At 72.5% G+C, this 230,686-nt stretch carries 202 protein-coding genes, 1 tRNA gene and 2 pseudogenes (1 of these 205 only partly in view); 139 read left to right on the top strand and 66 right to left on the bottom strand.

The window, feature by feature from the left end; all coding sequences use genetic code 11:
- Positions 1-57 precede the first annotated feature (57 nt).
- The 3 genes from ACTG9Q_RS09705 (at position 58) to ACTG9Q_RS09695 (ending at position 2,293) form a co-directional block, all read left to right on the top strand.
- Positions 58-1,236: a PQQ-dependent sugar dehydrogenase gene (locus ACTG9Q_RS09705; RefSeq protein WP_455572329.1), complete on the top strand. Its 1,179-nt coding sequence runs from the start codon at positions 58-60 to the stop codon at positions 1,234-1,236.
- Positions 1,237-1,349: 113 nt separating this feature from the next.
- Positions 1,350-1,790 carry a hypothetical protein gene (locus tag ACTG9Q_RS09700; RefSeq protein WP_455572328.1) on the top strand — a complete coding sequence of 147 codons (441 nt, stop codon included), beginning with the start codon at positions 1,350-1,352 and terminating at the stop codon, positions 1,788-1,790.
- Positions 1,791-1,858: 68 nt separating this feature from the next.
- Positions 1,859-2,293 carry a hypothetical protein gene (locus ACTG9Q_RS09695; RefSeq protein ID WP_455572327.1) on the top strand — a complete coding sequence of 145 codons (435 nt, stop codon included), beginning with the start codon at positions 1,859-1,861 and terminating at the stop codon, positions 2,291-2,293.
- A gap of 175 nt (positions 2,294-2,468) precedes the next feature.
- Here the strand turns inward: ACTG9Q_RS09695 and ACTG9Q_RS09690 are convergent, their stop codons facing one another.
- Positions 2,469-2,645 (bottom strand): hypothetical protein, encoded by a 177-nt coding sequence (locus tag ACTG9Q_RS09690; RefSeq protein ID WP_455572326.1) that lies wholly within the window; start codon positions 2,643-2,645, stop codon positions 2,469-2,471.
- 77 nt (positions 2,646-2,722) lie between these two features.
- Here ACTG9Q_RS09690 and ACTG9Q_RS09685 point away from each other — a divergent pair, with 77 nt between their 5' ends.
- Together ACTG9Q_RS09685 and ACTG9Q_RS09680 are read left to right on the top strand one after the other, a co-directional pair.
- Positions 2,723-3,325 (top strand): helix-turn-helix domain-containing protein, encoded by a 603-nt coding sequence (locus ACTG9Q_RS09685; RefSeq protein WP_455572325.1) that lies wholly within the window; start codon positions 2,723-2,725, stop codon positions 3,323-3,325.
- A 249-nt stretch (positions 3,326-3,574) separates the two neighbouring features.
- Positions 3,575-4,468, top strand: coding sequence for an alpha/beta fold hydrolase (locus tag ACTG9Q_RS09680; RefSeq protein WP_455572324.1), 894 nt, complete (start codon positions 3,575-3,577; stop codon positions 4,466-4,468).
- 6 nt (positions 4,469-4,474) lie between these two features.
- Here ACTG9Q_RS09680 and ACTG9Q_RS09675 read toward each other — a convergent pair whose 3' ends face one another.
- Genes ACTG9Q_RS09675 through ACTG9Q_RS09650 form a run of 6 tightly spaced genes read right to left on the bottom strand, consistent with a single transcriptional unit; the run spans position 4,475 to position 9,514 of the window.
- Complete coding sequence (locus ACTG9Q_RS09675; protein WP_455572323.1) at positions 4,475-5,413, bottom strand: 3-oxoacyl-ACP synthase III family protein; 939 nt, start codon at positions 5,411-5,413, stop codon at positions 4,475-4,477.
- Positions 5,389-6,204: an enoyl-ACP reductase FabI gene (gene fabI / locus ACTG9Q_RS09670; RefSeq protein WP_455572322.1), complete on the bottom strand. Its 816-nt coding sequence runs from the start codon at positions 6,202-6,204 to the stop codon at positions 5,389-5,391. Before fabI ends, ACTG9Q_RS09675 begins: the two co-directional genes overlap by 25 nt.
- On the bottom strand, positions 6,204-7,382 hold the full coding sequence (locus tag ACTG9Q_RS09665; protein ID WP_455572321.1) for a beta-ketoacyl-[acyl-carrier-protein] synthase family protein: 1,179 nt from the start codon (positions 7,380-7,382) through the stop codon (positions 6,204-6,206). Before ACTG9Q_RS09665 ends, fabI begins: the two co-directional genes overlap by 1 nt.
- Entirely contained in the window at positions 7,379-7,633 is a 255-nt protein-coding gene (locus ACTG9Q_RS09660) for an acyl carrier protein (RefSeq protein WP_455572320.1), read from the bottom strand. Before ACTG9Q_RS09660 ends, ACTG9Q_RS09665 begins: the two co-directional genes overlap by 4 nt.
- 13 nt (positions 7,634-7,646) lie before the next feature.
- Entirely contained in the window at positions 7,647-8,768 is a 1,122-nt protein-coding gene (locus tag ACTG9Q_RS09655; protein WP_455572319.1) for a radical SAM protein, read from the bottom strand.
- 23 nt (positions 8,769-8,791) lie between these two features.
- Positions 8,792-9,514 (bottom strand): Phenylacetic acid catabolic protein, encoded by a 723-nt coding sequence (locus ACTG9Q_RS09650; protein ID WP_455572318.1) that lies wholly within the window; start codon positions 9,512-9,514, stop codon positions 8,792-8,794.
- Positions 9,515-10,046: 532 nt separating this feature from the next.
- Here ACTG9Q_RS09650 and ACTG9Q_RS09645 point away from each other — a divergent pair.
- From ACTG9Q_RS09645 to ACTG9Q_RS09530, 24 genes are all read left to right on the top strand, one after another.
- On the top strand, positions 10,047-10,304 hold the full coding sequence (locus ACTG9Q_RS09645; protein WP_455572317.1) for an acyl carrier protein: 258 nt from the start codon (positions 10,047-10,049) through the stop codon (positions 10,302-10,304).
- Positions 10,291-11,448, top strand: coding sequence for a cytochrome P450 (locus tag ACTG9Q_RS09640; protein WP_455572316.1), 1,158 nt, complete (start codon positions 10,291-10,293; stop codon positions 11,446-11,448). Before ACTG9Q_RS09645 ends, ACTG9Q_RS09640 begins: the two co-directional genes overlap by 14 nt.
- The gene (locus ACTG9Q_RS09635) at positions 11,445-15,476 is read left to right on the top strand and encodes a non-ribosomal peptide synthetase (RefSeq protein WP_455572315.1); all 4,032 of its coding nucleotides are present in this window, start codon (positions 11,445-11,447) and stop codon (positions 15,474-15,476) included. Before ACTG9Q_RS09640 ends, ACTG9Q_RS09635 begins: the two co-directional genes overlap by 4 nt.
- Positions 15,473-16,651 (top strand): FAD/NAD(P)-binding protein, encoded by a 1,179-nt coding sequence (locus tag ACTG9Q_RS09630; RefSeq protein WP_455572314.1) that lies wholly within the window; start codon positions 15,473-15,475, stop codon positions 16,649-16,651. The genes ACTG9Q_RS09635 and ACTG9Q_RS09630 overlap by 4 nt, the downstream gene beginning before the upstream one ends.
- 18 nt (positions 16,652-16,669) lie before the next feature.
- Positions 16,670-17,956, top strand: a complete 1,287-nt coding sequence (locus ACTG9Q_RS09625; protein ID WP_455572313.1) for a trans-sulfuration enzyme family protein — start codon at positions 16,670-16,672, stop codon at positions 17,954-17,956.
- Between the two features lie 14 nt (positions 17,957-17,970).
- Positions 17,971-19,062: an OsmC family protein gene (locus tag ACTG9Q_RS09620; protein ID WP_455572312.1), complete on the top strand. Its 1,092-nt coding sequence runs from the start codon at positions 17,971-17,973 to the stop codon at positions 19,060-19,062.
- Positions 19,059-20,549, top strand: coding sequence for an AMP-binding protein (locus ACTG9Q_RS09615; RefSeq protein WP_455572311.1), 1,491 nt, complete (start codon positions 19,059-19,061; stop codon positions 20,547-20,549). The genes ACTG9Q_RS09620 and ACTG9Q_RS09615 overlap by 4 nt, the downstream gene beginning before the upstream one ends.
- The gene (locus ACTG9Q_RS09610; protein ID WP_455572310.1) at positions 20,546-21,457 is read left to right on the top strand and encodes a 3-oxoacyl-[acyl-carrier-protein] synthase III C-terminal domain-containing protein; all 912 of its coding nucleotides are present in this window, start codon (positions 20,546-20,548) and stop codon (positions 21,455-21,457) included. The genes ACTG9Q_RS09615 and ACTG9Q_RS09610 overlap by 4 nt, the downstream gene beginning before the upstream one ends.
- Before the next feature lie 13 nt (positions 21,458-21,470).
- Entirely contained in the window at positions 21,471-21,836 is a 366-nt protein-coding gene (locus ACTG9Q_RS09605; RefSeq protein ID WP_455572309.1) for a nuclear transport factor 2 family protein, read from the top strand.
- Entirely contained in the window at positions 21,833-22,741 is a 909-nt protein-coding gene (locus ACTG9Q_RS09600) for a hypothetical protein (RefSeq protein ID WP_455572308.1), read from the top strand. Before ACTG9Q_RS09605 ends, ACTG9Q_RS09600 begins: the two co-directional genes overlap by 4 nt.
- Before the next feature lie 11 nt (positions 22,742-22,752).
- Positions 22,753-23,952, top strand: a complete 1,200-nt coding sequence (locus ACTG9Q_RS09595) for a cytochrome P450 (protein ID WP_455572307.1) — start codon at positions 22,753-22,755, stop codon at positions 23,950-23,952.
- The gene (locus tag ACTG9Q_RS09590) at positions 23,949-24,278 is read left to right on the top strand and encodes a hypothetical protein (RefSeq protein WP_455572306.1); all 330 of its coding nucleotides are present in this window, start codon (positions 23,949-23,951) and stop codon (positions 24,276-24,278) included. Before ACTG9Q_RS09595 ends, ACTG9Q_RS09590 begins: the two co-directional genes overlap by 4 nt.
- Before the next feature lie 72 nt (positions 24,279-24,350).
- Positions 24,351-25,175, top strand: coding sequence for an SDR family NAD(P)-dependent oxidoreductase (locus tag ACTG9Q_RS09585; RefSeq protein ID WP_455572305.1), 825 nt, complete (start codon positions 24,351-24,353; stop codon positions 25,173-25,175).
- Positions 25,176-25,198: 23 nt separating this feature from the next.
- Positions 25,199-25,891: a DddA-like double-stranded DNA deaminase toxin gene (locus ACTG9Q_RS09580; RefSeq protein WP_455572304.1), complete on the top strand. Its 693-nt coding sequence runs from the start codon at positions 25,199-25,201 to the stop codon at positions 25,889-25,891.
- A 49-nt stretch (positions 25,892-25,940) separates the two neighbouring features.
- Positions 25,941-26,348, top strand: coding sequence for an Imm1 family immunity protein (locus ACTG9Q_RS09575; protein ID WP_455572303.1), 408 nt, complete (start codon positions 25,941-25,943; stop codon positions 26,346-26,348).
- A gap of 69 nt (positions 26,349-26,417) precedes the next feature.
- Positions 26,418-26,609, top strand: coding sequence for a hypothetical protein (locus ACTG9Q_RS09570; RefSeq protein WP_455572302.1), 192 nt, complete (start codon positions 26,418-26,420; stop codon positions 26,607-26,609).
- 205 nt (positions 26,610-26,814) lie between these two features.
- Positions 26,815-30,396 (top strand): transcription-repair coupling factor, encoded by a 3,582-nt coding sequence (gene mfd / locus ACTG9Q_RS09565; protein WP_455572301.1) that lies wholly within the window; start codon positions 26,815-26,817, stop codon positions 30,394-30,396.
- An 82-nt stretch (positions 30,397-30,478) separates the two neighbouring features.
- Positions 30,479-30,967: a hypothetical protein gene (locus ACTG9Q_RS09560; RefSeq protein ID WP_455572300.1), complete on the top strand. Its 489-nt coding sequence runs from the start codon at positions 30,479-30,481 to the stop codon at positions 30,965-30,967.
- Positions 30,964-35,697 (top strand): pentapeptide repeat-containing protein, encoded by a 4,734-nt coding sequence (locus tag ACTG9Q_RS09555; protein ID WP_455572299.1) that lies wholly within the window; start codon positions 30,964-30,966, stop codon positions 35,695-35,697. The genes ACTG9Q_RS09560 and ACTG9Q_RS09555 overlap by 4 nt, the downstream gene beginning before the upstream one ends.
- Positions 35,698-35,826: 129 nt before the next feature.
- Positions 35,827-36,855 (top strand): SurA N-terminal domain-containing protein, encoded by a 1,029-nt coding sequence (locus ACTG9Q_RS09550; RefSeq protein WP_455572298.1) that lies wholly within the window; start codon positions 35,827-35,829, stop codon positions 36,853-36,855.
- A complete protein-coding gene (locus ACTG9Q_RS09545) occupies positions 36,852-37,763 on the top strand; it encodes a MazG family protein (protein ID WP_455572297.1) in 912 nt (303 codons plus the stop codon). Before ACTG9Q_RS09550 ends, ACTG9Q_RS09545 begins: the two co-directional genes overlap by 4 nt.
- Before the next feature lie 267 nt (positions 37,764-38,030).
- Positions 38,031-41,231 carry a S41 family peptidase gene (locus tag ACTG9Q_RS09540; protein ID WP_455572296.1) on the top strand — a complete coding sequence of 1,067 codons (3,201 nt, stop codon included), beginning with the start codon at positions 38,031-38,033 and terminating at the stop codon, positions 41,229-41,231.
- 57 nt (positions 41,232-41,288) lie between these two features.
- The gene (locus tag ACTG9Q_RS09535; protein WP_455572295.1) at positions 41,289-42,104 is read left to right on the top strand and encodes a class I SAM-dependent methyltransferase; all 816 of its coding nucleotides are present in this window, start codon (positions 41,289-41,291) and stop codon (positions 42,102-42,104) included.
- Between the two features lie 84 nt (positions 42,105-42,188).
- Entirely contained in the window at positions 42,189-42,986 is a 798-nt protein-coding gene (locus ACTG9Q_RS09530; protein WP_455572719.1) for a lytic transglycosylase domain-containing protein, read from the top strand.
- Positions 42,987-42,990: 4 nt separating this feature from the next.
- On the opposite strand, the gene ACTG9Q_RS09525 is transcribed toward ACTG9Q_RS09530, so the two are convergent.
- Entirely contained in the window at positions 42,991-43,377 is a 387-nt protein-coding gene (locus ACTG9Q_RS09525; protein ID WP_455572294.1) for a tetratricopeptide repeat protein, read from the bottom strand.
- Positions 43,378-43,549: 172 nt separating this feature from the next.
- Between ACTG9Q_RS09525 and eno the strand changes: the two genes are divergently transcribed.
- From eno to ACTG9Q_RS09500, 5 genes are all read left to right on the top strand, one after another.
- Positions 43,550-44,836 carry a phosphopyruvate hydratase gene (eno, locus tag ACTG9Q_RS09520; protein WP_455572293.1) on the top strand — a complete coding sequence of 429 codons (1,287 nt, stop codon included), beginning with the start codon at positions 43,550-43,552 and terminating at the stop codon, positions 44,834-44,836.
- Between the two features lies 1 nt (position 44,837).
- A complete protein-coding gene (locus ACTG9Q_RS09515) occupies positions 44,838-45,281 on the top strand; it encodes an FtsB family cell division protein (RefSeq protein WP_455572292.1) in 444 nt (147 codons plus the stop codon).
- Positions 45,278-45,757 (top strand): DUF501 domain-containing protein, encoded by a 480-nt coding sequence (locus tag ACTG9Q_RS09510; protein ID WP_455572291.1) that lies wholly within the window; start codon positions 45,278-45,280, stop codon positions 45,755-45,757. The genes ACTG9Q_RS09515 and ACTG9Q_RS09510 overlap by 4 nt, the downstream gene beginning before the upstream one ends.
- A 178-nt stretch (positions 45,758-45,935) precedes the next feature.
- Positions 45,936-47,336: a lytic transglycosylase domain-containing protein gene (locus tag ACTG9Q_RS09505; protein WP_455572290.1), complete on the top strand. Its 1,401-nt coding sequence runs from the start codon at positions 45,936-45,938 to the stop codon at positions 47,334-47,336.
- A 96-nt stretch (positions 47,337-47,432) separates the two neighbouring features.
- On the top strand, positions 47,433-48,386 hold the full coding sequence (locus tag ACTG9Q_RS09500; protein ID WP_455572289.1) for a Ppx/GppA phosphatase family protein: 954 nt from the start codon (positions 47,433-47,435) through the stop codon (positions 48,384-48,386).
- Between the two features lie 19 nt (positions 48,387-48,405).
- On the opposite strand, the gene ACTG9Q_RS09495 is transcribed toward ACTG9Q_RS09500, so the two are convergent.
- Positions 48,406-49,893, bottom strand: coding sequence for a S10 family peptidase (locus ACTG9Q_RS09495; RefSeq protein WP_455572288.1), 1,488 nt, complete (start codon positions 49,891-49,893; stop codon positions 48,406-48,408).
- 41 nt (positions 49,894-49,934) lie between these two features.
- Here ACTG9Q_RS09495 and ACTG9Q_RS09490 point away from each other — a divergent pair, with 41 nt between their 5' ends.
- Both ACTG9Q_RS09490 and ACTG9Q_RS09485 read left to right on the top strand, forming a co-directional pair.
- Positions 49,935-50,633, top strand: a complete 699-nt coding sequence (locus ACTG9Q_RS09490) for a uracil-DNA glycosylase (protein ID WP_455572287.1) — start codon at positions 49,935-49,937, stop codon at positions 50,631-50,633.
- Positions 50,634-50,735: 102 nt separating this feature from the next.
- A complete protein-coding gene (locus tag ACTG9Q_RS09485) occupies positions 50,736-51,065 on the top strand; it encodes a hypothetical protein (protein ID WP_455572286.1) in 330 nt (109 codons plus the stop codon).
- A 33-nt stretch (positions 51,066-51,098) separates the two neighbouring features.
- Here the strand turns inward: ACTG9Q_RS09485 and ACTG9Q_RS09480 are convergent, their stop codons facing one another.
- Positions 51,099-51,986: a helix-turn-helix domain-containing protein gene (locus ACTG9Q_RS09480; RefSeq protein ID WP_455572285.1), complete on the bottom strand. Its 888-nt coding sequence runs from the start codon at positions 51,984-51,986 to the stop codon at positions 51,099-51,101.
- Positions 51,987-52,287: 301 nt separating this feature from the next.
- Between ACTG9Q_RS09480 and ACTG9Q_RS09475 the strand changes: the two genes are divergently transcribed.
- The 13 genes from ACTG9Q_RS09475 (at position 52,288) to ACTG9Q_RS09415 (ending at position 64,205) form a co-directional block, all read left to right on the top strand.
- Positions 52,288-52,506, top strand: coding sequence for a DUF397 domain-containing protein (locus ACTG9Q_RS09475; RefSeq protein WP_455572284.1), 219 nt, complete (start codon positions 52,288-52,290; stop codon positions 52,504-52,506).
- Between the two features lie 40 nt (positions 52,507-52,546).
- Positions 52,547-53,242 carry a DUF4129 domain-containing protein gene (locus ACTG9Q_RS09470; protein WP_455572283.1) on the top strand — a complete coding sequence of 232 codons (696 nt, stop codon included), beginning with the start codon at positions 52,547-52,549 and terminating at the stop codon, positions 53,240-53,242.
- On the top strand, positions 53,239-53,703 hold the full coding sequence (locus tag ACTG9Q_RS09465; RefSeq protein WP_455572282.1) for a hypothetical protein: 465 nt from the start codon (positions 53,239-53,241) through the stop codon (positions 53,701-53,703). The genes ACTG9Q_RS09470 and ACTG9Q_RS09465 overlap by 4 nt, the downstream gene beginning before the upstream one ends.
- Positions 53,700-54,668 carry an AAA family ATPase gene (locus ACTG9Q_RS09460; RefSeq protein ID WP_455572281.1) on the top strand — a complete coding sequence of 323 codons (969 nt, stop codon included), beginning with the start codon at positions 53,700-53,702 and terminating at the stop codon, positions 54,666-54,668. Before ACTG9Q_RS09465 ends, ACTG9Q_RS09460 begins: the two co-directional genes overlap by 4 nt.
- A 130-nt stretch (positions 54,669-54,798) precedes the next feature.
- Positions 54,799-56,154 carry a DUF58 domain-containing protein gene (locus tag ACTG9Q_RS09455; protein ID WP_455572280.1) on the top strand — a complete coding sequence of 452 codons (1,356 nt, stop codon included), beginning with the start codon at positions 54,799-54,801 and terminating at the stop codon, positions 56,152-56,154.
- A 118-nt stretch (positions 56,155-56,272) separates the two neighbouring features.
- The gene (locus tag ACTG9Q_RS09450; RefSeq protein ID WP_455572279.1) at positions 56,273-56,785 is read left to right on the top strand and encodes a hypothetical protein; all 513 of its coding nucleotides are present in this window, start codon (positions 56,273-56,275) and stop codon (positions 56,783-56,785) included.
- Positions 56,786-56,886: 101 nt separating this feature from the next.
- Positions 56,887-58,212 carry an NAD(P)/FAD-dependent oxidoreductase gene (locus ACTG9Q_RS09445; protein WP_455572278.1) on the top strand — a complete coding sequence of 442 codons (1,326 nt, stop codon included), beginning with the start codon at positions 56,887-56,889 and terminating at the stop codon, positions 58,210-58,212.
- Positions 58,213-58,300: 88 nt separating this feature from the next.
- Positions 58,301-58,374 (top strand) — tRNA-Leu (locus tag ACTG9Q_RS09440).
- 440 nt (positions 58,375-58,814) lie between these two features.
- Positions 58,815-59,558 carry a MerR family transcriptional regulator gene (locus ACTG9Q_RS09435; RefSeq protein WP_455572277.1) on the top strand — a complete coding sequence of 248 codons (744 nt, stop codon included), beginning with the start codon at positions 58,815-58,817 and terminating at the stop codon, positions 59,556-59,558.
- Positions 59,559-59,672: 114 nt separating this feature from the next.
- On the top strand, positions 59,673-61,439 hold the full coding sequence (locus ACTG9Q_RS09430) for an SDR family oxidoreductase (protein WP_455572276.1): 1,767 nt from the start codon (positions 59,673-59,675) through the stop codon (positions 61,437-61,439).
- Positions 61,440-61,441: 2 nt separating this feature from the next.
- Positions 61,442-62,299: a metal-dependent hydrolase gene (locus tag ACTG9Q_RS09425; RefSeq protein WP_455572275.1), complete on the top strand. Its 858-nt coding sequence runs from the start codon at positions 61,442-61,444 to the stop codon at positions 62,297-62,299.
- A gap of 30 nt (positions 62,300-62,329) precedes the next feature.
- Positions 62,330-63,361, top strand: coding sequence for a PDR/VanB family oxidoreductase (locus tag ACTG9Q_RS09420; protein WP_455572274.1), 1,032 nt, complete (start codon positions 62,330-62,332; stop codon positions 63,359-63,361).
- Positions 63,362-63,371: 10 nt separating this feature from the next.
- Complete coding sequence (locus ACTG9Q_RS09415) at positions 63,372-64,205, top strand: alpha/beta fold hydrolase (protein WP_455572273.1); 834 nt, start codon at positions 63,372-63,374, stop codon at positions 64,203-64,205.
- Between the two features lie 250 nt (positions 64,206-64,455).
- Here ACTG9Q_RS09415 and ACTG9Q_RS09410 read toward each other — a convergent pair whose 3' ends face one another.
- On the bottom strand, positions 64,456-65,676 hold the full coding sequence (locus ACTG9Q_RS09410) for an acetyl-CoA C-acetyltransferase (RefSeq protein WP_455572272.1): 1,221 nt from the start codon (positions 65,674-65,676) through the stop codon (positions 64,456-64,458).
- 150 nt (positions 65,677-65,826) lie between these two features.
- The gene (locus ACTG9Q_RS09405) at positions 65,827-66,621 is read right to left on the bottom strand and encodes an SGNH/GDSL hydrolase family protein (RefSeq protein WP_455572271.1); all 795 of its coding nucleotides are present in this window, start codon (positions 66,619-66,621) and stop codon (positions 65,827-65,829) included.
- 144 nt (positions 66,622-66,765) lie between these two features.
- Here ACTG9Q_RS09405 and ACTG9Q_RS09400 point away from each other — a divergent pair, with 144 nt between their 5' ends.
- On the top strand, positions 66,766-68,142 hold the full coding sequence (locus ACTG9Q_RS09400; RefSeq protein ID WP_455572270.1) for a cystathionine beta-synthase: 1,377 nt from the start codon (positions 66,766-66,768) through the stop codon (positions 68,140-68,142).
- A gap of 90 nt (positions 68,143-68,232) precedes the next feature.
- The gene (locus tag ACTG9Q_RS09395) at positions 68,233-69,402 is read left to right on the top strand and encodes a hypothetical protein (RefSeq protein WP_455572269.1); all 1,170 of its coding nucleotides are present in this window, start codon (positions 68,233-68,235) and stop codon (positions 69,400-69,402) included.
- Between the two features lie 60 nt (positions 69,403-69,462).
- On the opposite strand, the gene ACTG9Q_RS09390 is transcribed toward ACTG9Q_RS09395, so the two are convergent.
- A complete protein-coding gene (locus ACTG9Q_RS09390) occupies positions 69,463-70,617 on the bottom strand; it encodes a cystathionine gamma-synthase (RefSeq protein ID WP_455572268.1) in 1,155 nt (384 codons plus the stop codon).
- A gap of 120 nt (positions 70,618-70,737) precedes the next feature.
- Positions 70,738-71,547 (bottom strand): Bax inhibitor-1/YccA family protein, encoded by an 810-nt coding sequence (locus ACTG9Q_RS09385; RefSeq protein ID WP_455572267.1) that lies wholly within the window; start codon positions 71,545-71,547, stop codon positions 70,738-70,740.
- Between the two features lie 276 nt (positions 71,548-71,823).
- Here ACTG9Q_RS09385 and ACTG9Q_RS09380 point away from each other — a divergent pair, with 276 nt between their 5' ends.
- The 6 genes from ACTG9Q_RS09380 to ACTG9Q_RS09355 all read left to right on the top strand — a co-directional run bounded on the left by ACTG9Q_RS09380 (position 71,824) and on the right by ACTG9Q_RS09355 (position 79,248).
- Positions 71,824-73,281 carry a SpaA isopeptide-forming pilin-related protein gene (locus ACTG9Q_RS09380; RefSeq protein ID WP_455572266.1) on the top strand — a complete coding sequence of 486 codons (1,458 nt, stop codon included), beginning with the start codon at positions 71,824-71,826 and terminating at the stop codon, positions 73,279-73,281.
- A gap of 5 nt (positions 73,282-73,286) precedes the next feature.
- Positions 73,287-74,027, top strand: a complete 741-nt coding sequence (locus ACTG9Q_RS09375) for a class F sortase (protein WP_455572265.1) — start codon at positions 73,287-73,289, stop codon at positions 74,025-74,027.
- Between the two features lie 148 nt (positions 74,028-74,175).
- Positions 74,176-75,297 carry a polysaccharide deacetylase gene (locus tag ACTG9Q_RS09370; RefSeq protein ID WP_455572264.1) on the top strand — a complete coding sequence of 374 codons (1,122 nt, stop codon included), beginning with the start codon at positions 74,176-74,178 and terminating at the stop codon, positions 75,295-75,297.
- A gap of 82 nt (positions 75,298-75,379) precedes the next feature.
- Positions 75,380-76,336, top strand: coding sequence for an ATP-binding protein (locus ACTG9Q_RS09365; RefSeq protein WP_455572263.1), 957 nt, complete (start codon positions 75,380-75,382; stop codon positions 76,334-76,336).
- Between the two features lie 51 nt (positions 76,337-76,387).
- Complete coding sequence (locus tag ACTG9Q_RS09360; protein ID WP_455572262.1) at positions 76,388-78,364, top strand: SDR family oxidoreductase; 1,977 nt, start codon at positions 76,388-76,390, stop codon at positions 78,362-78,364.
- An 11-nt stretch (positions 78,365-78,375) separates the two neighbouring features.
- Positions 78,376-79,248, top strand: coding sequence for a hypothetical protein (locus ACTG9Q_RS09355; protein WP_455572261.1), 873 nt, complete (start codon positions 78,376-78,378; stop codon positions 79,246-79,248).
- A 39-nt stretch (positions 79,249-79,287) separates the two neighbouring features.
- Here ACTG9Q_RS09355 and ACTG9Q_RS09350 read toward each other — a convergent pair whose 3' ends face one another.
- The gene (locus ACTG9Q_RS09350; protein ID WP_455572260.1) at positions 79,288-79,554 is read right to left on the bottom strand and encodes a hypothetical protein; all 267 of its coding nucleotides are present in this window, start codon (positions 79,552-79,554) and stop codon (positions 79,288-79,290) included.
- Positions 79,555-79,728: 174 nt separating this feature from the next.
- Positions 79,729-80,922, bottom strand: a complete 1,194-nt coding sequence (gene hppD, locus ACTG9Q_RS09345) for a 4-hydroxyphenylpyruvate dioxygenase (protein ID WP_455572259.1) — start codon at positions 80,920-80,922, stop codon at positions 79,729-79,731.
- A gap of 157 nt (positions 80,923-81,079) precedes the next feature.
- Between hppD and ACTG9Q_RS09340 the strand changes: the two genes are divergently transcribed.
- The gene (locus tag ACTG9Q_RS09340) at positions 81,080-81,574 is read left to right on the top strand and encodes an Lrp/AsnC family transcriptional regulator (RefSeq protein WP_455572258.1); all 495 of its coding nucleotides are present in this window, start codon (positions 81,080-81,082) and stop codon (positions 81,572-81,574) included.
- A gap of 82 nt (positions 81,575-81,656) precedes the next feature.
- Here ACTG9Q_RS09340 and greA read toward each other — a convergent pair whose 3' ends face one another.
- Both greA and ACTG9Q_RS09330 read right to left on the bottom strand, forming a co-directional pair.
- A complete protein-coding gene (gene greA, locus ACTG9Q_RS09335; protein ID WP_455572257.1) occupies positions 81,657-82,154 on the bottom strand; it encodes a transcription elongation factor GreA in 498 nt (165 codons plus the stop codon).
- Between the two features lie 177 nt (positions 82,155-82,331).
- Complete coding sequence (locus ACTG9Q_RS09330; RefSeq protein WP_455572256.1) at positions 82,332-82,760, bottom strand: DUF4307 domain-containing protein; 429 nt, start codon at positions 82,758-82,760, stop codon at positions 82,332-82,334.
- Between the two features lie 129 nt (positions 82,761-82,889).
- On the opposite strand from ACTG9Q_RS09330, the gene mca reads away from it, so the two are divergent.
- Both mca and ACTG9Q_RS09320 read left to right on the top strand, forming a co-directional pair.
- Complete coding sequence (gene mca / locus ACTG9Q_RS09325) at positions 82,890-83,771, top strand: mycothiol conjugate amidase Mca (protein WP_455572255.1); 882 nt, start codon at positions 82,890-82,892, stop codon at positions 83,769-83,771.
- A 69-nt stretch (positions 83,772-83,840) separates the two neighbouring features.
- On the top strand, positions 83,841-84,071 hold the full coding sequence (locus tag ACTG9Q_RS09320; RefSeq protein ID WP_455572718.1) for a hypothetical protein: 231 nt from the start codon (positions 83,841-83,843) through the stop codon (positions 84,069-84,071).
- Here ACTG9Q_RS09320 and ACTG9Q_RS09315 read toward each other — a convergent pair whose 3' ends face one another.
- Both ACTG9Q_RS09315 and ACTG9Q_RS09310 read right to left on the bottom strand, forming a co-directional pair.
- Positions 84,072-86,561: a polynucleotide kinase-phosphatase gene (locus ACTG9Q_RS09315; protein WP_455572254.1), complete on the bottom strand. Its 2,490-nt coding sequence runs from the start codon at positions 86,559-86,561 to the stop codon at positions 84,072-84,074.
- Entirely contained in the window at positions 86,561-87,901 is a 1,341-nt protein-coding gene (locus ACTG9Q_RS09310) for a 3' terminal RNA ribose 2'-O-methyltransferase Hen1 (protein WP_455572717.1), read from the bottom strand. The genes ACTG9Q_RS09315 and ACTG9Q_RS09310 overlap by 1 nt, the downstream gene beginning before the upstream one ends.
- A gap of 57 nt (positions 87,902-87,958) precedes the next feature.
- Between ACTG9Q_RS09310 and ACTG9Q_RS09305 the strand changes: the two genes are divergently transcribed.
- From ACTG9Q_RS09305 to ACTG9Q_RS09295, 3 genes are all read left to right on the top strand, one after another.
- Positions 87,959-90,031 carry a thioredoxin domain-containing protein gene (locus ACTG9Q_RS09305; protein WP_455572253.1) on the top strand — a complete coding sequence of 691 codons (2,073 nt, stop codon included), beginning with the start codon at positions 87,959-87,961 and terminating at the stop codon, positions 90,029-90,031.
- Positions 90,032-90,116: 85 nt separating this feature from the next.
- Entirely contained in the window at positions 90,117-90,671 is a 555-nt protein-coding gene (locus ACTG9Q_RS09300) for a hypothetical protein (RefSeq protein WP_455572252.1), read from the top strand.
- A gap of 11 nt (positions 90,672-90,682) precedes the next feature.
- Complete coding sequence (locus tag ACTG9Q_RS09295; protein ID WP_455572251.1) at positions 90,683-91,216, top strand: GNAT family N-acetyltransferase; 534 nt, start codon at positions 90,683-90,685, stop codon at positions 91,214-91,216.
- 26 nt (positions 91,217-91,242) lie between these two features.
- Here the strand turns inward: ACTG9Q_RS09295 and ACTG9Q_RS09290 are convergent, their stop codons facing one another.
- The 3 genes from ACTG9Q_RS09290 to ACTG9Q_RS09280 all read right to left on the bottom strand — a co-directional run bounded on the left by ACTG9Q_RS09290 (position 91,243) and on the right by ACTG9Q_RS09280 (position 93,688).
- Positions 91,243-91,629 (bottom strand): Imm1 family immunity protein, encoded by a 387-nt coding sequence (locus ACTG9Q_RS09290; RefSeq protein ID WP_455572250.1) that lies wholly within the window; start codon positions 91,627-91,629, stop codon positions 91,243-91,245.
- 54 nt (positions 91,630-91,683) lie between these two features.
- Positions 91,684-92,433 carry a DddA-like double-stranded DNA deaminase toxin gene (locus ACTG9Q_RS09285; protein ID WP_455572249.1) on the bottom strand — a complete coding sequence of 250 codons (750 nt, stop codon included), beginning with the start codon at positions 92,431-92,433 and terminating at the stop codon, positions 91,684-91,686.
- Positions 92,434-92,602: 169 nt separating this feature from the next.
- Positions 92,603-93,688 (bottom strand): DUF1152 domain-containing protein, encoded by a 1,086-nt coding sequence (locus ACTG9Q_RS09280; RefSeq protein WP_455572248.1) that lies wholly within the window; start codon positions 93,686-93,688, stop codon positions 92,603-92,605.
- Between the two features lie 38 nt (positions 93,689-93,726).
- Here ACTG9Q_RS09280 and ACTG9Q_RS09275 point away from each other — a divergent pair, with 38 nt between their 5' ends.
- From ACTG9Q_RS09275 to ACTG9Q_RS09265, 3 genes are all read left to right on the top strand, one after another.
- Positions 93,727-94,518, top strand: coding sequence for a GntR family transcriptional regulator (locus tag ACTG9Q_RS09275; RefSeq protein ID WP_455572247.1), 792 nt, complete (start codon positions 93,727-93,729; stop codon positions 94,516-94,518).
- Between the two features lie 375 nt (positions 94,519-94,893).
- Positions 94,894-95,571 (top strand): Scr1 family TA system antitoxin-like transcriptional regulator, encoded by a 678-nt coding sequence (locus ACTG9Q_RS09270; RefSeq protein ID WP_455572246.1) that lies wholly within the window; start codon positions 94,894-94,896, stop codon positions 95,569-95,571.
- Between the two features lie 46 nt (positions 95,572-95,617).
- Positions 95,618-95,836: a hypothetical protein gene (locus ACTG9Q_RS09265; protein ID WP_455572245.1), complete on the top strand. Its 219-nt coding sequence runs from the start codon at positions 95,618-95,620 to the stop codon at positions 95,834-95,836.
- A gap of 82 nt (positions 95,837-95,918) precedes the next feature.
- Here the strand turns inward: ACTG9Q_RS09265 and trhA are convergent, their stop codons facing one another.
- Positions 95,919-96,587 carry a PAQR family membrane homeostasis protein TrhA gene (gene trhA, locus ACTG9Q_RS09260; protein WP_455572244.1) on the bottom strand — a complete coding sequence of 223 codons (669 nt, stop codon included), beginning with the start codon at positions 96,585-96,587 and terminating at the stop codon, positions 95,919-95,921.
- A gap of 66 nt (positions 96,588-96,653) precedes the next feature.
- A complete protein-coding gene (locus ACTG9Q_RS09255; protein ID WP_455572243.1) occupies positions 96,654-97,076 on the bottom strand; it encodes a CoA-binding protein in 423 nt (140 codons plus the stop codon).
- Between the two features lie 39 nt (positions 97,077-97,115).
- Between ACTG9Q_RS09255 and ACTG9Q_RS09250 the strand changes: the two genes are divergently transcribed.
- The 4 genes from ACTG9Q_RS09250 to ACTG9Q_RS09235 all read left to right on the top strand — a co-directional run bounded on the left by ACTG9Q_RS09250 (position 97,116) and on the right by ACTG9Q_RS09235 (position 101,639).
- Entirely contained in the window at positions 97,116-97,892 is a 777-nt protein-coding gene (locus tag ACTG9Q_RS09250; protein WP_455572242.1) for an isoprenyl transferase, read from the top strand.
- Positions 97,893-98,611: 719 nt separating this feature from the next.
- Positions 98,612-99,862: a PhoH family protein gene (locus tag ACTG9Q_RS09245; protein ID WP_455572716.1), complete on the top strand. Its 1,251-nt coding sequence runs from the start codon at positions 98,612-98,614 to the stop codon at positions 99,860-99,862.
- Between the two features lie 221 nt (positions 99,863-100,083).
- On the top strand, positions 100,084-101,169 hold the full coding sequence (locus tag ACTG9Q_RS09240; protein ID WP_455572241.1) for an amidase domain-containing protein: 1,086 nt from the start codon (positions 100,084-100,086) through the stop codon (positions 101,167-101,169).
- 74 nt (positions 101,170-101,243) lie between these two features.
- Positions 101,244-101,639 carry a hypothetical protein gene (locus ACTG9Q_RS09235; protein WP_455572240.1) on the top strand — a complete coding sequence of 132 codons (396 nt, stop codon included), beginning with the start codon at positions 101,244-101,246 and terminating at the stop codon, positions 101,637-101,639.
- Here the strand turns inward: ACTG9Q_RS09235 and guaB1 are convergent.
- The 4 genes from guaB1 to ACTG9Q_RS09215 form a co-directional block, all read right to left on the bottom strand.
- Entirely contained in the window at positions 101,622-103,055 is a 1,434-nt protein-coding gene (guaB1, locus tag ACTG9Q_RS09230) for a GMP reductase (protein ID WP_455572239.1), read from the bottom strand. The genes ACTG9Q_RS09235 and guaB1 overlap by 18 nt on opposite strands.
- 16 nt (positions 103,056-103,071) lie before the next feature.
- Positions 103,072-103,977 (bottom strand): hypothetical protein, encoded by a 906-nt coding sequence (locus ACTG9Q_RS09225; RefSeq protein WP_455572238.1) that lies wholly within the window; start codon positions 103,975-103,977, stop codon positions 103,072-103,074.
- A gap of 467 nt (positions 103,978-104,444) precedes the next feature.
- On the bottom strand, positions 104,445-107,366 hold the full coding sequence (locus ACTG9Q_RS09220) for an AAA family ATPase (protein ID WP_455572237.1): 2,922 nt from the start codon (positions 107,364-107,366) through the stop codon (positions 104,445-104,447).
- Positions 107,363-108,511, bottom strand: a complete 1,149-nt coding sequence (locus tag ACTG9Q_RS09215) for an exonuclease SbcCD subunit D (RefSeq protein ID WP_455572236.1) — start codon at positions 108,509-108,511, stop codon at positions 107,363-107,365. The genes ACTG9Q_RS09220 and ACTG9Q_RS09215 overlap by 4 nt, the downstream gene beginning before the upstream one ends.
- 99 nt (positions 108,512-108,610) lie before the next feature.
- Between ACTG9Q_RS09215 and ACTG9Q_RS09210 the strand changes: the two genes are divergently transcribed.
- Positions 108,611-109,567, top strand: a complete 957-nt coding sequence (locus tag ACTG9Q_RS09210; protein WP_455572235.1) for a DNA recombination protein RmuC — start codon at positions 108,611-108,613, stop codon at positions 109,565-109,567.
- Between the two features lie 86 nt (positions 109,568-109,653).
- Entirely contained in the window at positions 109,654-110,391 is a 738-nt protein-coding gene (locus ACTG9Q_RS09205; protein WP_455572234.1) for a DUF6542 domain-containing protein, read from the top strand.
- 30 nt (positions 110,392-110,421) lie between these two features.
- On the opposite strand, the gene ACTG9Q_RS09200 is transcribed toward ACTG9Q_RS09205, so the two are convergent.
- Entirely contained in the window at positions 110,422-111,390 is a 969-nt protein-coding gene (locus tag ACTG9Q_RS09200; protein WP_455572233.1) for a 4-hydroxy-3-methylbut-2-enyl diphosphate reductase, read from the bottom strand.
- 68 nt (positions 111,391-111,458) lie between these two features.
- On the opposite strand from ACTG9Q_RS09200, the gene ACTG9Q_RS09195 reads away from it, so the two are divergent.
- The 4 genes from ACTG9Q_RS09195 to ACTG9Q_RS09180 are packed head-to-tail and all read left to right on the top strand — an operon-like array spanning position 111,459 to position 113,908.
- The gene (locus ACTG9Q_RS09195) at positions 111,459-112,043 is read left to right on the top strand and encodes a lipid droplet-associated protein (RefSeq protein ID WP_455572232.1); all 585 of its coding nucleotides are present in this window, start codon (positions 111,459-111,461) and stop codon (positions 112,041-112,043) included.
- Positions 112,040-113,281: an exodeoxyribonuclease VII large subunit gene (gene xseA / locus ACTG9Q_RS09190; protein WP_455572231.1), complete on the top strand. Its 1,242-nt coding sequence runs from the start codon at positions 112,040-112,042 to the stop codon at positions 113,279-113,281. The genes ACTG9Q_RS09195 and xseA overlap by 4 nt, the downstream gene beginning before the upstream one ends.
- 4 nt (positions 113,282-113,285) lie before the next feature.
- Positions 113,286-113,705 carry a sugar ABC transporter substrate-binding protein gene (locus ACTG9Q_RS09185; RefSeq protein ID WP_455572230.1) on the top strand — a complete coding sequence of 140 codons (420 nt, stop codon included), beginning with the start codon at positions 113,286-113,288 and terminating at the stop codon, positions 113,703-113,705.
- Positions 113,702-113,908: an exodeoxyribonuclease VII small subunit gene (locus ACTG9Q_RS09180; RefSeq protein ID WP_455572229.1), complete on the top strand. Its 207-nt coding sequence runs from the start codon at positions 113,702-113,704 to the stop codon at positions 113,906-113,908. The genes ACTG9Q_RS09185 and ACTG9Q_RS09180 overlap by 4 nt, the downstream gene beginning before the upstream one ends.
- Positions 113,909-113,914: 6 nt before the next feature.
- Here the strand turns inward: ACTG9Q_RS09180 and ACTG9Q_RS09175 are convergent, their stop codons facing one another.
- Complete coding sequence (locus ACTG9Q_RS09175; RefSeq protein ID WP_455572228.1) at positions 113,915-114,529, bottom strand: DUF4245 domain-containing protein; 615 nt, start codon at positions 114,527-114,529, stop codon at positions 113,915-113,917.
- 138 nt (positions 114,530-114,667) lie between these two features.
- On the opposite strand from ACTG9Q_RS09175, the gene glpX reads away from it, so the two are divergent.
- On the top strand, positions 114,668-115,711 hold the full coding sequence (glpX, locus tag ACTG9Q_RS09170; protein WP_455572227.1) for a class II fructose-bisphosphatase: 1,044 nt from the start codon (positions 114,668-114,670) through the stop codon (positions 115,709-115,711).
- Positions 115,712-115,803: 92 nt separating this feature from the next.
- The gene (locus ACTG9Q_RS09165) at positions 115,804-116,475 is read left to right on the top strand and encodes a L,D-transpeptidase (RefSeq protein WP_455572226.1); all 672 of its coding nucleotides are present in this window, start codon (positions 115,804-115,806) and stop codon (positions 116,473-116,475) included.
- Between the two features lies 1 nt (position 116,476).
- On the opposite strand, the gene ACTG9Q_RS09160 is transcribed toward ACTG9Q_RS09165, so the two are convergent.
- Positions 116,477-117,454 (bottom strand): NAD(P)/FAD-dependent oxidoreductase, encoded by a 978-nt coding sequence (locus tag ACTG9Q_RS09160; RefSeq protein WP_455572225.1) that lies wholly within the window; start codon positions 117,452-117,454, stop codon positions 116,477-116,479.
- 86 nt (positions 117,455-117,540) lie between these two features.
- On the opposite strand from ACTG9Q_RS09160, the gene ACTG9Q_RS09155 reads away from it, so the two are divergent.
- Entirely contained in the window at positions 117,541-118,932 is a 1,392-nt protein-coding gene (locus ACTG9Q_RS09155; protein WP_455572224.1) for a class II fumarate hydratase, read from the top strand.
- Here the strand turns inward: ACTG9Q_RS09155 and ACTG9Q_RS09150 are convergent.
- Positions 118,885-119,766 (bottom strand): EamA family transporter, encoded by an 882-nt coding sequence (locus tag ACTG9Q_RS09150; protein ID WP_455572223.1) that lies wholly within the window; start codon positions 119,764-119,766, stop codon positions 118,885-118,887. The genes ACTG9Q_RS09155 and ACTG9Q_RS09150 overlap by 48 nt on opposite strands.
- 47 nt (positions 119,767-119,813) lie before the next feature.
- On the opposite strand from ACTG9Q_RS09150, the gene pdxR reads away from it, so the two are divergent.
- Complete coding sequence (gene pdxR / locus ACTG9Q_RS09145; protein WP_455572222.1) at positions 119,814-121,187, top strand: MocR-like pyridoxine biosynthesis transcription factor PdxR; 1,374 nt, start codon at positions 119,814-119,816, stop codon at positions 121,185-121,187.
- Here the strand turns inward: pdxR and ACTG9Q_RS09140 are convergent.
- Complete coding sequence (locus ACTG9Q_RS09140; RefSeq protein ID WP_455572221.1) at positions 121,184-121,849, bottom strand: hypothetical protein; 666 nt, start codon at positions 121,847-121,849, stop codon at positions 121,184-121,186. The genes pdxR and ACTG9Q_RS09140 overlap by 4 nt on opposite strands.
- A 99-nt stretch (positions 121,850-121,948) precedes the next feature.
- Between ACTG9Q_RS09140 and ACTG9Q_RS09135 the strand changes: the two genes are divergently transcribed.
- Positions 121,949-123,466, top strand: coding sequence for an ATP-dependent DNA ligase (locus ACTG9Q_RS09135; RefSeq protein WP_455572220.1), 1,518 nt, complete (start codon positions 121,949-121,951; stop codon positions 123,464-123,466).
- Positions 123,467-123,492: 26 nt separating this feature from the next.
- Here the strand turns inward: ACTG9Q_RS09135 and ACTG9Q_RS09130 are convergent, their stop codons facing one another.
- Complete coding sequence (locus ACTG9Q_RS09130) at positions 123,493-124,956, bottom strand: AlkA N-terminal domain-containing protein (protein WP_455572219.1); 1,464 nt, start codon at positions 124,954-124,956, stop codon at positions 123,493-123,495.
- A gap of 104 nt (positions 124,957-125,060) precedes the next feature.
- Positions 125,061-128,276 carry a S8 family serine peptidase gene (locus ACTG9Q_RS09125; protein WP_455572218.1) on the bottom strand — a complete coding sequence of 1,072 codons (3,216 nt, stop codon included), beginning with the start codon at positions 128,274-128,276 and terminating at the stop codon, positions 125,061-125,063.
- Between the two features lie 348 nt (positions 128,277-128,624).
- Here ACTG9Q_RS09125 and ychF point away from each other — a divergent pair, with 348 nt between their 5' ends.
- From ychF to ACTG9Q_RS09110, 3 genes and pseudogenes are all read left to right on the top strand, one after another.
- Positions 128,625-129,704: a redox-regulated ATPase YchF gene (gene ychF / locus ACTG9Q_RS09120; RefSeq protein ID WP_455572217.1), complete on the top strand. Its 1,080-nt coding sequence runs from the start codon at positions 128,625-128,627 to the stop codon at positions 129,702-129,704.
- Positions 129,705-129,727: 23 nt separating this feature from the next.
- A pseudogene (locus ACTG9Q_RS09115) lies at positions 129,728-129,871 on the top strand (CopG family transcriptional regulator); the annotation flags it as partial.
- Positions 129,872-130,106: 235 nt separating this feature from the next.
- Positions 130,107-131,261 (top strand): alkaline phosphatase PhoX, encoded by a 1,155-nt coding sequence (locus ACTG9Q_RS09110; protein ID WP_455572216.1) that lies wholly within the window; start codon positions 130,107-130,109, stop codon positions 131,259-131,261.
- A 42-nt stretch (positions 131,262-131,303) separates the two neighbouring features.
- Here the strand turns inward: ACTG9Q_RS09110 and ACTG9Q_RS09105 are convergent, their stop codons facing one another.
- Positions 131,304-131,597: a 4a-hydroxytetrahydrobiopterin dehydratase gene (locus ACTG9Q_RS09105; RefSeq protein ID WP_455572215.1), complete on the bottom strand. Its 294-nt coding sequence runs from the start codon at positions 131,595-131,597 to the stop codon at positions 131,304-131,306.
- 167 nt (positions 131,598-131,764) lie between these two features.
- Between ACTG9Q_RS09105 and ACTG9Q_RS09100 the strand changes: the two genes are divergently transcribed.
- The 3 genes from ACTG9Q_RS09100 (at position 131,765) to ACTG9Q_RS09090 (ending at position 135,913) form a co-directional block, all read left to right on the top strand.
- A complete protein-coding gene (locus tag ACTG9Q_RS09100) occupies positions 131,765-132,781 on the top strand; it encodes a thiamine ABC transporter substrate-binding protein (protein WP_455572214.1) in 1,017 nt (338 codons plus the stop codon).
- Positions 132,782-133,370: 589 nt separating this feature from the next.
- Positions 133,371-134,912, top strand: coding sequence for an ABC transporter permease (locus ACTG9Q_RS09095; protein WP_455572715.1), 1,542 nt, complete (start codon positions 133,371-133,373; stop codon positions 134,910-134,912).
- The gene (locus ACTG9Q_RS09090; protein ID WP_455572714.1) at positions 134,909-135,913 is read left to right on the top strand and encodes an ABC transporter ATP-binding protein; all 1,005 of its coding nucleotides are present in this window, start codon (positions 134,909-134,911) and stop codon (positions 135,911-135,913) included. The genes ACTG9Q_RS09095 and ACTG9Q_RS09090 overlap by 4 nt, the downstream gene beginning before the upstream one ends.
- A gap of 208 nt (positions 135,914-136,121) precedes the next feature.
- Here the strand turns inward: ACTG9Q_RS09090 and ACTG9Q_RS09085 are convergent, their stop codons facing one another.
- Together ACTG9Q_RS09085 and ACTG9Q_RS09080 are read right to left on the bottom strand one after the other, a co-directional pair.
- Entirely contained in the window at positions 136,122-136,847 is a 726-nt protein-coding gene (locus tag ACTG9Q_RS09085) for an alpha/beta hydrolase (RefSeq protein ID WP_455572213.1), read from the bottom strand.
- 251 nt (positions 136,848-137,098) lie between these two features.
- Complete coding sequence (locus ACTG9Q_RS09080) at positions 137,099-137,536, bottom strand: GNAT family N-acetyltransferase (RefSeq protein ID WP_455572212.1); 438 nt, start codon at positions 137,534-137,536, stop codon at positions 137,099-137,101.
- A gap of 132 nt (positions 137,537-137,668) precedes the next feature.
- Between ACTG9Q_RS09080 and ACTG9Q_RS09075 the strand changes: the two genes are divergently transcribed.
- Positions 137,669-138,553 carry an aminoglycoside phosphotransferase family protein gene (locus ACTG9Q_RS09075; RefSeq protein WP_455572211.1) on the top strand — a complete coding sequence of 295 codons (885 nt, stop codon included), beginning with the start codon at positions 137,669-137,671 and terminating at the stop codon, positions 138,551-138,553.
- 2 nt (positions 138,554-138,555) lie between these two features.
- Here the strand turns inward: ACTG9Q_RS09075 and ACTG9Q_RS09070 are convergent, their stop codons facing one another.
- Genes ACTG9Q_RS09070 through ACTG9Q_RS09060 form a run of 3 tightly spaced genes read right to left on the bottom strand, consistent with a single transcriptional unit; the run spans position 138,556 to position 141,457 of the window.
- Positions 138,556-139,410, bottom strand: a complete 855-nt coding sequence (locus ACTG9Q_RS09070; protein ID WP_455572210.1) for an ABC transporter permease — start codon at positions 139,408-139,410, stop codon at positions 138,556-138,558.
- The gene (locus tag ACTG9Q_RS09065) at positions 139,407-140,378 is read right to left on the bottom strand and encodes an ABC transporter ATP-binding protein (protein ID WP_455572209.1); all 972 of its coding nucleotides are present in this window, start codon (positions 140,376-140,378) and stop codon (positions 139,407-139,409) included. The genes ACTG9Q_RS09070 and ACTG9Q_RS09065 overlap by 4 nt, the downstream gene beginning before the upstream one ends.
- A 14-nt stretch (positions 140,379-140,392) precedes the next feature.
- Positions 140,393-141,457, bottom strand: a complete 1,065-nt coding sequence (locus ACTG9Q_RS09060) for a LolA family protein (protein WP_455572208.1) — start codon at positions 141,455-141,457, stop codon at positions 140,393-140,395.
- Positions 141,458-141,596: 139 nt separating this feature from the next.
- Here ACTG9Q_RS09060 and ACTG9Q_RS09055 point away from each other — a divergent pair, with 139 nt between their 5' ends.
- Genes ACTG9Q_RS09055 through ACTG9Q_RS09045 form a run of 3 tightly spaced genes read left to right on the top strand, consistent with a single transcriptional unit; the run spans position 141,597 to position 144,401 of the window.
- Entirely contained in the window at positions 141,597-142,325 is a 729-nt protein-coding gene (locus ACTG9Q_RS09055; protein WP_455572207.1) for a response regulator transcription factor, read from the top strand.
- Positions 142,322-143,656 (top strand): sensor histidine kinase, encoded by a 1,335-nt coding sequence (locus ACTG9Q_RS09050; RefSeq protein ID WP_455572206.1) that lies wholly within the window; start codon positions 142,322-142,324, stop codon positions 143,654-143,656. The genes ACTG9Q_RS09055 and ACTG9Q_RS09050 overlap by 4 nt, the downstream gene beginning before the upstream one ends.
- A gap of 16 nt (positions 143,657-143,672) precedes the next feature.
- Positions 143,673-144,401, top strand: a complete 729-nt coding sequence (locus ACTG9Q_RS09045) for a (deoxy)nucleoside triphosphate pyrophosphohydrolase (protein WP_455572205.1) — start codon at positions 143,673-143,675, stop codon at positions 144,399-144,401.
- Here the strand turns inward: ACTG9Q_RS09045 and trpS are convergent.
- Both trpS and ACTG9Q_RS09035 read right to left on the bottom strand, forming a co-directional pair.
- Positions 144,372-145,334 (bottom strand): tryptophan--tRNA ligase, encoded by a 963-nt coding sequence (gene trpS, locus ACTG9Q_RS09040; protein WP_455572204.1) that lies wholly within the window; start codon positions 145,332-145,334, stop codon positions 144,372-144,374. The two genes, ACTG9Q_RS09045 and trpS, sit on opposite strands and share 30 nt — an antisense overlap.
- A 149-nt stretch (positions 145,335-145,483) precedes the next feature.
- Positions 145,484-145,642, bottom strand: a complete 159-nt coding sequence (locus ACTG9Q_RS09035; protein ID WP_455572203.1) for a hypothetical protein — start codon at positions 145,640-145,642, stop codon at positions 145,484-145,486.
- A 186-nt stretch (positions 145,643-145,828) separates the two neighbouring features.
- Between ACTG9Q_RS09035 and typA the strand changes: the two genes are divergently transcribed.
- The 10 genes from typA (at position 145,829) to ACTG9Q_RS08985 (ending at position 158,178) form a co-directional block, all read left to right on the top strand.
- Positions 145,829-147,727 carry a translational GTPase TypA gene (gene typA / locus ACTG9Q_RS09030; protein ID WP_455572202.1) on the top strand — a complete coding sequence of 633 codons (1,899 nt, stop codon included), beginning with the start codon at positions 145,829-145,831 and terminating at the stop codon, positions 147,725-147,727.
- A gap of 95 nt (positions 147,728-147,822) precedes the next feature.
- Positions 147,823-149,529: an ABC transporter family substrate-binding protein gene (locus tag ACTG9Q_RS09025; protein ID WP_455572201.1), complete on the top strand. Its 1,707-nt coding sequence runs from the start codon at positions 147,823-147,825 to the stop codon at positions 149,527-149,529.
- Positions 149,530-149,881: 352 nt separating this feature from the next.
- Entirely contained in the window at positions 149,882-151,681 is a 1,800-nt protein-coding gene (locus ACTG9Q_RS09020) for an ABC transporter family substrate-binding protein (RefSeq protein ID WP_455572200.1), read from the top strand.
- Positions 151,682-151,847: 166 nt separating this feature from the next.
- Positions 151,848-152,846 (top strand): ABC transporter permease, encoded by a 999-nt coding sequence (locus ACTG9Q_RS09015; protein ID WP_455572199.1) that lies wholly within the window; start codon positions 151,848-151,850, stop codon positions 152,844-152,846.
- Positions 152,839-153,777 carry an ABC transporter permease gene (locus ACTG9Q_RS09010; RefSeq protein WP_455572198.1) on the top strand — a complete coding sequence of 313 codons (939 nt, stop codon included), beginning with the start codon at positions 152,839-152,841 and terminating at the stop codon, positions 153,775-153,777. The genes ACTG9Q_RS09015 and ACTG9Q_RS09010 overlap by 8 nt, the downstream gene beginning before the upstream one ends.
- Positions 153,777-154,931: an ABC transporter ATP-binding protein gene (locus ACTG9Q_RS09005; protein ID WP_455572197.1), complete on the top strand. Its 1,155-nt coding sequence runs from the start codon at positions 153,777-153,779 to the stop codon at positions 154,929-154,931. Before ACTG9Q_RS09010 ends, ACTG9Q_RS09005 begins: the two co-directional genes overlap by 1 nt.
- The gene (locus ACTG9Q_RS09000; protein ID WP_455572196.1) at positions 154,928-155,971 is read left to right on the top strand and encodes an ABC transporter ATP-binding protein; all 1,044 of its coding nucleotides are present in this window, start codon (positions 154,928-154,930) and stop codon (positions 155,969-155,971) included. The genes ACTG9Q_RS09005 and ACTG9Q_RS09000 overlap by 4 nt, the downstream gene beginning before the upstream one ends.
- Before the next feature lie 113 nt (positions 155,972-156,084).
- Complete coding sequence (gene mshB, locus ACTG9Q_RS08995) at positions 156,085-156,954, top strand: N-acetyl-1-D-myo-inositol-2-amino-2-deoxy-alpha-D-glucopyranoside deacetylase (protein WP_455572195.1); 870 nt, start codon at positions 156,085-156,087, stop codon at positions 156,952-156,954.
- Positions 156,951-157,358, top strand: a complete 408-nt coding sequence (locus ACTG9Q_RS08990; RefSeq protein ID WP_455572194.1) for a hypothetical protein — start codon at positions 156,951-156,953, stop codon at positions 157,356-157,358. The genes mshB and ACTG9Q_RS08990 overlap by 4 nt, the downstream gene beginning before the upstream one ends.
- Positions 157,351-158,178 carry a hypothetical protein gene (locus tag ACTG9Q_RS08985; RefSeq protein WP_455572193.1) on the top strand — a complete coding sequence of 276 codons (828 nt, stop codon included), beginning with the start codon at positions 157,351-157,353 and terminating at the stop codon, positions 158,176-158,178. The genes ACTG9Q_RS08990 and ACTG9Q_RS08985 overlap by 8 nt, the downstream gene beginning before the upstream one ends.
- On the opposite strand, the gene ACTG9Q_RS08980 is transcribed toward ACTG9Q_RS08985, so the two are convergent.
- Entirely contained in the window at positions 158,160-158,861 is a 702-nt protein-coding gene (locus ACTG9Q_RS08980; RefSeq protein ID WP_455572192.1) for a GNAT family N-acetyltransferase, read from the bottom strand. The genes ACTG9Q_RS08985 and ACTG9Q_RS08980 overlap by 19 nt on opposite strands.
- A 151-nt stretch (positions 158,862-159,012) precedes the next feature.
- On the opposite strand from ACTG9Q_RS08980, the gene fdxA reads away from it, so the two are divergent.
- Together fdxA and dapC are read left to right on the top strand one after the other, a co-directional pair.
- A complete protein-coding gene (gene fdxA / locus ACTG9Q_RS08975) occupies positions 159,013-159,339 on the top strand; it encodes a ferredoxin (protein ID WP_455572191.1) in 327 nt (108 codons plus the stop codon).
- On the top strand, positions 159,336-160,421 hold the full coding sequence (dapC, locus tag ACTG9Q_RS08970; RefSeq protein ID WP_455572190.1) for a succinyldiaminopimelate transaminase: 1,086 nt from the start codon (positions 159,336-159,338) through the stop codon (positions 160,419-160,421). The genes fdxA and dapC overlap by 4 nt, the downstream gene beginning before the upstream one ends.
- Positions 160,422-160,440: 19 nt before the next feature.
- Here dapC and ACTG9Q_RS08965 read toward each other — a convergent pair whose 3' ends face one another.
- Complete coding sequence (locus tag ACTG9Q_RS08965) at positions 160,441-160,671, bottom strand: hypothetical protein (protein ID WP_455572189.1); 231 nt, start codon at positions 160,669-160,671, stop codon at positions 160,441-160,443.
- 247 nt (positions 160,672-160,918) lie between these two features.
- Here ACTG9Q_RS08965 and ACTG9Q_RS08960 point away from each other — a divergent pair, with 247 nt between their 5' ends.
- Entirely contained in the window at positions 160,919-161,773 is an 855-nt protein-coding gene (locus tag ACTG9Q_RS08960) for a helix-turn-helix domain-containing protein (protein ID WP_455572188.1), read from the top strand.
- Between the two features lie 21 nt (positions 161,774-161,794).
- Positions 161,795-161,974, top strand: a complete 180-nt coding sequence (locus tag ACTG9Q_RS08955; protein ID WP_455572187.1) for a DUF397 domain-containing protein — start codon at positions 161,795-161,797, stop codon at positions 161,972-161,974.
- A 16-nt stretch (positions 161,975-161,990) separates the two neighbouring features.
- On the opposite strand, the gene ACTG9Q_RS08950 is transcribed toward ACTG9Q_RS08955, so the two are convergent.
- From ACTG9Q_RS08950 to dapD, 5 genes are all read right to left on the bottom strand, one after another.
- Positions 161,991-163,766: a choline/carnitine O-acyltransferase gene (locus tag ACTG9Q_RS08950; RefSeq protein WP_455572713.1), complete on the bottom strand. Its 1,776-nt coding sequence runs from the start codon at positions 163,764-163,766 to the stop codon at positions 161,991-161,993.
- A 5-nt stretch (positions 163,767-163,771) separates the two neighbouring features.
- Positions 163,772-164,596 carry a class I SAM-dependent methyltransferase gene (locus ACTG9Q_RS08945; protein ID WP_455572186.1) on the bottom strand — a complete coding sequence of 275 codons (825 nt, stop codon included), beginning with the start codon at positions 164,594-164,596 and terminating at the stop codon, positions 163,772-163,774.
- A 4-nt stretch (positions 164,597-164,600) separates the two neighbouring features.
- Entirely contained in the window at positions 164,601-165,431 is an 831-nt protein-coding gene (locus tag ACTG9Q_RS08940) for a HalD/BesD family halogenase (protein ID WP_455572185.1), read from the bottom strand.
- A gap of 94 nt (positions 165,432-165,525) precedes the next feature.
- On the bottom strand, positions 165,526-166,431 hold the full coding sequence (locus ACTG9Q_RS08935) for a CHAD domain-containing protein (protein ID WP_455572184.1): 906 nt from the start codon (positions 166,429-166,431) through the stop codon (positions 165,526-165,528).
- A gap of 15 nt (positions 166,432-166,446) precedes the next feature.
- The gene (gene dapD, locus ACTG9Q_RS08930) at positions 166,447-167,388 is read right to left on the bottom strand and encodes a 2,3,4,5-tetrahydropyridine-2,6-dicarboxylate N-succinyltransferase (protein ID WP_455572183.1); all 942 of its coding nucleotides are present in this window, start codon (positions 167,386-167,388) and stop codon (positions 166,447-166,449) included.
- A gap of 27 nt (positions 167,389-167,415) precedes the next feature.
- Between dapD and dapE the strand changes: the two genes are divergently transcribed.
- Genes dapE through ACTG9Q_RS08915 form a run of 3 tightly spaced genes read left to right on the top strand, consistent with a single transcriptional unit; the run spans position 167,416 to position 169,816 of the window.
- Positions 167,416-168,477 (top strand): succinyl-diaminopimelate desuccinylase, encoded by a 1,062-nt coding sequence (gene dapE, locus ACTG9Q_RS08925; protein WP_455572182.1) that lies wholly within the window; start codon positions 167,416-167,418, stop codon positions 168,475-168,477.
- Between the two features lie 35 nt (positions 168,478-168,512).
- Entirely contained in the window at positions 168,513-169,289 is a 777-nt protein-coding gene (locus ACTG9Q_RS08920; RefSeq protein WP_455572181.1) for an LOG family protein, read from the top strand.
- Positions 169,271-169,816: an LOG family protein gene (locus ACTG9Q_RS08915; protein WP_455572180.1), complete on the top strand. Its 546-nt coding sequence runs from the start codon at positions 169,271-169,273 to the stop codon at positions 169,814-169,816. Before ACTG9Q_RS08920 ends, ACTG9Q_RS08915 begins: the two co-directional genes overlap by 19 nt.
- A gap of 57 nt (positions 169,817-169,873) precedes the next feature.
- On the opposite strand, the gene ACTG9Q_RS08910 is transcribed toward ACTG9Q_RS08915, so the two are convergent.
- On the bottom strand, positions 169,874-170,548 hold the full coding sequence (locus tag ACTG9Q_RS08910; protein ID WP_455572712.1) for a lysophospholipid acyltransferase family protein: 675 nt from the start codon (positions 170,546-170,548) through the stop codon (positions 169,874-169,876).
- A gap of 148 nt (positions 170,549-170,696) precedes the next feature.
- Here ACTG9Q_RS08910 and folP point away from each other — a divergent pair, with 148 nt between their 5' ends.
- Both folP and ACTG9Q_RS08900 read left to right on the top strand, forming a co-directional pair.
- Positions 170,697-171,512, top strand: a complete 816-nt coding sequence (gene folP / locus ACTG9Q_RS08905) for a dihydropteroate synthase (protein ID WP_455572711.1) — start codon at positions 170,697-170,699, stop codon at positions 171,510-171,512.
- Positions 171,509-172,417 carry a glucosyl-3-phosphoglycerate synthase gene (locus tag ACTG9Q_RS08900; protein WP_455572179.1) on the top strand — a complete coding sequence of 303 codons (909 nt, stop codon included), beginning with the start codon at positions 171,509-171,511 and terminating at the stop codon, positions 172,415-172,417. Before folP ends, ACTG9Q_RS08900 begins: the two co-directional genes overlap by 4 nt.
- A 102-nt stretch (positions 172,418-172,519) precedes the next feature.
- Here ACTG9Q_RS08900 and ACTG9Q_RS08895 read toward each other — a convergent pair whose 3' ends face one another.
- The 5 genes from ACTG9Q_RS08895 to ACTG9Q_RS08875 all read right to left on the bottom strand — a co-directional run bounded on the left by ACTG9Q_RS08895 (position 172,520) and on the right by ACTG9Q_RS08875 (position 177,911).
- On the bottom strand, positions 172,520-174,070 hold the full coding sequence (locus ACTG9Q_RS08895; protein WP_455572178.1) for an amino acid ABC transporter ATP-binding/permease protein: 1,551 nt from the start codon (positions 174,068-174,070) through the stop codon (positions 172,520-172,522).
- A gap of 64 nt (positions 174,071-174,134) precedes the next feature.
- Positions 174,135-175,649, bottom strand: coding sequence for a thiol reductant ABC exporter subunit CydD (gene cydD / locus ACTG9Q_RS08890; protein ID WP_455572177.1), 1,515 nt, complete (start codon positions 175,647-175,649; stop codon positions 174,135-174,137).
- 44 nt (positions 175,650-175,693) lie between these two features.
- Positions 175,694-176,650: a cytochrome d ubiquinol oxidase subunit II gene (locus tag ACTG9Q_RS08885; protein WP_455572176.1), complete on the bottom strand. Its 957-nt coding sequence runs from the start codon at positions 176,648-176,650 to the stop codon at positions 175,694-175,696.
- A complete protein-coding gene (locus tag ACTG9Q_RS08880) occupies positions 176,644-176,766 on the bottom strand; it encodes a hypothetical protein (RefSeq protein WP_455572175.1) in 123 nt (40 codons plus the stop codon). Before ACTG9Q_RS08880 ends, ACTG9Q_RS08885 begins: the two co-directional genes overlap by 7 nt.
- Entirely contained in the window at positions 176,760-177,911 is a 1,152-nt protein-coding gene (locus ACTG9Q_RS08875; RefSeq protein WP_455572174.1) for a cytochrome ubiquinol oxidase subunit I, read from the bottom strand. The genes ACTG9Q_RS08880 and ACTG9Q_RS08875 overlap by 7 nt, the downstream gene beginning before the upstream one ends.
- A gap of 115 nt (positions 177,912-178,026) precedes the next feature.
- Between ACTG9Q_RS08875 and ACTG9Q_RS08870 the strand changes: the two genes are divergently transcribed.
- Genes ACTG9Q_RS08870 through ACTG9Q_RS08845 form a run of 6 tightly spaced genes read left to right on the top strand, consistent with a single transcriptional unit; the run spans position 178,027 to position 181,575 of the window.
- The gene (locus tag ACTG9Q_RS08870; RefSeq protein WP_455572173.1) at positions 178,027-178,365 is read left to right on the top strand and encodes a PadR family transcriptional regulator; all 339 of its coding nucleotides are present in this window, start codon (positions 178,027-178,029) and stop codon (positions 178,363-178,365) included.
- Positions 178,347-179,027 carry an HAAS signaling domain-containing protein gene (locus ACTG9Q_RS08865; protein ID WP_455572172.1) on the top strand — a complete coding sequence of 227 codons (681 nt, stop codon included), beginning with the start codon at positions 178,347-178,349 and terminating at the stop codon, positions 179,025-179,027. Before ACTG9Q_RS08870 ends, ACTG9Q_RS08865 begins: the two co-directional genes overlap by 19 nt.
- Positions 179,028-179,066: 39 nt before the next feature.
- Positions 179,067-179,378 (top strand): DivIVA domain-containing protein, encoded by a 312-nt coding sequence (locus ACTG9Q_RS08860; RefSeq protein WP_455572171.1) that lies wholly within the window; start codon positions 179,067-179,069, stop codon positions 179,376-179,378.
- Complete coding sequence (locus tag ACTG9Q_RS08855) at positions 179,375-179,818, top strand: SRPBCC family protein (protein ID WP_455572170.1); 444 nt, start codon at positions 179,375-179,377, stop codon at positions 179,816-179,818. The genes ACTG9Q_RS08860 and ACTG9Q_RS08855 overlap by 4 nt, the downstream gene beginning before the upstream one ends.
- Positions 179,815-180,354, top strand: coding sequence for a DNA-3-methyladenine glycosylase I (locus ACTG9Q_RS08850; RefSeq protein WP_455572169.1), 540 nt, complete (start codon positions 179,815-179,817; stop codon positions 180,352-180,354). The genes ACTG9Q_RS08855 and ACTG9Q_RS08850 overlap by 4 nt, the downstream gene beginning before the upstream one ends.
- Positions 180,355-180,411: 57 nt before the next feature.
- Positions 180,412-181,575 carry a Fic family protein gene (locus ACTG9Q_RS08845; RefSeq protein WP_455572168.1) on the top strand — a complete coding sequence of 388 codons (1,164 nt, stop codon included), beginning with the start codon at positions 180,412-180,414 and terminating at the stop codon, positions 181,573-181,575.
- Here the strand turns inward: ACTG9Q_RS08845 and ACTG9Q_RS08840 are convergent.
- Positions 181,562-182,347, bottom strand: coding sequence for an enoyl-CoA hydratase-related protein (locus ACTG9Q_RS08840; protein ID WP_455572167.1), 786 nt, complete (start codon positions 182,345-182,347; stop codon positions 181,562-181,564). The genes ACTG9Q_RS08845 and ACTG9Q_RS08840 overlap by 14 nt on opposite strands.
- Positions 182,328-183,134 carry a PaaX family transcriptional regulator gene (locus ACTG9Q_RS08835; RefSeq protein ID WP_455572166.1) on the bottom strand — a complete coding sequence of 269 codons (807 nt, stop codon included), beginning with the start codon at positions 183,132-183,134 and terminating at the stop codon, positions 182,328-182,330. The genes ACTG9Q_RS08840 and ACTG9Q_RS08835 overlap by 20 nt, the downstream gene beginning before the upstream one ends.
- A 169-nt stretch (positions 183,135-183,303) precedes the next feature.
- On the opposite strand from ACTG9Q_RS08835, the gene ACTG9Q_RS08830 reads away from it, so the two are divergent.
- Positions 183,304-183,471, top strand: a complete 168-nt coding sequence (locus ACTG9Q_RS08830) for a DUF3117 domain-containing protein (RefSeq protein ID WP_455572165.1) — start codon at positions 183,304-183,306, stop codon at positions 183,469-183,471.
- 42 nt (positions 183,472-183,513) lie between these two features.
- A complete protein-coding gene (locus tag ACTG9Q_RS08825) occupies positions 183,514-185,064 on the top strand; it encodes a leucyl aminopeptidase (RefSeq protein WP_455572164.1) in 1,551 nt (516 codons plus the stop codon).
- A gap of 20 nt (positions 185,065-185,084) precedes the next feature.
- Here ACTG9Q_RS08825 and ACTG9Q_RS08820 read toward each other — a convergent pair.
- Both ACTG9Q_RS08820 and glgA read right to left on the bottom strand, forming a co-directional pair.
- Positions 185,085-185,360 (bottom strand): annotated as a pseudogene (locus ACTG9Q_RS08820) (GtrA family protein); the annotation flags it as partial.
- Positions 185,361-185,425: 65 nt separating this feature from the next.
- A complete protein-coding gene (glgA, locus tag ACTG9Q_RS08815; protein WP_455572163.1) occupies positions 185,426-186,583 on the bottom strand; it encodes a glycogen synthase in 1,158 nt (385 codons plus the stop codon).
- Positions 186,584-186,711: 128 nt separating this feature from the next.
- On the opposite strand from glgA, the gene glgC reads away from it, so the two are divergent.
- Positions 186,712-187,929 carry a glucose-1-phosphate adenylyltransferase gene (gene glgC / locus ACTG9Q_RS08810; RefSeq protein WP_455572162.1) on the top strand — a complete coding sequence of 406 codons (1,218 nt, stop codon included), beginning with the start codon at positions 186,712-186,714 and terminating at the stop codon, positions 187,927-187,929.
- A 16-nt stretch (positions 187,930-187,945) separates the two neighbouring features.
- On the opposite strand, the gene ACTG9Q_RS08805 is transcribed toward glgC, so the two are convergent.
- The gene (locus tag ACTG9Q_RS08805) at positions 187,946-188,515 is read right to left on the bottom strand and encodes an O-methyltransferase (RefSeq protein WP_455572161.1); all 570 of its coding nucleotides are present in this window, start codon (positions 188,513-188,515) and stop codon (positions 187,946-187,948) included.
- A gap of 222 nt (positions 188,516-188,737) precedes the next feature.
- On the opposite strand from ACTG9Q_RS08805, the gene sigE reads away from it, so the two are divergent.
- The 4 genes from sigE to tatB all read left to right on the top strand — a co-directional run bounded on the left by sigE (position 188,738) and on the right by tatB (position 192,037).
- A complete protein-coding gene (sigE, locus tag ACTG9Q_RS08800) occupies positions 188,738-189,307 on the top strand; it encodes an RNA polymerase sigma factor SigE (protein ID WP_455572160.1) in 570 nt (189 codons plus the stop codon).
- The gene (locus ACTG9Q_RS08795) at positions 189,304-189,843 is read left to right on the top strand and encodes a zf-HC2 domain-containing protein (RefSeq protein ID WP_455572159.1); all 540 of its coding nucleotides are present in this window, start codon (positions 189,304-189,306) and stop codon (positions 189,841-189,843) included. Before sigE ends, ACTG9Q_RS08795 begins: the two co-directional genes overlap by 4 nt.
- Before the next feature lie 259 nt (positions 189,844-190,102).
- Positions 190,103-191,614 carry a S1C family serine protease gene (locus ACTG9Q_RS08790; RefSeq protein ID WP_455572158.1) on the top strand — a complete coding sequence of 504 codons (1,512 nt, stop codon included), beginning with the start codon at positions 190,103-190,105 and terminating at the stop codon, positions 191,612-191,614.
- Between the two features lie 42 nt (positions 191,615-191,656).
- Positions 191,657-192,037: a Sec-independent protein translocase protein TatB gene (gene tatB, locus ACTG9Q_RS08785; protein WP_455572157.1), complete on the top strand. Its 381-nt coding sequence runs from the start codon at positions 191,657-191,659 to the stop codon at positions 192,035-192,037.
- 92 nt (positions 192,038-192,129) lie between these two features.
- On the opposite strand, the gene ACTG9Q_RS08780 is transcribed toward tatB, so the two are convergent.
- Complete coding sequence (locus ACTG9Q_RS08780) at positions 192,130-193,275, bottom strand: Mrp/NBP35 family ATP-binding protein (protein ID WP_455572156.1); 1,146 nt, start codon at positions 193,273-193,275, stop codon at positions 192,130-192,132.
- Positions 193,276-193,389: 114 nt separating this feature from the next.
- Between ACTG9Q_RS08780 and ACTG9Q_RS08775 the strand changes: the two genes are divergently transcribed.
- The gene (locus tag ACTG9Q_RS08775; protein WP_455572155.1) at positions 193,390-193,851 is read left to right on the top strand and encodes a MarR family winged helix-turn-helix transcriptional regulator; all 462 of its coding nucleotides are present in this window, start codon (positions 193,390-193,392) and stop codon (positions 193,849-193,851) included.
- Here the strand turns inward: ACTG9Q_RS08775 and ACTG9Q_RS08770 are convergent.
- From ACTG9Q_RS08770 to ACTG9Q_RS08760, 3 genes are all read right to left on the bottom strand, one after another.
- Complete coding sequence (locus ACTG9Q_RS08770; protein ID WP_455572154.1) at positions 193,839-194,414, bottom strand: DUF1003 domain-containing protein; 576 nt, start codon at positions 194,412-194,414, stop codon at positions 193,839-193,841. The two genes, ACTG9Q_RS08775 and ACTG9Q_RS08770, sit on opposite strands and share 13 nt — an antisense overlap.
- A complete protein-coding gene (locus ACTG9Q_RS08765; protein ID WP_455572153.1) occupies positions 194,407-195,669 on the bottom strand; it encodes a magnesium transporter MgtE N-terminal domain-containing protein in 1,263 nt (420 codons plus the stop codon). Before ACTG9Q_RS08765 ends, ACTG9Q_RS08770 begins: the two co-directional genes overlap by 8 nt.
- 249 nt (positions 195,670-195,918) lie before the next feature.
- Positions 195,919-196,776: an aminoglycoside phosphotransferase family protein gene (locus ACTG9Q_RS08760; RefSeq protein ID WP_455572152.1), complete on the bottom strand. Its 858-nt coding sequence runs from the start codon at positions 196,774-196,776 to the stop codon at positions 195,919-195,921.
- Between the two features lie 99 nt (positions 196,777-196,875).
- On the opposite strand from ACTG9Q_RS08760, the gene ACTG9Q_RS08755 reads away from it, so the two are divergent.
- The 15 genes from ACTG9Q_RS08755 to ACTG9Q_RS08685 all read left to right on the top strand — a co-directional run.
- Positions 196,876-197,946: an HpcH/HpaI aldolase/citrate lyase family protein gene (locus tag ACTG9Q_RS08755; RefSeq protein ID WP_455572151.1), complete on the top strand. Its 1,071-nt coding sequence runs from the start codon at positions 196,876-196,878 to the stop codon at positions 197,944-197,946.
- Positions 197,943-198,818, top strand: a complete 876-nt coding sequence (locus ACTG9Q_RS08750) for an HpcH/HpaI aldolase/citrate lyase family protein (RefSeq protein WP_455572150.1) — start codon at positions 197,943-197,945, stop codon at positions 198,816-198,818. The genes ACTG9Q_RS08755 and ACTG9Q_RS08750 overlap by 4 nt, the downstream gene beginning before the upstream one ends.
- A gap of 269 nt (positions 198,819-199,087) precedes the next feature.
- Positions 199,088-202,480, top strand: coding sequence for a beta-ketoacyl synthase N-terminal-like domain-containing protein (locus tag ACTG9Q_RS08745; RefSeq protein WP_455572149.1), 3,393 nt, complete (start codon positions 199,088-199,090; stop codon positions 202,478-202,480).
- Positions 202,480-205,458: a thioesterase domain-containing protein gene (locus ACTG9Q_RS08740; protein ID WP_455572148.1), complete on the top strand. Its 2,979-nt coding sequence runs from the start codon at positions 202,480-202,482 to the stop codon at positions 205,456-205,458. Before ACTG9Q_RS08745 ends, ACTG9Q_RS08740 begins: the two co-directional genes overlap by 1 nt.
- Positions 205,455-207,728: a lantibiotic dehydratase gene (locus ACTG9Q_RS08735; RefSeq protein WP_455572147.1), complete on the top strand. Its 2,274-nt coding sequence runs from the start codon at positions 205,455-205,457 to the stop codon at positions 207,726-207,728. The genes ACTG9Q_RS08740 and ACTG9Q_RS08735 overlap by 4 nt, the downstream gene beginning before the upstream one ends.
- Positions 207,725-211,048, top strand: a complete 3,324-nt coding sequence (locus ACTG9Q_RS08730) for an amino acid adenylation domain-containing protein (protein WP_455572146.1) — start codon at positions 207,725-207,727, stop codon at positions 211,046-211,048. Before ACTG9Q_RS08735 ends, ACTG9Q_RS08730 begins: the two co-directional genes overlap by 4 nt.
- 2 nt (positions 211,049-211,050) lie before the next feature.
- A complete protein-coding gene (locus ACTG9Q_RS08725) occupies positions 211,051-216,390 on the top strand; it encodes a type I polyketide synthase (protein ID WP_455572145.1) in 5,340 nt (1,779 codons plus the stop codon).
- A 13-nt stretch (positions 216,391-216,403) separates the two neighbouring features.
- Positions 216,404-217,348, top strand: a complete 945-nt coding sequence (locus tag ACTG9Q_RS08720) for a TauD/TfdA family dioxygenase (RefSeq protein ID WP_455572144.1) — start codon at positions 216,404-216,406, stop codon at positions 217,346-217,348.
- Positions 217,348-217,539 (top strand): MbtH family protein, encoded by a 192-nt coding sequence (locus tag ACTG9Q_RS08715; protein ID WP_455572143.1) that lies wholly within the window; start codon positions 217,348-217,350, stop codon positions 217,537-217,539. Before ACTG9Q_RS08720 ends, ACTG9Q_RS08715 begins: the two co-directional genes overlap by 1 nt.
- Positions 217,536-220,649, top strand: coding sequence for a non-ribosomal peptide synthetase (locus ACTG9Q_RS08710; RefSeq protein ID WP_455572142.1), 3,114 nt, complete (start codon positions 217,536-217,538; stop codon positions 220,647-220,649). The genes ACTG9Q_RS08715 and ACTG9Q_RS08710 overlap by 4 nt, the downstream gene beginning before the upstream one ends.
- Positions 220,646-226,108: a non-ribosomal peptide synthetase/MFS transporter gene (locus tag ACTG9Q_RS08705; protein WP_455572141.1), complete on the top strand. Its 5,463-nt coding sequence runs from the start codon at positions 220,646-220,648 to the stop codon at positions 226,106-226,108. Before ACTG9Q_RS08710 ends, ACTG9Q_RS08705 begins: the two co-directional genes overlap by 4 nt.
- A 406-nt stretch (positions 226,109-226,514) precedes the next feature.
- The gene (locus ACTG9Q_RS08700; protein ID WP_455572140.1) at positions 226,515-227,711 is read left to right on the top strand and encodes an acyl-CoA dehydrogenase family protein; all 1,197 of its coding nucleotides are present in this window, start codon (positions 226,515-226,517) and stop codon (positions 227,709-227,711) included.
- A gap of 200 nt (positions 227,712-227,911) precedes the next feature.
- The gene (locus tag ACTG9Q_RS08695; protein ID WP_455572139.1) at positions 227,912-228,418 is read left to right on the top strand and encodes a general stress protein; all 507 of its coding nucleotides are present in this window, start codon (positions 227,912-227,914) and stop codon (positions 228,416-228,418) included.
- 129 nt (positions 228,419-228,547) lie between these two features.
- Positions 228,548-229,810, top strand: coding sequence for an ABC transporter substrate-binding protein (locus ACTG9Q_RS08690; RefSeq protein WP_455572138.1), 1,263 nt, complete (start codon positions 228,548-228,550; stop codon positions 229,808-229,810).
- A gap of 11 nt (positions 229,811-229,821) precedes the next feature.
- Positions 229,822-230,686, top strand: partial view of a carbohydrate ABC transporter permease gene (locus ACTG9Q_RS08685; RefSeq protein ID WP_455572710.1) — the 5' portion only. Its footprint extends 62 nt past the window's final position; only the first 865 of its 927 coding nucleotides appear in the window; it begins with the start codon at positions 229,822-229,824; the stop codon falls past the right edge of the window.

The following is a 230,686-nucleotide window of genomic DNA, read 5'->3' as shown; positions in this document are numbered from 1 at the left end:
AGCCCGCCTCCGCGCGCGAGACGGCCGCCACACGGTTCGGGGACCATACTGGCCCCCATGCGCGCCTTGATCGTGGTGACCCTCCTGGCAGTCGCGAGCTGCTCGTCGACCGCCCAGACCGGCCGTGTCCCGGCGGGTCCGTCCACCTCGGCGGTCACCCCGAGCAAGGCAGGCGCGCCCCGGCTGAAGGTCGAGGAGGTCACCGGTGGCCTCACCCACGGCTGGGACATCGGCTTCCTCCCCGACGGCAAGGTCCTGGTCACCCAGCGCACCGGCGAGATGGCGCTGCTGTCCTCCGCCGCCCCCGGCGCGACCGTCACCACCCTCAAGGCCGACACCACCAGCGTCATGGTCCGTGGCGAGGGCGGCCTCATGGGCCTGGTGGTCCACCCCGACTTCGCGACGTCGCGGGAGTTCACCACCTGCCAGACCCACACGGAGAACGGCCAGCCCCGCGACATCCGCCTGGTCACCTGGCGCCTCACCGAGGACGAGACCACCGCCACCCGGGTCCGCGAACTCCTGACCGGCCTGCCCATCGCCTCGTCGGGCCGCCACTCCGGCTGCCGCCCCACCATCGCCGCCGACGGCGCCCTCCTGGTCGGCACCGGCGACACGGCCGTGGGCGCCTACCCCCAGGACCCGGCCAACCTGGGCGGCAAGGTCCTGCGGATCGACCTCAAGACCGGCAAGCCCCTGCCCGACAACCCCACCCCGAACTCCCCCGTCTACACCTACGGCCACCGCAACATCCAGGGCGTCGCCCTCCGCCCGGGCACCGACCAGGTCTTCACCGCCGAACACGGCCCCGACAAGAACGACGAGATCAACCTCCTGACCCCCGGCGGCAACTACGGCTGGGACCCAGCCCAGGGCGGCATGGTCGAGGGCTACGACGAAGACGTCCCCATGACCGACCTGACCCGCTACCCCGACGCCGTCCCCGCCATCTGGGAATCCGGCGACACCACAGAAGCCATCTGCGCCGCCACCTTCCTCACCGGCCCCCAATGGGGTGACCTGGACGGCGCCCTGGTGGCCACCGCCCTGCGCGGCGCCAAGCTGATGATCTTCACCCTGGCCGACGACGGCACAGTCACCTCGGTAGCCATCCCCGACGAGTTCCAGGACACCTTCGGCCGCCTCCGAGCCACCCGAACCGCCCCCGACGGCACCCTCTACGTCACCACGTCGAACGGCGACAACGACAAACTCCTCCGCATCACCCCAGCGTGAGGCACGTTGGGAGTGAACCCGAGCTACGGGTAGCGAGCATCCGAAGCGCTTGCCAGGCTTTCAAAAAAAGGTACACTTTTGGCAAGTGACCCGATGGTCGGGGAGGTGCTCCGATGAACGTAAAGCTCGCTGAGCAGCGGGAGCGTGCTCTGGATACCTTTCGTCGGGTCGAACGCATCGAAGCTGTTGCCGCGACGGTGCCGGACGCGGCAGCCGACGAGCTCTACGACGTCGTGGACGAGATGCTGGAGGAGATGCCCCCGGTACGGGTCGGTGTGGCGGCCGAGATCCTGGGCCTGACCAAGCCCACCGTCAGCAAGTGGCGCGAGCGGGGCGTGCTCAAGCCCGCGACCGACACCCCTGTCCAGACTCTCGACCCCCACCGCCTGCGCGACGTCCTGCGCATCGTCAAGGAACTGCGAGCGGCCTCCGAGCAGCCGGGCAACCTCGTCGATGAGGTCTGGTACCGACTGCAAGACCAGGTCCTGCTGGAGTCTGACGACGTGCGCGCCGGACTGGCTGCGTGGAAGTCCGGAAACGTCCAAGACGCCTGACCCTCCCACCTGCTGGTTCCCCAGAAGATCGGCTCTGGCACCGTCTTTCGGTGCCTAAGAGTCCACCAGTGAAGGTCCAGATCACACATCCGGCTGCTTCAGCACGCGATCGACTGCACCGCCGCGAACGGAAGCAGTACGACGCCTGGCTCACGGAGTTGAAGTGCCAGGGCTGCCGAGTGGCGGGCTACCGCATGACCGGAGACCTCGTAGACCGTCTCTGCGTACGCCACCTGTCAGACAACATCCGCGCCATCACCGCGTTTGAGGCTCCCGAACACGCGGTGATCATCGCCATCGGCCCTCACGACACCACCAACCCAGACCTCGACGTCTACACCCAGATCTACCACCTCCTCGGCATCACCCCACCCTCCGGCGAACGAACCAAACCAGCCTGCTGCGACAACCACTCGGGCCTACCACCAGAGGCCGCCGTAGTAGCCGACACCATCGCCGCGAACCTGACCAACCTGGCAAGGGCAAACCGACGCAGGCGCTGAACTCACCGAGTCCTGAGTGTCCCCTCCACCCGCACCGACAGCAGTGCCGGAGGGTGTCCAGGCCGAGACGAGAGTGCCACCTCTGTGATGAAGAAGCACACGGTGGGCACAGTCTTACCTGCGCCACCGTGCACCGATCGCGGCTGACCTCTCCGTGCCTTGGAGTTGTTGGCGTTCAGGAACTCAACGCCATGATCCCGAGGGCCGCCAGCGCCACGAGCAGGAGGCTGTGGATGTCGGCGGCGGTCCAGCCCAGCGCGGCCAGGACCACGACGATGATCAGAACAGCACGTATCTTCCGTAGCGCAGGGCGAGCGGGGAAGATTTCCCCAAAGCCAATGTTGACGGTCATGCTTCTGCCTCCGACTCGGCCGTGGACGTTGTCTACCGAATACCTCACCGCACAGCCTCTGACCTGCGCAATCCTTGTTGCTGACAACGGACATGCAACAACTTCGCAAGACATGGGAGGACATCGCGTTGCCTGCGCCGATGAAACGGATTGCCACAACCAAACGCTCCCTGGCCCGGTTGGCCGCGCAACTGCGCCAACTGTGGGATTCCGCGCCCGTGGGCAGGCCGTCGATTGCGCAGATTGCGAAGTCCGGCCAAGCCAGCCGTGCGGCCATCTACGCCGCGATGTCCGGCCGCGTCCTGCCGTCCAGGAACACTCTGCAAGCCATGGTGATCGCTTGGTCGCCCGGCGCCGAGGCTGATGTACCCGTGTGGATGGCGTTTCGCGCCCGATGCGCGGACGAGATGAGCCGCGAGCCTCCAGGCCGGCCTGACAGCCCACCCGGCCCGATCTTGGCGCTCGACCACGACGCACACGGCGACCTCGCTTTGAGCGGGGGCGACATACGCCAGATGCGATTGACCGCAGGATGCTCGCTGACCCAGCTTGCGAGGGGGATCAACTACAGCAAGGGGTACCTATCCAGGCTGGAGAACGGGCACAGGCCGGTTCCTCCCTCGGTAGCCCAGGCCGTTCGCCGCTTCCTCGCATTTCCCGTAGACGATACGAACGAGTAATCGTTCTGTTACTACTGGTCAGAGGGAGCCGGCAGCGCTCGACTGGTGGGATCTTTCCGCGTTTTCTCAGTTCGCCGCCTGCTGAGGACCGATCTTGTCCGGAACGCGCCCTACGGTGGTGGCAACCGGTCAGGTCGCGCCGGGATCTTCGATTGCGGCGATTTGCCTGATCACCCCGGAAGCTGACGAGGAAATGCAATGCTTGGTCCAACGGATTTTCCTGAGCCCACCCTTATTTCGGTCAATGGGGTGGAACTCGAAGTCTTCGAAGCGGGTCGGCAGAATGGCGGAGAGCCCATTGTGCTCTGTCACGGCTGGCCGGAGCACGCCTTTTCTTGGCGTCATCAGGTGCCTGCCCTTGTCGCGGCGGGCTACCATGTCATCGTGCCGAACCAGCGGGGTTACGGGAACTCATCCCGTCCGGCTGGAGTGGCGGACTACGACATCGAGCACTTGTCGGGTGATCTCGTCGCGCTTCTCGATCACTACGGGTACGACGATGCCACTTTTGTCGGTCATGATTGGGGTGCGAATGTCGTTTGGGGGCTGACCTTGTTGCATCCAGACCGTGTGAACAAGGTGGTCAACCTGAGCTTGCCCTACCTCGAGCGCGGAGAGAAGCCCTGGGTCGAGGTCATGGAAGATGTGCTTGGTGGCGACTTCTATTTCGTCCACTTCAATCGGCAGCCAGGCGTCGCGGACGCTGTGTTCGACGAGAACACCTTCCAGTTCCTCCGCAACATGTACCGGAAGAACGTGCCCCCCGCAGGGCCTCAGCCGGGTATGGCGCTGATCAATCTCGCCAGGGCGGAAACGCCACTCGGTGAGCCCGTGATGAGCGACGGTGAGCTGGCCGTTTTCGTCTCCGCTTTCGAGTCGTCGGGGTTCACGGGCAGCGTGAACTGGTACAGAAACGTCGACCGCAACTGGCACTTGTTGGCGGACGTGAACCCCATCATCCAGCAGCCCGCCCTCATGATCTACGGCGACCGGGATGCGGTCTCGAGGTCTGAGAACCTGGCGGAGTTCGTGCCCGATGTGGAAGTGGTCAGCCTGGACTGCGGTCATTGGATCCAGCAGGAAAAGCCGGAAGAGACAAACCAGGTGATCCTGAAATGGCTGGAACAGCAGGGTGCCGAGTGAAGAAGCCTAGGCGGGCTGCCAGGTCATCAGGCCCGCGCCCCAGGTGATGCCGGAGCCGAAGGCGGCCATGCCCAGCAGGCGGGGCTCGTCGAGGAGGCCGTCCGCGCGGGCTTGTGCCATGGCGATGGGGATGGAGGCGGCGGAGGTGTTCGCCGTCTTCTCCACCGTCAGCACCAGCCGCTCCGGGGGGAGGTCGAGGTTGCGGGCCACCGCCTTGAGGATGCGGGCGTTGGCCTGGTGGGCGATGAACAGGTCGACGTCCTTGACCTCCAGTCCCCGCTCCGCCAGCACATTGCGCGTGTACTCCGTCATCAGCGTGACGGCGTGGTCGTAGATCTCCCGGCCGCGCATCCGCAGCAGGCCGTCGTGGCGGGGCGCGTACAGCAGGTCAGTCAGCTCGCCGTCGGTGGCCAGGTGGAAGGTGGGCCGGGCCGCGGCGGGGGCGTCGGCCACGACGACCGCGCCCGCCCCGTCGCCGAGCAGCACCGCCGTCGCGCGGTCCGTCTTGTCCGTGATGCGGGACAGCGCCTCCGCCCCGCACACCAGCACGTGCCCTGCCCGCCCGGTCTCCACCAGTGCCGCCGCGTGATCCAGGGCGTACAAGAAGCCCGCGCACGCCGCGTGCAGGTCGAACGCCGCCGCGTGCGGGGTCCCCAGGGCTCGGGCCACCTCCACGGCCAGCGCCGGGGTCACGTGGTCAGGGGTGATGGTCGCGACCACGACGTGCCGCACCGCACCGGGATCGACCCCCGCGTCGGCCAGGGCGGCGGCAGAGGCGGCGATGGCCAGCTCCGCCAAGGACCCGTCCTCGGGCAGCCACCGGCGCTCCCGGATGCCCGTCCGCTTGACGATCCACGCGTCGTCCGCCCCGATGTCGGCGAAGTCGGCGTTGGTGATCACCGTCTCCGGCAGGGCGCTGCCTACTCCGATGATGGCCGCGGGCATGGCGTCTCCCCGATCGGACGGCCGAGGGTGACCGCGTGGAGGCCGCCGTCGGCGTGGATGATCTCCCCGGTCACGCACCGGGACAGCTCGGACAGCAGGAACAGGACCGGGCCCGCGACGACAGCGGGGTCGGCGCGGTCCCACCCGAGCGGCGCCTCGGCCGACCACCGGTCGGCCAACGTGTCGAACGTGCTGATCGCCCGTCCCGCCACCGTCTCAATAGGACCGGCGGCCACCAGGTTGACCCGGATGCCCGACCCACCCAAGTACATCGCCAGGTACCGGCACAGCGACTCCAGCGCCGCCTTGCTCACGCCCATCCAGTCGTACCCGTACCACGCCGTCGACGCGTCGAAGTCCAGGCCGACGACGCTCCCGCCCCGCCGGGACAGCAGCGGCGCCAACGCGACGGTCAGCGCGTGCAGGGAGTACGCCGAGATGTGGAACGCCGAGGTGGCGCTGTCCTTCGACGTGGTCAGGAAGTTCGCGCTGTGCGCGTCCCGGGGCGCGGCGGCGATGGCGTGGACGACCCCGTCGAGCCCGCCCCACCGCGCTTCCAGGTCCGCGGCGAGCCGGTCGAAGTGCGCGGGCTCGTTCACATCGAGTTCCAGCACGTCCGCGGGCTTGGGCAGGCACGCGGCCGAGGCCCGGGTGATGCGCATGGACCGGCCGAACCCGGTCAGCACGATCTCCGCTCCCGCGTCCTGCAGCGCGCACGCGGTGGCGTAGGCGATCGAGTCCTGGTTCAGCACCCCGGTGACCAGGTACCGACGGCCGGTGAGATCAAGCATCAGACGCCTCGCAAGACCAGGGCCGCGTTGTGGCCGCCGAAACCGAACGACGTGGACAGCCCCAGACCCGGGGGCAGCGGGCAAGCGGAAAGCACGTGGGCCAACGGACCCAGTTCCGGGTCGGGGACCCGCAACCCGACGGTCGGCGGCGCGATCCCCGCCCGCAGCGCGAGAAGCGTGGCGATGGCCTCCACCGCCCCCGCCGCGCCGAGCAGGTGACCCACACTGGACTTGGTGGAGGACAACGGAATATTGGACATCGGCGCCCCCAGCGCCAGCCGCAGGGCGCGCACCTCGGCCTCGTCGTTCAGCCGGGTCCCCGTGCCGTGCGCGTTGACGTACACCACGTCCGCGGCAGCGGCCCCCGCGTCGGCCATGGCCCGCGACACGGCGGCGGCGGCCGTCACCCCCGAGGGCTCCGGCGCGGTCAGGTGGAAGCCGTCCGAGGTCGCGCCGTACCCGACGACCTCCCCCAAGACCGACGCCCCCCGCGCCTCAGCCGCCTCAGCGTCCTCCAACACCAGCACCCCAGCGCCCTCACCGAGCAGGAACCCGTCCCGGTCGACGGAGAACGGCACCGAATCCCCACTGGCCGACAGCGCGCTCGCGTTCAGGAACGACGACCGCACCAACTCGATCGCCGCCGCCTCCGCCCCGCCGACCACCACCGCGTCGACCTCGCCTGCGCGCAGCATCCGCAGCCCGGCCCCGATCGCCGCCGCCCCGGCCGCGCACGCCGCCCCGAGGCCATAGGACTCCCCGCGAAACCCGTACCGCATGGCGATGGCCGCCGCCGCCGCGTTCGGCATCGACAGCGCGGGCAGCAGCGCCGAGACGTGCGAGCCGCCGTGCGTGCCCAGCGCCGAGGCGGCGTCCTCCACACTGGACAGACCACCCAGCGCGTTGCCGATCACACACCCGACCCGGTCCGCCGGGTAGGCGGGCCAGCCCGCCTGCGCCAGCGCCTCATCGGCGGCGACCAGCGCGAGCTGGCTGAACCGGTCGGTGCGCCGGACGTCACGCCGGGCCAGCAGCGACGACGGCGTGAAGTCCAGGCAGCGCCCCAGACCGTCGACGATGCCGGAGTGCCCATCCACCGCGCGCTTGTGCAGGGCGTCGGCGCCGACGCCCAGCGGCGTCACCGCGCCGACGCCCGTGACGACGGCGCGGCGCCTCATTCGAGGCCGGCGCGCCGGTAGATCAGGCTCAGCGCCTCGCCGATGGTCTCGATGGTGTCGAAGTCGGCCACCTTGAGATTGACGCCGAGCCTGTTCTTGACCGTCTGGTGCAGCTCGACGATGTCGAGGGAGTCGACCTCCAACTCGTCGAAGGACGCCTCCGGGGTGATCCGGTCGCGGTCGACACCGAAGTCGACCAGGGTGTCCTCGACAAGGGTGTCGATGGCCTTGCGGTCGATTACCGTGGACAAGAAGGGCTCCCTATTACGCGGTGGCGAGGTCTTTCGAGGCGTGGAACGGTGACCAGTACCACTGCCGCCAGTAGCTCTCGGCGAGGTCGAGCCACAGCTCCAGTCGCTCGGTGCTGTCCAGGAAGCGATTCACGCTGACCACCAGCCAGCTGTAGACGGCCTGGCTGTCGCGGCAGCCGCCGCAGTCGCCGGACGTGCAGCAGAACTGCTGGGTCTCGTAGTCCGCGCCCCACACCGTGAACCCGGGCAGCACCGGGTTGCCGTTGGCGACCCGCTGGGCGTGCACCGGGTTGTTGACGCTGAGGCTGGGGCACACGTCGTAGCCGAAGGTGCCGCCCCAGTGCGAGCGGCCGGTGATCAGCGAGGAGATGAAGTACGGGTGGCTGACCACCGCCTCCGGGTACATCTCCTTGACCCGCATGGCCTCGGCCAGCGTGCTGGTCTCGTCCTTGATCCGCAGCGGGTGGTCGGTGCCGTGCTCGCTGTAGAAGTTGAACGTGACGATGTTGCCGTTCTCGGCGATCCGGCGCACGGTCGGCTCGACGAAGGGCAGGCCCGGCTCGGACAGCGCGTAGATGAACATGACCCGCGGGTCGTCGCGGTAGTGCGACAGGGCCTTGTCGAACAGCCCGGAGAAGGTCTTGCCGTTGGGCCGGATCGCCCGCAGGTCGTCGTCGAGCGGCCCGCCGCCGAACAGGCTGACCACAATGGACATCTTCTCCGAGCCGGGGAGGTCCGGCATCGGCCGCAGCCCGTTGGTGGAGACCGTCACGAACGGCAGGTACTCCAGGAACGGCTCGATGCGCTGCGGCACCAGGGTGGGCTCGCCGCCGATCAGCGTGGCCTGGGTGGTGCCCTCGTCGGCGATGCGCCGGGCGAAGGCCCTGATCTTGTCCACGTCGGTCAGCTCGCGCACCGCGGTGTCGAAGCCGCCCTCGAAGTACCAGCAGCCCTTGCACCGGATGTTGCACGCGTTGGTCAGGTGCACCTCGCACGCGCGCACGGTGCGGGCGAAGCGCCGGATGCGGGTCATCCGCTCGGCCATGTCCGGGCGCTCGGCCAGCAGCTCGGACAGGCGCTTCTTGGTCCACTGCCTGCTGGGCGCGGGCGAGGCTAAAGAAATGGGTACGGCCATGGGTGTGTCCCCCCGGTTCGTCGTTACGCCGGGACCGTCAGGCCCAGCTTCTCGATCCGCGGGGTGACCCGCTCGCGCCAGAGGTCCGCGGCCTGGCCGTTGGTGGTCTTGCGCAGTCCGAACCGGACGGCCAGCTTGGCGCGCTCGGAGCGCGGGCTGCCGAAGATGCCGATGAACGTCGGCCACAGGCGGTCCAGCGCCTGCTGCAGGCCCTCGCGGCCCTCGGCGTCCTGGGCCAGGTTGCGGCAGACCCGGGCGCCGTGGGCAATGTGGATCTTCTCGTCCAGGATGATGGTGCGCACCGCGTCGGCCCACGGCTTGTAGCTGCTGTGCGCGAACTCCTCCAGCATCACCATCGCGGTCTCCTCCCCGACGTAGGAGAAGATGCCGCGCTCGGCCCAGGTGGTGCAGGTGTGCAGCTCCTTGGCGGAGAACAGCTCCCGGTCGTGCAGCTTCTGCTGCTCCATGTAGGAGGTGTCGATGCCCAGTTCGGCGAGGACCTTCGAGCCCTTCTTGTAGTGGTCGAACTCCTCGACCGCGCGCTCGGCGCACACCATCGCCTCCTCGGCGGTGGGGGCCAGCGGGTAGAACACCTGGATGTAGTCGTCGGCGCCGGACAGTTCGCCCTCGGTGTTGACCGTGATCTGGCGCAGCGCCACCTCGCGGTACTCCTCCGGCATGCGGAGGAACTCGTCGGGGGTGCGGACGACAACTTCCTCGTCAACGGGGATCGACATCATCGACATGGGCGACTTCGACTCCTTCTGTGCTCGCTGCGGACGTGCGCGAACCGGGCTATACCGGGGCTATTGGCTGGCTCTCGAACGGCAATAATTGATCAACGTAATGCGCTCATGCCGTCGGTTCGACCGGGAAACAGCGTTTATCGAAATGCTGCCGCGATGTCGAATGTGGATCGGTTTCACACCTGACCTTTGAGCCCAGCCTCCCCCCTGGCAACCCGGAGCCCCACTCCGGACAAGCGACGGTACATCGCCTGTGACCAGGTGTGCAAGGAGGATCGGCGCATGACTTTCGCCCCGGCCGTGGCTATCCTTCTGGTGCGTCGGCCGGGGGTTTACGACCGTGTTTACCGACTGTCGGTAAAGGGGGGTGGATGGTCCACTCTCCGTGTACTGCCCGCCCGCCGCGCAAGTGAGGACAGCCTTAACACACGGGCTGGCGCGAATTGGGTGAAAACGTGGAAAAGCGCCCGACCAGGGCAGATGGGGTGGGCCGAACGGCCCATTCGACTGGTACGAGAAGGGGGAACGTCCAATGGTGGGACGAGACGAGTTCGCCAAGCGGTTCGAGGAGTTCGTCACCGGCGTGGACCCCGAGCGCTCCCTGGCGGGCGTCGGCCCGGACGACAACCTGTTTGACGCGGGCGTCCTGGACTCCTTCACCGTCGTGAAGGTCATCGTGTTCCTGGAGGAGCTGACCGGCGCGCCGATCGACCTCGGCGAGGCCAGCATCGAGTCCTTCGCCACGCTCAACGGCATCTACGACACCTTTGTCGAGCATGCGGCGCCTTGACTTCCTCACCGAGCCCGACGAGCGGATGTGGGCCTCCTTCGCCCACTGCCGCGCCACCGCGCCGGTGCTGTGGGCCGAGCCGATCCACATGTTCTGCGTCTTCGGCCACCGCGCCATCCAGACCTGTCTGACCAGTTCGGACTACACAGTCGAGTACCCCTTCCGCGTCTCGGCGCAGGTCTTCGGCCGCACGCTGCTCGACATGGACGGTCCGGAACAGACCCGGCTGCGCAAGGTCCTCGGCGGACTGTTGGTCGGCCGCGCGGACAACGTCCCCTTCGCCGGGATCGTCGACACCGCGGTCGCCGAGGTGCTCGACGGTCTCGATGATGCCGGTGAAACTGCCGGTGTGGACTTCGTCGAACGGGTCGGGCGCGGCCTGCCCGCCATGGTGACCGCCCGCTTCCTCGGTATCCCGGAATCGGAGCGCGGCTGGGTCTTCGGGCACCTGCGCTATCTTCTTGATCATCTCGATGGCAGCAGCCGGGATTTCGCCGTCGCCACGCGGCTGCGCCGGGAAGTCGCCGATTTGGCCGCCCGCCTGATTGCCGACGGCGGCGCGCCGGAGGGCACCGTGCTCGCCCGGCTGCGCGCCGAGGTCGCCGCGGGCGCGCTGGGCGTCGCCGACGCGGTCGGGCTGGTGCTGCTCGTGCTCGCCGCGGGCGTGGAGACCTCCACCGGTCTGCTGTCGAACACCATGGCCACGCTCGCCCGGTTCCCGCACCTGCGCCCCGCCGACGCCGACGGGGTCGCCCGGTTCGTGCGCGAGGTCGCCCGCTGGGAGCCGCCGCAGACCGACACCGTCCGCTTCGCCCGCCGCGACACGGTCCTCGACGGCGTGGACATCCCCGGCGGCAGCGCGCTGAAACTCGTGCTGGCGAGCGGGAACCGCGACGAGGCCGTGTTCGTTGACGGGGAGGTGTTCGACCCCGACCGGCCCGCCCGCCCGAGCCTGAGCTTCGGGCACGGGCCGCACTCGTGCCTGGGGACGCACGTGGCGCTCGGGGTCGCGACCGGCTTCTTCACCGCGTTCCTCGCCCGGTTCCCGGACGCCGCGGTGGTCGGGCCGGTGCCGCAGATCCAGGGCTGGACGTTCCGCGCTCCGGCCGCGTTGACCGTGTCCACCGGGGGGAGGGCCGCATGAGCCAGGCGCGGCTGCGCGCGTTGTGGGGCGAGGCGCTGGAGCTCTCCGGCGAGTGGTCGCCGGAGGCCACCTTCTTCGAGCTGGGCGGGTATTCGCTGCTCGCGCTGTCGGTGGCCGACCGGCTGCGGGCCGAGTTCGGCGTCGACGCCCCGCGCACCGTGGTCTTCGAGCACCCCACGTTCCAGGCGCTGTCGGAATGGCTCGCCGCCGCGTCGGTCGAGCTGTCCACGAAGGACAGCGGCGGTGGCGTCGAGCGGACGCTGTCGCCGTTGCAGCAGGCCTATGTGCTCGGTGAGACCGGCGGGTTCGACCTGGCGTCGCCCGCGGTGTTCGTCGAGGACTACGCCTGCGCCGACCTCGACGTCCCCGCGCTGCGCTCGGCCGTGCTGGCCCTGATGGAGCGCCACGAGATGCTGCGGGCGCGCTTCCGCGCCGACGGGACCTACCGGGTGGCCGACGTGCCCGCCGAGGCGCCGCTCGCCGTCCGCGACCTGAGCGCGTGGCCCGCCGAGGAGGTCGACGCCGAGCTGGCCGCCGTCCGCGCGGGCCTGGTCGCCTCCCCGCCCGAGCTGGAGTCCGGGACGGCCTGGGAGTTCCGGGTCTTCCGGGTGCCCGCGGGCTACCGGGTCGTGGTGTGCGGTCGGCTGCTGGCCTTCGACGGCCGGTCGGGGGACATCGTCGCCGACGAGCTGCGCACCCTGCTGTCCGGCGGGTCGCTGCCCCCGGTCGAGTACGGCTTCGGCGAGTACCGGGCCGCGGTGTCCGCGCTGCGCGAGGGCGCGGAGCACGCCGCCGCCCGCGAGCACTGGCGCCCGCGCCTGGCCACCCTGCCGCCCGCCCCCGACCTGCCCCGTGCCCCTGAGTCCCGTGCCCCTGAGTCCGGCCACACCGATCCCGGCCACACTGATCCCGGCCACACCGGCCTGCGCAGGCGCACCGCGGTCCTGGACGAGCCGCGCTGGGCGGCGTTCAAGGCCCAGGCGGGCGCGCACGGCGTCACCACGACGGTCGCCCTGTGCGCGGCCTTCGCCGAGGTGCTGCGGCACTTCAGCGCCGAGGCCGACTTCACCGTCAACGTCATGTACGGCGAGCGCCGCCCGACCCACCCGGCGGTCTCCGACGTGGTCGGCAACTTCAGCGACACGCTCCTGCTGGAGTGCCGCTCGGACCCGTCGGCCACCTTCGCCGAGCGGGCCGCCGCCCTGGGCGCGCGGCTGGTGGCCGACCTCGCGCACGGCGCGTTCAGCGGGGTGGAGGCCATCCGCGAGCTGAACCAGCGCCACGGCAACACCCTCGGCGCGGCGATGCCGGTGGTCTTCGCCAGCGTCGTCGGCGGGCGCTCGCAGGACGGGATCTTCCTGGAGCGGCTGGGCTGGACCAGGGTCGTCGGCGAGATCCACACCCCGCAGGTGAGCTTCGACCACCAGGTCTTCGACAGCCGCGACACCCTGGTCGCCAACTGGGACACCGCCGACGCGCTGTTCCCGCCCGGCCTGGTCGACGCCATGTTCGAGGGCTACCGCGCCCTGCTCGACCGGCTCAGCGCCGACCCGGCGGCCTGGCTGCGGACGGCGTTCGACCTCACCCCGCGCGCCCAGCTCGACCTGCGGGACCGGGTCAACGACACCGCCGCCGACCTGCCGGTCACCACCCTGCACGGCCCGGTGTTCGCCCAAGCCGCGCGCACCCCGGACGCCGTCGCCGTCATCTCGCCCGACCGCGTGCTGACCTACCGCGACCTGGCCGCGCTGGCGGGCGGCGTGGCGGCACAGCTGGCCGGGTGCGCGCCGGGCGAGCCGGTGCTGGTCCGCCAGGACCGCGGCTGGCGGCAGGTCGTGGCGCTGCTGGGGGTGCTGGCCGCGGGCGGGGCGTACGTGCCGATCGCCCGCGACTGGCCCGCCGGGCGGGTCGCCGCCGTGCAGGCCAAGGTGGGGGCGCGCCACGTCGTCGGCGAGCCGGTCGACGGCTGCCGTCAGATCACAGTGGACAGTCCCGGTGAGCCGCCGGACGTGCCCGAGGACCCCGACGCGCTGGCGTACGTGCTGTTCACCTCCGGCACCACCGGCGAGCCCAAGGGCGTGGCCCTGCGGCACCGGGCCGCGGCGAACACCGTCGCCGACGTCAACCGCCGCTACGGCGTCGGCCCGGCCGACCGGGTGCTGGGCATCTCCGAGGTGACCTTCGACCTGTCGGTCTACGACGTGTTCGGCCCGCTGGCCACCGGCGGCGCGCTGGTGACCGTGGCCGAGGACGCCGCCCGCGACGCCGCCGCCCTGCACGCCCTGGTCGCCGAGCACGGCGTGACCGTGTGGAACAGCGTCCCCGCGTACCTGGGCATGCTGCTGGACTACCGCGCCGCCGCCCCGCGCCCGGCGCTGCCGTCGCTGCGGCTGGCGCTGGTCAGCGGCGACTGGGTGCCGGTCACCCTGGGCGGCGCGCTCGCCGGGGACCTGCCCGGGGTCGGGCTGGTCAGCCTGGGCGGGGCCACCGAGGCCGCCATCTGGTCCAACCACCACCCCGTCGGCTCGGCGCCGCTGCCCGGCTGGGCCAGCGTCCCCTATGGACTCCCGCTGGCCAACCAGTCGTTCCGGGTGCTCGACGACGCGCTCGCCGACCGCCCCGACTGGGTGCCCGGCGACCTCCACATCGGCGGCGTCGGCCTGGCCGAGGGCTACCACGCCGACCCCGCGCTGACGGCCGCGGCGTTCATCGAGCGCTGCGGCGAGCGGCTGTACCGCACCGGCGACCGCGGCCGGTACCGGCCCGACGGCCTGCTGGAGTTCCTGGGCCGCCGGGACAGCCAGGTCAAGGTCAACGGCTTCCGGGTCGAGCTCGGCGAGGTCGACGCGGCGCTGCTGGCCCAGCCCGGCGTGCGCGCCGCGGGCGCGGTGCTCTCCGCCGACGACCGCGGCGGTTCGCTCGTGGCCCACATCGTCGCCGATGACGACACCGACGACGAGACCATCCAGGCCGGACTCCGCGAGCGCCTGCCCGGCTACCTCATCCCGCGCGCCCTCATCCGCCACGACGCGCTTCCCCTGACCGGCAACGGGAAGGTCGACCGCGCGAAGCTGCGCCAGGTGAGGCCGGAGACCGGCGGCACGGTCGCGGCGCCGGTGTCCTCGGTCGAGGAGCGGCTGCTGGTGCTCTGGCGCGGGGTGGTCGACGTCCCCGGTGTCACCGACGACTTCTTCGCCGCGGGCGGGCACTCCCTGGCCGCCGCCGCGCTGATGAACGCCGTCGAGGGCGAGTTCGGCGTGCGCCTGCCGCTGGGCGCGCTCTACGAGCGGCGCACCGTGCGCGACCTCGCGCCCCTGCTGGCCGAGCAGGTCCCGGCGGGCCCCGCTCTGGTCCGCTTCGGCGGCGACGGCGACCCGGTCGTCTTCGTGCACCCGGTCGGCGGGGACGTGTTCTGCTACGCCCCGCTCGCTGCCGCGCTCGACGGCTTCCGGGTGTTCGCCATCGCCGCCGACCCGGGCCCCACCGGCGAGCCGACGCTGCCCGAACTGGCCAAGCAGTACCTGGACCTGGCCGAATCCGTCACCGGCGAGGCGCCCCTGCGGCTGGCGGGCTGGTCCTTCGGCGCCGTCTTGGCCTACGAGATGGCCCGCCAGGCCCGCGAGAACGGCCGCGAGTGCGCCGTCGTCCTCCTGGATCCGTGGCTGCCCCGCACCCCTGGCGCCGAGGTCGCCGAGGACGTCCTGCGGGCGTCGTTCGCGCACAACCTCTCCCAGGGCCGCAGCACCGACGCCAGTGTCGTTCCCGGACTCACCGAAACCACCATTTCCCAGCTCTACGCCCGCTACCGTGGCGCCATGCGGGCACTGCTGGGGCATCGTTTCCGCGCCGATCCGGGGTTGCGCCCGCTGCTCGTCACCGCCGGGGAAGGGCTCGGCCGGGGCGGGGCGGACTTCCTCGTCCCGCTCGACCTCCCGGACGCGCACCGCGTCGACGGCGACCACTTCGCCGTGGTCGACCCCGCCCGCGCCGCGGAGCTGGCCGCGCTGATCAGGCAGGGGCTGCGGTGACGCCGTCGGTGCAGGTCATCGGGTTCGGGCCCGCCGGGCTCGGGCTGCCGCTGGCCGCCGACCGCCTGGGCAGGCTGGACGAGCTGGGCGCGGCGGGCCTGGTCTTCCTCGACCGAGCCCGGCACGCCGAGGCGCTGCGGGTCAGCCGCTTCCCGTACCTCATCGACTCCAATTCCCCCGCCGGGGACTTCACCGCCGCCGTCGACCCCGACGGCCGGTTCGGGCCGGTGCTGCGCAGGCCCGCCGCCGCCGAGCTGCGGGCCCGTGCCGCCGAGCCGGTGCCGCTGCGCCTGGTCGGGGCGTACCTGGGCGACATGGCCGACAACATCACCACCTGGCTGCGCACCGGCGCGGGCGAGGTGCGCTACGGCCGCGCGGTGGCCACCGTCCGCAGGCACGGCACGACGTTCACCAGCTACGACGCCGAGGGCCGCCCGATCACCGATTCCCGCTCGGTCGTGCTGGCCACCGGGGCGCGGGAGGCGGTCGAGGTGCCGGGCGTGCCGCCCGAGCGGGTCGTCGCCTCCGCCGCGGTGCTCGCCGGGCGCCGCCGCGCCGAGCCGGGCGGGCACGCGGTCATCGTCGGCGGCTCGCACAGCGGATTCGCCGTCGCCGACGTGCTGCTGCGCAAGCACGGCGTCGCGGGCGTCACCGTGGTGCACCGGGGGCTCAGCCTCGGGTTCGCCAGCCTCGCGGACCTGGCGGGCATGGACGCCGCGCTGTTCGCCCCGAGCGCGGTGTGCCGCGAGACCGGGCGCGTCAACCGGTTCACCGGGCTGCGCAGCCGCGCCCGCGAGCTGTGCCTGGCCGTGCTGGCGGGCAGCGAGCCGCGCGTGCGGCTCTGCGCCGACGGCACCCCCGAGGCCGCGCTGGCGCTGGCCGAGGCCACCTTGGTCGTCTCGGCCTCCGGCTACCGCAGCGCCGTCCCGGCCCTGTACGACGACGAGCACCCGGTCCCGGTCACCCGGCTGGGCGGCGCCGCCCTGGTCGACGACCAGTGCCGCGTGCTCGGACCCGACGGCCCCATCGCCGGGGTCCACGGCCTGGGCATCGGGTTCGCCCGGCTGCACCACACCGGCGAGCGGCGCGTCGGCGTCAACGTCTTCCACGGCCCCGACGCCGGGGACATCCTGGCCAACCTGCTCCACCCCGCGGCCGCCCCCGCGGGCACCTAACCGAAAGGCAAACCCACCATGTCCAAAGCGATCGGTGACGCGGCCAGCCCCGGCGAGGAGCGGGACTGGTCCAATTCGCTGCGCCGGGGGCGGGTGCCCGGACCCCGCCTGCCCGAGCAGCGGGTGCTCGACGGCCCGGTCGGGATGAGCACCAAGAGCGTCCACTGTGGAACCTACGTCGACCCGGTGACCGGCTCGGTCGGCACGCCGATCTTCCAGACCTCCACCTTCGAGTTCAACGAGCACACCTACGGCGCCTTCGACCAGGGCCACATCCGCGACGTGCCGATCTACGGCCGCTACGGCAGCCCCAACCAGTGGGTCGTGCAGGAGAAGGTCGCCGCGCTGGAGAACGCCGAGAGCGCCGTGGTGTTCTCCTCCGGCATGGCCGCCATCACCACCACGCTGCTCACCCTGACCAACCGCGGCGGGCACATCGTCACCTCCCGCGACGTCTACGGCGGCACGTTCAACCTCATGCGCGAGGACATGCCGCAGTACGGGCGCGAGGTCACCTTCACCGACGCCACCGACCTGGCCAACATCGAGGCGGCGATCAGGCCCGACACCCAGGTCCTGTTCTTCGAGACGCTGACCAACCCGCTGCTCAAGGCCATCCCGCTGGCCGAGCTGGGCCGCCTGGCCGCCGAGCGCGACCTGCTGCTGGTCATCGACAACACCTTCCTCACCCCGTACTGCCTGCGCCCCCTGGACCACGGCGCGCACGTCGTGGTGCACAGCGCCACCAAGTACCTCGGCGGGCACAGCGACATCACCGCCGGGGTGGCCTCGGGCTCGCGCAAGTACCTCGACCGCATCTGGACGACCATGCTCAAGCTGGGCGGCTCGCTCGACGCGCTGCCGTGCTTCCTGCTGGAGCGCGGCATGAAGACCCTCGCGCTGCGGATGCGCGCGCACGTGGACAACGCCAACCGGATCGCGGCGTTCCTCTCCGAGCACCCGCAGATCACCGGCGTGCACCACCCGTCGCTGCCCGACTACGCGTACCCGATGGTGCGCGAGTGGTGCAAGGGCGGCTACGGCGGCGTGGTCAGCTTCGAGGTGGCGGGCGGCGACGAGGCGGCGCTGAAGTTCATGGAGCGCCTGACGATCCCGGCGGTGGCCACCAGCCTCGGCGGCGTCGAGTCGCTGGTCAGCCTGCCGTTCAACACCTCGCACAGCTTCCTCACCGTCGCCCAGCGCGCCGAGGTCGGCATCCTGCCGGGCCTGGTGCGGCTGTCGGTCGGCGTGGAGGACGCCGACGACCTCATCGCCGACATCGACGCCGCGCTGGCCGGGATCTGAAGGGGGACAACGACATGCGCAACGGCTTGAACATCGCGGGCGTGTCCGAGATCGTGCACGAGATCCGCGAGGTGCCGCGCGAGGCGGTCATCATCTTCACCACCACCACCCGGGCCTACGGTCCGGGCGCGGACACCGCCGTCGGCACCGCCCACCACGGCTCCTACCGCATGGCGCGCGACTTCCGGATGCGGTTCGGCCCGCTGCCCGGCGACGAGCTGTCGCCGTGGGAGGCCGCGGTCGCCGCGTTCGGCGCGTGCGTGCTGGTCACCCACATGCACGGGTACACCGCGCGCGGGATCAGCGTGGCGGCGCTGCGGGTGCGCATCAGCGCCACCGTCGGCGGGGACGCCCCCGGGCTGCGCGACGTGCGCTACGAGATCGATGTGGATGCCGCGGGGTCCTCGGAGATGCTGGCGGCGGTGACGCAGTTCGTCACCTGCTTCAGCCCCAACCACCGGGCCCTGCTGGACGAGGGCTCGGCCGACTTGGACCACGTGCGCGACGGCGCCGCGGTGGCCGTCGAGCAGCGCGCCCCGATCGCCTCCCCGGAGCTGAGGGTGAGCGCGGACCTGGTGTGGGAGTACGGCACCGAGGCCACCGTGACCACCTCGGCCACGCCCGGCGGCGACGACCGCGCGCCGACGTTCATCGTCGACCAGTCCAAGCAGATGCTGGGCATCGACCGCGGCCCCAACCCGCAGGAGTGGCTGCTGGCCGCGCTGTCCGCCGAACTCACGCTGAGCCTGCGCGCCCTCGCCGCCGAGCGCGGCATCGACGCGGCCGGGGTCGAGGTCGACGCCCGCGGCCAGCTCGACATCCGCGGGATGCTCAACGTCTCCCCGGACATCCCGGCCCGCTTCCACAACCTGCGCTTCGCGATCATCTCCGAGTCCGATGTGGACGAGTTGGTCGCCGAGGCGGTGGCCCGCTCGCAGGTGCTGGCCACGCTGCGGGTCGCCAACTCCGCCCAGGTGGTGCTGCGCTCGGCGTCGGAGACGCTGCTGGACATCCGCAGCGACCACGAGCAGGTCACCGCGTTCCTGGCCGAGATCGCCCGGCAGCAGGCGGCGCAGGCGGCGTCGAACGCACTGGTCTCGGAATGACCCGGCTGTTCCACCGCCACCTGCTGGCCAGGGTGGGCGAGCACCCGGAGCGCCCCGCCGTGGTCGCCGGGCAGGTGTCGCTGACCTACGGCGAGCTGGCCGAACTCGCCGACAAGCACGCCGCGGCGCTGGACGCGGCGGGCCTGCGCGCGGGCGACGTCATCGTGCTGGAGTTCTCCCCGCGGCCCGCGGCGATCGCGCTGATGATCGCCGCGGCGTCGCGGGGGGTCGTCTTCGCCAACGTCAGCCCGCAGGTCCCGGCCGCGCGCAAGCAGGAGATCGTCGGCAGGCTGGGCGCGGTCGCGCACCTCGGCGGCGCGGCGCAGACGCCGATCAGCGGGACGCTGGACGGCAACGACCTCGTGCTCACCGGCAGCGTGACCCCGCGGGCCGAGCCGCGCGAGCCCGCCGAGACCGACCTGCTGTACGTGGTGTTCACCAGCGGCTCCACCGGCAGGCCCAAGGGCATCATGATGTCGCACCGGGCCGTGGTGTCGTTCTGGCTGGGCTACTCCGGTTTCGGGGTGGCCCCGGGCGTGCGCCTGGGCTCGACCTCGCCCCTGCAGTTCGACTTCGCCCTGCTGGACCTGGGCATGGCGCTGGGCGCGGGTGGCACGCTGGTGCAGGTGCCCAGTGTCGTGGTGCACCAGCCGTCGGGGTTCCTGAAAGTGCTGCGGGAGCAGCGGATCGCCCAGATGAACGGGGTGCCCGCGATCTGGCGGGAGCTGACCGCCAGTCCGCTGCTGGGCGAGCTGGCGTCCACCGGGCTGGACACGGTCCTGTACGCGGGGGAGGGGTTCCCGGTCGACGGGCTGCGCGCGCTGCGGGCGGCCCACCCCGCGCTGCGGCTGGTCAACGGGTTCGGGCACTCGGAGTCGATCGCCTGCGCCACGAACGTGCTGGGGGAGCGGCTCAGCGACGCCGACGGCCGCGTCCCCTTCGGCACCCGCGCCATCGACGGCATGCGGATGTACCTCGTGGACGACCGCGGCCGGGTGATCGACGAGCCGGACACGCCCGGAGAGCTCTACATCGAGGGTGACTGCCTGTTCCACGGCTACTGGGCGGACCCGGAGGCGACGGCCGCCGCGCTGGTGCCCAGCCCGCTGTCCGGGCCGTCGGTCCGCGCCTTCCGCTCCGGCGACCTCGCGCACCGCGACGCCGAGGGCCAGCACTACTTCCACGCCCGGCTGGACGACCAGGTCAAGCTCCTCGGCAACCGGATCGAACTGGAGGAGATCGACCTGCACCTGCGTGCCCACCCCGCCGTCGCCGACGCCGCCACCGCCCTGGAGCGCGGCGAGCCGCCGCGCATCGTCGCCTTCGTCCGGCTCAAGCCCGGCGCGAGCACCGCGGAGCTGCGGGCGCACTGCGCGGGCCTGCTGCCGCGCTACATGGTGCCCGCCGTGTTCCGCGAGGTCGACGCGCTTCCGCTGAACGCCAACGGGAAAGTCGACCGCGCCGCCCTGCTGGGAGGAACCCCATGACCGCCGTCATCGCGGGCGTCAGCCACCGGCACGGCGCCTGGCACGACCTCGACCACCTGGTCACCTCCGGCCACGCCACCGAGGCCGAGGTCGCTGCCCTGGCCAAGGGCGGGCTCGCGCGGTACTCGGTGATGGACAAGGCCCCGCGCGACCTCTACGCCTCCTGCGTCACCGAGTCCCTGGAGAAGACCGGGACCGCGCCCGCCGAGGTGGACGCGGTGGTCCTGTTCTCCTCCACCTTCTCCAGCTACGACGACCACGGCGACGTCATCGACCTGTGCCAGGCCCTCGGGATGCGCCGCGCGCTGCCACTCGGGCTGTTCTTGGGGCAGTGCACCAACTACTCCCAGGCGCTCATGGTCGCCCAGGGGATGCTGGCGCAGGGGATGCGGCGCGTGGTGCTGCTGGGGTCCGACGCGCTGGACGAGGCCAGGGCGTCCCGGGTGCTGGAGGGCACCCGCTCGGTGTTCAGCGACACCGTGATGTCCTGTGTGGTCGGTTCCGACCTCGCTTCCGGATACGCAATCGAGCACGTGGACCACTTGGTGGAGTCGGAGCTGAGCACCATCGACCCGGTGGCGCAGCTGTTGCGGTACATCGACCTGTTCGCCAAGCGGATGGGCGAGCTGTGCGCGCGGACCCGCGAGCGCACCGGGCACGCGCCCGCCGACTACACCCACCTCGTGCTGGCCAACCTGACCACGTCGGTGCTCAAGAACTACGCCGCCGTCGCCGGGGTGCCCTTCGCCAGGGTGCCCACCCAGACCATCGCCGAGCTGGGCCACTGCTTCGCCTACGACCAGCTCATCACCCTGGACCGGCTCGGCTCCAGACCCGGCGACCTGGTCCACGTGCTCGGCGTGGGCGCGACGTACCTGTTCAGCTCGACCGTTCTCCGCACAGTGTAAGGAGTTGCCCCTCATGGCCTGGAGCGAAGCCGACGCCGTCGCCTACGTCGACCACCACATCGGCACCTGGAACGGCCACGACCTCGACAAGATCACCGAACTGTACACAGAGGACGCGGTGCTGACCTCGCCGCTGGCAGCGGCGGTGACCGGCTCCGAGGTCGTCGCCGGGCGGGCGGCCCTGCGCGACTACTTCGCGCTGGCGCTGAAGAAGTACCCGGACCTGCGGTTCGAGGTGCTCGACGTGCTGCGCGGGGTGGACGGGGTCACCATCCACATGGTCGGCGCGGGCGGCAAGACCGTCGCCGAGGTGCTGTTCATCGGCGCGGACCGGCGGGTGGAGCGGGTCGCGGCGCACTACAGCTGCGCGGACAAGTGAACATCGTCGGACCCGCGTACGCCCTGGGGGAGCGGGTGCCGCTGGAGGAGGCGGTGTCCGGCGCGGACGCCGCCGAGCGGATCGCCACGCTGCGCGAGCACGGCTTCGACCGCTGCTCGGTGTCGGCCGAGCCGCCCTCGGCGCTCGCCGCCCGCGCGGTGTCCACCCTGCTCGGTGCGACCGGCGTCGCCGCGTCCGACATCGACGCCGTCGTCTACGCCACGTGCAGCTACACCAGCGAGGCGAACCGCGAGAAGGCCGTGCGCTCGGCGCTGCCCGCGCTGGCGGACAAGCCGTTCCACACCGTCTGGCTGGGCGAGTCGGGCAACCTCGCGCACGTGCTGCGCCTGGCCCGCGGGCTGCTGGCGACCGGCGTCGGCACCGTCCTGTGCGTGGTCGCCGACAAGGTGCCCGACCGGCCGGGGGAGTACCGCGCGATGCCCAACGCCGTGACCGTCAACGGTGACGGCGCCGCAGCGTGCCTGCTCTCGGCCCGGCTGCCGGGCAGCTACACCCTCGACGGCATCGGGCAGGTCGCCGCGCCGGTCATGGCGACGTACGTCAAGGGCGAGGGCCTGCGCAAGCACCTGGCGATCATGTCCGGCATCCGCGGCTGCGTGAACGCCCTGTACGAAGCCACGAACACCACCGGCGAGGACTACCGCTGGCTGGTCACCAACAACTACTCCCAGCGCACCCTCGGCGAATTCGCCGACATGGCCAGGATTCCCCGGGTGTTCACCGGCAACGTGGCCCGCAACGGCCACGTCTTCACCGCCGACGGCCTGGTCAACCTGGCCGACCTGACCGACGGGCTCGACCAGGGCGAGCGCGTCCTCGCGCTGTCCACCGGCCCGCTCACCTGGGGGGCGCTCGGTTTCACCCGATCCCCAAGCGTTACGTAGGAGGCAGCACCGTGCAGATCACCGAGGAGTTCATCCGGAACCCGTACCCGGTGTACGAGGAGATGCGCAAGACCGCGCCCGTGCACCTGTCCGACGCCAACAGCGGGCGCACCTGGTTCGTCCCGCGCTACGCCGACGTGATCGACGTGCTGCGCGACGACCGGTTCTCCACCTCGCTGAAGGCGCCCGGGTTCATCAACCAGTTCCCGCCGGACGTGCGCCCGGAGTTCGAGCCGTTCAACACCTCCGTCGCGGGCTGGGTCGTGCTCCAGGACCCGCCGCACCACCGCCCGCTGCGGCAGCTGATGAACAAGGGCTTCACCCGCACGCTGATCTCCACCATGCGCCCCAAGGTCACCGCGATCGCCACCCGGCTGCTCGACGCCATGGCCGCCAAGGGCTCCGCCGAGTTCATGGCCGACTTCGCCCAGCCGTTCCCGGCCGAGGTGATCGCCGAGATGCTCGGCGTGCCCGCCGAGGACATGCAGGCGTTCGTGTCCTGGTCCGACGCCATCCTGCACTTCACCGGCTCGCTGCGGCCCAGCGTCGAGGAGGCCCGCGCCGCCCAGCAGGGCCTGCTGGCGATGGCCGAGTTCTTCGGCGCCGTCCTGCCCTCGCGCCGCGCGAACCCCGGCGACGACGTCATCAGCCTGCTGGTCAGCGCCCGCGACGGCGCCGAGGCGCTGACCGACGACCAGGTGCTCGCCAACTGCGCCCAGCTCATCGTCGCGGGCCACGAGACCACCAGGAACCTGGTCGCCAACGGCCTCTGGGCCCTGCTGCACCACCCGGCCGAGATGGAGAAGCTGCGCGCCGACCGCTCCCTGATGGTCAGCGCCATCCGCGAGATGATGCGCTACGACGCCCCCCTGCAGTTCATCCGCCGGGTCGCCCGCGAGGACTTCGAGTACGGCGGCGAGCAGATCCGCGCCCGCGACGGCGTCGTCACCATGCTCGGCTCCGCCAACCGCGACCCCGAGATGTTCCCGGACCCCGACCGCTTCGACATCACCCGCAACCCCATCGGCCACGTCGCCCTCGGCTACGGCCCCCACGTCTGCCTGGGCGCGGCCCTCGCGGAAATGGAGACCGAGGTCGCCTTCACCCAGATCCTCGACCGCTTCCCTGATCTGCGCGCCCTGGAGGACGACCCCAAGCGCGTGACCAACCCCATGCTCCGCGGCTTCGCCGAACTCCACCTCACGTGGTGACCCTCTCCACGGCGGTCCGCGCCGCGCTGGCGGGGGTGGACCCGGCGACGGTGCCCTTGGTCGTCATCGCCACCCCCGACCCCGGCACCGACCTGAGCACCCCGCTGCTGGACGGCGAACTGTGCCTCTCGGTGGTCCGCGAGGTACTGGCCGACAACGGCCTGCTCAACGCCGTCCCCCTGGGGATAGCCACGTCCGACCCCGTCCCCGCCGCCCGCGCCATCATGACCGCCGAAGCCCTCCCCAGGGCCCTGGCAGTCACCCTCGACGCTCCCACTGCCGAGCTGCTGACCTTGCCCCTGACACACCCCAGGACGTGCTCCTGACCTGACCGCCAAGACGAACCGCTGACACGACCCCAGGAACGTGCTCCCGACATGACGAGGCGAGCCGCTGACATGACCCCCAAGACGTGGTTCATCACCGGAGCCGGCCGCGGCCTGGGCCGCGAGCTGGCCATCGCCGCCCTGGCCCGCGGCGACACCGTCACCGCGACCGCCCGGTCGGTGGAGTCCCTGTCGGACTTGGACTGCCTGACCCTGCCCTTGGACGTGACCAACCCACCCTCGATCCACGCGACGGTGTCCGCGGCCGTGGACGCTCACGGCCGCCTGGACGTCGTGGTGAACAACGCGGGCGTGGGCCTCATGGGTGCCGTCGAGGAGGTCTCCGACGCCGAAGCCCGAGCCCTGTTCGACGTCAACTTCTTCGGCCCCCTGGAGGTGATCCGCGCAGTACTCCCGGTACTGCGCGCCCAAGGCAGCGGCCACATCATCAACATCGGCTCGGTGGGCGGTTTCGTCCAAGCAGCGGGCATGGGCGTCTACGGCGCCACCAAGTTCGCCCTGGAAGCCATCACCGAAGCCCTGAACGCCGAATGCGCCCCCCTGGGCATAACCGCCACGGTGATCGAACCAGGCGCCCTGCGCACCGACTTCCTGGACAACTCCAGCCTCACCCAATCCACCACAACCCTCGACGCCTACACCCCCACCGCAGGCGCCCGCAGGGCCTGGGCCGCCGCCATCAACGGCACCCAACCCGGCAACCCCACCGCCGCCGCCAACGCCATAGTCGACATCGCCCACACCCCCCATCCCCCCACCCGCCTCCAACTGGGCACAGACGCCATAACCCGAGTGGAAGCCAAACTCCACCACGTCCACACCGAACTGGAAACCTGGCGCCCCCTCGCAACCGGAATCGACTACCCACCCACCTGACCCCGCCTGCTTACGATCACCACATGTCCATCGAGAAGGCGGCAGCCGAGACGCGAGCCTGCCAAGCCAAGCTCGCGGACGGCATCGCCAGACTCAACCAAGCAGCCTCGCTGATCTACGAGGCACGCACCATCCTTCACCACGCGACGCAGGGCACCAGTAGACCTGAAGCCGGACAAGCCCTGATCACGCTCGTCCACGCACAAAACGCCCTCGAGGCACATCGCCAACTCGCCCAAGCCGCGTCCGTCGCCGTCGAGACGTACCTCGCCAATGTCGCCCGCGGAACCGGAACGGCCACCACGTCGAGTACAACCGTCTCGCCCACCGGAGTTCCGGCACGACCGTCAGCTGTTCCACCGGAGCGCATCGAGCAACTCCGGCGCGAACTGCCGCCCGACATCACTCCGCCTGCCACTCGGCGACCGGGAACACCTCAGCCGAAGACGCACGGCCGGTGGATGGACCCGAGCGGCCAGGTCCACGAAGAGATCAGCGGTTGGGACGACAAGTACAGGGCTGCCATCGATTGGTTCAAATCCCAACCTGGCAGGAAACGTCCAGCGACCGCTTCCGATGTTGAGGTAAAGCTCGCCGTCCACATGCGACAGAATATTCTCCACCACGTCACCCTCGTGATAAACCACGTTCCGCGCGAGGGGAACTTGGGTGCGACACCCTTGTCCCGCGCATTCTCCCGAAGGGATACGCTCTAACTGTGTACGGTGCCGGGGGTTTCCGAAAGGTCTATCACGGGAGGCCCGAGTGACAGTCATCAACGCGTACTACGATCGCGGCGGGCCCAACGTACTTCGCTCGGCTGGTGATGTGTCCGCACTCATCCTCAAGGTCAGGAAGGACTCCATCGCCTACGGTGCGGCATTGATGACGCACTGGTACGTCGCCGATGACCCTGAGACCCCCGAGTTCAGTGTAGGCATCAACGGGGAGGTCGGTGTCGTGACCTACTCCGGTCGCGAATGGCCCGATCTCTGGAGCAGCAAAGGCAGTGAAGAGTCGGACGACCTCATGGGCTACGACTACCAGGGAAACGAGCGTCCGGTTCTCGTGAGTGGCCAAATCCCCTATCTTGAGGTGATCAAAGCTGCCGAGGATTTCTTCCGGCTAGCAGGGGAGCGGCCCACTTCTGTCGCCTGGCAAGTGGTTCCCTGACGGTGCCGGTCACCGTTGCCTGCACGGCATCGGGCAGCAGATGGAATGTCTATGCGAGGGATGGTTCCAGTGAAGACCTATCAGGCAACCGCTCGCCGCGAGGACGAGTGGTGGGTGGTGGAGGTGGACGGCGTCGGTGTGACGCAGGGTCGGTCGACCGCTGAAGCTCACCGGATGGCGGTGGACCTCGTGGCCGTGATGACCGGCGTTCCGGTGGGTACGGTCGAGGTGACTGTTGATCTGGGTTCCCGCGAGGCGTGATGACGCGGCTCGTTCCCCCACTCCGCCTCACGCGAAACAGTCGATCTGACGACACACCCCCGTCACCTGATCGTGTGGCCGACAGACGCGGCAGGAACTCGATGGCGGTGGGGCGTAGGGTGGGGGCAGAACCCCTTCCGGAGGCTTCGAGGTCCCGGGCAGGGGTCTGTCCGCGTCTCCTGATACGACCACAAGGGATTCAGCCGTGTCGAAGGCTCCGTTGGCCGGGCTGCTCGAAACCGTTCTCCACGACCCCTCCGTAGCCTCCGTCGTCGAGCGGGCCGGGACCCCCGGCCTGACCCTCGACGGCCCCGTCTCCGCCCGTTCGATCGTCGTCGCCGCGCTGGCCAAGGCGGGCAAGCCCGTCCTCGCCGTGACCGCCACCGGGCGGGAGGCCGATGACCTCGCCGCCGTCCTCGGGGACCTCCTCGGCCCCGACACCGTCGCCAACCTCCCCTCCTGGGAGACGCTGCCCCACGAGCGCCTGTCACCCCGCGCGGACACCGTCGGCGGCAGGCTGGCGATCCTGCGCAGGCTCGCCCACCCCGAGGAGCACCCGCATGGCCCGCTGCGGGTCGTCGTGGCCACCGTCCGCAGCCTGATCCAGCCGATGGCCCCCGGCCTCGGCGAGCTGGCCCCGGTCACCCTCACCGTCGGCGTCGAGTCCGACTTCGACGAGCTCCTGCACCGCCTCACCGACCTGGCCTACGCGCGCGTCGACATGGTCGAGAAGCGCGGGGAGTACGCCGTGCGCGGCGGCATCGTCGACCTGTTCCCCCCGACCGCGCTGCACCCGGTCCGGGTGGAGTTCTGGGGCGACGAGGTCACCGAGATCCGCGCCTTCTCCGTCGCCGACCAGCGCTCGCTGCCCGGGGAGCTGACCACCGTCACCGCCCCGCCCTGCCGCGAGCTGCTGCTCACCGACGACGTGAAGGCCCGCGCCGCCGACCTGGCCCGCCACCACGAGTCCGACGCGCACCTGCACGAGATGCTCACCAAGCTCGCCGACGGCATCCCGACCGAGGGCATGGAGGCGCTGATCCCGGCCCTGTGCCTCGGCGAGATGCAGCTGCTCACCGACGTCCTGCCCGAGCACGCCCACGTCCTGCTCCACGACCCGGAGAAGATCCGCACCCGGGCCCACGACCTTGTCCGCACCGGCCAGGAGTTCCTCGAAGCCTCCTGGATGGCCGCGGCGGGCGGCGGCAAGGCCCCCATCGACCTCGGCGCGTCGGCCTACCGCGACCTCAACGACATCGCCGCGCACGCCCGCGAGACCGGCCACCCCTGGTGGACGCTGAGCCAGCTCACCGGCGAGGCCGACTGCCACCTCGACCTCAAGCCCGTCGACACCTACCGCGGCGACGTCGCCAGGGCCTTCGCCGACCTGCGCGCCCACACCGCCGCCGGGGGCGCGGCCGTCCTGGTCGTCCCGGGCGTCGGCACCGCCAAGCGGGCCGTGGAGCAGCTGGCCGAGGCCGACGTGCCCGCCACCTTCGCCGAGGACGGCCTCGCCGCCGCCCCCGCGCCCGGCGTCGTCACCGTCGTCCGCGGCACCCTGGACGACGGCTTCCTCGCCCCCGGCCGCGCGCTGGCCGTGCTCACCGAGACCGACGTCACCGGCGGCAGGCACGGCACCTCCACCCGCGACATGTCGACCAAGATGCCGTCGCGGCGGCGCAACTCCGTCGACCCGCTGGCGCTGCGGCCCGGCGACTACGTCGTCCACGAGCAGCACGGCATCGGCCGCTACGTCGAAATGGTCCAGCGCGCGGTGAAGGACGCCGCGGGCGGCAGCGTCACCCGCGAGTACCTGGTCCTGGAGTACGCCAGCTCCAAGCGCGGCCAGCCCGGCGACCGGCTGTTCGTCCCCACCGACCAGCTCGACGAGATCTCCCGCTACGTCGGCGGCGAGCTGCCCACCCTGAACAAGCTCGGCGGCTCGGACTGGAAGAACACCAAGGCCAAGGCCCGCAAGGCGGTCAAGCAGATCGCCGCGGAGCTGGTGCAGCTCTACGCCGCCCGCCAGTCCGCCCCCGGCCACGCCTTCGGCCCGGACACCCCGTGGCAGCGCGAGCTGGAGGACGCCTTCCCCTTCACCGAGACCATCGACCAGATGGCCGCCATCGATGAGGTCAAGGCCGACATGATGCGCGAGGTCCCGATGGACCGGGTGATCTGCGGCGACGTCGGCTACGGCAAGACCGAGATCGCCGTCCGCGCGGCGTTCAAGGCGGTGCAGGACGGCAAGCAGGTCGCCGTGCTCGTGCCCACCACGCTGCTCGCCCAGCAGCACCTCAACACCTTCGCCAACCGCATGCACTCCTTCCCGGTCACGGTGAAGGGCCTGTCCCGCTTCACCGACGCCCGGGAGTCCGAGCAGACCATCGCGGGCCTGGCCGACGGCAGCGTCGACATCGTCATCGGCACCCACCGCCTGCTGCAGACCGGCCTGCGCTACAAGGACCTCGGCCTGGTCATCGTCGACGAGGAGCAGCGCTTCGGCGTCGAGCACAAGGAGCACATCAAGGCCCTGCGCACCCACGTCGACGTGCTGACGATGTCGGCAACGCCGATCCCGCGCACCCTGGAGATGTCGCTGGCGGGCATCCGCGAGATGTCGACCATCCTCACCCCGCCCGAGGACCGCCACCCGATCCTGACCTACGTCGGCGCCTACGACGAGAAGCAGGTCGGCGCCGCCATCCGCCGCGAGCTGCTGCGCGACGGCCAGGTGTTCTTCGTGCACAACCGGGTCTCCTCCATCGAGAAGGCCGCCCGGCGCCTGCGCGAGCTGGTCCCCGAGGCCCGCGTGGTCACCGCGCACGGCCAGATGAACGAGGACCGCCTTGAGAAGATCATCCAGGGCTTCTGGGAGCGCGAGCACGACGTCCTGGTCTGCACCACGATCGTCGAGACCGGCCTGGACATCTCCAACGCCAACACCCTGATCGTCGAGCGCGGCGACATGCTCGGCCTCGCCCAGCTGCACCAGCTGCGCGGCCGGGTCGGGCGCGCCCGCGAGCGCGGCTACGCCTACTTCCTGTACCCGCCGGAGTCCCCGCTCACCGAGCACGCCCACGACCGCCTCGCCACCATCGCCCAGAACACCGAGCTGGGCGCGGGCATGGCCGTGGCCATGAAGGACCTGGAGATCCGCGGCGCGGGCAACATCCTCGGCGCCGAGCAGTCCGGCCACATCGCGGGCGTCGGCTTCGACCTCTACGTCCGCCTGGTCGGCGAGGCCGTCGAGGCGTTCCGCAAGCACGCGGGCGCCCCGGGCGCCGAGGACGAGGAGGAGCTGGCCGAGGTCCGCGTCGACCTCCCCATCGACGCCCACCTGCCGCACGACTACATCCCCGGCGAGCGCCTGCGCCTGGAGGCGTACCGCAAGATCGCCGCGACGGTGGACGACGCCGGGCTGGCCGCCGTCCGCGAGGAGCTGGTCGACCGCTACGGCGAGCCGCCGGTCCCGGTCGACAACCTGCTGGCCGTGGCCCGCTTCCGCCAGCTGTGCCGCGCCCACGGCGTCACCGAGGTCGTCACCCAGGGCTCCACGATCCGCTTCGCCCCCCTGCCCCTGCGCGACTCCCAGGCGATCCGCCTCAAGCGCCTGTACCCGAAGGCCATCCACAAGGCGGTCACCAACACCATCTCGATCCCCCGCCCGACCGAAGGCGCGGCAGGCGGCCGGATGGGCGCCCCGGTCCTGCGCGACCGCGACCTCCTGAACTGGTGCGCGAGCTTCCTGGAGTCCCTGGCGCCCACGCCGGTCGGGGTTTCCTGATTTCCCGAGAGGGCTCTCAGCGCAGGAGGCGCTGATACCCTCGCTCGATCCGGGGTCCGATCCGGGGTGATCGGAGGTCGCGGTGACCAAGCAGGTGCGGGTCTTCCTGAGCTGGTGTCACCGCAACCGGAAGTACAAGGACGACTTGCTGTTCCACCTGGAGCCCGCGCTCGGGCTGTTCTCCGACCTGACCGTGCGGTGGTGGGCCGACAGCCACCTCACCTGCGGGGAACAGCTCATGCCGGGCATCCTCGACCGGCTGGGCGAGGCCGACTTCGGGCTGCTGCTGGCCTCGCCCCAGTACCTCAAGAGCACCTTCATCCGCACCCACGAGCTGCCCCGGTTCGTGGGTCCGGGCAGCGACAAGGGCGCGCTGCCCGTGAAGCTGACCCCGATGCCCCGCTACGACAGCGGGCACGACCTGGGCGGCCTGGAGTCGCTCGTCGTCTTCGACCGCGACGGCAAGAGCTTCGCGGAGGCGTCCGGCGTCCGGCGGGCGGTGTTCGCCAACGAGCTGGCCGACTCGATCCGCCGCCGCGTCCTCGACCTGGACGGATACCGAGAGCTGTGACCACCCTCCTGCGACCCGACGAGATCGCCGAGCGCATCGACGCCCTGCGGGAATCGCTGACCCCGACGCAGGTGTTCCGGCTGGCGACCATCAAGGACCTGGTCGGCCTGGACGGGCGGTTCCGGCTGCGCGCGGCGCTGGAGGCGGGCGACTTCCCGTCGGGCGACGCCAACGCCCAGGACGCCTTCCAGGACTTCCGGCACAAGGTGAACGGCGCCGCCGAGCGGGCCGGGGTCGACCTGCGCCTGGAGCTGGACTCCCGCAAGACCTCGCCGGACACCCGGCACGGCTGGTTCGCCGGGAACCCGGTGGAAAAAGGACTCGTCGCCTACACCGCCGAGCTGTCCGGCCAGACAGGAGTGGACCGCCCGGTGACGCCGGAGGTGGCCGAGATCGGCGACTCCCGCCGCCTCCGCGTCTACGTCAGCTACCACCCGACCACCGGCCCGACCCACCGCCGCGCCGGGGCGATCGTCAAGCAGCTCAGCGATGCCCTGCGCGTGACGGACGGGTACGTGTTCGAGGTCGGGAGCCCCCGCTCGGTCGGGGTGGGCGAGGATGCCGACCAGGCGCCCGACCGGCTCAGCGCCGAGGCGGACGTCCGGGTCGCGCTGATCAGCAACGAATACCTCGCCAGCGGGGCCGAGCGCCGCCGGGGCATGGGATCACCCGGCAAGGTCGTCGCGTTCGCGCTCAGCGCCATCCCCGACGGCCCCGTCGACCTGAGCCCCCTGCGCCGCCACGACGTGTCGCGTTTGGACAAACCCTGGGACCAACTCACAACCACCGCCCAGCGGGCGGACTACATCAGGGAGTTGGTGCGCCAGATCCTGGTGACCGTCTCCCGCCCCGCTCCCCGCCGCGAAGACGAGGCGGCCATCCTCCTGACCTACATGGCCGAGCGGATGGGCCACCGACGGCAGGACGAGAGCAAGCACCTGGTTCCCTCGGAGCTGACCGAGATCTCCTTGCGGGAGTCGCGGCTGGACGAGGCGGCCATCCTCTCGACCTACATGGCGGAGCGGATGAGCAGGCCGCAGGACGAGGCATCGTCCGAGACCTCGTTGCGGGGGATGCGGCTGGAGCTGGCCGACAAGTCGCCGAGCCCCCCGCTGCGCGCGGTCGACCGGCTGGTCGCCTGGGCCACCGACGACACCCCGGGCGCCCCGCGCCTGTGCGCGCTGCTGGGCGACGTCGGCATGGGCAAGACCACGACGGCCAAGCTGTTCACCCAGCGCCTGCTCGACCTGCACCGCCACGACCCGGCCGTGCCGATGCCGGTGCTGTTCGACCTCCGCGACGTGCGCGTCACCGGCCTGGCCGACTCCATGACCCTCGACCACATCCTCAACAGCGCCCTGGACGCCACCCGGCCCGCGACCATCCCCGGGGACCGGCTCAACGCCGCCGTCGTGCGCAAGCGCCTCGAACAGGGCGGCACCGTGATTGTGTTCGACGGCCTCGACGAGGTGCTCGTCCACCTCACCCCGCACGACCGGCAGCTGTTCACCCGCCAACTCTGGCGCGCGCTCACCGAACGCTCCGCCGCCCGGATGCTGCTGACCTGCCGCACCCAGTACTTCCGCACCATCCGCGACCAGGTCACCTACTTCACCGGCGAGACCCGCCAGGGCCTCAAGGGCAGCGACTACCTCGCCCTGCTGATGCTGCCCTTCCGCGACGAGCAGATCCGCGCCTACCTGGCGGGCAACCTCGACCGCGACGAGGACTGGGTCGACCGCTTCCTGGAGACCATCGCCGCCGTCCACGACCTGCCCGACCTCGCCCGCCGCCCCATCACCCTGCGGCTCATCGCCGACCAGGTCGAGTTCATCGAGACCGCCAAACTCCAGGGTCGCACCCTGCGCTCCGTCGACATCTACACCGAGGTCGTGGACCGCTGGCTGTCCCGCGACGAGGGCAAGCACACCCTCACCCCCGACCACAAACGCCTCCTCATGGAGGAAATCGCCGCCGGACTCTGGCGCTCAGGCCAGAACTCCTGGACCCCCACTCAGGTAGACGACTGGCTCCTGGCCCTCCTGGACCGGCGCCCCGACCTCCGCCGCCACTACCGCGCCAACCTCCCCGACCTCTGGACCGCCGACTTCCGCACCGCCACCTTCCTCAAGCGCGAAGGCGACACCTTCCAGTTCGGCCACCGCTCCCTGTTCGAGTACTTCCTCGCCCGCCACCTCCTCCGCACCCTCAGCACCCCCAACCAAGACCTCGACGCCCTAGCCCTACCGGTCCCCAACCGCGAGACTTTGGACTTCCTCGGCCAATCCCTCGCCACCTGCACCGCCCACGAGCGCACCGCAGCCCTGACCACCCTGACGAACATCGCCCGCAAATACCGACCTGTGGTGTCCGAGTTCGCCCTCGCCTACGCCCTCCACGCCCACGATCACGACCACCCCTGCCACTCGCTGGTCAACGTCGACCTCACCGGCGCTGCCCTGTCGGACTGGAAAATCGGCGCCGAGAAGCAGCCACTTCCCATGACCGGCGCGAACCTCACCGCGGCCGACCTGCGCCGAACCACCTTCCACAATGTCGACCTCACCAACGCCAACCTCACCGGCGCTGACACCACCAAGGCCGAATTCCATCGATCCACGCTGACAGGCTCAACCTGGAAGAACACACAGGCCACAGGCGCAATCTTGCGTCGATGCGCCATCAATGACGTGGACTTCGAACAAGCACACCTGTACCGCACACAACTGCTCTTCTGCACACCCCCGCCCACTTCCGCTCCCGGCCTCATCACCGCGCCAGCGACCCACCCCTCCAAGCTCCAATCTGCCTATCTGAAGCACTTCACCAGTATTGGAACACCGTCAAATGTGGTTGCGTGGTCGCCAGACGGGGCACGTCTTGTCACCAGTGTTCTTGATGGTGGTGTTTGGTTGTGGGATGCGATTACTGGTGATCAGATTTTCCAGCTTGCTGGTCATCTGCGTGGGGTTTCGGATGTTGCGTGGTCGCCGGACGGCACTCGTCTTCTCGTCAGCGGGTTTGATGGCAGTGTTTGGGTATGGGATATGGTCTCTGGTGATTTGGTTTTGCAGGTTGGTGATCAGGGTCGCGCGGAGGCGGTGGCGTGGTCGCCGGATGGAAGCCGACTTCTCACTGGCAGCAGCGATGGCGGTGCCCAAGTATGGAGCGCGCTCTCTGGTGATTTGGTTTTGCAGGTTGGTGGTCAAGGTCATGTGCAGGAGGTGGCGTGGTCGCCGGACGGGACCCGTCTTTTTGCTGGCAGCGTGGCCGGCTGTGCTCAGGTGTGGGATGCCGTTACAGGTGAACCGGTTCTGCATCTTGCTGGCAACACTGCTGAGATTCGGGGGGTTGCGTGGTCGCCAGACGGGACCCGCCTTCTCACCTGGAGCCCCGAGGATTTTGCTCAGGTGTGGGACGCGGACTCTGGCGGTCAGGTTTTACAGCTGATTGAGTTGTTCGGCGAGATTGGAGGGGTGGCGTGGTCGCCGGACGGGAATCACCTCCTTACAGGTAGCTGTGATGGTGGCTATGGTGGTGCTCGGGTGTTGGATGCGGTCTCTGGTGATTTGGTTTTGCAGGTTGATGATCAAGATTGGGTGCAGGCGGTGGCGTGGTCGCCGGATGGGGCACGCCTTCTTACTGGCAGCGATAGTGCTCGGGTGTGGGATGCGGTTACTGGCGAACAGATTCTCCATCTTGCCGGTTATGCCACTGAGATTCGTGATGTGGTGTGGTCGCCGGATGGAGATCGTTTTCTTGCTGGTGGCGGTGGCGCTCGGGTGTGGGATGCGGTCTCTGGTGATTTGGTTTTGCAGGTTGGTGGTCAAGATCTGGTGTCCTCGGTGGCGTGGTCGCCGGATGGGGCGCGCCTTCTTACTGGCGGTGTCGGTGGCGCTCGGGTGTGGGATGTGATTACTGGCGAACAAGTTTTCGGGTTCGATCGCCATTTTGGCGGGGCGTGGTCGCCGGATGGGACTCGCCTTCTTACTGGCAGCAGCGATGGCGGTGCTCAAGTATGGAGCGCGGTCTCTGGTGATTTGGTTTTGCAGGTTGGTGGTCAAGATTGGGTGTCCTTAGTGGCGTGGTCGCCGGATGGGGCACGTTTTCTTACTGGCGGCGGTGGTGCTTGGGTGTGGGATGCGGTTACTGGCGAACGGGTTTTCGAGTTCGCTCGCCACTATGGCGGGGCGTGGTCGCCGGATGGGACTCGCCTTCTTACTGGTGGCAGCGGTGGTGCTTGGGTGTGGGATGCGGTTACTGGCAAACAGGTTCTCAAGCTCGATGGTTACTTTGAGTGGGCTCGGACGCTGAAGTGGTCGCCGGATGGGACCCGCATCCTCACCGGCAGCGCCGACGGGAGTGCTCAGGTGTGGGATGCGGTCACTGGTGAACAGGTTTTCCGGTTACGCGGTCACTCCGGCGCTGTCCAGGCGGCGGCGTGGTCGCCGGACGGGACCCGCATCCTCACCGGCAGCGCCGATGGGAGTGCTCGGGTGTGGGACGCGGCTACCGGGAGGACGTGCGACATCGCCTTTGTTCAACTCGATCGGGACGAGGTGGCCGTTTATCGCCCGGTCACTAACACCGTCATTGGGTGCACGCCGGGTGCTTGGCGGTGGTTGGGGTGGTCCGTCCTTCGCGATGGTCGACTTGATCGGCTTCCGGCTGAGACGTTTGGGGAGCTGCCGCCGCTGAGGACTTTGCAGGTGCCGTCTGCCGGAGGGTGACCAAGGGGGTGCTGTGTGTCCGGTCACCGCTATGCCGGATGCTTCCCTTGTACTGGTCTCTGACCTGGGGGACTCGCCCGAACGGGTGGTCGTCGGCCGGGCGCACCCGCTATGAGAGGCTTCAGCACTGTGACCACTGTCATTCGCCGTCGACGCGGGCTCGTGCAGCGGGCCGTCGGGCTCTTCGCCGTGTTCGGGCTCGTGCTGGGCGCCTGTTCGTCGGGGCCCAGCCAGGTCAACGCCGCCGCCATCGTGGGTGGGACGACCATCTCGGTCGACCGGGTGCAGCAGCTGGTCGAGGAGGCCGTCAAGGTCGAGCCCGCCGCGCAGGCGCTGGCCGACCAGCGCAAGCTGGACCTGCTCTCCCGCGCGGTCCTGCGCCAGCTCGTCCTGCACGAGCTGATCGCCGTCTACGCGCGCGACAACAACGTCATCGTCGATCCCGGCCAGGTCGGGCAGCTCGCCGGGCAGCTGACCTCGTCGCTGCAGCCGCTGCCGACCGACGGCAGCGTCACCGCCGACGTGATCGTCGACCAGGCCGTCAACCGGGTGTTCGACCCGGCCGTGCTGGCCAAGGACTACCTGACGCTGGCCAAGATCGGCCGCGAGGCCGCGCCGGGGCTGTCGGTCACCTTCGACTACGTGGTCATCGCCCCCGGCAGCCCGGAGGAGCCCACCGGCTCGCTGCGCGGGCAGGCCGAGGAGATGGCCCGCAAGCTCGCCTCGAACCCCGCTGAGGCGCGCAAGGTCATCGAGTCGCAGATCGCCGCCGAGCAGCAGGCCGACCTGGACGAGACGTTCACCCCGGCCGCCGTCGCCGACATCGCGGGCACGGTCATCTTCGGCACGCCCGAGGGCAACGTCATCGGCTTCCAGCCCAACCCCGAGCAGGCGGCCTGGGTGGTCGCGGTCATCACCAAGCGCGAGACCGACGCCAAGCCCGACCCGCAGAACCCCCAGGACCCGGCGGCCGCCGACGACCCGCGCATGGCCACCGCACTGGGCCCGCGCATCCTGCAGCAGACCGCGACCGAGGTCGGCGTCAAGATCAGCCCCCGCTACGGCGTGTGGGACATCGCCGCGATGGGCGTGGCCCCCAGCGAGCAGGAGACCGTCGGGTTCGTCCTGCCGATGGCAGGCGGCGCGACCCAGCCGTGACCGACTCCGCGGTCGTGCTGGTGCGCGGCCGGACCGTGCCCGAGTCGGCGGTCCCGCTGCTGCGCACCGCCGCGCGGGTGGAGGTGGCGGGCGATGTCGACCCGGCGCTGGCCGCGCCGGGCCCGCTCGACGGCTCGGTCGTCCTGCTCACCGACGACCTGGCCGACCCTGCCGCTCTCGCCCTGCTCGCCGAGGGCGTCCCGCTGCACGCGGCCCCGGGCGCGGCGCTGGTCGCCGCCACCCAGGTCATGGACCGCCTCCGCTCACCCGGCGGCTGCCCGTGGGACGCCGAGCAGACCCACGAGTCGCTGCGCCAGTACCTCATCGAGGAGTGCTACGAGCTCCTGGAGGCCATCGAGGACGGCGACCGCGCCGCGCTGCGCGAGGAACTCGGCGACGTGCTGCTCCAGGTCCTCTTCCACGCCAGGGTCGCCGAGGAGCACCCCACCGACCCGTTCACCGTCGACGACGTGGCCGCCGTCCTGATCACCAAGCTGGTCGGCCGCCACCCGCACGTCTTCGGCGCGGGCGACCCCTCGGTGCGCGACGCCAGCAGCCAGGAACGGCGCTGGGAGGAGCTCAAGCAGAGCGAGAAGCGGCGCGAGTCCTGTGTCGACGGTGTCGCCCTCGGCCAGCCCGCCCTGGCCCTGACCGCCAAGCTGGCCCAGCGCACCGCCCGCGCGGGCCTGCCCGCCGACCTGCTCCCCTCCGGCGGCACCCCCGGCGCCCGGCTGTTCGACACCGCCGCCCTGGCCAAGCTCGCGGGCCAGGACCCCGAGGGCGAACTCCGCGCCGTGGCCCGCGCCTTCGCCGCCGACGTCCGCGCCGCCGAGACCTCCGCCCGCGCCGCGGGCCTGGACCCCCTGGCCATGGACCCCGACGACTGGCACGCCCACTGGCCCCGCTAGGCAAGACCGCCGCGGCTGTCAGCGGGCAGCCCGGCGCTTCCTCGCGCACCGACCCGCTCTCGGCCAGAGCCTTGCGCGTCACGCTCCCGCACACCACCGTCGTCTGCGGGATGCCGACACAACGGTGCCGTTCAGAGTCCGAAGGGGCCTGCACTCCGACAGGTGACTTCCGCTGGTCGGCTCAAGCCGGGCGACTTCCCACCCCTGGACACGATCGCGGCACGTGTTCGCCCTAACGGTGTCGCACCGCACCACTAGTTTGTCAGGGTGACCGACGCCTACCTGAGATTCCCCCATGTGCGCCACGACCTGATCACGTTCGTCGCCGAGGACGACGTGTGGCTGGCGCCCGTCGCGGGTGGCCGTGCCTGGCGGGTGTCCGCCGACCAGGTGCCGGTGGCCAACCCCCGGCTGTCCCGGGACGGGACGGCCATCGCGTGGCGCAGCGCCCGCGACGTCGAGCCGGAGGTGCACGTCGCGCCCGTCGACGGCGGGCCGAGTGAGCGCCTGACCTACTGGGGCGACCTGCGCACCTCCGTGCAGGGCTGGACCGAGGACGGCCGCGTGCTCGCGACCACCTCGGCGGGCCAGATGTCGCGCTCGCGGACGTGGGCCTTCGCCGTGCCGGTGGACGGCTCGCCCGCCACCCGGCTGCCCTACGGCCACGTCGGCGCCGTCGACGTCGCCGACAGCGGGGCCGTGGTCCTGGGCTCCGTCTACCTCCGCGAGCCCGCGCACTGGAAGCGCTACCGCGGCGGCACCGCGGGCAAGATCTGGGTCGACGCCGACGGGACCGGGGAGTTCACCCGCATCCTGTCCGATGTGGACGGCAACATCCAGTCGCCGATGTGGGTCGGCGACCGGGTGGCGTTCCTGTCCGACCACGAGGGCGTCGGCAACCTGTACTCCTGCCTGCCCGACGGCGCCGACCTGCGCGCGCACTCCGCGCACGAGGGCTTCTACGCCCGCAACGCCGCCACCGACGGCGCCCGCGTGGTCTACCACCGCGCGGGCCAGGTGTGGCTGCACGAGAGCCTCGACGCCGAGCCCCGCGCCCTGGAGATCCGCCTCGGCGGCCCGCGGGTCTCCCGCCAGCCCCGCCACGTCTCGCCCGCCCCGGACCTCGGCGAGGTCGGCCCGGACAAGACCGGCCGCTCCAGCGTGGTCGAGGTGCGCGGCACCGTGCACTGGGTGACCCACCGCGACGGGCCGGTGCGCGCGCTGGCCGTCGAGCCCGGCGTGCGCGCCCGCCTGCCGCGCGTCCTCGGCGACAGCGGCCAGGTCGTCTGGGTGACCGACGCCGAGGGCGAGGACGCGCTGGAGTTCGCCCCGGCCACCGGCCACGAGCCCGGCGCGCGGCCGCGCCGGGTCGGGCTCGGCGAGCTGGGCCGGGTGCTGGAGCTGGTGGCCTCCCCGGACGGCCGCCGGGTCGGCCTGACCACCCACGACGGTCGGCTCCTGCTCGTCGACGCCAAGTCCGGCGAGACGCGCGAGGTGGTCAAGTCCGTCGAGATGGACCCCACCGGCCTGGTCTTCTCCCCGGACTCGGCCTGGCTGGCCTGGTCGCACCCCGGCCCGAACCCGCTGAGCCACATCCGCATGGTCAACACCACCGATATGTCCATTGTGGACGTCACGCCGCTGCGGTTCGTCGACTACGACCCGGCCTTCACCGCCGACGGCAAGCACATCGCGTTCCTGTCCGCGCGCAGCTTCGACCCGATCTACGACGTGCACGTCTTCGACCTGTCCTTCGCCAACGGCACCCGCCCGTACCTGGTGCCGCTGGCGGCGACCACCCCGTCGCCGTTCGCGCCGCTGCGCGAGGGCCGCCCCTTCGGCGACCCAGACGACAAGGACGACGACAAGGACGACAAGGACAGCAAGATCCCGCGCACCACCGTCGACATCGAGGGCATCGAGGACCGCGTCGTCGCCTTCCCCGTGCCCGCCGCCCGCTTCTCCGGGCTGTGGGCGGCCAAGGGCGGCGTGCTCTGGCGCCGCGACCCGCTCACCGGCTCCCTCGGCGACGACCTCGACGTCCTCGGCGAGGACGAGCCGCGCGCGCTCCTGGAGCGCTTCGACCTGGCCAAGCTGAAGGTCGACACGCTGGTCGACGGCTTCGACGAGGTCTGGCCCAGCGGCGACGGCCAGCGCCTGGTCGTGCGCGACGGCACCACGCTGCGGGTCGTCCCCGCCGACCGCAAGGCCGACTCCGACGACCGCTCCGAGGACAACATCACCGTCGACCTCAGCCGGGTGCGCGTGCGCGTCGACCCGGCCGCGGAGTGGCGGCAGATGTTCGACGAGACCGGCAGGCTGATGCGCGACCACTTCTGGCGCGCGGACATGGGCGGCGTCGACTGGGCGGGCGTGCTGGCCAGGTACCGCCCGCTGGTGGAGGTCCTGGGCTCGCACGACGACCTCGTCGACCTGCTCTGGGAGGTCCAGGGCGAGCTGGACACCTCCCACGCCTACGCCGTGGGGCGCGGCCGCGGCGCCGACCACAAGCGCAGGCTCGGCCTGCTCGGCGCCGACCTCGACCGCGACGCCGACGGCGCCTGGCGGATCACCCGCATCGTGCCGGGGGAGAGCTCCGACCCCCGCGCCCGCTCGCCGCTGCGCGCCCCCGGCGTCGCGGTGCACGCGGGCGACGCGATCGTGGCCGTGGACGGCCGCCCGGTCGAGGCCGACCGCGGCCCGGCGCCGCTGCTCGTGGGCACCGCGGGCAAGCCCGTCGAGCTGACCGTCGCCCCCAAAAACGGCGGCCCCGCGCGCCGGGTCGTCGTCGAGCCGCTGCTGGACGACGAGGCGCTGCGGTACCAGGCCTGGGTGGCCGACCGCCGTGCCCACACGCACGCCGCCTCCGACGGGCGCGTCGGGTACCTGCACGTGCCGGACATGATCGCCAGCGGGTGGGCGCAGTTCCACCGCGACCTGCGCATGGAGATGCGCCGCGAGGGCATCGTGGTCGACCTGCGGGAGAACCGCGGCGGGCACCTGTCGCAGCTGGTGATCGAGAAGCTGAACAGGCGCATCGTCGGCTGGGGCCGCGCCCGCGACGACTACTACCTGGAGACCTACCCGGCCGACGCGCCGCGCGGTCCCGTGGTGGCCGTGGCCGACGAGTTCTCCGGCTCCGACGGCGACATCGTCAACGCCGCCATCAAGGCCCTCGGGATCGGCCCGATCGTGGGCACCAGGACCTGGGGCGGGGTCATCGGCATCGACATGCGCTACCGGCTGGTCGACGGCACCACGGTCACCCAGCCGCGCTACGCCACCTGGATGCAGGGCTACGAGTGGGGCGTGGAGAACCACGGCGTCGACCCCGACGTCGAGGTGCCGATCACCCCGCAGGACCACGTCGCGGGCCGCGACCCGCAGCTGGACACCGCGGTGCGCGTCGCGCTGGAGGCGCTGGCCGAGCGTCCCGCGCTGACCCCGCCGGACCTGCCGCCCGCCTGATCGGTGTTTTTCCGTGGGGGTCGATTTCCACCCGGCCCCCACGGAATGATCCCCGGCATGGACAACTCGGCGATGATCAGGGCCAACGAGGCCAACTGGGACGCGCGCACCCCCATCCACGTCGCCAGCGAGTTCTACGGCGTGGCCACCCGCGCGCCCGAGGACTGGTTCCTGCCCTGCGAGTGGGCGGACCTCGGCGACCTGGCAGGACGCGACGTGGCGCACCTGCAGTGCCACATCGGCGCGGAGACCCGGGCGTTCCCCGGCCGCGGCGCGCGCAGCACCACCGGGCTCGACCTCTCCGCGGCCGCCGTGGACGCGGCGCGGGAGATCGCCGGGGACGCGGTGTCCTACGTCCACGCCGACGTCCACGACGCGGTGGCGGCGCTGGGCGCCGGGCGCTTCGACGTCGTCTACACCGGCAAGGGCTCGCTGGTCTACGTCCCCGACCTCGACCGCTGGGCCGGGCAGGTCGCCGGGCTGTTGCGCCCGGGCGGGTTCCTCTACGCCGTGGAGTTCCACCCGGTGCTCTACGCCCTGGGCGTGGTCCCGTCGGAGGACCCGGCCCTGACGCTGCGCGATGACTACCTCTCCGGCCGCGGCCCGATCCGCGTGGACGGCACCTACACCTACACCGACGGCCCGCCGCTGACCGAGGCCGTGGAGCACTATGAGTGGCGCCACGGCATCGGCGACGTCGTCAACGCCCTGACCGGCGCGGGCCTGCGGGTGGACCTGCTGCGCGAGGTCCGGGAGATCCCGTGGCAGCGCTGGCCGGGGATGGAGAACGCGGGCGGCGTCTGGCACCGGCTGCCCGACGACGCCCCGCGCGTCCCGCTGATGTTCGCGATCCGGGCGGTCAAGTCCGAATAGCGGTAAATCGGTCGAAACGCCCAGTTCAGGCGTGTACGCGGCCCCTCGTTGAACGCGGCCACGTAGCCTGGTCCGGTGGCCGACATGCTCACCGCCGACCCGCCCCGGAAACCGGGGCGGCGTCGAGCGCTGCTCCGGCTCGCCCTGGTGATCGCCCTGGTCGCCGTGGCGGGCCTGGGCGTGGTGGTGCTGGAACGGCTCAACCGCCCGGACGCGCGCCCCTCCCGCCCCGCCGCCTTCGTCGTCCCCCCGCTGGCCGTCGAGCCCGGCTCGGCCGCCCCCCAGGGCCGCCCCGCCCCGGTCGAGCCCGACCTCGCCGCCTGGGCCGAGCGCCTGTCGAAGGCGACCGACATCCCGGCGCGCACGCTCCTGGCCTACGTCAACGCCGAGATGGCCACCCGCCGCACCACCCCGGCCTGCCACATCGCCTGGACCACCCTCGCCGGTATCGGCCGGGTCGAGTCCCACCACGGCCGCTACAACGGCACCGCGATCGGCGCGGACGGCAGGCTGTCCAAGCCGATCATCGGCATCCCCCTCGACGGCTCCCCGGGCATCCGCGCCATCCCCGACACCGACGGCGGCAGGCTCGACGGCGACACCACCTGGGACCGCGCGGTCGGCCCGATGCAGTTCCTGCCCACCACCTGGGCCCGCTGGGCCCTGCGCGCCAACGCCGACGGCACCCCCGCCGACCCCCAGAACGTCGACGACGCCGCCCTGACCGCCGCCAGGTACCTGTGCGCGAGCGGCGGCGACCTCGCCACGGGCGAGGGCTGGTGGAAGGCGGTCCTGACCTACAACCGGTCCAACCGCTACGCCCGCGACGTCTTCAGCGGCGCCGACGCCTACGCCCGCAAGGCCGAAGAACTCGTCAGGTGAGGGCTCAGCGGTCCCGTTCGACCGCGATCCGGGCCGAGACCTCGCCGTAGGCTTCCTGGTACTCCGGCGCCGGGTTCATCGCCACCGCCATCCGGAACTGGGTCTGCGCCTCGGTCAACCGGCTCTGGCGCTGCAAGGCCCGCCCCAGCGCGAACCGCGCGAAGTGGTCGGTCGGGTCCAGCTCCAGCACCCGCAGGAAGGCCGCCTCCGCCCGGCGCAGCTGCGCCGATCCCAGGTACGCCTGCCCCGCCAGCAGGTGCACCGACGGCGCGTTGGGCTCGGCCTCCAGGACCGGGGCCAGCAGGGCCAGCGCCTCCAGGGGACGACGCCGGGCCACCATCTGCTCGGCGGCCCGGAAAGCGGCGAAAGTGCTTTCGGCGTCCTGGGTCATGGTCCACTCCACAGTACGCGCCAACCCGGTGATCCTCGACCGGCCAAGCCGGTGAGCACGCAGCGTGCGGAGTGCGCGATCCCTCAGTTATCAACCCGTGCCAGCGGCGTGACCGGACAGCTGTCCCGCTAGTCTCGACACGGACACGAAGGACGCTTTGTGAGGAGCAGACGTGGCTGTCATCGAGCAGGTCGGAGCACGCGAGATCTTGGATTCTCGCGGCAACCCCACCGTCGAGGTCGAGGTGGCGCTCGACGACGGCACGCTGGCCAGGGCGGCGGTGCCCTCGGGCGCCTCCACCGGTGAACACGAGGCCGTCGAGCTGCGTGACGGGGACCCCAACCGCTACCTCGGCAAGGGCGTGGAGAAGGCCGTCACCGCGGTGCTGGACGAGATCGGCCCCGAGCTGGCCGGGATCGACGCCGTCGACCAGCGCATCGTCGACCAGAAGCTGGTCGACCTCGACGGCACGCCGGACAAGTCGCGCCTGGGCGCCAACGCCATCCTCGGCGTCTCGCTGGCCGTGGCCAAGGCCGCCGCGGAGTCCAGCGGCCTCGAGCTGTTCCGCTACCTCGGCGGCCCGAACGCGCACGTGCTCCCCGTGCCGATGCTGAACATCCTCAACGGCGGCGCGCACGCCGACACCGCCGTCGACATCCAGGAGTTCATGATCGCGCCGATCGGCGCGGACTCCTTCCGCGAGGCGCTGCGCTGGGGCACCGAGGTCTACCACTCGCTCAAGTCCGTCCTCAAGAGCAAGGGCCTGGCCACCGGCCTCGGCGACGAGGGCGGGTTCGCCCCGAGCCTCGGCAACAACCGCGAGGCGCTCGACCTCATCGTCATCGCCATCGAGAAGGCGGGCTACACCGTCGGCCGCGACATCGCGCTGGCCCTGGACGTCGCCGCCACCGAGTTCTTCTCCGACGGCGCCTACACCTTCGAGGGCGCCCGCAAGAGCTCCGAGGAGATGACGGCCTACTACGCCTCCCTCGTCGAGTCCTACCCGATGGTCTCCATCGAGGACCCGCTGGGCGAGGACGACTGGGACGGCTGGGTGCGCATGACCGCCGAGCTGGGCGAGAAGGTGCAGCTGGTCGGCGACGACCTGTTCGTCACCAACCCCGACCGCCTCGAGGAGGGCATCGCCCGCCGCGCCGCCAACGCGCTGCTGGTGAAGGTCAACCAGATCGGCACCCTGTCGGAGACCCTGGACGCGGTCACCCTGGCCACCTCCTACGGCTACCGCAGCATGATGAGCCACCGCTCCGGCGAGACCGAGGACACCACCATCGCCGACCTGGCCGTGGCCACCGGCGTCGGCCAGATCAAGACCGGCGCCCCGGCGCGCGGCGAGCGGGTCGCGAAGTACAACCAGCTCCTGCGCATCGAGGAGACCCTCGGCGACGCCGCGCGCTACGCGGGCGACCTCGCCTTCCCGCGGTTCACCCCGGAGTCCTGAGGTGGCGGGCACGGACCGGTCTCGCGGGCGGCGCAAGCCCGCGGGTCCGGTCCGCGCCCTGTCCCAGCGCATCGCCGGGCTCAGCCTGCCGTTCGGGATCTCCACCACCCGGCGCGCGGCGATCCTGGTGACGGTGGTCTGCGCGCTGGCGCTGAGCGTGGCGGTGCCGCTGCGGACCTACCTCTCGCAGCGCTCCGACGTGCAGATGGAGCAGCAGCGCCAGGCCGAGCTGCGCGCCGAGGTCGACGAGCTGGTGCGCCGCCGCACCGAGCTGGCCGACCCCGAGCAGGTCAGGGCCGAGGCGCGCGCCCGGCTGCGGTTCGTGATGCCGGGGGAGACCCCGTACATGGTCGAGCTGCCCAGCGACACCGAGACCGGCGTGCCCGCCACGCCGGTGCCGCGCCAGCCCTGGTACCAGAACCTGTGGGAGTCGATGGCGGGATGATCGCCGAAGCCGATATCGCCGAAGTCGCCGCCCAGCTCGGCCGCACCCCGCGCGGGGTGCGCGAGGTGGCCGCGCGCTGCCCCAGCGGGCACCCGAGCGTCATCCAGACCAGCCCGCGCCTGGCCGACGGCACCCCGTTCCCGACGCTCTACTACCTGACCTGCCCCCGGCTGAACTCCATGGTCAGCACCCTGGAGACCACCGGGCTGATGCGCGAGATGACCGAGCGCCTGGCCGCCGACGCCGACCTGGCCGCGGTCTACCTGGCCGCCCACCGCGGCTACCTCGCCGAACGCGACGCCATCGAGCCGCTGGGCACCGACGTCACCGCGGGCGGGATGCCCACCAGGGTGAAGTGCCTGCACGTCCACGTCGCCCACGCGCTCGCGAAGGGGCCGGGGGTCAACCCCTTCGGCGACGAGGCGCTGGCCGTGATGGAATGGCCGACCGGGGACTGTGCTGCTACCAAGGAGTGACTACTTCTTGGGTGGTGACGAGGCGGACAGAAGGGCAACCAGTGACCGACCTTCGGGCGTAGTACCTGAGAACTTCCCTAGATACGGTGACTGTCGGCCACGAATGAGGCATGGTAGGTGGCCGAGACGAAGGTCACCCGGGCCGGGGTGGCGTTTGACGAGGGGTGGGACGGAAAACGTGGGTGCCAAGAAGGGCGGACAGCACCGCAAGCGGCGCGAGCGGGGTCGGCGGCGCAGTGCCGTCGCCGCGGCGGGCGCGATGCTGATGGTTCCGGCCGTGGTGGCGGGTGAACCCGCGCCGTGGCTCTCGCCGACCGGCGACGTCGCGCTGGCGGGCAGCGCCGAGGGCGGGCTGCCCGGCCTGACCGACCCCGGGACCGTCGGCGCCGACGGCTCGCTGCCGGAGAGCGGCCGCATCGGCCCGCAGATCCTGGCCCTGGCGGGCAAGCCCGAGCTGCTGGCGCTGACCGGCGGGCCGACGGCCGGCTACCCCAGGGGCCCGCTCGGCATCCCGGGCAACATGCTCTCGGCGTACATGCGGGCCGCGCAGACCCTCGCCGCCCAGCAGCCGGGCTGCCGCATGACCTGGTCGCTGCTGGCCAGCATCGGCCGCATCGAGTCCAACCACGCGCGCGGCGGCGCGGTCGACGCGGCGGGCACCACGCTGCGGCCGATCCTCGGCCCGGTCCTCAACGGCGGCGGGTTCGCCGCGATCAGCGACACCGACGGCGGCTCCTACGACGGCGACTCCCGCTGGGACCGCGCGGTCGGCCCGATGCAGTTCATCCCCTCGACCTGGGCGGGCTACGCCGCCGACGGCAACGGCGACGGGCAGCGCAACCCGAACAACATCCACGACGCCGCCGTCGGCGCGGGCAAGTACCTGTGCTCGGGTGGGATGAACCTGTCCAACCCGCAGCAGCTGGCCGCGGCCGTGTGGCGCTACAACCACTCCGACTCCTACGTCCGCACCGTGATCCAGTGGTCCGACCTGTACGCCAAGGGCGTCACGCCGATGGCCCCCACCCCGGTGCACCAGATCCAGCAGCCGTACATCCCGCCCGCCTACCAGGACGACGCCGAGCTGCCCCCGACGTCGCGCCCGAACCCGCGCCCCGGCACCTCGGCCACGCCGACCACCAGCAGGCCGGCCAGCCCGACCTCGTCCACCCCGCGCCCGACGTCGCCCACGCCGACCTCGACGTGGGACCAGACGTCGGGCAGGCCCGCGAAGCCGACCACCACGGTGACGACGCAGCCGACCTGCGCGACGCCCCCGACGAGCCCCACCACGACGACCTCCACCGCGCCCACGACGACCTCGGCCCCCGCCGACCCGTGTGTCACGGAGCCGTCCGAGTCGCCGGAGCCGTCCCAGCCGCCCCAGCCGTCGGGCCCCACCGGCGAGGACACCTCGAGCCCCACCGGCGAGAGCACGTCGAGCACCACGGGCGGGAGCACGTCGAGCACTCCGGCCGAGAACACGTCGAGCACTCCCGGTGGGGACACCCCGGTCACCACCAGCAGCACCAGGTCGAGCACCGCGGGCCGCCGCCGGTCGACCGCGCAGGGCCGGTGACCACGACCCCGCACTAGACCCCGTCTTCACCACCGCGCCCCGGACCTCCGCTGTTCGGGGCGCGGTGCTTTCGGGTCACCACGTAGGCTTCGGGCCATGACGCGCGTCGCGGCGATTGACTGTGGGACCAACTCCATCCGCCTGCTGGTGGCCGACGCCACCACGCGCGACGACGGCTCCCACTGGCTGCGCGACGTCCACCGCGAGATGCGCATCGTCCGGCTCGGCCAGGGCGTCGACGCCACGGGCGTGCTGGCCCCCGAGGCGCTGGCCCGCACCAGGGACGCCCTCGCCGACTACACCGCCATCCTGCGCCGCAAGGGCGCGGAGAAGGTCCGCATGGTGGCCACCTCGGCGACCCGCGACGCGGCCAACCGCGACGAGTTCTTCACCATGACCGCCGAGCTGCTGGGCGCCCCCGCCGAGGTGATCAGCGGCGACGAGGAGGCCCAGCTGTCCTTCACCGGCGCCGTCGGCGGCCTCGACCCCGAGGACGGCCCGTTCCTGGTGGTCGACATCGGCGGCGGCTCCACCGAGCTGGTCCTGGGCACCTGGGACGGCGTCAGCGCCCACGTCGAGGCCGCGAAGTCGGTCGACATCGGCTGCGTGCGCATCACCGAGCGCGCCCTGCGCTCCAACCCGCCCACCGCCGAGGAGATCGCCGCCGCCGACGCCCTGGCCGCCCAAGTCCTCGCCGACGCCTTCACCGCCGTCCCGGTGGAGCGCGCCCGCACGTGGGTGGGCGTCGCGGGCACCGTGACCACCCTGGGCGCCGTGGCCCTGAAGCTCGACGAGTACGACGCCGACGCCGTCCACCTGACCCGCCTCGCCCCCCAGCAGATCGCCGACCTGAGCCACACCCTGCTGTCCGCGACCCACGACGAGCGCGCCGCCAACCCGGTGATCCACCCCGGCCGCGTCGACGTGATCGGCGGTGGCGCGGTGATCCTGCGCGCCCTGGCGTCGCGGCTGTTCGAGACGACCCCGGTCGAGGACCTGGTCGTGTCCGAACACGACATCCTCGACGGGATCGCCCTCTCCCTGCTCTGAGCGCCCAGCTTGCTCTGAACTAGCGGTTCGACGCCGACTTCACGAACGCCGCGAGGTCCTTCGACTGCTGGAGCCGCGACGGCTCGTGCACGTACATCATGTGGCCCGCCGCGTAGTAGCAGACCTCGATGTTCGCCCGCAGCTCGTCCGGGATGGCCAGGTGCGCCAGGGAGTGCTCGGTCGCGTAGTACGGCGTCGCCCCGTCGGTGTAGCCGGAGGCGACGTGCACCTTCAGGTGCGGGTTCGAGCGCATCGCGGCGGCCAGCCGGTCGGCCACGGTCACGTGCGCGTTCTCGAACTCCTTGTACGACCACGCCGTGTGCGCGTCGACGCTGAGCACCTCGTACGGCAGGTCGTTGAGGTAGCCCAACTCCGAGCGCAGGTAGTGGTTGATCCCCGCGGTGTACGCCCCGGTGATCGCCGACCCGGCCGGGTCGTTGGTCATCTTCTCGAAGGCGTAGTCCGACTCCCACCCGGTGAACCGGCCGTCCAGCCTGCCGACGGTGCGCCGCGAGGACCGCAGCAGCTCGGTGAAGAACCGCATGTGCTCGATCCGCAAGTCCACCCGGTCGATGTAGTCCTCCGAGAGCCCGGTCAGCGCGGCCAGCCGGGAGACCACGTCCGCGCGCTCCGATGTGGACAGACGCGAGCCCCGCGACAGCGCCCACGGGTAGTCCCGCGCCGCGAACTCCTCCGCCGAGGCCAGCACCTCACTGAGCGGCCGGTCCCCGTGCAGCCCGTGGTGGTGCGCGATGGCCGCGTAGGACGGCAGGAACAGCGCGTACGGCAAGTCGTTGCCCTCGGCGAAGTCCAGCGTCCGGAAGTCGAGCACCGACGAGATCAGCATGAGCCCGTTGAGGTACAGCCCGTGCCGCCGCTGCAGGTGCAGCGCCAGCCCGCCCGCCCGCGTCGTCCCGTAGGACTCCCCGGCCAGGAACTTCGGCGAGAGCCAGCGCCCGTTGCGGGTCGTCCACAGGCGGATGACCTCGCCGACGGAGTCCAGGTCGCCCTGGAAGCCCAGGTAGTCGCCCGCCCCCTCGCCCTTCACCGGCCGGGAGTAGCCGGTCGACATCGGGTCGATGAAGACCAGGTCGCTGTGGGCCAGCAGGGACTCGGGGTTGTCGGCCAGCCCGTAGGGCGGGGTGGCGGGCGCGTCCGCGTCGCCGGAGACGACGCGGCGGGGCCCGAGGACGCCCAGGTGCAGCCAGGTGCTCGACGAGCCGGGGCCACCGTTGAAGGCGAAGGTCACCGGGCGGGTGCCGGGGTCGGCGTCGTCGAGGGTGTAGGAGGTCAGGAACACCTCGGCCTTGGGGCGGTGGCCGGTGAACTTGCCGTCGGTCACCACCTCCTGGCGCAGGACGACTCGGCCGGTGGTGGCCGTGTACTTCAGCTTGCGCCGCCCGACGGTGAGCACGTGCGCGCTCGTGACCAGGTCGTCGGTGGGCTCGGGCTCCTGGGCGGATTCCGGCGTGGTCTGCTTGTCCTCGGCGGCGTCGCTGGATGGCATGCCGCCGACCCTAACCGGTGCCCAACAGGGGAGTCCGAGAAATGCCGATGGCAGATCTGGACCGGCAGGTCAGCGCCTGCCGGGCCTGCCCGCGCCTGGTCGCGTGGCGGGAGGAGGTCGCCGCGGTGAAGCGGGCCGCGTTCCGCGACGAGACCTACTGGGGCCGCCCGGTCCCCGGTTTCGGCCCGGCCGACGCCTGCCTGGCCGTCGTCGGCCTCGCCCCGGCCGCGCACGGGGCCAACCGCACCGGCCGCATGTTCACCGGCGACCGCTCCGGCGACGTCCTCTACGCCGCCCTGCACGCCGTGGGCCTGGCCTCCCAGCCGACCTCCACCCGCGCCGACGACGGCTTGACCCTCCACCGCACGCGCATCACCGCGCCGGTCAAGTGCGCCCCGCCCGCCAACAAGCCGACCCCGGGGGAGCGGGAGAACTGCCGCCCCTGGCTGGAGCGCGAGCTGGCCCTGCTGCGGCCGACCCTGCGCGCGGTCGTCGTCCTCGGCGCGTTCGGGTGGCAGGCCCTGCTGCCGCTGCTGCGAGTGGCCTGGACGGTGCCCGTCCCGCGCCCGGCGTTCGGTCACGGCGTCCACTACACCCTCGCCGCCCGCGACGGCGGCGCGCCGCTGCACGTGTTCGGCTGCTACCACGTCAGCCAGCAGAACACCTTTACCGGCAAACTCACCCCGGCCATGGTCGAGGCCGTGCTGGCCCGCGCCCGCGACGCGGCGGCCGATCGGTGAGAATCAGTCAATTAATTTCGAAAACGAGCACCCCGCGGACCACCCTGTTGTGGGAATGGCATGTGCTGGACCCCTCCGCCGGGCCGTGGCAGGATCGGCAATGTGACGCGCCCGCGGGGAATATCCACCGCATTTCCCGCCAGCCGCCCCGCTGTCTATGCCGTGGTCTGCCTGTGGAGTGGAATTGCCGCCGCCGTCGCGGCATTGCTCGTGCTGCGCCTCGGCGACACCGGGTGGCTGCCCCCGCTGCTGGTCGGCGCGGGCGCGGCGATGGGCGTGGCCGCCGCGGCCGACCCGCTGTTCGAGGCGGCCGAGCGCGGCCAGGGGCGCTCGTGCGTGCGGGTCACGCCGCGGCGCCGGTCCCGCCCGCCGGGCACGACCCGGCCCGCGGTGCGCTCGGTCCGGGCCCGGCCGCGCGGCGTGCGTCCCTGAACACCCAGGCCGTGCCCACATCTGCGACACGGCCTAGCGGGCGCGTGACCAGCGGGGTCCGGTGGGCCTGCTGACCAGGTGCGCGATGCGGTCCTCCAGGAAGTCCTTGGTCAGGCCGGCCGTCAGCGCCACCTCCGCGGTCGCCGCGAGCCGCTCGGTGAACTCCCCGACGCGGGGGGAGCCGTCGCGGACGATGTAGTCCGCGCCCGCGTTCTCCACGTAGACGATCACGGTGCCGCCGTCCAGCACCATGATCACGAACGGGCCCCACAGTCCTCGGTGGACACCGGCCTCGTACGGGATGACCCGGATGTCGATGTTGCGCTTGTCCGACAGGTGGCGCAGGTGGCGCAGCTGCTCGCGCATGACCTGGGGGCCGCCGACCATCCGGTGCAGCGCGCCCTCATCGATCAGGAAGGTCAGCTCGGGGCCGGGGTCCTCGTGCAGGATGGCCTGCCGGTCGACGCGGGCGGAGATGAGCGTGTCGAGCCGCTCGCCGTCGTGGGCGGCGCCGAGCAGGGCGCGCGCGTAGCCGGGGGTCTGGAGCAGGCCGGGGACCAGGTGTGGGTGGACGTGGCGGATGGCGGTCGCGGAATCCTCGTAGGACAGCAGCGTCTGGTATTCCGGGCTGAGCACCTTGCGGTATTTGGCGTACCACGACGGCCTGCGCGACTCCCGGGCCATCGTGACCAGCGACTCGGCCACGTCGTCGGCGGTGCCGTAGATGGCCAGCAATGCCTTCGCGTCGGAGGTCGAGATCCCCACGGAGGCGTTTTCGATCCGCAGCAGCTTCGACAGCGACCAGTCGACCGTGCGGGCGGCTTCCGCCTGGGTGAGATTGACCCGTTCCCGCTCCACGCGCAGCGTCTCGCCGAGCCGCCTGCGCTGCACCTTGGGGTCCGGCTGTCTTCCGCGGGCCATAGTGTCCTCCGCTGAGTGGGGAGTCGGTCTCAGCCTAACTGGTGATCATCCATACGGCTGAAAGGTTGACGGTGAGTCGCCATGTGGCTGACCGCTACGCGGCCGTCAGCAACCTAGCACGCTGCGTGCCTGGGAGTTCCGCACTTCGCTGAGTCGGCCTCACCACCCACGATCGAGCAACGACAAAGTGGACTCTCGACCACCGAGAGTGAACTCGGGTCGGCTTCCGGCATACGGCGGATCATTCGCACCCGGCCAGCGGATTCTGCATTTTCTCCGCAGCCGCAATAATCGGCGCGTTATGGCTCGAACACACCCATTGATAGGGGGAGCGGTGTCCGCAGTCACAGGCGAATGGCGTCGGAGCAGGCGGAGCGTGAATAACGACTGCGTCGAACTGCGCGCCGCCGCCGGTCGGGTCCGCATCCGCGACTCGAAGAATCCAGGACGCATTTTGGACATTTCCCCGACGGTCGGCGCCTGCTTCGTCGCCTACGTGAAGGGCGCCGCCGTGTCCTGAGCGCGACCGCACACCGCCGCCGCCGTGGCATGCTGCCTGCATGTGGCGGCCACCCCACATCTCGTCCCGGCGCAGCGTCGTGCTCGCCGTCGCCGCGCTGTTCACGGTGGCCGTCGTGGCGGCGCGGGGCCGCTCGGCGATCCCGGTGGAGCCGGGCGCGGCCTTCACCTTCGACCCCCGCGACGACCCGCCGCCCCCGCGCGCCGAGGACGCCGAGGGCGCCGACTCGATCCTCGACGTCATCGGCGGCGTGGGCACCGGCCTGCTCCTGCTCGTGGTTGGCGTGATGGTGCTCATCGGCGCGGTCGGCGTCCTGGTCTCCTTCGGGCTGGCCGGGGCGCGGCGCCGCCGCGGGGCGTCCACCCCGGTGCGGGGGCCGCGGGCCGAGGAGTCGGTCGCCGAGCAGGCCCTCGCGCTGCACGCCGCCGTGCGCACGGGCATGGCCGGGCTGCCCGCCCGCGCCGGGGGAGCCCCCGGCGACGCCGTGATCGCCGCGTGGCTGGTCCTGGAGGACGCCGCCGCCGCGTGCGGCACCCGCCGCGCGCCCGCCGAGACCGCGTCGGAGTTCACCACCCGGGTCATGGCCGAGCACGCCGTCGACGGCGTCGCGCTGGCCGACCTGCGCTCGCGCTACCACCGCGCCCGGTTCGCCGGTCAGGCCACCGACGACGACGCCGACGCCGCGCGCGCCGCGCTGGCCCGCGTCGAGGAAACCCTTGCCGGGGCGCTGAGATGAGCACGCTGCGCGTCGTCGTGCTGGCGGTGCTCGTCGGTGTCGCCGTCGCCGGGGTGTCGATGTGGCCGGGCAATGTCCCGCTGTTCTGGGCTGCGGCGCTGGCCGTCCCCGCCGCGGCCCTGACCGCGCTGGGCGCCCGGCTGTCCGGCCCGCTGGAGCCACTGTGGACGGCCGTGCCCGACGCCCCGTCGGCGCCCGCGCAGCTGCAGGCCGCCACCCTCACCGCCCGCCTCGCCGAGGCCGCCGCCGACCGCGACCGCTTCCTCTCCCGCGTCCAGCCCCGCCTGCGCGCGCTGGCCGAGGCCCGGCTCCGCGCCCGCTGGCCCGACCTGTCCGGAATGGACGATCCCCGGGCGCGGTCCCTGCTGGGCGAGGACCACGCGACGCTGACCGCGCCGGACGCCCCGCTGCCGTCCCCGCAAGGGGTGGCCAGGCTGCTCGACCTACTGGAGGAAGCGTGACATCGTCCACAGTGGACGTCTTGGCCGTCGCGGAGGCGGGCGCGCGAATCCGCGCCGCCATCGGGCAGGCGGTGGTGGGCAGGGACACGGCCGTGCGGCTGGCCCTGGCCGCGGTGCTCGCGGGCGGTCACGTCCTGCTGGAGGACGTCCCCGGTCTCGGCAAGACCCTGCTCGCCCGGGGCCTGGCCGCCGCCCTCGGCCTGGCGTTCGCGCGCGTGCAGTGCACCCCCGACCAGCAGCCCGCCGACCTCACCGGCTCCTTCCTGTTCGACCCCGTGGGCCGGGAGTTCACCTTCCGCCCCGGACCGGTGTTCACCGGCCTGCTGCTGGCCGACGAGATCAACCGCACCCCGCCCAAGACCCAGTCGGCGCTGCTGGAGGCCATGCAGGAGCGCCAGGTCACCGTCGAGGGCAGGACCTTCCCGCTGCCGCGCCCCTTTCACGTGCTGGCCACGGCCAACCCCATCGAGTACGAGGGCACCTACCCGCTGCCTGAGGCTCAGCTGGACCGGTTCCTGCTGCGCCTGGACGTCGGCTACCCGCCCGCTGACGAGGAGGTCGAGGTGCTGCGCCGCAGGCTGGCCAGGCAGAGCGAGGACGCGCCGGTCGAGCGGGTGGTGGACACCGAGGCCCTGCTGAACCTGCAGAAGGCCGTCGAGCAGGTCAAGGTGGACGACGACGTCCTGCGCTACTGCGTCGACCTGGCCCGCGCCACCCGCGTCCACCCCGCCGTGGAGGTGGGCGCCTCCCCGCGCGGCTCCCAGGCCCTGCTGCTGGTGGCCCGCGCCCTGGCCGTCCTGGACTCCCGCGCCTACGTGCTCCCCGAAGACGTCAAGGAGTGCGCCGTCCCGGCCCTGGCCCACCGCCTCACCCTGCGCGCGGAGACCTGGAGTTCGGGCGTCACCGCCGCGCAGGTGGTCGCCGACCTCCTCACCACCGTCCCCGGCCCCCCGAGCACGCGATGACCACCCTTGGTCGGACGCCCTTCCGACGCGCGCCCGGCGCCGTGGCGGCGCCATCGACCAGGACGGGACCGGCAGCGCCCTCACCGCCCCCGCCCAGCGCCGGGTCGCCGAGCAGACCCCCGGACCCGCGGTGAGCGGCCGCGTCCTCGACTGGATTCGCGCCAGGCAGGCCGCCCGCGCGCAGGGCTGGCGCGGCACCGACGCGTTGTTCCGGGGTGCGGTCGGCGGGGTCGGGCTGGTCACCGCGGGCGTGGTCACGCACCGGGTGGACCTCCTGCTCATCGGCGCGCCGCTGGTCATCGGCACCGTGCTGGCCCTGGCCGTCCCGGTCGGCCGCGTGCCGGAACTGCGGGCGGGCAGGCTGCCGCGCGCGGTCGACTCCGGCGAGGCGGGCCGCCTCACCGTCGAGACCGACGCCGATCCCGGCACCGAGTTCCTGGCGGTCCGGCTGCCCGCCCCGGACGCGCGCGGCCCGGGGCCGGTGCACCTGCTGCCGGGCACCGCCCGCCGCGTCGTGGCGAAGCTGCGGTGGGACGCCTGGGGGGAGGGCGTCGACCTGCGCCCCGACCACCTCGCCGCGGGCCGCGACGCCCTGCTGATCAGCGGCCCGGTCACCGGACCCGAGGGCAGGCGCACCGTGCTGCCCGCCGCCGACCCGGTGGTCCCCGGCGCGCTGCCGCCGCGGGTCGCGGGCCTGGTGGGCGCGCACCGCTCGCCGCGTCCCGGCGAGGGCACGGAGCACCGCGCCGTGCGGCCCTTCCAGCCGGGCGACCGCGTCCGCCGCGTCGACTGGCGGGTCACCCTGCGCTCGGGCGCGGCCACCGGCCTGCCGCTGTCCACCCTGCACGTCCGCGAGCACCACGCCGAGGCCGACGCCGACCTGCTGCTCGCCCTGGACTCCCGCGTCGACGTCGGCCCCCGCCTGGCCGACTGGTCCACCGCCGAGCAGGGCGTCGCCGTGCGCCCCGACGGCAGCCTGAACACCGCGGTGGGCGCCGTCGTCGCCCTCGCCGCGGGCTACCTGCGCCAGGGCGACCGGGTCGGCCTGGTCGACCTCGGCCGCCCGCAGCTGGGCCTGCCGCCCGGCGTCGGCCACCGCCAGCTCCTGCGCATCCGCCACCAGCTCGTGGCCTGCTCCCGCTCGGCGGGCTGGGCCCCCCGGCCGGTCCTGCGCCCGCAGCAGGTCCCCGCGGGCGCCGTGGTCGTGGCCCTGTCCCCGTTCCTGGACGACCCCGTCGTCGACTGCGTGGTCCGGGTGGCCCGCCGCGGCGTCATCGTGGTCGCCGTCGACGTCCTGCCCCCCGCCCTGGCGCCCGACCCCGACACCGAGTGGGGCGACGTCGTCCGCCGGATCATCCTGGCCGAGCACACCGCCCGCCTGGCCGCCCTGCGCGCCCACGGCGTCCCCGTCATCCCCTGGACCACCGGCGCCACCGTCGCCGACACCCTCCGCAGACTCCGCCGCCGCCGGGCAGTCCGCAGATGACCGCCTTCCCACTCGCCACTGTTGCCAACAGCTTGCGACAGACCGGTTGCGCACCGCCCACCGGTGTCGACCGCTTGCGGCAGCCGGGTTTCACCGGTCCCGCGCGAGGGGCCCGGTCATGACCGACGCGCTCGACGTGGGCCGGGGTGTCTCCGCGCTGTGGCTGCGCGGAGCCGTCGGCGTCGCGGCGGGGGGCATCGTCCTCGACCTGGTTCTGGCCGGTGTCCCCACTTTCGCCCGCTGGCTGGCCGCCGCCCTCGCCGCCCTCTGCGTGCTCCTGCCCGCGTCCCCCGTCGCCCTGCTGCTGATCCTCCTCGCGGGCGGCACCGTCGCCCTGAGCGCCGCCGAGCCGTTCTCCCCGGCGCTGCTGGCCCTCATCCCCCTCGTGCACCTGCTGCACCTGTCCTGCGCCCTCGCCGCCGTCCTCCCCAGAGGCGCCCGGATCGCCCCCGCCGCACTGCGCGCCCCCGCGCGCCGCGCGCTCGCCGTGCAAGCCGGAGTGGGTCTCATCGTGATCGTCGCAACTTTTCTGCCCACCGGCCCGACCGCCCCGGTGGTCGAATTGGTCGCATTACTCTCAAGCGCCGCCATAGCACTGGCTGTAATTCTTCTTGAACGATCCCGCCAGTGACCGCGATGCGGGTCACACCTGCGGAAACATGCCGCGCGACCCCGGTCACACCAGGACGGGGGCGCCTCGCGGGCGGACTAAACCAGTGCCACCATTGACCCATGGCGCGAACAAAAGCGGAGCCGACCCGAATCCTCATCCTGGGTGGCGGTTACGTCGGGCTTTACACAGCCCTGGGGCTCCAGCGGAAGCTGCGCTCCGGCGAGGCATCGGTGACGGTCATCGATCCCCAGCCGCACATGACCTACCAGCCGTTCCTGCCCGAGGCCGCCGCGGGCGCCATCGAGCCGCGGCACGTGGTCGTGCCGCTGCGCCGCACGCTCAAGCGCTGCCACGTCATCACCGCGCGCGCGACCAAGGTCGAGCACGCCCGCAAGGTCGTCACCATCGAGGCGGGCGACGGCCACACCGAGGAACTGGGCTACGACGTGCTCGTCGTCGCCCTGGGCTCGGTGGCCCGGCTGCTGCCCATCCCCGGCCTGACCGAGTGCGGCATCACGTTCAAGACCATCGGCGAGGCCATCTACCTGCGCAACCACGTGCTCTCCAAACTGGATCAGGCCGACAGCACGCTGGACCCCGAGGTGCGCAAGCGGCTGCTCACGTTCACCTTCGTCGGCGGCGGGTTCGCCGGGATCGAGGCGCTGGGCGAGCTGGAGGACATGGCCCGCTTCGCCACCCAGTACTACAAGAACGTCGACGCCGAGGACCTGCGCTTCGTGCTCGTCGAGGCCGCCGGGCGCATCCTGCCCGAGGTGCGCGAGAGCCTCGGCGTCTACACCGCGATGCAGCTGGAGAAGCGCGGCATCGAGGTGTACCTGTCCACTCTCGCCAAGTCCTTCGAGAACGGCCGCGTGCAGCTCTCCGACGGCACCGAGTTCGACAGCGACACCATCGTCTGGACGGCGGGCGTGAAGTCCAACCCGGTCCTGGCCAACTCCGACCTGCCGCTGACCAAGCAGGGCCGGTTGCGGGCCAGCGCGTCGATGCGCGTGGAGGGCCTGCCGGACGCGTGGACCGCGGGCGACTGCGCCGCGGTGCCCGATCTGTCGCGGACGCCCGATGACCCGACGGCCATCTGCGCGCCCAACGCGCAGAACGCCGTGCGCCAGGCCCGGCTGCTGGCCAAGAACATCGTGACGGCCCTGCGCGGTGGGGAACCAAAGGATTACTTCCACAAGAACATCGGCGCGGTCGCGAGCCTGGGGCTGCACAAGGGCGTCGGCGACATCATGAACTTCAAGGCCAAGGGCTTCATCGCCTGGTCGATGCACCGCGCGTACCATGTGAAGGCCATGCCGACGTTCAACCGCAAGGTCCGCATCACGCTGGACTGGTTAACCGGTGGCCTTTTCCGGCGCGAGGTGATCTCCATGGGTCAGATCAACGACCCGAAGGCGGAGTTCGCTCGGGTGTCCAAGGGCTGACGGCAAACGGCTCAAAGTGACTGGGCCAGCCGGAGGGAAACCTGGGAAACCGGTCCCGAGCTGCGCTATCGCGCCTTAGGCTGCGGCTGCCCCCGTAGCCCAACAGGCAGAGGCAGCCCCCTTAAAAGGGGTGGAGTGCCGGTTCGAATCCGGTCGGGGGCACAAGCACAGCGAGTCGCGCAAGTCCAGCGGACACGTCATCCGTCGCCACAGCAGGGGTTTCCGGGCTACGGATGACGTGTCCGCTGTGGATGTGGCACTGTGAGTAGTGGAGTGACCGCGTTGACGTGACGTCGGACCGCCGCCGCGGAAACCATGACGTCGTCATAGTCTTACCGGACCGCGGCACGGAGTCCGATCGGCGCAACGGCAAGGCGGGGCCCACTCGCGGGTGTGGAGTCCGGAGAACGGAAAACCGCAGTTGGCGACCCGTGCGATCCGCGAGTCGGGCTCACCGTTGATCACGCGTCGCCGCGGGTGGTCAAAGGAAACCGACTTGTTGGTCCTTTTCGAACAAAAATGATCGGTGAGTAGGTCGTTGCCCGCCGCTGTCCACTGTGGATGTGCAACCGGCAATCGGACCGGCACTCTAAGCTGCGGTGGTGGCCGAGTACCGGATCGACGACCTGGCCCGCGCCGCGGGCACCTCGGTGCGCAACGTGCGCGTGTACCAGGACCGGGAGCTGCTGCCCCCGCCCGCGCGCCGCGGGCGCACCGCCATCTACGGCGACGCCCACCTCTCCCGGCTGCGGCTGATCCTGGCCATGCTCGACCGCGGCTACGCCTTCGCCCAGATCAAGGAGATGCTCGACGCCTGGCAGGCCGGGCACAGCCTGGCCGACGTGCTGGGCCTGGAGGAGGCGACCGGCGCGGCGTGGTCGCACGAGCAGCCCGCGGTGGTGCGGATGACCGACCTGGTCAGGATGTTCGGCTCCCAGGTGACCCCGGCCACCGTGCGCCGGTCGCTGGAGCTGGGCGTGCTGGAGCGCCGCGGGGCGCACTTCGTCGCGCCGAGCCCCCAGCTCCTCGAGGCCGGGCGCGAGCTGGTCGCCCTCGGCGTCCCGCTGGCCGAGGCGCTGACCCTGGCCGCGGAGCTGCAGGCCGAGACCGACCGGATCACCGGGCTGCTCGTCGGCCTGGTCCGCAAGTACGTGCTCGACCCGAAGGGTCCGGAGTGGCTGCCCAGCGGCGAGGAGCTGCCGCAGTTCGCCGACGTCGTCTCCCGGCTGCACCCGCTGGTGATGTCCGCGCTGTCGGCCTCGGTGGACCGCTCAGCGCGGCGGGTGATCCCGCAGATCATGGGCGACCGGCTCGTCGCGATGGTGGAGAAGGCCCGTGGCGAGTAGCCAGGGGGGTCCTTGCACGATGACAATGGCCGTTGTAACGTTCGCCGTTGTCGCGTAACACGGACTTCACCCAGCCCGCGCGGCGGGCGGTGACCCGCGCCCAGGGAGACGTCGATGGCCACCGAACCGCTGGCGCAGTACCTGGTCGTGCGCGAGCGCACCGTGCGCTCGGGCGGTGAGGTCGACCTGGCGGTGTTCGAGCAGGGCGACCCGGCCGCGCCGACCGTCCTGCTGGTGCACGGCTACCCCGACACCCACCGCATGTGGGACGGCGTCGCCGAGCGGCTGGCCGAGGACTTCCACGTCGCGCGCTACGACGTGCGCGGCGCGGGCGCCTCCAGCGCCCCCCGCGACCGGGCCGCCTACCGCACTGAACACCTCGCCGAGGACCTGGCCGCCGTGCTCGACGCGGTCAGCCCGGACCGGCCCGCGCACGTCGTGGCCCACGACTGGGGCTCGATCCAGGGCTGGGAGGCGGTGACCGAGCCCGACGCCGCCGAGCGGATCGCCTCCTACACCGCCATCTCCGGGCCGTGCCTCGACCACGTCGCGCACTGGGTGCGCCGCAGGCTGGCCCGCCCCACCCCGGCGCACCTGCGCCAGCTGGCCGCCCAGTTCGCGCACTCCTGGTACATCTACCTGTTCCACCTGCCGGTCCTGCCCGAACTCGCCTGGCGGACGCTGATCGGCCCCCGCTGGGGCGCGCTGCTGGAGCGGGTCGAGGGCGTGCCCAGGGTCGCGGGCCACCCGGCTCCGACCATCGCCGCCGACGCCGCCCGCGGCGTGCGGCTCTACCGCGCCAACATGCTGACCCGGATGCGCGGCGCGCGCTCGCGCCCGACCGCCGTCCCGGTCCAGGTGATCATCCCGACCCGCGACCGCTACGTCAGCGCGGCGCTGGCCGAGGACCTGGAGCGCTGGGTCGAGCGGCTGTGGCGACGCCGGGTCGTGGCCGGGCACTGGGCGCCGGTGTCGCACCCGGACGCGGTCGCCCGCATGGTCGAGGAGTTCGCCGACCACGTCGGCGGCCAGCCCTCGACCAGGGGGCTCCAGCGGGCCAGGGCGGGGACGACCGGGTTCACCGGGCAGCTCGCGGTGGTCACCGGGGCGGGCAGCGGCATCGGCCGGGCCACCGCGCACGCCTTCGCCGCCGAGGGGGCGGAGGTCGTCGTGGCCGACATCGACGCCGAGGCGGCCAAGCGCACGGCCGCCGAGATCGGCCCGGCCGCCTACCCCTACGTCGTCGACGTGGCCGACGAGGACGCGATGGCCCGCTTCGCCGACGAGGTCGCCGCCGAGCACGGCGTGCCGGACATCGTGGTCAACAACGCGGGCATCGGCGTGGCGGGCAGCTTCCTGGACACCACGGCCGCGGACTGGCGCAGGGTGGTCGACGTCAACCTGCTCGGCGTCGTCCACGGCTGCCGGGCCTTCGGCGCGCTGATGGCCGAGTCGGGGGAGGGCGGGCACATCGTCAACATCGCCTCGGCCGCGGCGTACACCCCGAGCCGGGCGCTCTCGGCGTACGCGTCGAGCAAGGCGGCGGTGCTCATGCTCTCCGACTGCCTGCGCGCGGAGTTCGCCGACCGGGGGATCGGCGTCACCGCGGTGTGCCCGGGGATCGTGGCCACCGACATCACCTCCACCACGCGGTTCGCGGGCGCGGACGCGGTGGAGCAGGAGCGGCTGCGGCGCAAGGCGACCGCGTCCTACGCCAAGCGCGGCTACGGCCCGGAGAAGGTCGCCGCCGAGATCGTGCGCGCGGTCACCGCCGACATCCCGGTGCTGCCCGTGACCCCGGAGGCCAGGGCCGCCCGGCTGCTGGCCCGCTTCGCCCCCGGCCTCCTGCGCCGCCTCGCCCGCCTCGACGTGGTGCGGTAGCCATGACCGATCCGGAGAACGTGGCCCTGCGGGCCCGGGACGTGCGCTTCGACTGGTCGGCGGTGCCGATGCACTGGGTGCCCCGCGACCCGCTGACCAGCCACGCGCTGAACACCCTGCACCTGGTGCTGCCCGAGGGCGAGCGCTGGTTCGTCCGGGTGTTCGCCCAGGCACTGCCGCACATCCGTGACGAGCGGGTGCGCGAGGACGTGCTGGGCTTCATCGGCCAGGAGGCCATGCACGCCAAGGCCCACGACGGCGCCGCGGCGCACCTGGCCGCGCTCGGCGTGGACCCGGCGCCGTTCGTCGCGCAGGTCGAGTGGCTCTTCGGCACGCTGCTCGCCGACCGCGGCGGCACCGCGGCCCAGCGCCACCAGTGGCTGCTGGAGCGGCTGTCGGTCATCGCCGCGATCGAGCACTTCACCGCCGTGCTGGGCCAGTGGGTCCTGGACTCGGCCGCGCTGGACGCCGCGGGCGCCGACCCGACGATGCTGGACCTGCTGCGCTGGCACGGCGCCGAGGAAGTCGAGCACCGCAGCGTCGCCCACGACCTCTACGCGCACCTCGACGGCCGCTACCCGCGGCGCGTGCGCACCATGCTGATCGCGGCCCCGGTGCTGGGCTGGCTGCTCGTCCGCGCCACCCGCTGGCTCATGGCCCACGACCCGGCCCGGCCCGGCAAGGCCCGCTGGCGCGACTACCTGCGCGCCGCCCGCGCGGGCCGCCTGCCCCGGCCGGGACAGCTGCTGCCCGCCCTCTGGCGCTACCTGCCCCGCGACTACCACCCCAGCCGGGAGGGCGACACCGCCCAGGCCGTCGCCTACCTGGCCGCCTCGCCCGCGGCCCGCGCCGCGTCGTGACCCAGTGGTGACTCCGGTGATGACCCAGTGGTGACCCCGCCGCCGGACCTTTACGGCCGCCCGCGCGCGGACCGGGCGTTCCGCGCGCTCGTGCCGGTGGTGGCGGTGTACCGGCGGATCTCCGAGCGGGGCGCGCGCCGCCAGCCGCCGGTGCGCGCCGTGGACCGCGACCTGCGCCTGGTGGTGCGCGCGGTCGCCACCGAGGCCGACGACGTGGTCAGCCTGACGCTGGCCGATCCGTCCGGGGCCCCGCTGCCCGCCTGGCGGCCGGGGTCCCATGTGGACGTCGTGCTGCCCTCCGGCCGGGTGCGGCAGTACTCCCTGTGCGGCGACCCAGCGGATCTGCGGACCTACCGGGTCGCGGTCCGGCTGGTGCCCGAGGGCGCGGGTGGGTCGGTCGAGGCGCACGGGCTCACGGCGGGGTCCGCGCTGGTGTTTCGGGGTCCGCGCAACGCTTTCCCGTTCGTGGGGCAGGGCCCGTGGCTGTTCATCGCCGGTGGTATCGGCATCACCCCGATCCTGCCGATGGTCCGCCACGCCGCCGCCCGTGGCGCCGACTGGCGGCTTGTCTACACAGGACGGTCACGGGACAGTCTGCCGTTCTTGGGGGAGCTACCCTCCTCGGACCGGGTCGAGGTCCGCACCGATGACGAGCACGGGGTGCCGACCGCGGCGGACCTGTTGTCGCGCGCCCCTTCCGGGGCCGCGGTGTACTGCTGCGGGCCGGTCCCGATGCTCGACCTCGTCCGGTCGGCCTGGGCGGGCCCGCTGCACTTCGAGCGGTTCTCGCCGCCGCCGGTCGTGGGCGGGCGGCCGTTCGAGTTGCGGCTCGGCGCGGGCGGCCCGGTGGTCGCGGTGGCCGCGGACGAGTCGGCGCTGACCGCGCTGCGCCGGGTCCGGCCGGACGTCGCCTACTCGTGCGGGCAAGGGTTCTGCGGCACCTGCCGGGTGCGGGTGCTCTCCGGCGCGGTCGAGCACCGCGGCGGCCCGCTGTCCGAACAGGACTCCATGCTGGTCTGCGTGTCCCGAGCCGCGGGCGACCGTGTCGTCCTGGACGTGTGAGAGGAAAGCCATGACGAGGATCGAGGTCAGCCACGACCGCCGCGGCGCGGGCGAGCCGCTGGTGCTGTTGCACGGCATCGGACACCGCTGGCAGGCGTGGGAACCGGTCATCGATCGCCTCGCCGCCCACCACGAGGTCATCGCCGTGGACCTGTTCGGGTTCGGCGCGTCCCCGATGCTGCCCGCCGGGCGCCCCTACACGGTGCCCCACGCGGTCGAGGCCCTGGCCGAGGTGTTCGACGACCTCGGCGTCACCCGCCCGCACATCGCGGGCAACTCCCTCGGCGGAATGCTGGCCCTGGAACTGGCCGCCCGCGACCTCGTCCGCTCCGTCACCGCGCTGTCCCCGGCGGGCTTCTGGACGCCTCGCGACCGGACGTGGGCGATCCAGGTGCTCACCGGCATCCGGATGATCGCCCGGCTCAGGCCCGCGCTGCAGCAGGCGGTGTTCGCCCGCCGCGCCGCCAGGCTCGCCGGTGGCGGCCTGCTGTTCGGCAGGCCGTCCTGGCTGACCGCCGAGATCATGCTCGCCGACATGGCGGCCATGGCGACCGCGCCCGGCTTCGACGCCGTCATCGCCGCGGGCGCGCGCGACTACTTCTACCTCAGCCCCGAACCCCGCGTCCCGACCACCGTCGCCTGGGGCACCCGCGACCGCGTCCTGTGGCCCCGCCAGGCCCGCCGCTGCGCCGAGATCCTCCCCGGCGCCCGCCACGTCCCCCTGCCCGGCTGCGGCCACGTCCCCATGGGGGACGACCCCGCCCGCGTGGCCGACCTCATCCTGGCCACCTGCCGGGAGGCCGCCGGGGACCGAACCGAGGGCGCGGCAGCGTCGAATGCCTGACGCCTGACCGGCCCGTCCCTGCGGCGCCGCGAACGCCCCATGCCCCGGGGCGTTCGCGGCACCTGTCCGGTCGGCCCTTCCTGGTCAACCCTGTCCGGTCGGCCTGTCCGGTCGGCCCTGTTCGGTCAGCTCAGCCGGTCAGCCCTGGTCGGTCAGCCCTGTCCAGTCAGCTCAGGCCGGTCAGCCCTGTCTGGTCAGCCCTGTCTGGTCAGCCCTGTCTGGTCAGCCCTGTCCGGTCAGCCCTGTCCGGTCAGCTCAGGCGCTCGATCACCATGGCCATGCCCTGCCCGCCGCCGACGCACATGGTCTCCAGGCCGAACTGCTTGTCGTGCCACTGCAGGGAGTTGATCAGCGTCGCGGTGATGCGGGCGCCGGTCATGCCGAAGGGGTGCCCGACCGCGATCGCGCCGCCGTTGACGTTGAGCTTGTCCTCCGGGATGCCCAGGTCGCGCGCGGAGGGCAGGACCTGCGCGGCGAACGCCTCGTTGATCTCCACCAGGTCGATGTCGTCGATGGTCAGCCCCGCCCGCGCCAGCGCGCGCCGCGACGCCTCGACCGGTCCCAGGCCCATGATCTCCGGGGAGAGCCCGGACACCCCGGTCGAGACGATCCGGGCCAGCGGGGTCAGGCCCAGCTCGCGCGCCTTGGTGTCGGACATGACCACCAGGGCCGCCGCGCCGTCGTTGAGCGGGCAGCAGTTGCCCGCGGTCACCCGGCCGTCCGGGCGGAAGACCGGCTTGAGGGTCGCGGTCTTCTCGTAGGTCACCCCGGGGCGCGGGCCGTCGTCGGTGTCGACCACGGAGCCGTTGGGCAGGGTGACCGGGGTGATCTCGCGGGCCCAGAAGCCCGACTTGATGGCGGCCTCGGCCAGGTTCTGCGAGCGGACGCCGAAGTGGTCCATGTCCTCGCGGGTCACGCCCTTGAGCCGGGCCAGGTTCTCCGCGGTCTGGCCCATGGCGATGTAGGCGTCGGGCACCAGCCCGTCGGCGCGCGGGTCGTGCCACTCGTCGGCCCCGGCCTCGGCGACCGCGGCGGTGCGCTCCCCGGCGGGGGCGAACAGCGGGTTGCGGGTGTCCGGCCAGGTGTCGGAGGTGCCCTTGGCCGAGCGCGAGACCGTCTCCACGCCCGCGGAGATGAACACGTCGCCCTCGCCCGCGCGGATGGCGTGCATGGCCATGCGGGTGGTCTGCAGCGACGAGGCGCAGTAGCGGGTGACGGTGCAGCCGGGCAGGTGGTCGTAGCCGAGCAGCACGGCCACGATGCGGCCCATGTTGAAGCCCGCCTCGCCGCCGGGCGCGCCGCAGCCGAGCATCAGGTCATCGATGTCGCGCGGGTCCAGCGCCGGGACCTTGTCCAGCGCGGCCCTGATCATCTGGGCGGTCAGCTCGTCGGGTCGCATGTCGACCATCGAGCCCTTGCCCGCGCGGCCGATGGGGGACCGGACTGCGGAGACGATGACTGCCTCTGGCATGGCGGACACTCCTAAGACGGCGGTTACTAAGCGGTAGCTTAGGTTGATCGCCCGGACGGCACAAGAAACCGTGACCTGGCCCATCCGACTTTTGCACACGCCCGTCACGGGACCCCGCCGCAGGGCAGCCCCGCGCGTCTTGGGAGGTCGTCAGCGCCGCGCGTCCCAGAGCCCGGCCGCCGCGCACAGCGGGGCCAGGAGGACGTCGACGGCCAGGGCGTAGCCCGCCCCGTTCGGGTGAAAGCGGTCCGGGCTGAACAGCTCGACGTGCCGGTCGACGAAATGCCGGGTCAGCAGGCAGGCCAGCGGGACCACGTGCGCGGGCGTGTCGGCCAGGGCCCGGGCCTGCGCGCGGGCCAGCGCCCGGCTGTAGCTGCGGGCGACCGCGCGCAGCGGCTGCGGGATGGGGCGGACGGTGCCCAGGTCAGGGCACGTGCCCACGAGCACGCCGGTCCCCGCGTCGGTCAGCCTGCTGACCTGGGCGGCCAGCAGCGCCGCCGACTCCGCGATGCCCAGCCGGGCGGTGACGTCGTTGCCGCCGACCATCACCAGCGCCAGCCGCGGCGGGTCCGTCAGCGCCGCGTCGACCTGCCCGCCCAGGTGGGTCGTCCGCGAGCCGCTGATCGCGTGGGTGATCAGCCGCACCGGCGTGGCCAGCTCCTCGGCCAGCCCCAGCGCCAGCCGCACCCCGGGCAGCCGCTCGGCGCTCTCCGCGCCCAGCCCGGCGGCGGTCGAGTCACCGAGCACCGCGAAGTCCAGGGCGTCGCCGCGGGCCACCGGTCCCGTGCCGTCGGGCAGGTAGACGCCGTCGGCGTTGAACGGCCGCTCCCGGGGCACGCCGATGACCGTGCGCGCCCGGCGCGACTGCGAGGTCAGCAGCCCGTACGCCGCCCCGGACAGCCCGCCGAGCGAGCCCGCGGCGACAGCCAGTGTCCGCAGCATCATCGTCCTCCCTCCGACGAGCGCCCATGACAGTGATATCGCACGTCAGCCCCATTCCGTTGTACCCAACGGCGCTGACGGCAGCCTTGAAGACGGCTAGCGGATAGGGTGAGGCCCAGTTCCACGCAGTGAGATGAAGGAGCCCCGGTGGAGTACGTCGAGCACGTCATCGATCTCGTCGGTGACACCCCGCTGGTCAAGTTGAACTCGCTTGCCGAGGGGCTGGCGCCGCTGGTCCTGGCCAAGGTCGAGTACATGAACCCCGGCGGCAGCGTGAAGGACCGCATCGCCGTGCGCATGATCGACGCGGCCGAGCGCTCCGGCGAGCTGCGCCCCGGCGGCACGATCGTCGAGCCCACCTCCGGCAACACCGGGGTCGGCCTGGCCATGGTCGCGCAGCGCCGCGGGTACAAGTGCGTGTTCGTCTGCCCGGACAAGGTCAGCGAGGACAAGCGCAACGTGCTGCGCGCGTACGGCGCCGAGGTCGTCGTCTGCCCGACCGCCGTGGCGCCGGAGCACCCGAACTCCTACTACAACGTCTCCGACCGGCTGGTGAAGGAGATCGAGGGCGCCTGGAAGCCCAACCAGTACGCCAACGCCGAGAACCCGGCCAGCCACTACCACTCCACCGGCCCGGAGCTGTGGCGCCAGACCGACGGCCGGATCACCCACTTCGTGACCGGCGTCGGCACCGGCGGCACCATCTCCGGCACCGGCCGCTACCTCAAGGAGGTCTCCGACGGCCGGGTCCAGGTCATCGGCGCGGACCCCGAGGGCTCGGTCTACTCCGGCGGCACCGGCCGCCCGTACCTGGTCGAGGGCGTCGGCGAGGACTTCTGGCCGGAGACCTACGACCGCAACGTCGCCGACGAGATCATCGCGGTGTCCGACGCGGAGTCCTTCGAGGTCACCCGCAGGCTCGCCCGCGAGGAGGGTCTGCTCGTCGGCGGCTCCTGCGGCATGGCCGCCGCGGCCGCGCTGCGCCTGGCCAAGCGCCTCGGCCCCGACGACGTGGTGGTCGTGCTGCTGCCCGACGGCGGCCGCGGCTACCTGTCCAAGGTGTTCAACGACTCCTGGATGGCCCAGTACGGCTTCCTGCCCGCCGACCACTCCGGCGCCACCGTGGGCGACGTCCTGCGCCGCAAGAGCACCGGCGGGGCGCTGCCGGAGTTCATCCACGCCCACCCGACCGAGACCGTCGCCGACGCGGTGGCGATCCTGCGCGAGTTCGGCGTCAGCCAGATGCCGGTGGTCAACGCCGAGCCGCCGGTGATGGCCGCCGAGGTGGTGGGCGCGGTCAACGAGCGCGACCTGCTCGACGCCCTGTTCGCGGGCAAGGCCGCCCTCGCCGATCGCCTCGACCTGCACATGTCCCCGCCGCTGCCCACCATCGGCGCGGGCGAGCAGGTGACCGCCGCGATGAGCGCGCTGGCTTCCGCCGACGCCGCTTTGGTGCTGCTCGACGGGAAACCGGCGGGCGTGGTCACCCGCCAGGACGTGCTCGGATTCCTCGCCGGGAAATGATCGGCCCAATTCCGGCGTCCACATGGCTGATCCGATAGCGTTGACGCGACGCAAGGTGACAATCCAGGTCAATAAGGGGTGGGAAACCCGATGAGCTCTCCCCAGCCGCCGAACCAGCCGTGGCAGCCCGGCGGCTCGGCCTCGGACTCGGGCCAGAGTCCGGCCGAGACCGGCGCCGACGGAGTCGAGCGCACCCAGGCGATCCAGCCCGGCCAGCCGCTCCCCGGAGCGGGTGACGACGAGAACCCCGACCGCACGCAGGTGGTGCGCAGCGGGGGCGACCACACCCAGATGGTCTCCCCGGGCTCGGTCTCGCAGACCCCGCCGTACGCCCAGCCCGGCGAGCACCAGCCGTTCCCCGGGCAGCAGCAGCCCGGCCCGTACGGCCAGCCCGGCGGGTTCCCCGGCCAGCCGCCCCAGCAGGGCTACGGCCAGCCCCAGGGCTACCCGCAGCAGCACGGCTACGGCGGCGCCCCCGGCGCCGCGGGCGGCAACGCGGCGATGATCCCGATGGTCGTGCAGGGCGCGATCGCCCTGTTCGGCCTGATCGCGCTGATCATGGCCATCACCCTGATGGCCGACTTCGGCGAGGCGGGCTCGTTCCTGCCCGGCTACCTCTGGGTGTACGCGATCCTGGCCCTGCTCGGCGCGCTCGCCGCCGTGGCGGGCGCGGTGATGCTGTTCATGAAGAAGAACGCCTTCGCGCACTACCTGGTGCTCGGCGGCGGCGCGGCCCTGCTGCTCTCGGCGATCCTGCTGATGATCGAGGGCGGCGGCAGCTCGACGCGGGTCGTCTTCTTCCTGATCTTCGGCCTGCTCATCGCCGCGGCGGGCGCCCTGGCGTTCATGCCGAACACCAAGCAGTACCTGTTCTCCGGCGCCCAGGCGGGCCCGGCGGGCTACGGCGGCCCGAACCACTTCGGCCAGCCCGGTGGTCAGCACGGTGGCCAGCCTGGTGCTCAGCCCGGCGGCTACCCCGGCCAGCAGCAGCACCAGCAGCCCTATGGCCAGCAGCAGCCGTACGGTCAGCAGCAGCCGGGCTACGGCCAGCCCCAGCAGGGTTACGGCCAGCCGCAGCAGCAGCCCGGCGGCTACGGCCAGCAGCACCAGCAGCCCCAGCCGGGCTACGGCCAGCAGCCCTACGGCCAGCCCCAGCCCCAGCAGGGTTACGGCCAGCCCCAGCAGCAGCCCGGCGGCTACCCCGGTCAGCAGCCGCCCCCCGGCTACGGCCAGCAGCCACCGCAGCAGCAGCAGTGGTGACCTGACATGACGTGAAGCGGCCCCCGACCACCAGGTCGGGGGCCCGCTTTCGTGTCCGGACTACCCCAGCGCGGTCAGCAGGTCGGTGACCAGGTCGCCTGCGGACTCGATCCCCACCGAGAGCCGGAGCAGGTCGGCGGGCACCTCCAGCAGGCTGCCCGCGGTGCTCGCGTGGGTCATCCGCCCGGGGTGCTCGATCAGCGACTCGATCCCGCCGAGGGACTCCCCCAGGGTGAACAGCGTCGTCCTCGCCGCCACCTCCAGCGCCGCCTGCTCGCCGCCCGCCACCTGGAACGACACCATCCCGCCCGGCCGCCGCATCTGCTTGGCGGCGACGTCGTGCCCGGCGTGGTCCTCAAGGCCCGGGTAGTAGACCTTCGCGACCTTCGGGTGCGCGGCCAGCACCTCCACGATCCGCTCGGCGTTGTCGCAGTGCCGCTCCATCCGCACCGCCAGCGTCTTGGCCCCGCGCAGCACCAGCCACGAGTCGAACGGGCCCGGCACCGCCCCGGCCGAGTTCCGCAGGAACGCGAACGCCTCGTTCAGCTCGCCGTCGTCGGTGACCAGGGCCCCGCCGACCACGTCGGAGTGCCCGCCCAGGTACTTCGTCGTCGAGTGCAGCACCACGTCCGCCCCCAGCGCCAGTGGCGTCTGCAGGTACGGCGTGGCGAAGGTGTTGTCGATCACCAGCCGCGCCCCGGCGTCGGCCGCCACCGTCGCCAGCGCGGCGATGTCGGCGATCCCCAGCAGCGGGTTGGTGGGCGTCTCCGACCAGATGACCTTGGTGGTGGGGCGCACGGCCGCCCGGGTGGCGTCGGGGTCGCTCAGGTCGACGGCGGTGTACTCGACCCCCCAGTGGGTCATCACCTTGTCCAGCAGCCGGAACGTGCCGCCGTAGGCGTCGTTGCCCAGCAGGACGTGGTCCCCGGGCCGCGTCATGCACCGCAGCGCCACGTCGGTGGCCGCCATCCCGCTGGCGAAGGCCAGGCAGTGCCGCCCGCCCTCCAACGCCGCCAGCGCGTGCTCCAGCGTGGTCCGGGTCGGGTTGGCCGTGCGCGCGTACTCGTAGCCCTCCCGCAGCCCGCCGACGCCGTCCTGCGCGAACGTGGACGTCTGGTAAATCGGCACGATGACCGCCCCGGTTCGCGGGTCCGGGTCCTGCCCAGCGTGGATCGCCCGAGTCTCGAAACCCCAGCGCCCAGTGTCCTCAACCATGCCCGCAACCCTACGACTTGCCCGCCGCCGGGCAACTCAACCCCACCCACAACGACCGAACCGCGCCTGCCCCAATTTCTCGGGGCGGGCGCGGTTCGGTTTCTCGTCTACGAGCTGGTGCTAGTCACCACTCTGCAGCATGTACAGCAGCCGCAGGATCTCCAGGTACAGCCACACCAGCGTGGTCATGAGGCCGAACGCCACGTACCAGGCCCACTTCGCGGGCGTGCCCGAGCGGATCATGTTGTCGGCCATGTCGAAGTCGAGCAGGAAGTTGAACGCCGCGATCCCGATGAACAGCAGGCTGATGCCGATGCCGAGCGGGCCCGCGTCGCGGATGCCGAGGTCGACACCCATGAACGACAGCAGCAGGTTGACCAGCATCAGGCCGGCCGCGGCCACCGTCGCGCCGATGATCCACTTGGTCAGGCGCGGGGTCACCTTGATGGCCCCGGTCCGGTAGACCACGAGCATCGTGATGAACACCAGCGCCGTGCCGAGGATCGCCTGCAGGGCGATGCCCGGGACGAACGACTCGAACACACCCGTGATCGCGCCGAGGAATACGCCCTCGGCCGCCGCGTAGGACAGCACCAGGGCCGGGTTGGCGGTCTTCTTGAAGATGATGATCAGCGACAGCACGAGGCCGACGATGAGACCGCCGATCATCGGCGGCCACGGCGAGATGGTCCCGCCGAGCACCGCGACGGCGGTGATCGCGCCGGTGACCAGGGCGGTGCCCAGGGTCATCGCGGTCTTGGTGACCACGTCGTCGACGGTCATCGGGCGGTCGCCGGTGGTGGGCGGGGCCGGGTAGCCGCCATAGCCGGGCATCCCAGGCTGCTGGTAACCCTGGGCCTGGGGCTGGAAGCCCGCGTTGCCACCGCCGACCGGCAGGTTGCGGAACGCGGGGTTGCTGGTAGAACGCACCTGATCCTCCTGGGCCTGAATGGCGCCTTCACGGGGTTCAACGCTCGGGCGTGCCGATCGGTTCCCGCTCGGTAAAAGTCACTTTACCCGCCAGGCCGTGGCATCTGTCGATCGGGATTCCCCCATCCGCACCCTAACCTGCCACCGGCGGTATTGGCACAAGTCGCCCCGGCTGGGGGATTGCTTCGAGCACCTGGAGAAACGAAGCTCGCACAGGGCGTGAAGTGTTTCGCGCCACCATTGAGGTATCCACACGCGCGAGGAGCCGATTTCCACATGGCGCGAACCACCATCGGCGCCCGGCTGACGGCAGGTCTGACCGGCGCCACGGTCATCGCCTGCCTGGTCACCGTCGGGGCCGCCCTGCCTGCCACCGCCGCGGTCCAAGAGGGCCTCGGCCACAAGACCACCCCGGCCCAGCCTTATCTCAACAACGAGGACGCCTACGACTGGCTCGGCTCCTACATCGTCAACGGCAAGCACGTGTGGTGCGTGCAGTACGCCCACAAGGCGCCGGACACCGACGAGCAGTACCGGCCGGGCGAGGCGCTGAAGACGAAGTGGGGCACCGCGCTGCCCACCGACGTCGCCGCCGACATCTCCTACCTGCTGCTGCGCTACACCCAGACCGACAGCGCCGACGAGGCCGCCGCGCTGGCCCACCTGCTGCACTCCTGGACAGCGGGCCCGCGCACCGCCGCCGACCTCAACCCCACCAACTCCTACCGCGACATCGCCTACGACGCCGCGTTCCACCTGGCCAAGCTGCCCGCGGGCGCCAAGGCGGCCATCAACGACCTCAAGGCCGACGCCAGCGCCAACCGCGGCCCGTGGACCGCCGAGATCACCCCGCCGACCGAGCCGCAGGTCATCGGCACCGCCGACAAGTGGACCGTCGACGTGCGCAACGCCCGGGACACCGGGGTCGCCGACGTCGAGATCACCCTGACCCTGACCGACGCCACGGTCGGTGGCAAGGACAGCCTCACGGTCTCCACCGGCGCGGACGGCACGCCCGCCACCATCGAGGTCACCCCGACCGGGCCGAACCCGAAGGTGGCGGTCTCCCTGCTCAGCCCGGCCGACCGCCCGGTCGTGCGCCAGGCCGTGCAGGTCGACACCCAGCGCGTGGTGAGCACCGGCGGGGAGAAGAAGCTGACCGCCACCGAGACCGTCGAGGCGGTCACCGCGCCGGGGTCGGTCGCCATCGCCAAGGTCGACAAGAAGACCAACAAGGCCATCGCGAACGTCTCCCTGCGGGTGACCGGCGCCGACAAGACCAAGCCCGCGCTCGACCAGGACGGCGAGCCGCTGGTCGGCCCCGACGGCAAGCCGGTGGTCCTGGTGACCGGCGCGGACGGCACCGCCAAGCTGGCGAACCTGCGCACCCCGCAGGAGATCTGCCTCATCGAGGTGGCCGCCCCGCCGGGCTACGACGACGCCTTCAACCCCTCGGCGCCGCCGTCGGCCTGCGGCAGCGTCAAACCCGGCGACACGCTCACCCTGCGCATGGTCAACGTCCCCAACATCCCGAGCGTGCCGCGCACCATCCCGGCCGGTGACGACCCCGCCACGGCCGCGATGACCGTCGGCGGCGGCCCGTCGACCGGCCTGCTGGTCGGCGTCGGAGGGCTGGTGGCCCTGCTGGCCGTCGCGTTCGGCCTGGTCTTCGCGCAGGCCCGGCGCAGGCGCGAGGTCGTCAGCCCGGGGATGCGCCAGGACTGGGGCTACTGATCGACGTGCGCGCGACCCGTTCCCGGCTCGCCCGGCCCGCCATCGCGGGCGGGGCGAGCCTGGCCGCGCTCGTCCTCATCGTCGTGGTGACCGGCGGTGACGTGACCACCGCGGGCGCCCCCGTGGCCGCGCCCGCCCCGCCGGTCCCCGCCGCCGGTGTCCTCGGCGCGGGTCTGCCCGCCGCGACGTCCACGCCCGCCCCGCCGAGCACGACACCACCACCGGCGTCGTCGGCTGCGCCACCGCCCGCGAAGACCGCCGCGCCGCGACAGCCCTCCGCCGAACGGCCGCCCCCGGCGGTGGGAGGCCAGCCGCCCGGCACGGTCCGCCTGGCCGACGGCGGCCAGGCCCGCCTGGTGCGCAAGGAACTCGGCCCCGACGCCACGCTGCCGGTCCCGGAGAGCCTGCGCGAGGCCACGTGGTGGGGCGCGGGCCTGGACGCCGCGCAGGGCGCCACCGTCTTCGCGGGCCACGTGAACTGGAAGGGCCGCACGGGCCCGTTCGCCGAGCTGTGGGACGCCCGCGCGGGTGACCCGGTCTCGGTGGTCGACGGGGGCGGCCGGTCCTGGCGCTACCGGGTCAGCGAGGTGGTCACCCTCGCCAAGGACGCCCTGCCGACCCGCGCCGAGGAGCTGTTCGGCCAGTCCGGCCCGCACCGGCTGGTGCTCGTGACCTGCGGCGGCCGCTGGGTGGGCGGCTCGGACGGCTATGAGTCCAACCGCATCGTCATCGCCGTCCCGGCGTGATCATTTCCCGGGCTTCGTCCCCCGATCCGGTGGTTCTGCGTGGGGTCCACCGCCGCTGAGGCGCGCTCGCGTTCTACTGAGGGCAACGAGCACGCGCCGCAGACGTCTCTGCACATAGGCGGGGAGGACGGACGCAGGAGGACGAGCGATGACCCGTAGGCGTTGGGACAAGATCGGGCTCGGTGTCGCGCTGCTGCTGACGTTCGTGGTGCTGCTCGTCGTGGGCACCATCCGCCCCGAGGTGGCGGGCACGGCCGTCGCGGGCCCCCCGCTCCCGCAGGCGGCGCCGGGCCCCGACCCCTGGATGCGCAAGCTCGACCCGGGGGAGAAGCCGCCGCAGTTCGTGCTTTTCTCCTTTGACGGCGCGGGCTCGCACGAGCACTGGCAGCGTTTCCTGGCCCTGGCTGAGGAATCCGACGCGCACTTCTCCGGCTTCCTCTCGGGCATCTACCTGCTGCCCGACGCCCGCCGCGGCGAGTACACCGGGCCAGGGCACCGGAAGGGCAAGGCATCCATCGGTTTCGGTGGCACGGAAGACGACGTGCGGACCATGATCGCCGACCTCAACGCCGCCGTGGGCGCGGGCCACGAGATCGGCACCCACTACAACGGACACTTCTGCCAGGGCGCCGAACCCGGCGTCGGCGACTGGTCGGGCGCGCAGTGGACCTCCGAGCTGGACCAGTTCTTCGCCTTCGTCGAGTCCGGCCGCGCGGACGGCCTGCGGTTGGACCCCAAGGCGATCCAAGGTGGACGGACGCCCTGCCTGGAGGGCAAGCGCGAGGTGTACGGCCCGGTGCTGGCCGCGCGCGGGATGACCTACGACTCCAGCGCGGTCTCCGACGGCATCGCCTGGCCCTACCAAGAACACGGCATCTGGCAGTTCCCCATGCCGACGGTCCGCGTCCCGGGCGTGGGCCACAAGAAGACGATCATGATGGACTACAACCTCTGGTACATCCAGAACGGCGCGGCCAACGAGCCTGCGCGCGCCGAGGAGTTCGCCACGGTGACGTTGGAGACCTACCAGGCCGCCTACGGGGCCGCCCTCGACGGCAACCGCGCCCCGCTGGTCGTGGGCAACCACTTCAACGAGTGGTCCGGCGGCGGGTTCACGCGGGCGACCGAGCGGTTCATGGCCGACGTCTGCCTGCGCCCGGAGACGATCTGCGCGACGTACACCGAAGTCATCAGGTGGATGGCCCTGCAGGACCCGGCCGTCCTGGCCGCGTTCCGCGCCATGCCGCACGCGCAGGTGTCCCGCCCATAGCTCGATCGGGCGACTTGCCCAAGATAATGAAAACCGATATCACTTGACGGGTCATTCGCCCCCGTCCGAGAGTTGCCCCGTCGTGAAGATCGCGTTCGTCGGCAAGGGAGGCAGCGGGAAGACCACGCTGGCCTCGCTGTTCCTGCGCCACCTGGCCGCCGAGTCCCCCGCTCCCGCCCTGCTCGCCCTCGACGCCGACATCAACCAGCACCTGGCCGCCGCCCTGGGGGCGCCGGAGGAGACCGTGCTGCCCACCCTGGGCGGGCACCTGCCACTGATCAAGGACTACCTGCGCGGGGACAACCCCCGCGTGCTCTCCGCCGAGGACATGGTCAAGACCACCCCGCCCGGCCGGGGCTCCCGGCTGGTGCGCGTCGACGAGGACAACCCGGTCTACGACGCGTGCGTGCGCGCCGTCGACGGGGTCCGGCTGGCCGTGACCGGCCCGTTCGCCGACTCCGACCTGGGCGTGGCCTGCTACCACTCCAAGGTCGGCGCGGTGGAGCTGCTGCTCAACCACATGGCCGACGGGCCGGGGGAGTACGCCGTGGTCGACATGACCGCGGGCGCGGACTCCTTCGCCTCCGGCCTGTTCACCCGCTTCGACGTCACCTTCCTGGTCTGCGAGCCGACCGTGCGCAGCGTCGGGGTGTACCGCCAGTACCGCGACTACGCCCGCGACTTCGACGTCCGGGTGGCCGTGGTCGGCAACAAGGTCACCGACGCGGAGGACCTGGCCTTCCTGCGCGAGAGCATCGGCGCCGACCTGCTGACGTGCGTGGGCCGCTCCCGCCACGTCCGTGCCGCCGAGCGCGGCGACGTCCGGCCCATCGACGCCCTGGAGCAGGACAACCGCGCCGCCCTGCGCACCATGCGCGCGCTGGTGGACGGTGTGGACAAGGACTGGGCCCGCTACCAGCGCCAGGCCATCGAGTTCCACCTGCGCAACGCCACCGCGTGGGCCAGCGACCGGGCCGGGCGCGACCTGGCCGAGCAGGTCGACCCCGACTACCTCCCCGGGCCGGTCCCCGTGAGCTGAGCGGTCCGCCGGGCCCGGTGGTGACATGCCGGTGGTGACATGCTTGCCCGCATGGCGACGTACCTGGTCACTGGCGCGACAGGACTCATCGGCAGGCACTTCGTGCGCGAGCTGCTGGAGCGCCCGGACACCGACCGGGTGTGGCTGCTGGTGCGGGAGCGGTCCCTCGACCGGCTCGCCCGGGTGGCGGTGGACTGGCCCGCCGACCGCATCCGCCCGGTCACCGGCGATGTGTCCCAACCGGACCTCGGGCTGAGCGCGGAGGACCGCGCGGCCATGCGGGGCGTGGACCACATGGTGCACCTGGCCGCCCTGTACGACGTGACGGCCGACGACGAGACCAGCATCACCGCCAACGTCGACGGCACCCGGCACGTGATCGATCTGGCCGCCGACCTCGGCGCGGGCTGCCTGCACCACGTGTCGTCGGTGGCGGTCGCAGGCGACTACCGGGGCCGCTTCACCGAGGACATGTTCGACTCCGGCCAGCGCCTGGTCACCGCCTACCACCGCACGAAGTTCGAGTCCGAGCGGCTGGTGCGCGCCCAGCGGGCGGTGCCGTGGCGGGTGTACCGGCCCGCCATCGTCGTGGGGCACTCGCGGACCGGCGAGATGGACAAGGTCGACGGGCCCTACTACTTCTTCCCGGCGCTCTCGCGCCTCGACGGCCTGGCCGGTGTCCCCGTGGTGTTCCCGGACATCGGGGACACCAACATCGTCCCGGTGGACTACGTCGCCAAGGCCATGGCGCACCTGGTGCCCAGCCCCGGCCTGGACGGGCGCACGTTCCACCTGGTCTCCCCGCGCCCCCAGTCCGCGCGCGAGGTCTACGACGCCTTCGCCCGCGCAGCCGGGGCGCCGCGGGTGGCCGCCGAGCTGCCGCGCGCGGTGTCGGCCCCGCTACTCGGCCTGCTCCGCTTCGCCGAGAACGTGCCGGGGGTGTCCCTCGCCGTCGACGCCGCGCTCGACCGGCTCGGCATCCCGGCGGTGCTGCTGTCCACGCTGACGTTCGAGCCGGTGTTCGACTCGGCCAAGACCCGGGCCGCGCTGCCGCCCGGCATCGAGGCGCCCCGCGTCGAGGACTACGCCGACGTGCTGTGGCACTACTGGCGCGAGCACCTCGACCCCTTCCGCGCCCGCAACTCCGACGGCCTGGAGGGCCGCCGGGTCGTGATCACCGGGGCGTCGTCGGGCATCGGGCGGGCCGCGGCGGTGAAGGTCGCCGAAGCGGGCGGCGTCCCGCTGCTGGTCGCGCGCCGGGAGGCGGAGCTGGAGGAGGTCCGCACCGAGATCGCCGCGACGGGCGGGCTGGCCTACGTCTACCCGTGCGACCTGACCGACGAGGACTCGGTGGCCAAGACGGTCGCGGCGATGCTGGCCGAGCAGCCGTCGGTGGACATGCTGGTCAACAACGCGGGCCGCTCGATCCGCCGGTCGGTGCGCCTGTCCTACGACCGGTTCCACGACTACGAGCGGGCCATGGCGATCAACTACTTCGCCCCCGTCCGGCTGATCCTGGCCCTGCTCCCGCACATGACCGAGCGCCGGTTCGGCCACGTCGTCAACGTGTCGTCCATCGGCGTGCAGGGCATCGCGCCCAGGTTCTCCGCCTACGTGGCCTCCAAGGCCGCCCTGGACTACTTCAGCAAGATCACCGCCACCGAGACCCACGGCGCCGGGATCACCTTCACCACCGTCCACATGCCACTCGTGCGCACCCCGATGATCCGCCCGACGAAGGTGTACGACGCGTTCCCGGCCAAGTCCCCCGAGCAGGCCGCCGACCTGGTGCTGCGCGCGCTGACCGAGCGCCCCAAGCACATCGGCACGCCCACCGGCCACCTCATCCAGGCCGCCTACGCCCTGGCCCCCGGCCTGGTCGACGCGGTGGCGTACCAGGGTTACCGCATCTTCCCGGACTCGGTCGCGGCGGGTGGCGGCGGCGCGCTGCGCCTGGGCAAGGGCGAGCGCAACCTGACCGCCGCGGCACGCGCGCTGGCCCGGCTCACCAAGGGATTCCACTGGTAACGTGCCGAAGCATGGTCACCCAGCAGGACCGCGACCCCGCAGGTTTCACCGTCGTGCGCCACGGTTTCGACCGGACACAGGTCAAGCAGCACCTGAGCCGCCTTGAGGACGAGGCCCTCCGCGCGGCCGCCGAGCGCGACGAGGCCCGCTCGCAGATCGCCGAGCTGTCCGGGGAACTGGAGATCGCCCGCCGCGAGATCAAGGCCCTCGCCGACCGCCTCGAGCAGGTCACCTCGGCGGCCGACGCCCCGGACGCCGAACGGACCCTGCAGATCGCCAGGACCCAGGCCGCGGAGATCACCGCGGGCGCCAGGGCGGCGGCGGAGACGGCGTGGATGGCCGCCGAGGAGGCCAGCACGTCGCTGCGCGACCGGTACCGGCGGATGCTCGCCGACCTCGACCGCCAGCACCAGGAGCTGCACGCCGACCACAAGAAGATCATGGACAGCACGCGGGCGAAGTCGGTGGAGCTGACGACGGCGGCGGACAAGCGCCGACAGTCCCTCGACGAGCAGGCCGAGCAAGCCCGCAAGCGCCAGCAGCAGCAGTTCGACCAGGAGATGGCGGCCAAGCGCGCCGAGCTGAAGCGCGACGTGGAGGCCGAGCGCGCCCAAGTGGCCGCGGAGTCCCAGCGGATCATGAAGAAGGCCAGGGACGAGGCCGACCGCAGCCTGGCCGCGGCGACCAGTCAGGTGGAGCGGCTCACGGCGCTGCGCGAGCAGGTGGCGACCCGGCTGCGCAGCACCAACGACCTGCTGGTCCGCAGTGCCGAGCTGCTGGAGCCGATCGAGGCGGAGGCGGAACTGGCGCCGGACTCGCCCGCGGGCCTGGAGAACCCCCGCGCCGACACCACCCAGCCCGTCAAGCGGCCCAGCCTGTCCTGACGGGCTGCCCGTCCTGACGGGCCGGCTGTCCTGGAGGGCTTACGGGCTCTGGCGGAAGCGGTCGAGGTGGGCGCCGACGTCCGCGGCGGGGCCGGTGTCGGTCTCGGAGGTCGGGGCCCTCGGCAGGTCCTCGGGGTTCAGGCACCCGCCCACCAGCACCGTCTGCCCGTCCTGCTGCACGTAGTGCCCGCTGTCGTCACACGTGGCCGCCTGCACCGTGAACACCGCGACCCCGGTCAGGGCCATCGCGACCAGGGCGGCGCCTGCCAAGGAGGCCGCGCCTGCGAACCGGGTGCCGACAGCCATCGTGACGTACCTAACGTGAGAACGACATGAGCCCGCCACCGAGCGTACCTCCCCGGTGGCGGGCATACCTGAGTAGCTGCTGAGTTGGCCTGCCAGACCTCGGCCGCCCGACCTTCGGCAGCCAGACCCTCGTCCGCCCGGACCCCTCGTCCGGGCGGACCCGCGCCGGTTGGCTCAGAGGTTGCCGCGGCGGTCCTGCTCGCGCTCGATGGCCTCGAACAGCGCCTTGAAGTTGCCCTTGCCGAAGCCGAGGGAGCCGTGCCGCTCGATCATCTCGAAGAAGACCGTCGGGCGGTCCCCCACGGGCTTGGTGAAGATCTGCAGCAGGTAGCCGTCCTCGTCGCGGTCGACCAGGATCTTGTGCTCCTTCAGGACCTCGATCGGCACGCGGACCTCGCCGATGCGGGCGCGCAGGGCCGGGTCCTCGTAGTAGGAGTCCGGGGTGTCGAGGAACTCGACGCCCGCGGCGCGCATGGCCGTGACGGTGGCGATGATGTCGTTGGTGGCCAGGGCGATGTGCTGGCAGCCGGGGCCGCCGTAGAACTCCAGGTACTCATCGATCTGGGACTTCTTCTTGGCGATCGCGGGCTCGTTGAGCGGGAACTTCACCCGGTGGTTGCCGTTGGCGACCACCTTGCTCATCAGCGCCGAGTAGTCGGTGGCGATGTCGTCGCCGACGAACTCCGCCATGTTCACGAAGCCCATGACGCGGTTGTACCACTGCACCCAGTAGTCCATCTTGCCCAGCTCGACGTTGCCGACGCAGTGGTCGACGGCCTGGAACAGGCGCTTGGGAGCGCCCGCGGGCTTGACGTAGCTGCCCTTGCGGGCCACGTAGCCGGGCAGGTAGGGGCCGTTGTAGCGCGAGCGGTCCACCAGGGTGTGGCGGGTGTTGCCGTAGGCGGCGATCGCGGCCACCCGGACGGTGCCGTGCTCGTCGAAGATCTCGTGCGGCTCGTCCAGCACGGTGGCGCCCTGGGCGCGGGCGTGCTCGACGCACCTGTCGACGTCGGTGACCTCCAGGGCCAGGTCCACGACGCCGTCGCCGTGGGCGCGGTGGTGCTCCAGCAGCGGGCTCTCCGGCGTCACCCCGCCCTTGATGACGAAGCGCGCCGAGCCGGACTTGAGGACGTAGGCCTTGTGGTCGCGGTTGCCCGTCTCCGGACCGGAGTACGCGACCAGCGTCATGCCGAAGGCGGACTGGTAGAAGAGGGCGGTCTGCGTGGCGTTGCCGCAGACGAAGACCACGGCGTCCATCGCCTTGACCGGGAACGGGTCGCGGGTCTCGTCGTAGTCGACCAGGCCGACGAGCTGGCGCAGCTGGTCGTAGCTGACCTCGTCCATGCCGGTGCCCAGGGTCCCAGTCATGTCGCAACCTCCTGCTTGCTCACTTACGCGCGGTACCACTGAGCATGCGGATGACAGGGCATCCTGTGCAACACTGGGGTTCTTCACAGGACAAGGTGCTCAGGCAACTGGCGAGGATGCTCGACAAAGTGGGCACTCTGAACAGAAAGATCGCCACGTGGACCTGGACGAGCTGGACGCCCGCCTGCTCCTGCTGCTCACCGACGAGCCCCGGGTCGGCGTTCTGGAGTGCTCCCGACGCCTGGGCGTGGCGCGCGGAACCGTGCAGGCCCGCCTGGACCGCCTGGAGCGGCGCGGCGTCCTCACCGGCTTCCCGCCCGCCGTGGACCTCGCCGCGATGGGCTACGGCCTGACCGCCTTCGCCGTCCTGGAGATCGCCCAGGGCCGCCGGGCCGAGGTCGCCTCCCGCCTCATGGCCATCGACGAGGTGTGCGAGGTGCACGCCACCACCGGCCAGGGCGACGTCCTGGTCCGCATGGTCGCCCGGGACAACGACGACCTCCAGCGGGTCATCGACCGGGTGGTGGACGTCGAGTGGGTCCGCAGGACCTCCACGACGATCGCCCTCTCCACTCCCGTCCCCATGCGCGTGCGTCCGCTGTTGGAGCGGGTGCTGCGGAAGCGGGAAGGGCAGGCGGACCCCCGCCCGTGAGACCTGGGGCTGTGTCCGCGGGGGCGAACACAGCGAGGCGGCACCCCGCCCGGGTGCCGCCTCGCTCTGTCTTGTGCCAGCGTCAGCCGCTGTAGGGGACGGCCTTCACCAGGACGACCTTCTGGTTGCGGCCGTTGGGCAGCTCGTACTCGCGGGTCTCGCCCTCCTTGGCGCCCAGCAGGGCCTTGCCCAGGGGGGACGCGGGGGAGTAGACCTCGATCTCGCCCTCGCCGCCGCCCTCCTCGCGGGTGGCGAGCAGGAAGCGCTCCTCGTCCCCGTCGCCGTCGTAGCGGACGGTGAGGACCATGCCGGGACGGGCTGTGCCGTCGTCGGCCGGGGCCTCGCCGACCTTGGCCCCACGCAGCAGCTCCTGGAGGTGGCGGATGCGGGCTTCCTGCTGGCCCTGCTCCTCCCGGGCGGCGTGGTAGCCGCCGTTCTCCTTGAGGTCGCCTTCCTCGCGGCTGGTGTTGATCTTCTGCGCGATGACCGCCCGGTTCTCGATGAGCTCGTCGAGCTCCTGCTTGAGCCGGTTGTAGGCCTCCTGGGTCAACCAGGTCACCTTGGTGTCGCTCACGGTCACCAACTCCTCGTCGTACTCCGGGCCCGCGGGCGCGGGCCGGGCAGCTCCGGGCCTTGGAGCTGCACCCGGAATGGAAAAAACACGGCCCGCCTAGGGGCCGTGCGTCGACAGAGCGTAGCACGGGCAAACGGCCTGGCTTGGCCGTTTTGTCCGTTTAGTCGATATGTGAACTGGAGTTCACTCCGATGGCCGCTCCTCGGTGGACAGGTACTCCGGCACCTGGTACGAGCACCCGAACACCTCGGCGGTCACCGGTTCGGCCGAACCGGTGATCACCGTCTCCACGCGCATCGGCGACGTCCCGGCGGGCACGTACACCTCGCGCCTGCCGGTCTCCGCGCCGTCGACCGAGCGCACGCGCACGACGCACACCGCGGCCTTCCCCGGCTCCGAGCGGCTGACGTCGAAGGTGAACCGCATCCGGTTCTCGGGGAGGTTGGCGAAGGTGGCCCGCTCCGCGGAGATCGGCGCCGAACCCAGGTTGCGGTATGCGACATAGGCCACGCCCGCCCCGAACAGCAGGGCCGCGGCGACGATGACCGCGCGCACCCACGGAGCGCGACGGGGCGACGCCGTGCCGTAGCGGCCTTCCGGCAATGTGCTCAATCCGCGGCCCTCCCGCACCGACCCGCGAACCACCGGGAACAATGGAACCGCGGGGACGCGTTCGTAGTACTCGGAGACGAGTATCCGCTTTGGGGGCGGATGGCCTATCAGGAGGGGTCCGGTAGAGGCATGGCAGAGAAGCTGCGGCTGATGGCGGTACACGCACACCCAGACGACGAGTCGAGCAAGGGCGCGGCCACGATGGCGAAGTACGTCGCCGACGGCCACGAGGTCATGGTCGTGACCTGCACCGGCGGTGAGCGCGGCGACATCCTCAACCCGGCGATGGACCGCCCGGAGATCATCGCCGACATCTCCTCGGTGCGCAGGCAGGAAATGGCCAGGGCCGCGGAGATCCTGGGCATCCAGCACCGCTGGCTGGGCTTCGAGGACTCGGGCCTGCCCGAGGGCGACCCGATGCCCCCGCTGCCCGAGGGCTGCTTCGCCCTGGTGCCGCTGGAGGAGTCCGTCCCGCCCCTGGTCCGCGCGATCCGCGAGTTCCGGCCGCACGTGATCGTCACCTACGACGAGAACGGCGGCTACCCGCACCCGGACCACATCCGCTGCCACGAGGTCTCGGTGGCCGCCTTCGACGCCGCGGGCGACCCGGACCTGCACCCCACGGAGGGCGAGCCGTGGTCCCCGCTGAAGCTGTACTACTCACACGGCTTCTCCCGCACCCGCCTGGTCACCATGCACGAGGCCCTGCTGGCCCGCGGCCTGGATTCCCCGTACGGCGAGTGGCTGGAGAACTGGAAGCCCGAGCGCGGCGACCTCTCCCACCGCGTGACCAGCCGCGTCGAGTGCGCCGACTACTTCGAGAAGCGCGACGCGGCCCTGCTGGCCCACGCCACCCAGATCGACCCGGAGAGCCGCTGGTTCGCGGTGCCCCTGGACGTCCAGCGCGAGGTGTGGCCCTTCGAGGAGTACGAGCTGGTGCGCTCCCTGGTCGACAGCACCCTCCCCGAGGACGACCTGTTCTCCGGCATCACCGAGAAGGCCACCGTCTAAACTGACGTGGTGACCTCGCTCCACGTCGACCTGCCCGCCGACCCAGCGTCGGCGGGCACGGTCGCGCTCATCGCCCAGCCCGTCCCCACCCCCGCGGTGCCGGGGCCCGCTGACCCCGGCGGCCAGGGCGAGGACTTCGGCAAGTCCTCCCCCCTGGGCTTCCTCATCCTGATCCTCTTCTTCATCGCCGTGGCGTTCCTGATCCGCTCGATGACCAAGCACCTCAAGCGCATCCCGGAGTCCTTCGACCCGCCTGCCGCGAGTGAGGCGCCGGACAGCCCGCCCCCCGCGAAGGCGTAGTCACAGGCGCGGGTCCACCGCTTCCGACTCCAGGGCGAGGACCGCGAACACGCATTCGTGCCCGCGCCACAGCGGCTCGTCTTTCGCGAGGCGGTCCAGCGCGGCCAGGCCGAGGGCGTACTCCCGCTGCGCCAGCGAGCGCTTGTGGCCGAGGTGGCGCTCGCGCAGCCTGACCAGGTTCGCCTCGTCGCGGTAGTCCGGGCCGTAGATGACGCGCAGGTACTCCGGGCCGCGCACCTTGATTCCCGGCTGGATCAGCCGCTTGCCGTGGACCAGCAGGTTCGCCGCGGGTTTGACCACCATGCCCTCCCCGCCCGCCGACGTCAGGTCGGTCCACCAGGCCACCCCCGCTGCCACCGAGCCGGGGTCGGCGGTGTCGACGGCGAGCCTGGCGGTGGTGGTGAACAGCTCCGGGTCGGCCGCGGCCAGGCGGTCGGCGATCGACAGGTGCCACAGGTGGGGCGTGGTGTGGTAGGTCGCGCCCGCCGTCGCCAGGACCTGGAACGCGGCGACGCGCACCGGGCCGCCGCAGTAGCGGCGGTAGGCGGCGCGGAAGGCCGTGGCGTTGTCCAGGCGCCTGCGGGTACGGGACAGCAGGTCGGCGACGTCGACCCCGCGGGCCACCGCCGCCGCCAGCTCCGCCGAGGCGACCGGCAGCGCGGACTCCGCCGCGGCGGCGACGGCGGCGTACTGCCCGCGCACGAGCGTGTCCGCCTTGGCGTTCCACGGCATGATCTCGGCGTCGAGCAGCAGCCAATCAGTGTCCAGTTCGGACCAGAGGCCCGCCTCGGCCACCGCTGCCCTGACCCGTAGGAGCACGTCGTCGGAGGTGAAGAAGGCCCGTCCGGTGCGGGTGTGGATGACGCCGGGGCCGTCACCGAAGCGGGTGACCGCGTCGTCGCGGGTCACCAGGATCACCGCGCGCGAGCCCATGTGCTTCTCCTCGCACAGCACCTCGCGCACGCCCTGGTCCAGGTAGTCCGCGAACGCCTCGCCCGGGTGTTCCAGCAGGTCGCCGTCGCGGTGCGTGGGCGGTGGCGTCATGGTCGGGGGCAGGTAGCGCAGCAGGCGCGGGTCCACGGCCCAGCGGCTCATCACCTCCAGCGCGGCGGCGGCCTGCTCGGCGCGCACGGTCACCTCGCCGTAGCCGGTCTCCACGACCCGCCTGCCCAGGACGTCGGTCAGCTCCAAGGAGTCCGGCGGGCGGACCGGGCCGCCCAGGGGCCGCTTGGGCTCGTACCAGACCTGGTGCGCCGGGACGGAGACCACCTCGCGCTCCGGGTAGCGCAGGGCGGTGAGCTTGCCGCCGAAGACCGCGCCGGTGTCCAGGCACATGGTGTTGTTGACCCACTCCACCTCCGGCAGCGGGGTGTGTCCGTAGAGGACCATCGCGCGCCCGCGGTACTCCGTGGCCCACGGATAGCGCACGGGGAGCCCGTACTCGTCGGTCTCGCCGGTGGTGTCGCCGTACAGCGCGAAGGACCGCACCGTGCCCGACGCGCGGCCGTGGAAGCGCTCGGGCAGGCCCGCGTGCGCGACCACGAGCTCGCCGCCGTCGAGCACGTAGTGGGCCAGCAGGCCGTCGCAGAACTCGCGCACGGCGGCGCGGAACTCCTCGGGCTCGGCCTCCAGCTGCGCCAGCGACTCGGCCAGGCCGTGCGCGACGGTGACCTTGCGGCCGTCCAGCGCGCGCGCCAGCTTCTGCTCGTGGTTGCCGCACACCGCGAACGCGGTCCCGGCCGCCACCATGCCCATCGCCAGCCGCAGCACGCCCGGGGTGTCCGGCCCGCGGTCGACGAGGTCGCCGACGAACACCGCCCGCCTGCCCTCGGGGTGCCGGGCGCCGACCGCCCGGCCCGCGTCGTCGCGCTCCACGGCGTACCCCAGCGCGCCGAGCAGGTCCTCCAGCTCCACGCGGCAGCCGTGCACGTCGCCGATCACGTCGAACGGGCCGGTCTCCGCGCGCAGGTCGGTGCGCAGCGGCTCCACGGTGATCCGCGCCGCGGCCACCTCGGCCTCCCCGCGCAGCACGTGCACCCGGCGGAACCCCTCCCGCCCCAGGCCGCTGAGGGATTTGCGCAGCAGCGTCCGGTGCCTGCGCACGACGTGCGCGCCGAAGTCGCGGTCGGGCCGCTCGGCGTTGCGCGCCACGCACACCGACTCCGGCAGGTCCAGCACGATCGCCACCGGCAGCACGTGGTGCTCGCGGGCGAGCTTCACCAGGTCCGCGCGCGCCTCCCGCTGCACGTTCGTCGCGTCGACGACCGTCACCCGGCCCGCCCGCAGGCGCGCGCCCGCCACGTGGTGCAGTGCGTCGAAGGCCGCGGCGGAGGCGCTCTGGTCGTTCTCGTCGTCGGCCACCAGGCCGCGGAAGAAGTCGCTGGAGAGGACCTGGGTGGGCTTGAAGTGAGTGCGCGCGAAGGTCGACTTGCCTGAGCCGGACGCGCCGATCAGCACGACCAGCGCCATGTCCGGGATCGCCAGCTCCATCACGCCTCCACTCGGCTGAACAGGGCCAACTGCGTCGGCGGCCCGACCTCGGGGTCGTCCGGGCCGACCGGGCGGAAGGTGACCGTGTAGCCCCGCACGGCCTCGGCCCAGGCGCGGAACTGCGCGCGCGTCCACTCGAAGCGGTGGTCGGGGTGGCGGAACCCGCCGTCGGCCAGGCCGGGGTACCGGACGTTGTGCTCGACGTTGGGCGTGGTCACCACGACGTGGGCCGGGCGGGCGGTGCCGAACACGGCCCGCTCCAAGGCGGGCAGCCGCGACGGGTCGACGTGCTCGATGACCTCCATCAGCACGGCGGCGTCGAACCCGGTCAGCGACGAGTCGCCGTAGGTCAGCGACGACTGGCGCAGCGTGACCCGCTCGCGGGTCCGCTCCGGCAGTCGTTCCCGCCACCGCGCGGCGGCGCCCAGCGCCCCCGCTGCCACGTCGGTGCCCACGACCTCGGTGAACGACGGCTCGGCCACCAGCTCGCGCAGCAGCGCCCCGCCGCCGCAGCCCAGGTCGAGCACGCGGCGGGCGCCCAGCCCGCGCAGGACGTCGACCACCGCCTGCCGCCGTACCGCGGCCAGCGGGCGCTCGCCGGGCTCGGTGGGCGGCTCGACCCCGTCCAGCTCGGCCAGCCGCTCCAGCGCCGAGCGCACGTAGGCGCCGCGGTGCTTGAGGTAGCGCGCGCTGATCAGCTCGCGCTCGGGGTGGGTGCTCAGCCAGTCCCCGCCGACCCTCAGCAGCTTGTCGACCTCGTCGTCGCCCACCCAGTAGTGCTTGGCGTCGTCGAGCACCGGCAGCAGCACGTAGAGCTGGCGCAGCGCGTCGGCCAGCCGGACCTCCCCGGACAGCGTCAGGTCGACGTACGGCGAGTCGCCCCACTCCGGGAACGCCGGGTCCAGCGGCACCGGCACCGCGCGCACCTGCCAGCCCAGCGGCTCGAACAGCCGCGCCGCCAGGTCCGGCCCGCCCCGGCTCGGCGCGGAGGGCACCCGCACCGTCAGGGGGATGGGGTTCGCGGCCAGCTCGGGCCGGGCGTCGCAGCGGCCGGTCATCGCCGTGCCGAACACCTTCGACAGGGCCACCGCCAGCATCGACCCGGCCGCGTACGGGCCGTCGTTGACGTAGTGGCCCAAGCCGGTGACCTGGTTGCGGTGCGCGCGGGCCAGCGCGATCGGGTCGACCTCCAGCAGGAGCGCCGCGGTGCACTCCTGTTCGTCCGCGCGTGGGTAGAACACGTGCGCGCTGCCGAACGTCTGGGCGCGGTCGGGATGCTTGTGGAGCAGGTACCCGAGGTCGGTGGCGGGCGCGCGGGTCGTGGTCAGGGTCAGCAGCACCGCCGCAGTCTCGCGCACCTCCGGCCGGATGGCACCGCTTTTGAGACCCTGGACGACATGGCGAACCGGCTCAGCGTCTCGACCAGCCCGTACCTGCTCCAGCACGCCGAGAACCCGGTGGACTGGTGGGAGTGGTCCCCGGAGGCGTTCGCCGAGGCGGCCCGCAGGGACGTGCCGGTGCTGCTGTCGGTCGGCTACGCCGCCTGCCACTGGTGCCACGTCATGGCGCACGAGTCCTTCGAGGACGCCGAGGTCGCCGCGCTGATGAACGAGTGGTTCGTCAACGTCAAGGTCGACCGCGAGGAGCGCCCGGACATCGACGCGGTCTACATGACCGCCACGCAGGCCATGACCGGCCACGGCGGCTGGCCGATGACCTGCTTCCTCACCCCGGCCGCCGAGCCGTTCCACTGCGGCACCTACTCCCCGCCCGCGCCGCGCCACGGGATGCCGTCGTTCCGCCGGCTGCTGACCGCCGTGCACGAGGCGTGGTCTTCCGGCGACGACGAGGTCCGCACGGCGGGCGCGCAGGTGGTGGCGCAGCTGCGGGAGCAGGCCGGGCCGCTGCCCGTCGGCGAGGTGGGGGTCGAGGTGCTCGCCGGGGCGGCGGCGTCCCTGCTGGGGGAGTACGACCGGCGCGACGGCGGGTTCGGCGGCGCGCCGAAGTTCCCGCCGACGATGGTGCTGGAGTTCCTGCTGCGCCACCACGAGCGCACCGGGTCCGTCGAGGCGCTGTCCATCGTGGAGGGCACGGCGCGCGCGATGGCCGACGGCGGCCTCAACGACCAGCTCGCGGGCGGGTTCGCCCGCTACAGCGTCGATGCGGGCTGGGGGGTGCCGCACTTCGAGAAGATGCTCTACGACAACGCGCTGCTGCTGCGCTTCTACACCCACCTCGCGCGCCGTACGGGGGTCGAGCGGTACCGCCAGGTCGCTATCGATACCGCGCGGTTCCTGTTGGCGGACCTGCGCACCGCCCAAGGCGGGTTCGCATCCTCATTGGACGCCGACACCGACGGGGTCGAGGGGCTGACCTATGTGTGGACGCCCGCGCAGCTCACCGAGGTGGTGGGTGAGTCCGACGGCGCGTGGGCGGCCTCACTGCTGAAGGTGACTCCCGAGGGCACCTTCGAACACGGCGCCTCGACGTTGCGGCTCGGGGAGGTCGATGACGCCGCGCGGTGGGAGCGGGTGCGCGCGGCCCTGCTGGCGGCGCGGGCGGAGCGTCGGCAGCCGGGGCGCGACGACAAGGTCGTGACCGCGTGGAACGGGCTGGTGATCGCCGCGCTGGCGGAGGCGGGCGTGGTGCTGGCGGAGCCCGCGTTCGTGGCGGCGGCTTCCCAGGCGGCGGATCTGGTGCTGGGCCTGCACGTGGTGGGGGGCCGGTTGCGGAGGACGTCGCGCGACGGCGCCGTGGGGTCGGCTCTCGGGGTGCTGGAGGACTACGGATGCCTGGCCGACGGCCTGCTGGCGCTGTACCAGGCGACGGGGTCCGCGCGGTGGCTGGACGCCGCGTGCTCGTTGCTGGACACCGCATTGGCGCGTTTTGCCGATGCGTCGGTCGCCGGGGCGTACCACGACACGGCCGACGACGCCGACGCGCTGGTCTGGCGGCCGGGTGACCCGGGGGACAACGCCAGCCCGTCCGGGGCGTCCGCGCTGGCGGGCGCGCTGCTGACGGCCTCCGCCCTGACCGGTGCTCCGGCGGCCTACCGGACGGCGGCGGAGGCGGCGGTGCGGCGGGCGGGGGTGCTGGCGTCGCGGGCGCCGCGCTTCGCCGGGCACTGGCTGACCGTGGCGGAGGCGCTGGTCAGCGGTCCGGTGCAGGTGGCGGTCGCGGTGTCGGGGCCAGCGTCGGTGTCGGGGCTGGCGTCGGCGTCGGGCTCGGGGTCGATGTCAGGCTCGGGGTCGGTGTCGGACTCGGCGTCGGTGTCGGTGTCGGGGGAGCTGGCCAGGGCGGCGGTGCTGCACGCGCCCGGGGGCGCTGTGGTGCTGGCGGGCGAGCCGGGCTCCGCGCCGCTGCTGGCCGACCGACCCCTGGTCGACGGCGTCCCGACGGCGTACGTGTGCCGGGGGTACGTGTGCGACCGGCCGGTGACGTCGGTCGAGGAGCTGCGGGCCCTGCTCTGATCGCTTTGGGTGAACATCCTGGGTGTTGCCCGGGTAGCGGCGTAACGTGAGAAGGGTCGTAATCATGTAATCAAGGGAGTACGTCATGCGAGGCAAGTGGGGTTCGAGGGGTGGCTGGCAGCAGGCCGACCTGCCGTCGGCGGAGGACGCGGCGGCCTGGTTCTCCGGCAGGCTGCCCGACGGGTGGTTCGTCGGTGAGCCCGAGGTCATCGTCGACCGCGAGGAGATCACCGTGATCGGCGAGCTGTCCGCGCTGGAGGGCACGTACGACGACGACGCGTCCCGCGCCGCCGCGGAGTCCGGCCGCATCAGCCGCTGGCGGGAGGAGACCCGCGAGGGGCGCATCGAGATCGCGCGCCAGGCCGAGCACCGCTACGCCCGCAAGGTCGCCTGGGGCGCGCGGCTGGGCGAGACCCGGGAGCTGTTCACCGTGCTCGCCGTCCCGGTGATGACCCGGCTGCGCCAGCCGGAGCGCCAGGTCCTGGACACCCTGGTCGCCGCGGGCGTGGCCCGGAGCCGTTCCGACGCCCTGGCCTGGGCGGTGCGCCTGGTCGGCGACCACACCGACGAGTGGCTAAATGGGCTGCGCGAGGCCATGTCGAAGGTCGATGATCTGCGGGCGAAGGGACCCGACCTGTAGGGAGAGCCGCTGTGTCGTTGACCGGCAAGCTGGTGCGCCTGCGCGCCTTGGAACCCGAGGACGCCGACACCGTCTGGCGCTGGCACAACGACCCCGAGGCCATGCGGTGGCTGGACGGCTCCTACCCGGAGCCGCTGGCCGCCATCCGCAAACGCTGGGAAGAGCGCCCCGCCAACTCTTTCGAGCGCACCCTGTTCGGCATCGAGACCATCGCCGACACCCGCTTCATCGGCATCATCGTCCTCCGCGACGCCACCCCAGAGCACGCCCGCGCCGAACTGGACATCTACATCGGCGAAAAGGACTGCTGGGACGGCGGCCACGGCACCGAGGCGATGCGCCTCATGTGCCGCTTCGGCTTCAACTTCATGCGCCTCCACGCCATCGAACTCACAGTGGTCGCCGAAAACGAACGAGCCCGCCACGTCTACCGCAAGATTGGTTTCGTGGAAGAAGGCCGCCTCCGCGAAGCCTTCCGCCTCGACGGCAACTGGCACGACGTCATCGTCATGAGCCTGCTGGAGGGCGAACTCATCACGGACTGACCGCAACCGACCGCAGTGGCGATTGACTACTCCCACACCTGCCACACCACACTCGCCGGCCGCTTGCCCTGGCTGGTCATCAACTCAACCATCGCCGCCTTGACGACAGCGAGCGGCACCTCACAGTTCCCGGGCCACTCATCACCCGTACCGAAATAGACGAACCGCACACCGTCAGGATTCACCCGTTCCCCGACGCTGAACCACTCCCCACCATTGTTCGCCGGGTCGCCACTGTCACCGGCGTACCGCACGGCCCCAAGCCCGGTAGCGCTGTCCGCGCCAATCACCAGCTCATGGTCCGGCTGGACATCGCTCCCCTCAAGCACGGCGTAGACCGTGGCCGAGGTGTACTCCCAGCCCGCCACCATGAGTTCCGCAATGAACCCCTCAATATCCACCTCGTTCCGCAAAACACTAGGCGACTGGCCATGCCGGTAGCCTGCCTGAAGGACGAATGCCACGGATCAAGCTCGCTTTCCTGTATAGGTGACCATACCGCCGGGATAGTAAACGATAACAGACTGACCGGGCTTCAAAATTTGGGACAGCAGTCGGTCGCAGGACCACGGCCCGCTATCACAGGGTTTGTTGTTGATGACAAGCGTCACGCGGCGTGCATTCGCCCGTCGCATACGAACCGCCAACTTCACCTCAACGTGAGTTGCCGCCCACAAGTCCCCCCGAGCGGGCGCGAGGCCCAACGCGCGTAGGTCACCGCAGGCTTCGGCATATCCGTCCTTGCGGCCACTGGTCAAAGGGCCGTGCTCTTGGCCGTCATCGTCAATCCAATAGCCCGAGGTCTTTGGTTCTTCGGGGCCGCGCACGGGCAGTTGGTTCAACAATTCGGCTGCCCGTGTGCCGTGGTCTTCCGTTGCGGCCGGTATAGGCCGAGGTGGTGCCGGGGCGGTCGCCGGGGCCTTGGGTGGCCCAATCGATTCGTTCCCAATCGCCCTGACTGCTCCCGCGATATGGGTGCGGTACGCGGCCACGGTGTCTTTGGCGCCAGCCGAGATCGCCGCCACCCGTTGGAGTTGGGCATGCGCTTGGTCGAGCAGGGCTGACGCGTGGTCCGCCTCGGGGCGGCTGGTGCCCTGGCTGGCATCAGCCAGAAGTTCGCGAGCTTCGGCTAAGCAAGCACGGGCGGCCATGACCAACTCCGCCGACAGCAGACCGGTAACCCGGTCAAGCTGCGCTGCCACCTCTGAAATCGACACGCCGCTACATCACCCCCGAACCGCACCTCACGGGCGGACCTACTCGTCGGGGTATCGGCCCGGGCTACGGGTGGACTTTAGCCTCGCCGGTCTGGCCGGTTAGGTCCAGCGCGTCTTTGCGGCACCCCAGGGCTTCCATGGAGTGACGTCATCGTGGTGGAGGATGAACTCATCGTGGAGTGACCTCAAGCACCGGCCACAAGGGAATCTTGCTGGCAGTCAGGAGTTGAGCCACTTGCAGGGGGTCGACGACGTCAAGGACCTCAGTCGAGATTAGCTCGGCAACCCTCCTTGAGGTAAGGAAATCCACTCCCCTCAGGGCTGCCTTCGAAAGCTGGTTCTGGACAGCTTCCATGGTGGTTCCGACGGTCCTGACGTGTGACTTGCGAATACTTTTGTCTCGCTCAAAGTCGATTTCGGTGCTGCCTCGGATTCCCTTGATGACTTCTTCGACCTCTGTCAGGCTTTTCGTTCCGCAGAGACCATCCGATATTTGGTTGTGCCGTTGCAGTCTCTCACCGTCAAGGCAGATTGCGGTCCCGCTTGCGTTCGAAAGGGGCACCGCACTTCCATTGTCACGAATCTCAACCACTCCGCGAGCACCCAGTGCTGCTGACACCAACAACGCCGTGACCTCGGACGGGTGCCAGTCGAACACACCTCGAACACTTGCCGCGATTTCGCGAGTGATGTGGGCAGCGTCTCCGCCCTCCAGTTTCTGGCATAGTTCACTGACAACAGATTCCGGCAGCTCCCCATCGAGCCCTGGTCCACAAATCGTGACGTAGAAGGGTACGCCGCTTTCCGAACACGCGGCAAGCGCCAAAGAGTCGGCCAGTGGGCTCCGCAACTCCTGCTCATCACCGGTGGCAACAAGGTCGCCACCGACATCGACCAAGTTTATGCAATCTGCGCGAACATAGGCGGCAATGCAGCTTATTTGCTGCGCGGTTCCGCGTGCTCCGCCCGCTGCGTCTAGGAGAAAAACGCGTGCGGGAAGTGTTTCCGCTAGCCGGGGAAGCGTCGAGCGGGACGGGGGGCGCGGTTTAGTATTCTTGGTCACTTCGAAGACGAGTGGGCCATGTTGCCGTAATCCAGTGAAATCGTTGAAACCGCGGGGGCCGGGTAGAGGGTCTATTGACAGGCGTTCCCACGCCCATGTGGCGATGAAGAGCTCGTCACCCTCTGGGGCAAGCATGGCCGCGGCGATGGCGTCTCCGCCGCCGCCTGCGGCGACCATGAGGGTGCGTCCCACCCGGTCATCGTAGGTCGGCTGGGCAGGGGAGGGCTGACGTGGCTAAGCTGGCCTGTGGCATAAGCCAATTGCGAGGGGTGTCGATGCCGAAGATTCAGGAGGTCCTGCCCAAGTACCTCCAGATCGCCAACCACTACAAGGACCAGATCACGCGGGGCGATCTGAAGCCGGGGGACAAGCTGCCCTCCGATCGGCAGATCGCGCAGGACTGGGGTGTTGTGCGGCCTACCGCCGAGAAGGCGGTGAAGGCACTGCAGGTGCAGGGGATCGTGGAGCGGCGGCAGGGGTCGGGGACGTACGTGCTGGCGCAGCGGGTGGCGACGCGGGCGCGGGAGCTGTACTCGCGGGCACGTCAGTTCGGACGGATCTACGCGCCAGGGTGGTATGCGGAGATCAAGGCCGCCGAGGTGGTGCCCGCGCCGGACTACGTAGCCGAGGCGCTGGGTCTGCGAACCGGGGATGAGGTGATCCGGCGGCACCGCGTGACGCACAACGACGCGGGGGAACCGGTGGAGACCTCGGTGTCGTGGCTTGACGGGGGCTTGGTGGAGGTCGCGCCGAGGCTGGTGGAGTTGGAGCGCATCCGGACCGGCTCGGTGAGTTATGTGGAGTCGGCGACCGGGCGGGTGGCGAGCCACGCGCGGGACCGGGTGGCTGCCCGCTCGGCGTCTGAGGATGAGCGAGCAACCCTAGGGTTGTCGGAAGGCGAATCCGCGGTGCTGGTCTACCGCCACACCGTGTACGACCAGGACGATCGGGCCGTGGAGTTCGCGGAGGCCGTCTACCCGGCCAACGTCTGGGCGATCGAACAGGCGTATCCGATCGACTAGCAGCGGAACCGACAACCCCGATCGGGTTCGCCTTGCCCCAAGTGGCATATGCCATTACATTGGCCAGTGGCAGGTGCCACATGGGCACCTCAACGTTGAGAGGGCTTCTGATGGCAATCAGCAGGGGGCACAGGCTCCCGGTCGAGTTCGGTGTGGCGTCCCCGTACGGCTTGGTGATGGTTGGAGATGGCATGCCAGGCGCGGAGTACCAGAGCAGTGAGGGCAGGGCGGCTGGCTCGTCGGCTCCTTCATCGCCCTCATCGTCGCGGTGGGGTGCGGAGAAGGGTGATGGTGGCTCGGACAAGATTGCGGCATAGCCGTGGCTGGGGCTGAGGGCGGTCCGGTTGTCGAGGTGGGGCCGGTACTGGATGGTTAGTGGCGCGGCGGTTGCTGTGCTTCGAGTTGGCTCGGCTGCTGGCTGCGCGGTCGGTGACCCACGGTCAGGCGGGCGCGTGGCTGGGCACGACCCGTGCGTCGTTCAGTCAGGCGATCGCGGGGAAGAACCTGTTGAGCGTGCCTGCTCTTGAAGTGCTGCTCGGGCGCTTGGAGGCGTTGCCTCGGCTGCTGCATCTGCGCAGGTCGGCGAACCGGTCGCCACTGCGCCCAACAGCCTCTGGGCCTGAGTTGGTGATCGGGTTGGAGGCTTACGCCTCACGGATCGAGTTGTACGACGTGGCGAAATTCGGCGGCTTGATCACCACCGACCGGTGGCGCGTCCTGGACGGTGCGGACGCGCCCGAGTTGCTGTGGCTGGTGGAGGAACACCTCACCCGGCGATGGCAACCCTCCGCTGTCCGCGCACGAGTGCGACACGTCCTGAGTCTGCCGAACGTGACCGTTCAGGTGGTCCCGTGCGGGCTGGACCAAGAACTCGCGCTCTCGGGCGGGTTCGAGATCGTCCACGGCCCCGCTGGGGTGGTCGTGTGCGAGGAAGCCCGCCAAACCCACCAGTACCACGACATCAACACCGCGATCACCGAGTTCCAGGAAGCATTCACCGCCCTGCGATCGGCAGCGTTCACCCCATGCCGATCACGGGCCTTGCTGGCCTGACACGTAATCCACATTGCAGGTAACCAACCAAGTTAGGTAGGTCAGAATGTTCACCCATGTCTCCCTTGGCCTGTGGGCCGAGATCAGCGACGAGTGCCCGATGCGGTTCAACACCAACGACGAATCGGGAGCTGTCCTGATCATGGGCGGCTCCCGGGACAGCTTCGAAGTGCACTTCACCCTGCCCGCACTACAACGCTTCCTCGACCTGGGGCAGCGAGCGCTCGACCAGAAGACCGAGCGGGTGGAGCAGGGCGCGGGCTAGACCCGCGCTCGACAACTGGATAGCGCTGGGCGGCAGGAACACGCGGGTATCAAAAGGCTCTCGTGTTCCTGCACGCCCGGGGCTAGGCGACTACGGCGAACCAGATCGCGATGTAGTGGCAGAGGGCGGCGAGGACGGTGGCGGCGTGGAAGAACTCGTGGTGGCCGAAGACTCGGGGCCAGGGGTTGGGCCACTTCGTGGCGTAGAAGATGGCGCCCACTGTGTAGAACAGGCCGCCTACCAACAGCAAGACCAGGGCGGCGACGCCTGCGTTGTGCAGTAGCTCCGGGAGGACGAAGACCGCCACCCAGCCCAGGGCGATGTAGATCGGGGTCCCCAGCCAGCGGGGGGCGTGGGGCCACAGCAGCTTCAGCGCCACGCCCAGCACCGCGCCGCCCCACACCACCCCCAGCACGACGTACCCGGTCGGCTTGGACATCGATATCAACGAGAACGGCGTGTAGGTGCCCGCGATGAACAGGAAGATCATCGAGTGGTCGAGGCGCTTCATCCACGTGCGCGCCGACTCCGTGACCCACCAGCGGCGGTGGTAGAGCGCGCTGACGCCGAACAGGCCCAGGACCGTGACCGCGTACACCGTCGTCGCCAGGGCGGCGGTCGCCGACACCTGGGACGCCACGGTGACCAGGGTCGCGCCGGTGGCCAGGGAGACGAAGAACGACCAGAAGTGGATCACGCCGCGGAGGCGGGGCTTGTTGCGGCCGGGCTGGTCGGCGACGGTTGCGGTCACGGGTCGAGGTTACGGCACCGTAGGGACGCTGACCTGTGTAAGAGCGGCCACAGAAGGCCACGGGGGCTACGACCAGCCGACGACCTCGCGGTGCTCGACGGCCAGGCAGCGGTCCATCACGACGTCCAGGCCGCCGTCGGAGGCGATCGTCGCCGCCTCGGGGCTGATCACGCCCAACTGGAGCCACAGGGCGCCCGCGCCCACCGCCACGGCCGACGCCGCCACCGGGGCCGCGTGCTCCGGCCGCCGGAAGACGTCCACGATGTCGATTTTCTCGGGCACGTCCTCCAGCGACCCGTACACCGGCAGGCCCTCCCACTCCGTCAGGGACGGGTTGACGGGGAAGACCCGCAGACCGGCTCGCACCAGGTAGCGGGCGACCCCGTGGCTCGGCCGCGCCGGGTCGGCGCTGAGGCCGACCACCGCGATGGTCCGGGACTCGTGGATGAGGCGTTCGATGACCGTGAGGTCCTGCCAGGCGGAGTGCACGGCACCAGTGTGCACCGAGCGCGGGTACGCTGGCAGGCCGTGAGTCTTCGCAGGCGAGTCGCCGATGTCGTGTACGGCCTCTACGAGAAACGGCTCTTCCAGCAGGCAGGTGGCCGAATTCCCCGCCATGTCGGCGTGATGCTCGACGGCAACCGCCGGTGGGCGCGGGAGGCCGGGTTCACCGACGTCAACGACGGGCACCGGGTCGGGGCGCAGCGGATCGCCGACCTGCTGGGCTGGTGTGACGACGCCGGGGTCGAGGTCGTGACCCTGTGGCTGCTGTCCACCGACAACCTCACCCGCCCCGCCGCCGAGCTGGCGCCGCTGCTGGAGATCATCGGCGACGTCGTCGACGAGCTGGCCGAGCCGGGGCAGCCCTGGCGGCTGCGGATGATCGGCGCGCTGGACATCCTGCCCCCCGAGACCGCCGAGCGGCTGGTCGCCGCGGCCGGGCGCACGCAGGGCCGCACCGGCATGGAGGTCAACATCGCCGTGGGCTACGGCGGCCGCCGCGAGATCGCCGACGCCGTGCGCAAGCTCCTCCAGCAGCACGCCGAGGTCGGCACCAGCATCGAGGAACTGGCCGAGGTGCTGACCGTCGACCACATCGCCGAGCACCTCTACACCTCGGGCCAGCCCGACCCGGACCTCGTCATCCGCACCTCGGGCGAGCAGCGGCTCTCCGGGTTCCTGCTGTGGCAGTCGGCGCACTCGGAGTTCCACTTCTGCGAGGCGTACTGGCCGGACTTCCGGCGCACCGACTTCCTGCGCGCGCTGCGCGCCTACGGCATCCGGCACCGGCGTTTCGGGTCCTGAGCAGCCGAATGGCCCACGGGATCGCCGCGGGCCATTCGGACTTCGTGGGATCGGCGACTCGCGCCGACAGCGCCGGTCTCGTCCACGACCAGCCTCGTCACACTCGTTCCGCCGGTAAACCTATGGGCCGCGCAAGAGCGGTGCGCGTCGAGAAACGCCTTCGGGTGGCGATTCCACCGAGGTTCACCTGGTCGATTCTCCGTCTATTCGCTGCGTAATCACTGGCATGGCTTCCAGAGCGCTGGTATCCTCTTCACCCCTATCGCGGCAGGGTGACGCCGCTGGTCACCCTGAGTACCGTTTGGCCGGATTGCGCGGCAGGCGTTGATCACGTGGCGTATATGTGACTCGTCGATGACGAATCGGGAAATCACCTGGGTGGCAGCCTGCAGATCGCCAGTCCGCGCGGGTAGCGTCCGAAGTGTCGGGTCGTGTCCATTGCGGCCCGGCCCGGGAGGCCCTGGTCGTGAGCGAGTTGGCGAGGGGGCAGGCACTTGGTCCCCGAGGACCGCGCGGCTGACGCCGCCAGGTCCCACCAGGGCAGGTGACCGGCCCGTCGAGGAGCGGATGCGGTGCCGCGTCCGCGAGGAGTTGCCGTGACCGCTTCGTCCAGGCGCGCCGCCAGCCAGTCCTCAGGCTCAACCGGTGACGGGGAGGGTGGCCCAGCCGGGCGCACCTACGTCCTCGACACCTCGGTCCTTCTCTCCGACCCGTGGGCGCTGACCCGTTTCGCCGAGCACTCGGTGGTCATCCCGCTCGTGGTCATCAGTGAACTGGAGGGCAAGCGGCACCACCCCGAACTCGGCTGGTTCGCCCGGGAGACCCTGCGCCTCCTCGATGACCTGCGGCTGCGCCACGGCCGCCTCGACATCCCCCTCCCGATCGGCGACGCGGGCGGCACCCTGCACGTCGAGCTGAACCACACCGACCCCTCGGTGCTGCCCTCGGGCTTCCGCACCGACGCCAACGACACCCGCATCCTGGCCTGCGCGCTCAACCTGGCCGCCGAGATCCCGGGCGTCACCCTGGTCACCAAGGACATCCCGCTGCGGGTCAAGGCGGGCGCGGTCGGCCTGGACGCCGAGGAGTACCGCGCGGGCGAGGTCGTCACCTCCGGCTGGTCCGGCATGGCGGACCTGGCCGTCGACCAGGACTTCATCAACGACCTGTTCAGCGGCGACGAGCCCCTCGACCCCCTGGACTACGGCGTCGAGGGCGCCGAGCTGCCCTGCAACACCGGTCTGCGCCTGCACGCGGGCGGCCAGAGCGCGCTGGGCAGGGTCACCGCCGACAAGCGCGTGCGGCTCGTGCGCGGCGACCGCGAGGCGTTCGGCCTGCACGGGCGCTCCGCCGAGCAGCGCGTCGCCCTGGACCTGCTGCTCGACCCCGAGATCGGCATCGTCTCCCTCGGCGGGCGCGCGGGCACCGGCAAGTCCGCGCTGGCCCTGTGCGCGGGGCTGGAGGCGGTCCTGGAGCGCGGCCTGCACCGCAAGGTCGTGGTGTTCCGCCCGATGTACGCCGTGGGCGGGCAGGACCTCGGCTACCTGCCCGGCTCGGAGTCGGAGAAGATGCTGCCCTGGGCGCAGGCGGTCTTCGACACCCTCGGCGCGCTGGCCAGCAGGGCCGTCATCGATGAGGTGCTGGGCCGGGACATGCTCGAAGTTCTCCCCCTGACCCACATCCGCGGCCGCTCCCTGCACGACGCCTTCGTCATCGTCGACGAGGCCCAGTCCCTGGAGCGCAACGTCCTGCTGACCGTCCTCTCCCGCCTCGGCACCAACTCCCGCGTCGTCCTGACCCACGACGTCGCCCAACGCGACAACCTCCGCGTCGGCCGCCACGACGGCGTCGCCGCGGTGATCGAGAAGCTCAAGGGCCACCCCCTGTTCGCCCACGTCACCCTGACCCGCAGCGAGCGCTCCCCCATCGCCGCCTTGGTGACCGAAATGCTGGAGGACCATTCCCTTTAGCCGCGTGCGCGACGAAAGGCCGGGCCTTGGCGCCCGGCCTTTCATCGCACACGCGGGGAGAGTGATTGAATTTAGCGTCAACACGTATTGCGAAGCCCCCTCACCTGTTCACGCGTTCGAGTGAATTTCATTTGAACTGACAGACCGCCTCGGCGGACCGCCCCTACCGTCAATGGCTCGTCGGTCCGCCGGTCCGGCGAAAGTCCTGAGGGGGAAATGCAATGCGGTTGATTCGAAGATCCACTGTTGTCGCCATCCTGGCGGTCGTGGCCGGGGGGACGCCCGCGCTGGCCGTGCCGGACACCGGGGCCGACGAGGCGCTGCTGCGCCAGGCGGCGCACGAGTTCATCCAGCACCGGGCGGACACGCTGGTGACCGGCAAGGTCACCACGCACGGGGTGACCGCCATGGCTGACGGCGCGGTCCTCGCGGGCGCCCAGGTCAGCGCGGCCGAGGCGACGGTGTCGACCGAGCTGGCGGCCCGGCGCGAGCGGCTGGCCGCGGCGGGCGAGCGCTACTCCGCCGCCCGCACCGAGATCACCTCGGCGGAGGCCACCGTGCGGGCCAAGACAGCCGAACTGGTGGTGGTCGAGCGAACCACCCTCGACTACCTGCGCGTCACCGGCGACGAGCCCGCCGAGACCGCCTTCGCCGCCGAGCGCACCTTCCGCTTCACCCGCGACGGGGGCCGCTGGGTCCTGCAAAGCCAGGCACTCGCCGACGAGGGACCGCTGCCGGTGACCGAGCCCGCCGCTCCGGCGACCCCCGTCGCGCCACCGGCGGACGGGGCGGCAATCGACAAGCCCGCGAACCCGTCATCGGACAAGGTGACCGTCGCCGCCTACAACTACCAGGCAATGGCGAACTACGCCCTCAAGCACGTCTTCAGCTACAACACGGCCTACCGCCGCTACAGCGACGTGGGCGGGGACTGCACGAACTTCATCAGCCAGGCCCTGCGCGCGGGCGGCTGGGCGCACGTCTCCGGCTGGTACCGCGACTACCGGCACTGGTGGTACAACTCGCTCAACGAGACGTGGTCGTGGATCAACGTCAACTCGTGGGCGAGCTTCGCCCGCCACAGCGGCCGGACATCCCATCTGGGCAACGTGTGGTCCCTGGGCTTGGCCGACATCCTGCAGATGGACTTCTCGGCCAATGGTTCCAAGGACCATTCGATGATCGTGACGTTGCGGACGTCGACCATGCCGTATCTGTCCTACCACACCACCGATACCAAGAACCGCTCGCTGCAAAGCCTTCTCGACGCTTACCGCGGAGCGACGTACTACGCGTTCCGGACCTAGTGCCCACGACGAGACGAGCTGAGTTCGGGGAGGCCGCGCGCGTCGCGGTCTCCCCGCCGCCGAGGAGGCAGGACATGCTGGGTCGACGCCGGGTGCTGGGTCTGTTCGGGGTGCTGGCCTTGGCGGGGTGCGCGGCCGATGGGCCGGACACCGCTGAGCTTGACCGGTGGTTGCGCCAGTACGTGGACCTGCTCAACGCCGGTGATCCCGTGGCGCTGGGCGAGCATGTGGGCGATGCCGGGGCCCGGCTGGGGCGGTTCGGCGGCCGCGGGTTCACCGTTGAGGCCATCGCGATCGGCGGGGAGGTGCCGCGGGTCTACCGGGCGCGCATCGACGTGCGGGACCGCGATGGGCGGGCCGTGTCGATGACCGAGGTGGTGGAGTGGGAGGACGGGCGCTGGCACCTGGCGCCGCTCACCGCCACCGTTCCCTCGGGAGCGGCGTCGACCGAGTCACCAGCCGGCCGGTAGGGGCCTGCCCTCGGCGAAGCCCGCCGCCGACTGGACGCCGACGACCGCGCGCTCGTGGAACTCCTCCATCGTCCGGGCGCCCGCGTACGTGCAGGCCGAGCGGACGCCGGAGCAGATGCCGTCGATCAGGTCCTCGACCCCGGGAGCGGCTGGGTCCAGGCGCATCCGCGAGGAGGAGATGCCCTCCTCGAACAGGCCCTTGCGCGCGCGGTCGAAGCCGCTGTCCGCGCGCGTGCGGGCCGAGACGGCGCGCTTGGAGGCCATTCCGAAGGACTCCTTGTACGCCCGCCCGGCCTCGTCGCGCTGCAGGTCGCCGGGGGACTCGTACGTGCCCGCGAACCACGAGCCGATCATCACGTTCGCCGCGCCCGCGGCCAGCGCCAGGGCGACGTCGCGGGGGTGGCGCACCCCGCCGTCGGCCCAGACGTGCCTGCCCAGCGCCCGCGCCGCCGCGGCGCACTCGGCGACCGCGGAAAACTGCGGGCGGCCGACGCCGGTCATCATCCGGGTCGTGCACATGGCGCCGGGCCCGACGCCGACCTTGACCACGTCCGCCCCGGCCTCGATGAGGTCGCGGACGCCCTCGGCGGTGACCACGTTGCCCGCGACCACCGGCACGGCCGGGCCGAGCGCGCGCACGGCCTTCAGCGCGGTGAGCATCTTCTCCTGGTGCCCGTGCGCGGTGTCCACGACCAGGGTGTCCACCCCGGCGCTGAACAGGGCGTCGGCCTTGGCGGCGACGTCGCCGTTGACGCCCACGGCGGCGGCGACGCGCAGCCTGCCGCCCGCGTCGAGGGCGGGGGCGTAGACGTCGGCGCGCAGGGCGCCCTTCTCGGTCAGGACGCCCGCGAGCCTGCCCTCGCCGTCCACGGCGACCGCGACGCGCGCGGCGGTCTCGGCCAAGTGGGCGAACACCGCGCGCGGGGCGGTCTCCAGGGGCAGGGTCGCCACCGCCTCGGCGATCTCGCCGAGGCGGGTGAAGCGGTCGACGCCGTGGCAGGCGGCCTCGTCCACCACACCGACCGGGCGCCCGTCGCCGTCGACCACCACGACCGCGCCGTGGGCGCGCTTGGGCAGCAGGTTGAGCGCGTCGGCGACGGCGGCGCCCGCGGTCAGCACCAGCGGCGTGTCCCACACGGTGTGCCGGGACTTGACCCAGGTGACGATGTCGGCGACCGCCTCGGTGGCCACGTCCTGAGGCAGCACGACCACGCCGCCGCGGCGGGCCACCGTCTCGGCCATCCGCCTGCCCGCGACGGCGGTCATGTTGGCCACCACGATGGGGATGGTCGCGCCGGTCCCGTCCGATGTGGACAGATCGACGTCGAAGCGGCTCTCGACCGCGGAGCGGCCGGGCACCAGGAAGACGTCGTCGTAGGTCAGGTCGTGGTCGGGCTCGCCGTGGAGGAAGCGCACGAGGTCAACCTAGCGGTCATTCCCACTCCAGGGCGATACCGGCGATGCCCGGCTCCATGCCCGGGTAGTACGCGCTGACCACGCCCGCGCGGTCGCAGTACAGCTCGCGGGCCAGGGTGGGCGGGCGCGCGTCGCTGACGCGCACCTCCTGCACGAGCCGGGCGGGCAGGGCGTCCATCTCGTACTGCAGCAGGAACGGGCCGCTGCGGGCGCGGAATAGCCGGTAGTAGCCAGGGCAGGGCAGGCCGGTGTGGTCGTCGACGGTGAAGCCGAGCACGACCGTCTCGTCCTGGGCCAGGGTTCGGTCGAACACCAGTTCGAAGACGAGGCCGTGCGCCTTGCGCCGCACCCGGCCGACCCGGCAGCCGTCGTCGGCGGTGACCTGGACCTGGTGGGAGTCGCCGCCGGGCTCGCTGTGGTAGACCGCGACGTAGCGGTCGATGCCCGGCGCCCGCGCCTGGGACACGATCCGGGTGCGCACCCGGCCCTGGGAGCGGTCCGCCCTGATGCTGATGCGCTCGGTGATGAGCCGCACTTCAAGGTCGGCGTTGACCTGCTCGGGGTCGACGCCCAGCTCGCGCAGCAGCTCCCGGGTGATGGGCCCGGCCACGATCAGCTCGGCGAAGGACGTGGCCTGCTTGCGGGCCTTGCCCCGCCGCGCGGGCCCGACCAGCACGACCAGCGAGTCCACGGGCAGGCCCAGCACGGTCTCCAGGGCGCGGACGGCGGTGGGGGCGTGGTGGGCGTCGGGGTGGCGCAGGCCGCGCTGCCAGTAGCTGAGGGTGGACTCGGCGACGTGCACGTCCAGCCGGGCCAGGTGCGCGCGCAGCCGGGCCAGCGACAGCCCGCGCGTCTCGATCGCGGTGCGCAGCGCCACGTGGAAGGGACCCCGGCGCAGGGCGTCGGCCAGCGGGTCGGGCACGCGTTCCTCCCATCGGTGTGAACGACGGTGAATGTTCACAGTAATGGCGCCCCGCTTGACGGTAAAGATGCGGCGAACTGCCGGAACGTCCCGGCGGGCCAGGGCGGCCCCTTGTGGCGGGACGGCCGCCGGAGCCACCGTTCACGTGTCACCCACCCCTGCTCGGGAGGCTCGATGTCCGCCACGAAATCCCTGCGTGCCGCACCGCTGATCGCCCTGTGCCACGCGGTCGACCGATGACGGTCCCGGCCTGCCGGCGTCAGGCCGTGGCCCGCCAGGTCGCGTCGGGGCGAAGCCGTGGTGGGGGGTGCCGGTCATCGGCGGCCCGCGCGGTCCCGGCCGCGCGGCGCCGCTCCTGACCGGACGGACAGGCGGCCCCGGGTGAACAGACGCCCTTGCCCGGGGCCGCCGCCAGGCCGTGTTTCAGTGTGGGGCACGGCATAGCCGCGCCCCACACTGAACGCGACCTACCCGCGGACCAGCTCCAGCGTCGGCCCCGACCGGGCCTTGTGTACCCGCAGTCGCACCGGTATCCGCTGCCGCAGTTCCTCCACATGCGACACCACGCCCACCACCCGGCCGCCTGCCCGCAGCTCGTCCAGAATCGCCATCACGTCATCGAGGGTGTTCGCGTCCAGCGCCCCGAACCCCTCGTCCACGAACAGGGTGTCCAGCACCGCCCCGCCGGTCTCCGAGGCCACCACGTCGGCCAGCCCCAGGGCGAGCGCCAGTGAGGCCACAAAGGACTCCCCGCCGGAGAGGGTCTTGGACGAGCGCACCCGGCCGGTGAAGTCGTCGAGCACGTCGAGCCCCAGCCCGCCCCGCGTGCCCCGCGCCCCGGCCTCGTCGGAGTGCACGAACGCGTAGCGGCCCTGCGTCATCCGCCGCAGCCGGTCGGTCGCCGCGACCGCCACCTCCTCCAGCCGCGCGGCCAGCACGTAGGCCCGCAGCGACATCCGCGCGGTGTTCTGCCCCCGCCCGTTCACCACGTCCGTCAGCGCGTCCAGCTCGGCGAACCGCGCCTCGACCGGCGCCAGGTCCCGCCACGCCGCCCGCAGCCGCCCCGCCAGCCCCGCCATCGCCTCGGCCCGCCCGGCGGCCGCCCTGGCCTGCGCGACCGCCTCCTCCGCGCGCTCCCGGGCCACGTCGGCGGCGGCCACCAGCGGCGCCACGTCGACCGAGGTCTCCGCCGCGACCCCCCACAGCTCGGGGTCGGCCAGGATCTCCCGGTTGGTCGACTCCTTGAGCTGGGCCTCGCCCAGCTGCGTCGCCAGCTTGGCCATCACCTCCTCTTCCCGCGCCGCCCCCAAGGCGCCGGAGAGGGTGGCGAACCCGGCGATGGCGACCGCGGCGGCCACCGCCGTGCGCTGCTCGTCCACCCGCGCCGAGACCGCCGCCTCGGCGGCCCGCGCGTCGGCGACGGCGTCCAGCGCCGAGCCCAGCTCCAGCAGCCGCGCCCGCCGCTCGCCGACCGAGGCGTGCCCGCCGCGCGCGGCCAGCAACCGGGAGGACCGCTGGGCCACCACGGCCGCCACCTCGTCGCGCTCGGCCCGCCACGACGCGATGTCCTGTGCCAGCTGGGTGCGCCGCCGCCCCGCCTCCTCCACCGCGCGCTCGACCGCCTCCAGCTCCGCGACCCGCGTGCCGTGCGAGGCCGCGACCGCTTGCGTGGCAACGAAAGCGGCCTCGGCGCGGGCGTGCGCGGCCATCGGGTCGTCCCAGTCCGCCAGCCGCTCGCGCAGGGTGTCCACCGCCGCCCTGGCCTGCCGCAGCGCGTCGGCGGCGCCGTCACGGGCGCGCAGGGCCCGCTGCTCGCGGTCCTGGGCCCGCTCCTCGTCCCGCGCCGAGACCACGTCGGCGGCCCGCGCGGGCGCCGGGTGCTCCAGCGAGCCGCACACCGGGCACGACGACGACGGCGCCAGGGTGGCGGCCAGCTCGGCGGCCATGCCCGCCAGGCGCCGCTGACGCACGTCCAGCAGCCGGTCCCGCGCGTCCTGGTGGGCGTCGACGGCGCCGGTGTGCCCCCCGACCGCCTCGGCCAGCGCCCGCTCGGCCGCGGGCAGCTCGGCGGCGTGGCGCACGGCCGTCGCCGCGGCCTCGGCCGCCGCGCGCAGGCCGTCCACAGTGGCCAGCGCGCGTGCTGCGTCGGCCACGGCGTCGCGGGCCTGGGTGAGCGCGACGGTCAGGGTGTCGGCCTCGGCGCCCAGCTCGTCCCACGTCGTCTCCGACAGGCGCCGGTCGAGTTCGGCCAGCCGCGCCTCGTCGTCGACCTGGCGCTGGGCCTCGGCGACCAGCCCGCCCAGCTCGCCCGCCTCCTCGCGCAGCGCGTTGGCCGTGGCCCGCGGGTCGTCGGACTCGGTCCAGCCCAGCGCCTCGGCGGCCAGCACCCGCTGGGCGAGCGAGCGCGCCGCCGCCCGCGCCTGCCGCTCCAGCGCCCGCAGCGCGTCGACCGCGGCCACCACGCCCGCCGCGCGGCGGGCCGCGTCCAGCTCCTCGGCCCATTCCGCCCGGTCACCGGCCTGCGCGGCCAGCTCGGTGAGCACCTGGGTGGCCCGCTGGACCCGGCGCACCCGCTCGGCCAGCGCGCGGCCCTCGGCCAGCGCCGACTCGGCGGCCACCCGCGTGCGGCCCGCCGCCACCTCGACCGCCGCGGCGCCAGCGGCCTCGGCGTCCACGTCGGACCCCAGGCCGGTCAGCCACGCCTCGTCCGGCGTCTCGGGCGGCTCGGCGCCCACGACCTGCGCGACCCGCCCGGCCAGCCCCTGGGCCAGCACCCGCGCCCGCTCGACGTCCTGGCCCAGCGCCCGCCGGTTCTCCCGGAACCAGTGCTCGACCCGCTTGAAGTGCTCGGTGCCGAAGAGCCGCTCCAGCAGCTCCTCGCGCTCCTTGGTCTCCGAGCGCAGGAACCGCGCGAACTCGCCCTGCGGGAGGAGGACCACCTGGAAGAACTGCTCCTTGGTCATCCCCAGCAGGTGCTGCACGGTCCGCGCGACCTCATCGATGCGGGTCAGGCCCTCGTGGTCGCTGTCCAGCCAGGTCAGGCTCGCTGTCGCGTTCTGCTTGGTGACACCGCCGCCGCGGCGCTTGGGCCGCGGGTATTCCGGGCTGTGCGAGACCCGCAGCCGCCTGCCGCGCACCGTCAGCTCCAGGCTGACCTCGGTGTGGACGATGTCCGGCGCGCTGTCGCAGCGCAGCTGCTTGGCCTGGTCGCGCACCCCGGGCACGCTGCCGAACAGCGCGTAGGCCACCGCGTCCAGCAGCGAGGTCTTGCCCGCGCCGGTGTCGCCGTGCAGCAGGAACAGGCCCTCGGCGGCGAGCACGTCGAAGTCGACCACCTCGTGGCCGGGGTACGGGCCGAACGCGGTCAGCTCGAGCCGGTGCAGCCTCACTCCGGCTCCTTCCCGGCCACCGCCGCCAACGCCTCGCGCAGCAGGGCCTGCTCCGACGACGTGGCGGTCGTACCCCGCACGGCCTCCACGAAACAGCACGAGACCGCCTCGTCGTCCCGCCCGCGCACCGCGTCGCTGTACTTGCGCGGAGCCGCGCTCCGGCCCTCGGGGCGCCACTCCATGTGCACAGCGTGCGGGAAGCGCTTCTGCAGCCTGCGCATGGCGTCCAGCGGGCGGGCGGGGTCGGTCAGCTCCACGGACAGGAAGTGGCCGGTGAACGCCTCGTGCGCCGGGTCCTCCAGCAGGTCGGTGATGTCCCCGCGCAGCTTCGCCAGCGGGCGCGGCACCGGCAGCTCGCGCCGCTCCACCCCGGCCAGCCCGCCCGCGTCCAGCTCGACCAGCCAGACCGACTTGCGGTGGCGTGCCTCGGAGAAGGAGTACGCCAGCGGGCTGCCGGAGTAGCGCAGGTGCCCGGCGAGGGTCTGCGGGCCGTGCAGGTGGCCCAGCGCGGCGTAGTCCACGCCGTCGAACAGCTTGCCCGGCACGTGCGGCACGCCCCCGACCGCGATCGTGCGCTCGGAGTCGCTGGCCTCCCCGCCCACGACGAACGCGTGCGCCAGCACCACCGACCGCGTGCCGTCCGGGCGCGTCGCCAGATCCGCCCGGACCCGGCGCATCGCCTCCCCGAGCACGCCGGAGTGGCCCTTGAGCTCCGGGTCGCCGAACACCTGGCGCGCGGGGTCGGGCTCCAGGTACGGGATGCCGTAGAGCGCGACCGGGCCGTGCCCGTCGTCCAGGAGGACCGGCCGGTCCAGCTCGGCGATCGACGTCCGCAGGTACAGCCCGCCGGACGGGGTGAAGTCGGCGAAAGCGCCCAGGCGCGGCGCGGAGTCGTGGTTGCCGGGCGTGACCACGATGCGCGCCCCCGCGTCGGCGAGACGGCGCAGCACGCGCCCGCACACCGCGACCGCCTCGGCGGCGGGGACGGCGCGGTCGTAGAGGTCCCCGGACACGACCACGACGTCGACGCGCTCGTCGGCCACCAGGTCGGCGAGGCCGCCCAGCACCGACTCCTGCTCGACCAGCAGGTCGCGGCCGTGGAAGGTGCGGCCCACATGCCAGTCGGAGGTGTGGAGCAGCCGCATGGCGGACACGGTAGGGCGCTCTTGCGCCCGAATGGGGGAGGCCACGCCGCTCGAACGGACGTTCGGCCCGGTGCGGCCACGGTGGGCCACAATGATCGCGTGACCGCCGTCCTGGGCACCCTGACCGCCGTCCTCGCCCTGCTGCTGGCCGCGGCCGTGGCGCTGTTCCTGCGGCTCTACGCCGAGAGCAACCGCCGCGCCGAGGCCGCCCGCGCCGAAGTCGCCGGTGAGCGCGCCCGCTCCGACACCCACCAGGCCGCGCTGCGCCGCTACGAGGTCGCCTTCTCCTCCATCAGCGGACGCGGCGAGCTCGGTGAGCGGGTGCTCGTCGAGACCGCCCGCGCCCTCGGGCTCAGGGAGGGCCTGCACTACGAGGTCCAGACCGATGTCGCGGGCGGCGGCGCGGCCCGGCCCGACCTGCTGCTGCTCGTCGGCGACGGCAGGCGCGTCCCGGTCGACGCCAAGATGAGCCTGGCCTGCTGGGCCGAGGCGGTGGAGACCGACGACGCCGAGGAGCGCGTGGACGCCTTGCGCGTGCACGTGCGCAACATCCGCTCCCGCGCCGCGGAGCTGGCGGGCAAGAACTACCAGCGCTGGGCGGACGCCATCTACGGCACGGTCATGTTCGTCCCCTCCGACGCCGCCGTCGTCGCCGCGCTGGACACCGACCCCGGGCTGCTGCGCTGGCTGCTGGACCGGCGGGTGTTCCTCTGCGGGCCGACCGGGTTCGGCGTGGTCGCCGCCGCGGCGCTGTTCGCCGCCACCGAGCGCGCCATCGTCGAGGACGTCGCCGCCGTGCGCGCGGCATCGGCATCAGCGCACCGGGCCGCGGGCAGCGCCATCGACGCGCTGAACCTCTCCAGCACCCACCTGCAGCGTTTCGTCTCCGCGCGCCGCAGGGAACTGGAGGCGCTGGAGCAGTTCCGCGCCTCCGTGCTGCCGCTGAGCGAGTCCACCGCGAGCCCGACCCCCCTGCCCGCGCTGCGGCAGGCCGACGAGATCGCGGTCAACGGCGAATCACCCGTCCAGGGCACACCTGTACACCATGACGGGTGATCGCGTTCGCACGCCCGGTGAGCGCCGGTACCCGGTTTTGCCGACGCCTGCGGACGGACTGCGCTGAACGGCTAACGTGTACGGGCGTGACTGCCACACGCGATCGCCGGGGCGATCTTGACGAGGACCGCGCCGCACCCGCGTGGGATGAACGGCCGATCCTGGGCCAGTCGCGTGGACTGCCGTGGTGGGGGGCGATCCTGCTCGCCATCGGGCTGTCCGCGGTCGCCGCGGTCATCGACATGCAGACGCGCGACACGCTCGGGCCGGTCTTCCAGGGCGCCTACATCGCGGGCTGCGTCGCCGCGGTCTGCCTGGTGCGCAGGCGCAACCTGTTCGGTCCCATCGTGCAGCCGCCGCTGGTGTTCGCGCTGGTCTCCGTCTGCGCCCTCGTCGCGCTCGGCCCCGGCGCGGGCGGCGGCCTCAAGGGCCTGCTGTTCAACGTCGCGCTGCCGCTGACGGGCAACTTCCCCACGATGGCGATCACGACGGGCGTGGTCCTGGCCATCGGCATCGGCAGGCTGTTCCTGCAGCGCAAGCCGGTCAACCGCGCCCAGGACGACGACCCCGACGGGGACGACGAGCCGCCCGCGCGCCACCCCCGCCCGGCTGACGAGCCGCGCAGGAGGCCCGCGGAGGAGCGCAAGACGCGGCCCGCGGAGGACCGGAAGCCGAGGCCCGCCGACGAGCGCAAGCCCCGCCCGGCCCAGGAGCGCGCCCGCAAGCCCCGCGACGAGCAGCCCGAGCGCCGCGCCAAGCCCGAGGCACGCCGCCCGGCCCGCGACGAGGACCGCAAGCCGCGGCGCCCCCGCCCCGAGCGCTGACCAGCAGGCCCTGGGCTGGCCGGTGCTGGGTCAGCCGGTCTTGAGGTCGCGGCGCAGCTCGGAGGGCAGCGAGAACACGATCTTTTCGTTGGCCGTGGTCACCTCGTGGACCTCGCCGTAGCCGCGCTCGGCCAGCCAGGCGAGCAGGTCCATCACCAGGATCTCCGGCACGGACGCGCCGCTGGTCACCCCGACGGTGGCGACACCGTCCAGCCAGGACTCCTCGGCCTCGCGGGCGAAGTCGATCAGGTACGACGCCCGCGCGCCCGCCTGCAGCGCCACCTCGACCAGCCGCTTGGAGTTCGAGGAGTTCGTCGAGCCGACGACCAGCACCAGGTCGCACTCCGGGGCCATCGTCTTCACCGCGACCTGGCGGTTCTGCGTGGCGTAGCAGATGTCGTCGCTGGGCGGGGCGAGCAGGTTCGGGAACCGGGCCTTGAGCTGGTCGACGCGCTCCATCGTCTCGTCGACCGACAGCGTCGTCTGGGAGAGCCAGATCACCTTCGAGGGGTCGCGCACGACGACGGAGTCCACGTCCTCGGCGGTGTCCACGAGCTGCACGTGCTCGGGCGCCTCACCGGCGGTGCCCTCGACCTCCTCGTGGCCCTCGTGGCCGATGAGGAGGATGTCGTAGTCCTGCTTGGCGTAGCGCTTGGCCTCGTTGTGGACCTTCGTCACCAGCGGGCAGGTCGCGTCGATCGTGCGCAGGTTGCGCTCGGCGGCCTCGCCGTGCACCGCGGGGGAGACCCCGTGCGCGGAGAAGACGACCAGCGCGCCCTCCGGCACCTCGTCGGTCTCGTCGACGAAGATCGCCCCGCGCTCGCGCAGGGTGTCCACGACGTGGCGGTTGTGCACGATCTCCTTGCGCACGTAAACCGGCGGTCCGTAGGTCTCCAGCGCCTTCTCGACGGTCTCCACGGCCCGGTCCACGCCCGCGCAGTAGCCGCGCGGCTTGGCCAGGAGCACGCGCTTGCGCGGCGTCGGGTCAGCAGCAGTCATGGCGTCAAGGGTAGACGCGCCCCGCCCCGCTCTGGGCAGACGCCGTCGCCTGGGGCAGGCTAGAGCGCATGAAGAGCCTCCCCCTGCCCCTGCGCGTCGCGGCCGGGCTGGCCCTGACGGCCGTGGAGCGCGCGCGTGAGCTGCCGAGCCAGCTGGCCGGCCTGCCGGTGACCGTGGCCAGCCAGGCACTGCAGGTGTCCATGCGCATCCAGCAGCAGGTCACCGAGCTGGCGATCAAGGGTGACGAGGCGCTGGCGGCGCTGCGGCCGGTCGAGGAGACCCCCGAGTGGGCGACCTTCGACGAGGACGCCGACGCCGACACCGACGCGGGCCGGGACAGCCGTCCCCCCTTCGACCGGGTCGGCGACGACGAGGCCGACGGCGAGGTCGACTTCAGCAGCGAGGAGTACGGCGAGGAGCCGGAGGACCCGTGGACGCGGGAGGAGAAGGCCATCGCCGGGGTCTCGGCGGGCCCGCCCGCCTCGGTGGGCAACTACGACGAGCTGTCGCTGCCGCAGCTGCGCGCGCGGCTGCGCAGCTTCTCCGCCGCCGAGCTTGAGGACCTGCTGGCCTACGAGCGCGGCACCGAGAACCGCCCGTCCTTCGTGGGCATGCTCACCCGTCGCATCGCGACGGTGCGCGACCAGACGTGAGCGGCCCCACCGCCGAGGAGCCGTGGCCGGTCCGCACGGTCGCCCGCAAGATCGCCGAGTGGATCAACCGGCTGGGCACGGTGTGGGTGGAGGGCCAGGTGACCCAGATCTCCGCGCGCCCGGGCACCGGCACCGCGTTCCTGACCCTGCGCGACCCGGCCGCGGACGTGTCCATGACGGTCACCTGCGCGATGGGCCTGCTGAAGTCCCAGCCCGCGCTGGCCGAGGGCGCGCGCGTGGTCGTCAACGCCAAGCCGACGTTCTTCATGAACCGCGGCACGATCAGCCTGCGCGCCGAGGAGATCCGCGCGGTCGGCATCGGCGAGCTGCTGGCCCGCATCGAGCGGCTGCGGCGGCTGCTGGCCGCCGAGGGCCTGTTCGCCCCCGCCCGCAAGAAGCGCCCGCCGTTCCTGCCCGGCCGCGTCGGGCTGATCACCGGCCGCGCCTCGGCGGCCGAGCGCGACGTGCTGGTCAACGCCACCGCGCGCTGGCCCGCGGTCCGGTTCCGGGTGGAGAACGTCGCGGTGCAGGGCGCTCTGGCCGTGCCGCAGATCGTCGAGGCGCTCTCGGCGCTCGACCGCGACCCGTCGGTGGACGTCATCGTGATCGCCCGCGGCGGCGGCAGCGTGGAGGACCTGCTGCCGTTCTCCGACGAGGCACTGTGCCGGGCAGTCTCGGCCTGCCGCACGCCGGTGCTCAGCGCGATCGGGCACGAGCCGGACACCCCGCTGCTCGACCACGTCGCCGACGTGCGCTGCTCCACCCCGACCGACGCGGGCAAACGGGTCGTTCCGGACGTCGCGGAGGAGACCGCGCGAGTACGCCAACTGCGTGATCGTGCTCGTCGGGCGCTGCACGGCTGGGTCGACCGCGAGCGGCGGCTGCTGGACTCGCTGCGGTCGCGGCCGGTGCTGTCCGACCCGCTGACCCCGCTGGACAGGCATTCCGACGCGGTGGCCGCGCTGGTCGGCCGGGCCCGGCGGGCCGTGCTCGGACGGGTGACGGCCGAGACGACCGCGCTGGCCTCGACCCGGGCGCGCTTGACGACCTTGGGGCCAGCCGCCACTCTTGCACGGGGGTATGCGGTGGTCCAGTTCACCGGTGCCGATGGGTCTGCCCGGGTTCTCCGCTCACTTGAGGACGCTCCGGAGGGCACCCGTCTGCGCGTCCGGGTCGCCGATGGAGCCCTCCACGCGGTCGCCACCGGCGATCGGGAAACGGCAGGCGAAGGAGGGTGACGCTGTGGCACGGACCGATTCGACGTTCCTGCCCCTGACCATCTCCACCGCGGCCACCCTCGCCCGCGACCCGTCCGCCGACCCGTCCGTCCGCGGTGTCCACGCGGGCGCGCTGCGCGCCGACGCCGCGGCGGCCGAGTGCTGGGCCGCCCTGCTCGCGGGCTGCGACGCCCCGGGCCGCAGGCTGCTCCCCGGGCGCCTGCGCGAACTGGGCCACGCCGCCTCGGTCTACGCGGGGCCGTCGTGGTGGCGCGCGGACTGCGCGAGCCACCGAGGTCGGGTCGACCGCGCGCAGAGTCGTATCGTCGAGGCCGTGGCCGACCGCGACGGCGCGGAGTTCGCCGAGGCGTTCGTCGGCTACGACCAGGCGGTCGCCACCGCACTGGTGCGCGTGTACAGCCAATCGAGGAGCGCGGCGCGGTGACTGAGGACTTGGGCTACGAGCAGGCCCGCGACGAGCTGGCCTCGGTCGTGGCCACCCTGGAGGCAGGCGGGCTGTCCCTGGAGGACTCCCTGGCCCTGTGGGAGCGCGGGGAGACGCTGGCCAAGGTCTGCGACCGGCACCTGGCGGGCGCCCGCGAGCGCGTCGAGACGGCGCTGGCGGCCGCGGAGGCGGAAACCTCCTGAGCCGCCCTACTCCGTGGGCAGCGGCGGCGCCGCCTGGGCCGCCTCCGCGAGCGCGCGGAACTCGGCCTCGGCGCCCGTGCCGGTGATCAGCAGCCGCACGTCCCCGAGGTCGGCCAGCCACGCCACCTCGTCGCGGCGTCCCGGGTAGACAGTCCACTTGGCACTGCCGAGGACGACCTCGCCGGCGGGCGCCGGGTCGGTCAGCTCGGTCTCCGCGCGCAGCAGGTCGGCGGCGGGCGCGCCGGACTGGCTCAGTTGGACGAACCGCTGCGGGGTCAGCCAGCCCGCCCGGACCACGACCGACGTCGGGGGCAGCCCGTCGGTGCTCGCCGAGTTCGCGCGCCAGGACGGCGGGACCGCGGGCAGCCGCAGGGGGAAGTCCACGGTCTTCGCGGTGCCCGGCAGGGTGTCGGCCAGCTCCACCGTCGGCGCGGTCGACGGGTCGACCGTCGGGCTGCCGGGGCTGAACGAGCACCCCCTGCTGAAGGCGGCCACCACGCCGACCACGATCAGCAGGGCGACCAGCGACCACACCATGTCCCGCAGGGACTGGGCGAGCCTGCGCGCGGTCGGGTCGGGGCGCGACTGGGCGTCGGGGTCGGGGATGGGCGTCTCTGGCACCACGCCATCGTCGCAGGTCCGGCCTTCGGCAGCGGGTGTGGGCCGATCGGGGGTGACGAGCGGCACCGGTTCTCCGTTCGGCACTGGACCGATCCCCTCTGGGAGGATTTCCGGGTCAGCGTCAATCCGGGAGGCAGCATGAGCACCACGTCCAGTACGCCCCGCCGTCGGGAGGCGCCCGACCGGAACCTGGCTCTGGAACTGGTCCGGGTGACCGAGGCGGCGGCCATGGCCGCGGGCCGCTGGGTCGGCAGGGGCGACAAGAACGGCGGCGACGGCGCGGCGGTCGACGCGATGCGCAAGCTGATCGGCACGGTGTCCATGCGCGGGGTGGTCGTGATCGGCGAGGGCGAGAAGGACGAGGCGCCCATGCTCTTCAACGGCGAGGAGGTGGGCAACGGCGACGGCCCCGACTGCGATGTCGCGGTCGACCCGATCGACGGCACGACCCTGATGTCCAAGGGCATGCCGAACGCGATCGCCGTGCTGGCGGTGGCCGAGCGGGGCGCGATGTTCGACCCGTCGGCGGTGTTCTACATGGAGAAGCTGGCCGTGGGCCCGGAGGCGGCCGACGTCATCGACATCACCGCCCCGGTGGCGGAGAACATCCGCCGGGTGGCGCGGGCCAAGCAGACCGAGATCTCCGACGTGACCGTGTGCATCCTCGACCGGCCCCGCCACGACCACCTGGTGGAGGAGGTGCGGGCCGCGGGCGCGCGCATCCACTTCATCTCCGACGGCGACGTCGCGGGCGCGATCTCGGCCGCGCGGCCCAACACCGGCGTCGACATGCTCATGGGCATCGGCGGCACCCCGGAGGGCATCATCGCCGCGAGCGCGCTCAAGTGCATGGGCGGCGCCATCCAGGCCAGGCTCTGGCCCAGCGACGACGCCGAGCGCGCCAAGGCCAGGGACGCGGGCCACGACCTCGACCGCGTCCTGCTGACCGATGACCTCGTCCGCGGCGACAACGTCTTCTTCTGCGCGACCGGAGTCACCGACGGCGACCTGCTGCGCGGCGTGCACTACCGCTCCGGCGGCTGCACCACGCAGTCCATCGTCATGCGCTCCAAGTCCGGCACCGTGCGCATGATGGACGGCTTCCACCGCCTGACGAAGCTCCGCGAGTACGCCTCGGTCGACTTCGACCGCGAGCACGAGTCCCTGCCGCCGCTGCCCTGATCGCGTAACGGATTGACCGCTGCCGACAACTTCGCGCCCGCCACGGCCGTCTTAGTGGGTGAGACCACTGGCCGGACAGCCGAGGAGCGGACATGCGCATCCGACACGCACTGCTGGGGGCGGCCACGGTCGCGGCACTCGCCGCCTGTGGGACGAGCGCCGCCTCGCCCCATGACGCCGCCCCCATGACGACGACGACCAGCGCGCCCACCAAGACGGTCGCCCCCACGTCCACGAAGCCCAAGCCCACGAAGCCCAAGCCGAAGCCGACGACGACCAAGCCGAAGCCCACGAAGACGATCACGAAGACGGTCGGGCCGCCGACGACCAAGCCGCGGCCGAGCGGCACGGCGACCCGCCCGCCGACGCCCCGGCCCACCACGACCAAGCCCCGGCCCGTCGGCCTGGCCAAGGGCACGCCGTGCAAGGCCACCGCCGACGCCTGCGTCGACCTCTCGGCCAACCAGTCCTGGCTGATCGCCGACGGCGCGGCCGTCTACGGCCCCGTCCCGATCACCCACGGCCAGGCGGGCTGGGAGACCCCGCCGGGGACGTTCACCGTCGGCTGGAAGAACCGCCACCACCGCAGCAGCATCTTCAACAACGCGCCGATGCCGTACTCGGTGTTCTTCAACGGCGGCATCGCCTTCCACCAGGGCAGCCTGCGGGAGAAGTCCCACGGCTGCATCCACCTGTCGCAGGCGGCGGCGGCGCGGTACTTCTCCGCCCTGGGGGTCGGCGACACCGTCCAGGTGGTCCGCTGACTCAGCCGCTGGAGTGCCCGGGGAACAGGTGCGCGTCCGGGTCGAGGGCGACGGCGATGTTGTTCACCGCCGTGGCCGCCTCGCCGAAGCCGGTCGCGATGAGCTTGACCTTCCCCGGGTACGCCGCGACGTCCCCGGCCGCGTAGATCATCTCCCGCGCGGTGCGCATGGTCGGGTCCACGGTGATGGACCGCTGGTGGATCTCCAGGCCCCAGGACTCGATCGGCCCGAGGTCGGCGGTGAAGCCCAGCGCCGCGACGACGGAGTTGGCGGGCAGCACGGGGTTCACGTCGACGCCCTTGACCGCCAGCTCGACCTCGGCCAGCCCGGACCCGTCCCCGCGCAGCGCCACGACCTCGGCGTCGGTGATGATCGGCACGCCCAGCGCCTCCACCTGCCGGACCGTCGCGGGCATGGCGCGGAACTTCGCCCTGCGGTGCACCAGCGTGACGCTGGCGGCGACGTCGTGCAGGGCCAGCGCCCAGTCGAAGGCGGAGTCGCCGCCGCCGACGATGATGACGTGGTGGCCGCGGTGGGCCTCGAAGGACGGGACGAAGTGCACCATCCCCCTGCCGAGCCACTCGCTGCCCGCGGGCAGCGGGCGCGGGGTGAACTCGCCGATCCCGGCGGTGACGAGCACCGAGCGCGCGCGCACGGTGGTCCCGCCGTCGAGGCCGACCTCGAAGGCCCCGTCCACCTCGGCCAGCTTGGCGGCCCGCCTGCCGAGCAGGTAGGTCGGCTTCCACTGGTCGGCCTGCTGGACCAGCGAGTTGACCAGGTCACGGCCCCGCACGGCGGGGAAGCCCGCGACGTCGTAGATCATCTTCTCGGGGTACATCGCGGTGACCTGGCCGCCCGGTTCGGGCAGCGAGTCGACGACGACGGTGCTCAGCTCGCGGAACCCGGCGTAGTAGGCGCCGAACAGCCCGGTGGGGCCAGCGCCGACGATCAGGAGGTCGGTGTCGATGGGAGCGGTCATGGGGGCCTGCTCTCGGGCGTGGTGGGCGTCCTCACACCAGACTATGTGGGGTCGCTGACACTGCCCAGCGCCGAGACACTGGAGCCATGCCCGAGTTCCGCATTGAGCACGACACGATGGGTGAGGTCGAAGTCCCCGCCGAGGCCCTGTGGCGCGCGCAGACCCAGCGCGCCGTCGACAACTTCCCGATCTCCGGGCGCGGCCTGGAACGCGCCCAGATCCGGGCGCTCGGCCTGCTCAAGGCCGCCGCCGCGCGCGTCAACGGGCGGCTGGGCGTGCTGGCGCCGGAGGTCGCCGAGGCCATCGCCGCGGCCGCGGCCGAGGTGGCCTCGGGCGAGCACGACGCGCACTTCCCGATCGACGTGTTCCAGACCGGCTCGGGCACCTCGTCGAACATGAACGCCAACGAGGTCATCGCCACCCTGGCCACCCGCGCCCTCGGCCGCGACGTGCACCCGAACGACCACGTCAACGCCTCGCAGTCCTCCAACGACACCTTCCCCACGACGCTGCGCGTCGCCGCCGTCGAGGCCGTGGTCGCCGACCTGCTGCCCGCCCTGGACACCCTCGCCGCCGCCATCGAGACCCGGGCCACGGAGTGGTCGGACGTGGTGAAGTCCGGCCGCACGCACCTGATGGACGCCGTCCCGGTGACGCTGGGGCAGGAGGCGGGCGCGTGGGCGCGCCAGGTCCGGACCGCCGCCGTCCGCCTGAGCGACACCCTGCCGCGCGTCGGCGAGCTGGCCATCGGCGGCACGGCGGTCGGCAGCGGCCTCAACGCGCCCGCCGGGTTCGGCGCCGAGGTGTCCGCCGAGCTGGCGTCGGTGACGGGCCTGCCGCTCACCGAGGCCCCCGACCACTTCGAGGCGCAGGCCACCCAGGACTCGGTGGTCGAGCTCTCCGGCCAGCTCCGCACGGCCGCGGTGGCGCTGTACAAGATCGCCAACGACCTGCGGTGGCTCGGGTCCGGCCCGCGCACCGGCCTGGCCGAGCTGGCCCTGCCCGACCTGCAGCCGGGCTCGTCGATCATGCCGGGCAAGGTCAACCCGGTGATCCCGGAGGCCACGATGATGGTGGTCGCCCAGGTGATGGGCAACGACGCGGCGGTGGCGTTCGCCGGGTCACAGGGCAACTTCCAGCTCAACGTGATGCTGCCGGTGATCGCCCGCAACGTCCTGGAGTCCACCCGCCTGCTGGCGGCGGTGGCGCGGCTGCTGGCCTCGAAGGTGGTCGCGGGACTGGTCCCGGACGCCGACCGGATGCGCGAGTACGCCGAGTCCTCGCCCGCGATCGTCACCCCGCTCAACCGCCACCTGGGCTACGAAGAGGCCGCCGCGATCGCCAAGCAGGCCCTCGCCGAGCGCCGCACGATCCGCGAGGTGGTCATCGCCCGCGGCCACCTCGACTCTGGCGCGCTGACCGAGGCCCAGCTAGACGAGGCTCTCGACGTCCTCAGGATGGCGCGCGGGGGCCGGTGACGGCCGCAGGCCGATCACGCACCCGGCGCAGACCAGGGCCACGCCGACCACGGCGGCCGGCCGCAGGTCCTCCGCGCCCAGCGCGACCGAGGCGGCCAGGCCCGCCACCGGCATGGCCCCCGCCAGCACGCCCGCCCGGCCCGCGCCCAGCGCGTCGACCGCCCCGAACCACAGGCAGGCCGCCACCACCGCCAGCACCGCGACGGTCGCCAAAGCCATTGCCTCGACCGGTGTCGGCAGCCGTGGCGTGTCCACAAAGGAAGCGAGGACGACGCCGAGCACGCCTGCGGCCACGTGTGCCCACAAGCTTGTGACGAGCCCGCCGTGGCGCTGGATCAGGCTCACCGCGAACAGCGTGAACCCGACCTCCGCGAGCAGGGTCAGCACCGCCAGCGGCAGGCCCGGCCCCGACGACGAGCCGCCGCCGGACAGCACCACCACGCCGAGGACCACGACCACGGCGCCGCCGACCGCCCACACCGCCGGTCGGCGGCCCGCCAGCAGGGGACCGGCCAGCGCCAGCAGCAGCGGGCTGCCCCCGAGCACCGCCGCGACGAGCCCGGGGTCGGCGTGCTCCTGCGCGCCGATCAGGGTCGCGTTGAACCCGAGCATGCCGACCAGGACCACCGCGGCCAGCGTCGGCAGGTCGGCGAGGCGCGGCCTGCCGAACGGGACGCCGCGCGCCCACATGTAGGCCGCCAGGACGGCGGCGCCGAGCACGTAGCGGGCCGCCTGCCCGGTCAGCAGCGGGTAGTCCACCAGCAGGCCGGACACCGGGACGGTGCCGCCGATCAGGGCGGCGGCGGTCAGGCCCGCCAGTCGAGGATGGGTCACGGGAAGCAGGATGGCCGGTAAGTGGACCAGGGGTAAGCTCCACTTTGATGTCTGCGAACTGGTCCACCTTTCGCGAGCTGCTGCTCCCGGGCGGCCGTCGCGCGGTGGAGGCCGGGCTGCGCGCCGCCATCCGGGACGGGACGCTGCCCGCGGCCACCCGGCTGCCGTCCAGCCGCGACCTCGCGGGCCAGCTCGGCGTCGCCCGCGGCACCGTCACCGCCGCGTACGCCCAGCTCGCCGCCGAGGGCTACCTGATCACCAGGCGCGGCTCGGGGACCACCGTCGCCACCACCCCGGCGGGCACCTGCTCCGAGTTGTCCACAAAGGACGAACCCCGCTGGCGGTACGACTTGCGCCCCGGCCTGCCCGCCCTCAGCGCCTTCCCCCGCGCCGAGTGGCAGGCCGCGACCAGGGCGGGCCTGGCCTCGCTGACCGACGACCAGCTCGGCTACCCCGATCCGCAGGGCCTGCCCGCGCTCCGCGCCGAACTGGCGGCCTACCTCGGCCGGGTCCGCGCGGTCCAGGCCGCCGACATCGTCATCACCCACGGCGTGGCCGAGAGCCAGGCCCTGCTGGCCTTCCTGCTGCGCGCCGACGGCCACCGCGCCATCGCCGTCGAGGACCCCACCCACCCCGGCTCGGCCGAGGTCTTCGCCGCCCACGGCCTGACCCCGGTCCCCATCCCGGTCGACGCCGACGGCCTGCGCGTTGACCGCCTGGCCGCCAGCGGCGCCCGCGCGGTCCTGGTCACCGCCGCCCACCAGTTCCCCCTGGGCGTGGTCCTGGCCCCCGACCGCCGCCGCGCCCTGACCGCCTGGGCCCGCTCGTGCGACGGCCTGGTCCTGGAAGACGACTACGACGCCGAGCACCGCTACGACCGCCCCGCCGTCGGCCCCGTGCACACCCTGGACCGCGACCGCGTGGCCTACCTGGGCAGCGTCAGCAAGGTCCTGGCCCCCGCCATCCGCCTGGGCTGGCTGGTCCCACCCCCGTCGCTGGCGGCCCGCGCCGTGGACCGCAAACGCCTCTCCGACCTGGGCTGCTCACCCCTGCCCCAAGCCGCCCTGGCCCACCTGCTTCGCACCGGCGGCTACGACCGCCACCTCCGCCGCACCCGCCACCTCTACCGCGCCCGCCGCGACGCCCTCCTGGACGCCGTCGCGACCCACCTGCCCGCCTGGCGCCCCCACGGCGTGGCCGCGGGCCTGCACCTGGTCCTGCGCCTGCCGGACGGCGCCGACGACACCGCGCTGGAACGCGCCCTCGCCCACCGCGGCGTCCACGCCCCCGCCCTCTCCGGCTACGCCCTGACCACCGCGCCCTTCCCCGGCCTGGTGATCGGCTACGCCGCCACGACCCCGGACCGCCTCCGAGCAGCCGTCCGGGAGATCGCGGCGGCGACTCCCCCGGAACACCGCTAGGTCGAGCACATGTCGCTGTCGCGTTCGAGGAGGAAACGCTCCAAGACGCCCGAGGAGGTGAACTGCAGGCGGTAGACCGCGTCCGGGTTTCCCGGGACGGCCACGGTGGGGCCGTGGGCGTGGTCCAGGTGCGCGGGGTTGAAGTCCGGGTACGCGGCGGCGACCTCGTCGGCGCTCCAGCCGACGCGCATCCCCTCGGGGGTGCGCAGCCAGTCCACCGCCTTGGGGTGGATCGCGAACACCCCGTGCTCCGGGTGCACGATGACCCGCTCCAGCGGCGTGATGCCCAGGGCGGGCCACACCTGGCACAGGTCATCGCCCTCGGGCAGCGGATCGGCGACACCGAGGGCCTCGGCCTCCGCCGGGGTCATGGCCAGGTGGAGGGTCTGCCAGCCGAGCGGGCCGATGACGGCGTTGGAGTCCTCGTCCGAGGACTTCGGCGGCGGTGTGGTCGACACGGGCGTGCTGACCGGCGCCTCCGACGTCGTGACCGCCACCACCGCGGGCGGTGTGGACCCGGGCGTGCTGGAGGGGGCGGCGACAGAGGTGGCAGGTGTTGCGGGGGTGGGAGGCGACGCGGGGGTGGCAGGGGGTTTGGCGCAGCCGGCGAGGACGGTCATCCCCACAGCGCCGCAGATGATCGCGATTCGTACTGCACCCATGATGTCCACTCCACTGTGTACGGGAACCTCGCATTGGTGGACGGGTGGGACCGCTCCGGGTTCCCGGCGAATGTCGGTGGTTCGGGGCACGATGGGGCCATGCTGGGTTTCGCCGACGTGGTCGCGGTGTCCTCGGCCGTGGGCGCCACCCGCTCCCGGCTGGCGAAGGTGGACGCCCTCGCGGCCCTGCTGAAGGCGGCGTCGGCCGATGAGGTGCCGGTGGTCGTGGCGTTCCTGGCCGGTGCGCCGCGCCAGGGGCGGATCGGGGCCGGGTGGCGGACGCTGGCCTCGGTGGCGGGGCCGCCCGCGCCCGCCACCACCCTGACCGTGAGCGGCGTCGACCAGGTCCTGGGCGAGGTGGCCGGGGTCGGCGGGGCGGGCTCGGCGGCCAAGCGGGCGGAGCTGCTCGGCGCGCTGCTGTCGGCGGCCACCGCCGACGAGCAGCGCTTCCTCCACGCCCTCCTGACCGGCGAGCTGCGCCAGGGCGCCCTGGAGGGGGTCATGCTCGACGCGGTCGCCCGCGCCGCCGAGCTGCCCGGGACGGTGGTCCGCCGGGCGTTCATGCTCTCCGGGCGGTTGCCCGAGACCGCCGCCGCCGCGCTGGCGGGCGGGGCGGCGGCGCTGGCCGGGTTCGGGCTGGAGCTGGGCAGGCCGGTCCGGCCCATGCTCGCCTCTCCCGGCTCGTCGCTCGCCGATGCGGTGGCCGACCTGGCGCCGTGCCTGGTCGAGTACAAGATGGACGGTGCGCGCATCCAGGTGCACAAACAGGGGTCCGCGGTCCGGGTCTGGACCAGGACCCTGCGCGAGATCACCGCCAGCGTCCCGGAACTGGTCGAGCTGGTGCGCGGCCTGCCCTGCGAGTCCGTCGTCCTGGACGGGGAAACCCTCGCCCTGACCGACGACGGCCGCCCCCGCCCGTTCCAGGAGACCATGAGCCGCTTCGGCAGCACGGTCGAGGAGCAGGTCCGCGCGCTCCTGCTGCGCCCGTATTTCTTCGACTGCCTGCACCTCGACGGCGAGGACCTGCTGGACCGCCCGCTGCGCGTCAGGACGGCGGCGCTGCGCCGGGCCGTCGGCGACCACGTGGTCCCCGGCGTCATGGAGCCCACCGCCGACGCCGCCGAGGACCTCACCGCGGCGGCGCTGCGCGCGGGCCACGAGGGCGTCATGGTCAAGGACCTCGACTCCCCCTACCAGGCGGGCAGGCGCGGGAAGGCGTGGCAGAAGGTCAAACCCGTGCACACCTTCGACCTCGTCGTCCTCGCCGCCGAATGGGGCCACGGCCGCCGCACCGGCACCCTGTCGAACCTGCACCTCGGCGCGCGCGACCCCGACGGCGGCCCGCCGGTGATGGTCGGCAAGACCTTCAAGGGCCTCACCGACGAACTCCTCGCCTGGCAGACCGCCACCTTCCCCGAGTACGAGTCCCACCGCGACGACTGGGCCGTCCACCTGCGCCCCCACGTCGTCGTGGAGATCGCGCTGGACGGCGTCCAGGCCAGCACCCGCTACCCGGGCGGCATCGCCCTGCGCTTCGCCCGCGTCATCCGCTACCGCCCGGACAAGACCCCAGCCGAAGCCGACACCCTCGACTCCCTGCGCGCTCTCCTGATCTAGGCCGTGCCTCAGATGTGGAGCACGACCTAGGCCACCGCCCGCCGCGACTGCGCGCCCGCCCGCCACAGGTGCATCCCCGCGTACGAGCGCCACGGCTGCCAGCGCTGGCTATGCGCGTCCAGGGCGTCCGGTGTGGACGGGAGTCCCAGCACCGTGGCGCCCTTGCGCAGCGCGACGTCCTGCAGCAGCAACGTGTCCGACGCGCCGAGCAGGCGCATCACCACGTAGCCCGCCGTCCACGGCCCGATCCCCGGGAAGGACCGCAGCCGCACGCACAGGTCGTTGCCCTCCGCGCCCACGTGCAGGTCCAGCTCACCGGCGGCCACGGCGGCGCAGACGGTCAGGATCGTCTCCACCCGCCGCGCGGGCCCGGTCAGCACCTCGGCTCCCCGTGCCGCGATCGCCTCGGCGGTCGGGAACAGCGTCGTCAACTCCCCGTCCGGGGTCGGCAGGCGCTCGCCGAGGACGGCGGTCAGCCGGTTCGCGGCGGTCCGGGCCGCCGCCACGGTCACCTGCTGGCCCAGCAGGGCCCGCACCAGCGTCTCGGTGCCGTCGACGGTCCCCGGCACCCGGATGCCCGGCGCCGCGGCGACCAGCGGCGCCAGCACCGGGTCGGCGGCCAGGGCCTCGTCCACGGCCACCGGGTCGGCGTCGAGGTCGAACAGGCGGCGCAGCCGGGCCACCGCCGAGCCCGTGTCGCGCATGTCGGTCAGCGCCAGGGTGGCCTCCAGGTGGCCGTTCACCGGCCGCAGCCGGGCCGTCCCGGTGCCGTGCGGCAGGCGCAGCGTCCGGGCGTACTCGCCGGGGCCCGCCGTCTCCACGCCGTCGACGGCCCGCGCCGCGAGGAAGGCCAGCAGGCCGGCGGCGTCGAAGGGCGCGCGCACGGGCAGGCGCAGGACGACGCGGCCGGGGGAGTGCGGCCGGTCGCCGCGGCGGGCGGCGCGCAGGGCGGTCGGGGTGGTGGCGAAGACCGCGCGGATGGTGTCGTTGAACTGCCGGACGCTGGCGAACCCCGCGGCGAAGGCGATGTCGGAGACCGACAGCGCGGTCGTCTCGATCAGCAGCCGCGCCTGGTGCGCCCGGTGCGCGCGGGCCAGGGCCAGCGGACCGGCCCCCAGCTCGGCGGTCAGCACCCGGGTCAGGTGCCGCTCGGAGTACCCCAGGCGCGCGGCGAGGCCGGGCACGCCCTCGCGCTCCACCGCGCCGTCGGTGATGAGCCGCATCGCCCGCCCGGCCAGGTCGGCGCGCAGGTTCCACTCCGGGGAGCCGGGCACCGCGTCGGGCAGGCACCGCCTGCACGCCCGGTAGCCCGCCTGCTGCGCGGCGGCCGACGTCGGGAAGAACTCGACGTTGGGGCGCTTGGGCGTCGTGGCCGGGCAGGACGGGCGGCAGTAGATGCCGGTCGTGCGCACGGCGGTGATGAACTGCCCGTCGAAACGGGCGTCGCGGGCGGCCACGGCGCGGTACCGCTGCTCGGGATCGGTCAGCACCGGTCCATGCTCTCAAGCGCGCCGACCCGCGGCTGGCGGGAATCCGACACGAAGAAGGGGGCCGGTCGCGATGACCGGCCCCCTCCGACTCGACTACAGACTCACTACGACACGGCCTGGATCACCACGTCGCCGGAGCCGATCAGCACGTTCTCGTCCGTGCGCACCTGGACGCTGCCCAGGAGCACGCGACCGGCGGCCGGGGCCGCGTTGGCCACGACCGAGCCCTGCACGGTCCACTGGGAACCAGCGGCGCGCGAGGCGTTCGCGTCGGTCACCGACACCGAGCCGAGGGCCGGGTTGGTGAACACGTCGAGGTAGTCGTACGCGGTGGTGCCCGCGGGCACCTCGTAGCCCTGCACCAGCACGATCCACACACCCGCTGCCGGGCTGCCGACCGTCACCTCTTCCTCGGAGTCGCCGTCGGCGCTCTGACCGGCCAGCACGCAGCTGCCCGAGGTGCAGTTGTAGACCGACAGGTCGAGGTCGGCGGCCGCGTCGGCGGTGTTGCCGATCTTGGCCCGCAGCGCGGTGGAGCCCGCGCTCACGTTGACCTGGTACTGCTGGTTCTCCCCGTCGGCGATGGTGAGCTCGCCGCGCTTGGCGCTGCCGAGCGGGGTGCCGACCGCGCGGCCGGTGAACTGGCCGAACAGGTTCTGCAGCGTGTACGAGCGCGCCACCGGGACACCGGCCTGCGCCGACTCGATGACGTCCGGGTTCGGGGACACCGTCGCGCCCAGCACGGACGCGGTCAGGGTGTACGGGGCCTTGGCCACGTCGGAGGTCCGACGCGCCTCGACCACGACCTCCCAGACGCCCGGCAGCGGGTTGCTCACTGTGCGGCTGGTCGGGCTGCCCGGGCACGACCCACCGGGAACCGGCGGGTTGTAGCAGGTCAGCGAGTTGTTGCTGCTGACGCCCACGCCGTAGGGGTGGAACTGCAGGAAGCGGATCTGGCCCGCGCCCGCGGCGGTGCCGCCGCCGACGAGGTCGACCTTGAACGCCGGGGTGCCTGCCGGAACGCGGTAGAAGTACTTCGCCACCTCGTTGCGGCCGATCTGCCCGCCCTTGGTGACGGAGTAGCCGTTGCCCGCGTTGAACTCCTCCGCCGCGACGACGGTGTTCATCGTGTGCAGCTCGATGCCCGCGGACATGGGGCTGTCCAGGGACAGCACCGCCGAGTGGACGCCCGCCGTGCGCGGGTTGACCGACACGGTGAACTTCGTGGCCGAGTCCTTGCCCAGGGTCACCGTCGACGGCGAGCTGAACGTGCCGTCGTTGCCCGTCCAGCGCACCTTGTAGGTGACCGGGTGGTTCGGGCCGGTGGTCCGGGTGAGGGTGTACTGGCGGGTGTAGCGGTCGCCCGCCTTGACGCCCTCGCGGTCGTAGATGCCCACGCCGACGCCCGGGGTGGCCAGGAAGCCCGACAGGACGGTGTTCACCGGCACCGAGGTGTTGATCACGGTCTCGGTCGGGTTGGACTTGAGCAGGTTCCACGCCTTCTTGACGTCGACCAGGCCCGTGCCCTGCTCGTAGGCGTCGAGGCCCGCGACGAAGCGGGTGGTGGACATGATCGCCTTGCGCAGCTGGTGCGGGGCTGCGGAGACGTTCTTGGCCTTCGCGGCGCTCAGCAGCAGGGCGGCGCCACCGGCGGCCTGTGGGGAGGCCATCGAGGTGCCGTTGAACATCGCGTAGCCCGGCGGCAGGGCGTAGGTGCCCGCGACGGGACCGCCGTTCTGCCAGGTCGGCACGGTGGAGATGGCCGAGCCGGAGGCGATGATCTGCGGCTTGAACCCGCCGTCCTCACGCGGACCGCGCGAGGAGAAGCCGTGCAGCGACTCGGCCACGGCCAGGTCGGAGCCGTAGTTGCGCTGCCAGGTCGCCTTGGTGATGTAGGAGCCGACCGACAGGACCTTGGTGGCCACCGACGGGTCGCCCACGGTGTTCATGCCCGCGCCGGAGTTGCCCGCGGAGACGAACATCTGGACGCCGTACTCCTCGATGAGCCGGTCGTAGAGGCGGGCGCGCGCGTTGTTCGCGTCGTTCAGCGCCGGGAGGCCGCCGACCGACATGTTGATCACGTCGGAGTTCTGCGCCGCGTAGATCATGCCCTCGAGCATGGCGTAGGAGGTGCAGCCGCTGACGAACAGGCAGATCCGGACCGAGGTGATCTTGGCGCCGGGCGCCGCGCCGGTCATGGTGCCGCCGAACATGCGGTTCGCGGCGGTGATGCCCGCGACGTGCGTGCCGTGGGCGCCCGCGACGATGCCGATGTTGACCGAGTTGGTCGACGGCGAGGTCTGCACGACGAAGGTCATCGACTCGCGGACCGGGGTGGCCGGGTTGTCGGTGCCCAGGGTGCCGATGTCGAAGCGCAGCTTGTAGTTCTGCATGGCCTTCTCGTCGGCCATGCTGCCGTCCTGGTCGGTGTCGACCCAGACGGTGTCGGTGGTCTTGTTCCACGCGACGCCGAAGATCCCGTTGCTGCCCGCGGGGTTGCCGTCGCGGTTGAGGTCGTTGCCCTCCTCGCCCCCGAGGCGCGGGTCGCGCTCGTCGAGCTCGGCGAAGGCGACCTCACCCTCCGAGGGGAGGCCGATTGAGGCACCGGGGACGGTGTTGTCCATCAGCAGCCAGGTCGGGTCGTCGTCGTTGTTGACGCCGTTGGTGAAGCCCGGGTCCGTGGCGGTGATCCAGTCGGTGATCTTGCGCTCGCCGGTCGTGGTGGTCTTCAGCGACGGGTGGTCAAGGTCCACACCGGAGTCCACGATGGCGATGGTCGTGCCGCGCCCATCCCACGTCGGGTGGTCGTTGACGAACTGCGCCGAGCCGATGTCGCCGGTCGGCATGTACGGGTTGACCCTGGGGGTCGACGGGCCGGGCGGGGTCTGCGGAGTCGGGTCCGCGATGCCCTCGGGCCTCGGGTCGGGCAGGGCGATGTTCTCGCTGATGTCCAGCGCATCGACGCCTGCCAGCTTCGCGATCTTCTCGACCTGGCCGACGGGCACCTCGGCACGCACGTAGCCGATCGCATCGGTGCGGTGCTCGATCTTGGCGCCCGCGCGGGCCAGCGCGTCGACAGCGGCGGCGCCTGCGCCCTCGTCCGTCGCGATCAGGACCTTGACGGTCTTCTCGCCTGCCTGCATGGCCTTGGCGAGCAGCTCCTGGTCGTGCTTGCCGATGCCAGGGCCTTCCTCCGCGGCGCCCGTGGCGGGCGCGGCGGCGTTGGCGTTCGGCATGGCCAGCATCGCGCCGGCGACCGCCGTGCTGAAGGCCAAGCCGAGGGCGAAACGGCTACGCCGTCGCCTGTCGGGTTGAGTCATCCCACGTCCTTCTTCCTCAGCGGGTGAGCTGAATGACGCCTGGTCGGTCCGGTAGGGCGGATGACAGCAGGGCGCTCACGGAGTGTTGTTCGCGAGTGACCTCATTACTAGCGTCCATTTGGGCTAATCAGTTCGGGTCAAGCTGGGTTGATCAGCACAGAGGGTGTCCGCATCGTCGGAGTTGGCCCGAGTGTTACCTAGCTGACGGTCGCTCTTTGGCAGTCATCCGGCCTACGACACGTCGCAATGTGTGACGAAAACTGGGAATACTGTTGGTAACTTTTCGGATACCCCAGGGCTTGACAGTGCCGGTCGATGCCGCTGGGTGCCGGTTCGTAGACTCGGGCCGTGAGTTTGACCCTCGGGATCGTCGGCCTGCCCAACGTTGGCAAGTCCACCCTCTTCAACGCCCTGACGAACAACGACGTGCTCGCCGCGAACTACCCGTTCGCCACGATCGAGCCCAACGTCGGTGTCGTCCCGCTGCCCGATTCCCGGCTGGAGCGGCTCGCGGCGGTGTTCGGCAGCCAGCGGATCGTGCCCGCCACGGTGTCCTTCGTCGACATCGCGGGCATCGTCCGCGGCGCCTCCGAGGGCGCGGGCCTGGGCAACCAGTTCCTCGCCAACATCCGCGAGGCCAACGCGATCTGCCAGGTCATCCGCGTCTTCGACGACCCGGACGTGATCCACGTCGACGGCGCCGTCGACCCGCTGGCCGACATCGAGACCATCAACACCGAACTCATCCTCGCCGACCTCCAGACCCTGGACCGCGCGCTCAACCGCCTGGAGAAGGAGGCGCGCACCCGCAAGGAGGCCCGCCCCGTCCTGGACGCCGCCCAGCGCGCCAAGGACATCCTCGACGCGGGCCGCACCCTGTTCGCCGCCCAGGCCGAGCTGGACCTGTCCCTGCTGCGCGAACTGAGCCTGCTGACGACCAAGCCCTTCCTCTACGTCTTCAACGCCGACGAAGCCGTCCTGACCAACCCCGCGCGCCGCGAGGAGCTGACCAAGCTGGTGGCCCCCGCCGACGCCGTCTTCCTGGACGCCAAGGTGGAAGCGGAGCTGCTGGAACTGGACGACGAATCCCGCCGCGAACTACTGGAGTCGGTAGGCCAGGACGAACCCGGCCTGGCCGCCTTGGCCCGCGCCGGCTTCCACACCCTGGGCCTGCAGACCTACCTGACAGCAGGCCCCAAAGAATCCCGCGCCTGGACGATCCCCAAGGGCGCCACCGCCCCCCAAGCCGCGGGCGTGATCCACACCGACTTCGAACGCGGCTTCATCAAGGCCGAAATCGTCTCCTTCGCCGACCTGATGGAGGCGGGCTCCATGGCAACGGCACGTTCGGCGGGCAAGGTCCGCATGGAGGGCAAGGACTACATCATGACCGACGGCGACGTCGTCGAATTCCGCTTCAACGTCTGACCTCTCACCACTCAGGGGCGTGTATGGCGCTGACCTTGCGGTTGACCGACGAGCAGGAGCGCGCCCTCGCCCTGCTCGCTGAGGCGGGCGGGGTGAGCAAGCACGAGGCGGCCGTGCGGGCGATCACCGAGGCCGCCGCCCGCCTCACTCGCGAAGGTCAAGTGCGCGAGGCGCTCGAGCTCGCGCGCCGGGACGCGCTGCGGCGACAGGACGGGCACGTCGGGGTGGAGCACCTGTTGGCGGGTGTGCTCGCCATCGGCGAGCTGCCCTCGGTGCGCCGCCTCGGCCTGACGGGCTGACTTCACCGGACCGCTGTCCGGGCAACATCCGGTGGACACCCGGCGTGGTTACCGTCCTCACGTACCGAAGCGATGTGTGCGCTTACTGTGACGGGAGTCCGGTGTGGAACGTCGTAATTTCCTGCGGGTAGCGGTGGTCGGCGGGGCTGCGGCCGCGTTCGGCGGGGCGTCGTGGAGTCAGGCGTTCGCGGCGGGGGCGCAGCCGGGGCCGAGCCCCTACGGCGCGCTGCGGACCGCCGACGCCAACGGCATCCGGCTGCCGTCGGGGTTCACCAGCCGGGTCATCGCCCGGTCCGGCCAGAAGGTCGCGGGCACCGCCTACACCTGGCACCCGGCCCCCGACGGCGGCGCGGTCTTCGCCGACGGCAGCGGCTGGATTTACGTCTCCAACAGCGAGGTCCCCAGCACCGGCGGCGTCGGCGCGGTGAAGTTCAACTCCAGCGGCCAGATCACCGGCGCCTACCGGACCCTGTCGAACACCAACGTCAACTGCGCGGGCGGCGCGACGCCGTGGAACACCTGGCTCTCGTGCGAGGAGGTCTCCAGCGGTCGCGTCTTCGAGACCGACCCGTGGGGCGCCAGGGCCGCGGTCTCCCGCCCGGCGATGGGCCGCTTCAAGCACGAGGCCTGCGCCGTCGACGCCGACCACCGCTACGTCTACATGACCGAGGACGTCAGCGACGGCTGCTTCTACCGCTTCCGCCCGAACACCTGGGGCGACCTCTCCAGCGGCACCCTGCAGGTCATGAGGGGCTCCACCGCCACGAGCGGCGCCGTGACCTGGGCGAACGTCCCCGACCCCGACGGCAGCCCGACCGCGACCCGCAACCAGGTCTCCGGCGTCAAGCGGTTCAACGGCGGCGAGGGCTGCTACTACGCCGACGGCACCTGCTGGTTCACCACCAAGGGCGACAACCGGGTGTGGGCCTACAACGCCACCAACTCGACCATCTCCCTGACCTACGACGACAGCCTGATCAGCAGCGGCGCCCCGCTGACCGGCGTCGACAACATCACCGGAGCGTCCAACGGCGACCTGTTCGTCGCCGAGGACGGCGGCAGCATGGAGATCTGCGTCATCACCCCGGCGGGCGTGGTCGCGCCGTTCCTGCAGATCACCGGCCAGTCCAGCTCGGAGATCACCGGCCCGGCCTTCACCCCGGCGGGCGACCGGCTCTACTTCTCCTCCCAGCGCGGGACGTCGGGAAGCAGCGGCGGCGGCATCACCTACGAGGTGACCGGCCCGTTCCGCCGCTGATCCAGCGCCGGTGCGGTCCGCGCGGACCGCACCGGCGGCCGGTCAGCCAAGGGCCTCGATGACGCCGTCGACCTGCTTCGCCAGGCTGACGTCCTTGGCGGTGATGCCGTTCTCCGAGTGCGTGGTGCACCTGAAGGTCAGCGTCCGCCAGCGGATGTCGATGTCCGGGTGGTGGTCGTCGGCCTCCGCGATCTCGGCCACCTGGGTCACCACCTGGATCGCCTGCGGGAACGAGCCCAGCTCCACCTCGCGGACGAGCGCGCCCTCGATGCGCCGCCACGATCTGAGCACGCCGAGGGCCTTGCCGACCTCGGTCTCACTTAACAGTTCAGCCATGCCCACATCCTGGCTTGTTCACCAGGCGTACGCTCGACGCTGCCACGGGAGTCCGGTAGCGCCGGGCTGAGAGGAGGGCCCCGAGCCCTCGACCGTCACACCTGATCAGGGTCATGCCTGCGCAGGGAGTGCCCTCGTGGCGAGCACGCGCCCGAGGAAGGATGTCCATGCGCCGACTCGCCGTTGTCCTGGCCGCCGCGCTGTTGAGCGGCTGCTCGCTGAGTTCCGGTGAGCAGGCCGACCGCAGTGTCGTGCTGATCACCCACGACTCCTTCGCCCACGACCAGGCCCTGTTCGACCGGTTCACCGCTGAGACCGGCATCACCATCGAGGTCCGCAAGAGCGGCGACGCGGGCGCGCTGACCAACCAGCTCGTCCTGACCAAGGCCAACCCGCTGGGCGACGTCGCCTTCGGTGTGGACAACACCTTCGCCTCCCGCGCCGTCGACGTCTTCGCCGAGTACCGCTCCCCGGCGGCCACCGCGGGCCCCAGCCGCTTCGACATCGACGACACCGGCCGCCTGACCGCCGTCGACGTCGGTGACGTGTGCGTCAACGTCGACACCGCCGCCCTCGCCGCCCGCGGCCTGCCCGTGCCCACCGGCTACACCGAGCTGGCCGACCCGCGCTACAAGGACCTGCTCGTGGTCGAGGACCCGGCGACGTCCTCCCCGGGCCTGGCGTTCCTGCTGGGCACCGTCGCGGAGTTCGGCGACGGGTGGGTCGACTACTGGGAGAAGCTGCGGACCAACGGCGTGCTCGTGGTGAGCGGCTGGGAGGAGGCCTACACCCAGGAGTTCTCCGGCTCCTCGGGCAAGGGCCCCCGCCCCATCGTCGTCTCCTACGCCTCATCCCCCTCAGCCGAGATCGCCGACGACGGCAAACCCCGCACCGAGGCGGTCCTGGACACCTGCTTCCGCCAGGTCGAGTACGCCGGGGTCCTGGCGGGCGCCAAGAACCCCGACGACGCGGGCAAGGTCATCGACCTGCTGCTGTCCCCGGAATTCCAGGCCACCGTCCCGGAGCTGATGTACGTCTACCCGGCCCGCGAGGGCGTGGAGCTGCCCCCCGCCTGGCAGAGCGCCGCCCCCCTCCCCACCGCCCCGGCCACGCTCCCCGCAGCCGACATCCAGGCCAACCGCGAGCGCTGGATCGAGCAGTGGCGCACAGCCGTCCAGGGCTGACCACCCGCCCGCCTGGCAGGCAGCCCCGACCTGTCCCACCTGCGCGGCCGGTCCGGCCCGGCCGCTGCCGTGCTGGGTTGGCCTTCCGGCCTGGCTCGGCTGGTGCCGGTTGTCCTGCTGAGCAGGCTGCCCAGCCTGGCCCGTCTCGCGGGCTGGTTCGGCTTGGGCATTGCCGTGCCGGGCTGGCCGAATTGCTGGACTCGGTTGGCGGGCTGGGTGGTGTTGAGTGCTGTCGTGCCGGCCTGGTTGTCAAGCTGGGGTTGGTAGGTGGGTTGATCCAGGTCGGGAGTGGTCGTGCTGGGCTGGTGGGGCGGTCGAGGCCGCTTGGTCAGTTGTTCCGACTTGGCCGTTGTCGCACTGAACTGGCAGTCCGGCCCTGCCCGCTTGGTGGGCTGGGTGGGGACGGGTGTTGCCGTGTTGAGCTGACTGTCCGGGCCGGTTTGCCGGGTGGGGCTGAGCGGTGCCTCGCTGAGGTGGCTGCGTGGTTGGGTTGGGTCGGGTGTTGTTGTGCCGGGGTGACCGTTGAGTTTGGTCTGGGTGGGGAGGGGCGGTGAGGGCTGTCGTGGGTCGTGGAGCTCGCGGGGTGGTGTTGTTGGGGCTTTTGCCGTTGGGGTTTCTCGCGGTGTTCTTCCTGTGGCCGGTGGGCGCGATCGTGCGGTTGGGGCTTGATGGTCGGGCGTTGGAGGTGTTGGGGTCCGGGGAGACCTGGGGGCTGGTGGGGTTCACGTTGGCGCAGGCGGGGGCGTCCACGGTGCTCGCGGTGGGGGCTGGTTTGCCGGTGGCGTTCTTGCTCGGGCGGTGTGCCCTGCCGGGGATGGCTGTGGTGCGGGCGCTGGTGTTGGTGCCGTTCGTGCTGCCGACGGTCGTGGTGGGGTTGGCGTTCCGGGCGCTGTTGCCTGGTGGGGGTGTGGTGGCGATCGTGTTGGCCAACGCGTTTTTCAACGTGGCGGTGGTGGCGCGGACGGTCGGTGGGTTGTGGGCGCACTTGGACCGGCGGGCGGAGGACGCGGCTCGGGCGTTGAGGGCGTCGCGGTGGCGGACGTTCGTCTCGGTGACGCTGCCCGCGTTGATGCCTGCGCTCGGGTCGGCGGCCGCGGTGGTGTTCCTGTTCTGCGCCACCAGTTTTGGTGTGGTGCTGCTGTTGGGCGGGGCGCGCCACCGCACGTTGGAGACCGAGATTTACCTGCGCACGGTGGAGATGCTCGACTTGTCGGGCGCGGCGGCGCTGTCGTTGTTGCAGGTGGGGGCCGTGGTGGCGGTGCTGGTGCTGGGCGCGCTGGCCCGGCGTCGGCGGGAGGCGGCGTTGCGGTTGCGGGCGCGGGTGGAGAGCGCGCGGCGGCCCAGCGGTGGGGAGTGGTGGGCCGCGGGGCTCGCCTACGCCGTCGTCGGGCTGCTGGTGGTGCCGGTCGCGTCGCTGGTGGTGCGGTCGTTCGACGGGGGGATGGCCGGGTACCGGGCGTTGTCGGGCACCGGGTACCAGGGGTCGCTGGCGGTGACCGGGTGGGAGGCGGCGGCCAACTCGCTGCGGGCGGCCACCGATGCCACCGTGCTGGCGCTCGTGCTGGGCGTGCTGGCGTCGGTGGTGCTGGTGTCCCTGCGCCGCGCCCGGTTCGTGGACGCGCTCGACACCGCGCTGATGCTGCCGCTGGGGGTGTCGGCGGTGACCGTCGGGTTCGGGTACCTGATCACCCTGGACGCCCTGCCCGGCGACCTGCGCACGTCGGCGGCGCTGGTCCCGCTGGCGCAGGCGATCGTGGTGACCCCGCTGGTGATCCGGATGGTGCTGCCCGTGCTGCGGTCCATCGACGAACGGCTGCGCCAGGCCGCGGCGGGCCTCGGCGCGGGGCCGCTGCGGGTGTGGCGGGAGGTCGACCTGCCGCTGGCCGGGCGGGCCCTGCTGGCCGCCGCGGGCTTCGGCTACGTCGTGGCGCTCGGGGAGTTCGGCGCGACCAGCTTCCTGGCCCGGCCGGACACCGCGACGCTGCCGGTCGTGGTCGGCAGGCTGGTGGCGCGGCCGGGGGAGCTGAACTCCCAGATGGCGTACGCGGCGTGCACCCTGCTGATGCTGGTCACGGTGGCGGTGGTGCTGACCGTGGAACGCCTGCGGGCGGGCGAAGTGGGGGAGTTCTGATGCTGGAGGTGTCCGGGCTGACCGTGCGCTACGGGTCGGTGCCCGCCGTGTCCGATGTGGACTTGACGGTGGCCGACGGCGAGGTGCTCGCCCTGCTCGGTCCGTCGGGCTGCGGGAAGTCGACGCTGCTGCGGGCGGTCGCCGGTCTGGAGGCGGCCGCCGGTTTGGTGTGCTGGGACGGGTCCGACCTGGCTCCCGTGCCGGTGCACCGCCGCGAGTTCGGACTGGTCTTCCAGGACGGGCAGCTGTTCCCGCACCGGGACGTCGCCGGGAATGTCGCTTTTGGACTCCGGATGCGGGGGACCGCGCGGGCGGAACGGTCGCGGCGGGTGGGGGAGTTGCTGTCCCTGGTCGGCCTGGCGGGGTTCGAGTCCCGGCGGGTGGGGTCGCTCTCGGGTGGGGAACAGCAGCGGGTGGCGCTGGCCAGGGCGCTGGCCCCGCGCCCGCGACTGCTGTTGCTGGACGAGCCGCTCTCGGCCCTGGACCGCTCGCTGCGCGAGGCCCTGGCCCTGGACCTGGCGGCCCTGCTCCGCTCGGCGGGAACCACCGCGCTGGTGGTGACCCACGACCACGACGAGGCCTTCACCCTGGCCGACCGGGTCGCGGTGATGCGGGCTGGTCGAATCCGCCAGGTGGGCCGCCCCGGCGAGGTGTGGCAGCGCCCGGTGGACGAGGACACCGCCCGCTTCCTGGGCTGCGCGTCGTTCACCGCGGGGACGGCGTCGAACGGCGTGGTCTCGTGCGAGTTCGGCGCGGTGGCGGCGGACCTGCCCGACGGCCCGGTGACGCTGGGACTGCGGCCCTCGGCGCTGCGGGTGGCGGAGGGGCCGGTGCGCGGCCGGGTGACCGGCCGGGTCCACCGGCACGATCACGTGCGGCTGGTGGTGGCGCTGGGGGACCGCGTGGTGGACGCGGTGGCGGGCGTGGGTGGGGCGCCGTTGGTGGGGGAGGAGGTCGGGCTGGCCCTGGACGTGGCGGGGGTTGCGTTCGTGGGGGTGTGAGAACCGCGATTGCGGACGGGGGACCGCGGTCATCTGTGTCGCGGGGGCGAGAGCCGGTCCACCAGCGCCGCCATCGATCCGGAGACGCCCCGACCAGCGGTACCGGCGCGGTCGGGGCGGTCGTGCGTCTGCGGGCCACCGCCATCGGGGAGGGCCGGACCTGTCCTCGATGAGCGGCTTCCTGGCCGACAGCTCCTGTTGTCCGGCTTTACCTCAGGTGCCGGGCGAAGAACCGGTTCCCGGCGTCGCCCTCGAAGTGGGGGACGCCGGTGTGCCCGCCCATGTTGGCGTGCAGCGTCTTCTCCTCGGAGCCGAAGGCGTCGAAGAGGTCCAGGGCGAGCTGGCGGTCGTTCCCCTCGTCGTCCCACTGCAGCAGGACCAGGAGCGGGATGGTGACCTGCCGGGCCTCGGCGACCATGGCGCGGGGCACGACACTCCCGGCGAACAGGAGGGCGGCCGAGATGCGCGGCTCGACCACCGCCAGCCGGACGCCGATGGCGATCACCCCTCCCGCGAACCCGACCGGGCCGCCGATCTCGGGCAGCGACAGGAGGGCGTCCAGAGTGGCCCGCCATTCCGGGACCGCCGTGTCGACCAGCGGGAGGACGAGCCGATCGACGATCTCGGCGTCGACCGGCTCGCCTGCCTCCAGCGCCCGGAGCAGGTCGGCGCGGGCCTCCTCGACGGCGGCGAACCGGGGCCGGTCACCGCCCCCGGGCAGCTCGATGGTGGCCGCGGCGAAACCCGCCGCCGCGGCGTGCCGGGCCCGGGCCACCAGTCGGGGGTACATCCTGCGCAGCCCGCCGGGGTGGCCGAGCAGGATCAGCGGGGCGGGCGCCGGTTCGGGGGTCCACAGGATGCCGGGGATCTCGCCGAGGGTGAACTCGCGTTCGAGGACACCGTCGTCGAAGCGCTGTTCGGAAGTGAATCGCACGGTCGTGCCTTTCGGGAGTGCTCGTGAACGGCGCTCCCGGACGACCTATCGCCCGACCATGACCCCGGAGGGGAGCACCCATGTCGCTACGGTCACGGGTACCACCTCCTCGATCTCTCGCACGGCCGTCGGAAAAGTAGCAGTGGTCGCCGGGGACCGCCAACAGGTTTTCGCGGAGGCTCCGGGACTCGCCGCGAAGGCGGTCACGCGAGCGCTGGCCTGGCCAACCGCCGCGTGCACCCGAGAGTGCTTCAGGTGTTGTTGTCGAAGCGGACGAAGGAGCGCAGGGTCCCGGGGCCGTAGTCGCGGATCTCGGTGTAGCCCAGGCTTTCGTAGAAGGCGCGTTGGGCGGGCTCGTCGTCGGTCAGCAGGACCTTCTGACGGACCGTGCGGTAGCGGTCCAGCACCGCGCCCACGAGAGCGCGGCCGATGCCGCGGCGTTGCTCGGCTGGGTGCACGAGCACGTCTTGCAGGTAGCAGACGGTCGCCCCGTCGGACAGCGCGCGAGCGAGGCCGACCAGCCTCCCGCCCTGGCGTGCGGTCACTACGTAGGAGGCCCCGTCCACTCCGGCCTGCAACAGGCTGGGCGAGTCGGTGTAGGCCGACCACCCGACCGCCGCGTAGAGCGCCAACAACTCGTCCAGCGGTATCCCGGACTCCGGTCCGATGACGAGTTCGGTGTCGTCCACGCGACGATCCTGGCACATCGACCGCAGCCGTGATCGCGTATGTGACAGGGCTCCACGAGGACCGGGGTGTGCGCGGTTGTCGGGTGCGGAAATGCTTTGCCTGGGTTGCGGAGCAGTGGGGATGATCGGGGGATGGGTGACGTCGCGGGGTCCGGGGATGGGCGTGCCGGGATCGACGCGGCTTTGGTCGCCCGGCTGGTTGCCGCGCAGTTTCCGCGGTGGCGCGGGCTTTCGGTGACGCCGGTCGAGGTGGACGGGTGGGACAACCGCACCTATCGGCTTGGTGAGGAGCTGAGCGTGCGGCTGCCGAGCGCGGCGGGGTACGCGCCTGCTGTCGACAAAGAGGATCGGTGGCTGCCGGTCCTGGCCCCGTCGCTGCCCGTTCCGGTTCCGGTGCCCGTGGCCACGGGGGAGCCGGGGGAGGGATACCCGTTTCGGTGGTCGGTTCGCCGGTGGCTGCCTGGCCGGACCGCGAGCCTTGAGCGGATTGGCGACCTGCCCGCGTTCGCCGCGTCGGTGGCCGCGTTCATTCGTGCGCTGCAGCGCGTTGACGGCACGGGTGGGCCGGTGGCGGGGGCGCACAGCTTCCACTGGGGCGCGTCGCTCACCCACTACGACGCCGAGACCCGCCGCGCTCTGGCTGAGGGGCGTGTTGACGTCCGCCGGGCGGAGGCGGTGTGGGACGCCGCCCTCGATGCCACTTGGCACGGTCCGCCGGTGTGGTTCCACGGGGACATCGCCTGCGGCAACCTGCTGGTCGATGACAGCGGCGCACTGGCCGCCGTCATCGACTTCGGCACCTCCGGGGTCGGCGACCCGGCTTGTGACCTGGTGATCGCCTGGACCCTGTTCTCCGGTGGGAGCCGCGAGACCTTCCGCGCCGCCGTGGGGCAGGACTCGGGCACGTGGGCCCGGGCTCGCGGCTGGGCGCTGTGGAAAGCCCTCATCAGCCTGGCCGGGGACCCGGCGGTCAACCAGCGGGTGATCGCCGAGGTCCTCGCCGACGCGCCCGCCTGAGCTCAGCCGTCGCGGCTGATCATGCGGGACAGTGCCAGGGAGTAGCCGATCAGGATGTAGCAGCCCGCCCGCAGGACGCCCTCCATCAGCGCCCCCACCGGCAGCGGGTCGCGGGCGACCTCGGAGATGGCCTCCCAGCCGGTGGTGATCAGGACCGGGTCGAGCCAGTCCAGGGCCGGGATGACGCTGAGGACGCCGGAGACGATGAGCAGGCCGAGGGCCACCGACAGCACGATCAGCGGGTGGTCGGTCCACGCCGAGACGGCCAGGCCGACCGCGGCCAGGGCCCAGATCTGGATGGCCACCAGGACGGCGGTCAGCAGGACGCGGAGCAGGCCGTCGCCGAAGGGCAGGACCGTGCCCGAGACCGTCAGCATCCCGTCGCCGCCGAGGAGGATGACGCCGGTGACGCTGCCGGTGAAGGCCATCAGCAGGCAGGCCAGCAGGCTGACCGCGGCCACGCCGAACGCCTTCACCGCCAGCAGCCGCGCCCGCCCGACCGGGGAGACCAACAGCGACCGCAGCGTGCCGTGCGCGGACTCCCCGGCGAGCGCGTCGGCCGCCAGGGTGGCGCCGACCAGGGGGAGCAGCATGGTCAGCGCGGCGAGCAGGGAGAAGATCGGCAGCATCAGGCCGTTGCCCGCGAGCAGCGTCGCCAGCCCCTGCCCGACCGGCCCGTCGGAGTCGGCCGCGATGGCGATGGCGATGCCCGCGATGATCGGCACGGCGGCCAGCAGCCCCAGGCCGACCAGGGTGCGCGGCCTGCGGAGGATCATCCGCAGCTCCGAGCGCAGCAGCCTGCCCAACGGCGCCTTGGTCCTGGTCAGCGGCACGGCGGGCGCGGTGATGGCGGTCATCGGGGGTCTCCCGAGCTGATGAGGGTCAGTTCGTCGGCGTTGGCGGGGATGTCGGGGGTGCTGGTCTCGGTGAGGCGGGCGAAGAGGTCTTCCAGGCCGGTGCGCTGGCGGCGGACCTCGTGGACCGGGACGCCCGCGTGGACGAGGGTGGCGACGACGGCCGGGGCGGTGGTGGCGGTGAGGTCGACGCGGATGCCGTCGGGGACGGCGCGGGCCGGGATTCGGTTGTCCCGCAAGGCGTCCACCGCGCGGGTGATCTCCGGGGTGCTGACCAGCAGGCCCGAGGAGCCGGAGTCCAGCAGGACGCCGAGTTCGCCCTGGGCCACGACGGTGCCCTGGTTCAGGACGGCCACGTGGGTGCAGGTGGCCTCCACCTCGGCCAGCAGGTGCGACGACACCAGCACCGTCGTGCCCGCGGCGTGCAGGTCGGCGATGACCGCGCGGACCTCACGGGTGCCCGCGGGGTCCAAACCGTTGGTCGGCTCGTCCAGGATGACGAACCTGCGGGGGGCCAAGAGGGCGGCGGCGAGGCCGAGGCGCTGCTTCATGCCCAGCGAGTAGCCCTTGTACCGGCGGTCGGCCGCGCCCGCGAGGCCGACGCGCTCCAGGGCCTGCGACACCGCGGCCGGGATGGCCGCGGTGGCCAGCGCGGGCTCGGCGGCGCCGGTGCGCAGCAGGTTCTCCCGGCCGGAGAGGAACGGGTGGAAACCCGGACCCTCCACCAAGGCCCCCACCTGCGGCAGGGCCTTCGCCGCGCCGTCGGGCAGTTGGTGGCCCAGCAGCTCGACCTCGCCCGCGGTGGGCGTGACGAGGCCGAGCAGCATCCGGATCGTGGTGGTCTTGCCCGAGCCGTTGGGCCCGAGCATCCCCATCACCGAACCGGTGGGCACTTCGAGGTCGACGTGGTCCACCGCCACTGTCCCCCGGTACACCTTGCGCAGTCCCCGAGTGCGCGCGGCGGCTTCCATCGTCGACCCCCCGGTCACTTCTGGGCCAGAGCTTCGGCCAGCACCTGGTGCGGGACGGCGCCCACGGCGACGCGGCCGTCGGTGGTCACCAGCGCGGTGCCGACCTTGGTCTTGATCGCGTAGCCGGTGCCGAACTCGCCGGTCACCTCGGTGCCGAACTGCCTGAGCAGACCGGTCGCGTCGGTGGAACCGCCGCGCTCACCGGGCACCGGCAGCGACATCGCCTCGGTGGGCAGCGCGCCCACCAGCACGGTGTCCCAGCCCTCGCCGACGACCTTCAGGTCGGCGCCGTCAAGCAGCTCGTTGCCCTGGACGTGCTTGGACTCCTTCGTGCCCTCGGTCACCGTCGTCCCCTCGGGCGGGGTGAACCGGAACAGCGCCGGGTCCTGCGCGCCCGGGTCGAAGTCGGCGAACCCGATGCTCAGCGCGGGCTTGGCCTCCCCGTTGGACATCACCTCAAGGCGCAGCGGCAGGCGGGTGGCCTCGTCGACGGAGACCCGCACCTCGCGCAGCAGCGTGCGCTCGGTCGGCTTGGGCGTCAGCACCAGCTGGTACACCGGGCGGTCGGCCACGCGGGCCGTGCCGTCGATGGTGACGACGCTGTCCTTCTGCATCAGCTTGACCAGGTCGCGGGCGGCGGTGGCCGGGTCGGCCAGCCGGTCCGCGGGGGTCTGGTCGTGCTCCATGCCCTCGAACTTCATGACGCTGCGGTCCGCGGTGTCCCACACCCAGGTGTTGGCGCCGTCGGCGATCACGGTGCGCTCGGCGGCGTGCTCGCCCTCCATCGCGAGCCGGAAGCGGCCGTCGCCGTCGGTGAACACCCTGGCCACGTGGCCGTCGGCGCCCCCGGACGGGATGACCGGGATCGGCAGCCCCAGGTTGTTCGTCAGCTCGACGGTGCCCGACATCGCGGGCACCTCGGCGTCGAGCACCGACTGCACGAGCGCCTCGGGCGTGGTCTGCGGCAGCGACGGCGGCGTCGAACCCGCCCCCGCGGGTGTCGCCAGCACGATGAGGCCGACGACCCCCGACGCGGTGCCCACCGCGGCGATCCCCAGCGCGGTCCGTTTCCTGTCCATGATCGTTTTCTCCCCTGACTGTCGGGTTTCGTGTTCCCGCACCACCGAGACTGCCCCCCGGGTGCTGAGATGGCGCTGAGAGCGCCCGTCACGCTGAGAACCCACTGAGAGTGGCGGCGGAGATGACGGCCCACCCGCCATGATGGCAGGCGTGAAGCCTCGGGTGCTGGTGGTCGACGATGAGCCGGGTGTGCGCCGCGCGCTGCAGCGCGGGCTGTCCGCCGAGGGGATGGACGTCGCCGTCGCCGCCGACGGGCCCAGCGCCCTGCGCGCCGCGCTGACCGGCGCGTTCGACGTGATCCTGCTCGACATCATGCTGCCCGGCCTGTCCGGCTACCGCGTGTTGCAGAAGCTGCGCGCCGAGGGCGTGCGCAGCCCGGTGCTGCTGGTCTCGGCCAAGGACGGCGAGGTCGACCAGGCCGACGGGCTCGACCTGGGCGCCGATGGCTACCTCGTCAAGCCGTTCTCCTTCGTCGTGCTCGTCGCCCAGGTCAGGGCCATGCTGCGCCGCGGCGCGGAGGACAGCGGCGGCCGGGTTCTGCGCCTGGGCGGGCTGGAGGTCGACCGGGCCACCCGCGCGGTGACCTTCGCGGGCGAGCCGGTGCCGCTGAGCCCGCGCGAGTTCGCCGTGCTCGACACCCTGGCGGGCCGCGCGGGCTCCGTCGTCACCAAGGACGACCTGCTGCGCGCGGTGTGGGGCGACGAGCAGGCCGCGACCCGCAACGCCGTCGAGGTCTACGTGGGCTACCTGCGCCGCAAGCTGGAGGCCGTGGGGGCGGGCGGCATCGTGCAGACCGTGCGCGGCCACGGCTACCTGGCCACCACCGGCGAGATCGCCGCGGCGCTCGACCCAGCCCGGCCGCGGTGAACGGGCGCGGGGTGTGGCTGCGGCGCACCATCCGCTTCCGGATCACCACCGTCGCCACCGCCGCCACCCTGGTCGTGCTGGTCGGGGTGGCCATCCTCACCAGCGGCATGGCCGGGTCGGTGCTGGTCCGCGCGGCCGACGCGGAGCTGTCGGCGGTGCTGCGCGCGGCCGTGGTCGAGGTGCAGGCGGGCCGCACGCCCGGCTCGCCGTCCCCGAACACGCAGGTCAGGGTGCTCGACACCGCCGGGACGCCGGTCGACGGCGCCGGGGCGCCCGCGCTGGGGCCCGCCGACGTCCGCGACCTCAAGGCAGCCACCCCGGTGCTGCGCCACCTCGACAACCCGCCCGCCCGCTGGCTGGGCACCGTGGCCACCGCCCCGGACGGCACGCAGCGGCTGGTCGCCGTGGGCACCGGCCTGGTCGGCTACCACGCCGCCGACGACGAGGCGGTGCGCTGGCTGCTCATCGCCGCGGGCCTGGTCTCGGCGGCCGTCGCCCTGGCCACGTGGCTGACGGTGCGCTCGGCGATGCGCCCGGTGGAGCGGATGCGCACCGCGGCGGGCAGGCTCGGCCCCGGCCGCAGGCTGCCCCTGCCCGACGCGCACGACGAGATCCGGTCGCTGGCGGGCGCGCTCAACGCCCTGCTGGCCCGCCGCGACGAGGCCACCGAGCGGCTGCGGCGCTTCACCGGCGACGCCGCGCACGAGCTGCGCTCCCCGGTGGCCTCGATCAGGGTGCAGGCCGAGGTGGCCGTGGCGCACCCGGACCCGGAGCTGTCGCAGGAGGTGCTGGCCGAGGTCGTCCACGAGTCCCAGCGGCTCTCCAGCCTCGTTGACGGCCTGCTGACGCTGGCCCGCTCCGACGCGGGCGAGCTGCCCCCCGCCGAACCGGTGGACCTCGCCGCCGCCGCGGACTCCGCCGTGCGCCGCTGCCCCGAGGACGGCCCCTCGGTCCAGGTGCACGTCCCGCCGTCACCGTCCTGGGTGTCCGCCGCTCCGTCCGAAGTGGACTTGGTGCTGGACAACCTGCTGCGCAACGCTTTCCGGCACGCCCGCGCCCGGGTGACGGTGACCGTGCTGCCCGCCAAGCGCAGCGTCCTGCTGGTGGTGGACGACGACGGGCACGGCATCGCGCCCGAGCACCGGCAGCGGGTCTTCGACCGGTTCTACCGCGTGCAGGACGACCGCGCGCGCACCAGCGGCGGCACGGGACTGGGGCTGGCGCTGGTGGCCGAGGTGGTGCGCAGGCGCGGCGGGCTGGTCCGAGTGGCCGAGTCCCCCGAGGGCGGCGCCCGGTTCCAGGTGACCTGGCGCACGGTGGGCGCGCGGTGACGGGCAGGATTGCGCCATGCGGATACCCGTGCCGCCGCGCGCCGTCGCGGCCGCGCTGACCGAGTCGAGCGTGCTGGGCGGGTCCGGCGGCCTGTTGGTGCCGGGCGAGGACGTGCGGGTGGGCGAGTACCGGCTGCGGATCGCCCACCTCGACGTGGACGGCCTGCGGGCGGTGCCGGTGGGCAGGCCCGTGGTGGCCATCGACGTCGGGATCGAGCCGGTCGACGGCGGCACGGAGCTGACGGTCGCCGTCCGCGGCCCGCGCGACTGGGCGGGAGCCCTCATCGAGCGGATCAGCGGCCGGGCCGCGGTGCTCGCCGAGGCGCGGGTGGTGGTGGGCGCCGCGGTGCTGCGCGACGAGCAGGTGCTCGCCCAGCAGCGGGCCTACCCGCCGGAGACCGCGGGCCTGTGGGAGTTCCCCGGCGGCCGGGTCGAGCCGGGGGAGTCCGACGCCGACGCGGTGCGCCGGGAGTGCATGGAGGAGTTGGGCATCGAGGTGCTGCCCAACGGCACCGTCGGCCCGGACGTGGTCCTCGCCGACGACCTCGTCCTGCGCCTCTACACCGCCCGCGCCCCGCACGGCACTCCCCAGCCGCACGACCACCAGGCGCTCGCCTGGCTCAGCGAGCACACCCTGGACTCGGTTCCCTGGCTGCCCGCCGACCGCGTGCTGCTCCCCGCCCTGCGAACCCGCCTCTCGGCCCGGCCCCGGCGCTCACCCGACCCCGGCGAGCCGCAGGGCTGAGTCCAGCCGGTGGGCGCCCCGGGCGCGGGCGCGCTCGGCGCCCGCCGCGCGGATGCGGTCCAGTTCGGCGGGGTCGGCCAGCAGTTCGGTGACGCGGGCGCGGATCGGGCGCAGCTCCTCGATCACCGCCTCGGCCACCGCCGTCTTCAGCTCGCCGTACGAGGCGAAGGACACCGAGCGGGGGGAGGTGCCCACGCAGGCGGCGTAGATCTCCAGGAGGTTGGCCACCCCGGGCTGGGTGTCCGGGTGGTAGGCGACCGCGTCCAGCGGGTCGGTCACGGCGCGCTGGACCTTGCGGCGGATCAGGTCCGGGGTGTCGAGCACGAAGACCACCCCGGCGACGTTCTGCGTCGACTTCGACATCTTCCGCGCCGGGTCGGTCAGGTCGCGCACCCGCGCCGCCGTCGGCGGGGTCACCGCCCTCGGCACCGCGAAGACCTCCCCGAACGCCGAGTTGAACCGCCGCGCCAGGCTGCGCGCCAGCTCGACGTGCTGGGTCTGGTCCTCGCCCACCGGCACCTCCACCGCCCCTTGGAGCAGGATGTCCGCCGCCATCAGCACCGGGTACGTCAGCAGCCCCAGCCGCGCGGAGTTGGTCCCGTCCTTGGCCTTCTGCTTGAACTGCGTCATCCGCGCCGCCTCCCCGTAGGAGCAGGTGCACTCCAGCACCCAGCTCAGCGCCCCCAGCTCGCGCACCAGGTCCGACTGCACGAACACCTGGTCGGGGTCGATGCCGCCCGCGATGAGCACCGCCAGCAGCTCACGGGTCAGCGCGCGCAGCCGGGCGGGGTTGTACGCCTCGGTCATCGCGTGCAGGTCGCTGACGAAGTACAGGTCGCCGGGCGCCCCGTCGCGGGCCCACCGGCGCACGGCGCCGAGGTGGTTGCCGATGTGGGCGTGGCCGGAGGGGGTGATGGCGGACAGCCGGGTCATGGCGCTCCTCGAAAAAGGTGTCCCCGGACACGCCAAAGGCCGCCCGGAGTCGGACGGCCTGGGGGTGGACAGGACTCAGGGCCGCCGGAGGGCGGCGCGCCAGAGTCCCATGGTCTTCACAGGGCGCAACGTAGCAGCGGCGACGAATCTCACGCAGCCTTTTTCTGCTCCGCCTTGATCCGCTTCAGCGCCCGGACCGGGCACTTCTCGCACAACGGCGACGAGCGGCAGCACTTCTTCTTGACCTTGCCTTTTTTCATCAGCCGCTTCACGGCGTCGGCGGGCGTGCGGGTCTTTTTGCCGCCCATCACCGACCTCCGTTCACCGACGGGACACCCACATTTAGGTTAGGTCGGCCTTTACCGATCCCCCGTGTGGTGCCTACCACAGCCTGGCTGCCGCTATCCTGGTACTGCGGCAGCAGCGACTCCGCTGCCTGGTCACGCCCGCCGGCCGCCGCCAACCAGCACCAGCGAGACTTCAGGAGCACGCGCGTGCCCACTGCAATTGCCGCCCTGCGCAGGCTCGACCTGCGCAATGTCGCCATCGTGGCGCACGTCGACCACGGCAAGACCACCCTGGTCGACGCGATGCTGCGCCAGTCCGGGGCGTTCGCCGCGCGGGCGGAGCTCGTCGACCGCGTCATGGACTCCGGTGAACTCGAGCGCGAGAAGGGCATCACCATTCTCGCGAAGAACACCGCCGTCCGCAGGGAGACCGCGGACGGTCCGGTGACCATCAACGTCGTCGACACCCCCGGCCACGCCGACTTCGGCGGCGAGGTCGAGCGCGGCCTGGCCATGGTCGACGGCGTGCTCCTGCTGGTCGACGCCAGCGAGGGCCCGCTGCCCCAGACCCGGTTCGTGCTGCGCAAGGCCCTGGCCTCGAAGCTGCCGGTCGTGCTGGTGGTCAACAAGGTCGACCGCCCCGACGCCCGCATCGCCGAGGTCGTCGAGGAGACCCACGACCTGCTGCTCGACCTGGCCGCGGAGTTCGAGGACCTCGACGACTCCGTGCTGGACCTGCCGGTCGTCTACGCCTCCGCCCGCGCCGGGCGCGCCAGCCTCACCCAGCCCGAGGACGGCGGCCTGCCCGACAGCGAGAACCTGGACCCGCTGTTCGACCTGCTGCTGGGCACCGTCCCCGCCCCGGTCGGCGACTCCGAGGGCCCGCTGCGCGCCCTGGTCACCAACCTCGACGCGTCGGCCTTCCTCGGCCGCATCGCGCTGTGCCGCATCCACGCGGGCCGGATGCGCAAGGGCCAGACCGTGGCCTGGATGCGCGCCGACGGCACCGTCGCCAACGTCCGCATCACCGAGCTGCTGATCACCGAGGCGCTCGACCGCGTCCCCGCCGAGGAGGCGCACGCGGGCGACCTGGTCGCCATCGCGGGCATCCCGGACATCACCATCGGCGACACCCTGGCCGACGTCGACGCCCCCGAGGCGCTGCCCCGGCTGACCGTCGACGAGCCCGCCATCTCCATGACCATCGGCGTGAACACCTCGCCGCTGTCCGGGCGCAACGGCGGCACCAAGATCACCGCGCGGCTGCTGAAGAACCGCCTCGACGCCGAGCTGGTCGGCAACGTCAGCATCCGGGTCCTGCCCACCGAGCGCCCCGACGCCTGGGAGGTGCAGGGCCGAGGCGAGCTGGCGCTGGCCATCCTGGTCGAGCAGATGCGCCGCGAGGGCTTCGAGCTGACCGTCGGCAAGCCCGACGTCGTCACCCGCACCATCGACGGCAAGCTGTGCGAGCCCTTCGAGCGGCTGACGGTCGACACCCCCGAGGAGCACCTGGGCGCGGTGACGCAGCTGCTGGCCGCCCGCAAGGGCCGCCTGGAGGAGATGGGCGGGCACGGCTCGGGCCGGGTGAAGATCGAGTTCATCGTCCCGTCCCGCGGCCTGATCGGCTTCCGCACCGACTTCCTCACCGAGACCCGCGGCACCGGCATCGCCAACGCGATCTTCGAGGGCTACTTCCCGTGGGCCGGGGAGATCCGCAGCAGGCACACCGGCTCGCTGGTCGCCGACCGCCAGGGCGCGGTCACCGGCTACGCGATGCTCCAGCTCGCCGACCGCGGCACGTTCTTCGTCGAGCCGGGCGCCGACGTCTACGAGGGCATGGTCGTGGGCGAGAACCCGCGCGCCGAGGACCTCGACGTCAACGTCACCAAGGAGAAGAAGCTCACCAACATGCGCTCCTCCACGGCCGACGTGTTCGAGACGCTGGCCCGCCCGCGCAAGCTCTCCCTCGAGGAGGCGCTGGAGTTCTGCGCGAACGACGAGTGCGTCGAGGTCGCCCCGGAGGTCGTCCGGGTCCGCAAGGTCATCCTGGACGCCACCACGCGCGGCCGGACGCGCTCGCGGGAGAAGGCGCGCGACCAGAAGTAGCGGTTGGGGTGGTCCAACCAGTGGGTGAGCGGTCCCGAGTCTCTGGCAGCATGACGGAGGTAACCAGGGGAGGTCGTCTCGTGCGCCGGGCTTGGGTGGCTGTCGCGGCCGCGGTCGCGCTCGCGGGCTGCACGAACGCGCCCCCGCCGCCCCTGGTGACCACCGAGCTCGCCCGCACGGAGCCCGTCCGCCCGGTCGACCCCGGGGAGATCGTCGTCGGGGTCGACAGCGTCGCGGGCGGCTACAACCCGCACCAGCTCGCCGACCAGTCGACCATCACCACCGCGCTGGCCCGGATGGTGCTGCCGTCGGCCTTCCGCACCGGCCCCGACGGCGTCCGCCGCCTCGACCGCACCCTGATGGTCTCCGCCGAGGTCACCTCGGCCGAGCCGTACACGGTCAGCTACCGGGTCCGCCCGGAGGCGGCCTGGTCGGACAGCGCGCCGATCGCCGCGGAGGACTTCGTCTACCTGTGGGAGCAGCTGCGTGACTCCCCGGGGGCGATCGACCGCGCGGGCTACCGCCTGATCGAGAACATCTCCTCGCGCGATGGCGGGAAGGTCGTCGAGGTGAGCTTCACCCAGCCCTACCCCGGCTGGCGCTCGCTGTTCGCCGACCTGCTGCCGTCGCACCTGCTCAAGGACAGCCCCGGCGGCTGGGACGGCGCCCTCGGCGACAGCTTCCCGGCCAGCGGCGGGCCGTTCTCCCTGCGCACGCTCGACCGCGACCGCGGCGAGATCGTCCTGGAGCGCAACGACCGCTACTGGGCCGAGCCGGTGGTCCTCGACCGGGTCGTCCTGCGCCGCACCGACGTGCCCGGCCTGGTGGGCGCGGTGCGGGCCGGGCACACCCAGGTGGGCCTCACGCCGGTCGACACCGAGTCCAAGCCGCTGGTCGACGGGCTGGGCGCGGAGGTCTCCACGACGCCCGTGCCGGGTGCGGGCGTGGCCACCGTGCTCCTGCGGCCGGTCAGCGCCGCCATGCGGCAGTCGGCCGTGCGGCGGGCGGTGGTGGCGGTGCTGAACCGGGCCGCGCTCGTCGAGACGGGGACCGGGGGCGGGCAGGCGGGGTCGCTGGTGGCCGACTCGCTGGTCGTGGCGCCGTCGTCGCCCGCCTACGCGGCCACCCGGCCCCGGGACGTGCCGGTCGCCCCGAACCCGGCGCTGGCGGCGAAGCTGCTGACCGAGGCCGGGTACACGAAGGAGTCGGGGATGTGGGCGCGCGGTGGCGCCCCGCTGAACCTCGTCATCGCCGCAGGCAGGCCGGACCACCTGGACCTGGCCCGGGAGGTGCAGCGGCAGCTGTCGGTGGCCAACATCCAGTCGCGGATCGTGACGCCGGACCCGGTGGAGCTCTACAGCGCGATGCTGCCCGCCCCCGCCGGTCCGGACATCGTCGACCTCCTCGTCGGCCCGCTGCCCGTGGGCCTGGACCCGGCGACGACGCTGGCCGGGCGCTTCGGCTGCGAGCGGGAGACGACCGGGGAGACCACGACGACGCCGACCCCCACCACCCAGAGCGCGCTGCCCGGGGACGGCGCCGCCCGGCCGGTCGCCGCCAACCCCCTGGGCTACTGCGACGCCGACGTCGACGCGGCCATCCAGTCGGCCCTCACCGGCGCGGAGCCGATCGCCGCCACCCTCGCGGACCTCGAACCACGCCTCTGGAAAGCGGCTTTGGTCTACCCCCTGTACCAGGAGACCGACCAGCTGATCGTCCACCGGACGGTGTCGGGAGTGACCGCGGGGCCGCCTCTGCAGGGCCCGTTCGCCAATGCGACCCAGTGGCGCAGGCCGGACTAGCCGCCCGCCGTTCAGCCAGTCAAGTACCGCCGAACGGCTGGTGAAAGGCCGGTAAGCGGCTCGGTTGGGCGATTTGGCGTGAAGTGGCCATGCCGCGTCTGGGACAGGATCACCCTTCGCCACGCTCTGTCACCGCCATCCTGCACAGCGTACCGACTGGTAACGGACGCGTTGCATGGTGGCCCCTGGTTGTCACCCTTTGGTCACGATCGCCGTGGCAGAGGTGACCAGGTGCCCTCCGGCTTCCTAGCGTGCGCAGCTAGTGCGCCTCCCAACGGTCGTTGGGGGCGTGATGGGTAAGGGACCGTTCGGCCGGACCGGCCGAGGGCGGGGCCCTGTGCTAGGAGGGCACGTGTCAATCAAGAAATCCACACTGTCGGCCTTCGCCGCAGTCGTCGGAACGTCGCTTGTCCTGAGCGCGTGTGGCGGGACGGACAATGGCGGCAACGGTGGCGGCGCCACGGAGCCGACCGGCGACGTCGCGGCCATGGCTGTCTCCAAGGGCCAGTCCGGCGACGAGTACACCTCCCCGGAGGTCGAGCAGTCCACCGAGACGATCACCGTCTCCACCGACAACCCGTTCACGGCATACAACAACTCCGCGGCGGACGCGAACAACTCGTACAACTCGTTCGCGCTGACCATGGTGCTGTCCGGCGCCTACAAGCTCGACGGCAATGACAAGGTCCTGCTCAACAAGGACGTCATGGAGTCCGTCGAGATCACCGGCGAGAACCCGCAGGTCGTCACCTGGAAGATCAAGCCCGGCGTGACCTGGTCCGATGGCGAGGCGTGGGACTGCGACGACTTCCACCTCACGTGGCTGTCGCAGACCGGCAAGATCAAGGAGAAGGACGCCGACATCTTCACCGCGGCGGGCACCACCGGCTACGAGATCATCGAGAAGCTCGAGTGCCCGAGCCCGACGGAGGTCGTCACGACCTTCAGCGAGAACTACCCCGACTACAAGAGCCTGTTCGGCATCTCCCTCGACGTGATGCCCGCGCACGTTCTGGAGAAGGGCTCCGGCGTCGCCGACGTCACCAAGCTGACCCCGACCTCGGACCTCGCCGAGCTCAAGAAGGTCGCTGAGTTCTGGAAGACCAAGTGGAACGGCTTCGACGCCGCCCTCATGCCGTCTTCGGCCCAGTACAAGATCACCGCGTTCGAGCAGAACAACTCGGTGACCCTGGAGCGCAACGAGGCCTTCGGTGGCGCCAAGGGCGGCCCGGCCAAGATCGTGCTGCGCGGCATCTCCGACCAGGTCGCCCAGGCCCAGGCGCTGGAGAACGGCGAGGTCATGGTGAACTCCATGGCCCAGCCGGACGCCAACGCCGCCGAGCGCCTGCGCAACCTCTCCGCGCAGGGCGTGACCTTCGGCGCCTCGAACGGCCTGTCCTTCGAGCACCTTGACCTCAACTTCAAGAACAAGTGGCTCAAGGACGCCGCCGTCCGCAAGGCGTTCATGCAGTGCGTGAACCGCGACGAGCTGACCGAGAAGCTGATCCGCCCGGTCCTCGAGGACGCCAAGCCGCTCGGCAGCCTGGTCTTCTTCCAGGGCGAGGAAGGCTACGTCGACAACTACGCCGCCTACACCGGTGACGCCAACGCCGCCAAGGCCACCCTTGAGGGCGCGGGCTTCACCATCGGCGCCGACGGCGTCGCCGCCAAGGGCGGCGAGAAGCTCTCGCTGAAGATCGCCCACACCGACATCCCGCGTCGCAAGCAGACCGTCGAGCTGATCCAGTCGCACTGCAAGCCCGCGGGCATCGACGTGGTCGACGACACCGACCCGAACTTCCTGGACACCCGCGTGAGCCAGGGCGACTACGACATCGCGCTCTTCGCGTGGTCGGCGGCGCCGTTCAAGTCGAGCCAGAAGTCGATCTACTCCACCGGTGGTGGCCAGAACTGGTCGGCCTACACCAACAAGGAGGTCGACGCCGCCTTCATCGACGGTTCGACCAACCTGGACGAGACCGCCTCGCGTGACGCCTACGCCAAGGCCGACAAGCTGATGGCCGAGGACAACTACTCCCTGCCGCTGTACCAGCTGCCGCGGATGTTCGCGTTCAAGGGCCTGGACAAGGTGTACTTCCAGTCCTACTACGGCACCCTGTGGAACGCCAACGAGTGGGTGAAGGTCTCTTAGTCGCAAACGCCGCACTTGGCGGCTGAAGGTCGACGAGCGTGAAGGGGCCGGGCGGTACAGTCCGGCCCCTTCCGCTTGGGCACTGACTTGAGCCGGCGCACACTGGGTCACGTCAGGACGCTGGAGCGCACCTACCGGTCGCCTGGGGCCCCACCGAGGAGTTCTCGTGATTCGCTACATCATTCGACGGTTACTGATTTCGATACCGATCCTGGTGATCGGCAGCTTCCTCGCGTTCTTGATGGTCGCCGCGGCGGGCAACCCGCTCGGCGAGTTCCGGCAGCGCCCGGGCGTCACCGAGGAGCAGGTCCGCGCCCTGGAGATCAGCCTTGGCCTCGACCAGCCGATCATCGTGCGCTACTGGAACTGGCTGCTCGACTTCATCCGGGGCGACTGGGGCGAGAGCATCGCCCTCGGCCAGGCCAGCGTCGACGTCTTCGACTCGGTCATGCGCTCGCTGTGGATCACCACTCGGCTGGTCCTCGGCGCCGAGGTCCTGGCGATCCTGCTCGGCGTGACCGTCGGCGTGCTCGCCGCCGTGAAGCAGTACTCGATCTTCGACTACGTCGCCACGTCGGCGGCGTTCCTCATGTTCTCGATGCCGGTGTTCTGCGTCGCCGTGATCCTCAAGACCTACGGCATCCAGTTCAACAACGTGCTGGAGAGCATGGGCCTCGACCGCTGGCTGAGCACGGTCAGCCCCGGCGAGACCAGTAGCGGGGGCAGCTTCACCGAGGCCGTGTACGAGTACACGAGCCTGTACACGCTGCCCACGCTGACCCTGGCCGCGATCAGCTTCGCCGCCTACAGCCGCTTCCAGCGCGCCTCGATGCTGGAGACGCTGCACTCGGACTACGTGCGCACCGCCAAGGCCAAGGGGCTCTCCCAGCGCCGGGTCATCCTGCGGCACGCCTTCCGCAACGCGATGATCCCGGTGACCACGCTGTTCTCGATCAACTTCGCGGTGGTCTTCACCGGCGCGATCGTGACCGAGACCGTGTTCGCCTGGCGCGGCATGGGCTACCTGTTGGTCAGCTCCGTGCGCCAGTTCGACCCCTACATGCTCATGGGGTGGCTCATGGTCACCGCGACCCTCGTCATCATCTTCAACCTGGTCGCCGACATCATGTACGGCGTCCTCGACCCGAGGATTCGCCTTGCCTAGCGACCCATTGATCACCGTCTCGGCCGCGGACAGCGGGACAGGCCCGGCGTCCGGCGGGGTCAGCGAGTTCGACGCCACCAAGGCGCGCAAGCAGAGCACGCTGATCCGCAAGCGGTTCTTCCAGCACAAGCTGGCCGTCGGCAGCCTCGTCGTGTTCCTGCTGATCGTGGCCTTCGGCCTGCTCGGCCCGCTGTTCTGGACCATCTCCGTCGAGGACGCGACCGGTGGGCGCTACGAGCCGCCCAGCGCGGAGCACCCGCTCGGCACCAACCAGATCGGCAAGGACCAGCTCGCCCAGCTCATGCGCGGCACCCGGCTCTCGGTGCAGATCGCGCTGACCGTGGCCCTGCTGGCCACCTTCATCGGCGTGCTGCTCGGCGCGCTCGCGGGCTACCTGCGCGGGTTCGTCGACACCGCGATCAGCCGGTTCATCGACCTGCTGCTGATCATCCCGTCGATCGCCGTCGCGGCGATCCTGGTCCGGGCCTTCGACGGCACCTGGTACGTGGTCGCCCTGGTGCTCGCCGCGTTCGGCTGGATGTCCATCGCCCGCATCACCCGCGGCGAGACGCTCTCGCTGTCCCAGCGGGAGTTCATCGAGGCGGCGATCGCCTCCGGCGGCAACACCCGCTGGGTGATCTTCCGCCACCTCGTGCCGAACATGGTCGGCAGCATCACGGTGAACGCCACCCTGGCCATCGCCCTGGCGGTGCTCTCCGAGGCCGCGCTGTCCTTCATCGGCCTGGGCGTGCAGATCCCGGACACCTCGCTCGGTTTGATCATCAGCGAGAACTACCCGCAGATCACCGCGCGGCCCTGGCTGTTCTGGGGGCCGTTCGTGATCATCGTGGCGCTCTCCCTCGCGGTGAACTTCATCGGCGACGGGCTGCGCGACGCGTTCGACCCGAGGCAGACGAAGGTGCGTGCCTGATGACCTCAGTTGTCCCCAACGAGCGCGTGATGACGGACTCGGTGCTCGCCGTCGACGACCTCTCGGTCAGCTTCCCCACCGACGACGGCCACGTCCGCGCGGTGCGCAACGTGTCCTACCAGCTGCGCCCGCGCGAGGTGCTGGGCATCGTCGGCGAGTCCGGCTCCGGCAAGTCGGTCTCCTCCATGGCGGTGCTCGGCCTGCTGCCCAGCACCGCCAAGGTCACCGGGTCGATCAAGTTCCGCGACCGCGAGCTGGTCGGGCTGCCGTACAAGCAGATGCAGGCGATCCGGAACAACGGCATCGCCATGATCTTCCAGGACCCGATGACCTCGCTCAACCCGGTTTTCACCATCGGGTGGCAGCTCGCGGAGGCCTACAAGGCCCACCACGACGTGTCGAAGAAGGTCGCCTGGGCCAAGGCCGTCGAGGCCCTGGAACTGGTCGGCATCCCGGAGCCGGTGAAGCGGGCCCACCAGTACCCGCACGAGTTCTCCGGCGGCATGCGCCAGCGCGTGGTGATCGCCATGTCGATCATCAACGACCCGGACGTCATCATCGCCGACGAGCCGACCACCGCGCTCGACGTCACCGTCCAGGCCCAGATCCTGGAGACGCTGCTGCGCATCCGCGACGAGACGGACGCGGCCATCGTCATGATCACCCACGACCTGGGCGTCGTGGCGGGCATGGTCGACCGCGTGCAGGTCATGTACGCGGGCACGGTCGTGGAGTCCGGCCCGGTCGACGAGGTCTTCGACAAGCCGCGGATGCCCTACGCCGTGGGCCTGCTCGGCTCGCTGCCCAACCCGGCGGCGCTGGGCAAGAAGCTCACCCCGATCCTCGGCGCCCCGCCCTCGCTGATCAACCTGCCGCACGGCTGCTCGTTCTCGCCGCGCTGCCCGCTGGTGATCGACGAGTGCAAGCAGTCCGAGCCGCCGCTGGTCCCGGCCGACTCCCCGGGCCACGAGACCCGCTGCCACCGCTGGCAGCACCTGGCCTCGCTGCCCGCCCCGGAGCGGCTCTTCGAGCACGACGAGATCGGCACCGTGGAAGACCCAGCCGCGCTGCTCGTCGCCAACCCGGACTACCACGTTTCCGATGAGGTCGGCGCTCTGGGGCAGCGGCTGCACCAGGAAGGCCACAGCTCATGACCGAGACCCACACCCAGCCGGGCAGGCACGCGGCGCCCGAGGCGGGGTCGGCGCCCCTGCTGGAGGTCACCGACCTGGTCAAGACCTTCCCGGTCCGCGGCGGCGGGATCATCCCGCGCACCGTGGCCCAGGTCCAGGCCGTGGCGGGCATCAACCTCACCCTGAAGAAGGGCGAGACGCTGGGTCTGGTCGGGGAGTCCGGCTGCGGCAAGTCCACCACCGGTCGGGCGATCCTGCAGCTGCACAAGCCCACCTCGGGCTCGGTGAAGTTCGAGGGCCGGGAGCTGACCACGCTCAGCGCGAGCCAGCTCCGCCCGCTGCGCCGGGACATGCAGATCGTGTTCCAGGACCCGTACGCGTCGCTGGACCCGCGCTGGCAGGTCAACGACGTCGTCGCCGAGCCGCTGCGCATCCACAAGGTGGGCAAGAACGACCGCGCGATCCAGCAGCGGGTCGACCAGCTGCTGGAGCTCGTCGGCCTCAACCCCGAGCACCGCAACCGCTACCCGCACGAGTTCTCCGGCGGCCAGCGCCAGCGCATCGGCATCGCCCGCGCGCTCGCGCTGGACCCGAAGCTGATCGTGCTCGACGAGCCGGTCTCCGCGCTCGACGTCTCGGTGCAGGCCGGTGTGGTCAACCTGCTCGAGGAGCTGCAGGAGCGGCTGGGCCTGGCGTACCTGTTCGTCGCGCACGACCTCTCGGTCGTCCGGCACATCTCCCAGCGGGTCGCGGTGATGTACCTGGGCAAGATCGTCGAGACCGGCGACCGCGAGGACATCTACGCGCGCCCGACGCACCCGTACACCCAGGCCCTGCTGTCCGCGGTGCCGGTGCCCGACCCGAAGCTGGAGCGGCAGCGGCAGCGCATCGTGCTGACCGGCGACGTGCCGAGCCCGGCCAACCCGCCGTCAGGCTGCCGGTTCCGGACGCGCTGCTGGAAGGCGCAGGACATCTGCGCGGTCGAGGAGCCGCCGCTGGTGCGCCACGGCGCCACCCTGTCGGCGTGCCACTTCGCGGAGGAGAAGCAGGTCCTGCCGTAGTAGGGTTCGAGTCCGGAGATGATCCACTTCTCCGTGGACCGCCGATGCCGGCGCGTGGGTTCTGCCAAGGGCCCACGCGCCGGCATCGCCTTACTGTGCATAGGCTGAACCCGATGCTGACAGCCCCACCACGACTGCTGCTCGTCCACGCCCACCCGGACGACGAGAGCCTGTGGACCGGCGGGACGATCGCCCGCTACGCCGCCGCGGGTGTCCAGGTGACCCTGGTCACCTGCACCCTCGGCGAGGAGGGCGAGATCATCCCCGAGTCGCTGGCCCAGCTCGGCGCGCACGCCGCCGACCAGCTCGGCGGGTACCGGGTGGCGGAACTGCGCGCCGCCTGCGCCGCCCTCGGCGTCTCCGACCACCGCTACCTCGGCGGCATGGGCCGCTGGCGGGACTCCGGCATGGCCGACACGCCCGCCAACGGCCACCCGCGCGCCTTCGTCGCCGGTGACCTCGTCGAGCAGACCGCCGCGCTGGTGGCCATCCTGGCTGATGTGAAGCCACAGGTCGTGATCACCTACGGCCCGGACGGCGGCTACGGCCACCCCGACCACATCCGGGCGCACGACGTCACCGCCGCCGCGGTGGCGCGGTGCCCGGACGTGCAGCGCCTCTACCACGCGGTGGTCTCCGAGCGGGCCGTGGCCGACGGGCTGGCCGCGCTGGCCACCGTCGAGGACCTGCCGTACCGGCTGCCCGGGGTCTCCGAGCTCCCGGTGGTGGCCGACAGCGAGATCACCACGACCGTGGCCATCGGCGACCACCTGCCCGCCAAGCTGCGCGCGCTGCGCGCCCACGCCACCCAGGTCGGCGTGTGGCAGGGCGCCGACGGCACCCACAGCTACGCGCTGTCCAACGGCATCGCCCAGCCGGTGCTCGACAGCGAGTTCTACGTGCTGGCGGGCGGCGCCGGCCCGGTGGGCAGCGACCTGTTCGGCGGGCTGGCCCCGGTCGAGCACGCGGGCGCGGACCGGTGAGCGGCGAGCGCGGCTATTTGGGCGGCCTGCTGGCCGTCAGCGCCGTGCTCGCGGTGTTCGAGCTGTTCTTCCTGCCGCTGCGCTTCGACGGGACGCTGCTGCCGAACCTGGGCGGGCAGCCGTTCCCCATCTCGGCGCTGATCGCCGGGGTCACCATGTGGTGGCTCGTCGGCGAGGCGGGCCGGGTGGGGCAGCGGGCCTCGGTGGCGGGCGGGCCGCTGTGGGTGTGGCTGGGGACGCTGCTGCTGTTCGTGCTCATCGGCCCCGGCGGCGACCGGATCGTCCTCTCCGACTGGCGGATGCTGCTCATGCTGGCCGCGGGCGCGTTCCCGGCGGCTTTCCGCATCGGCGACGTGATGGCCAAGGCCGCGATCGCCCGATCGAAGGAGGCACAGCGTGGCTGAGTACATCACCGACAAGCACATCGTCTCGGTGCTGCGGCCGTTCGTGCGGGCCACCGCGCCGATGCTGGACGCGCTGCGCGACTCCAACCCGTTCTTCCTGATCCGCAAGGCCCTGCCAGCCCCAGCCGATGTACCTGCCGATGTCCCTGCCGATGTTGAGGACGACGCCGAGCTGGCCAAGGTCGACAAGTCCGTCCGCGAGCGCCTGCGCGACGGGCTTGAGCACGTGAAGGTCCCCGGCACCGAGGCGTGGGCGGGGATGACCCCGGCCGAGCGCGAGCGCTGGTGGCTCAACCGGGTCGGCCGGTTCACCGTGCTGATCGCCTCGATCCCGGGCGTCGGCGGCGCGCTGGCCGACCGGCTGCCGATCCAGACCACGCTGGCCTCCGCGTCGCAGGGCCTGGTGCTCTCCGCGGTGGCCGCCGAGCACGGGCACACCTCGACCGCCGACCGGGTCAGGGTCATCGCCTACGTGCTGTTCGACCGCGACGTCGACCCGGCCCTGGCCGCGGGCCAGGCCGCGGACAAGGCCGAGGAGGACGCGGCCACCGCCCAGCTCACCCAGGAGCTGACCGCGAGCTCCGACAAGCACGGCCGGGTCACGGTGAAGGCCGCGGCCCGGACGCTGTGGCGCTTCGGCCGCACGCTGTGGGAGCTGAGCGAGGTGCTGGACAACCGCCCCCAGGGCCGCTTCTACCACCAGGCGCTCGGGATGCTGCCCGTCGTCGGGGCCGTGGGCGACTACCTGGGGGAGCGCTCGGCGATCAAGCGGGCGGTCAAGAAGGGCCGCAAGTGGATGGATCAGCACCCGGTCCAGTAGCGGTAGGTGTGCGCCTCGGCGAGGCCCTGGCGGCGGTAGAGGCGGACCGCGGTGTCGTTGTGCGTGGCCACCTGGAGCACGCGGTGGGGCGTGCCCGCCCAGTGGTCCAGGGCGGCGAGCAGGGCGGTCCCGTGGCCGCGGCGGCGGTACTGCTCGCTGACCTCGACCACGGCGATGTGCAGGTACTCCCCGACCACGCAGCCCCGCGCGACGCCCGCGATGGCCCCGTCGTCCCAGGCGGTGGCGAATCCGACGCGGCGTCCGCTGGTGAGGACGTGTTCCTGGGCCCTGGTGACCGGGCCGCCGACGGCGCACTCCAGCCAGCCCGGCGGCGGGGTCTCGCGGACGTCTCCCTCGACGGGGTTCGCGGGCCCTGCCATCACGTAGGTCTCGGCGCCCTTGGCGTGGTCCGCGACCGACCAGCCGTGCTCCTTGAGGTCGGCCTCGACCCCGGCGCCGGTGACGACCTGCAGGTAGGGGCGGATGCCGTGCTCGCGGGAGAACGCGGTGACGGTGTCCAGGGCGGTCCGGACGGGCACGCCGGGATCGCCCAGGGCGAGGGCGCTGTTGGCGCGTCCGGTGTAGCCGCCCGCGGCGCGCAACCGCCATTCGCCCAGGCGGCGCTGGACTACGGGGGGCCACGCCTCGGCGCATACCGCTTCGAGGGTCGGGGTGGCGTGCACGTGTCCAGTCTTGCCGGATGTGGCCAGTGACTCCTGCAATGTGAGCAACATGGCACCTGGTGCGTGCCACAGTGGGGGGCAGGAGATACTGACGCCTGGCGCGCAGAAGGACGCCTGCGCGCGTCGAAGATTGAAGGAGCAGGAGACCGCAGTGACGTACGTGATCGCCGAGCCCTGCGTCGATTTGCTCGACAAGGCCTGCATCGAGGAGTGCCCCGTCGACTGCATCTACGAAGGGGACCGGATGCTCTACATCCACCCCGACGAGTGCGTGGACTGCGGTGCGTGCGAGCCGGTCTGCCCGGTCGAGGCCATCTACTACGAAGACGACGTGCCGGACCAGTGGACGGCCTACACCAAGGCCAACGTGGACTTCTTCGACGACCTGGGCTCCCCGGGCGGGGCGTCGAAGACCGGCAAGGTCTCCGCCGACCCCGACTGGATCAAGGCCCTGGAACCCCGCACCCACAACGAGTGACCAGGGTCCAACTCCCGGACTTCCCCTGGGACGCACTGGCCGACCACGCCGCGCGGGCGCGCTCGCATCCCGACGGCGTGGTCGACCTGTCGATGGGCACCCCGGTCGACCCGGTGCCCGCCGTCGTCAGGCAGGCCCTGGCGTCGGTCTCGGACGTGCCCGGCTACCCCACCACCCACGGCACGCCCGCCCTGCGCGCGGCGTTCGCCGACGCCATGGCCCGGCGCTTCGGCGTGCCCGGCCTCGACCCGGCGGCGGTGCTGCCGACGATCGGGTCGAAGGAGCTGGTGGCCTGGCTGCCGAGGCTGCTGGGGGCCACGTCGGTGGTGATCCCGCCGCTGGCGTACCCGACCTACGAGGTCGGGGCGCTGCTGGCGGGGGCGTCGTGCGTCCGGTCGGACAGCACGGTCGCGCTGGGGCCCTCGGCGCCGTCGCTGCTGTGGCTGAACTCCCCGGGCAACCCGACCGGCCGGGTGCTGCCCACCGCGCACCTGCGCAAGATGGTCGACTGGGCCCGCGAGCGCGGGACGGTGGTGGCCTCCGACGAGTGCTACCTGTCGCTGGGCTGGGAGTCCGAGCCGGTCTCGATCCTGCACCCGTCGGTCTGCGGCGGGGACGTGAGCGGTCTGCTCGCGGTGCACTCGCTGTCGAAGACGTCGAGCATGGCGGGCTACCGCGCCGGGCTGGTCGCCGGTGACCCGGCGCTGGTCGCGCGCCTGCTGGAGGTCCGCAAGCACGCCGGGATGATCGTCCCCGGCCCGGTCCAGGCGGCCATGACCGCGGCGCTGGCCGACGACGCCCACGTCGAGGCCCAGCGCGCCCGCTTCGGCCGCCGCCGCTCGGCGCTGCGCGAGGCGCTGCTGGAGGCGGGCTTCACGATCGACCACTCCGAGGCGGGCCTGTACCTGTGGGCCACCCGTGGTGAGGACGCCTGGGACACCGTGGCGTGGCTGGCGGAGCTGGGCATCCTCGTCGCGCCGGGGGTCTTCTACGGGCCGACCGGAAACCGGCACGTCCGCGTCGCCCTGACGGCGTCGGACGAGCGCGTGGCGGCGGCGGTGCTGAGGCTGACGACCGCCTGAGCTGACGACCGCCTGAGGCTCACCGCAGGTGGTGGCGTCCCTCGCGGGGGATCTCCACAGTGGAGTCGTCCAGCGCGGTCTCCACGTCGTCGCGGAGTTCTTCGAGGTAGTGCCGGGTGTGCTTGATCTCGTCGCGGCAGCGGTCGACGTAGCGGCGGCCGAGGATGACGACGTAGGCGGGCGGGATCAGCAGCCACAGCACGAAAAGCAGGATGCCCACCGTGTCTTGGGCCAAGTCGGCGAGGATCATGGTGGGCTCCGATCGGGTACCGGGACCGGTCCGGCGGCACGCCCGCCTGTGGGAGGACGCGGGCGCGCTCAGCCGTGGGGCGGACAGCCGAGCGTGAGCCGCCGGACCGGTCGGGCAGGGGGCGTGGTGGTCGACAACCCCAAGTCAATGGCTTCCGTTCTGAGATCACGTTAGAACATGAAATCCTACGGGGATATTGCCTGATCGGGTGATGTTCACGCCGCCCCGATCGTCGTAGCGTCGGGGCATGCCCACTCAGACCGTCTGCCGACTCCTGCTCGGCCACGAACTCCGCCGGGCCCGCGAGCAGGCGGGCAAGACGCCTCAGCAGGCCGCCGAGGAGATCGGCAACCGCACCTCGAAGATCAGCCGGATGGAACTGGGACACAACGCGCTGTCCAAGTCGGACCTGACCTTGCTCCTGCGCTTCTACGGAGTGCCCGAAGAACGCCACGAAGCCCTGCACGCGATGGCCCGCAACGGCCGCGAGCGCGGCCGGTGGGCAGGCGAGCGCGAGGTCTTCCCGGAGTGGTTCCGCACCTACGTCGACCTCGAACGCGACGCCGAGCGCATCCGGTCGACCGAGGTCGAGATCATCCCCGGCCTGCTCCAGACCGAGGACTACATGCGCACCATCCACGCGGTCGCCGACCTCGACCCCGACGACGTCGAGCGCGGGGTGCTGGCCAGGAAGGAGCGGCAGTCCGTCTTCGACCGCGAGAACCAGCCCGACCTGGAGTTCATCCTGTCCGAGTCCTGCCTGCGCCGGATGATCGGCGGACCGGCGGTGATGCGGGAGCAGCTGACCCACCTGCAGAAGCTCAGCCGCAAGCGCCACGTGCAGATCCAGGTCCTGCCCTTCAACGCCGAGAGCTACAGCGGGAAGCTCTCCCACCGGTTCACGATGTTGCAGATCCCCGCTCCCGGCAGCGCCTCGCCCCTGGAGTTCGTGTACGTGGAGAGCTACGACGACGCCCGCTACTTGGACGACAAGAACGGGGTGGCCGGGTACGTAAACTTGTGGAGCCGACTCCAGGCCGCCGCGCTGGGCCCCGCCGACTCCAGGAAGTTGATCGGGACGGTGGCCGAGCAGTTCGGCTGAGCCGACCGGAAGGACGCCCCCATGCCCTCTCTCCCCTTCACCGCGTGGCGCAAGAGCAGCCGCAGCGAAGCCAACACCCAGTGCGTCGAGGCCGCCCGAACCCCCGGCCTCGTGGGCGTCCGCGACTCCAAGCAGGCCGAAGCGGGCCCGGTCCTCACCTTCCCCGCCTCGACCTGGGACACCTTCACCCACACCCTCTGAGACGCCGCCGTGGCCGCTACTCGGCCAGCAAACCCCCGAGTTCGGCCACGGCGTCCTTCAGGTGGTCGGCGAACTTGGTCATCTCGTGGGCGACTGGGGCCGGGGTGCTCAGGTAGACGTTGAAGCGGTCCGGGAGCAGGACGTAGGCGACGCCGATGCACTGGCGGCTGGTCGAGCCGAAGCCGAAGTACTGGATGGTGGTGGACGGGGCCGATGACGTGCTCAGGAAGTCATCGCGCATGACCAGCCAGCCGGGGGAGTCGTAGAGCGCCTGCGGTTCCGTCGCGCCCAGGTCCTCGCCCCGGCGGCGCTGGACCCACTGGAGTTCCCACAGGTGCTGTTCGGGCGCCTGGCCTGCCTGGCACTCGCGGGCGCGGGTGACGTGGGCCGTCGCGGCGGTGTGGAAGGCGGCTCGGCGGGCCTCCGCGTTGGCGGTGGGGTCGTCCATGGCGGCGACGAAGTCCAGGACCTGCGGGGTGACGACGCGCATGGCCTCGGTGCGGCCGTTCTGGAACTGGCGGGTGGCGATCGACTCGTAGGTGGCGCCGGTGAGGCCCTTGGACCGCTTGTGCGCCAACTGGTACGCCATCTGCACGAACGCGTCGGGGGACATGCCCAGGCGCTTGATCGCCGCCGAGCCGAAGTCCGGGAAGGTGACCGTGGTCGTCGCGGTGTCGGCGGCGTAGGCGGCGAAGGAGCCGGCCGCCTCGGCGATGTCGGCGCGCAGGGCCTCGTCGACGCTGAACTCGACCGGGGCCACCGCGGGCGTGCCGGTGGCGAACGCCGTCGAGCGGGGGACGGTCGGGCGCAGCAGGGCGTCGGTGAAGGCCAGGATCGTGGTGCCGTCGAGGCCGCAGTGCTCGACGTTGATGCCCGCGCGGCCGTCGGCGAAGACGATCAGCGACACGGCCTTGTCGAACCAGCGGTTGCCGCTGTCGCCGTGCAGCAGCTGGTCGCACGCCTGGAGCGTGTCGGCGGGGGCGAAGTCCTCCAGGCACAGGCAGAACAGCGCGGTCTCCACCGCGTCCAGGGACTCCGCGTTGCCCGGCAGCGCGCGCAACGCCGCCCGGCTCGCGGCCCACTCCGCGCGCGCCTTCGTCGTCAGGTGCCCCACGGGGGAGGCTGGGCGCCCGCCGTCGGCGAGGATGGCCCGCAGCGCGTCGGCGAGGGCGTCGGCGGGGTACGGCAGGCCGTCCTCGCCCAAGACGTCGAGGGAGTGCACCGCGCCGCGGAAGAACACCGCGATGTGCCGGGCGGGTGACGGGCCGGGCCACTCCTGGCCGTACGGGGCGCGCACGGTGTCCTGGACGGCGCCGGGGATTCGGGTGGTGGAGAACAGGTACTTCTGCTGCTCCATCGACTGCGGCGCCCCGCGCAGCAGCACCGGCGGCACCGACTCGGTGTCCAGCGCCAGCTTGTAGTCCACCGCGGCGGCGACCAGGTCGACCGCGCGCTCCACCTGCCCGCGCTCGGCGTCCTCGAACAGGAAGAAGAAGTTGGCGTTGAGCGCGATCCGGTCGCGGCGCCCGAGGTAGCGCGACGGCCAGAACAGGTCGAGCCAGCTGCGCACCCCCTCCCGCGCGTCGAACTTCTCCAGCTCCGCGTGCAGCACCCTGGCCTGGCTGTCCGGGCGCAGGAACGCCGCGACGGCGGCCTCGGTGGCGGCCAGCTCCTCGGCGGTCAGCAGCGGCGAGCACCACTCGACGAACCGGGCGCAGGACTCCTCCAGCGTCGGCAGCGGCACCCTGGGCAGGCGGTCCTCGTTGCCGAAGGTGCGCGTCGACCAATCCATGCTGTTCACGGGAATCCTTGACGTTCGAGGGGGCGGGGGCGATCGTGGTGGACCTTCGCGCGGGGCCGGGAGATGTGCAACCGGGCGTACAGCCAGCCGTCGGTTTCCCGCCCGGCCGGGTCGACGCCGACGTCGGCGAGGGTGTCGAGCACCTGCTCGCGCTCGCCGGGGGAGGCGAACCGGCGCTGCGGGAACAGCCGGTCGACGACGACGGTGTCGTAGCCCAGCCCGTCGAGCCGCTCGGCGATGGAGTCGAAGGGGAACATCCGCAGCACGAAGTGGGCCATCCACGGCGTGCGGTCGCCCGCGACGCGGGCCAGCGTCGCCTCGGTGACGTAGCCGACGCAGCCGGTGGAGATGACCAGGTCGATCGCGTCGAACACCGCGCGCTGCGACGGGGTCGGGTCGTCGGCCTCCAGGTCGGCGTGCACGGCGGCGTCGAGGAATCCCGCGTCGACGGCGTAGTCCAGGGCGGGGGCGGAGGCGTCCAGGCCCGCGAACCACGTGCCCGGGTCGCTCCGGGCGCGGACCATCGCGCGGTCCTCGGCGAGCAGCGCCTCGCGGGGGCGGTCGTCGGCCTGGTAGCGCTCGTACAGCTCGTCCATGGTGGTGTCGCAGCGCAGCAGGGCGGCGTTGATGCCGTACGAGCAGCCGATGTCGAGCACGCGGGCCGGGCGCGGGCCCAGCTGCCTGATCAGCTCGGCGAAGTGGGGCCTGGCCAGCTGGGGGATGCGGTAGCCGAGGCCGCGCAGGGTGGAGAAGTACGCGCGCGGGTCGGGCGCGGTGTAGATGTGGTCGAGGGAGACCTTGCCGGTGGCGTCCAGTTCCACGGCGTCAGTCCAGCAGCTCGTCGCCGCGCGCCGACCGCCGCTCGTGGACGGGCAGGACCCGGCCGAACAGCTGCCGGGTGCGCTCCGGGCTGCCGACCACGCCAGGGCGCTCGCTGTAGGCGAAGATCGCCGAGTGGCGCTGGCGGTCGCCGCCGACCTCGGTGACCCGGTGCAGCGAGTAGCGGCCCGTGAACAGCTGCAGGTCGCCCGGCCGCAGCGCCAGCCGCCGGACCAGCCGGTCGTCACCGTCGAGGACGGCCTTGACCGCGGGGAAGTTCTCCGCCTCGGCGGAGCGGATGCCGGGGCAGTACTCGAAGACACCGCCGGACTCGGCTTCCTGGGTGAGCATGCTGACGGTGAACTCGTTGGTGTCGAAGTGCCACGGGTGCGACATGCCGGGCCGCACGACGTTCAGGCACAGGCCCGCCAGCGGGTCGCCGAGTTCGTGCACTTCGGACAGCCCGACGCAGTCGGCGACGAACCGCCGGAACTCGGCGCTGGTGTAGAGCCGGTTGATGACGGCGGTGGCCGGAATCCGGTCCCACGGCACGAACGCGTTGCCGCGGGCCATGGTCGTGCGGGCGGGGTGGCCGTCGGGGAGGTCGCTGTCGATGGGGATGTTGTAGGCGTTGACGGTTTCCACGTCGTAGTGCGCGGCCGGGGCGATGGCGGCGCCCTCGGCGCGCAGCGTCTCGCGCAGCTCGGGGCGGATGAAGTCCGGCAGCACGCAGCACCCGGCCTCGGCCAGCTCCGCGCGGACCCGGGCGATCACGTCCGGGCCGTCCAAGGGGTACCGGTCCGTGTCGACGACCTGCTCGACCACTGGCGCGCTCATCGCGTCCCCTCCGATCGGGTGCCTTGGAGAAGGGGTAGCACACCGACCGTGGCCACCACATTACTCATCGGTAATATGTGACCGGGTCCACGATCTAGGCCAAGACGTGCCTGGCCTTCTCGTCGACCTCGGCGACGGCCTCGCGCCAGTGCGCCCGGCACTCGGCCTTGCGGGCGCGCTCGCGCTCGATCAGCCGCCCGGCGACGAGCACGACGTCGACCTCGATGCCCTCGCCCATGGCGTCGAGCATGGCCCGGATGCGCTCCTCGGCGACGACGGCGTCCTGGTGGTCGCCGAGGATGTCCTGGAACGTCTTGGTCGCGCTGACCAGCGCCTTGACCTTCTTCTTCGCGGCGGGCGCGGCCATCTCCGCGGCGTAGCGCAAGCGCTTTCCGCGGATGCGCAGGGCGTGCAGGTCGTCGTCCGGCGGATCGTCGGCCAGGTCGTCGGCGGTCTTGACCAGTTTGCGGTGCGGCTTGCGGATGACGGCCACCATCGGCGGCGCGCCGTTGGTCTTGGGCATCGCGGGCTCGGCGACCAGGGCGGCCTCGGCCAGCGACGTGAGCAGACCCCGGAAGCGGGTGCTGCGCAGCGCGGCCAGCATGTGCCTGCGCGCGCCCCGGCGCTGCTTCTCCAGGCTGCTCAGCAGTTGCTCGACGGCGGCGCGCTCGTCGTCGGGGAAGTCCGCGGCCAGCTCGCGCAGGTGCGCCAGCAGCACGTCGGCGTCGCGGACGTCGCCCAGCGCGTCGCCGAGCCACTTCAGCTCGGCCTGCAGGGGCTCGTGGGTGTGCACGGTCTTGAGCACCGAGCGCGCCCGGCGGACCGCCACCCGCATCTGGTGCACGTGCTCGGGGTCCTTGCCCGCCCGCGCGCCCTCGGCGTGGTGCACCAGCGCCCGCACCTGCTCGTCGAGACGGGCCCGGACGTGGGCGGTGGGCGGGTCGCCGCGGCGCACCTCAGGCGGGTCCTCGGGGAGGCCCAGATCGGTGAGAGCACTCATCCGACCAGAGTAAGGTCAGTTCGCGTGCAATGCCGCGTTGAGCGCGACGCCGCCACCGGTACGGGGACGGACCAGGACGGCGCCGGTCGTGGAGTCGCGGATGAACAGCAGGCCGTCCTGCCCGGACAGCTCGCGCGCCTTGACCGCCGTGCCGTCGGGCAAGGTGACCTTGGTGCCCGCGGTGACGTACAGGCCCGCCTCGACCACGCAGTCATCGCCCAGGGAGATGCCGACCCCGGCGTTCGCGCCGATCAGGCACCGCCTGCCGACGGCGATGGTCTGCTTGCCGCCGCCGGAGAGCGTGCCCATGATCGAGGCGCCGCCGCCCACGTCGGAGCCGTCGCCGACCACCACGCCCGCGGAGATCCGGCCCTCGACCATCGACGCGCCCAGGGTGCCCGCGTTGAAGTTGACGAAGCCCTCGTGCATGACGGTCGTGCCGGGCGCCAGGTGCGCGCCGAGGCGGACCCGGTCGGCGTCGGCGATGCGCACGCCGGAGGGCAGCACGTAGTCGACCATCCGGGGGAACTTGTCGACCTGGTACACCGTGACCGGGCCGCGCGCGCGCAGCCGCAGCCGGGTCGCCTCGAAGCCCTCCACGGCGCACGGGCCGTGGTTGGTCCACACGACGTTGTTGAGCAGGCCGAACACGCCGTCGAGGTTCAGCCCGTGCGGGGCGACCAGGCGCGCGGACAGCAGGTGCAGGCGCAGGTAGACGTCGTAGGCGTCGGTCGGGGGGGCGGACAGGTCGGCGATGGCCGTGTGCACGGCGACGACCTCGACCTCGCGGGCCTTGTCCGGGCCGACCTGGTCGGCGAAACCCGCCGCCGACGTGGTGCCCGCGCCTGCCTGGGGGCCGAGTTCGGGCTCGGGGAACCACACGTCGAGCACGGTCCCGTCGGCGGTCACGGTGGCCAGTCCGACGCCGCTGGCGCCCCTGGTGTCTGCACTGCTCACGTGCCACACCGTATAGCGTGGCCGGTCGTGACCGTTGCGCTGGATATCACCGCTGACCCTGTCGAGCTGACCGCGGCCCTGGTGGACGTGCCGAGCGTGTCCCGGGACGAACTGGTGCTCGCCGACGCCGTGGAGCGCGCGCTGCGCACCCAGGCCCCGCACCTGGAGGTGCTCCGGTCGGGGAACACCGTGCTGGCCAGGACCACGCTGGGCCGCCCGTCGCGGGTGGTGTTCGCCGGGCACCTGGACACCGTCCCGCTGAACAAGAACCTGCCGCTGCGGCGTACCCCGGGGGTGCTGCACGGGCTGGGCACCGTGGACATGAAGGGCGGCGTCGCGGTGATGCTGCACTTGGCGGCGACCGTGCTCGAGCCGGTGCGGGACATGACGTTCATCTTCTACGACTGCGAGGAGATCGACTTCGCCAGCAACGGGCTGGGGCGCGTCGAGCGGGAGCTGCGCGAGTGGATGGACGGGGACCTCGCGGTGGTGTGCGAGCCGTCCAACGCGGTGGTCGAGGCAGGCTGCCAGGGGACCATGAAGATCGAGGTCCGGACCACGGGCGTGCGGGCGCACACGGCCAGGGGGTGGATGGGGGAGAACGCCATCCACGCCTTGGAGCCCGCGCTGCGGACGCTGGCGGCGTACGAGTCGCGGTCGGTGGACATCGACGGGTGCCGGTACCGGGAGGGCCTGCAGGCGGTCGGGGTGTCCGGCGGGGTGGCCGGGAACGTGGTGCCGGACGAGGCCGTGCTGGTGGTCAACCACCGGTTCGCGCCGGACAAGTCCCCGGCGCAGGCCGAGGCGCACCTGCGGGAGCTCTTCGGCGACGTCACGGTGACCGACAGCGCCGCCGCCGCCCTGCCGGGCCTCTCCACGCCCGCCGCGCGCGGCCTGGTCGAGGCCGCGGGCGGGACCCCGGTGGCCAAGCTGGGCTGGACCGACGTCTCCCGCTTCGCCGCGCTGGGCATCCCGGCGGTCAACTTCGGCCCCGGCGACCCCACCCTGGCCCACACCCAGCAGGAGAACGTCGCGGAGTCCGACATCCGCCGTTGTGCGGAGGTACTGCACCGCTTCGTGTCGACGTAGATCGCCGATGGGGGCCGCGGCCTACACTCGCGCGGGTGACCAGCGAACCCACTCAGGCCGACGAGCACCCTCGGGAGAAGCAGCGCGGCCCCGTCACCCTCCGCCGCGAGCGCAGTGACGAAGCCACCACGACGACCGACCAGCGGCTGCTCGACTCCCGCGGGCCGAGCGACTGGGTGCACACCGACCCGTGGCGGGTCCTGCGCATCCAGGCCGAGTTCGTCGAGGGCTTCGGCGCCCTGGCCGAGGTGCCGCGCGCGGTGACCGTCTTCGGCTCGGCGAGGACCAGCAGGGAGGACCCGGAGTACGGGCTCGGGCGCAAGATCGGCTCGGCGCTGGCCGGGGCCGGGTACGCCACCATCACCGGCGGCGGGCCGGGGACCATGGAGGCGGTCAACCGGGGCGCGTCGGAGGCCGGTGGGCTCTCCATCGGGCTGGGCATCGAGCTGCCCTTCGAGCAGGGGCTCAACCCGTGGGTCGACCTGGGCGTCAACTTCCGCTACTTCTTCACCCGCAAGACGATGTTCATCAAGTACTCCCAGGCCTTCATCTGCCTGCCCGGCGGCTTCGGCACCCTGGACGAGCTGTTCGAGGCGCTGACCCTGGTGCAGACGAAGAAGGTCACCAAGTTCCCGGTCGTGCTCTTCGGCACGGAGTACTGGGGCGGGCTGCACGCGTGGCTGCGCGACTCCGTGCACGCGGCCGGGAAGATCGGCGAGAAGGACCTCGCCCTGCTGCACCTGACCGACGACGTCGACGACGCGGTCCGCGTGGTCGAGGAGGCTTACCAGGCATGGATCGACACCCACTGACCCTGTGCGTCTACTGCGGCTCCAATGACAACGTGCCCCGCGCGTACCTCGACCTCGCCGACGCCGTGGGCGCGGGCCTGGCGGCGCGCGGCTGGTCGCTGGTGTGGGGCGGGTCCTCGGCGGCGATGATGGGCGCGCTCGCCCGCGCCGCGCGCCGCGGCGGGGCGAAGACCGTCGGGGTCATCCCGCAGGGCCTGGTCGCCCTGGAGAAGGCCGACCCCGAGGCCGACGAGCTGCTGGTCGTGGACACCATGCGCGAGCGCAAGCGGCTGATGGACGAGCGCGCCGACGCCTTCATCGCGCTGCCCGGCGGACTGGGCACCTGCGAGGAGCTGTTCGAGGTGTGGACCTCGCGCTACCTGGGGATGCACACCAAGCCGGTGGTCCTGCTCGACCCGGACGACCACTGGGCCGGGCTGCTGGAGTGGACCCAGAACCTGGCGGGCCGCGGGTTCACCAGCCAGGGCGCCCTGGACGCGCTGGCCGTGACCAGGACCGTCGAGGAGGCGCTGGACGCCTGCGTTTAGGCGGTCCTGTGTTTAATCGGCCCTGTGTTAAGCGGCTCTGTGTTAGGCGCCCCGCGTTCAGGCCGCCGGGTCGTTGGAGCGCTTGTGGTAGGAGTCGACGTACTCCTGGCCGGACAGCTCCATGATCGCGTACATGATCTCGTCGGTCACCGCGCGGCGGATCGGCAGGGAGTTGGCCAGGCCCTCGTAGCGGTCGAAGTGGATGGGCTCGCCGAAGCGGACCTCGACGCGGGCGCGGCGCGGGAACTTCGCGCCCGCGGGCAGCATTTTATCGGTGCCGACCAGGCCGACCGGGACGACCGGGACCCGGTGCTCCAGGGCCAGCTGGGCCACGCCGGTCCGGCCGCGGTGCAGCTTGCCGTCCAGGGAGCGGGTGCCCTCGGGGTGGATGGCGAAGGCGTCGCCGCGGGTGAGGACCTCGCCCGCCACGTCGAGGGAGGCCAGGGCGGCGCGGCTGTTGTCGCGGTCGACCGGGATGGCGCCCAGGGCGCTGAACAGGGTGCCGACCATGCGCTTGCGCGGCGAGCCGCCCTGGAAGTACTCGGCCTTGGCCAGGAAGAACACCCGCCGGGGCAGCATCATCGGCACGATGAAGCTGTCCATCACCGAGAGGTGGTTGATGGCCAGGATCACCGGCCCCTTGGCGGGCACCAGCTCCGCGCCGGTGACCACCGGACGCAGGATCAGCCTCGCCAGGGACGAGAGCGTGACACGCAGGGCGCGGTAGAACACGGCGAGTCCTCCTAGGTCCACCCCAACTGTAGTTGCCCCCCGGGGCGGCCACCGAGTCCGAGGAGACCTGCCTCACGTCCTACCATCGGCAGTCGTGACTGTCCTCCGGTTCGGTGGGCGCGAGGTCCCCCAGGCCCGCGCCCTCGTCATGGCGATCGTCAACCGCACCCGGGACTCCTTCTACGACAACGGCGCGACCTTCGCCGCCTCCGCCGCGCTCGCCGCCGTCGACCGGGCGGTCGCCGAGGGCGCCGACATCGTCGACATCGGCGGGGTGCGGGCCGGGTCGCACGGGGAGACCGTCGACGCCGCCGAGGAGGCCCGCCGGGTGGTGCCGCTGGTCGCCGCGGTGCGCGAGCGGCACCCGGACGTGGTGATCAGCGTCGACACCTGGCGGCACGAGGTGGGCGCCGAGGTGTGCGCGGCGGGGGCGGACCTGATCAACGACACGTGGGCGGGCGTCGACCCGCGGCTGGCCGAGGTGGCCGCCGAGCACGGCGTGGGCATCGTCTGCTCGCACACCGGCGGCGCGGCGCCGCGGACGGACCCGCACCGGGTGCGCTACGACGACGTGGTCGCCGAGGTGGTGGCCGAGCTGGTCGGGCGCGCGGAGCGGATGGTGGCCATCGGGGTGCCGCGCGCGGGCGTGCTGATCGACCCGACGCACGACTTCGGGAAGAACACCTGGCACGGGCTGGCCCTGCTGCGCAGGCTGGACGAGCTGGTCGGCACGGGGTGGCCGGTGCTCATGGCGGTGTCCAACAAGGACTTCATCGGCGAGACCCTCGGCGTCGAGGTGGGCGATCGGGTCGACGGGACCCTCGCGGCGACGGCGGTCGCGGCGTGGACCGGCGCCCGGGTGTTCCGCGCGCACGAGGTCCGCCGGACGCGGCACGTGGTGGACATGGTGGCGGGCATCGCCGGGACGCGCCCGCCCGCGCGGGCTGTGCGGGCGCTGGCATGACGATGCTGCGCGCGACCTGGCAGAGTCCGGAGTGGACGGTGTCGCAGCTGGTGCTGGCCAAGGGCGCCCGCACGGTGAGCGTCGTGCTGCCCGCGCTGGACGAGGAGGCCACGGTGGCCGCCGTGGTGGCCTCCGTACGGCCCCTGCTGGGCACCCTGGTCGACGAGCTGGTGGTCCTCGACTCCGGCTCCGTCGACCGGACCGTCGAAGTCGCCGTCGCCGCGGGCGCGCGCGTGGTCCGCCGCGAGGACGTCCTGCCCGACCTGCCGTGCCTGCCCGGCAAGGGCGAGGTCCTGTGGCGCTCCCTGGCCGCGACCACCGGCGACCTGCTCGTGTTCCTGGACTCCGACCTGGTCGACCCGGACCCGGCGTTCGTCCCGACCCTGCTCGGCCCCCTGCTGGTGGCCTCCGGCGTGCACCTGGTGAAGGGCTTCTACCGCCGCCCCCTGCGCGTGGAGACCACCGACCACGGCACCGGCGGCGGCCGCGTCACCGAACTGCTCGCCCGCCCGGTCCTGGCCGCCCTGCGCCCGGAGCTCTCCGGCGTCATCCAGCCCCTGGGCGGGGAGTACGCGGCCACCCGCGCGTTCCTGGAGTCGGTCCCGTTCGCGGGCGGCTACGGCGTGGAGATCGGCCTGCTGCTCGACGCCCACACCCGGCACGGGGTCGACGGCATCGCCCAGGTCAACCTGGGCGTCCGCAAGCACCGCAACCGCTCCCTGCTCCAGCTGGGCATCATGGCCCGCCAGATCCTCGGCACCGTCTTCACCCGCTGCGGCGTCCCCGTCGAGTCCGACACCCTCACCCAGTTCGTCCAGGTCGCGGGCCAGTGGCTCCCGGACACCGTCACCGTCCCCGTCTCCGACCGCCCCCCGATGCGCGAGGTCCTGGCGCGCAAGCTGTGAGGTTCAGCCGGCTTCCTCGGCGAGCGCCCACTGCTCCCGTTTGCCCGCAGGCCGGAGCGAACCAGCCAAGCCTTCATGCGCGCCCCTCCGCTGGGACTCCGATTACGTGGGGTTGCCCGCTGGTGACTGGAGTTCGTCCAGCGCGCGTTCGGCCAGCCAGCGGTCGCGGTAGTAGCCGGGTTGGGCCACCAGGGTGCTGTGGGGGCCTTGCTGGGTCACGCGGCCCGCTTCCAGGACGACGATCTCGTCGGCGGCGGGGAGGGCGGCGAGGCGGTGGGTGGCGATCACGACCGCGCCCGGGTAGGTGAGGACGTCGGCCAGCAGGGCGTCGGCTGCGGTGGGGTCCAGGCCCTCGGCCGGCTCGTCCAGGAGGAGGACGTCGGGGCGGGCGGTGAGGGCGCGGGCCAGGAGCAGGCGGGCGCGCTGGCCGCCGGAGAGGCTGGTGTCGTCCACCTCGGTGCTCCAGGGGAGGCCGAGCAGGTCCACCGGGGTGGCGCCGGTGCCGAGCAGGACGTTGTCACGCAGGGTGGCGGTGAAGACGTGGTCGGTGGCGAAGGTGCCGCGCACCCGGTCGGGGTGGGCGGCGATGGCGGTTCCGGCCGTGGGGGCGCGGGTGCCCGCGATGAGGGCCAGCAGGGTGCTCTTGCCCGACCCGCTGGGCCCGACCACGCCCACCTTGCGGCCGGGTGGCAGGTCGAAGTCCACATCGGACAGGGCGTTGGGGCGGCCGGGGTAGGCGACGGTGGCGGAGCGGAGGGTGACGCGGTCGCCGGTGGTCGCGGGGCTGTCGGGTTCGGCGGTGGTCAGCTCGCGCAGCCGGGCCAGGGCGGCGCGGGCCTGGGGCCAGCGGCGGGCGGCGGTCACGGTGGGGGTGGCCACCTCGAACACCGCGAGCAGGCCGAGGACCACCGCGGCCATCGTCGGCAGGCCCTGGTGGCTGGTCAGCAGGCCCGCGGTCAGCGCGGTGGCGGCGCCGATCACCGGAACGGCCGTGCCGCCGTCGGGGGAGCGGTCGACGGCGGCGATCCGGGCCGAGGTGGCGGCGGCGCGGTCCCGGAACTCGGCGGTGGCGCCGAAGACGGCCAGGTCGTGGGCCCCGCCGATCAGGTCGGTGGCCTGCTCGGCCAGCCGGGCGCGCAGGGTCGGGCCGGGGTCGCGGCGTCGGGTCGTGAGGTGGGCGAGGACGGCGACCACGGCGAGCCCGCCCGCGACAACCAGGCCCGCTCTCGGGTCGACCAGCAGCACCGCGCCGGTCGCGGTGGCACCGACCAGCAACGCGGTGATCCACGGCAGCGCGCACCGGAGAACGGCGTCCTGCACCGCGTCCACATCGGACATCAGCCGGGACAGGGCGTCGCCGTGGGAGAGGGCGCTGGTGCCGGCGGCCAAGGCGTCGTAGAGGCGTCCGCGCAGCTCGGCCAGGTAGTCGAGCACGGCCCGATGCCCGGCGAGGCGTTCGGCGTACCGCAGCACACCGCGCCCCAGGGCCAGCGTGCGAACGAGGACGATCGCCACCGCCAGCGCCCCCAGCGGCGGGTGCTCGGCGGCGCGCAGCAGCAGCCAGCCCGCCGTCGCCATCAGGCCGACACCCGCCAACTCGGCGGCCGTGGCGGCGGCGGCGGCTGCGGCTGCGGCGAGAACCAGGGGTTTCACCGGACGCCCCCGTGCAGGCGGGCGACGCCCACCAGTTCGGCGGTCGCGGCGAGGATCGGGGATGTCACTGGATGACCCCGTCCCGGACGACGAGTACGCGGTCGGCTTCGTGGAGGAAGGCGGGGCGGTGGGCGACGACCAGTGAGGTCCGGTTCGCGGACAAGGCGCGCCAGGTGGTGAGCAGGGTGGCCTCGCCCGCGCCGTCGAGGTGGGCGGTGGGCTCGTCCAGCAGGACGACGGCGGCATCGGGACGGGCCAGGGCGCGGGCCAGCGCCACCCGCTGCGCCTGCCCGGTGGACAGGGTGCCGACGTCCAGGTCGCCGGACAGGGCGCCGAGGTCGGCGGAGGTCACAGCGGTGTCGACCGAGGGGCCGCCGATGGCGACGTTCTCCCGCAGCGAGCCCGCGAACAGCCACGGCCGCTGCGGCACCCACGCCAGGTGCGCCCGCCACGCGCCCGGGTCCAGCGCCCGCAGGTCGACCCCGCCCACCGTGACCCGGCCCGCCGACGGCGCCACCAGACCCAGCAGCACAGCCAACAACGTGCTCTTGCCCGACCCGCTCGGACCCACCACCGCGATCCGCTCACCCGGCGCGATGCGCAGACCGACGTCCCGCAGCACCGGATCTCTGTCCGAATAGGACACAGTCACCCGTTCGAAGACGATGTCCGAGGACCGGGGGTCGGGCGGCCGGGTGGTCCCGCGCACCGGCTGGCGCGGCACGGCCGTCGCCGCCGCCAGCGCGGCCAACCCGTCCGTGCTGGCGTGGAACCGCGCGCCCACCGCCCGCAGCGGCAGGTACGCCTCCGGGGCCAGCACCAGGATCAGCACCGCGGTGTGCGCGTCGACCCCGCCGGAGAGCAGCCGCAACCCCACCGGCACCGCCACCAGCGCCACCGACAGCGTCGCCACCAGCTCCAGCACCAGCGCCGACAGGAACGCCACCCGCAGCGTGCGCATGGTCAGGTCGGTGTGCGCGCGGGCCATGGCCCGCACCGTCTCCGACTGCGCCTGGGCCCGCTGGAACAGCCGCAGCGTCGGCAGTCCGCGCAGCACGTCCAGGAAGTGCCCGCCAAGACGAGCCAGCGCCGCCCACCGCGTGCGCGCCGCGGTGTGCGCCCCGACCAGCGCCGCGAACACCGGCACCAGCGGCAGCGTCAGGGCGACCACGGCCGCCGAGGTCACGTCGACGAAAGCCAGCCGTGCCAACACCGCCACCGGCACCGCCGCCGCGACCGCCAGCGCGGGCAGGTACCCGGCCAGGTACGGCCGCAGCGCGTCGAGCCCCTTCGTCAGCAGCGTCGCCGTCGCACCGGCCTCACCCGGCACCCCGTCGAGCACCCGCAGCCGCAGCGAGTGGCCCACCCGCGCGGCCACCCGCGCCGCGACGACCTCCCGCCCCCACCCGACCCCGGCCCGCACCACCAGCGCCCCACCCGCGACAAGCGCGGCGGAGACCGACGGCCCGACAAGGAAAGCCGCCACCAACTCGGCCTGCGCCAACACCACAGCCGCCGTCAGCACCCCGAAGACACCCAGAATCGCCAGATAGCAACTGATACCGGGGACGGCCTTCATCGGAGAACCGGACCGCGAAGGCGCATCGCGGCGAAGCGCGGCCGTCACCAGAACACCGGGGTTCGGTTGCGGTAGGCCCACCAGCACATGCCCTGGAAGGCCGCGACCAGTGGCAGCACCAGCACGGCGAACCACGACAGCACCGCCAGTGTCGCGGGCCCGGCCGCCGCGTCGGCCAGCGTCAGCGTGCCCGCCGGGTCCGCTGTGGACAGCAGGGCCACCGGTGCCCGCGCCGCGCCGATCACCAGGACCGGGAGCGCGCACGCCAGCCCGGTGCACAGTGCCGCCACCCCGCCGCTCAGCCGCCCGCCCGCCAGCACCAAGGCGATCACCGCGGCGGCCCCCGGCAGCGCGACCCACGGCCGCACCCCGTCGACGGCGACCACCGCGAGCACGACGACCACCCCCACGAGCCCGGCCGCGAGCCGCGTCAGCCGCACGACCAGCCGCCCGGCCCCCAACCCCGGCGACCGCCACACCAGGAACACCGCGCCGTGCGCGGCCACCAGGGCCGCGAACGCCAGCCCGCACACCACCGTCACCGGGGTCAGCACCGAGCCCACCCGGTGCCCGGAGGCGTCCAGCGGCAGCCCGGCCAGCAACGCCCCCTGGAACACGCCCCAGCCGAACGCGACGAACCCCGCCCCACCGACGATCAGCACGTCCCACCCCGCCTTGCCGCCCGCGTCCCACCGCCCGCGCAACTGCACCGCGGCGGTGTACGCGATCAGGCAGGCCAGCAGCGGCACCAGCACCGGGTACAGCGCCGAGAGCAGTTCGCCCTCCAGCCGGGGGAACGCCCCGAACAGCACCCCGACGGCGGCGACCAGCCACACCTCGTTGCCCAGGAAGAACGGCCCCGTCGCGGCGAGCACCGCGCGGCGCTGCTCGTGGGTGCGCCCGACCACCCGCATCAGCACCGCGGTGCCGTAGTCGGCACCCGCCAGGGCGAAGTACCCGGCGAACAACACGCCGAGCAGGGCGAACCAGAGGGTCACCATCCCCGCACCTCCCGCAAATCAGACTCCTTTGTGGACACGAGACCGTGTTTGGCGACTTTGTCGGGCAGGTGCGCGTCGGCGTTGGTCAGGCCCGCGAGGAGCTGCGCGGTCACCATGCCCGCACCTCCTTCGGGATGAATTCCTCCGTGGACACGGGACCGCGTTTGGCGACCTTGCTGAGCAGGCGCCAGTCGGCGATGGCCAGGCCCGCGAACAGCGCGCTGAACACGATCAGCGAGACGAGCATCGTGGTGGGGTCGGTCTGGCTGGCCGCGTCCTCGGTGCGCAGGAGGCCGTAGACCAGCCACGGCTGCCTGCCGATCTCCCGCAGCAGCCAGCCGCTGATGGCGGCGACGAACGGCCAGGGGATGGCCAGCACCGCCAGCCACAGCGCCCAGCGCGGCTGTCCGCGGAACAGGACCAGCAGCAGTGCCCAGGAGGTGAGCGCCAGCGTCTGGCCGATGAGCATCATCAGCGCGAGCGCCATCCCGAGCCCGGGGGGCGAGTCGAGCTTGGCGGGCTGCAGCTCGTCGATGATCGGCAGCTGGGCGAAGCCGAAGCCGATGGTCATCGGCGCGCCGATCGCCGCGGCGACCAGTCCCGTGCGCAGCGAGCGGCGGAAGAACTCGGTCTCGGCGGTGCCGCGCAGCAGGTGCCACGCGCTGATGCCCGCCATCACCGCCCCGCCCGCCAGCAGCGCGCCGGACAGGACGTGGCCGAGGGCGTCGCCGAAGGTCGGGTTGGTCAGCAGCGCCCCGAAGTCGGTCAGCCGCAGGACGCCGCCGCGCAGCTCGTAGCCGACCGGGTGCTGGAGGAACGCGTTCGCGGTCATGATCCACAGCGCCGAGGCGTACGCGGTGAGCGCGACCAGCCAGATCAGCGCCAGGTGCAGGCGCGGGTTGAGCCGGTCGAAGCCGAAGATCCACAGGCCGAGGAAGGTCGACTCCAGGAAGAACGCGACCAGCGTCTCCACCGCCAGCGGCGCGCCGAAGATGTCGCCCGCGAACGACGACAGCCCGCTCCAGTTCAGCCCGAACTGGAACTCCATGACGATCCCGGTGGCGATCCCGACCGCGTAGTTGATCACGTAGAGGTGGCCCCAGAACCGGGTCATCCGCATCAGCGTCGGGTCGCCGCGGACGACCGCGCGGGTCTGCGTGATCGCCACGAGGGTGACCAGGCCCAGCGTGAGCAGCACGAACAAGAAGTGGAACGAGGTCGTCACGGCGAACTGCAGCCGGGCGAGCACGACGGCATCCATAAGTCGTGACGCTACATGTAGCGTGTCTACATATGGAGCGATCCGCGCAAAGATCAGGGTGGGATCAGGGTTGCCCCCGAGAGCCGGGATCGGACCCGTCCGTAAGGTCCTCGACATGAAGGCCGATGCCCTCCGCGGCCACCTCGACGCGCTCCTGCTCGCCACGCTCGACGGCCACCGGCTGCACGGCTACGCCATCATCGAGGCGCTGCAGGAGCGCAGCGGCGGGGCGCTGGACCTGCCCACCGGCACCGTCTACCCCGCCCTGCGCAGGCTGGAGCGCGGCGGGCTGCTGCTCAGCGAGTGGAGCACCGTCGGCGGACGGCAGCGGCGCACCTACCGGCTCACCCCCGCGGGCACCCGCGCCCTGGCCGCCGAACGCGCGCAGTGGCGGGAGTTCACCGCGGCCATCGACACGATCCTGGGAGGCGGCCCGTGGCCGAGACCCGCCTGAGCGACCCGATCGCCGACTACCTCGCCGCGCTCGACGCCCGGCTGTCCGGACCCGCGAAGGCCAAGGCCGACCTGCTCGCCGAGGCCCGCGACGGCCTCGACGACGCCGCGGAGGCACACGCCGCCGCGGGCCACCCCGACCCGCGCGGGCAGGCCGTCGCCGAGTTCGGCGACCCGGCGCGCATCGCGCGGGCGTACCAGGCCGAGCTGGGGGTCGCCGAGGGCGCGCGGACCCTGCGCTCGGTGCTGCTGGCCATCCCGGTGATCCACGCGCTGTGGCAGGTCAACGAGCTGGTCTGGATCGGCTCGTGGCGCGACTACGGCCCGCGCCCGCCGGACTGGTACGGGATCGTCGCCCAGGTCCAGAGCCTGGCGGGCTGGGTGGTGGCCGGGCTGCTCGTGGTGGCGCTGGTCGCCGTGCGGGTGCTCAGCAGGCGCGCGGTCGACACCCGGCGCCTGGGGCGGGCCGCGGCGCTGCTGGCCGTGGCCGGGTCGGTCGTGCTGCTCGCCACGCTGCTCGCGCTGCTGGGGGTCTCCATCGGGGTCGACATCGACGTGCTGATGGTGCCCTGGCCATGCCTGTTGGCGGGCGCGGTGATCTTCGCGGTGCACTGGCGGCTGCTGGTGCTCTCGCACCGCTCGCTGCGGTCCACGGCGGGTTAGCGATGCGCGGTGGGGTGCCGGCGTGTCACCATCGGCCCCGTGACCTCCGCTCTCGTGTACCTCGTCGTCATGGTCCTGGTGGCGGCCGTGGTGTTCCTCCTCGCCTCGGTGATCTTCGGCCGCGGCGAGGAACTGCCCGCCCTGCCCCCCGGCGCCTCACCGACCAGGCTGCCCGGCGAGGCCCTGACCGGCGAGGACCTGCGCGGCGTGCGCTTCCAGCTCGTCCTGCGCGGATACAAGATGAGCGAGGTGGACTGGGTGCTGCGGCGCACGGGGGAGGAACTGGACGCCCTGCGCGCCCGGGTCGCCGAACTGGAGGCCGCGCGGGCCCCGGAGGCTGTGGACCGGTGATCGAGGTCGTCGAGCGCGTCGACATCGTCGCCCCCGCCGCCGTCGTCTGGGCCGCGGTGACCGACTGGCACCACCAGGGCTCGTGGATGCTCGGCACCCGCGTGCGCGTGACCTCCGGTGACGGCCGGTCCGTCGGCTCCCGCCTGTGGGCGCGAACCGGTGTCGGCCCCCTGGGGTTCACTGACCGCATGGAGATCACCCACTGGGAGCCGCCGGTGGCGTGCGAGGTCACCCACGTCGGCAAACTGGTCCGCGGGGTGGGCGGCTTCACCGTCGAGCCGCGCGGGGTCAGCCGCAGCACGCTGGTGTGGTGGGAGCGCCTTGAGCCGCCGCTGGGCCGGGTGGGCGCCCTCGGCTGGCGCGTGACCGGCCCCGCCTTCCGCCTCGGCGTCCGCCACTCCCTGCGCCGCTTCGCCGACTTCGCCGAGGCCCGCGCGTGAGCGACCGGTGCGGCTGGGCGAACACCGCGGAGTACGTCACCTACCACGACGACGAGTGGGGGACACCCCTGCGCGGCGTCCACGAGATGTACGAACGCGTGAGCCTGGAGGCGTTCCAGTCGGGCCTGTCGTGGATCACGATTCTGCGCAAGCGCCCCGCCTTCCGCGCCGCCTTCGCGGGCTTCGACCCGGCCGTGGTGGCGAAGTACGCCGACGCCGACGTCACCCGCCTGCTGGCCGACGCCGCCATCGTCCGCAACCGCGCCAAGATCGACGCCACCATCCGCAACGCCCAAGCCGTCCTGGACCTCGACGTCCCCCTGGACGAGCTCCTGTGGTCCTTCGCCCCCACCACCCCCCGCCCCCGCCCCGCCACCCTGGCCGACGTCCCCGCGATCACCCCGGAGTCCAAGGCCATGGCCAAGGAGCTCAAACGCCGGGGCTTCGCCTTCGTCGGCCCCACCACCTGCTACGCCCTCATGCAGGCCACCGGCATCGTCGACGACCACATCACCACCTGCTGGCGCGCCGATTAAATGACCAGATCATCTGTTCGCGTTGACAGATGATCTGGTCATTGGCACACTTTTCCTGTGCTTTTTGAACCGCGCCTGGATGACGACGACCACAAGGTCATCGCGGAGATCGACGATGCCCGTGAACAACTGCGACACCAGCTACGGGCTCCTCGACGGTGGAAAGGCCAGCTGCGCCGCAACCTCAAGGCCAGGGCTATCCAGGGGTCGAACAGCATCGAAGGCTACGAAGTGTCGCTGGATGACGCGATCGCCCTCATGGAGGACGAGGAGCCCCAAGACGCTGACCATCGCACGTCACTGGAGATCATCGGCTATCGCAACGCCTTGACCTATGTCCAGGAATTGGCGAACGATCCGCATTTCAGGCTCGATGAGACGCTACTGCGCAGTCTCCACTTCATGATGCTGGGCCATGACCTGGCGAAGAGCCCTGGCCGCTACCGCCAGAACGTCACCTATGTGCTTGACGAGGAGACAGGCGAGATCGTCTACGAGGGCCCCGACCATTCCCTCCTCGAGGACCTGATGGCCGGACTCATCGACGATCTGCGCGGGGCGGATGGCTGTCCGCCTTACGTCCGAGCGGCGATGGCACACCTGAACCTCGTCATGATCCATCCGTTCCGGGACGGCAACGGTCGGATGGCGCGGGCGCTTCAGACCCTGGTCCTCGCGCGTGAGCAGGTGATCACCCCGGAGTTCAGCAGCATTGAGGAGTGGCTGGGTCGCAACACCGCCGCGTATTACGCGGTGCTTGCAGAGGTGGGCAAGGGTGCGTGGAATCCGTCGGCTGAGACCGGCGCGTGGGTCAGGTTCAATCTCGCTGCCCACCACATGCAGGCCCAGACCGTCCTGCGCAGGGTCGGGGACGCGTCCCGGCTGTGGGGTGAGATCGACAGGATCACGCTTCGCCACGGCTTTCACGAGCGGGTCGGATACGCGCTCTACGACGCCATGGTCGGCTTGCGGGTTCGCCGGGCGAGCTACGCGCGGCAGGCGGAACTGGAGACGGGAGCCGCAGGCCGGGACCTGCGCGCGCTTGTCACAGCCGGGCTGCTGGCCCCTCGCGGCGAGACCAAGGGGCGCAGCTACGCCGCCTCGGCTGAGTTGCGCGCTGTGCGTGATCGGGTCGCGCAGGACAAGCGGGCGCTGATCAACCCCTACACCGGCACCGCGCAGTCGGTCACGGAGTTGCGGGCGTGGGCTAGCGGCCGGTGAAGTCCGGGGTGCGCTTGGCCACGAAGGCGTCGACGGCCTCGCGGTGGTCGGCGGTCCGGCCTGCCTCGGCCTGGGTCCGTCCCTCGACCGCCAAGCCGTCCGCCAGCGTGCCCCCGGCCGACGCCAGCAGCGCCTCCTTGATCTTGGCGTACGCGGTGGTCGGGCCTGCCGCCATGCGCGATGCCAGGGCCTGGGCGGTGGGCAGCACCTCGGCGGCGGGGACCACCTGGGTCACCATGCCCACCCGGAGCGCCTCCTCGGCGTCGACCGGCTTGGCGAGCAGCATCATCTCCATGGCCCGGCCGTACCCGATCAGCCGAGGCAGGGTCCAGGACGCGCCCGAGTCGGCGGTCAGGCCGACGTTGGCGAAGGCCATCAGGAACTTCGCGCCGTCGGAGGCGATCCGCAGGTCGCACGCGTAGGCGAAGGAGGCTCCCGCCCCGGCCGCCATGCCGTTGACCGCGGCGATGACTGGCTTCGGCAGCGTCGTGATGGCCGTCACAATCGGGTTGTAGTGGGCCTCGACCGTCGACAGCGGGGCCGGGTCGCCCGCGGCCAGGAGGGTCATGTGCTCCTTGAGGTCCTGCCCGGCGCAAAAGGCCTTGCCCGCGCCGGTCAGGACGACGGCGCGGACCGAGGGGTCCGCCGCGGCGTCGGTCAGGGCCGCCAGCAGGGACTCCTTAAGCCGCACGGTCAGCGAGTTGAACGCCTCCGGGCGGTTCATGGTCAGCGTCCGGACGCCGTCGCGGTCGTCAATGAGCAGCTCGGTCAAAGCACCCTCCGGAGTTGGTCAGGCAGCAGTCGACGAACTCTGCCGCGGATGGGCCCAGGCGGGCGGTGTTTGTGTCGAAGAACTCCGCGGCCGAGGTGCCCGGCCACGCGGCGGGCAGCAGCTCCGAGGGCAGCCCCGGGTCGCGGAACAGGAACTTGCGCCACTCGTGCAGCAGGCGCTGGCAGGCGGCGAAGGAGGCCGCCGGGTCCGCGGCGTCCACAGCGGACATCCGCGGCCGCCAGGCCGCCACGAACGCGGCGTACTCCGCGCCGAGGGAGGACAGGTCCCAGGCGGTCGCGGCCAGGTCGGCGTCGTCGCCCTCCAGGGCGCCGTGGAACACCCGGGCGGTCACCGACTCGGCCGCCAGCACCTCGGCCAGCCCGGCCGACGGCCGCGGGGCCACCCAGGTGGCTGGGCCGAGGGGGCCGTAGCCGAGCAGGCGGAGCGAGGAGGTCAGCCGGTCGCGGGCGGTGCGCGCGGGCAGCTCGGGCAGGGCCACCACGTGCCAGCGGCCGTCCCATGTGGAGGCGCCCAGCCGGTAGATCCGCCCGCCGACCTCGTCGAGGCGGCGCTCCGCCCTCGGGGTCAGCGCGTAGCCGGGCCCCTCGGGCAGCCGCCGGGGCGCCAACCAGCCCTGGCGCACCATTCTGGACACCGCGGTCCGGATCGCGGGCGCGCCGAAGTCCAGCGGCGCCAGCAGCCGCACCAGGGCGGCGATGGTCACCGCCCCGCCACGGCCGCGCAGGTAGGCGCCGTAGACGTCGAACAGGGCCGATCGGGCACGCACGTGACGGGAGTCTGTCAGCCCGAACCGGCCGCGCGCCACATCATGGCCGGTCACCGACACGCGATGATCGGTTCCGATTTCACCGCCGCGAGCGGATAGGGGAGAATGGCCACGGCCCGGCCGGTTGACTCCCGGCCTGGTAGGCAGGCTATGACGGAGGGAGCACGCTATGGCGGCCATGAAGCCCCGGACCGGAGACGGTCCCCTTGAGGTGACTAAGGAGGGCCGGGGCATCGTGATGCGCGTCCCGCTGGAGGGCGGCGGACGCCTCGTCGTCGAGATGACTCCGGAAGAAGCGGGCAACCTCGGCGAGGCCCTGAAGAACGCTGTCGGCTAGACCCGCGCCTCTCCCCGACCCATCCCCACCCCGGAGGACCGCTTGCCCACGCCGGTGCCCACGGTGCCATCGCCGCTGCCGTCAGTCGAGGTGGCGGCCGCGCCGCGCGCAGGCGTGCCCGTCATCGCGCTCGCCCGTCGAGCCGACGACGGCGACCCGCCCACCTTCGGCGACCCGGCGCTGAGCCGGGAGTGGGTGGCGGCGGTCGGCCTGACCGGCAAGGCGGGCGAGGTCCAGCAGGGCCCGTCCGGCGCGGGCACGCGCTGGGCGGTCGGGATCGGCGCGGGCACCGCGGCCGACTGGCGGGCCGCGGGCGCCGCGCTGGCGCGGGCGGCCCGCGACCGGCTGACCGAGGCCGACGACGCGTCCGCGCGCTCCGTCCAGCTCGAACTGCCCGCCGACGCCGACACGGACGCGGTCTCGGCGTTCGTGCGCGGCGTGCTGCTCGGCGGGTACCGCTTCGCCGTGACCGGCGACGAGCCGCCGCCGCGGCTGCGCGGGCTGCGGCTGGTGGTGTCCGATCCGGACCGCCGGGCGCTGATCGGCCGGGCCGCGGAGCGGGCGGCGGTGCTGGCCGCGGCCACCGCCTTCGCCCGCGACCTGGCCAACACCCCGTCCAACGTCAAGGCGCCGGACTGGCTGGCCAGGACCGCGGCCAGGGCGGCGGGCAAGGTGTCCGGTGTGGACGCCGTGGTCCGCGACGAGCGCTGGCTGGCCGAGCGCGGCTTCGGCGGGCTGCTGGCCGTGGGCGGCGGCTCGGCACGTCCGCCGCGCCTGCTCGAGCTCTCCTACGGCACCGGCACCGGCCCGCACCTGGTGCTGGTCGGCAAGGGCATCACCTTCGACACCGGCGGCATCTCGGTCAAGCCCGCCGACGGCATGCACCTCATGCGCACCGACATGGCGGGCGGCGCCGCGGTGATCGCCGCGGTCATCGCCATCGCCCGGCTGGAGCTGCCCGTGCGCGTCACCGGCCTGGTGCCGTGTGCGGAAAACCACATCTCCGGCTCGGCCTACCGCCCCGGCGACATCGTCACCCAGTACGGCGGCAAGACCACCGAGGTCACCAACACCGACGCCGAGGGCCGCATGGTCCTCGCCGACGCGCTGACCTACGCCCACGCCGACCTCGGCGCCGACGTGCTGGTCGACGTCGCCACCCTCACCGGGGCGATGAAGGTCACCCTGGGCGTGCGCACCGGCGGCCTGTTCGCCACCGACGACGACCTGGCCGCGCGGGTGAGCGCTGCGGGCGAGCGCATGGGCGAGGCGTGGTGGCGGATGCCACTGCTGGCCGAGTGCGCCGACGACGTCGTCTCCACCATCGCCGACCTGCGCCAATGCCCGCCAGGGCCGGGCGGCATCACCGCGGCGCTGTTCCTGCGCGAGTTCACCGGCGGCCTGCCGTGGGCGCACCTGGACATCGCGGGCCCGGCGCGCGCGGACAAGACCTACGGCGACGTCGTGCCCGGGGCGACCGGGTTCGGCGCGCGCACGCTGGTGGAGCTGGCCGAGTCGTTCTCCGGCTGGGCGAAGAGCCGGTCCAGGATCGCGAACTTGGCCACGAACACCGGCAGCCCGCCGAGCACGTAGGCCAGGTTGAGCACCAGCGACCGGGTGCCGCGGTCGCTGACGAGCGGCCCGAGCAGCGCGTCGGCCGCGGTGGTGAACCCGACCGACACCAGCCCGCCCAGCCCCGTGACCACCAGGTAGCCCACCACCTGGCGCGTCAGCCGCGGGCGGCCCCGCTGACCCCACGCCCACCACCGGATCATCACGAAGTGCGGCACGGCGCCCACGACGAAGCCGATGGTGCTGGCGGCCAGCGCGTCCACCGTGGCGTGCGCGTACAGCGCCCACAGGACCAGCTGGGTGATGCCGGTCGCCACCAGCGAGGCCACGGCGTAGCGGGTGAACCGGGGACGTCGGGTGTCCACAGAGACCACCGTAAGCGTCACCGCCTGACCGATCTCTCAGCCGCCCGGTACACCGCCACCGTCTGCTCGGCCACCGTGGTCCAGGAGAACTCCCGCTCGGCCAGCCTCCGACCGGCCGCGCCCAGCTCAGCGGCCCAGGACGGGTCGGCCAGGACCCGGTTGACCGCGGCGGCCAGATCGGCCTCGTAGGCGCCGGGATCGGGTCCGTAGTGGACCAGCAGCCCGGTCTCGCCGTCGGCCACGACCTCCGGGATGCCGCCCACGTCCGAGGCCACCACCGCGGTCGAGCAGGCCATCGCCTCCAGGTTGACGATCCCCAGCGGCTCGTAGACCGACGGGCACACGAACACCGTCGCCGCGCTGAGGAACTGGCGCAGCTCGGCGGCGGGCAGCATCTCCTGGACCCAGTGCACGCCCGGCCGGGACTCGGCCAGCCGGGCCACGGCGGCCCGGGTCTCCTCGGCGATCTCCGGGGTGTCCGGCGCGCCCGCGCACAGCACGACCTGGGCGTCCGGGGCGAAGGCGTGCGCGGCGGCGACCAAGTGGCGCAGGCCCTTCTGCCGGGTGATCCGCCCGACGAACAGCACGATCGGCCGGTCGGGGTCCACGCCGTGGCGGCGCAGCGCGTCGGTCTCGGCGACCGGGTGGTACTCGGTGGTGTCGATGCCGTTGCGGACCACGTGCACGCGGGCGGGGTCGAGGTCCGGGTAGCAGTCGAGCACGTCGGTGCGCATGCCCTCGCTGACGGCGATGATCGCGTCCGCGGCTTCGTAGGCGGACTGCTCGACCCACGACGACAGGCGGTAGCCGCCGCCGAGCTGCTCGGCCTTCCACGGCCTGCGCGGCTCCAGGGAGTGCGCGGTGATCACGTGGGGGATGCCGTGCAGCAGCGCGGACACGTGGCCCGCGAAGTTGGCGTACCAGGTGTGGGAGTGCACCAGGTCGACCCCGGCGGTGGCCGCCGCCATCGACAGGTCCGTCGACAGGGTCCGCAGGGCGGCGTTGGCCCCGGGCAGGGTGTCGTTGTGGGCGACCGCGTCGGCGCGGGGCCCGCCGAAGCAGTGCACGTCCACCTCGACCAGCTCACGCAGCCGCGGCACGAGGAACCCCACGTGCACGCCCGCGCCGCCGTAGATCTCCGGCGGGTACTCCCTGCTCAGCAATCCGATGCGCACGCGGCCACCGTAACCGCTGGGGACATGGGCGAACGCATTGCGGCGGGTGGGTTAACGCGGGATCAACCGGCCACCGACAGCGGTGTTCCATCTGGCAGTGATCCGCTCGCTGCGGTTAGGGTCACCTCGTGAAAGGGCAGCCGCGTGTACTCGGAATCGTGCTCGCGGGCGGCGAGGGCAAGCGGCTCTGGCCGCTGACCGCCGACCGGGCCAAACCAGCCGTGCCCTTTGGCGGCAACTACCGCCTCGTGGACTTCGTGCTGTCCAACCTGGTCAACGCCGGGTTCCACCAGCTGTGCGTGCTGACCCAGTACAAGTCGCACTCCCTCGACCGGCACATCTCGACCACGTGGCGGCTGTCCAACGTGCTGGGCCAGTACGTGACCCCGGTGCCCGCCCAGCAGCGCCTGGGCAAGCGCTGGTACACCGGCAGCGCCGATGCCATTTATCAGTCGTTGAACCTCGTCTACGACGAGCAGCCCGACTACATCGTCGTCTTCGGCGCCGACCACGTGTACCGGATGGACCCCGAGCAGATGCTCGACCACCACATCGAGGCGCAGGCGGGGGTGACCGTCGCGGGCATCCGGGTGCCGAGGGCGGAGGCGCGCGCGTTCGGCTGCATCGACTCCGACGCCACCGGCCGCATCACCGGCTTCCTGGAGAAGCCCGCCGACCCGCCGTCGGTGCCCGACGACCCGGACGTCACCTTCGCGTCGATGGGCAACTACATCTTCTCCACGCGGACGCTGCTGGAGGCCCTGCGCGCCGACGCCGCCGACCCCGACTCCGTGCACGACATGGGCGGCGACATCATCCCGATGCTGGTCAACGCCGGTGTGGCGCACGTCTACGACTTCGACCACAACGAGGTCCCCGGCGCCACCGAGCGCGACCGCGGGTACTGGCGCGACGTGGGGACCATCGACGCCTACTACGACGCGCACATGGACCTGGTCTCCCCGCACCCGGTGTTCAACCTCTACAACCGCGAGTGGCCCATCCGCACGGCCACCCCGCCGCTGCCGCCCGCCAAGTTCGTGCACGCGGGCATCGCCACCGACTCGATCGTCGGGCCGGGGTCGATCATCTCCGGGGCCACGGTGACCCGGTCGGTCATCTTCTCCGACGTCGTCATCGAGGACGGCGCGGTGGTGGAGGGCAGCGTGCTGCTGCCGGGCACCCGCGTGGGCAAGGGCGCGACCGTGCGCCGGGCGATCCTGGACAAGAACGTGGTGGTCGCCGACGGTGTGCGCATCGGCGTGGACCCGGAGCTGGACCGCGCGCAGTACACCGTCAGCGCGGGCAACATCGTGGTCTTGGGGAAGGGCTTCCGGGCCGAGTGAGGCGGGCCGGGTGAGGTCAGTCGTTCTTGGCCGCGACGAGCAGGCCCTCGTCCATCACCAGTGGGACCAGGTAGTCGTCGGTCCGCACGGCCCGGACCAGCTCGGGTAACCCCGAGACGTCGGCGAAGGCCAGCACCCCGCCCGGGCGCAGCAGGCGCATGGCCTGCTGGTGGTAGTCCAGGTAGTCCGCCTTGGCGGCGTCGACGAACAGCAGGTCGTAGCCGCCGTCGGTGAGCCGGGGCAGCACGTCGGTGGCCCGGCCCATGATGAGCCGGGTGCGACCCGGCGGGATGCCTGCTCCGCGCAGCACCCGCTTGGCCTCGGCCAGGTGCTCGGGCTCGATGTCGATGGACGTCAGCACCCCGTCGGGGACCATGCCGCGCAGCAGGTAGAGCGCGCTGACCCCGGCCCCCGTGCCGATCTCGACGACCGCCTTCGCCCGCAGTACGGTGGCGAGGAACCGCAGCGCGGCGCCCGCTTTCGGGCCGATGGGCGGGCAGCCCAGCGCCGCCGCGCGCGCCCGCGCGGCCGTGAGCGTGTCGTCCTCGACGACCCCCGCCTGCACGGCGGACGAATCGGGTGCCACGGGAAGGCAGATTAGCGCCGCGGGTCCCGGATGCGGGTGAATCTGATCGGAAGGTCACCTCGCCGACGATTTCTCAGGGAGGTCTCAGGTCACTCTCACGGTCACCACATCGACGCCCGGCATGCTGGTCGCAGACGGCGGGGATGTCGAAAGCGGGGGAACAAAGTGCGGCAGGGAATCGTTGATCAGGCGAACAGCCTCCAGGAGGTGCGGGTTCCCACGATGACGCAGACGCAGACGGTCCCGGTCGAGGACGTGGAGTGGGTGACCCCGTCCTGGGACGAGGTCGTCCGCGAGCACGCCGACCGGGTGTACCGGCTGGCCTACCGGCTCTCGGGCAACAAGTACGACGCCGACGACATCACCCAGGACGTCTTCATCAAGGTGTTCCGGTCGCTGAACTCGTACAAGCCGCAGACCTTCGAGGGCTGGCTGCACCGCATCACCACCAACATCTTCCTCGACATGGTCCGCAGGCGCGGCCGGGTCAAGATGCACGCCCTGCCCGACAACGACGAGCGCATCAAGGGCGAGGACCCCAGCCCCGAGGAGATCTACACCGACACCCACCTCGACCCGGACCTGCAGGCCAGCCTCGACGAGCTGCCCCCGGACTTCCGGGCCGCCGTCGTGCTCTGCGACGTCGAGGGCCTGTCGTACGAGGAGATCGGCGCGACCCTCGGGGTTAAGCTGGGGACCGTGCGCAGCCGAATCCACCGGGGACGACAGGCGCTGAAGGCGTCGCTCGAGCGCCGCAGGGCGCTGGGCGCCGCACAGGAGGCCGCCTCATGACCCTCGACCGCGGTTGGGCGCTGCCTGAGCAGCACCTGCTGCCGGACGCGGTGGTCGCCTTCGTCGACGGCGAACTCGGCCTCACCGCGCACGAGCGCGTGGCCAGCCACGCGGCGCGCTGCGCGTGCTGTTCGGCGGAGATCAGCGCGCAGCGGCAGGCGCGCGCCGCCGTGCGCGGCGCGGGCACCCCCGGCGCGTCGGCCGGGCTGCTGGCCGCGCTGCGGGCGATCCCGCAGGAAGTGGAGCTGCCCGCCGCGCCCGATGGGCTGGCGGTGACCCGGGACGGGCAGCTGGTCTCGGTGCAGCGGCCGGAGGCGTTCGCCGGTGGGGAGCCGCTCGGGTCCTCCACCCGGCTGGGCGATGGCCGGGCCGTGCTGGGCCGCCGGACCGGGGCCGGGGTCGTGGTGTCCGGTCTGGTGTTGGGGGCGTTGGCCCTGGTGAACACGGGCGCGGCGCCCGCCTGGATGCAGACGCCTGCCGCGAGCGACGTGGAGCTGGTCAGCTCGGTGGGCTTCCGGCTGATGTCCGCCCGCTGACGTCGGGTCACTGACGTCGGGGTTGGAACGGTGTGGGTCGGAGCAGGCGGTGGGGACTGCCCCGCCGCCGGTTGTGTGAAGGTTTGTCAGTGCCCGGAGGCTTCCCTGGTGCCCAGGGAAGCCTCCGTTCGCGTGCCCGATTCCCGCCGATCCCCGCGTTCGTCACCGCCGGCGTCACCGCTGGCCTCGTTGCGGGCTCGCCGGCGCCGTTGGCCGAGTTGAACAGGCATTTCACTGGGGGCAGGGCATTCTGAGGGCGATGAGCGAGCAGCTGCCTTTCGTGCCGGACGTTCCGGATGACCAGCGGGTCGGGCCCCGGCCGTTGAGCAGGCCCGCGGTCGATCCGGCGGAGACCGCTGTCTTCGGGCGCCCTGCCGGGGTCGAGGGGGCGTTCGCGGCCGGTGGCGGCGGGGTGCCGCCGGTCGACGGGGCGCGGCAGGGCCCGCCCACGCCCGCCGCGCTGGAGTCGGCGTTCGGGCGTCCGGACGGGCAGGCCGAGACGCTGCAGCGGCCCCCGGGGGTCGGGTTCGGGCGCGGTGGCGACGACGACCCGTTATGGGCCGACCAGGGAAATCCGTGGCGCGACCCGGGAGCCGGGGCCGTCATCGGGCCGCCCGCGCTCGACGTGGACGCCCCGAAGGAGTCCGGTGGCGAGGCCAGTGGCCGGGGGCGGCAGCTGAGCCTTCCCGAGGTGCTGTTCGGGCGGCGGGTCAAGCCGATGGCGCTGGTGGTGTTGGCGCTCGTCGCGCTGCTCATCGGCGGTGCTGGCGGGGTGGGCGGGTGGCTGCTCGCGCGCAGCGGCGAGGGGCTGACCCGGGACGTCACCCTGGCCGAGACCAGCGCGGGCAAGGAGCGGCCGCCGGGCTCGGTGGCCGACCTGGCCGCGCGGGTGCGGCCCGCCGTGGTGTCCATCGAGGTCCGGCTCCGGCAGGGCGGCGGCGGGTTCGGCTCAGGCGTGGTGATCGACGGGGCAGGCTACATCGTGACCAACTGGCACGTGGTCACCCTGGAAGGGCGGGCGGACGAGTCCGCCCAGGTCTCGGCGCTGTTCACCGACGGGACGCGGGCCAACGCCCGGGTCGTCGGGACCGACCCGAAGACCGACCTCGCCGTGATCAAGGTCGAGGTGGAGAACCCGACCGTGCTGTCCTTCGGCGACTCCGACGACCTGGAGGTCGGCGACGCCGTCATCGCGATCGGGTCGCCGCTGGGGCTGACCGACACCGTCACCGAGGGGATCGTCAGCGCCATGAACCGCCCGGTCGTCGCGGGTGGCGACAACGGGCAGGCGCCGATCACCTACGACGCCATCCAGACCGACGCCGCGGTCAACCAGGGCAACTCCGGGGGACCGCTGATCGACTCCACCGGCGCGCTGGTCGGGATCAACTCCGCGATCCGCAGCAGCGCGGGCAACACCGGGAGCGTGGGGCTCGGCTTCGCGATCCCGTCCAACGACGCCAAGTGGATCGCCGAGGCGCTGATCCGCGACGGCGCGGTCAAGCACGCCGACCTCGGGGCGAACGTGCGGTCGGTCTCGGCCGAGACCGCCGAGGGCGCCCAGGTGGTGAACGTCACCGCGGGGGGCGCGGCGGCGAACGCGGGCATCGTCGAGGGGGACGTGATCCGCAAGGTGGGCGACCGGCAGGTGCGCACCGCCGCCGAGCTGACCGTGGCCGTGCGCTCGCACCGGCCAGGGGACACCGTTCCCGTGGTGTTGGCGCGGCAGGGCCAGGAGCTGACCATTCAGGTAACCCTGGCGTCAGACTGACCGGCTAGTCTGGTGGCACTGGCGTAGTTCGGAGGTACAGGGGTGTTCGAGAGCATCGGCTGGGCCGAGATCCTCGTCCTCGGCATCGCCGGGCTCTTCATCCTGGGGCCCGAGCGACTGCCCGCGGCGGCGTCCTGGGTGGGCAAGAGCGTCCGCAAGGTGCGCGACTTCGCCACCGGCGCGCGCGACCAGCTCAAGACCGAGCTCGGCCCGGAGTACGAGGACCTGCGCAAGCCCCTCGAAGACCTCCGCCAGCTGCGCAACTTCGACCCCAAGCAGATGGTCGCCAACCACCTCTTCGGCGACGACGACCACGCCAACGGCATCAAGCCCAACGGCTACACCGCCCAGCCGTCGTTCCCCGAGGTCAAGCCCACGGACCCGCCCCAGCAGGGCCGGAAGTTCGACCCCGACGCGACCTGACCCCGCGCGACCTCACCCGTGTGGCCGGACCCGCGTGACCTGACCGGTGTGGCCGGACGTGTATGGCCGGACCTGCGTGACCTGATGTGTGGTCAGCGGCCCGCGGGGCTGACCGAGAGCATCCGGCCGGACAGGCCGCGCGCCCGCACCGACAGCTTGCCCGCGATCTCGTGCAGCACCTTCGCCGCGGCCGCCTCCGGCTGGGACTTCACCAGCGGCTCGCCCGCGTCGCCGCCCTCGCGCAGGCGCGGGTCGAGCGGGACCTGGCCCAGCAGCGGGACGGGGGAGCCGATGGCCTTGGACAGCGAGTCGGCCACCGCCTGGCCGCCGCCCGTGCCGAAGATGTCCATGCGGGAGCCGTCGGGCAGCTCGAGCCAGGACATGTTCTCGATGACGCCCGCGATCCGCTGGCGGGTCTGCAGGGCGATGGCGCCCGCGCGCTCGGCGACCTCGGCGGCGGCCTGCTGCGGCGTGGTCACCACCAGGATCTCGGCGTTCGGGATGAGCTGGGCCACCGAGATGGCGATGTCGCCGGTGCCCGGCGGCAGGTCGAGCAGCAGCACGTCGAGGTCGCCCCAGAAGACGTCGGCCAGGAACTGCTGCAGGGCGCGGTGCAGCATGGGGCCGCGCCAGACGACCGGGGTGTTGCCGGGGGTGAACATGCCGATGGAGATGACCTTCACGCCGTTGGCCTGCGGCGGCAGGATCATCTTCTCGACCTTGGTCGGCTTGTCCGTCGCGCCCACCATGCGCGGGATGGAGTGGCCGTAGATGTCGGCGTCGACGATGCCGACCTTGAGCCCGCGCCCGGCCATCGCCACGGCGAGGTTGACCGTCACGCTGGACTTGCCGACGCCGCCCTTGCCGGAGGCCACGCAGTACACCCTGGTCAGCGAGCCCGCCTCGGCGAAGGGGATGCGGGGCTCCTCGGCGTCGCCGCGCAGGGACTTGCGCAGGGCGGTGCGCTGGGCGTCGGACATCACGTCGAGCTCGACGGCGACCGAGCTGACCCCGGGCAGCGCGGACACCGCCGCGGTGACGTCACGGGTGATCTTGTCGCGCAGCGGGCAGCCCGCCACCGTGAGGAAGATGGCGACGTCCACCCGCCCGTCCGGGTGCACGGTCACGTCCTTGACCATGCCCAGATCGGTGATCGGGCGGTGGATCTCGGGGTCCTGCACGCTCGCCAGCGCGGTGCGCACGGCCTCGTCGCTCGGAACCTGGTCGGGGGAAGTCACCTCTCCATGCTACGGACTGGTAGCCCCGCCCCCGCAGGGCCCGCGCCACGGGTTGGTCACCCACGGGACGCCGCGCCTACGTACGATCGACTCTCCCCGTGAAGGAGGCCGCCGTTGACTCTGCCGGAGCAGTCCGCCAGACCCACCCGCGACCAACTCGCCGCTTGGCGCAACTTCCTGCGCGCCCACGCCCGCGTCACCCGCAGCCTGGAAGCAGAGCTGATCGCCGAGCAGCGGCTGTCCCTCGGGTCCTACGACGTGCTGCTCCAGCTCGCCGAGGCGCCCAAGCGCAGGCTGCGGATGGCCGAGCTGGCCGACGCCGTGCTGCTCTCGCGCTCCGGGGTCACCCGTCTCGTCGACCGGCTGGAGCAGGCCGGGCTGGTGGTGCGCGAGCGCGTCGAGGGGGACGGGCGCGGAGTGGTGGCGGCGATGACCGAGCGCGGCCTGGAGACGCTGCGGACCGCGTCGCGCACGCACCTGGCGGGGGTCGTGCGGCACTTCGTGGAGCACCTCAAGCCCGACGAGCTGGCCGAGATCGGCCGCGTCTGCGGGGAGCTGGCCGATCAGCCGGAGTGAGCCTCGTCCCAGCGGGGGTCCTCGCGCACGGGGTCATCGCGCACAGGGGCATCGCGCACGGGGTCGGCGTGGCGCTTCTTGCCCGCCTTCTTCAGCTCGCCCTGCAGGTTCCCGCGCAGCTTCTCCAGCTCCCCGCGCAGGTAGTCGCGGGTGGCGACCTCGCCGACGGCCAGCCGCAGCGCGGCCAGCTCGCGGGCCAGGAACTCGGTGTCGGCCTTGGTCTGGGCGGCGCGCGCCCGGTCCTCCTCCAGCGAGACCCGGTCGCGGTCGTCCTGGCGGTTCTGGGCGAGCAGGATGAGCGGCGCGGCGTAGGCGGCCTGGGTGGAGAAGGCCAGGTTCAGCAGGATGAACGGGTACGGGTCCCAGCGCAGCGACAGCGCCGTCAGGTTCAGGGTGATCCAGATCAGCACGAGCAGGGTCTGCCAGAACAGGAACTTGCCGGTCCCCAGGAACCGGGCCAGCCGCTCGGAGAAGCGGCCGAAGGCGTCCGGGTCGAAGCTGACCCGCAGCCCGCGCGGGGTGCGGGGCTGGTCGAGCCTGCGGCGCATCGTCGGCTCAGGCACCGCCGACCCCCTCGGTCTGCGAGTGCCGCCAGCCCTCGGGCAGCAGGTGGTCGAGGACGTCGTCGACGGTGATCGCGCCCACCAGGTGGTCGGCGTCATCGACCACCGGCGCGCACACCAGGTTGTAGGTGGCGAAGAACCGGGTGACGTCGAGCAGGGAGTTCGTCGGGCGCAGTGAGGTCAGGTCCCCGTCGATGATGCCCGCCACCATCGTCGACGGCGGCTCGCGCAGCAGCCGCTGGATGTGCACGCAGCCCAGGTAGCGCCCGGTCGGCGTGGCCGACGGCGGGCGGCAGACGAACACCAGGCTGGCCAGCGCCGGGGTGAGGTCGGGGTTGCGGACCCTGGCCAGCGCCTCGGCCACGGGGGACTCCGGGCTAACCACGATCGGCTCGGGCGTCATCAGGCCGCCCGCGCTGTCGTAGCTGTACTCCAGGAGGCGCCTGACGGGCTCGGACTCCTCGGGCTCCATGAGTTCGAGGAACCGCTGCTTGTCCGGTTCGGACAGTTCGGCGAGCAGGTCGGCGGCGTCGTCGGGGTCCATCGCCTCCAGCACGTCGGCGGCGCGCTCCTCGTCGAGGTGGCGCAGCAGGTCGGTCTGGGCCTCCTCGGAGAGCTCCTCGATGACGTCGGCCAGCCGCTCGTCGTCCAGGGCGTCGGCGACCTCGTGGCGGCGCTTGGCGGGCAGGTCCTGCAGCGCCTTGGCCACGTCGGCGGCGCGCATCGTCTCGAACACCGCGAGCAGGCGGTGCGCGTCCTGGGGCTGGCCCGCCAGCTCGGTGACCCCCGGCGCGGCCACGGCGGTCCAGTCCAGCACCTGGATGGGCCCGTGCCTGCCCAGCCGCCCGGTCCGCTCCCGCACGGCGATGCGGCTCAGCACCCAGTCCCGGGTGCGGGTGCACTCCATCCCGGTGTCGACCACGGTGGCCACCCGCCCGGTCTCGGTGACGGTCACCCGCGCGTCCAGCAACTGCCCGATCACCAGCACCTCGTGCGGCCGCTGCGTGAAGTGCCGCATGTTGACCGACCCGGTCGCCAGCGTCACCGCGTTGGGCTCGATGGAGGCGACCCGCAGCATCGGCACGAAGATCCGCCGCCGGGTGGCCAGCTCCACCACCATGCCCAGCACCCTCGGCGGGGCGCCGTCGTTGCGCAGCCCGGCCACGAGGTCCCCGGCCTTGCCGATGGACTCCCCGTCCGGCCCGAACACCGGGAGCCCGACCAGCTGCGCCGCGAAGACCTTGGTGCCTGCCACGCCCGTCAGGCTAGCCGCCTGCCCTGGCGCCCACCCGCCACACCTCGCTCTTCTCCGCGCGCTGACAGCGCCCGGATCGGCCGTCGCGGCGCACGGCGACCAGCCCGGAATCGCGCAGCGCTTTCGCCCTGATTCGACGAGGGTCGAATCAGTGGCCACACAGCGCCCGGATGAGGTGTGCTGTCACCGCCGGGAGCACTGGGGGTGCGGCCGGAGGCCCGCCTCCGGCCGCCCGGCCCAGCTCACCGCCTAGCTCACCGCCTCGATGATCACCTTGGCGCCCTGGCCCGCCGGGTCGTCGTCGGACCGGAGCCAGGAGTCGACGGCGCGGACGAAGGTCCAGCGGCGGGCGCGGGCGCGGTCCATGCCGGTGGCCTCGGCCAGGGTGTCGAGGCGGTCGGCGAGGTCGCCTTCCGTGTGGCGGTTCCACAGCAGGGGGATGAGGCCGTACTCGGGGTCTCCGGCGACCGGCTTGGGGTCGATGACCAGCCACGGTTCGCGGGTGCCGCCGAGCACGTTCGCGTAGTGCAGGTCCTCGTTGACCAGGCGGTCTCCCGCCTTCGGCCCCAGCTCGCGGCAGTAGGCGACGGCGCGGGCGATCACCTCGGCGTCGATCGGGTCGTCCAAGGCGGCGTTCTCGGCGGGCAGGTCGACGGCCCGGCGTTCGGCCACGTCGCGCAGGCGGCGCACCACCGGGGGAGCGGGACGATCGAGGCGGCGGATCAGTCCGGTGGTGATCGTCAGGGCCTCGTCCATCGGGACGTCCATCAGGGTGGCCGAGGCGTCCAGGCGCTCCAGCAGCAGCGTCCAGTCGTCGTGGGCCAGCAGCCGCACCGCGCCGTCGCCGTCCCAGAGCGACAGGGCCAGCGCCTCGTGCTCGGCCTCCGGGTGGGGCCAGCCCAGCTTGAGCACCGCCCGGGTGCCGTCCGCGCGCAGCACCGGCTGCACGACCGAGCAGAAGCCGGACCAGGACGGGCCGTCCGGGGTCAGCGACCAGCGGGCCATCGCCGCGGCGCCCTGGGCGGGCAGCCCGGCCAGCCAGTCCCGGCCCGCCTGGCCCTGCCGTCCGGCGAAGGCCGTGGCGAACGGTCGCGGGATGTCGAGCACGGTGCCCCCATGTCGTTGGTCACGATGGCGCTCCACCGACCGCCGTGGTCGACTACAACTTCTAGTCGTTACCGGCCGGTAGACAGCTTCGGAGGCCCGATGCGTTCCCCCAAGGACTTCTTCCGCCCGCTCGCGGTCGGCGCGCCGGAACCGCTGCGGGAGATCCCGTTCCGGCCGTCGCGGATGATTCACTTCTTCGACCCGAGCAACGAGAAGATGGCCGCGAAGGTTCCCGATATGGCGGCGCGGGCCGACGTGCTGTTGGGCAACCTGGAGGACGCCGTCCGCGCCGACCGCAAGGAGGCCGCGCGCGCGGGCCTGGTGCGGGTGGCCCGCGAGACCGACTTCGGCGACACGCAGCTCTGGACCAGGGTCAACAGCCTCGACTCGCCGTGGGTGCTCGACGACCTGCTCACGCTGGTCACCGAGATCGGCGACAAGCTCGACGTGATCATGGTCCCCAAGGTCGAGGGGCCCGCCGACATCCACTACGTCGACCGCCTGCTCGCCCAGCTCGAAGCGCGGGCGGGGCTTCAGCGCCCGCTGCTGGTGCACGCCATCCTGGAGACCGCGAGCGGCGTGGCCAACGTCGAGGAGATCGCCACCGCCAGCCCGCGGATGCAGGGCATCTCCCTGGGCCCGGCCGACCTCGCCGCCAGCCGCCGGATGAAGACCACCAGGGTCGGCGGCGGGCACCCCGGCTACCTGGTGCGCACCGACGCCACCGGCGATGACCTCACCACCGGCCGCACCACCTACCAGCAGGACCTCTGGCACTACACCGTCGCGCGAATGGTCGACGCCTGCGCGGGCGCGGGAATCCTGCCCTACTACGGCCCCTTCGGCGACATCGCCGACACCGTGGCCTGCGAGGACCAGTTCCGCAACGCCTTCCTGCTCGGCTGCGTCGGCGCGTGGAGCCTGCACCCCAAGCAGATCGACATCGCCAGGAAGGTCTTCTCCCCGGCGGCGGAGGAGGTCGCCTGGGCCCGCAGGGTGATCGCGGCGATGGGCGACGGCACCGGCGCGGTGATGATCGACGGGAAGATGCAGGACGACGCCACGGTCAAGCAGTGCAGGGTGGTCGCCGACCTCGCCGACGCGCTGGCCGCGCGCGACCCCGAGCTGGCCTCGGCCTACGAGACCGCCACGAAGGAGGCGCTGGCATGAGCCTCACCCCCCGGCGCTCCGTGCTCTACATGCCCGGCGCCAACGAGCGGGCACTGGAGAAGGCCAAGACCCTGCCCGCCGACGCGCTGATCCTCGACCTGGAGGACTCCGTCGCCCCCGACGCCAAGGCCGAGGGCCGCGAGCGCGTCTGCGCGGCGGTGGCCGCGGGCGGCTACGGCCGCCGTGAGCTGACCGTCAGGGTCAACGCCCTCGACACCGAGTGGCACGCCGAGGACCTGCGCGCCGTCGCCCGGGTGGGCCCGGCCGCGGTCGTGGTCCCGAAGGTGGACTCCGCCGCCGAGGTGCGCGCCGTGGAGGCCGCCCTGGACGCCGCGGGCGCCCCCGGCCACACCGCGATCTGGGCGATGCTGGAGACCCCGATCGCCATGCTGCGCGCCCACGAGATCGCCGCGGCCAGCCCCCGGCTGACCGTGCTGGTCATGGGCACCAACGACCTGGCCAAGGAGCTGCACGCCGAGCACGTGCCGGGGCGCGCGCCGCTGCTGGGCGGGCTGTCGCTGGCGCTGCTCGGCGCGCGCGCCGCGGGCAAGGTCATCCTCGACGGCGTCTACAACCAGGTGAGGGACCTGAACGGGTTCGCGGCGGAGTGCCGCCAGGGCCGGGAGTTCGGCTTCGATGGCAAGACCCTGATCCACCCCGGCCAGATCGGGCCGTGCAACGAAATCTTCGCCCCGTCCGATACCGAGGTTGAGGACGCCCGCGCGGTGATCGCCGCGTTCGAGGCGGCCGCGGCCGAGGGGCGGGGTGTGGTCACCGTCGACGGCCGCATGATCGAGAACCTGCACGTGGACAACGCGCGCCGGGTGCTCGCGGTGGACGCTGTCATCCGCACGGCGGATGACAGTACGTGACCAATTTTTAGTGACGGTCAGTCACAAGATCCCTGTACTGTGACGGACGTCTCCCTCGTGTGGCCCAGGTCTCCCCGCTAACTGGCAACCAACGGTGAAGATTTGCGGCCAATTGGTCCAGTCGCACTGATACGTCTTGCGCAACTTTCTTCCTACCGCGATTCCGAGTCACCGACTGTGCTTAGCCTCCCCCTGTTATCGCGTAACAGGGGGAAGGGGACGTCGATGACGTGCTCGGGCAAGTCCGACCGCCCAAGCCGTGCCGTCGGATGAGACGGACGGTCGTCCAGGGTTTCGCCGACGCCGCGCGCCGGTGGCCGACCGCGCTCGCGGTGGGTGGCGCTGAACCGCTGACCTACGCGGCGCTGGCCGCCCGCGCGGGGGCTGTGGCGCGGGCGCTGTCCGGGCTCGCGCCGGGCACGCGAGTGGGTGTGGCGCTGCCGCACGGGCCCTCGGCCATCGCCGCCGTGCTCGGCGTGCTCGCCGCGGGCGGCGCCTACGTCCCCCTGGACCCGGCGTTCCCGGCGCGCAGGCGGGCCATGATGGCCGCCGTCGCGGGCATCAGCGCCGTGGTCACCGATGCCGTGGTCACCGACGCGGGGGGCGAACCCGGCGACCTGCCCGCCGTCCGGATCGATCGGCTCCCGGACGCGCCGCTGGAGGTCGCCGAGCCGGGGGAGACCGCCTACGTCCTGTTCACCTCCGGGTCCACCGGCGAGCCCAAGGCCGTCGCCCAGACCCACCCGAACCTGCGCCACGTGGTGGACAACCAGATCGCCACCCTCGGCGTCGACGCCACCGACCGGCTGAGCCTGCTGGCCTCGCTGTCCTTCGACGCGGCCATCCCCGACCTGTTCCCCGCCCTGCTGACCGGCGCCGCGGTCGTCCCCGTCGACGTGCGCGCCGCCGGGGTCGCCGAGACCGCCCGGCTGCTGGCCGAGCACGCCGTCACGGTGTACCACTCCACGCCCACGCTGTACCGGTACCTGCTCGACTACGGGCGCTCCCTGCCCTCGGTGCGGGCGGTCCTGCTCGGCGGCGAGCAGGCCACCTGGGCCGACCTGCGCCGCGGCCGGAACGCCTTCGCCCCCGGCTGCGTGTTCGTCAACGGCTACGGCGCCACCGAGGTCACCTTCGCCGCCCAGTTCCAGGTGGCCGCCGCCGAGGTCCCCGCCACCGGCGACGGCCCGCTGCCCATCGGCGCCGCGCTGCCCGGCTACGCCCTGCGGCTGGCCGACGACCGCGAGATCACCGTCGTCGGCGAGCGCCTGGCCCGCGGCTACCTCTCCGGCCCCGGCGACCGCTTCGGCGTGGACGCCGACGGCACCCCGACCTACCGCACCGGCGACCTCGGCGAGGTGCTGCCCGACGGCGTGCTGCGCTGCCTGGGCCGGGCGGACCGGCAGGTCAAGGTGCGCGGGCACCGCGTCGAGCCCGCCGAGGTGGAGGCCGCGCTGGCCGCCGCGTCCGGCGCGCGGGCCAGGGTGATCGCCAGGGACGGGCGGCTGCTGGGCTACGTCGAGGACGCCGCCGCCGACCCGGCCGCGCTGCGGGCCGCGGTCGCCGAGGCGCTGCCGCCGTACTGCGTACCGCAGGCCGTGGTCGCGCTGGCGGCCTTCCCGCTGACGGTCACCGGCAAGGTCGACGAGCGGGCGCTGCCCGAGCCCGCCGCCGGGACGCCGGGGCGGGCGATGACCGACACCGAGCGGGCCGTGCACGACGCCTGGTGCGCGGTGCTCGATGTGCCGTCGGTGGGGCTGGACGTGGCGTTCTTCGACGCGGGCGGGCACTCGCTGAGCCTGGGCGTGCTGCGCGCGCGGCTGGCGGCGGCCTTCGGCGTCGAGCTGAACCCGGCCCGGCTGTTCCAGCACCCGACCGTCGCCGCGCAGGCCCGCTTCCTCGACGGCGCGACCGAGAACGGGGCGACCGGGAACGGGGCGACCGGGAACGGGGCGACCGAGAGCGCCGAGAGCGCCGCGCCCGTCGAGCGGGCCGAGACCGGCGACGAGATCGCCGTGGTCGGGCTGGCCTGCCGGTTTCCCGGCGCCGACGACCCGGCCGCGTTCTGGTGGAACCTGTGCGCGGGCGTGGACTCCGTCCACGACCACACCACCGCCGAGCTGGCCGCCCTGGGCATCGGCCCCGGCCTGCTGGCCGACCCGGCGCACGTGCGCGGGCACGGCGTGCTGCCCGGCGTCGAGGAGTTCGACGCGGACTTCTTCGGCTTCACCGCCGCCGAGGCCGCCACCACCGACCCGCAGCACCGGCTGTTCCTGGAGTCGGCGTGGGCGGCGCTGGAGGACGCCGGGCACGACCCGGCCACCGAGCCCGGCCGCGTCGGGGTGTTCGCCGCCGCCTCGGTCAACCGCTACTTCCTGTACCACCTGTTCGGCAACCCCGCGGTGTCCGATGTGGACCCCGACGACTGGGAGGGCGGGCTGCTGTCCCGCCAGCAGCCCGACCACCTGCCCGGCCAGGTCGCCTACCGGCTGGGCCTGACCGGTCCGGCGATGGCGGTGCAGAGCGCGTGCTCCAGCGCCCTGGTCGCGGTGTGCGAGGCGGCGCAGAGCCTGGCCGACTACCGCTGCGACCTCGCCATCGCGGGCGGCGTGGCGGTCACCTGGCCGCGGCACCGGGCGGGCGGCATGGCCTCGCCGGACGGGCGCTGCCGGGCCTTCGACGAGAACGCCGCGGGCACCGGGTTCGGCTCCGGGGTGGGCGTGGTGGTGCTGCGCAGGCTCGCCGACGCGGTGGCCGACGGCGACCACGTCTACGCCGTGCTGCCCGGCTGGGGGGTCGGCAACGACGGCGCCGGGCGGGCCGGGTACGCGGTGCCCAGCCCCGCCGGGCAGGCCGAGGCGATCGCCGAGGCGCTGGCCTCGGCCGGGGTCGCCCCGGCCGAGGTGGGCTACGTCGAGGCGCACGGCAGCGGCACGCCGCTGGGCGACGCCATCGAGGCCGCCGCGCTGACCGACGTCTTCGGCGAGCACGGGTGCCCGCTGGGGTCGGTGAAGACCAACATCGGCCACCTCGACGCCGCCGCGGGCATCGCGAGCCTGGTCAAGGCCGTGCTGGCGGTGCGCCACGGGCTGATCCCGCCGAGCCTGCACTTCACCGCCGCGCACCCCGACGTCGACCTCGGCGCGTTCACCGTGCCGACGAAGCTGGTCGGCTGGCCCGTCCGGCAGCGGCGGGTCGCGGGGGTCAGCTCCTTCGGCGTCGGCGGCACCAACGCCCACGTGCTGGTCGAGCAGGCCGACGCCGACCCCCCGGCGGCGTGCCCGGACCGGGTCTGGGTGCTGCCGGTCTCCGCGCGCGACCCGATCGCCCTGCGCGAGGCGCTTGTCCGGCTGCGCGAGCACCTCGCGGAGAACGCGCCGCGCCTCGCCGACGTCGCCTACACCCTCGCCGTCGGCAGGCGCGCGTTCCCTTGCCGCGTCGCGGTTGTGTGCACCGAGGCCACGGCCCTGGCCGAGCTGGACGCCCGCCTCGACGGTTCCACTGTGGTCGGTGATGAGTCCGCCGCCCGCTGGGAGGCGGGCGATTTCGTCGACTGGGCCGCCGACTTCGCCGGGCTGCCCGTGCGCCGCGTGCCTCTGCCCACCTACCCGTTCCAGCGCTCCCGGTACTGGATCGACCCGCCTGCCAAGGAAGTCCTGTAGTGGAGTGGTTCCTCAACCGCGTCCCGCGCCCCGGCGCGGCCGCGCAGCTGTTCTGCCTGCCCTACGCGGGCGCGGGCCCGTCGGCGTTCGCCGCGTGGCCCGACGCGCTCGACGCGGAGGTGCACGCCTTGGCGCTGCCGGGCCGGGAGCGCCGCATCGGCGAGGACCCGCGGTTCACCGTGGCCGAGATCGCTGCCGCGCTGGCCGCCCGCGTCGACCGCCCGTACGCGCTGTACGGGCACTCGATGGGCGCGCGGCTGGGGTTCGAGGTGGTCCGCGAGCTGCGCCGCACGGGCGCGCCGCTGCCCGCCCGGCTGGTCGTCGGCGGCTGCCGGGCGCCGCACCTGCGCGACACCACCGTGTTCGACGGGCTGTCCCGGGTGGACGACGACGAGCTGGTGCGGCGGCTGACCGAGGGCGGCGGGCTGCCACGGGAGGTGGCCGACTCCGCCGAGCTGGTCGAGCTGCTGCTGCCCGCGCTGCGCGCCGACTTCGCCTGGATCGACGACTACGTCCACACCGACGAGCCCCCGCTGCCGGTGCCGGTCACCGCGTGCCACGGCGTCGGCGACCGGGCCGTCAGCGCGGCCCACACCGCGGCCTGGGCCGTGCACACCGACGCGGGCTTCGCCCTGCGCGAGTTCCCCGGCGGCCACTTCTTCCTGCATGACAACGAGTCCGAGCTGCTGGCCGGGCTTCGCGAGCTGCTGCCCGCGCGGGTGGACGACCGCGTCCGCCTCGGCGGCACCGAGTGGTCGGTGTGGCCCGACGCCGAGCTGCGCACCGCCGGGTTCCCCGTCGAGGGCCTGACCTGGTTCGCCGAGCCGGAGGCCGCCGAGGCCGCCGACGCGGTGCTCTCGGGCGCCGACACCGACACCGGCGTCTACGCCAAACACCTCGAAGACGCCCTGGCCCGCACCGACGAGCGGCTCGACGGCGTGCTGGCCGACCCGCTGTTCGCCGAGGCCCTGGTGTGGCAGAACGCCGAGCTGGCCCGCCGGTTCACCAGCGGCCTCTCGGCCCGCGCGAGCACCCGGCGCAGGCAGCGGCTGGTCGTGGGCCGCTACTGGCAGCGCTACTGCGCCAAGAACGAGACCATCGGGTTCTTCGGCCCGGAGCTGCCGGTCACCGTGACCGCCGACGCCCCGCCGGTCTCGGCCGTCCCCGGCCCGGCCCTGGTGCGCGGCAGGCGGGTCCGGTTCGAGGCGTGGGCGCTGGCCGCCGTCGCCGAGGCCCTGTGCGCCGACCCCGCCGTGCGCGCCTGGATGCCGCCGCGGCCCGCGCCGCACCTGAGCGTGCACGACCGCGAGGTGCTGCGCCCCGCCCGCCCGCCGCTGTCGCTGTCCCCGGTGGAGGCCGCTGTCGTGGCGCTGTGCGACGGCAGGCCCGCCTGCGCGGTCGTCGAGGCGCTGGGCGAGCAGGTCCGCGACGTCGAGCTGCTGCTGGAGCGCCTGGTCGAGCGCGAGGTGCTGACCTGGGACGCCGACCTGCCCGTCGGCCCGGCCGCCGAGGACGTGCTGCTGGCCCGCGTCGCCGCCATCGGCGAGCCCGACGTGCGCTCCGCCGCGCAGGCCACGGTGGCGAGGCTGGTCGACGCGCGGGACGCCGTCGCCGCCGCGGCGGGCAACCCCGGCGCGCTGAGCGCCGCGATGGCCGAGCTGGACGCGGTGTTCACCGACATCACCGGCCGGGCGGCCAGCCGCGACGGCGGCCAGACCTACGCCGCGCGCACCCTCGTCTACGAGGACACCGCCCGCGACCTCGACGTCGTCATCGGCGCGGCCCTGCTCGACGCCGTCGCCGAACCGCTGGCCCTGCTGCTGCGCGCCGCCCGCTGGCTCACCGTCGCCCTCGCCGAGGCGTACTCCACCGCGCTGGCCGAGCTGTACGACGACCTCGCCGACGGCGGGCCGGTGTCCCTGGCCGACCTGTGGTTCCTCGCCCAGGGCCTGTTCTACGGCGACGGCCCGCGCCCGGTCGACGCGGTCTCGGCGGAGTTCGCCGCCCGCTGGTCGCGGCTGTTCGGCCTCGACACCGCCGACGGCCCCCGCCTGGACCTGCGCTCCGCCGACCTCGCCGACGGGGCCGCCCAGGCGTTCCCCGCGACCCGCGCGGGCTGGTCCGCCGGGCTGATCCACAGCCCGGACCTGCAGGTCTGCGCGTCCACGGTGGATCAGATCAACCGCGGCGAGCACACCGTCGTCCTCGGCGAGCTGCACACCGCGTGGGCCGGGCTGGACTGCCCGGTCTACGCCTCGTGGCACCCGGACCCGGAGCGCCTGCGCGCCCGGCTGGCCGAGGACCTGGGCGGCACCCGCGTGCGCCCGCTGTTCCCCGCCGACTGGCCCCGCCGCACCGGCCGCCTCGGCGACGGCCTGGTCCACCGCACCGACCTGCAGCTGGGCTTCACCGCCGCCCCCGGCGCCGACCGCGCGCGGCTCGTGCCCGCCACCGCCGTCCGCGTCGAGCGCGACGGCGGCCTGGTCGCGGTCCTGCCCGACGGCCGCCGCCTGCCGCTGGTCGAGGTGTTCTCCGCGCTGCTGGCCACCCACGCGGTCGACAGCTTCAAGCTGGTCGCAGCCGCGGCGCACACCCCGCGCATCACCGTCGACCGGCTGGTCGTGGCCCGCGAGACCTGGCGCACGACCGCCGCCGAGACCGGGATGACCGACGCGGCGGGCGACGCCGAGCGCTACCTGGCCGTGCGCCGCTTCCGGGCAGGCCTCGGCCTGCCGGAGCGGGTGTTCGTCAAGATCGGCACCGAGACCAAGCCCTGCTACGTCGACTTCACCGCCCCCGTCTTCGCCCTGTCCCTGTGCGCGATGGTCCGCGCCGCCGTCGCGCAGGCGGGCGGGGGCGTGTCGGTGACGATCAGCGAGGCCCTGCCCGCTCCGGAGGAGTGCTGGGTGCCCGACGCCCACGGCAGGCGCTACACCTCCGAGCTGCGCCTGCACCTGGTGGACGGGGCGGGCCGATGAGCGCGCACCTGGTGGGACTCGGCGACACCGGCTGGCTGGTCTGGCGCGACGCGCTGCTGCGCTCGGCGGGCTTCCCGGCCGCGGGCCTGGACCGCTTCGCCGACCCCGAGCTGGCGCCGCTCGCCGATGACTTCCTCGCGGGGACCGTGGCCGATGACGTCTTCGCCAAGGCGTTCGACGACGCGCTGGGCCGGGCAGCGGCGGCGGCATCGGAGACCGCGGCGGACCCGCTGCTGCGCGAGGCCGTGACCTGGCAGAACCCCGCGGTCCTCGTCGCCGTGGACGGGCTGGTGGCGGGCGGGGCGCACGCGCGGCGCAACGTGCGGCGCCGCGACCGGGAGAAGGCGCTGCTGCGCTACTGGCAGCGCTACTGCGGCAAGAGCGAGACGATCGGCTTCTTCGGGCCGGTCTGCTGGGTGCGCGTCGAGGAGGGCGGCCCGGCGCTGAGCGTGCGGCCGGGGCCCTCGGCGGTGCGCGCCAGGCGGGTGTTCTTCGAGGCGTGGGCGATGGCCGCCTACGCCGACCGGCTCGCCGCCGACCCCCTGGTGCGCCGCTGGTGGCCGGTGCGCCCGCGCCCGCACGTGAGCATCGAGGACGGCACGGTCGTCGTCCCGCTGCACCAGCCGACCCCGCTGTCCACTGTGGAGGCGGCGGTGCTGGCGCTGTGCGACGGCAGGCCCGCCGTCGAGGTGGCCGAGGCCGGGCTGCTGCGGACGCCGGAGGACACCTACCTGCTGCTGGACCGGTTCGTACAGCGCGGGGTGCTGCACTGGGACGCGGCGCTGCCGCTGAGCCCGCGCGCCGAGGACGTGCTCGCCGGGCGGATCGCCGCCATCGGCGACGACACCGCCCGCGCGCGCGCCGAGGCGGGGTTCGCCCGGCTGCGGGCGGCGCGCGACCGGGTGGTCGCCGGCCCCGGCCTGGCCGAGGCCCTGGCGTTGCTGGACGCGGAGTTCGTCGCCGTCACCGGGGTCGAGCCGCGCAGGCGCAGCGGGCGCGCGTACGCCGGGCGCACCCTGGTCTACGAGGACACCGCGCGCGACGTCGACGTCACCGTCGGCACCGAGCTGCTGGACCGCATCGCCGCGCCGCTGGACGTGGTGCTGCGCGCCGCCCGGTGGCTGACCGCCGAACTCGGCGCGGCCATCACCGCGGGGCTGCGCGAGCTGTACGCCGAGCAGACCGGGCCGGTGCGGCTCTCGGACCTGTGGACGATGAGCCAGGGCCTGCTGTTCACCGGCGCCGACCAGCCCGCCGACCGCATCGCCGCCGAGTTCACCCGGCGCTGGTCCGTCCTGTTCGGACTCGACAGCTCCGGCCCGGTCACCGTGAGCGCCGAGGACGCCCGAGCGCGGGCGGCCGAGCTGTTCGCCGCCGACGGGCCCGGCTGGCCGTCGGCGCGGGTGCACAGCCCCGACATCCAGGTCTGCGCCCCCGACGTCGAGGCCGTCAACCGCGGCGAGTGCCAGTTCGTGCTCGGCGAGCTGCACCCGGCCAGCACCCCGGTCGACAGCGCCCTGTTCACCGTCTGGCACCCCGACCAGGCCGCCCTGCGCGCGGGGCTGGACGACGACCTCGGCCCGGCCCGGCTGCGCGTGCTCTACCCGGCCGACTACCCGCGCCAGACCGGCCGCACCCGGCACGGCCTCGACGGCCCGCACGACCGCGAACTGGGCATCGGCGACACCGACGGCGCCGACCTGGAGCGCTCGGTGCCCGCCACCGCGTGCCTCGTGTCCGATGTGGACGGCGAGTTGATCCTGCGCCTGCCCGACGGCTCGGCCTGGCCGCTGCTGGAGGCGTTCCACGACCTGCTCAGCGCGCAGCTCATGGACAGCTTCAAGCTGCTGGCCCCGGCCGCGCACACCCCGCGCACCACCATCGGCGAGCTGGTGGTGGCCCGCGAGACGTGGCGCGCGACCGTCGCCGAGACCGGGCTGGCCGAGGTGACCGGCGAGCGCGAGCGCTACCTGGCCGCCCGCCGCCTCCGGGCGCGGCTGGGGCTGCCCGAGCGGGTGTTCGCCAAGATCGGCACCGAGACCAAGCCGTGCTACGTCGACTTCTCCGGCCCGGCGCACGCGCAGGTCTTCGCCTCGATGCTGCGCACCGCGCGGACCGAGGGCGGCCCCGGGGTGTCGGTGGTGTTCACCGAACTGCTGCCCGCGCTGGACCAGGCCTGGCTGACCGACGCCGAGGGGCGCGGGTACGTCAGCGAGCTGCGCCTGCAGATCACCGACCCCGTCCGCCACGAGACCAGGAGCGCCGGATGAGCACCGTGCTGGAGCTGATCGCCGCCCAGGTGCGCGAGCGGGGGCAGGAACCCGCCGTCCGCCAGTGGGACGCGACGCTGACCTACGAGCAGCTGTGGGCCCGCGCGAGCGGGGTGGCGGGCGAGCTGCGCGCGCTGGGCGCCGGGCCGGAGGACCGGGTGGGCGTGCTGATGGCGCGCACCCCCGACCTGGTCACCGCCCTGCTGGGCGTGCTGCTCAGCGGCGCGGCGTTCGTGCCGCTCGACCCCGCGCTGCCGCCCGCCCGCAGGCAGGCCATGCTCGCCGACTCCGGGGCCGTCGCGCTGGTGTCCGATGTGGACTCGATGACGTCGCTCCCGGTGGTGCGGCCAGGTTCTCTCGGGTCGGTGGACCCGGTGACGGCGGCGGACGGGCTGGCCTACGTCCTCTACACCTCCGGCTCCACCGGAACCCCCAAGGGCGTGCTGGTCACCCACGCCAACCTGCTGGCCTTCGCCGCCGAGTGCGCCCGCCGCACCGGCGCGGGACTGGGCACGCGCGCGCTGGCGGCGGCGTCGGTGGGCTTCGACGCCGCGGTGATCGACCTGCTCGTGCCGCTGGCCGCGGGCGGCTGCGTCCTGCTGGCCACCGACGCCGACCGCGCCGACCCGGCCCGGCTGACCGGCTTCATCGCCGCGCACCACGTCAACTGGGGCCTGCTCACCCCCGCGGTGCTCGCCCTCGTCGACCCGCACGCGGTCCCCGAGTGGACCGTCGTGCTCAGCGGCGGCGACGTCGTCCCCGCCGCGCTGGCCCGGCGCTGGCTGCTGGCCGGGCCACGGCGCTTCCTCAACGTCTACGGCCCCACCGAGACCACCGTCTACGTCACCGCCGCCGAGGCCAGCGGCGCCGAGGACGTGCTGCCGATCGGCGTGGCGACCGGCGGGCACCGGGCGTACGTCGTCGACGCCGACATGGGCTTGGCGGAGGAAGGCGAACTCCTCATCGGCGGTCCCGGCCTGGCCCGCGGCTACCTCGGCCGGCCCGCGCTGACCGCCGAGCGGTTCGTGCCCGACCCGTTCTCCGGCGCGGCAGGCGCGCGGCTCTACCGAACCGGTGACCGGGTGCGGCTGCGCCCCGACGGGCAGCTGGAGTACCTGGGCAGGCTCGACCGCCAGGTCAAGATCCGCGGCCAGCGGGTCGAACCCGCCGAGGCCGAAGCCGTGCTGGCCGCCGTCGCGGGCGTCGCCGAGTGCGCGGTCCTGGTCCACGGCGACGCGCTCGTGGCGGTCGTGGCCCCGGAGTCCGCGCCCGCCGACCTCGCCGCGCTGGCCGCCGAGCGGCTGCCCGCGGCGATGGTGCCCGCCCGGGTGCTGCGCCTGCCCGCGCTGCCGCTCACCCCGGCGGGCAAGGTCGACCGCGCCGCCTTGGCCGCGCTCGTCCACGACACGCCGTCCACTGTGGACTTCACCGACCCGGTCGAGGTCACCGTGGCGCACGCGTGGGCCAGGGTGCTGGGGCGCGTGCCGTCGCGCGGCTCGGACTTCCTCGCCGAGGGCGGGCACTCGCTGGCGGCCATGCGCCTGGTCGCCGCCCTGCGCGCCGACCTCGGCGTGCGCCTGGCGGTGGAGGCGGTCTTCGACGGGCGCACCGTCGGTGGCATCGCCGAGCGGGCGGCCAAGGCCGAGCCGCAGGCAGGCCCGCCCGTGCCCAGTGGCAGCGCGCCGACGCTGTCCCCGCCGCAACAGCGGCTGTGGTTCCTCGACCAGCTCGCCCCCAGCAGCGCCCCGTACAACATCGCGCTGGCCACCCGGCTGCGCGGCGAGCTCGACCTGCCCGCGCTGCGCCGGGCGCTGCGCGCCGTGGCCACCCGCCACGACGTGCTGCGCTGGCGCGTCCGGCAGACCGCGGGCGTGCCGTACGCGGTGTGCGACGAGCCCGCCGACGTGCCGGTCGAGGTGATCACCACGACCGATCCGCAAGCCCGGCTCGCCGCCGACGCCGCCACCCCGCTGGACCTGGCCGCCGAGACCTGGCGCGTGCGGCTGTACCGGACCGCGCCCGACGAGCACGTCCTGGGCATCACCCTGCACCACGCGGTGTTCGACGGCTGGTCCCAGGAGGCGCTGTACCGCGACCTCGCCGCCGCCTACGCCGGGGAGGACCTGCCGCCCCTGCGCGCGGGCTACGCCGACTACGCACTCTGGCGCGCCGAGCGCGACCGGACCGGCGGCCCCGAGGACCTGCGCTGGTGGACCGCGCACCTCGCGGGCGCCCCGACCGTGCTCGACCTGCCCCGCGACCGGCCCCGCCCGCCCGTGCCGACGTACTCCGGCGCCGAGGCCGCCGCCCGGGTCGAGGCCGCCGACACCGTCCGGGAGCTGGCCCGCCGGATGGGCACCACGCCCGCCACGGTCCTGCTCGCCGCGTTCGGCGAACTCCTCGACCGGCTCACCGGCGGCGACGACCACGTCGTCGGCCTGGTCGTCGCCGACCGTGGGCTGCCGGAGTTCGACGACGTCGTCGGGTTCTTCGTCGACACCACGCCCGTGCGGCTGCGCGGCGGCGGCACCTTCGCCGAGCGGGTCGCCCGCTGCGCCGACGAGCTGCGCTGCGCCGCCGCGCACCCCGCCGCCCCGATCGAGGAGATCGTGGCCGCCCTCGGCGTGCCCCGCGACCCCTCCCGCACCCCGCTGGTGCAGGTCATGGTCAACGTCCTGGACTTCGCCGACCCGGCCGCGCGGCTGCCCGGCCTGGCCGCCGAGCCGGTGCGGGTGGCCAAGCCCGGCTCGCCGTTCGACCTGACCCTCTACCTCGACCCCGCGCGGCTGGCCGTCGAGACCGTCCACAACCCCGACCTGTTCGACGCCGCCCGGATCGACGCCCTGCTCGCCGACCTGACCGCGTTGGCGGGCGCGCTCGCCAGCGCGCCGGACACCCCCGCCGCCGAGGTCGCCCCGCACCTGCCGCGGGCGTCGGTCCGCGCGTCGGTGCGGGAGGCCGCGCCCATGCCCGCGCGGGCCACCCCCGGCGGTCCGGAGACCGCGACCGAGCGGCTGATCGCGGGCATCTGGTGCGCGGTGCTCGGCGTGCCCGCGGTGCGACCCGAGGACAACTTCTTCGACATCGGCGGCAACTCGATGGCCATGGCCTCGGTGCACGCCCGCCTCACCCAGGCCACCGGGACGCCGGTGCCGCTGCTCGACCTGTTCCGCCACCCCAACGTGCGGGCCCTGGCCCGCCACCTCGACGGCGCCGGTGGCCAACCCGAGTTGGCCAAGGCGGCCCAGCGCGCCGCCGCCCGGCGCGCCCGGCCCCGGCCGTCCCGACCCGTTTCGCGCCGCGGCGCCCAAGGAGACTGACCATGACGTTCCCCGAAGACTCACCCGGCGCCGAACCGATCGCCATCGTCGGCATCGCCGCCCGCGTTCCCGGCGCGTCGGACGCCGCGCAGTTCTGGCGCAACCTCGTCGACGGCGTCGAGTCGGTCACCCGGTTCACCCGCGAGGAGCAGCTGGCCCGCGGCGCGAAAGCCTCCGATGTGGACGACGTGAGCTGGGTCCCGGCCGCGCCGGTGGTGACCGGGTTCGACGAGTTCGACGCGGGCCTGTTCGGCATGTCCGCCAGGGAGGCGCAGGTCGCCAGCCCGCAGCACCGGCTGTTCCTGGAGTCCTGCCACACCGCGCTGCAGGACGCGGGCTACGACCCGGCCCGCTACGACGGCCCGATCGGCGTCTACGCGGGCACCGGCGGCAACGAGTACCTGTGGGAGAACGTCCTGCGCAACGCGTCGATCGGCGCGAACCCGTACAACCAGGTGTCGCTGGCCACCGGCAACTCGCCGAACTACGTCGCCACGCTGCCCGCGTACAAGCTCGACCTGCGCGGGCCCAGCCTGACCGTGCACACCGCGTGCTCGACCTCGCTGGTCGCCTTCCACCTGGCGTGCGAGGCGCTGCGCAACCACGAGTGCGACATGGCGCTGGCGGGCGGGGTGAACATCGAGCTGCCGCACGGCGTCGGCTACCTGGGCATGGACGGCTTCACCTCCCCGGACGCGCACTGCCGCCCCTTCGACGCGGGCGCCAACGGCACCGTGTGGGGCAGCGGCGTCGGCGTCGCCCTGATCAAGCGGCTCTCCGACGCCGTCGCCGACGGCGACACCATCCGCGCGGTCGTGCTCGGCAACGCCATCAACAACGACGGCGCGGGCAAGGTCGGGTTCACCGCGCCCAGCCAGGACGGGCAGGCCGAGGCGATCGCGCAGGCGGTCGGCATGGCCGGGGTCGACCCGCGCTCGGTCACCTACGTCGAGGCGCACGGCACCGGCACCGCGGTCGGCGACCCGATCGAGGTCGCCGCGCTGGCCTCGGTGTACGGCCAGGGGATCGCCGAGCGCGGCTGGTGCGGCATCGGGTCGGTCAAGTCCAACATCGGGCACCTGTCCCAGGCCGCGGGCATCATCAGCCTGATCAAGGTCGTGCTGGCGATGGAGCACGGCCTGATCCCGCCGACGGTCAACTACGAGCGGCCCAACCCGGCCATCGACTTCGCCGCCACCCCGTTCTGGGTGGCCGACGCCCTGACCCGCTGGGAGACCGGCGGCGTGCCGCGGCGGGCGGGCGTGAGCTCCTTCGGCATCGGCGGCACCAACGCGCACGTGCTGCTGGAGCAGCCGCCCGCGCCGCGCCCCGCTGTCGCCCCGGCTGGGCCGCAGGTGATCCAGCTCTCGGCCCGCTCCGCCTCGGCGCTGGACACCGCCGTCACCCGGCTCGCCGACCACCTGTCGGCCACCTCGACGCCGCTGGCGGACGTGGCGATGACGCTGCGGGAGGGTCGGGTGGCCTACGCGCACCGCGTGGCCGTGGTCGCCGATGACGCCGCCGACGCCGCTGCCGCGCTGAAGGCCAAGCGCCGCAAGATCTCCGGGGTCGCGGGGGACGCGCGGGTCGCGTTCCTGTTCTCCGGCCAGGGATCGCAGTACGCGGGCATGGCGCTGGCGCTCCACGACCGCGAGCCGGTCTTCGCCGAGGCGGTGGACCGCTGCGCCGAGCTGCTGGCCGCCGACCTCGGGCTCGACCTGCGCGACCTGCTGCTCGACCGCGTTCCCGAGGCGGGCGAGCTGATCGGGCAGACCCGGTACACCCAGCCCGCGCTGTTCACCGTGGAGTACGCGCTCGCCGAGCTCTGGGCCAGTGCCGGGGTGCGGCCCGCGGCGATGCTGGGGCACTCCATCGGCGAGTACGCCGCGGCCACCGTCGCGGGCGTGTTCACCCTGCCCGACGCGCTGCGCGTGGTCGCGGCGCGCGGCAGGCTCATGCAGTCGCTGCCCGCCGGGTCGATGCTGGCGGTGCAGCTGGACGAGTCCGACGTCGAGCTGCCCGACGGCGTGTCCGTGGCGACCGTCAACGGTCCGGGGACCTGTGTGGTGGCGGGGGAGGGCGCCGCGGTCGCGGAGTACGCGGCGGCGCTGGCCGAGCGGGGCGTCAAGGCCAAGGCGCTGCGGACCTCGCACGCGTTCCACTCGGCGATGATGGACCCGATCCTGGCCGAGTTCACCGCCCTCATGGCGTCGGTTCCCCTTGCCGCGCCCCAGCTTCCCGTGCTGTCCAATGTGACCGGTGACTGGCTGACCGAGGCGCAGGCCACCGACCCGGCCTACTGGGCGGCGCACCTGCGCCAACCGGTGCGCTTCGGCGCGGGCGTGGCGACGCTGCTGGGGGCCGACGGCCCGTGGGCGCTGCTGGAGTGCGGCCCCGGCAGGCAGCTGGCCGGGCTGGCCCGGATGCAGGTGGCGCGGGCGGGAGACGCCCAGCGCGCCCTCGCGCCGCTGACCAGCCTGCCCGGACCGGGCGAGCCGGACGTCTTCGCCACCGCCGCCGCCACCCTGTGGACCCTCGGCGTGCCCGTGTCGCTGCCCTCGGCGGTGGGCGCCGGGCGGGTGCCGCTGCCGGTGTACCCCTACGAGCGCGAGCGCCACTGGGTGGAGCCCGACGCCGGGCAGGCCGTCGCCGCCGCGCCGACCGGCCCGCGCGGGCCGGCCGACTGGTTCGCCGTCCCCGCGTGGCGCCAGTCCGTGGCACCCCCCGCGACCGGGTCGCTGGGGCGGGTCCTGCTGCTGGGCTCCGGGCCGCGCGCGGACGCCCTCGCCGCGTCGGTGGACGCCGTGCGGGTGCGGGAGGGCGCGGAGTTCGCCCGTACCGACGACGGCTGGACCCTGCGCCCGGGCGAGCGCGCCGACTACACCGCGCTGGTCGGAGCCCTGGGCGCCGACCTGCCCGGACACGTCGTGCACGCCTTCGCCCTCGACGGGGACCCCGCGGGCGAGGACCCGGCGGCGGTGTGGCAGGCGCAGGAGCGCGGCTTCCACAGCGCGCTGAACCTGGTGCAGGCCCTCGCGGGCACCGAGTGCCGCCTCGACATCGTGTGCGCCGGCATCGGCGACGTCCGCGGCGACGACCTCACCCGGCCCGAGCACGCCACGCTGCTCGGCCTGGCCAGGGTGCTGCCCGCCGAGCTGCCCGAGCTGGACGCGCGCCTCATCGATGCCGATGCCGACGCGGGCATCGTCGACGAGCTGCGCAGGCCGGTGACCGACCGCGAGGTGACCCTGCGCGGCGGGCGCCGCTGGGTGCTGGGCTATGACGACCTGCGCCTGCCCGAGGCCGCTGAGGACGGGGTCCGCGACGGCGGGCGCTACGTCATCACCGGCGGGCTCGGCGGTATCGGCATCACCCTGGCCGAGGACTTCGCGGTGCGCGCCAAAGCGAAGCTGGTGCTGGTGGCCCGCTCCGGCCTGCCGCCGCGCGGCGAGTGGGACACCCACCTCGCCGTGCACGGCGAGGGCTCCACCGCCCGCGTCGGCCGGGCCATCGCCGCGATCCGCCGGATGGAGGCCGCGGGCGCCGAGGTGCTCGTCGTCGCCGCCGACGTGACCGATGTGGACGACATGCGCCGGGTCCGCGCCCTCGCGGTGGACGCCTTCGGCGGTGTCGACGGGATCGTGCACGCCGCCGGTCTGGCGGGCGGTGGCGTGGCCGAGGTGAAGGACCGCGCCGCCGCCGAGGCGGTGCTGGCCCCCAAGCTCACCGGCACGCTGGCGCTGGCGTCGGCGTTCGGCGGCGACGAGCTGGACTTCGTCGTGCTGTGCTCGTCGGTGACCTCGGTCGTCGGCGGGTTCGGCCAGGTCGACTACTGCGCGGCCAACGCCTTCCTCGACGCGCACGCCCGCGCGGGCCGGGGCTGGCGCGCGCCGGTGCTGTCGCAGAACTGGGGCGGCTGGGCGGAGCTGGGCATGGCGGTGGAGACCGCCGCGTTCGCCCAGTCCGGCGCCGCCGTCGAGTCCAGTGTGGACCACCCGGTGCTGACGTCGCTGTCGGTGCGCGGGGACCAGGCGCTGTGCCACGGCATCGTGACGCCGTCGTCGCACTGGCTGCTCGACGAGCACCGCATCGGCGGCGTGGCCGTCGTCCCCGGGACCGCCCACCTGGAGTGCGTCCGCGCCGCGTTCGCCGCCGCCGTGCCCGGCAGCGGTCACGTCGAGCTGCGTGACGTGGCGTTCCTGGAGCCGTTCGCGGTCCCGGACGGCGAGGCGGCGCGCTACGAGGTCACGCTGACCGTCACCGGCCCGGCGGCGGAGTTCCGCGTGCAGGGCAGGCGCGGCGGCGTCGTCACCACGCACGTCGCCGGGACCGCGGGGTGGACCTCCGAAGACGCCAATGTCGTCGATGTCGGCGCGGTCGAGGCCCGCACGTCCCCGCTGGACGCCACCACGGGCTTCGGCACCGGCCGCACGAGCATGCTGGCCTTCGGCCCCCGGTGGGCGGCCCTGAGCGGGCACCGCGCCGCCGCGGACGAGGAACTGGCCACCATCGTCGCCCCGTCGGCGGCGGAAGGCGACGACTGGGTGCTGCACCCGGCGCTGCTCGACGTCGCCACCGCCTTCGGCGCGGGCCGCGGCGAGGGCACGTACCTGCCGATGTCCTACGGCCGGGTCGTCGTGCGCGACCGGCTGCCGGGGCGCTTCCACAGCCACCTGCGGTACCGCCCGTCGGCGAGTGACGAGGTCGTCGTGGCGGACTTGTCCCTTGTGGACGACGATGGCCGTGAACTCGTCGCGGTCACGGAGTTCCTGCTGCGCCGGGTCGACCAGACCGCGGTGACCGGCGGTCTGGCCGCCGGTCCCGACAGCGGTGGGCAGACCGGCCCCGCCCGCAAGCGTGACACGGCCGCGGGCGACATCGCCCCCCTCGACGGCGTGGACGCCTTCCGGCGCGCCCTGGCCGCCGGGGTCGGCCCGCAGCTGGTGATCACGCCGCTGTCCGTCGCCGAGATCGCGGCGCGGGCACACCGGCCCGTCACCGACGCCGAGCCGCTCGCCGTGGCCTCCGGCTCGGGTGACGCCGCCGCCGGGCCGCGCAGTGAGCTGGAGGCGGTCATCGTGCGCGCCTGGAAGGACAGCCTCGGCGTGGCCGAGGTCGGCGTGCACGACGATTTCTTCGCCCTCGGCGGCAACTCCCTCGTCGCCGTGCAGCTCATCGCCGCCCTGCGCACCGCGACCGGGGTGCGGCTGCCGATGCGCAGCCTGTTCGAGATCCCCACCGTCGCCGGTCTCGCCGAGCGCATCGAGGAGCTGCGCGCCGAGGCCGAACCCGAGCCGGACCCGGCTCCCGCCCAGACCATCCGCAGGCTTCCGCGCGCCTGAAAGGACCATGACGATGACCAACCTGGACACCGCGGCCCTGCCGCTCGTGGTCGAGCCCGACGGCCGCGCCATCACCGACCTGATCACCGACCGGCGCGCCGAGCTGCGCGCGTCGCTGGCCGAGCGGGGGGCGCTGCTCTTCCGCGGCTTCGACGTGGGCGGCGTCGACGGCTTCGACGCCGTCGTGCGGGCCCTGTCCGGCGAGCCGCTGCTCTACACCGAGCGCTCGTCGCCGCGCAGCACCATCAAGGGCCGCGTCTACACCTCGACGGACTATCCGCAGGACGAGGAGATCTTCCTGCACAACGAGAACTCCTACCAGGCCACGTGGCCGATGACGCTGTTCTTCTACTGCGTCGAGCCGCCGACCAGCCAGGGCGCGACCCCGCTGGCCGACGTGCGCGAGGTGTACCGGCTCATCGACCCCGACGTGCGCGCGGAGTTCGAGCGCCGAGGCTGGCTGCTCGTGCGCAACTTCCACCCCGACTTCGGCGCGGCCTGGCAGCACACCTTCAACACCGACTCGCGCGCCGAGGTCGAGGCGTACTGCGCCAGCGCCGGGATCACCCACGAGTGGCGCGGCGCCGACGGCCTGCGGGTGCGCTCGCCCCGGCGCGCGGTGCACCTGCGCCCCGGCAGCGACGTGCCGCGCTGGTTCAACCACGTGGCGTTCTTCCACGTCAGCACGCTGCCCGCGGACCTGCGCGAGGGCCTGCTGGCCATGTTCGCCCCCGACGACCTGCCCACGAACACCTTCTACGGCGACGGCGCGGAGATCCCGGCCGACGTCCTCGACCACGTCCGCGGCGCCTACCGCGCCGCGACGACCCGATTCGACTACCACCGCGACGACGTCCTCGTGGTGGACAACATGACCGCAGCGCACGGCCGCGAGCCCTTCACCGGCCCGCGCAAGATCGCCGTGGCGATGGCCGAACCGCACGGGCAGGAGCAGTGATGACCAGCAGCGCCGTCTTCAACGTCGTCGTCAACGGCGAGGGCCAGCACTCGGTGTGGCCCACCACCCGCCCCCTGCCCGAGGGGTGGCGCTCGACCGGCTTCGTGGGCACCCGCGCGGAATGCCTCGACCACATTGATCTCGTGTGGACGGACATGCGCCCCGTCTCGGCGCGCGGGGAGGCGCGATGAGCAGGCAGTGGGCCTTCCCGGCGTCCTACGCCCAGGAGCGGGTCTGGTTCGCCAACCAGCTCGACCCGGACTCCCCGGTCTACAACGTCTCCACCCCGACCGAGCTGCCCGACGGCCTCACCGAGGCCCAGGTCCGCGCGGTCCTGGCCGCGCTGGTGGCCAGGCACGAGTCGCTGCGCACCCACTTCGCGCTCGACAGCGACACCCTGACCCAGGTCGTGCACGAGCACGTCCCGGTCGACCCGCCCGTGAACGACCTGCGCCACATCCCCTACGGCGAGCAGGCCCCGCACATCGACGGCATGGCCTCGCGCCTGGCCCGCACGCCGATCCCGCTGGACGCGCCGCCGCTGTGGCGCGCTGAACTGGTCCGCCGGGGCGAGCGGCAGTGGACGCTGCTGGTCGTGGTGCACCACGCGGTGTTCGACAGCCGCTCGCACGTCGTCTTCGACACCGAGGTCCACGCCCTCGCCGACGCCGCCCTGCGCGGTGCCGACGCGGCCCTGCCCGAGCCGGAGATCCAGTACGCGGACTTCGCCGTCTGGCAGCGCGAGCACCTCGCGGGCCCGGAGCTGCGGCGCCGCCTCGACTGGTGGCGCCAGACCCTCGCGGGCGCCCCGCCGGTCATCGCCCTGCCCACCGACCGCCCCCGCCCCGACCGCCTGACCTTCGACGGCGACGAGGTCTGGTTCGACCTGCCCGCGGGCCTGCTCGACCAGGTGACCTCGGTGGCCCGCACCCACGGCGCGACCCCGTACATGGTCCTGCTGGCTGCCTACACCGCGCTGCTGTCGCGCCTGGCCGCCACCGACGACGTCGTCGTCGGCGTCTCCACCGCGGGCCGCGACCGCCCGGAGCTGGCGGACCTGGTCGGCATGTTCGTCAACCCGGTGGTCCTGCGCGCCGACCTCGCGGGCGCCCCGACCTTCGCCGACCTCCTGACCCGCGTCCGCGCCGCCCTCGCCGAGGCGATGGACCACGGCGACACCCCGTTCCAGGCCATCGTGTCCGACCTGGTGACCCGGCACGACCCGGCGGTGCAGCCGCTGTTCCAGGTCGCCTTCAACTTCGTCCCCGACTCCGGCTTCGACCAGGTCCGCCTCGGCACCACCAAGGACGACCTGGCCTTCGACATCACCACCGGCACCAGCCGCCTGCTCTACCGCACCGCGCTGTTCGACCGGACCACCGCCGAGACCATCGTCACCCGCTACCTGCTCCTCCTGACCGCGGCCGTGACAGCCCCCGAAACCCCGGTCGCGTCGCTACCTCTGATGTCCACAGAGGAGCAGGCGGCGGTCCTCTCGACCAGCCAGGGCTCCACCCACCCCGTCCCCACCGAGTCGGTCCCCGCCCAGCTCACCGCCCAGGCCCAGCGCACCCCGGACGCGACCGCCCTGGTCTTCCAGGGACGAACCACCACCTACGCGGCCCTGCACGCCCAGGCCGACGCCCTGTGCGCCCGCCTGACGGCGGAAGGCGCGGGCCCGGACACCATCGTCGCCCTCGCCCTGCCGCGCTCCCCGGCCCTGGTGACCGCCATCCTGGCCGTCCTCAAATCCGGCGCCGCCTACCTCCCCCTGGACACCGACCACCCACAGGCCCGCCTGGCCACCCTCCTGGCCGACGCCCGCCCCCTCCTCACCCTGACCACCCCAGCCACAGCCCCCCTGCTCCCCCCAACCACCCGAACCACCCGAACCCTCGATGCCACCGCCCCCGCTGCGGGCGCGCCGGTCTCCCCGGCGGAACCTTCCCGTTCCGCGGGGTCGCCGAGGGACCCGGCGTATGTGCTCTACACGTCGGGTTCCACCGGGCAGCCCAAGGGCGTCGTCGTCGAGCACCAAGCGCTCGCGGCGTACCTGGCGTGGGCGCGCGCGACCTATCCCGGGCTGACGGGCACCGTCCTGCTGCACTCTCCGGTGACCTTCGACTTCACCGTCACCGGACTGCTCGGCACCCTGACGGCAGGCGGCACGATCCACCTCGCCGGCCTGGACGAGCCCGCCGACGGCCCGCCGCCCGCGTTCGTCAAGGCCACCCCCGGCCAGCTCCCGCTGCTGGACCCCGCCCGCTCGCCCGCCACCGACCTGGTGCTGGGCGGCGAGGCGCTGTCCGCCGAGCAACTGGCCCCGTGGCGGACCGCCAACCCGACCGCGACCGTCGTCAACGAGTACGGCCCGACCGAGGTCACCGTCGGCAGCGTCGCCGCCGTCATCCAGCCCGGCGCGCAGCTGTCCCCGGGCCCGGTGGCGATCGGCACGCCGGTGTGGAACACCGAGGCGTACGTCCTCGACGCGGACCTCACCCCAGTGCCGCACGGCGTCGTCGGCGAGCTGTACCTCGCGGGCGCGCAGCTGGCCCGCGGCTACCTCAACCGCCCGGCCCTGACCGCCGACCGCTTCCTGCCGTGCCCCTTCGGCGCACCCGGCAGGCGCATGTACCGCACCGGCGACCTCGTCCGCAGGCGCGCCGACGGCGCCCTGGAGTACCTGGGCCGCGCCGACCAGCAGCTCAAGCTCCGCGGCATCCGCATCGAGCCCGCCGAGGTGGAGGCCGCCCTGCTGGACCTGCCCGGCGTCCGCGCGGCGGTGGTCGTCGCCCACCAGGACGACACCCCGGAGGACGCCCGCCTGGTGGCCTACGTCGTCGGCGACCCCGGCGCCGCCGTCGAGACGCTGCCCACGGTGCTGCCCGCCCACCTGGTCCCGGCGGACGTGATCACCGTGGACGCCATCCCGCTCACCACCAACGGCAAGCTGGACCGTGCCGCCCTCCCCGCCCCCACCCGCCGCGAGCGGGGCTATGTCGCCCCGCGCACCCCCGCCGAGGAACTGGTCGCCGAGGTCTACGCCGAGATCCTGGGCGTGGCCAAGGTAGGCGCCTTCGACCACTTCCTCGAACTGGGCGGCAACTCCCTCCGCGGTATGCGCGCCATGGCCCGCATCCGCGCCGAGATCGAGGTAGACGTCCCCATGCGAGCCCTGTTCGCCCACCCCGTCGTCGCCGACCTGGCCGCCGAGATCGACAAGGCCATCGCCGCCGAAGTGGCCAACCTCAGCGACGCCGAGGTCGCCGCGTTGCTAGCGGACAAGGAGTCCCAGGCATGACCGCAGCCCCGGAGGCAGCAGCCGACCGCACCGCGGCGGCCGCCGCCCTGCTGGCCAAGCGGCTGCGCAAGCGCACCGCGGCACCGCGAGCGGTGATCCCGCGCAGGCCCGACGATGCGGCACTGCCGCTGTCCTTCGCCCAGGAGCGCGTCTGGTTCATGGACCAGCTCGCCCCAGGCGAGGCGGCGTACCACATCGCTGTGCCGCTCAGGGTCCGCGGACCCCTGGACGAGCACACCCTGCGCACGGCACTCAACGCCCTCACCGCACGGCACGAATCACTGCGCACCCGGTTTCCCGCCGACGCCGAGGGCAGGCCCACGGCCGTCGTCGCCGATCACGTCGACGTGCCGCTGCGCCTGACCCACGCCGAGGACGAGACCGCCGCCCAGGCCATGGTCGACCAGGCCGTGCTGGAGCCCTTCGACCTCGCCGAGGGGCCGCTCCTGCGCGCCCTGCTCATTCAACTGTCCAAACAAGACCACATCCTTCTGCTCACCCAGCACCACATCGTCGGTGATGGCTGGTCCGTCGACGTCCTCCTCCGCGACCTCGTCACCTCGTACCACGGGGGCGCGCTGCCCGAACTCCCCATCCAGTACGGGGACTTCGCGCACTGGCAGAGCGACCAGCTGACCTCGCCCGCCGCCGAAGCGCACCTGGCCTACTGGCGTGAGCGGCTCGCCGGGGTCGAGCCGCTCGATCTGCCCACCGACCATTCTCGCCCGGCAACCCAGACATACCAAGGCGATTTCGTCGAATTCACCGTTCCCGAACAAACCGCGAACGAACTGCGAACACTGGCCGCCCACGACGGCGGCACGCTGTTCATGACCCTCCTCGCCGCGTACCAGGTCCTGCTCGCCCGCCACAGTGGACAGCGCGACTTCGCCGTCGGCGCCTCGGTGGCGGGGCGGTCCGCGCCGGAGCTGGAGGACGTCGTCGGCATGTTCATCAACATGCTGCCGATGCGCGCCGACCTGGCAGGCGACCCCACCTTCACCGACCTGCTGGGGCGCACCAGGAGTGGCGTCCTCGACGCCTTCGAACACGCCGACGTGCCCTTCGCCAGGGTCGTGCAGGAGCTCGGGGTGCCCCGCGACGTCAGCCGCTCCCCGGTGTTCCAGAGCATGTTCGTGCTCCAGAACTACGAGATGGGCCGGTACGAGGCCGCGAACACCGCCGAGGTCACCTTCGAGTGGACGCCGATGGAGCTGCGCGCCACCCGTTTCGACTTCGAGCTGCACGTCGTGGAGGTCGAGAGCGGCCTCTGGGGCAAGCTGGTCTACAACACCGACCTGTTCGACCGCGCCACCGTCGAGCTGATCGCCGACCGCTGGACCGCGCTGCTCGACGCCCTCGCCGCCGCCCCCGACACCAGGATGTCCCACGTGGACATCCGCGCCGAGGCCGACAGGGCACTCCCGGAGGCGGCCAACGCCACCGCCAGGCCCTTCCCGGACACCACGCTGCACGCGCTCGTGGAAGCCCAAGTCCACCGTACGCCCGACGCCCCCGCCGTCACCCTCGACGGCAAAACCCTTACGTATTCCGAACTCAACGCCAACGCCAACCGCGTCGCCCACCGGCTGCGCGAGCGCGGCATCGGCCCGGAATCCCTGGTCGCCGTCTGCGCCAACCGCTCCCCGGAGCTGGTCGCCGCCCTGCTCGGCGTCCTCAAGGCGGGGGCGGCCTACGTGCCGCTCGACCCCGAGTACCCGGCAGACCGCCTCCGCTTCATGATCGAGGACGCGAACGCCCACGCCGTGCTCGTCGGCGCGGACCTGCGCGACACCGCGGCGCACGCCCTCGTGCTGGAGGAGGACTTCACCGACGGCCCCATCACCGACCCGGAGCCGTTGAGCACTCCTGACAACGTCGCCTACGTCATCTACACCTCGGGCTCCACCGGCAAGCCCAAGGGCGTGCCGAACACCCACCGCGGCATCGTCAACCGACTCGACTGGATGCAGCGCGCGTACCGCCTCGACGACACCGACTCGGTCCTGCAGAAGACCCCGTTCGGTTTCGACGTCTCGGTGTGGGAGTTCTTCTGGCCGCTGCAGACCGGCGCCCGACTGGTGCTGGCCAAGCCCGGCGGCCACAAGGACGCCGCGTACCTGCGCGACCTGATCAACACCGAGCGCGTCACCACCGCGCACTTCGTGCCGTCCATGCTCGGCGTCTTCCTCGCCGAGCAGAGCCAGTGCCCGAGCCTGCGCCGCGTCATCTGCAGCGGCGAGGAGCTGCCCCTGGCCACCGCGCGCGAGTTCACCACCCGCTTCCCCGGCACGGAGCTGCACAACCTCTACGGCCCCACCGAGGCGGCCATCGACGTCACCGCCTGGCACTGCCGGTCCCTCGACGGCCTCACAAGCGTCCCCATCGGCGCCCCCATCGCGAACCTGCGCGTGCACATCCTCGACGAGCACGGCGTCGACACGCCCATCGGCGTCGCGGGCGAGCTGCACATCGGCGGCGTCGGCGTGGCCCGCGGCTACCACCGCAGGCCCGCGCTCACCGCGGAGAAGTTCGTCCCCGACCCGCACGACCCCGGCGCCCGCCGCTACGCCACCGGCGACCTGGCCCGCTGGCGCCGCGACGGCACCATCGAGTTCCTCGGCCGCCTCGACCACCAGGTGAAGCTGCGCGGCCTGCGCATCGAGCTCGGCGAGATCGAGACCGCCCTGCGGGAACTGCCCGGCGTCACCGACGCCGCGGTGATCGTCCGCCAGGACACCCCGGGCGACCAGCGCCTCACCGGATACCTGGTCGGCACCGTGGAGCACACAGAAGTGAAGGCGGCACTGAAGAAGCGCCTGCCCGAGTACATGGTGCCCGCCGCGCTCGTCGACCTCGACGCCCTGCCGCTGACCCCCAACGGCAAGCTCGACCGCAAGGCCCTGCCCGCGCCGCAGGTCACCCGCAGCGGCGAGCTGGTCGAGCCGCGCACCGACACCGAGCGCGCCCTGGCCGCCATCTGGACCGAGGTGCTGAACCTGCCCGCGGTCGGCATCGATGACGACTTCTTCGACCTCGGCGGCCACTCGCTGCTGGCCACCCAGGTCGTGGCCCGCGTCCGCAAGGTCAACGAGGGCCAACCCGTCGGCGTGATGGACCTGTTCACCCACCGCACGATCCGCGAGCTGGCCGAGTTCATGGCGGGCACCGAGAGCGGGCCCCGCCGCCTGCTCTACGAACTCACCAAGCCCGGCAAGCCCAAGACGCTGACGTACGTGTGCGTGCCCTACGGAGGCGGCAGCGCGATCGTCTACCAGCCCCTCGCCGACGCCCTGCCGGACGGACACGCCCTCTACAGCGTGGCCATCCCTGGCCACGACGTCGGCCTGGACGAGTCCGCCCTGCCCTTCGACGAGCTGACCACCCGCATCGCCGAGGAGATCCGCGAGCGCGTGTCCGGCCCGCTGGCCCTCTACGGGCACTGCGGCGTGGGCAGCGCGATCACCGCGGAGGTGGCCCGCAAGCTCGAAGCCGCCGACCGCGAGATCGACGCCATCTACATCGGCGCGATGTTCCCGTTCGCCCGGCCCAAGGGGCCGTTCGCGTCGGCGCGCACGAAGGTCGAGAAGCTGCGCTCCAACCGGCACTACGCGAGCTGGCTGAAGTCCATGGGCGTGGACACCGACGAGATCGAGCCCGAGCAGGCCGACCGGATCATCAGCAACATGCGCGCCGACTCGCGCGCCGCTGAGGACTACTTCACCGACCTGCTCGACCGGGGCGCGGACAAGCTGCGCGCCCCGGTGATCTCCGTGGTCGGCTCCCAGGACCCGGTCACCGACTACCACGCCGAGCGCTACGCGGAATGGCAGTTCCTCAGCGACACCCTCGCGCTGGTCGTGCTGGACGAGGCCGGGCACTTCTTCCTCAAGTACCGCGCCGGGGAACTGGCCGAGATCGTCTCCCGCACCCACCCCGCCTTGGCCGCCGAGGACACGGCGGAGCTGTCCAACCGCGGTGAGGACGCGTCGTGGGTGCTGCGTGACTGGCAGCGGGTGGGCACCCGCGCGCCGTCAGCGGTCTCCCCGAGCATGTCCCGTTTCGTCGCGGTCGCATTCGGCCAGCTCGTGGCCACCACCGGCGCGGCCCTGACCGCGTTCGCCCTGCCGATCTGGCTGTACACCCGCACCGGCTCGGTGACCGACCTCGGCCTGCTGTGGGCGCTGGCGCTGCTGTGCGGGGTGATCGTGCTGCCCATCGCCGGTGGCGTGATCGACCGCCTCGACCGGCGGCGGGTCATGATGGCCTCCAGCTGCGTCTCCGGCGCCGTGCAGCTCGTCCTGGCCGCTCTGTTGTGGAGCGAACGGATCGAGCTGTGGCACATCTACGTGCTCGTCTCGCTCAGCCAGGTGGCGGCGTCGTTCCAACGGCTGGCGTTCCAGTCGTCGGTGCCGCAGCTGGTGCCCAAGCGCTATCTCGGGCACGCCATGGGCATCGCCCAGCTCTCCAGCGGTTTCGCCCTGCTGCTCATGCCGATCCTGGCCGCGGGCCTGCTCGCCCAGATCGGCCTGCGCGGCATCGTGCTCATCGACGTCTGCGGCTACGTGCTGGCGATCGTGACGCTGCTGTTCATCCGCTTCCCCGACCTGCTCGGCTGGCGCCCCCGCGAGCCGCTGACCACGGCGATCCTCAACGGACTGCGCTACTCCTGGCGCCACCGCGGCTTCCGCCTGATGCTGGGCTACTTCGCCCTGGGCAACGTCTTCCTGGCGCCCGCCTTAGTGCTGCTGACCCCGCTGGTGCTCGCTTTCGGCGACATCGGCGACGTCGCCGCCGTGGCACTGGCCGAGGCCGTCGGCGCGCTCGTCGGAGGGCTGGTGATGGCGGTGTGGGGTGGCCCGCGAAAGCGCCGGATGATCGGCGTCCTGTGCTTCAACCTGGGCACCGGTCTGGGCTGCCTGGCCATCGGCGTGCACCCGTCGGTCGTCGCGGTGGGCGTCGGGGTGTTCCTGATGGCGATGTCCATGGCCCTCGCCCAGGGCGTCTACGCCACGATCGTGCAGGTCAAGGTGCCGCAGCGGTTCCATGGCCGGGTGTTCGCCATCAACCAGACCCTGGCGTGGTCGACGCTGCCGATCGGCTTCGCGCTGCTGGCCCCGCTGGCCACCGCGGCGTTCGAGCCCCTGCTGGCCCCGAACGGACCCCTGGCGGGCACGGTGGGCGCCGTGATCGGCACGGGGGAGGGTCGGGGCATCGGATTCGCCTACGTCGTCTTCGGCGTCCTCCTGGCCGTCGTCACCGCGGGCGGCTGGGCCATCCGGACCCTGCGCGACTTCGACACCGAGGTTCCCGACTCGCTGCCCGACGACCTCGTCGGCGCCCAGGAACGTGCCAATCGGCTCGCCCGTCACCGTCCCGTGACTATGACCGTTTTGTCGCCGGACGATGACGCAGCAGGTCAGGGACGTGACAAAGAGTCAGAGGTTGCCGTGAGATAACGCACAGATCACGGAAGTGGCTTGCTTGGGTCCTCCGGATCGGCCTGAATACCGGCCATGGGTAGACACCGCCTCGCCGACTCGGAGGGCCGAACACTCCGGTCCCTGTTCGCCGGCCGTCGTCGTAGTGACGACCTGATGTCCCGCAGCTTCCGCGACTGCCGCGGTTGCGGAGCCGACGTGTACGTCCTGGCCGAGGACTGCAGGGACTGTGGACACCAAGTGGAATTGCGCGCGGGCTGACAGAACTTGGAGGCCGTCCCCGGATGAGGCAACTCCGGGGACGGCCTTCTTTCACGTCATCGGTCAAGAGGAGTGGCCCTGCGCACTTCGGTAGCGCGAACGGGCGTTAACCGGGAGATACTGGCCAGTAACCTCATGGCTGCCGTCTCAGCAGGGAGCACGCATGGCCCGCCTCGCCCAGACCGCCGGACTCACCGACGTCCAGCAGGAAATCCTCGCCACGGTGAAGGACTTCGTGGACAAGGAGATCATCCCGCACGCGCAGGCGCTGGAGCACGCCGACGAGTACCCGACCGACATCGTCGCGGGCATGCGGGAGATGGGCCTGTTCGGCCTGACCATCCCGGAGGAGCACGGCGGACTCGGCGAGTCCCTGCTGACCTACGCCCTGGTCGTCGAGCAGATCGCCCGCGGCTGGATGAGCGTGTCCGGGGTCATCAACACGCACTTCATCGTCGCGCACATGCTCAAGCAGCACGGCACGGAGGCGCAGAAGGCGCACTACCTGCCGAAGATGGCCACCGGTGAGATTCGCGGCTCCTTCTCCATGTCCGAACCGGACCTGGGCTCCGACGTGGCCGCCATCAAGACCAGGGCCCGGCGCGACGGCGGGGACTACGTCATCGACGGCGCCAAGATGTGGCTGACCAACGGTGGCTCGTCCAACCTGATCGCGCTGCTGGTCAAGACCGACGAGGGCGCCGAGAAGGCCCACCAGAACCTGACCGCGTTCCTGGTCGACAAGCCCGAGGGCTTCGGCGAGGTCGCCCCCGGCCTGACCATCCCCGGCAAGATCGACAAGATGGGCTACAAGGGCGTCGACACCACCGAGGCGGTCTTCGACGGCTTCCGGGTCGGCGCGGACAAGGTCCTCGGCGAGACGCCCGGCAAGGGCTTCTCGCACATGATGGACGGCGTCGAGGTCGGCCGGGTCAACGTGGCCGCCCGCGCCTGCGGCATCGCCATCCGGGCCTTCGAGCTGGCCGTGGAGTACGCCCAGCAGCGGCGCACCTTCGGCAAGGCGATCGCCGAGCACCAGGCGGTGGCCTTCAAGCTCGCCGAGATGGCCACCAAGGTCGAGGCCGCGCACCTGATGATGGTCAACGCCGCCCGGCTGAAGGACTCCGGCCAGCGCAACGACGTCGAGGCGGGCATGGCCAAGCTGATCGCCTCGGAGTACTGCGCCGAGGTCACCCAGGACTCCTTCCGCATCCACGGCGGCTACGGCTACTCCAAGGAGTACGAGATCGAGCGCCTGATGCGCGAGGCGCCCTTCCTGCTCATCGGCGAGGGCACCAGCGAGATCCAGAAGACCATCATCTCCCGGGGACTGCTGCGCGAGTACAAGTCCCGCGGATAGGCGGCACCGGGCCCGGTCCGCCACGGCTGATGGCGGGCACCTGCCTGGCCCGCTTCGTCCACGGGACCGACTGGCAGATCCCTCCGGAGGCCGGTGTCGCCATCCGCGCCTATGACGCGAACGGCCTATTGCTGGGTGCCATCGGCGAGTAAGCGGTATCGGGTTCGCACCGGTCACCCCGGGTTGGCACTATGGGGGGTATGACCGGTGCGTTCTCCGGCTCTGGACGCAACCAGGGCCTTCCCAAGGTCCCGACGCCGCCCACCGGCTGGCCGATCGGGTCCTATTCCACCTACCAGGAAGCCCACCGCGCGGTTGAGCACCTGGCGGGCAATGAGTTCCCGGTCGAGGAGGTCACGATCGTCGGTGTCGACGTGATGCTCGTCGAGCGGGTGATCGGGCGGTTGAGCTGGGCGAAGGTGCTGGGCACCGGGGCGCTGTCCGGGGCCTGGTTCGGCCTGTTCGTCGGCCTGCTGCTGGGCCTGTTCAGCACCCAGGAGGCCTCCTTCGCGCCGATCCTGGTCGGCCTCGCCGCCGGGGTGGTCTTCGGGCTGGTGTTCGCCGCCGTCGGCTACGCCAGCACGCGCACCCGCGACTTCGCCTCCGCCACGCAGCTCGTCGCGGGCCGCTACGACGTGCTGGTCCAGCCGCGCAACGCCGAGAAGGGGCGCGACCTGCTGGCCAAGTTGGCGATGCGCCCCAGCTAGCGCCTCCCCCGCCGAATTGCGGGGTGTGATCACCGGCCATAGGTTCGGGTGACCGGTGCGCGCGAGTGGTGCACCGGCGGCACGTCGCAGTGCCTTTCGGCGACGTGTCCGTCGGAAGGAGGCAGGGCGATGAGCAATCGTCGACACCCCGGCCGCCGTCGCCTCCCCGCGGTGCTCAGCGCCGTGGTGCTGGCGGCCACGGCCGCGTGCGGGTCCGAAGAGGGCCCGCTGACCATCAACGTGTACTACTCCACCGAAGAGAACTTCGACAAAGTCGTCGCCAAGTGCACCGACGAGGCCGGCGGGCGCTACCGGATCGCGCTCAACATCCTCCCGCGTGACGCCGACGGCCAGCGCGAGCAGATGGTGCGCAGGCTCGCCGCGGGCGACACCGACATGGACGTCCTCGGCCTCGACGTCACCTGGGTGGCCGAGTTCGCCGAGGCGGGCTGGGTCGAGGAGTGGACCGGCGCGGACAAGGCCGAGGTCGAGCGCGGCACCCTGGAGGGTCCACTGCGGACCGCCCGATGGGAGGACAAGCTCTACGCCGCTCCCAAGAACACCAACGTGCAGCTGCTCTGGTACCGCAAGGACCTCGTCCCCGAGCCGCCGCGCTCCTGGGGCGAGATGCTCGACATGGCCGAGCGGCTGCGTGCTCAGGGCCAGCCGGGGACAGTGCTCATGACCGGCGCGCAGTACGAGGGACTGGTCGTGCAGTTCAACACGCTCGTCGCGGGCGCGGGCGGGCGGATCCTGTCCGAGGACAGCACCCGCGCGGTCGTCGACGAAGGCGCGGTGCGCGCGCTGGAGGCACTGCGGACCCTGGCGGTCTCCCCGGTGTCCAGCGCCTCGCTGTCCAACGCGCAGGAGGACGACATCCGGCTGGCGTTCCAGAACGGCGAGGCGGCCTTCCAGCTCAACTGGCCCTTTGTGTACGCCGCGATGACCTCGGGCAACCCGGACCTGATCGACAAACTGGGCTGGGCGCCGTACCCGGCGATCGACCCGGCCAAGTCCGGCACCGCCACCATCGGCGGGTTCAACCTGGCCATCAGCGCGTACTCCGAGCACAAGCCCGAGGCGTTCGAGGCGGCCAAGTGCCTGCGCAGCGCCGAGAGCCAGAAGTTCTCCGCGATCAACTCCGGCGTGCCGCCGACCATCGAGTCGGTCTACCAGGACCCGGAGATGGCCGAGCCCTACCCGATGCGGGAGGCGATCCTGGACGAGCTGAAGAAGGCGGCCGTGCGGCCGCTGACCCCGGCGTACCAGAACGTTTCCACGCTCATCTCCACGATCCTGTCGCCGCCGGGGAGCATCGACCCACCGGCCACCGCCGAACGGCTGCGCAGCGAGCTGCAGGACGCCCTGGACTCGAAGGGAGTGCTGCCGTGAGCCAAGCAGTCGTGCCACCGCCCAAGACCGACACCCCGGCCAAGGCCGCACCCAAGCTGAGCGCGGGCAAGCGCGAGGAGCGCAAGCTGGGGTGGATGCTGTGCGCCCCCGCGGCCCTGGTGATGCTCGCGGTGACCGGGTACCCCATCGTGTACTCGATCTGGCTGTCCCTTCAGCGCTACGACCTCCGCTTCCCCGAGCAGACGGAGTTCGTGGGGCTGGAGAACTACGTGACCGTGCTGTCGAACTCGTACTGGTGGAACGCCTTCGGAGTCACGACGCTGATCACGGTCATCTCGGTGGCCATCGAGCTGGTGCTCGGCATGGCACTGGCGCTGGTCATGCACCGGACACTGGTGGCCCGCGGGCTGGTGCGCACCGTCGCGCTGATCCCGTACGGCATCGTGACCGTGGTCGCCGCGTTCTCCTGGCGCTACGCGTGGACCCAGGACACCGGCTACCTCGCCCAGCTCTTCGCCCCGGACTCGGCGCTGCTGACCGAGCGGGTGCCCGCGATATCCATCATCATCCTCGCCGAGGTGTGGAAGACGGTGCCGTTCATGGCGCTGCTCCTCATGGCGGGCCTGGCGCTGGTGCCCGAGGACCTGCTCAAGGCGGCGTCGATGGACGGGGCGTCGGCGTGGCAGCGCTTCACCAAGGTCATGCTCCCGGTGATGAAGCCCGCGATCCTGGTCGCGCTGCTGTTCCGCACCCTGGACGCGTTCCGCATCTTCGACAACATCTTCGTGCTGACGAACGGCGCGCAGGAGACCGGGTCGGTGTCCATGCAGACCTACAACAACCTCATCAAGGGCCTCAACCTCGGCATCGGGTCCACCATGTCGGTGCTGATCTTCATCTCCGTCGCCGCCATCG

It is taken from the genome of Actinokineospora lacus (genome assembly GCF_053813445.1).
The sequence above is the reverse complement of the archived record's forward strand: the minus strand, read 5'-3'. Positions and strand labels throughout refer to the sequence as shown.

Bases quoted from the DNA above. Each gene is read 5' to 3' on its own strand.
- ACTG9Q_RS09700 (WP_455572328.1), top strand. From the start codon at position 1,350: ATGAACGTAAAGCTCGCTGAGCAGCGGGAGCGTGCTCTGGATACCTTT.
- ACTG9Q_RS08730 (WP_455572146.1), top strand. From the start codon at position 207,725: ATGAGCACCGTGCTGGAGCTGATCGCCGCCCAGGTGCGCGAGCGGGGG.
- ACTG9Q_RS09475 (WP_455572284.1), top strand. From the start codon at position 52,288: ATGGCTCGAACACACCCATTGATAGGGGGAGCGGTGTCCGCAGTCACA.
- ACTG9Q_RS09070 (WP_455572210.1), bottom strand. From the start codon at position 139,410: ATGACCGCCATCACCGCGCCCGCCGTGCCGCTGACCAGGACCAAGGCG.
- ACTG9Q_RS09650 (WP_455572318.1), bottom strand. From the start codon at position 9,514: ATGTCGATGATGTCGATCCCCGTTGACGAGGAAGTTGTCGTCCGCACC.
- ACTG9Q_RS09690 (WP_455572326.1), bottom strand. From the start codon at position 2,645: ATGACCGTCAACATTGGCTTTGGGGAAATCTTCCCCGCTCGCCCTGCG.
- ACTG9Q_RS09350 (WP_455572260.1), bottom strand. From the start codon at position 79,554: ATGGCTGTCGGCACCCGGTTCGCAGGCGCGGCCTCCTTGGCAGGCGCC.
- ACTG9Q_RS08880 (WP_455572175.1), bottom strand. From the start codon at position 176,766: ATGGTGACCGCGCAGCTCCTCGCGGGCCTGACCAACGCCGACGCGCAC.
- ACTG9Q_RS09265 (WP_455572245.1), top strand. From the start codon at position 95,618: ATGTTCACCCATGTCTCCCTTGGCCTGTGGGCCGAGATCAGCGACGAG.
- ACTG9Q_RS09425 (WP_455572275.1), top strand. From the start codon at position 61,442: ATGACCGATCCGGAGAACGTGGCCCTGCGGGCCCGGGACGTGCGCTTC.
- ACTG9Q_RS09480 (WP_455572285.1), bottom strand. From the start codon at position 51,986: ATGGCCCGCGGAAGACAGCCGGACCCCAAGGTGCAGCGCAGGCGGCTC.
- ACTG9Q_RS09625 (WP_455572313.1), top strand. From the start codon at position 16,670: ATGTCCAAAGCGATCGGTGACGCGGCCAGCCCCGGCGAGGAGCGGGAC.
- ACTG9Q_RS08695 (WP_455572139.1), top strand. From the start codon at position 227,912: ATGACCGGTGCGTTCTCCGGCTCTGGACGCAACCAGGGCCTTCCCAAG.
- ACTG9Q_RS09160 (WP_455572225.1), bottom strand. From the start codon at position 117,454: ATGACCGCTCCCATCGACACCGACCTCCTGATCGTCGGCGCTGGCCCC.
- ACTG9Q_RS09470 (WP_455572283.1), top strand. From the start codon at position 52,547: ATGTGGCGGCCACCCCACATCTCGTCCCGGCGCAGCGTCGTGCTCGCC.
- ACTG9Q_RS09000 (WP_455572196.1), top strand. From the start codon at position 154,928: ATGACCGAGACCCACACCCAGCCGGGCAGGCACGCGGCGCCCGAGGCG.
- ACTG9Q_RS09640 (WP_455572316.1), top strand. From the start codon at position 10,291: ATGCGGCGCCTTGACTTCCTCACCGAGCCCGACGAGCGGATGTGGGCC.
- ACTG9Q_RS09035 (WP_455572203.1), bottom strand. From the start codon at position 145,642: ATGGGCGGCAAAAAGACCCGCACGCCCGCCGACGCCGTGAAGCGGCTG.
- ACTG9Q_RS08745 (WP_455572149.1), top strand. From the start codon at position 199,088: ATGAGACGGACGGTCGTCCAGGGTTTCGCCGACGCCGCGCGCCGGTGG.
- ACTG9Q_RS09240 (WP_455572241.1), top strand. From the start codon at position 100,084: ATGCGGTTGATTCGAAGATCCACTGTTGTCGCCATCCTGGCGGTCGTG.
- ACTG9Q_RS09390 (WP_455572268.1), bottom strand. From the start codon at position 70,617: ATGGTTGAGGACACTGGGCGCTGGGGTTTCGAGACTCGGGCGATCCAC.
- ACTG9Q_RS09450 (WP_455572279.1), top strand. From the start codon at position 56,273: ATGACCGACGCGCTCGACGTGGGCCGGGGTGTCTCCGCGCTGTGGCTG.
- ACTG9Q_RS09705 (WP_455572329.1), top strand. From the start codon at position 58: ATGCGCGCCTTGATCGTGGTGACCCTCCTGGCAGTCGCGAGCTGCTCG.
- ACTG9Q_RS08750 (WP_455572150.1), top strand. From the start codon at position 197,943: ATGAGCCTCACCCCCCGGCGCTCCGTGCTCTACATGCCCGGCGCCAAC.
- ACTG9Q_RS09605 (WP_455572309.1), top strand. From the start codon at position 21,471: ATGGCCTGGAGCGAAGCCGACGCCGTCGCCTACGTCGACCACCACATC.
- ACTG9Q_RS09005 (WP_455572197.1), top strand. From the start codon at position 153,777: ATGACCTCAGTTGTCCCCAACGAGCGCGTGATGACGGACTCGGTGCTC.
- ACTG9Q_RS09300 (WP_455572252.1), top strand. From the start codon at position 90,117: ATGCGAGGCAAGTGGGGTTCGAGGGGTGGCTGGCAGCAGGCCGACCTG.
- ACTG9Q_RS09635 (WP_455572315.1), top strand. From the start codon at position 11,445: ATGAGCCAGGCGCGGCTGCGCGCGTTGTGGGGCGAGGCGCTGGAGCTC.
- ACTG9Q_RS09530 (WP_455572719.1), top strand. From the start codon at position 42,189: ATGCTCACCGCCGACCCGCCCCGGAAACCGGGGCGGCGTCGAGCGCTG.
- cydD (WP_455572177.1), bottom strand. From the start codon at position 175,649: ATGAAGGCCGTCCCCGGTATCAGTTGCTATCTGGCGATTCTGGGTGTC.
- mca (WP_455572255.1), top strand. From the start codon at position 82,890: ATGGCAGAGAAGCTGCGGCTGATGGCGGTACACGCACACCCAGACGAC.
- hppD (WP_455572259.1), bottom strand. From the start codon at position 80,922: ATGACTGGGACCCTGGGCACCGGCATGGACGAGGTCAGCTACGACCAG.
- trpS (WP_455572204.1), bottom strand. From the start codon at position 145,334: ATGACCCGGCTGTCCGCCATCACCCCCTCCGGCCACGCCCACATCGGC.
- ACTG9Q_RS08705 (WP_455572141.1), top strand. From the start codon at position 220,646: ATGACCGCAGCCCCGGAGGCAGCAGCCGACCGCACCGCGGCGGCCGCC.
- ACTG9Q_RS09490 (WP_455572287.1), top strand. From the start codon at position 49,935: ATGCCGATGGCAGATCTGGACCGGCAGGTCAGCGCCTGCCGGGCCTGC.
- ACTG9Q_RS09615 (WP_455572311.1), top strand. From the start codon at position 19,059: ATGACCCGGCTGTTCCACCGCCACCTGCTGGCCAGGGTGGGCGAGCAC.
- ACTG9Q_RS09055 (WP_455572207.1), top strand. From the start codon at position 141,597: ATGATGGCAGGCGTGAAGCCTCGGGTGCTGGTGGTCGACGATGAGCCG.
- ACTG9Q_RS09415 (WP_455572273.1), top strand. From the start codon at position 63,372: ATGACGAGGATCGAGGTCAGCCACGACCGCCGCGGCGCGGGCGAGCCG.
- ACTG9Q_RS08885 (WP_455572176.1), bottom strand. From the start codon at position 176,650: ATGGTGACCCTCTGGTTCGCCCTGCTCGGCGTGTTGTTCGCCGGGTAC.
- ACTG9Q_RS08875 (WP_455572174.1), bottom strand. From the start codon at position 177,911: ATGGATGCCGTCGTGCTCGCCCGGCTGCAGTTCGCCGTGACGACCTCG.
- ACTG9Q_RS09645 (WP_455572317.1), top strand. From the start codon at position 10,047: ATGGTGGGACGAGACGAGTTCGCCAAGCGGTTCGAGGAGTTCGTCACC.
- ACTG9Q_RS08935 (WP_455572184.1), bottom strand. From the start codon at position 166,431: ATGAGTGCTCTCACCGATCTGGGCCTCCCCGAGGACCCGCCTGAGGTG.
- ACTG9Q_RS08735 (WP_455572147.1), top strand. From the start codon at position 205,455: ATGAGCGCGCACCTGGTGGGACTCGGCGACACCGGCTGGCTGGTCTGG.
- ACTG9Q_RS08950 (WP_455572713.1), bottom strand. From the start codon at position 163,766: ATGGATTGGTCGACGCGCACCTTCGGCAACGAGGACCGCCTGCCCAGG.
- ACTG9Q_RS08915 (WP_455572180.1), top strand. From the start codon at position 169,271: ATGGATCGACACCCACTGACCCTGTGCGTCTACTGCGGCTCCAATGAC.
- glpX (WP_455572227.1), top strand. From the start codon at position 114,668: ATGAGCACCACGTCCAGTACGCCCCGCCGTCGGGAGGCGCCCGACCGG.
- ACTG9Q_RS09075 (WP_455572211.1), top strand. From the start codon at position 137,669: ATGGGTGACGTCGCGGGGTCCGGGGATGGGCGTGCCGGGATCGACGCG.
- ACTG9Q_RS09535 (WP_455572295.1), top strand. From the start codon at position 41,289: ATGGACAACTCGGCGATGATCAGGGCCAACGAGGCCAACTGGGACGCG.
- ACTG9Q_RS08700 (WP_455572140.1), top strand. From the start codon at position 226,515: ATGGCCCGCCTCGCCCAGACCGCCGGACTCACCGACGTCCAGCAGGAA.
- ACTG9Q_RS09655 (WP_455572319.1), bottom strand. From the start codon at position 8,768: ATGGCCGTACCCATTTCTTTAGCCTCGCCCGCGCCCAGCAGGCAGTGG.
- ACTG9Q_RS09200 (WP_455572233.1), bottom strand. From the start codon at position 111,390: ATGACTGCTGCTGACCCGACGCCGCGCAAGCGCGTGCTCCTGGCCAAG.
- sigE (WP_455572160.1), top strand. From the start codon at position 188,738: ATGACGCAGACGCAGACGGTCCCGGTCGAGGACGTGGAGTGGGTGACC.
- ACTG9Q_RS09165 (WP_455572226.1), top strand. From the start codon at position 115,804: ATGCGCATCCGACACGCACTGCTGGGGGCGGCCACGGTCGCGGCACTC.
- ACTG9Q_RS09045 (WP_455572205.1), top strand. From the start codon at position 143,673: ATGCGGATACCCGTGCCGCCGCGCGCCGTCGCGGCCGCGCTGACCGAG.
- ACTG9Q_RS09305 (WP_455572253.1), top strand. From the start codon at position 87,959: ATGGCGAACCGGCTCAGCGTCTCGACCAGCCCGTACCTGCTCCAGCAC.
- ACTG9Q_RS08795 (WP_455572159.1), top strand. From the start codon at position 189,304: ATGACCCTCGACCGCGGTTGGGCGCTGCCTGAGCAGCACCTGCTGCCG.
- ACTG9Q_RS09100 (WP_455572214.1), top strand. From the start codon at position 131,765: ATGCGCCGACTCGCCGTTGTCCTGGCCGCCGCGCTGTTGAGCGGCTGC.
- ACTG9Q_RS09585 (WP_455572305.1), top strand. From the start codon at position 24,351: ATGACCCCCAAGACGTGGTTCATCACCGGAGCCGGCCGCGGCCTGGGC.
- ACTG9Q_RS09500 (WP_455572289.1), top strand. From the start codon at position 47,433: ATGACGCGCGTCGCGGCGATTGACTGTGGGACCAACTCCATCCGCCTG.
- ACTG9Q_RS09610 (WP_455572310.1), top strand. From the start codon at position 20,546: ATGACCGCCGTCATCGCGGGCGTCAGCCACCGGCACGGCGCCTGGCAC.
- ACTG9Q_RS08690 (WP_455572138.1), top strand. From the start codon at position 228,548: ATGAGCAATCGTCGACACCCCGGCCGCCGTCGCCTCCCCGCGGTGCTC.
- ACTG9Q_RS09395 (WP_455572269.1), top strand. From the start codon at position 68,233: ATGAGCTCTCCCCAGCCGCCGAACCAGCCGTGGCAGCCCGGCGGCTCG.
- ACTG9Q_RS09380 (WP_455572266.1), top strand. From the start codon at position 71,824: ATGGCGCGAACCACCATCGGCGCCCGGCTGACGGCAGGTCTGACCGGC.
- ACTG9Q_RS09060 (WP_455572208.1), bottom strand. From the start codon at position 141,457: ATGGACAGGAAACGGACCGCGCTGGGGATCGCCGCGGTGGGCACCGCG.
- ACTG9Q_RS09525 (WP_455572294.1), bottom strand. From the start codon at position 43,377: ATGACCCAGGACGCCGAAAGCACTTTCGCCGCTTTCCGGGCCGCCGAG.
- ACTG9Q_RS09135 (WP_455572220.1), top strand. From the start codon at position 121,949: ATGCTGGGTTTCGCCGACGTGGTCGCGGTGTCCTCGGCCGTGGGCGCC.
- ACTG9Q_RS09355 (WP_455572261.1), top strand. From the start codon at position 78,376: ATGGTCACCCAGCAGGACCGCGACCCCGCAGGTTTCACCGTCGTGCGC.
- ACTG9Q_RS09580 (WP_455572304.1), top strand. From the start codon at position 25,199: ATGTCCATCGAGAAGGCGGCAGCCGAGACGCGAGCCTGCCAAGCCAAG.
- ACTG9Q_RS08965 (WP_455572189.1), bottom strand. From the start codon at position 160,671: ATGATCCTCGCCGACTTGGCCCAAGACACGGTGGGCATCCTGCTTTTC.
- ACTG9Q_RS08715 (WP_455572143.1), top strand. From the start codon at position 217,348: ATGACCAGCAGCGCCGTCTTCAACGTCGTCGTCAACGGCGAGGGCCAG.
- ACTG9Q_RS08830 (WP_455572165.1), top strand. From the start codon at position 183,304: ATGGCGGCCATGAAGCCCCGGACCGGAGACGGTCCCCTTGAGGTGACT.
- ACTG9Q_RS08755 (WP_455572151.1), top strand. From the start codon at position 196,876: ATGCGTTCCCCCAAGGACTTCTTCCGCCCGCTCGCGGTCGGCGCGCCG.
- ACTG9Q_RS09465 (WP_455572282.1), top strand. From the start codon at position 53,239: ATGAGCACGCTGCGCGTCGTCGTGCTGGCGGTGCTCGTCGGTGTCGCC.
- ACTG9Q_RS09195 (WP_455572232.1), top strand. From the start codon at position 111,459: ATGAAGAGCCTCCCCCTGCCCCTGCGCGTCGCGGCCGGGCTGGCCCTG.
- ACTG9Q_RS08955 (WP_455572187.1), top strand. From the start codon at position 161,795: ATGCCCTCTCTCCCCTTCACCGCGTGGCGCAAGAGCAGCCGCAGCGAA.
- ACTG9Q_RS08900 (WP_455572179.1), top strand. From the start codon at position 171,509: ATGACGATGCTGCGCGCGACCTGGCAGAGTCCGGAGTGGACGGTGTCG.
- ACTG9Q_RS09510 (WP_455572291.1), top strand. From the start codon at position 45,278: ATGATCGCCGAAGCCGATATCGCCGAAGTCGCCGCCCAGCTCGGCCGC.
- ACTG9Q_RS09105 (WP_455572215.1), bottom strand. From the start codon at position 131,597: ATGGCTGAACTGTTAAGTGAGACCGAGGTCGGCAAGGCCCTCGGCGTG.
- ACTG9Q_RS08960 (WP_455572188.1), top strand. From the start codon at position 160,919: ATGCCCACTCAGACCGTCTGCCGACTCCTGCTCGGCCACGAACTCCGC.
- ACTG9Q_RS08710 (WP_455572142.1), top strand. From the start codon at position 217,536: ATGAGCAGGCAGTGGGCCTTCCCGGCGTCCTACGCCCAGGAGCGGGTC.
- folP (WP_455572711.1), top strand. From the start codon at position 170,697: ATGGCGATCGTCAACCGCACCCGGGACTCCTTCTACGACAACGGCGCG.
- ACTG9Q_RS08725 (WP_455572145.1), top strand. From the start codon at position 211,051: ATGACGTTCCCCGAAGACTCACCCGGCGCCGAACCGATCGCCATCGTC.
- ACTG9Q_RS09370 (WP_455572264.1), top strand. From the start codon at position 74,176: ATGACCCGTAGGCGTTGGGACAAGATCGGGCTCGGTGTCGCGCTGCTG.
- mshB (WP_455572195.1), top strand. From the start codon at position 156,085: ATGCTGACAGCCCCACCACGACTGCTGCTCGTCCACGCCCACCCGGAC.
- ACTG9Q_RS08940 (WP_455572185.1), bottom strand. From the start codon at position 165,431: ATGAGCGCGCCAGTGGTCGAGCAGGTCGTCGACACGGACCGGTACCCC.
- ACTG9Q_RS09495 (WP_455572288.1), bottom strand. From the start codon at position 49,893: ATGCCATCCAGCGACGCCGCCGAGGACAAGCAGACCACGCCGGAATCC.
- ACTG9Q_RS09140 (WP_455572221.1), bottom strand. From the start codon at position 121,849: ATGGGTGCAGTACGAATCGCGATCATCTGCGGCGCTGTGGGGATGACC.
- ACTG9Q_RS09665 (WP_455572321.1), bottom strand. From the start codon at position 7,382: ATGAGGCGCCGCGCCGTCGTCACGGGCGTCGGCGCGGTGACGCCGCTG.
- pdxR (WP_455572222.1), top strand. From the start codon at position 119,814: ATGTCTGCGAACTGGTCCACCTTTCGCGAGCTGCTGCTCCCGGGCGGC.
- ACTG9Q_RS09445 (WP_455572278.1), top strand. From the start codon at position 56,887: ATGGCGCGAACAAAAGCGGAGCCGACCCGAATCCTCATCCTGGGTGGC.
- ACTG9Q_RS09410 (WP_455572272.1), bottom strand. From the start codon at position 65,676: ATGCCAGAGGCAGTCATCGTCTCCGCAGTCCGGTCCCCCATCGGCCGC.
- ACTG9Q_RS09065 (WP_455572209.1), bottom strand. From the start codon at position 140,378: ATGGAAGCCGCCGCGCGCACTCGGGGACTGCGCAAGGTGTACCGGGGG.
- ACTG9Q_RS09215 (WP_455572236.1), bottom strand. From the start codon at position 108,511: ATGCGGCTGCTCCACACCTCCGACTGGCATGTGGGCCGCACCTTCCAC.
- ACTG9Q_RS09315 (WP_455572254.1), bottom strand. From the start codon at position 86,561: ATGGAGCTGGCGATCCCGGACATGGCGCTGGTCGTGCTGATCGGCGCG.
- ACTG9Q_RS09405 (WP_455572271.1), bottom strand. From the start codon at position 66,621: ATGATGCTGCGGACACTGGCTGTCGCCGCGGGCTCGCTCGGCGGGCTG.
- ACTG9Q_RS09125 (WP_455572218.1), bottom strand. From the start codon at position 128,276: ATGACTCAACCCGACAGGCGACGGCGTAGCCGTTTCGCCCTCGGCTTG.
- ACTG9Q_RS08790 (WP_455572158.1), top strand. From the start codon at position 190,103: ATGAGCGAGCAGCTGCCTTTCGTGCCGGACGTTCCGGATGACCAGCGG.
- ACTG9Q_RS09620 (WP_455572312.1), top strand. From the start codon at position 17,971: ATGCGCAACGGCTTGAACATCGCGGGCGTGTCCGAGATCGTGCACGAG.
- ACTG9Q_RS09235 (WP_455572240.1), top strand. From the start codon at position 101,244: ATGCTGGGTCGACGCCGGGTGCTGGGTCTGTTCGGGGTGCTGGCCTTG.
- ACTG9Q_RS09360 (WP_455572262.1), top strand. From the start codon at position 76,388: ATGGCGACGTACCTGGTCACTGGCGCGACAGGACTCATCGGCAGGCAC.
- ACTG9Q_RS09430 (WP_455572276.1), top strand. From the start codon at position 59,673: ATGGCCACCGAACCGCTGGCGCAGTACCTGGTCGTGCGCGAGCGCACC.
- ACTG9Q_RS08720 (WP_455572144.1), top strand. From the start codon at position 216,404: ATGACCAACCTGGACACCGCGGCCCTGCCGCTCGTGGTCGAGCCCGAC.
- fabI (WP_455572322.1), bottom strand. From the start codon at position 6,204: ATGCTTGATCTCACCGGCCGTCGGTACCTGGTCACCGGGGTGCTGAAC.
- ACTG9Q_RS08870 (WP_455572173.1), top strand. From the start codon at position 178,027: ATGAAGGCCGATGCCCTCCGCGGCCACCTCGACGCGCTCCTGCTCGCC.
- ACTG9Q_RS09155 (WP_455572224.1), top strand. From the start codon at position 117,541: ATGCCCGAGTTCCGCATTGAGCACGACACGATGGGTGAGGTCGAAGTC.
- ACTG9Q_RS09675 (WP_455572323.1), bottom strand. From the start codon at position 5,413: ATGCCCGCGGCCATCATCGGAGTAGGCAGCGCCCTGCCGGAGACGGTG.